Origin of the sequence: Kitasatospora papulosa (assembly GCF_000717245.1) — a bacterium.
In the GTDB taxonomy this organism is placed as follows: domain Bacteria; phylum Actinomycetota; class Actinomycetes; order Streptomycetales; family Streptomycetaceae; genus Streptomyces; species Streptomyces papulosus.
The window spans coordinates 1-228,838 of record NZ_JNYQ01000010.1; the positions used below are offsets into that span (position 1 = coordinate 1).

204 protein-coding genes, 1 tRNA gene and 2 pseudogenes (1 of these 207 cut by a window edge) are annotated in these 228,838 nt (G+C 71.7%); 136 read left to right on the forward strand and 71 right to left on the reverse strand.

What is annotated here, in order from left to right:
* The first annotated feature begins 379 nt into the window (after positions 1-379).
* A complete protein-coding gene (locus tag IA22_RS0123505) occupies positions 380-1,120 on the forward strand; it encodes a tetratricopeptide repeat protein (protein ID WP_030124749.1) in 741 nt (246 codons plus the stop codon).
* A 106-nt stretch (positions 1,121-1,226) separates the two neighbouring features.
* On the opposite strand, the gene IA22_RS0123510 is transcribed toward IA22_RS0123505, so the two are convergent.
* On the reverse strand, positions 1,227-2,507 hold the full coding sequence (locus IA22_RS0123510; RefSeq protein ID WP_030124750.1) for a DUF1015 family protein: 1,281 nt from the start codon (positions 2,505-2,507) through the stop codon (positions 1,227-1,229).
* Positions 2,508-2,580: 73 nt separating this feature from the next.
* On the opposite strand from IA22_RS0123510, the gene IA22_RS0123515 reads away from it, so the two are divergent.
* The 4 genes from IA22_RS0123515 to IA22_RS0123530 all read left to right on the forward strand — a co-directional run bounded on the left by IA22_RS0123515 (position 2,581) and on the right by IA22_RS0123530 (position 6,649).
* Positions 2,581-3,609 (forward strand): HAD hydrolase-like protein, encoded by a 1,029-nt coding sequence (locus tag IA22_RS0123515; protein ID WP_030124751.1) that lies wholly within the window; start codon positions 2,581-2,583, stop codon positions 3,607-3,609.
* A 108-nt stretch (positions 3,610-3,717) separates the two neighbouring features.
* Complete coding sequence (locus IA22_RS0123520; protein WP_030124752.1) at positions 3,718-4,734, forward strand: FecCD family ABC transporter permease; 1,017 nt, start codon at positions 3,718-3,720, stop codon at positions 4,732-4,734.
* Entirely contained in the window at positions 4,731-5,789 is a 1,059-nt protein-coding gene (locus IA22_RS0123525) for a FecCD family ABC transporter permease (protein ID WP_015576642.1), read from the forward strand. Before IA22_RS0123520 ends, IA22_RS0123525 begins: the two co-directional genes overlap by 4 nt.
* Before the next feature lie 56 nt (positions 5,790-5,845).
* A complete protein-coding gene (locus IA22_RS0123530; RefSeq protein ID WP_014157041.1) occupies positions 5,846-6,649 on the forward strand; it encodes an ABC transporter ATP-binding protein in 804 nt (267 codons plus the stop codon).
* A 36-nt stretch (positions 6,650-6,685) separates the two neighbouring features.
* Here IA22_RS0123530 and IA22_RS0123535 read toward each other — a convergent pair whose 3' ends face one another.
* Positions 6,686-7,033 (reverse strand): alkyl sulfatase C-terminal domain-containing protein, encoded by a 348-nt coding sequence (locus IA22_RS0123535; RefSeq protein WP_014157042.1) that lies wholly within the window; start codon positions 7,031-7,033, stop codon positions 6,686-6,688.
* A gap of 42 nt (positions 7,034-7,075) precedes the next feature.
* Between IA22_RS0123535 and IA22_RS0123540 the strand changes: the two genes are divergently transcribed.
* The 5 genes from IA22_RS0123540 (at position 7,076) to IA22_RS0123560 (ending at position 12,248) form a co-directional block, all read left to right on the forward strand.
* Positions 7,076-7,390, forward strand: a complete 315-nt coding sequence (locus tag IA22_RS0123540; protein WP_015576640.1) for a hypothetical protein — start codon at positions 7,076-7,078, stop codon at positions 7,388-7,390.
* A gap of 7 nt (positions 7,391-7,397) precedes the next feature.
* Complete coding sequence (locus IA22_RS0123545) at positions 7,398-8,213, forward strand: TlyA family RNA methyltransferase (protein WP_014157044.1); 816 nt, start codon at positions 7,398-7,400, stop codon at positions 8,211-8,213.
* Positions 8,214-8,239: 26 nt separating this feature from the next.
* A complete protein-coding gene (locus IA22_RS0123550; protein ID WP_049799066.1) occupies positions 8,240-9,169 on the forward strand; it encodes an NAD kinase in 930 nt (309 codons plus the stop codon).
* 83 nt (positions 9,170-9,252) lie between these two features.
* Positions 9,253-10,998 carry a DNA repair protein RecN gene (recN, locus tag IA22_RS0123555; RefSeq protein ID WP_015576639.1) on the forward strand — a complete coding sequence of 582 codons (1,746 nt, stop codon included), beginning with the start codon at positions 9,253-9,255 and terminating at the stop codon, positions 10,996-10,998.
* A gap of 176 nt (positions 10,999-11,174) precedes the next feature.
* Positions 11,175-12,248: a glycosyltransferase family 4 protein gene (locus IA22_RS0123560; protein ID WP_030124754.1), complete on the forward strand. Its 1,074-nt coding sequence runs from the start codon at positions 11,175-11,177 to the stop codon at positions 12,246-12,248.
* A 42-nt stretch (positions 12,249-12,290) separates the two neighbouring features.
* Here IA22_RS0123560 and IA22_RS0123565 read toward each other — a convergent pair whose 3' ends face one another.
* From IA22_RS0123565 to IA22_RS0123590, 5 genes are all read right to left on the reverse strand, one after another.
* Positions 12,291-13,928, reverse strand: coding sequence for a PucR family transcriptional regulator (locus tag IA22_RS0123565; protein ID WP_030124755.1), 1,638 nt, complete (start codon positions 13,926-13,928; stop codon positions 12,291-12,293).
* Positions 13,929-14,027: 99 nt separating this feature from the next.
* The gene (locus tag IA22_RS0123570; RefSeq protein ID WP_030124756.1) at positions 14,028-15,425 is read right to left on the reverse strand and encodes an FAD-binding oxidoreductase; all 1,398 of its coding nucleotides are present in this window, start codon (positions 15,423-15,425) and stop codon (positions 14,028-14,030) included.
* A gap of 93 nt (positions 15,426-15,518) precedes the next feature.
* Positions 15,519-16,061 (reverse strand): DapH/DapD/GlmU-related protein, encoded by a 543-nt coding sequence (locus IA22_RS0123580; RefSeq protein WP_015576635.1) that lies wholly within the window; start codon positions 16,059-16,061, stop codon positions 15,519-15,521.
* A 71-nt stretch (positions 16,062-16,132) separates the two neighbouring features.
* Complete coding sequence (locus IA22_RS0123585; protein WP_030124757.1) at positions 16,133-17,098, reverse strand: LysR family transcriptional regulator; 966 nt, start codon at positions 17,096-17,098, stop codon at positions 16,133-16,135.
* Positions 17,099-17,297: 199 nt separating this feature from the next.
* Complete coding sequence (locus IA22_RS0123590) at positions 17,298-19,124, reverse strand: glycoside hydrolase family 15 protein (RefSeq protein WP_179831229.1); 1,827 nt, start codon at positions 19,122-19,124, stop codon at positions 17,298-17,300.
* Positions 19,125-19,538: 414 nt separating this feature from the next.
* Between IA22_RS0123590 and IA22_RS0123595 the strand changes: the two genes are divergently transcribed.
* The 14 genes from IA22_RS0123595 to IA22_RS0123660 all read left to right on the forward strand — a co-directional run bounded on the left by IA22_RS0123595 (position 19,539) and on the right by IA22_RS0123660 (position 34,950).
* Positions 19,539-21,209, forward strand: a complete 1,671-nt coding sequence (locus IA22_RS0123595) for a CTP synthase (RefSeq protein ID WP_014157053.1) — start codon at positions 19,539-19,541, stop codon at positions 21,207-21,209.
* 77 nt (positions 21,210-21,286) lie between these two features.
* The gene (locus IA22_RS0123600) at positions 21,287-21,913 is read left to right on the forward strand and encodes an NUDIX domain-containing protein (protein ID WP_014157054.1); all 627 of its coding nucleotides are present in this window, start codon (positions 21,287-21,289) and stop codon (positions 21,911-21,913) included.
* 217 nt (positions 21,914-22,130) lie between these two features.
* Complete coding sequence (locus tag IA22_RS0123605) at positions 22,131-24,203, forward strand: tetratricopeptide repeat protein (protein ID WP_030124759.1); 2,073 nt, start codon at positions 22,131-22,133, stop codon at positions 24,201-24,203.
* Between the two features lie 144 nt (positions 24,204-24,347).
* Positions 24,348-25,463: an alanine dehydrogenase gene (ald, locus tag IA22_RS0123610; protein WP_015576630.1), complete on the forward strand. Its 1,116-nt coding sequence runs from the start codon at positions 24,348-24,350 to the stop codon at positions 25,461-25,463.
* Between the two features lie 358 nt (positions 25,464-25,821).
* Positions 25,822-26,940 carry a ParA family protein gene (locus tag IA22_RS0123615; protein WP_014157057.1) on the forward strand — a complete coding sequence of 373 codons (1,119 nt, stop codon included), beginning with the start codon at positions 25,822-25,824 and terminating at the stop codon, positions 26,938-26,940.
* On the forward strand, positions 26,925-27,530 hold the full coding sequence (locus IA22_RS0123620) for a hypothetical protein (protein ID WP_081889887.1): 606 nt from the start codon (positions 26,925-26,927) through the stop codon (positions 27,528-27,530). Before IA22_RS0123615 ends, IA22_RS0123620 begins: the two co-directional genes overlap by 16 nt.
* 102 nt (positions 27,531-27,632) lie before the next feature.
* Entirely contained in the window at positions 27,633-28,736 is a 1,104-nt protein-coding gene (locus IA22_RS0123625; RefSeq protein WP_030124761.1) for a segregation and condensation protein A, read from the forward strand.
* Entirely contained in the window at positions 28,733-29,383 is a 651-nt protein-coding gene (gene scpB / locus IA22_RS0123630) for an SMC-Scp complex subunit ScpB (protein ID WP_014157060.1), read from the forward strand. The genes IA22_RS0123625 and scpB overlap by 4 nt, the downstream gene beginning before the upstream one ends.
* Positions 29,383-30,537 (forward strand): pseudouridine synthase, encoded by a 1,155-nt coding sequence (locus IA22_RS0123635; protein WP_030124762.1) that lies wholly within the window; start codon positions 29,383-29,385, stop codon positions 30,535-30,537. Before scpB ends, IA22_RS0123635 begins: the two co-directional genes overlap by 1 nt.
* 129 nt (positions 30,538-30,666) lie before the next feature.
* Positions 30,667-31,320: a nicotinamide riboside transporter PnuC gene (gene pnuC / locus IA22_RS0123640; protein ID WP_030124763.1), complete on the forward strand. Its 654-nt coding sequence runs from the start codon at positions 30,667-30,669 to the stop codon at positions 31,318-31,320.
* Entirely contained in the window at positions 31,317-32,396 is a 1,080-nt protein-coding gene (locus IA22_RS0123645; protein ID WP_014157063.1) for an AAA family ATPase, read from the forward strand. Before pnuC ends, IA22_RS0123645 begins: the two co-directional genes overlap by 4 nt.
* Entirely contained in the window at positions 32,393-33,136 is a 744-nt protein-coding gene (locus tag IA22_RS0123650; protein ID WP_014157064.1) for an NUDIX hydrolase, read from the forward strand. The genes IA22_RS0123645 and IA22_RS0123650 overlap by 4 nt, the downstream gene beginning before the upstream one ends.
* Positions 33,133-34,155 carry an ADP-ribosylglycohydrolase family protein gene (locus tag IA22_RS0123655; RefSeq protein WP_015576626.1) on the forward strand — a complete coding sequence of 341 codons (1,023 nt, stop codon included), beginning with the start codon at positions 33,133-33,135 and terminating at the stop codon, positions 34,153-34,155. Before IA22_RS0123650 ends, IA22_RS0123655 begins: the two co-directional genes overlap by 4 nt.
* A gap of 3 nt (positions 34,156-34,158) precedes the next feature.
* Positions 34,159-34,950: a nucleotidyltransferase domain-containing protein gene (locus IA22_RS0123660; protein ID WP_030124764.1), complete on the forward strand. Its 792-nt coding sequence runs from the start codon at positions 34,159-34,161 to the stop codon at positions 34,948-34,950.
* On the opposite strand, the gene IA22_RS0123665 is transcribed toward IA22_RS0123660, so the two are convergent.
* The gene (locus IA22_RS0123665) at positions 34,917-35,645 is read right to left on the reverse strand and encodes a nucleotidyltransferase domain-containing protein (RefSeq protein ID WP_030124765.1); all 729 of its coding nucleotides are present in this window, start codon (positions 35,643-35,645) and stop codon (positions 34,917-34,919) included. The genes IA22_RS0123660 and IA22_RS0123665 overlap by 34 nt on opposite strands.
* A gap of 178 nt (positions 35,646-35,823) precedes the next feature.
* Between IA22_RS0123665 and IA22_RS0123670 the strand changes: the two genes are divergently transcribed.
* From IA22_RS0123670 to der, 7 genes are all read left to right on the forward strand, one after another.
* Complete coding sequence (locus IA22_RS0123670) at positions 35,824-36,186, forward strand: DUF1304 domain-containing protein (protein ID WP_014157068.1); 363 nt, start codon at positions 35,824-35,826, stop codon at positions 36,184-36,186.
* A 4-nt stretch (positions 36,187-36,190) separates the two neighbouring features.
* A complete protein-coding gene (locus tag IA22_RS0123675; protein ID WP_030124766.1) occupies positions 36,191-36,820 on the forward strand; it encodes a TetR/AcrR family transcriptional regulator in 630 nt (209 codons plus the stop codon).
* Positions 36,821-36,855: 35 nt separating this feature from the next.
* Positions 36,856-37,218, forward strand: a complete 363-nt coding sequence (gene aroH / locus IA22_RS0123680; RefSeq protein ID WP_014157070.1) for a chorismate mutase — start codon at positions 36,856-36,858, stop codon at positions 37,216-37,218.
* Entirely contained in the window at positions 37,215-38,300 is a 1,086-nt protein-coding gene (locus IA22_RS0123685) for a prephenate dehydrogenase (protein ID WP_014157071.1), read from the forward strand. The genes aroH and IA22_RS0123685 overlap by 4 nt, the downstream gene beginning before the upstream one ends.
* A gap of 110 nt (positions 38,301-38,410) precedes the next feature.
* The gene (gene cmk, locus IA22_RS0123690; RefSeq protein ID WP_030124767.1) at positions 38,411-39,127 is read left to right on the forward strand and encodes a (d)CMP kinase; all 717 of its coding nucleotides are present in this window, start codon (positions 38,411-38,413) and stop codon (positions 39,125-39,127) included.
* Positions 39,124-39,783 carry a lysophospholipid acyltransferase family protein gene (locus IA22_RS0123695; protein WP_014157073.1) on the forward strand — a complete coding sequence of 220 codons (660 nt, stop codon included), beginning with the start codon at positions 39,124-39,126 and terminating at the stop codon, positions 39,781-39,783. Before cmk ends, IA22_RS0123695 begins: the two co-directional genes overlap by 4 nt.
* Before the next feature lie 63 nt (positions 39,784-39,846).
* Positions 39,847-41,316, forward strand: coding sequence for a ribosome biogenesis GTPase Der (der, locus tag IA22_RS0123700; RefSeq protein WP_014157074.1), 1,470 nt, complete (start codon positions 39,847-39,849; stop codon positions 41,314-41,316).
* Positions 41,317-41,383: 67 nt separating this feature from the next.
* Here the strand turns inward: der and IA22_RS0123705 are convergent, their stop codons facing one another.
* Together IA22_RS0123705 and IA22_RS0123710 are read right to left on the reverse strand one after the other, a co-directional pair.
* Positions 41,384-41,692, reverse strand: coding sequence for a hypothetical protein (locus IA22_RS0123705; protein ID WP_015576622.1), 309 nt, complete (start codon positions 41,690-41,692; stop codon positions 41,384-41,386).
* Positions 41,693-41,829: 137 nt separating this feature from the next.
* Complete coding sequence (locus IA22_RS0123710) at positions 41,830-42,612, reverse strand: hypothetical protein (RefSeq protein ID WP_014157076.1); 783 nt, start codon at positions 42,610-42,612, stop codon at positions 41,830-41,832.
* Between the two features lie 299 nt (positions 42,613-42,911).
* Here IA22_RS0123710 and IA22_RS0123715 point away from each other — a divergent pair, with 299 nt between their 5' ends.
* Positions 42,912-44,192, forward strand: a complete 1,281-nt coding sequence (locus IA22_RS0123715) for a glycosyltransferase family 4 protein (protein WP_014157077.1) — start codon at positions 42,912-42,914, stop codon at positions 44,190-44,192.
* 443 nt (positions 44,193-44,635) lie between these two features.
* A complete protein-coding gene (locus IA22_RS0123720) occupies positions 44,636-44,851 on the forward strand; it encodes an I78 family peptidase inhibitor (RefSeq protein WP_015576620.1) in 216 nt (71 codons plus the stop codon).
* Positions 44,852-44,953: 102 nt separating this feature from the next.
* On the opposite strand, the gene IA22_RS0123725 is transcribed toward IA22_RS0123720, so the two are convergent.
* Positions 44,954-45,988 carry a phosphatase PAP2 family protein gene (locus IA22_RS0123725; protein WP_015576619.1) on the reverse strand — a complete coding sequence of 345 codons (1,035 nt, stop codon included), beginning with the start codon at positions 45,986-45,988 and terminating at the stop codon, positions 44,954-44,956.
* A gap of 478 nt (positions 45,989-46,466) precedes the next feature.
* Between IA22_RS0123725 and IA22_RS0123730 the strand changes: the two genes are divergently transcribed.
* Positions 46,467-48,179 carry an MFS transporter gene (locus IA22_RS0123730; RefSeq protein ID WP_014157080.1) on the forward strand — a complete coding sequence of 571 codons (1,713 nt, stop codon included), beginning with the start codon at positions 46,467-46,469 and terminating at the stop codon, positions 48,177-48,179.
* An 89-nt stretch (positions 48,180-48,268) separates the two neighbouring features.
* Positions 48,269-49,498 (forward strand): acyl-CoA dehydrogenase family protein, encoded by a 1,230-nt coding sequence (locus IA22_RS0123735; RefSeq protein WP_015576616.1) that lies wholly within the window; start codon positions 48,269-48,271, stop codon positions 49,496-49,498.
* 21 nt (positions 49,499-49,519) lie between these two features.
* On the opposite strand, the gene IA22_RS0123740 is transcribed toward IA22_RS0123735, so the two are convergent.
* On the reverse strand, positions 49,520-49,960 hold the full coding sequence (locus IA22_RS0123740; RefSeq protein WP_014157082.1) for a cell division protein SepF: 441 nt from the start codon (positions 49,958-49,960) through the stop codon (positions 49,520-49,522).
* Positions 49,961-50,246: 286 nt separating this feature from the next.
* On the opposite strand from IA22_RS0123740, the gene IA22_RS0123745 reads away from it, so the two are divergent.
* Positions 50,247-51,467, forward strand: coding sequence for a DUF5685 family protein (locus tag IA22_RS0123745; RefSeq protein WP_209443744.1), 1,221 nt, complete (start codon positions 50,247-50,249; stop codon positions 51,465-51,467).
* Positions 51,468-51,495: 28 nt separating this feature from the next.
* Here IA22_RS0123745 and IA22_RS0123750 read toward each other — a convergent pair whose 3' ends face one another.
* Positions 51,496-52,434, reverse strand: a complete 939-nt coding sequence (locus tag IA22_RS0123750) for an ABC transporter substrate-binding protein (RefSeq protein WP_030124769.1) — start codon at positions 52,432-52,434, stop codon at positions 51,496-51,498.
* A gap of 447 nt (positions 52,435-52,881) precedes the next feature.
* Between IA22_RS0123750 and IA22_RS0123755 the strand changes: the two genes are divergently transcribed.
* The 10 genes from IA22_RS0123755 (at position 52,882) to IA22_RS0123800 (ending at position 63,355) form a co-directional block, all read left to right on the forward strand.
* Positions 52,882-53,748 carry an amino acid ABC transporter permease gene (locus tag IA22_RS0123755; RefSeq protein ID WP_030124770.1) on the forward strand — a complete coding sequence of 289 codons (867 nt, stop codon included), beginning with the start codon at positions 52,882-52,884 and terminating at the stop codon, positions 53,746-53,748.
* Positions 53,745-55,586, forward strand: coding sequence for an FAD/NAD(P)-binding protein (locus IA22_RS0123760; RefSeq protein WP_030124771.1), 1,842 nt, complete (start codon positions 53,745-53,747; stop codon positions 55,584-55,586). The genes IA22_RS0123755 and IA22_RS0123760 overlap by 4 nt, the downstream gene beginning before the upstream one ends.
* 44 nt (positions 55,587-55,630) lie before the next feature.
* Positions 55,631-56,533 carry an amino acid ABC transporter permease gene (locus tag IA22_RS0123765; RefSeq protein WP_030124772.1) on the forward strand — a complete coding sequence of 301 codons (903 nt, stop codon included), beginning with the start codon at positions 55,631-55,633 and terminating at the stop codon, positions 56,531-56,533.
* Positions 56,534-56,568: 35 nt separating this feature from the next.
* Positions 56,569-57,321: an amino acid ABC transporter ATP-binding protein gene (locus tag IA22_RS0123770; protein ID WP_030124773.1), complete on the forward strand. Its 753-nt coding sequence runs from the start codon at positions 56,569-56,571 to the stop codon at positions 57,319-57,321.
* Between the two features lie 30 nt (positions 57,322-57,351).
* Positions 57,352-58,326 (forward strand): ABC transporter substrate-binding protein, encoded by a 975-nt coding sequence (locus IA22_RS0123775; RefSeq protein ID WP_030124774.1) that lies wholly within the window; start codon positions 57,352-57,354, stop codon positions 58,324-58,326.
* Between the two features lie 16 nt (positions 58,327-58,342).
* The gene (locus IA22_RS0123780) at positions 58,343-59,419 is read left to right on the forward strand and encodes an LLM class flavin-dependent oxidoreductase (protein WP_030124775.1); all 1,077 of its coding nucleotides are present in this window, start codon (positions 58,343-58,345) and stop codon (positions 59,417-59,419) included.
* On the forward strand, positions 59,416-60,705 hold the full coding sequence (locus IA22_RS0123785; RefSeq protein ID WP_014157091.1) for an NtaA/DmoA family FMN-dependent monooxygenase: 1,290 nt from the start codon (positions 59,416-59,418) through the stop codon (positions 60,703-60,705). Before IA22_RS0123780 ends, IA22_RS0123785 begins: the two co-directional genes overlap by 4 nt.
* A 4-nt stretch (positions 60,706-60,709) precedes the next feature.
* Positions 60,710-61,516: a DUF1684 domain-containing protein gene (locus IA22_RS0123790; RefSeq protein ID WP_030124776.1), complete on the forward strand. Its 807-nt coding sequence runs from the start codon at positions 60,710-60,712 to the stop codon at positions 61,514-61,516.
* Between the two features lie 269 nt (positions 61,517-61,785).
* Complete coding sequence (locus tag IA22_RS0123795; RefSeq protein ID WP_030124777.1) at positions 61,786-62,688, forward strand: S1 family peptidase; 903 nt, start codon at positions 61,786-61,788, stop codon at positions 62,686-62,688.
* Positions 62,689-62,875: 187 nt separating this feature from the next.
* A complete protein-coding gene (locus IA22_RS0123800) occupies positions 62,876-63,355 on the forward strand; it encodes a hypothetical protein (protein WP_014157094.1) in 480 nt (159 codons plus the stop codon).
* A 12-nt stretch (positions 63,356-63,367) separates the two neighbouring features.
* On the opposite strand, the gene IA22_RS0123805 is transcribed toward IA22_RS0123800, so the two are convergent.
* Entirely contained in the window at positions 63,368-64,267 is a 900-nt protein-coding gene (locus IA22_RS0123805) for a DUF4231 domain-containing protein (RefSeq protein WP_245229597.1), read from the reverse strand.
* A 324-nt stretch (positions 64,268-64,591) separates the two neighbouring features.
* Here IA22_RS0123805 and IA22_RS0123810 point away from each other — a divergent pair, with 324 nt between their 5' ends.
* The 5 genes from IA22_RS0123810 (at position 64,592) to fxsT (ending at position 73,587) form a co-directional block, all read left to right on the forward strand.
* Entirely contained in the window at positions 64,592-65,302 is a 711-nt protein-coding gene (locus IA22_RS0123810) for a hypothetical protein (RefSeq protein ID WP_030124779.1), read from the forward strand.
* Positions 65,303-65,736: 434 nt separating this feature from the next.
* A complete protein-coding gene (gene fxsA / locus IA22_RS34930; protein WP_014157097.1) occupies positions 65,737-65,904 on the forward strand; it encodes an FxSxx-COOH cyclophane-containing RiPP peptide in 168 nt (55 codons plus the stop codon).
* A 30-nt stretch (positions 65,905-65,934) separates the two neighbouring features.
* Positions 65,935-68,163: a radical SAM/SPASM protein FxsBH, inactivated beta-hydroxylase extension form gene (gene fxsBH / locus IA22_RS0123820; protein ID WP_030124780.1), complete on the forward strand. Its 2,229-nt coding sequence runs from the start codon at positions 65,935-65,937 to the stop codon at positions 68,161-68,163.
* 148 nt (positions 68,164-68,311) lie between these two features.
* On the forward strand, positions 68,312-69,655 hold the full coding sequence (gene fsxC / locus IA22_RS0123825) for an FxsC protein (RefSeq protein WP_157840934.1): 1,344 nt from the start codon (positions 68,312-68,314) through the stop codon (positions 69,653-69,655).
* Positions 69,652-73,587: an FxSxx-COOH system tetratricopeptide repeat protein gene (gene fxsT, locus IA22_RS0123830; RefSeq protein WP_030124782.1), complete on the forward strand. Its 3,936-nt coding sequence runs from the start codon at positions 69,652-69,654 to the stop codon at positions 73,585-73,587. Before fsxC ends, fxsT begins: the two co-directional genes overlap by 4 nt.
* 43 nt (positions 73,588-73,630) lie before the next feature.
* Here the strand turns inward: fxsT and IA22_RS0123835 are convergent, their stop codons facing one another.
* Positions 73,631-74,512 carry an alpha/beta fold hydrolase gene (locus tag IA22_RS0123835; protein WP_030124783.1) on the reverse strand — a complete coding sequence of 294 codons (882 nt, stop codon included), beginning with the start codon at positions 74,510-74,512 and terminating at the stop codon, positions 73,631-73,633.
* 437 nt (positions 74,513-74,949) lie between these two features.
* On the opposite strand from IA22_RS0123835, the gene IA22_RS0123840 reads away from it, so the two are divergent.
* Both IA22_RS0123840 and IA22_RS0123845 read left to right on the forward strand, forming a co-directional pair.
* Positions 74,950-76,035 (forward strand): S1 family peptidase, encoded by a 1,086-nt coding sequence (locus tag IA22_RS0123840; RefSeq protein WP_030124784.1) that lies wholly within the window; start codon positions 74,950-74,952, stop codon positions 76,033-76,035.
* Between the two features lie 326 nt (positions 76,036-76,361).
* Positions 76,362-77,510, forward strand: coding sequence for a macrolide family glycosyltransferase (locus IA22_RS0123845; RefSeq protein ID WP_030124785.1), 1,149 nt, complete (start codon positions 76,362-76,364; stop codon positions 77,508-77,510).
* Positions 77,511-77,519: 9 nt separating this feature from the next.
* On the opposite strand, the gene IA22_RS0123850 is transcribed toward IA22_RS0123845, so the two are convergent.
* Positions 77,520-78,587, reverse strand: a complete 1,068-nt coding sequence (locus tag IA22_RS0123850) for an ABC transporter permease (protein WP_030124786.1) — start codon at positions 78,585-78,587, stop codon at positions 77,520-77,522.
* 153 nt (positions 78,588-78,740) lie between these two features.
* Between IA22_RS0123850 and IA22_RS0123855 the strand changes: the two genes are divergently transcribed.
* The 3 genes from IA22_RS0123855 (at position 78,741) to IA22_RS0123865 (ending at position 84,276) form a co-directional block, all read left to right on the forward strand.
* Positions 78,741-82,232 (forward strand): DNA polymerase III subunit alpha, encoded by a 3,492-nt coding sequence (locus IA22_RS0123855; protein ID WP_030124787.1) that lies wholly within the window; start codon positions 78,741-78,743, stop codon positions 82,230-82,232.
* Positions 82,229-83,227 (forward strand): DNA polymerase Y family protein, encoded by a 999-nt coding sequence (locus IA22_RS0123860; RefSeq protein WP_014157106.1) that lies wholly within the window; start codon positions 82,229-82,231, stop codon positions 83,225-83,227. The genes IA22_RS0123855 and IA22_RS0123860 overlap by 4 nt, the downstream gene beginning before the upstream one ends.
* 158 nt (positions 83,228-83,385) lie before the next feature.
* Positions 83,386-84,276, forward strand: coding sequence for an esterase/lipase family protein (locus IA22_RS0123865; RefSeq protein WP_030124788.1), 891 nt, complete (start codon positions 83,386-83,388; stop codon positions 84,274-84,276).
* A 47-nt stretch (positions 84,277-84,323) separates the two neighbouring features.
* On the opposite strand, the gene IA22_RS0123870 is transcribed toward IA22_RS0123865, so the two are convergent.
* The 3 genes from IA22_RS0123870 to IA22_RS0123880 form a co-directional block, all read right to left on the reverse strand.
* A complete protein-coding gene (locus IA22_RS0123870) occupies positions 84,324-85,373 on the reverse strand; it encodes a lytic polysaccharide monooxygenase auxiliary activity family 9 protein (RefSeq protein ID WP_030124789.1) in 1,050 nt (349 codons plus the stop codon).
* Between the two features lie 233 nt (positions 85,374-85,606).
* Complete coding sequence (locus tag IA22_RS0123875; protein ID WP_030124790.1) at positions 85,607-87,181, reverse strand: alkaline phosphatase D family protein; 1,575 nt, start codon at positions 87,179-87,181, stop codon at positions 85,607-85,609.
* A 124-nt stretch (positions 87,182-87,305) separates the two neighbouring features.
* Positions 87,306-88,004, reverse strand: a complete 699-nt coding sequence (locus IA22_RS0123880) for a response regulator (protein ID WP_014157110.1) — start codon at positions 88,002-88,004, stop codon at positions 87,306-87,308.
* Positions 88,005-88,135: 131 nt separating this feature from the next.
* On the opposite strand from IA22_RS0123880, the gene IA22_RS0123885 reads away from it, so the two are divergent.
* The 4 genes from IA22_RS0123885 to IA22_RS0123900 are packed head-to-tail and all read left to right on the forward strand — an operon-like array spanning position 88,136 to position 92,650.
* Positions 88,136-89,119: a Bug family tripartite tricarboxylate transporter substrate binding protein gene (locus IA22_RS0123885; protein WP_030124791.1), complete on the forward strand. Its 984-nt coding sequence runs from the start codon at positions 88,136-88,138 to the stop codon at positions 89,117-89,119.
* The gene (locus IA22_RS0123890; RefSeq protein ID WP_030124792.1) at positions 89,116-89,646 is read left to right on the forward strand and encodes a tripartite tricarboxylate transporter TctB family protein; all 531 of its coding nucleotides are present in this window, start codon (positions 89,116-89,118) and stop codon (positions 89,644-89,646) included. Before IA22_RS0123885 ends, IA22_RS0123890 begins: the two co-directional genes overlap by 4 nt.
* A 3-nt stretch (positions 89,647-89,649) precedes the next feature.
* A complete protein-coding gene (locus IA22_RS0123895) occupies positions 89,650-91,137 on the forward strand; it encodes a tripartite tricarboxylate transporter permease (protein WP_014157113.1) in 1,488 nt (495 codons plus the stop codon).
* A 34-nt stretch (positions 91,138-91,171) separates the two neighbouring features.
* The gene (locus IA22_RS0123900; RefSeq protein ID WP_081889888.1) at positions 91,172-92,650 is read left to right on the forward strand and encodes a trifunctional class I SAM-dependent methyltransferase/NUDIX hydrolase/VOC family protein; all 1,479 of its coding nucleotides are present in this window, start codon (positions 91,172-91,174) and stop codon (positions 92,648-92,650) included.
* 50 nt (positions 92,651-92,700) lie between these two features.
* Here IA22_RS0123900 and IA22_RS0123905 read toward each other — a convergent pair whose 3' ends face one another.
* Both IA22_RS0123905 and IA22_RS0123910 read right to left on the reverse strand, forming a co-directional pair.
* Positions 92,701-93,234: a ribonuclease FAU-1 family protein gene (locus IA22_RS0123905; RefSeq protein WP_014157115.1), complete on the reverse strand. Its 534-nt coding sequence runs from the start codon at positions 93,232-93,234 to the stop codon at positions 92,701-92,703.
* A complete protein-coding gene (locus IA22_RS0123910; RefSeq protein ID WP_030124794.1) occupies positions 93,215-94,135 on the reverse strand; it encodes a GNAT family N-acetyltransferase in 921 nt (306 codons plus the stop codon). The genes IA22_RS0123905 and IA22_RS0123910 overlap by 20 nt, the downstream gene beginning before the upstream one ends.
* Before the next feature lie 144 nt (positions 94,136-94,279).
* On the opposite strand from IA22_RS0123910, the gene IA22_RS0123915 reads away from it, so the two are divergent.
* Positions 94,280-94,654: a GntR family transcriptional regulator gene (locus tag IA22_RS0123915; RefSeq protein ID WP_014157117.1), complete on the forward strand. Its 375-nt coding sequence runs from the start codon at positions 94,280-94,282 to the stop codon at positions 94,652-94,654.
* Between the two features lie 25 nt (positions 94,655-94,679).
* Here the strand turns inward: IA22_RS0123915 and IA22_RS0123920 are convergent, their stop codons facing one another.
* Together IA22_RS0123920 and IA22_RS0123925 are read right to left on the reverse strand one after the other, a co-directional pair.
* Positions 94,680-95,774, reverse strand: a complete 1,095-nt coding sequence (locus tag IA22_RS0123920; protein ID WP_030124795.1) for a DUF5925 domain-containing protein — start codon at positions 95,772-95,774, stop codon at positions 94,680-94,682.
* 120 nt (positions 95,775-95,894) lie between these two features.
* Positions 95,895-96,203 (reverse strand): annotated as a pseudogene (locus IA22_RS0123925) (polysaccharide deacetylase family protein); the annotation flags it as partial.
* 245 nt (positions 96,204-96,448) lie between these two features.
* Between IA22_RS0123925 and IA22_RS0123930 the strand changes: the two are divergent.
* Positions 96,449-97,258 (forward strand): SGNH/GDSL hydrolase family protein, encoded by an 810-nt coding sequence (locus IA22_RS0123930; RefSeq protein ID WP_014157120.1) that lies wholly within the window; start codon positions 96,449-96,451, stop codon positions 97,256-97,258.
* Positions 97,259-97,286: 28 nt separating this feature from the next.
* Here the strand turns inward: IA22_RS0123930 and IA22_RS0123935 are convergent, their stop codons facing one another.
* Positions 97,287-98,450, reverse strand: a complete 1,164-nt coding sequence (locus tag IA22_RS0123935; protein ID WP_030124796.1) for a serine/threonine-protein kinase — start codon at positions 98,448-98,450, stop codon at positions 97,287-97,289.
* 207 nt (positions 98,451-98,657) lie between these two features.
* Here IA22_RS0123935 and IA22_RS0123940 point away from each other — a divergent pair, with 207 nt between their 5' ends.
* Positions 98,658-98,921 (forward strand): hypothetical protein, encoded by a 264-nt coding sequence (locus tag IA22_RS0123940; protein WP_014157122.1) that lies wholly within the window; start codon positions 98,658-98,660, stop codon positions 98,919-98,921.
* A 240-nt stretch (positions 98,922-99,161) separates the two neighbouring features.
* Here IA22_RS0123940 and IA22_RS0123945 read toward each other — a convergent pair whose 3' ends face one another.
* The 3 genes from IA22_RS0123945 to hmgA form a co-directional block, all read right to left on the reverse strand.
* Positions 99,162-100,385, reverse strand: a complete 1,224-nt coding sequence (locus tag IA22_RS0123945; RefSeq protein WP_030124797.1) for a type ISP restriction/modification enzyme — start codon at positions 100,383-100,385, stop codon at positions 99,162-99,164.
* A gap of 71 nt (positions 100,386-100,456) precedes the next feature.
* The gene (locus tag IA22_RS0123950; RefSeq protein WP_245229598.1) at positions 100,457-101,230 is read right to left on the reverse strand and encodes a GntR family transcriptional regulator; all 774 of its coding nucleotides are present in this window, start codon (positions 101,228-101,230) and stop codon (positions 100,457-100,459) included.
* A 43-nt stretch (positions 101,231-101,273) separates the two neighbouring features.
* Positions 101,274-102,593: a homogentisate 1,2-dioxygenase gene (gene hmgA / locus IA22_RS0123955; protein WP_030124799.1), complete on the reverse strand. Its 1,320-nt coding sequence runs from the start codon at positions 102,591-102,593 to the stop codon at positions 101,274-101,276.
* Positions 102,594-102,702: 109 nt separating this feature from the next.
* Here hmgA and IA22_RS0123960 point away from each other — a divergent pair, with 109 nt between their 5' ends.
* The 6 genes from IA22_RS0123960 (at position 102,703) to IA22_RS0123985 (ending at position 111,227) form a co-directional block, all read left to right on the forward strand.
* Complete coding sequence (locus tag IA22_RS0123960) at positions 102,703-103,332, forward strand: TetR/AcrR family transcriptional regulator (RefSeq protein WP_030124800.1); 630 nt, start codon at positions 102,703-102,705, stop codon at positions 103,330-103,332.
* 153 nt (positions 103,333-103,485) lie between these two features.
* Positions 103,486-105,666, forward strand: coding sequence for a molybdopterin oxidoreductase family protein (locus IA22_RS0123965; protein WP_014157126.1), 2,181 nt, complete (start codon positions 103,486-103,488; stop codon positions 105,664-105,666).
* Positions 105,667-105,787: 121 nt separating this feature from the next.
* Positions 105,788-107,206 carry a CitMHS family transporter gene (locus tag IA22_RS0123970; RefSeq protein ID WP_030124801.1) on the forward strand — a complete coding sequence of 473 codons (1,419 nt, stop codon included), beginning with the start codon at positions 105,788-105,790 and terminating at the stop codon, positions 107,204-107,206.
* A complete protein-coding gene (locus IA22_RS0123975; RefSeq protein ID WP_030124802.1) occupies positions 107,206-108,480 on the forward strand; it encodes an MFS transporter in 1,275 nt (424 codons plus the stop codon). Before IA22_RS0123970 ends, IA22_RS0123975 begins: the two co-directional genes overlap by 1 nt.
* 241 nt (positions 108,481-108,721) lie before the next feature.
* Positions 108,722-110,116, forward strand: a complete 1,395-nt coding sequence (locus IA22_RS0123980; protein ID WP_030124803.1) for an aldehyde dehydrogenase family protein — start codon at positions 108,722-108,724, stop codon at positions 110,114-110,116.
* A gap of 31 nt (positions 110,117-110,147) precedes the next feature.
* Positions 110,148-111,227, forward strand: coding sequence for a Zn-dependent alcohol dehydrogenase (locus IA22_RS0123985; protein ID WP_030124804.1), 1,080 nt, complete (start codon positions 110,148-110,150; stop codon positions 111,225-111,227).
* A gap of 112 nt (positions 111,228-111,339) precedes the next feature.
* Here IA22_RS0123985 and IA22_RS0123990 read toward each other — a convergent pair whose 3' ends face one another.
* Genes IA22_RS0123990 through IA22_RS0124000 form a run of 3 tightly spaced genes read right to left on the reverse strand, consistent with a single transcriptional unit; the run spans position 111,340 to position 113,733 of the window.
* Positions 111,340-112,278, reverse strand: a complete 939-nt coding sequence (locus tag IA22_RS0123990) for a DMT family transporter (RefSeq protein ID WP_014157131.1) — start codon at positions 112,276-112,278, stop codon at positions 111,340-111,342.
* Positions 112,279-112,327: 49 nt separating this feature from the next.
* Entirely contained in the window at positions 112,328-113,047 is a 720-nt protein-coding gene (locus IA22_RS0123995; protein WP_014157132.1) for an ArsR/SmtB family transcription factor, read from the reverse strand.
* A gap of 14 nt (positions 113,048-113,061) precedes the next feature.
* Positions 113,062-113,733 (reverse strand): TetR/AcrR family transcriptional regulator, encoded by a 672-nt coding sequence (locus IA22_RS0124000; protein ID WP_033248964.1) that lies wholly within the window; start codon positions 113,731-113,733, stop codon positions 113,062-113,064.
* Positions 113,734-113,798: 65 nt separating this feature from the next.
* Here IA22_RS0124000 and IA22_RS0124005 point away from each other — a divergent pair, with 65 nt between their 5' ends.
* The 3 genes from IA22_RS0124005 to IA22_RS0124015 all read left to right on the forward strand — a co-directional run bounded on the left by IA22_RS0124005 (position 113,799) and on the right by IA22_RS0124015 (position 116,026).
* Entirely contained in the window at positions 113,799-114,950 is a 1,152-nt protein-coding gene (locus IA22_RS0124005; RefSeq protein WP_015576540.1) for an acyl-CoA dehydrogenase family protein, read from the forward strand.
* A gap of 78 nt (positions 114,951-115,028) precedes the next feature.
* Positions 115,029-115,319 carry a YiaA/YiaB family inner membrane protein gene (locus IA22_RS0124010; RefSeq protein WP_014157135.1) on the forward strand — a complete coding sequence of 97 codons (291 nt, stop codon included), beginning with the start codon at positions 115,029-115,031 and terminating at the stop codon, positions 115,317-115,319.
* Between the two features lie 83 nt (positions 115,320-115,402).
* Positions 115,403-116,026 (forward strand): TetR/AcrR family transcriptional regulator, encoded by a 624-nt coding sequence (locus IA22_RS0124015; protein ID WP_030124805.1) that lies wholly within the window; start codon positions 115,403-115,405, stop codon positions 116,024-116,026.
* A 46-nt stretch (positions 116,027-116,072) separates the two neighbouring features.
* On the opposite strand, the gene IA22_RS0124020 is transcribed toward IA22_RS0124015, so the two are convergent.
* On the reverse strand, positions 116,073-116,534 hold the full coding sequence (locus tag IA22_RS0124020) for a MaoC family dehydratase (RefSeq protein WP_030124806.1): 462 nt from the start codon (positions 116,532-116,534) through the stop codon (positions 116,073-116,075).
* Positions 116,535-116,692: 158 nt separating this feature from the next.
* On the opposite strand from IA22_RS0124020, the gene soxR reads away from it, so the two are divergent.
* Positions 116,693-117,166: a redox-sensitive transcriptional activator SoxR gene (gene soxR, locus IA22_RS0124025; RefSeq protein ID WP_014157138.1), complete on the forward strand. Its 474-nt coding sequence runs from the start codon at positions 116,693-116,695 to the stop codon at positions 117,164-117,166.
* Positions 117,167-117,257: 91 nt separating this feature from the next.
* Here the strand turns inward: soxR and IA22_RS0124030 are convergent, their stop codons facing one another.
* Positions 117,258-117,869: a hypothetical protein gene (locus IA22_RS0124030; protein WP_030124807.1), complete on the reverse strand. Its 612-nt coding sequence runs from the start codon at positions 117,867-117,869 to the stop codon at positions 117,258-117,260.
* 221 nt (positions 117,870-118,090) lie between these two features.
* On the opposite strand from IA22_RS0124030, the gene IA22_RS0124035 reads away from it, so the two are divergent.
* Complete coding sequence (locus IA22_RS0124035; RefSeq protein ID WP_030124808.1) at positions 118,091-120,919, forward strand: penicillin acylase family protein; 2,829 nt, start codon at positions 118,091-118,093, stop codon at positions 120,917-120,919.
* A gap of 63 nt (positions 120,920-120,982) precedes the next feature.
* Here IA22_RS0124035 and IA22_RS0124040 read toward each other — a convergent pair whose 3' ends face one another.
* Positions 120,983-122,245: an exo-beta-N-acetylmuramidase NamZ family protein gene (locus IA22_RS0124040; RefSeq protein ID WP_015576535.1), complete on the reverse strand. Its 1,263-nt coding sequence runs from the start codon at positions 122,243-122,245 to the stop codon at positions 120,983-120,985.
* A gap of 172 nt (positions 122,246-122,417) precedes the next feature.
* Between IA22_RS0124040 and IA22_RS0124045 the strand changes: the two genes are divergently transcribed.
* The 4 genes from IA22_RS0124045 to IA22_RS0124060 all read left to right on the forward strand — a co-directional run bounded on the left by IA22_RS0124045 (position 122,418) and on the right by IA22_RS0124060 (position 127,090).
* Positions 122,418-123,182 (forward strand): SDR family oxidoreductase, encoded by a 765-nt coding sequence (locus tag IA22_RS0124045; protein ID WP_030124809.1) that lies wholly within the window; start codon positions 122,418-122,420, stop codon positions 123,180-123,182.
* Positions 123,179-124,846, forward strand: a complete 1,668-nt coding sequence (locus tag IA22_RS0124050; RefSeq protein ID WP_030124810.1) for an AMP-binding protein — start codon at positions 123,179-123,181, stop codon at positions 124,844-124,846. The genes IA22_RS0124045 and IA22_RS0124050 overlap by 4 nt, the downstream gene beginning before the upstream one ends.
* Before the next feature lie 39 nt (positions 124,847-124,885).
* On the forward strand, positions 124,886-125,479 hold the full coding sequence (locus IA22_RS0124055) for a TetR/AcrR family transcriptional regulator (protein WP_014157144.1): 594 nt from the start codon (positions 124,886-124,888) through the stop codon (positions 125,477-125,479).
* A gap of 303 nt (positions 125,480-125,782) precedes the next feature.
* The gene (locus IA22_RS0124060; protein ID WP_030124811.1) at positions 125,783-127,090 is read left to right on the forward strand and encodes a M28 family metallopeptidase; all 1,308 of its coding nucleotides are present in this window, start codon (positions 125,783-125,785) and stop codon (positions 127,088-127,090) included.
* A gap of 115 nt (positions 127,091-127,205) precedes the next feature.
* Here the strand turns inward: IA22_RS0124060 and IA22_RS0124065 are convergent, their stop codons facing one another.
* The gene (locus IA22_RS0124065; protein WP_030124812.1) at positions 127,206-128,420 is read right to left on the reverse strand and encodes an acyl-CoA dehydrogenase family protein; all 1,215 of its coding nucleotides are present in this window, start codon (positions 128,418-128,420) and stop codon (positions 127,206-127,208) included.
* A 7-nt stretch (positions 128,421-128,427) separates the two neighbouring features.
* Positions 128,428-129,450 carry a phosphotransferase family protein gene (locus IA22_RS0124070; protein ID WP_030124813.1) on the reverse strand — a complete coding sequence of 341 codons (1,023 nt, stop codon included), beginning with the start codon at positions 129,448-129,450 and terminating at the stop codon, positions 128,428-128,430.
* Positions 129,451-129,608: 158 nt separating this feature from the next.
* On the opposite strand from IA22_RS0124070, the gene IA22_RS0124075 reads away from it, so the two are divergent.
* Entirely contained in the window at positions 129,609-130,544 is a 936-nt protein-coding gene (locus IA22_RS0124075) for an NADP-dependent oxidoreductase (RefSeq protein WP_015576530.1), read from the forward strand.
* A gap of 58 nt (positions 130,545-130,602) precedes the next feature.
* On the opposite strand, the gene IA22_RS0124080 is transcribed toward IA22_RS0124075, so the two are convergent.
* From IA22_RS0124080 to IA22_RS0124095, 4 genes are read right to left on the reverse strand one after another with little or no spacing between them, the layout of a single operon-like run.
* Entirely contained in the window at positions 130,603-130,914 is a 312-nt protein-coding gene (locus IA22_RS0124080) for a DUF202 domain-containing protein (RefSeq protein WP_014157149.1), read from the reverse strand.
* Positions 130,911-131,306, reverse strand: a complete 396-nt coding sequence (locus IA22_RS0124085) for a YidH family protein (RefSeq protein ID WP_030124814.1) — start codon at positions 131,304-131,306, stop codon at positions 130,911-130,913. Before IA22_RS0124085 ends, IA22_RS0124080 begins: the two co-directional genes overlap by 4 nt.
* Entirely contained in the window at positions 131,303-131,836 is a 534-nt protein-coding gene (locus tag IA22_RS0124090; protein ID WP_030124815.1) for an NUDIX domain-containing protein, read from the reverse strand. The genes IA22_RS0124085 and IA22_RS0124090 overlap by 4 nt, the downstream gene beginning before the upstream one ends.
* Complete coding sequence (locus tag IA22_RS0124095; RefSeq protein ID WP_030124816.1) at positions 131,823-132,740, reverse strand: DMT family transporter; 918 nt, start codon at positions 132,738-132,740, stop codon at positions 131,823-131,825. The genes IA22_RS0124090 and IA22_RS0124095 overlap by 14 nt, the downstream gene beginning before the upstream one ends.
* 162 nt (positions 132,741-132,902) lie before the next feature.
* Here IA22_RS0124095 and IA22_RS0124100 point away from each other — a divergent pair, with 162 nt between their 5' ends.
* Entirely contained in the window at positions 132,903-134,558 is a 1,656-nt protein-coding gene (locus tag IA22_RS0124100) for an FAD-binding dehydrogenase (RefSeq protein ID WP_030124817.1), read from the forward strand.
* A gap of 54 nt (positions 134,559-134,612) precedes the next feature.
* Here IA22_RS0124100 and IA22_RS0124105 read toward each other — a convergent pair whose 3' ends face one another.
* A complete protein-coding gene (locus IA22_RS0124105) occupies positions 134,613-135,038 on the reverse strand; it encodes an ASCH domain-containing protein (protein WP_014157154.1) in 426 nt (141 codons plus the stop codon).
* Positions 135,039-135,282: 244 nt separating this feature from the next.
* On the opposite strand from IA22_RS0124105, the gene IA22_RS0124110 reads away from it, so the two are divergent.
* The 4 genes from IA22_RS0124110 to IA22_RS0124125 all read left to right on the forward strand — a co-directional run bounded on the left by IA22_RS0124110 (position 135,283) and on the right by IA22_RS0124125 (position 139,265).
* Positions 135,283-136,245 carry a hypothetical protein gene (locus IA22_RS0124110; protein WP_030124818.1) on the forward strand — a complete coding sequence of 321 codons (963 nt, stop codon included), beginning with the start codon at positions 135,283-135,285 and terminating at the stop codon, positions 136,243-136,245.
* Between the two features lie 33 nt (positions 136,246-136,278).
* The gene (locus IA22_RS0124115; RefSeq protein ID WP_014157156.1) at positions 136,279-137,835 is read left to right on the forward strand and encodes an APC family permease; all 1,557 of its coding nucleotides are present in this window, start codon (positions 136,279-136,281) and stop codon (positions 137,833-137,835) included.
* Between the two features lie 76 nt (positions 137,836-137,911).
* Positions 137,912-138,658, forward strand: coding sequence for a molybdopterin-dependent oxidoreductase (locus tag IA22_RS0124120; RefSeq protein ID WP_030124819.1), 747 nt, complete (start codon positions 137,912-137,914; stop codon positions 138,656-138,658).
* Positions 138,600-139,265, forward strand: coding sequence for a cytochrome b/b6 domain-containing protein (locus tag IA22_RS0124125; protein ID WP_014157158.1), 666 nt, complete (start codon positions 138,600-138,602; stop codon positions 139,263-139,265). Before IA22_RS0124120 ends, IA22_RS0124125 begins: the two co-directional genes overlap by 59 nt.
* Before the next feature lie 6 nt (positions 139,266-139,271).
* Here the strand turns inward: IA22_RS0124125 and IA22_RS0124130 are convergent, their stop codons facing one another.
* Entirely contained in the window at positions 139,272-140,669 is a 1,398-nt protein-coding gene (locus IA22_RS0124130) for a GntP family permease (protein WP_014157159.1), read from the reverse strand.
* An 11-nt stretch (positions 140,670-140,680) separates the two neighbouring features.
* Positions 140,681-141,190: a gluconokinase gene (locus tag IA22_RS0124135; protein WP_014157160.1), complete on the reverse strand. Its 510-nt coding sequence runs from the start codon at positions 141,188-141,190 to the stop codon at positions 140,681-140,683.
* A 143-nt stretch (positions 141,191-141,333) separates the two neighbouring features.
* Here IA22_RS0124135 and IA22_RS0124140 point away from each other — a divergent pair, with 143 nt between their 5' ends.
* From IA22_RS0124140 to IA22_RS0124150, 3 genes are all read left to right on the forward strand, one after another.
* Complete coding sequence (locus IA22_RS0124140) at positions 141,334-142,035, forward strand: FadR/GntR family transcriptional regulator (protein ID WP_014157161.1); 702 nt, start codon at positions 141,334-141,336, stop codon at positions 142,033-142,035.
* A gap of 75 nt (positions 142,036-142,110) precedes the next feature.
* Positions 142,111-143,196: an S-(hydroxymethyl)mycothiol dehydrogenase gene (locus IA22_RS0124145; protein WP_030124821.1), complete on the forward strand. Its 1,086-nt coding sequence runs from the start codon at positions 142,111-142,113 to the stop codon at positions 143,194-143,196.
* Positions 143,196-143,825: an MBL fold metallo-hydrolase gene (locus IA22_RS0124150; RefSeq protein ID WP_030124822.1), complete on the forward strand. Its 630-nt coding sequence runs from the start codon at positions 143,196-143,198 to the stop codon at positions 143,823-143,825. Before IA22_RS0124145 ends, IA22_RS0124150 begins: the two co-directional genes overlap by 1 nt.
* 12 nt (positions 143,826-143,837) lie before the next feature.
* Here IA22_RS0124150 and IA22_RS0124155 read toward each other — a convergent pair whose 3' ends face one another.
* Both IA22_RS0124155 and IA22_RS0124160 read right to left on the reverse strand, forming a co-directional pair.
* Complete coding sequence (locus tag IA22_RS0124155; RefSeq protein ID WP_030124823.1) at positions 143,838-144,776, reverse strand: pseudouridine synthase; 939 nt, start codon at positions 144,774-144,776, stop codon at positions 143,838-143,840.
* 274 nt (positions 144,777-145,050) lie between these two features.
* A tRNA-Leu gene (locus IA22_RS0124160) sits at positions 145,051-145,135 on the reverse strand.
* Between the two features lie 184 nt (positions 145,136-145,319).
* On the opposite strand from IA22_RS0124160, the gene IA22_RS0124165 reads away from it, so the two are divergent.
* The 3 genes from IA22_RS0124165 (at position 145,320) to IA22_RS0124175 (ending at position 147,931) form a co-directional block, all read left to right on the forward strand.
* On the forward strand, positions 145,320-146,654 hold the full coding sequence (locus IA22_RS0124165) for a M20/M25/M40 family metallo-hydrolase (RefSeq protein WP_014157165.1): 1,335 nt from the start codon (positions 145,320-145,322) through the stop codon (positions 146,652-146,654).
* 156 nt (positions 146,655-146,810) lie between these two features.
* Positions 146,811-147,044: a chaplin ChpH gene (gene chpH / locus IA22_RS0124170; protein WP_014157166.1), complete on the forward strand. Its 234-nt coding sequence runs from the start codon at positions 146,811-146,813 to the stop codon at positions 147,042-147,044.
* A gap of 140 nt (positions 147,045-147,184) precedes the next feature.
* On the forward strand, positions 147,185-147,931 hold the full coding sequence (locus tag IA22_RS0124175; protein ID WP_014157167.1) for a chaplin: 747 nt from the start codon (positions 147,185-147,187) through the stop codon (positions 147,929-147,931).
* Between the two features lie 58 nt (positions 147,932-147,989).
* Here IA22_RS0124175 and IA22_RS0124180 read toward each other — a convergent pair whose 3' ends face one another.
* Positions 147,990-148,178: a DUF5703 family protein gene (locus IA22_RS0124180; protein WP_014157168.1), complete on the reverse strand. Its 189-nt coding sequence runs from the start codon at positions 148,176-148,178 to the stop codon at positions 147,990-147,992.
* 47 nt (positions 148,179-148,225) lie between these two features.
* On the opposite strand from IA22_RS0124180, the gene IA22_RS0124185 reads away from it, so the two are divergent.
* Positions 148,226-148,885, forward strand: a complete 660-nt coding sequence (locus IA22_RS0124185; RefSeq protein ID WP_014157169.1) for a hypothetical protein — start codon at positions 148,226-148,228, stop codon at positions 148,883-148,885.
* Positions 148,886-148,949: 64 nt separating this feature from the next.
* On the opposite strand, the gene IA22_RS0124190 is transcribed toward IA22_RS0124185, so the two are convergent.
* The gene (locus tag IA22_RS0124190; protein ID WP_030124824.1) at positions 148,950-151,193 is read right to left on the reverse strand and encodes a helix-hairpin-helix domain-containing protein; all 2,244 of its coding nucleotides are present in this window, start codon (positions 151,191-151,193) and stop codon (positions 148,950-148,952) included.
* Positions 151,190-152,173, reverse strand: coding sequence for an aldo/keto reductase (locus IA22_RS0124195; RefSeq protein ID WP_014157171.1), 984 nt, complete (start codon positions 152,171-152,173; stop codon positions 151,190-151,192). The genes IA22_RS0124190 and IA22_RS0124195 overlap by 4 nt, the downstream gene beginning before the upstream one ends.
* Positions 152,174-152,316: 143 nt before the next feature.
* Here IA22_RS0124195 and IA22_RS0124200 point away from each other — a divergent pair, with 143 nt between their 5' ends.
* Positions 152,317-153,369 carry an LLM class F420-dependent oxidoreductase gene (locus IA22_RS0124200; RefSeq protein ID WP_014157172.1) on the forward strand — a complete coding sequence of 351 codons (1,053 nt, stop codon included), beginning with the start codon at positions 152,317-152,319 and terminating at the stop codon, positions 153,367-153,369.
* 248 nt (positions 153,370-153,617) lie between these two features.
* The gene (locus IA22_RS0124205) at positions 153,618-154,406 is read left to right on the forward strand and encodes a hypothetical protein (RefSeq protein ID WP_015576511.1); all 789 of its coding nucleotides are present in this window, start codon (positions 153,618-153,620) and stop codon (positions 154,404-154,406) included.
* An 11-nt stretch (positions 154,407-154,417) separates the two neighbouring features.
* On the opposite strand, the gene corA is transcribed toward IA22_RS0124205, so the two are convergent.
* Positions 154,418-155,404: a magnesium/cobalt transporter CorA gene (corA, locus tag IA22_RS0124210; RefSeq protein WP_015576510.1), complete on the reverse strand. Its 987-nt coding sequence runs from the start codon at positions 155,402-155,404 to the stop codon at positions 154,418-154,420.
* A 52-nt stretch (positions 155,405-155,456) separates the two neighbouring features.
* Here corA and IA22_RS0124215 point away from each other — a divergent pair, with 52 nt between their 5' ends.
* The 4 genes from IA22_RS0124215 (at position 155,457) to mshC (ending at position 159,076) form a co-directional block, all read left to right on the forward strand.
* Entirely contained in the window at positions 155,457-156,167 is a 711-nt protein-coding gene (locus IA22_RS0124215; RefSeq protein ID WP_030124825.1) for a histidine phosphatase family protein, read from the forward strand.
* Between the two features lie 105 nt (positions 156,168-156,272).
* Positions 156,273-156,863 (forward strand): DUF3090 domain-containing protein, encoded by a 591-nt coding sequence (locus tag IA22_RS0124220; RefSeq protein WP_014157176.1) that lies wholly within the window; start codon positions 156,273-156,275, stop codon positions 156,861-156,863.
* The gene (locus IA22_RS0124225; protein WP_015576508.1) at positions 156,827-157,684 is read left to right on the forward strand and encodes an SCO1664 family protein; all 858 of its coding nucleotides are present in this window, start codon (positions 156,827-156,829) and stop codon (positions 157,682-157,684) included. Before IA22_RS0124220 ends, IA22_RS0124225 begins: the two co-directional genes overlap by 37 nt.
* Before the next feature lie 162 nt (positions 157,685-157,846).
* Positions 157,847-159,076 (forward strand): cysteine--1-D-myo-inosityl 2-amino-2-deoxy-alpha-D-glucopyranoside ligase, encoded by a 1,230-nt coding sequence (gene mshC, locus IA22_RS0124230; protein ID WP_014157178.1) that lies wholly within the window; start codon positions 157,847-157,849, stop codon positions 159,074-159,076.
* A gap of 76 nt (positions 159,077-159,152) precedes the next feature.
* Here the strand turns inward: mshC and IA22_RS0124235 are convergent, their stop codons facing one another.
* Positions 159,153-160,190 (reverse strand): PAC2 family protein, encoded by a 1,038-nt coding sequence (locus IA22_RS0124235; RefSeq protein WP_014157179.1) that lies wholly within the window; start codon positions 160,188-160,190, stop codon positions 159,153-159,155.
* A 231-nt stretch (positions 160,191-160,421) separates the two neighbouring features.
* On the opposite strand from IA22_RS0124235, the gene IA22_RS0124240 reads away from it, so the two are divergent.
* Both IA22_RS0124240 and IA22_RS0124245 read left to right on the forward strand, forming a co-directional pair.
* Positions 160,422-161,759, forward strand: a complete 1,338-nt coding sequence (locus IA22_RS0124240; RefSeq protein WP_030124827.1) for an enolase C-terminal domain-like protein — start codon at positions 160,422-160,424, stop codon at positions 161,757-161,759.
* Entirely contained in the window at positions 161,756-162,541 is a 786-nt protein-coding gene (locus tag IA22_RS0124245) for an SDR family NAD(P)-dependent oxidoreductase (RefSeq protein ID WP_030124828.1), read from the forward strand. The genes IA22_RS0124240 and IA22_RS0124245 overlap by 4 nt, the downstream gene beginning before the upstream one ends.
* A gap of 7 nt (positions 162,542-162,548) precedes the next feature.
* On the opposite strand, the gene IA22_RS0124250 is transcribed toward IA22_RS0124245, so the two are convergent.
* From IA22_RS0124250 to IA22_RS0124270, 5 genes are all read right to left on the reverse strand, one after another.
* Positions 162,549-163,220, reverse strand: coding sequence for a FadR/GntR family transcriptional regulator (locus tag IA22_RS0124250; RefSeq protein ID WP_014157182.1), 672 nt, complete (start codon positions 163,218-163,220; stop codon positions 162,549-162,551).
* 191 nt (positions 163,221-163,411) lie between these two features.
* Complete coding sequence (locus IA22_RS0124255) at positions 163,412-165,022, reverse strand: glycerol-3-phosphate dehydrogenase/oxidase (protein ID WP_014157183.1); 1,611 nt, start codon at positions 165,020-165,022, stop codon at positions 163,412-163,414.
* A gap of 11 nt (positions 165,023-165,033) precedes the next feature.
* Positions 165,034-166,563 (reverse strand): glycerol kinase GlpK, encoded by a 1,530-nt coding sequence (gene glpK / locus IA22_RS0124260; protein WP_030124829.1) that lies wholly within the window; start codon positions 166,561-166,563, stop codon positions 165,034-165,036.
* A 39-nt stretch (positions 166,564-166,602) separates the two neighbouring features.
* Positions 166,603-167,394, reverse strand: a complete 792-nt coding sequence (locus IA22_RS0124265) for an MIP/aquaporin family protein (RefSeq protein ID WP_014157185.1) — start codon at positions 167,392-167,394, stop codon at positions 166,603-166,605.
* A gap of 261 nt (positions 167,395-167,655) precedes the next feature.
* Positions 167,656-168,420, reverse strand: a complete 765-nt coding sequence (locus tag IA22_RS0124270; protein WP_014157186.1) for an IclR family transcriptional regulator — start codon at positions 168,418-168,420, stop codon at positions 167,656-167,658.
* Between the two features lie 238 nt (positions 168,421-168,658).
* Here IA22_RS0124270 and metH point away from each other — a divergent pair, with 238 nt between their 5' ends.
* The 3 genes from metH (at position 168,659) to IA22_RS0124285 (ending at position 174,969) form a co-directional block, all read left to right on the forward strand.
* Complete coding sequence (gene metH / locus IA22_RS0124275; protein ID WP_014157187.1) at positions 168,659-172,171, forward strand: methionine synthase; 3,513 nt, start codon at positions 168,659-168,661, stop codon at positions 172,169-172,171.
* A 139-nt stretch (positions 172,172-172,310) separates the two neighbouring features.
* Positions 172,311-173,009, forward strand: a complete 699-nt coding sequence (locus IA22_RS0124280; protein WP_014157188.1) for an HAD family hydrolase — start codon at positions 172,311-172,313, stop codon at positions 173,007-173,009.
* A 367-nt stretch (positions 173,010-173,376) separates the two neighbouring features.
* Positions 173,377-174,969 (forward strand): ABC transporter substrate-binding protein, encoded by a 1,593-nt coding sequence (locus tag IA22_RS0124285; protein ID WP_014157189.1) that lies wholly within the window; start codon positions 173,377-173,379, stop codon positions 174,967-174,969.
* 79 nt (positions 174,970-175,048) lie between these two features.
* Here IA22_RS0124285 and IA22_RS0124290 read toward each other — a convergent pair whose 3' ends face one another.
* On the reverse strand, positions 175,049-175,720 hold the full coding sequence (locus tag IA22_RS0124290; RefSeq protein WP_014157190.1) for a response regulator: 672 nt from the start codon (positions 175,718-175,720) through the stop codon (positions 175,049-175,051).
* Positions 175,721-175,729: 9 nt separating this feature from the next.
* Positions 175,730-176,569 carry a RecB family exonuclease gene (locus IA22_RS0124295; protein ID WP_030124830.1) on the reverse strand — a complete coding sequence of 280 codons (840 nt, stop codon included), beginning with the start codon at positions 176,567-176,569 and terminating at the stop codon, positions 175,730-175,732.
* A 170-nt stretch (positions 176,570-176,739) separates the two neighbouring features.
* Here IA22_RS0124295 and IA22_RS0124300 point away from each other — a divergent pair, with 170 nt between their 5' ends.
* From IA22_RS0124300 to IA22_RS0124310, 3 genes are all read left to right on the forward strand, one after another.
* Positions 176,740-177,990 (forward strand): site-2 protease family protein, encoded by a 1,251-nt coding sequence (locus tag IA22_RS0124300; RefSeq protein ID WP_014157192.1) that lies wholly within the window; start codon positions 176,740-176,742, stop codon positions 177,988-177,990.
* A gap of 42 nt (positions 177,991-178,032) precedes the next feature.
* Positions 178,033-178,941 (forward strand): tRNA (adenine-N1)-methyltransferase, encoded by a 909-nt coding sequence (locus IA22_RS0124305; protein WP_030124831.1) that lies wholly within the window; start codon positions 178,033-178,035, stop codon positions 178,939-178,941.
* Positions 178,942-179,136: 195 nt separating this feature from the next.
* On the forward strand, positions 179,137-179,733 hold the full coding sequence (locus IA22_RS0124310; protein WP_030124832.1) for a hypothetical protein: 597 nt from the start codon (positions 179,137-179,139) through the stop codon (positions 179,731-179,733).
* Positions 179,734-179,737: 4 nt separating this feature from the next.
* Here the strand turns inward: IA22_RS0124310 and IA22_RS0124315 are convergent, their stop codons facing one another.
* Positions 179,738-180,049 carry a ferredoxin gene (locus IA22_RS0124315; protein WP_030124833.1) on the reverse strand — a complete coding sequence of 104 codons (312 nt, stop codon included), beginning with the start codon at positions 180,047-180,049 and terminating at the stop codon, positions 179,738-179,740.
* A gap of 241 nt (positions 180,050-180,290) precedes the next feature.
* Here IA22_RS0124315 and arc point away from each other — a divergent pair, with 241 nt between their 5' ends.
* The 6 genes from arc (at position 180,291) to prcA (ending at position 186,106) form a co-directional block, all read left to right on the forward strand.
* Positions 180,291-182,057, forward strand: coding sequence for a proteasome ATPase (gene arc, locus IA22_RS0124320; RefSeq protein ID WP_014157196.1), 1,767 nt, complete (start codon positions 180,291-180,293; stop codon positions 182,055-182,057).
* Positions 182,058-182,284: 227 nt separating this feature from the next.
* Positions 182,285-183,796, forward strand: coding sequence for a depupylase/deamidase Dop (gene dop / locus IA22_RS0124325; RefSeq protein WP_014157197.1), 1,512 nt, complete (start codon positions 182,285-182,287; stop codon positions 183,794-183,796).
* Positions 183,797-183,916: 120 nt separating this feature from the next.
* Positions 183,917-184,135, forward strand: coding sequence for a ubiquitin-like protein Pup (locus IA22_RS0124330; protein WP_014157198.1), 219 nt, complete (start codon positions 183,917-183,919; stop codon positions 184,133-184,135).
* A 54-nt stretch (positions 184,136-184,189) separates the two neighbouring features.
* On the forward strand, positions 184,190-184,426 hold the full coding sequence (locus IA22_RS38025) for an endonuclease domain-containing protein (protein WP_106972216.1): 237 nt from the start codon (positions 184,190-184,192) through the stop codon (positions 184,424-184,426).
* Positions 184,378-185,223, forward strand: coding sequence for a proteasome subunit beta (prcB, locus tag IA22_RS0124335; protein ID WP_014157199.1), 846 nt, complete (start codon positions 184,378-184,380; stop codon positions 185,221-185,223). Before IA22_RS38025 ends, prcB begins: the two co-directional genes overlap by 49 nt.
* 55 nt (positions 185,224-185,278) lie before the next feature.
* Positions 185,279-186,106, forward strand: a complete 828-nt coding sequence (gene prcA, locus IA22_RS0124340; protein ID WP_014157200.1) for a proteasome subunit alpha — start codon at positions 185,279-185,281, stop codon at positions 186,104-186,106.
* A gap of 53 nt (positions 186,107-186,159) precedes the next feature.
* Here the strand turns inward: prcA and IA22_RS0124345 are convergent, their stop codons facing one another.
* The gene (locus tag IA22_RS0124345) at positions 186,160-187,188 is read right to left on the reverse strand and encodes a LacI family DNA-binding transcriptional regulator (RefSeq protein WP_030124834.1); all 1,029 of its coding nucleotides are present in this window, start codon (positions 187,186-187,188) and stop codon (positions 186,160-186,162) included.
* A gap of 129 nt (positions 187,189-187,317) precedes the next feature.
* On the opposite strand from IA22_RS0124345, the gene IA22_RS0124350 reads away from it, so the two are divergent.
* From IA22_RS0124350 to IA22_RS0124405, 12 genes are all read left to right on the forward strand, one after another.
* Positions 187,318-188,577 (forward strand): MFS transporter, encoded by a 1,260-nt coding sequence (locus IA22_RS0124350; protein ID WP_014157202.1) that lies wholly within the window; start codon positions 187,318-187,320, stop codon positions 188,575-188,577.
* A gap of 9 nt (positions 188,578-188,586) precedes the next feature.
* Positions 188,587-189,948, forward strand: coding sequence for a Pup--protein ligase (gene pafA, locus IA22_RS0124355; RefSeq protein ID WP_014157203.1), 1,362 nt, complete (start codon positions 188,587-188,589; stop codon positions 189,946-189,948).
* A 120-nt stretch (positions 189,949-190,068) separates the two neighbouring features.
* On the forward strand, positions 190,069-191,004 hold the full coding sequence (locus tag IA22_RS0124360; RefSeq protein WP_014157204.1) for an FKBP-type peptidyl-prolyl cis-trans isomerase: 936 nt from the start codon (positions 190,069-190,071) through the stop codon (positions 191,002-191,004).
* Positions 191,005-191,047: 43 nt separating this feature from the next.
* Entirely contained in the window at positions 191,048-191,422 is a 375-nt protein-coding gene (locus tag IA22_RS0124365) for an FKBP-type peptidyl-prolyl cis-trans isomerase (RefSeq protein WP_014157205.1), read from the forward strand.
* A 139-nt stretch (positions 191,423-191,561) separates the two neighbouring features.
* Entirely contained in the window at positions 191,562-192,515 is a 954-nt protein-coding gene (locus IA22_RS0124370) for a helix-turn-helix transcriptional regulator (protein ID WP_014157206.1), read from the forward strand.
* Between the two features lie 14 nt (positions 192,516-192,529).
* Positions 192,530-193,486 (forward strand): helix-turn-helix transcriptional regulator, encoded by a 957-nt coding sequence (locus tag IA22_RS0124375; RefSeq protein WP_014157207.1) that lies wholly within the window; start codon positions 192,530-192,532, stop codon positions 193,484-193,486.
* A 37-nt stretch (positions 193,487-193,523) separates the two neighbouring features.
* The gene (locus tag IA22_RS0124380) at positions 193,524-193,793 is read left to right on the forward strand and encodes a hypothetical protein (RefSeq protein WP_030124835.1); all 270 of its coding nucleotides are present in this window, start codon (positions 193,524-193,526) and stop codon (positions 193,791-193,793) included.
* Positions 193,794-193,836: 43 nt separating this feature from the next.
* Entirely contained in the window at positions 193,837-194,034 is a 198-nt protein-coding gene (locus IA22_RS0124385) for a hypothetical protein (RefSeq protein ID WP_030124836.1), read from the forward strand.
* 214 nt (positions 194,035-194,248) lie between these two features.
* Positions 194,249-194,542, forward strand: coding sequence for a Sec-independent protein translocase subunit TatA (gene tatA, locus IA22_RS0124390; RefSeq protein WP_014157210.1), 294 nt, complete (start codon positions 194,249-194,251; stop codon positions 194,540-194,542).
* 49 nt (positions 194,543-194,591) lie between these two features.
* Positions 194,592-195,551 (forward strand): twin-arginine translocase subunit TatC, encoded by a 960-nt coding sequence (gene tatC / locus IA22_RS0124395; protein WP_014157211.1) that lies wholly within the window; start codon positions 194,592-194,594, stop codon positions 195,549-195,551.
* Between the two features lie 18 nt (positions 195,552-195,569).
* Positions 195,570-196,460, forward strand: coding sequence for a diacylglycerol kinase (locus IA22_RS0124400; RefSeq protein ID WP_030124837.1), 891 nt, complete (start codon positions 195,570-195,572; stop codon positions 196,458-196,460).
* 49 nt (positions 196,461-196,509) lie between these two features.
* Positions 196,510-199,338, forward strand: a complete 2,829-nt coding sequence (locus IA22_RS0124405; RefSeq protein ID WP_014157213.1) for a DEAD/DEAH box helicase — start codon at positions 196,510-196,512, stop codon at positions 199,336-199,338.
* Between the two features lie 80 nt (positions 199,339-199,418).
* Here IA22_RS0124405 and IA22_RS0124410 read toward each other — a convergent pair whose 3' ends face one another.
* From IA22_RS0124410 to IA22_RS0124420, 3 genes are all read right to left on the reverse strand, one after another.
* On the reverse strand, positions 199,419-199,883 hold the full coding sequence (locus tag IA22_RS0124410; protein ID WP_030124838.1) for an SPW repeat protein: 465 nt from the start codon (positions 199,881-199,883) through the stop codon (positions 199,419-199,421).
* A gap of 325 nt (positions 199,884-200,208) precedes the next feature.
* Positions 200,209-200,853, reverse strand: coding sequence for a fasciclin domain-containing protein (locus IA22_RS0124415; RefSeq protein ID WP_030124839.1), 645 nt, complete (start codon positions 200,851-200,853; stop codon positions 200,209-200,211).
* Positions 200,854-200,922: 69 nt separating this feature from the next.
* Entirely contained in the window at positions 200,923-202,491 is a 1,569-nt protein-coding gene (locus IA22_RS0124420) for a molybdopterin-dependent oxidoreductase (protein WP_030124840.1), read from the reverse strand.
* A gap of 221 nt (positions 202,492-202,712) precedes the next feature.
* On the opposite strand from IA22_RS0124420, the gene IA22_RS0124425 reads away from it, so the two are divergent.
* Genes IA22_RS0124425 through IA22_RS0124445 form a run of 5 tightly spaced genes read left to right on the forward strand, consistent with a single transcriptional unit; the run spans position 202,713 to position 208,219 of the window.
* Complete coding sequence (locus IA22_RS0124425; protein ID WP_015576490.1) at positions 202,713-203,984, forward strand: NAD(P)/FAD-dependent oxidoreductase; 1,272 nt, start codon at positions 202,713-202,715, stop codon at positions 203,982-203,984.
* Positions 203,981-204,706, forward strand: a complete 726-nt coding sequence (locus IA22_RS0124430) for a DUF1365 domain-containing protein (RefSeq protein WP_015576489.1) — start codon at positions 203,981-203,983, stop codon at positions 204,704-204,706. The genes IA22_RS0124425 and IA22_RS0124430 overlap by 4 nt, the downstream gene beginning before the upstream one ends.
* A complete protein-coding gene (locus IA22_RS0124435) occupies positions 204,703-206,028 on the forward strand; it encodes an SAM-dependent methyltransferase (protein ID WP_015576488.1) in 1,326 nt (441 codons plus the stop codon). The genes IA22_RS0124430 and IA22_RS0124435 overlap by 4 nt, the downstream gene beginning before the upstream one ends.
* Complete coding sequence (locus IA22_RS0124440; protein WP_030124842.1) at positions 206,025-207,416, forward strand: SAM-dependent methyltransferase; 1,392 nt, start codon at positions 206,025-206,027, stop codon at positions 207,414-207,416. The genes IA22_RS0124435 and IA22_RS0124440 overlap by 4 nt, the downstream gene beginning before the upstream one ends.
* On the forward strand, positions 207,413-208,219 hold the full coding sequence (locus IA22_RS0124445) for a DUF1295 domain-containing protein (RefSeq protein WP_030124843.1): 807 nt from the start codon (positions 207,413-207,415) through the stop codon (positions 208,217-208,219). The genes IA22_RS0124440 and IA22_RS0124445 overlap by 4 nt, the downstream gene beginning before the upstream one ends.
* Positions 208,220-208,369: 150 nt before the next feature.
* On the opposite strand, the gene IA22_RS0124450 is transcribed toward IA22_RS0124445, so the two are convergent.
* The 6 genes from IA22_RS0124450 to IA22_RS0124475 all read right to left on the reverse strand — a co-directional run bounded on the left by IA22_RS0124450 (position 208,370) and on the right by IA22_RS0124475 (position 214,751).
* Positions 208,370-210,658, reverse strand: a complete 2,289-nt coding sequence (locus tag IA22_RS0124450) for an FdhF/YdeP family oxidoreductase (RefSeq protein ID WP_030124844.1) — start codon at positions 210,656-210,658, stop codon at positions 208,370-208,372.
* A 43-nt stretch (positions 210,659-210,701) separates the two neighbouring features.
* Positions 210,702-211,220, reverse strand: coding sequence for an SRPBCC family protein (locus tag IA22_RS0124455; RefSeq protein ID WP_014157223.1), 519 nt, complete (start codon positions 211,218-211,220; stop codon positions 210,702-210,704).
* A gap of 205 nt (positions 211,221-211,425) precedes the next feature.
* Positions 211,426-212,181, reverse strand: coding sequence for an anti-sigma factor (locus IA22_RS0124460; RefSeq protein ID WP_014157224.1), 756 nt, complete (start codon positions 212,179-212,181; stop codon positions 211,426-211,428).
* Positions 212,178-212,762, reverse strand: a complete 585-nt coding sequence (locus tag IA22_RS0124465; protein ID WP_014157225.1) for a sigma-70 family RNA polymerase sigma factor — start codon at positions 212,760-212,762, stop codon at positions 212,178-212,180. Before IA22_RS0124465 ends, IA22_RS0124460 begins: the two co-directional genes overlap by 4 nt.
* Before the next feature lie 169 nt (positions 212,763-212,931).
* Positions 212,932-213,777 (reverse strand): siderophore-interacting protein, encoded by an 846-nt coding sequence (locus IA22_RS0124470; protein WP_014157226.1) that lies wholly within the window; start codon positions 213,775-213,777, stop codon positions 212,932-212,934.
* A gap of 65 nt (positions 213,778-213,842) precedes the next feature.
* Positions 213,843-214,751 (reverse strand): 5'-3' exonuclease, encoded by a 909-nt coding sequence (locus IA22_RS0124475; RefSeq protein ID WP_014157227.1) that lies wholly within the window; start codon positions 214,749-214,751, stop codon positions 213,843-213,845.
* A 264-nt stretch (positions 214,752-215,015) separates the two neighbouring features.
* Here IA22_RS0124475 and IA22_RS0124480 point away from each other — a divergent pair, with 264 nt between their 5' ends.
* The 3 genes and pseudogenes from IA22_RS0124480 to IA22_RS0124490 all read left to right on the forward strand — a co-directional run bounded on the left by IA22_RS0124480 (position 215,016) and on the right by IA22_RS0124490 (position 219,074).
* The gene (locus IA22_RS0124480) at positions 215,016-216,134 is read left to right on the forward strand and encodes a quaternary amine ABC transporter ATP-binding protein (protein WP_030124845.1); all 1,119 of its coding nucleotides are present in this window, start codon (positions 215,016-215,018) and stop codon (positions 216,132-216,134) included.
* Positions 216,127-218,330: pseudogene (locus IA22_RS35380) on the forward strand (glycine betaine ABC transporter substrate-binding protein). The gene IA22_RS0124480 and the pseudogene IA22_RS35380 overlap by 8 nt, the downstream one beginning before the upstream one ends.
* Positions 218,331-218,528: 198 nt before the next feature.
* A complete protein-coding gene (locus IA22_RS0124490) occupies positions 218,529-219,074 on the forward strand; it encodes a helix-turn-helix domain-containing protein (RefSeq protein WP_014157230.1) in 546 nt (181 codons plus the stop codon).
* Between the two features lie 71 nt (positions 219,075-219,145).
* On the opposite strand, the gene IA22_RS0124495 is transcribed toward IA22_RS0124490, so the two are convergent.
* On the reverse strand, positions 219,146-220,300 hold the full coding sequence (locus IA22_RS0124495) for a TDT family transporter (protein WP_014157231.1): 1,155 nt from the start codon (positions 220,298-220,300) through the stop codon (positions 219,146-219,148).
* 70 nt (positions 220,301-220,370) lie between these two features.
* Between IA22_RS0124495 and IA22_RS0124500 the strand changes: the two genes are divergently transcribed.
* Positions 220,371-221,303: a LysR family transcriptional regulator gene (locus tag IA22_RS0124500; protein WP_030124847.1), complete on the forward strand. Its 933-nt coding sequence runs from the start codon at positions 220,371-220,373 to the stop codon at positions 221,301-221,303.
* 37 nt (positions 221,304-221,340) lie between these two features.
* Here IA22_RS0124500 and IA22_RS0124505 read toward each other — a convergent pair whose 3' ends face one another.
* Both IA22_RS0124505 and IA22_RS0124510 read right to left on the reverse strand, forming a co-directional pair.
* Positions 221,341-222,054, reverse strand: coding sequence for a gamma-glutamyl-gamma-aminobutyrate hydrolase family protein (locus IA22_RS0124505; protein WP_014157233.1), 714 nt, complete (start codon positions 222,052-222,054; stop codon positions 221,341-221,343).
* A 112-nt stretch (positions 222,055-222,166) separates the two neighbouring features.
* Positions 222,167-222,940, reverse strand: coding sequence for a FadR/GntR family transcriptional regulator (locus IA22_RS0124510; protein WP_014157234.1), 774 nt, complete (start codon positions 222,938-222,940; stop codon positions 222,167-222,169).
* A gap of 38 nt (positions 222,941-222,978) precedes the next feature.
* On the opposite strand from IA22_RS0124510, the gene IA22_RS0124515 reads away from it, so the two are divergent.
* From IA22_RS0124515 to IA22_RS0124525, 3 genes are read left to right on the forward strand one after another with little or no spacing between them, the layout of a single operon-like run.
* Positions 222,979-224,340 (forward strand): glutamine synthetase family protein, encoded by a 1,362-nt coding sequence (locus IA22_RS0124515; protein ID WP_014157235.1) that lies wholly within the window; start codon positions 222,979-222,981, stop codon positions 224,338-224,340.
* Between the two features lie 8 nt (positions 224,341-224,348).
* Positions 224,349-225,713 carry an aldehyde dehydrogenase family protein gene (locus IA22_RS0124520; RefSeq protein ID WP_014157236.1) on the forward strand — a complete coding sequence of 455 codons (1,365 nt, stop codon included), beginning with the start codon at positions 224,349-224,351 and terminating at the stop codon, positions 225,711-225,713.
* 4 nt (positions 225,714-225,717) lie between these two features.
* On the forward strand, positions 225,718-226,509 hold the full coding sequence (locus IA22_RS0124525; protein WP_015576477.1) for a 3-oxoacyl-ACP reductase: 792 nt from the start codon (positions 225,718-225,720) through the stop codon (positions 226,507-226,509).
* Positions 226,510-226,616: 107 nt separating this feature from the next.
* On the opposite strand, the gene IA22_RS0124530 is transcribed toward IA22_RS0124525, so the two are convergent.
* On the reverse strand, positions 226,617-227,819 hold the full coding sequence (locus IA22_RS0124530) for an amino acid deaminase/aldolase (RefSeq protein ID WP_030124849.1): 1,203 nt from the start codon (positions 227,817-227,819) through the stop codon (positions 226,617-226,619).
* A gap of 485 nt (positions 227,820-228,304) precedes the next feature.
* On the opposite strand from IA22_RS0124530, the gene IA22_RS0124535 reads away from it, so the two are divergent.
* Positions 228,305-228,838 carry the 5' portion of a hypothetical protein gene (locus IA22_RS0124535; protein WP_014157239.1) on the forward strand. It continues 333 nt past the right edge of the window, so only the first 534 of its 867 coding nucleotides appear in the window; the start codon lies at positions 228,305-228,307; its stop codon lies off the right edge, out of view.

The window sequence follows — 228,838 nt, forward strand, 5'->3', positions numbered from 1 at the left end:
TGGTCAGCGTGACGACCGTGGTGGCCGTCCCGCCGGCGGCGGCTTCGACCGTCGCGACGACCGCCCCCGCGGCCCCCGTCGCGACGACGACCGCGGTGGCGGTTTCCGCCGCGACGACAGCCGTGGCGGCGGTACCGGCGGTGGCTTCCGCCGCGATGACAGCCGTGGCGGCGGTACTGGTGGCGGTTTCCGCCGTGACGACCGCGACCGTGGCCCCCGCCGTGACGACCGTGGCGGCGACCGCGGTGGCTACCGTGGCCGCGACGACCGGGGCGGCTACCAGGGGCGCGACGACCGCGACCGCGAGCCCGTCAAGCGGCTCCCGATTCCTGACGACGTCACCGGCGACGAGATCGACAAGGATGTCCGGCAGGAGCTCATGAGCCTGCCGAAGACCCTCGCCGAGGACGTCGCGCGGAACCTCGTCATGGTCGCCCGACTGATCGACGAGGACCCCGAGCAGGCTTACGCCTACTCCCGGATCGCCCTGCGGCTGGCGTCCAGGGTGGCCGCGGTGCGTGAGGCCGCGGGCTTCGCCGCGTACGCCACCCAGAAGTACTCCGAGGCCCTCGCCGAGTTCCGGGCGTCCCGCCGGATGACCGGTTCCGTGGAGCTGTGGCCCGTCATGGCCGACTGCGAGCGTGGCCTCGGCCGCCCCGAGCGGGCCATGGCCATGGCCGGTGAGCCCGAGGTCCAGAAGCTGGACAAGGCCGGCCAGGTCGAGATGCGTCTCGTCGCCGCCGGCGCCCGCAGGGACATGGGACAGATCGACGCCGCGATCGTCACCCTGCAGAGCTCCGAGCTGGCGTCCAGCGCCGTCCACTCCTGGACTCCGCGCCTGCGGTACGCCTACGCCGACGCTCTCCTCGAGGCGGGCCGTGAGGACGAGGCCCGTGAGTGGTTCGGGAAGGCCCTGGAGGCCGACAAGGACGGTGCGACCGACGCGTCCGACCGGCTCGCCGAACTCGACGGTGTGGAGTTCGTCGACGCGCTCGGCGACGACGAGAACACCGGCGACGCTGCCGACGTCGAAGTCCCTGCCACCGAGGCGCACGACAGCGACGAGGACCACGACAGCGACGAGGACGACCGCGACGAGGACGGGCCCGCGAAGGCCTGAGCCCCGCTGACACGCGGCATGTGAGAAGAGGGCGGCACCCACCACGGGTTGCCGCCCTCTTCCGCGTTCCGCCCAGGGCCCCGTAACAGGAGTCCTGGCACCGGACTCAGTCGAGGTCGAGACTCCGCAGTACCAGCCCCGTCGCCGGCTTGGGGCCGAACGACGTCGACTTACGGGGCATGGTGACCCCCTGTCGCGCCAGGTCCCTGACCACTTCCTCGCGCACGGGGTGCATCAGCACGGCCGTGGCCCCACGCCGTTCCGCCTGCTCGACCGCCGCCTCCGCCGCGTGGATGTAGGCGATGTGCTCCGGGGCGTCCGGGACCTGCCACACGTCGTCGAGGAGCGCCGAGTGCAGCACGGTCGCGTCGAGCGTGCGCCACGCCGCCGGCCGGTCGGCGCGGACCGTGCGGGCCAGCAGTGCCTCGTCCGCACGGTCGATCAGGTGGAAGCCACCGTCGCCCGCGAGGAGGAAGGCGTTGCCGTCCGCCGCGGCGGCCCCCAGAGCGTCGAGCGCCCGGGGCAGCGGCCCGTCGACGGACCGGACGCGGAACAGCCCGTCGACGGCGCGGAGCGCCTCGTCGACCGGAAGGCGGTGCAGGAGCCGGTGGATCGCCCGCACCCGCAGCGGATAGCGGGCCGTGTCCACGAGCAGGACGAGACCGAAGTCCCAGGGCCCGGGGGCGGACTGCTCCTGCTGCAGCCGCAGGTAGGTCGCCCAGCGGTGGTGGCCGTCGGCGATCAGGGCCTGGCGCCGGGACAGATCGGACTGGACCTCCGCCCGCTCGGCGGCGTCGGTGACGGCCCAGAGACGGTGGTCGACACCGTCCTCGGTCGTCGTGGTGAGAAGCGGGAGGCGCTCCACCACCCGCTCGATCACGGCCGTCGCGCCGCTCGGCCCGCCCTCGCCCTCGTAGCTGAGAAGCAGGGGTTCGAGATGGGCGGCGGCGGCGCGCATCAGGTCGGCGCGGTCCTCCACGACGTCGTCCATGACGTCCTCGTGCGGCAGCACGACACCCTCCGACGCGGGGGAGAGCGCCAGGGCCCCGATCACACCGCGCTGAAGGATGTCACCGGCCCGCTGCTCGTACACGTAGAGCGCGGGAACCGGGTCCGGGGCGAGGACGCCCTCCGCCAGCCAGCGCTTCAGGGTGTCGGCCGCCTGCCGGTGGCGCTCGGCGGCCGTGCCGGCCTGCGGGAGGATCAGCCGCACGATGTTGTGCGGATCCGCGGACTCCAGGTGGTGGAGACCGTCGGGCCGTACGACCACGTCGTACGGGGGCGAGGTCACCGCCGCGAGGCTGCCGACCTGCTCGGGGACGTACCGCAGTCCGCGGAAGGGAATCAGCCGCAGCCCCTGGCCTGCGGCGGGCCCGGATGTGTTCATTTCAGCATCGTATGTGCGCTCCCACGATGCGCGATGATCGGGGGAGAAGCATGGCAACGAGGAGCAGAGACATATGAGTCAGCAGTACAGGTCCCGGCCGCTGGGGAGTGACGTGGCGCTGAGCGAGGCGTACGACACGGCTCTGCTCGACCTCGACGGAGTGGTGTACGCCGGTGGGCACGCGATCGTGCACGCCGTCGAATCGCTGGGCAGCGCCCGTGAGGGCGGCATGCATCTGGCGTACGTGACGAACAACGCACTGCGGACGCCCGACGCGGTGGCCGAGCACCTGACGGAACTCGGGGTCCCGGCGGACGCCACCGACGTGATCACGTCCGCGCAGGCGGTGGCCCGGCTGATGGCTGATCAGCTGCCGTCCGGGGCGAGGGTTCTCGTGGTCGGCGGCGAAGGGCTGCGGGTCGCTCTGCGCGAGCGCGGGCTCGTGCCGGTGGAGTCGGCGGACGACGATCCTGTCGCCGTGGTGCAGGGGTTCGGCGGGCCCGACCTGCCGTGGGGGCGGTTCGCCGAGGCCGCGTACGCGATCTCCCGCGGAGCCGTGTGGTTCGCGTCCAACACCGACCTGACGATCCCGGGCGCCCGGGGCATCGCTCCCGGCAACGGCGCGGCCGTCGAGGTCGTGCGCATCGCGACCGGGGCCGAACCGCAGGTGGCCGGCAAGCCGCTGCCGCCGATGCACCGCGAGACCGTGCTGCGGACGGGAGCGAAGCGGCCCCTGGTCGTCGGGGACCGGCTGGACACCGACATCGAGGGCGCGTTCAACGGCGGCGTCGACTCGCTGCTCGTCCTCACCGGCGTCACCGACGCGGCGCAGCTGATCGCGGCCGAACCCCGGTACCGCCCGACCTATGTCGACCGTGACCTGAGGGGACTGCTCACAGGCCAGCCCGAGGTGTCGGAGGACGTTGACGGGTTCCGCTGCGGAGGCTGGACGGCGGGGGTGCGCGGCGAGGCACTCGTGCTGGACGGCGGGGGTGACGCGATCGACGGGCTGAGGGCCCTGTGCGCGGCGGCCTGGACGCACGCGGGTGAGGGCGCGTGCGGCCTGGACGCGCAGAAGGCCGTGGCCCGGCTCGACCTGTAGCGTGCCGGATCTTGTGCGGTACGGGGGAGTTGAGCGAATTGGAGGATAGGCTAACCTAACCAGGTGTTGGTCGAGAGTCCCCCTGAATCGAGTTCCGGCCCCCCGGCCATGCCGGGCACGGGCGCGCGCGCCGGGCGTCACGCGGCGAGAGCGGCCGGTCTGCTGGTCGCCGTCGCGGTGCTGGTGCTGGTGTGCCTCGCGAGTGTCGCGATCGGAGCCAAGGCCCTTCCCCTCTCCGAGGTGTGGCACGGCCTGTTCCACTACTCGGGCACCAACGGTGACGTCCTCGTACGCGATGTGCGGGTCCCGCGCACCGTGCTGGGGCTGATCGTCGGGGCAGCGCTCGGGCTGGCCGGCGCGGTGATGCAGGCGCTCACCCGCAATCCGCTCGCCGAGCCCGGTCTGCTGGGCGTCAACGCGGGCGCGGCGGCGGCGGTCGTCTCCGCCATCACCTTCTTCGGCGTCACGTCGCTGACCGGATACGTCTGGTTCGCGTTCGGCGGCGCCGCGCTCGTGTCCGTCGCGGTGTACCTGCTGGGCGGCAGCAGGTCCGCGAACCCCGTGCGTCTCGCGCTCGCCGGTACGGCGGTCACCGCGGCCCTGTTCGGTTACGTCAACGCCGTACAGCTGCTGGACTCCGCGGCGCTGGACCGGCTGCGGTTCTGGACCGTCGGGTCGCTCGCCTCGGCGAACCCGGAGACCGTCGGCAAGGTGTGGCCGTTCATCGGGCTCGGTGTGCTGCTGTCCCTGCTCATCGCCCGGCCGCTCAACGCGCTGGAGATGGGCGACGACACGGCCAGGGCGCTCGGCGCCCACCTGACCCGCACCCGGGTCCTCGCGATGGTGGCCGTCACCCTGCTCTGCGGGGCGGCGACCGCCGCGTGCGGGCCGATCGTCTTCATCGGGCTGATGATCCCGCACCTGGTCCGGACGATCACGGGCCCGGACATGCGGTGGATCCTGCCCTACGCCGCCGTTCTCGCGCCCGTGCTGCTGCTCGTCGCCGACGTGGTGGGCAGGGTCGCCGCCCGCCCCTCCGAGCTGCAGGTCGGCATCGTCACCGCACTGCTGGGCGGGCCCGTGTTCATCCATCTCGTACGCCGCAAGAGGATGGCCCAGCTGTGAAGGCCACGCAGGACACCACGAAGACGGTCCACGCCGTACGGACGGCCGGCGGCCTCTCGTTCCGGGTGGACGCGCGGGCGCTCGTCGTGATCGCCCTGCTCGTCGCGGCGGCGTCCTTCGCCGCCGTGGTACTGATCGGCAGCGGCGACTACGCCATGTCACCCGGGCAGGTCGTCACCACCCTGCTCGGCGACGGAACGTTCCAGCAGGAGTTCATCGTCACGGAGCTGCGCCTGCCCAGGGTCCTGGTCGGGCTGCTCGTCGGCGCCGCGCTCGGGGTCGGCGGCGCCGTCTTCCAGAGCGTCTCCCGCAACCCCCTCGGCAGCCCCGACGTCCTCGGCTTCGGCCAGGGCTCCGCGGTCGGCGCCCTCGTCGTGATCGTGCTCTTCCAGGGCGGACCCTCCGAGGTCGCCGCGGGCGCCGTCGCCGGCGGCATGCTGACCGGCGCGGCCGTCCACCTGCTGGCCTGGAAGCGCGGGGTGCACGGCTACCGCCTCGTCCTCGTCGGCATCGGCGCCGCCGCCATGCTCACCGCCGCGATCCACTACCTGATCACCAAGGCGAACCTCGTCGACGCCACCCGCGCCGTCGTCTGGATGACCGGCACGCTGGACGGCCGCGACTGGGCCCAGGTCTGGCCGCTGCTCGCGGTGTGCTGCGTCCTGATCCCCCTCGTCCTCGGACACGGGCGGGCGCTGCGCATGATCGAGATGGGCGACGACGCCGCCCACGCCCTGGGCGTGCGGGTGGAACGCACCCGCCTCGTCCTGCTGAGCTGCGCGGTGCTGCTCGTCGCCGTCGCGACCGCGGCCGCCGGACCGATCGTCTTCGTCTCGCTCAGCGCCCCGCAGGTCGCCCGACGCCTCACCCGGGCCCCCGGTCCCAACCTGGCGGCCGCCGCCGCCACCGGCGCGGCCCTGCTGCTCGTCGCCGACTGGACCGCCATGAACGCCTTCGGTGACCGCCAGCTCCCGGTGGGCGTCGTCACCGGCGTCCTCGGCGGCTGCTACCTGCTGTGGCTTCTCGTGGCCGAGCGCAGGGCGGGACGCATATGAGACAGGACACACCGGACACCGCGCAGACCGAACCCACAGACCCCGGGAGTACGACCATGCAGCGCCTCACCGCGGACTCGGTGACCCTCGGCTACGACCAGCGGGTCATCGCCGAGAACCTCTCGGTGGAGATCCCCGACAACTCCTTCACGGTCGTCGTCGGCCCCAACGCCTGCGGCAAGTCGACCCTGCTGCGCGCCCTCTCCCGGATGCTGAAGCCGACCGCCGGAGACGTCCTGCTGGACGGGCGGTCCATCCACCGGATGCCCGCGAAGCAGGTCGCCAGGACCCTGGGCCTGCTGCCGCAGTCCTCCGTGGCCCCGGACGGCATCACCGTCGCCGACCTCGTCTCGCGCGGCCGCTACCCGCACCAGGGGCTGCTGCGCCAGTGGTCGCCCGAGGACGAGCGGATCGTGAAGGAGTCCATGGAGTCGACCGGCGTCGGCGGGCTCGCCGACCGCTACGTCGACGAACTGTCGGGCGGCCAGCGCCAGCGCGTCTGGATCGCCATGGCCCTCGCCCAGCAGACACCGCTCCTGCTGCTGGACGAGCCGACGACGTACCTCGACATCCAGCACCAGATCGACGTGCTCGACCTCTGCGCCGAACTGCACGAGACACAGGGCCGCACGCTGGTCGCGGTGCTGCACGACCTCAATCACGCCGCCCGGTACGCCACCCATCTGATCGCCATGCGCGGGGGCGCGGTCATCGCCGAGGGTGCTCCCGGCGACATCGTCACGGCGCGGCTCGTGGAGGAGGTGTTCGGGATACGGTGCCAGGTCATCGACGACCCCGAGACGGGAACGCCCCTCGTCGTCCCCGCCGCCCGCGGGAAGCGCGCCGGTGCGTCCGTCTGACGAGGCCCGGAGGCCGGTGTCTCCGTCCGGCGAGGGCTAGAGGAGGGACTTGAGCTTCAGCAGGTCACGGAAGCCCGCCTCCAGCCGCACCCGGCCCGATGCCCAGGCCTTCGCGAAGTTCAGCTCGCCGTCGACCATGGCGACCAGGTCGTCGCCGGTCATCGCGAGCCGGATCTCCGCCTTCTCCCGGGGCGGGCCCTCGTGCGTGTCCAGCACCGTGATCCGGCCGTGCGCCAGCCGTCCGGTGAACGTCGCGTCGAGATCCCTGATGTGGCAGCTCAGCGAGCGGTCGAGGTCGGCGGCGCCGCGCACGTCGCCGTCGGCCCCCGCCAGGTTGCCGGAAAGTGTGTCGAGTGCGCTGCGGCACTCCGCCATGGTCGCCATCGTCACCGACGGTACACCGGCCCTTCGGGGTAGCGTTCCCGCATGAGCGACTGGATGCCGGGGCCGGACACGGTGGAGCAGGGGCAGGCGGGCGAAGAGGCCGGGACACGACCGGACGTACCTCCCGTCCCCTCCTTCGCCCCCGTCCCGCCCGCGCCCCTCGGAGTCGCCCGGACCCCCACCGGGCACGCCGGTGTCGACGCGCGGCTGGAGCGGCTGGCCGACGCGGACCACCTCCCGGCGGACGGCCACACCGAGGTGTACGAGGATGTACACCGTGGGCTGCGCGACGAGCTGACCGCGCTGGACGTCCGGCCCGCACCCGCACCGACGCCCGCGCACGACAACAGGAGCTGAACCGAACGTGGCAGGAGTGGCACGTCGCCGCCTCGACGCCGAGCTGGTACGCCGCAAGCTCGCCCGCTCGCGTGAACACGCGAGCCAGCTGATCGCAGCGGGGCGGGTGACCGTCGGCGGGAACACCGCGACCAAGCCCGCCACCCAGGTCGAGACCAGCGCCGCCGTCGTCGTCGTCAAGGACGACAGCGACCCCGAGTACGTCTCGCGCGGCGGACACAAACTCGCGGGCGCACTCACCGCCTTCGTGCCGCTCGGACTGGAGGTCCAGGGGCGCAGGGCGCTCGACGCCGGGGCCTCCACCGGGGGCTTCACCGACGTGCTGCTGCGGGCCGGCGCCGGCCATGTCGTGGCCGTGGACGTCGGCTACGGCCAGCTCGCCTGGTCCCTGCAGTCCGATGAACGGGTCACCGTCAAGGACCGTACCAACGTACGCGAGTTGACGCTGGAGCAGATCGACGGGAAGGCGGTGGACCTGGTGGTGGGCGACCTGTCGTTCATCCCGCTCGGCCTGGTGCTGCCCGCGCTCGCGCGCTGTGCGGCACCCGACGCCGACCTGGTGCTCATGGTCAAGCCGCAGTTCGAGGTGGGCAAGGAGCGCCTCGGCAGCGGCGGTGTGGTCCGCAGCCCCGAGCTGCGGGCGGAAGCGGTACGGGAAGTGGCACGCCGGGCCGGTCTGCTGGGCCTCGGCGTCCGCGGGGTGACGGCGAGCCCGCTCCCCGGACCGTCGGGAAATGTCGAGTACTTTCTGTGGCTGCGGGCCGGCGCACCCGAGCTGGATCCCGCGGACGTCGACCGTGCAGTGGCGGAGGGGCCCCGTTGACGGACCATGCGGCACACTCAGGGAACGTGGAACGCTCCGGGAGCGCGGAACGGGCCGGGACACCGGAACGCACCGTCTTCCTGCTCGCGCACACCGGCCGTCCGGCCGCGATCCGCAGCGCCGAACTGGTGGTGCAGGGCCTCCTGCGGAACGGCCTCGGGGTCCGGGTGCTCGCCGCGGAGGCGGAGGACCTGCCGCTGCCGCGGTCCGTGGAGACGGTCATCGACGCGACGCCCGACGCCGTGGACGGCTGCGAGCTGCTGATCGTGCTCGGCGGGGACGGGACGCTGCTGCGCGGAGCCGAGATCTCCCGCGCCTCCGGCGTCCCCATGCTCGGCGTCAACCTCGGACGGGTCGGCTTCCTGGCGGAGGCCGAACGTGACGACCTGGACAAGGTCGTCGACCGGGTGGTGACGCGCGCCTACCAGGTCGAGGAGCGGATGACGCTCGACGTCGTCGTGCACAGCAACGGCGACGTCGTGCACACCGACTGGGCGCTCAACGAGGCCGCCGTCCAGAAGGTCTCGCCCGAGCGGATGCTGGAGGTCGTCCTGGAGATCGACGGCCGCCCCGTGACCGGCTTCGGATGCGACGGGATCGTCTGCGCCACCCCCACCGGGTCCACGGCGTACGCCTTCTCCGCGGGCGGCCCCGTCGTCTGGCCGGAGGTCGAGGCCCTGCTGATGGTGCCGATCAGCGCCCACGCGCTCTTCGCGAAGCCACTGGTGACGTCACCCGACTCCGTGCTGGCCGTGGAGGTCCAGCCGCACACCCCGCACGGAGTGCTGTGGTGCGACGGCCGCCGCACCGTCGAGCTGCCCGCCGGGGCCCGCGTCGAGGTTCGGCGCGGCGCGGTCCCCGTACGGCTGGCACGGCTCCACCAGGCGTCGTTCACCGACCGTCTGGTGGCGAAGTTCGCGCTTCCCGTGCAGGGCTGGCGGGGTGCTCCGCACTGACGTCCCGGGCCGTTGCTCACACCCGCGTGAGTGAATCCGCCACCGGGGTCCGTCGCACACCGGGCCCGGGACCTCGTAAGGTCATGTCCGTGTTGGAGGAGATGCGGATACGGTCGCTCGGAGTCATCGACGACGCGGTGGTGGAGCTGTCACCCGGTTTCACCGCGGTGACGGGTGAGACCGGCGCGGGCAAGACCATGGTCGTCACCAGCCTCGGGCTGCTGCTCGGGGGGCGCGCCGACCCCGCCCTGGTGCGGATCGGTGCCAAGGCCGCGGTCGTCGAGGGGCGCATCACCGTGTCCCCGGGCGACGCGGCGGCGGTACGCGCCGAGGAGGCCGGGGGCGAGGTGGAGGACGGTGCGCTGCTCGTCAGCCGCACCGTTTCGGCGGAGGGGCGTTCCCGCGCCCACCTCGGCGGGAGATCCGTGCCCGTGGGGGTCCTCGCCGAACTCGCCGACGAACTCGTCGCCGTGCACGGCCAGACCGACCAGCAGGGCCTGCTCAAGCCCGCACGGCAGCGCCAGGCGCTGGACCGCTACGCCGGGGCCGGTGTCGACGGCCCGCTCACCACGTACGCGGCGGCCTACCGGCGGCTGCGCGCCGTCGTCACCGAGCTCGACGAACTGACCGTCCGGGCCAGGGAACGCGCCCAGGAGGCGGACCTGCTGCGCTTCGGCCTCGACGAGGTCGCCGCCGTGGAACCGCTGCCGGGGGAGGACACCGAGCTGGCGGCGGAGGCCGAACGGCTCGGCCACGCCGAGGCGCTCGCCTCCGCGGCGGCCCTCGCCCACGCGGCTCTCGCGGGTGATCCCGAGGACCAGGAGGGTGTGGACGCCACCACGGTCGTGGCCGCGGCCGGACGGTCGCTGGACGCCGTGCGGGCGCACGACCCGGCCCTGGCGGCGCTCGCCGACCGGACCGGCGAGATCTCGATCCTGCTGGCCGACGTCGCCGGGGAGCTCGCCGGATACGCCGACCAGCTCGACGCCGACCCGCTGCGGCTGGCCGCCGTGGAGGAACGCCGTGCCGCGCTCACCGCGCTCACCCGCAAGTACGGCGAGGACATCACCGCCGTGCTCGCCTGGGCGCAGGAAGGCGCCTCCCGGCTGACCGAGCTGGAGGGCGACGACGACCGCATCGGGGAGCTGACGGCGGAGCGCGACGCGCTGCGCGGCGAGCTCTCCGTCCTCGGGCAGCAGCTGACCGACGCCCGGACGGAGGCGGCGGACCGCTTCGCCGCGGCCGTCACGGAGGAACTGGCGTCGCTCGCCATGCCGCACGCCCGGGTCTCCTTCGCCATCGGGCAGTCCGAGGCGCCGGACGAGGCGTCCGGCATCGACATCGGCGGCCGGAGCGTCCTCTACGGGCCGTCCGGCGCGGACGAGGTGGAACTCCTGCTGGCGCCGCACCCCGGAGCGCAGCCGCGGCCCATCGCGAAGGGCGCGTCGGGCGGTGAGCTGTCGAGGGTGATGCTCGCCGTCGAGGTGGTCTTCGCCGGCTCCGACCCGGTACCGACGTACCTCTTCGACGAGGTCGACGCCGGGGTCGGCGGCAAGGCGGCCGTCGAGGTCGGCCGGCGGCTGGCGAAGCTCGCCAGGTCCGCCCAGGTCGTCGTCGTCACCCACCTGCCGCAGGTGGCGGCCTTCGCCGACCGGCAGCTGCTGGTCGAGAAGACCGTGGACGGGTCGGTGACCAGCAGCGGCGTCACGGTCCTGGAAGGCGAGGACCGGGTGAGGGAGCTGTCCCGGATGCTCGCGGGTCAGGAGGACTCCGAGACCGCGAGGGCCCACGCCGAGGAACTCCTGGAGACCGCCCGGACCAGCGGCTGACGGCCCACAGGCGTCAGCTTCACGCGGCCCACTTCACTCGTACGGGTGGGGTGGGCCGCGCCGCTGTCGACGCGAGGACGGGAACAACGTTTCGTCAGTCCCGGAACGTGCGTACGGACTGGCATCCTTGGGACTGTACTCATCACCTACTCGGGATCCCCGGGAGCCGATCAGCCGTGTCACAGTTGCGTACGGTCCAAGTCCTGGGCGGCGGTGCCGGAAGCAGCGCTCGTGTCAGCTCGCTCGCCGCGGGGCTGGTCGCCAGAGGCGTGCAGGTCACCGTCTGCGCCCCGGCCGGTTCCGGTCACGCCCACGGTCTCCCCGCCTCGGGAACCCGCTTCGTCGCGGTGCCCCGGCGCAGTGATCCCGCCGCCGTCGCCGCCCTGCGCACCGCGTGCGCCGGGGCGGACATCGTCCATGCCCACGGCCTGCACGCAGCCGTGCGCGCCGGTATCGCGCTCAGCGGCCAGGGCACCCCCCTGGTCGTGACCTGGCACACCCGCGCCCACGCGGAAGGCGCCCGCGGGCGGCTGCTGCGGATGCTGGAGCGGAAGGCGGCCCGGGCGGCGGCCGTCGTGCTGGGCACCTCGTGGGAACTGGTCGACCGGGCCCGCCGCCGAGGTGCGAGGGACGCACGGCTCGCGCCGGCGGCGGTCCCCGCGAGCCGTGTCACCGTATCCCCGGACGACGGCAAGGTGCGCGCCGAACTGGGAGCGTTCGGAAGGCCGTTGCTGGTCTCGGTGGCCCAGCGCGACCACGACGCGCTGCTGGACGCGGTGCGCGGCTGGCGCGCGCTGGACCCCGCGCCCCTGCTGGCCGTCGTGGGGGAGGGGCACCGGACCGGCGCCCTGAGCCGCCGGATCGCGGCGGAGGGCCTGCCCGTCGTCCTGGCGGGCGGCCCGGAGGACATCGGTGATCTCCTCGCCGCCGCCGACATCGCCGTCCTGTCCGGCCGGGGGGACGGCGGTACGCTGCTCGCCCACGAGGCGCTGAGGCTCGGCATCCCCCTGGTCGCGGCCCGGACCGACGGACTGCCCGAACTGGTCGGTGACGCGGCGGAACTGGTCCCGCCCGGGGACGCCGAGGCGCTCTCCGAGGCCGTCGTCCGCCTCCTCGCCGATCCCGGTCGACGGCAGCGGCTCGCCGAAGCGGGGCGCGCGCAGGCCGCGGGCTGGCCGACCGAGGACGACACGATCGCCCATGTGCTCTCCGTGTACGACGAGTTGGCGACCCCTGTGGCGGCCGGCTGACCGGTAAGGGCGCCCGATTGCCACCACGCGCGCTGAGGCCCGTCAGCCGGTGTGTCTGCGGGCCCGCAGGGCCAGGCTCAGGGCCAGTACCGACTGGGGGTCGTCCAGGTCGGTGCCGAGCAGCTCGCCGATGCGGGCCAGCCGGTTGTACAGCGTCTGCCGGTTCAGATGGAGTTCGCGTGCCGCCTCCGCCTTGCGCCCCGCGTGCGCCAGGTACGCCTCCAGCGTGGGCAGCAGGGCGGGGCGCGCGGTCCGGTCGTGTGCGAGCAGCGGCCCGACCGACCGTTCGACGAAGGACGCCAGATCCGGCTGGTCCCGCAGCCGCCACAGCAGCAGATCGATGTCCAGACGTCGCGCGTCCCACCAGGGACGGTCCCCGAGCCCGCGCGCGGCCGTCGCCGCCTCGGCCGCGTGCCGCAGTCCCGCGCCCGCCGCCTCCCAGCCGCCCGCGTCCCCGACCACCACGGCCGACGGCGTACGGTCCCCGGGACGTTCCAGGCCCGCCCGGTCGGCCCCGGCCCGCAGCGCCGCCGCGACCCGGTCCGCGAGCGCCGTGCGGGTGGTCCCCGGGCGCAGCGCCAGCAGCAGCGGCACCCTGCCCTCCACCGGGCGCACCCCCACCAGCACCGGCGCCCCCACCCCCGCGAGCTCCTCCGCCACCGCCCGGGCCAGCAGCGCCCAACTGCCCGAGGGCGCGGACTCCGGGGCGAGCCGCATCACCACCGGGAGCAGAGGATCTCCGCCCGGCCTGAACCCCAGGACGCCGGCCTGCGCGGGGGCGTCCCCGGGAGCGATCCGCCCCTCGGCGAGATCGGTGAGGAAGTCCCCGCGGCCCCGCGCCGCGAGCTCCTCCTCCTGCCGGGCCTGCATCAGCACGACCGCCAGGATGCCCGCGGCCCGCTCGGCGGCCATCCGGTGCACCGTCAGCAGAGACCCGGACACCGCGAGCAGGACCAGACGGGCGCGGACGGACCCCGTCCCCGGCCCGCCACCGGGCACCTCCACCAGGACCGCGCCGGCGGGGGGCGCCGCGCGTGCCGCGCGTGCCGCGCGTGCCCCGCGCAGTCCCTCCCAGACCTGCAGCGGACCGGCGCCCGCCGGGCCGGTCCCCGGGCCGGCCGCGAACAGCAGCCGGCCGTCAGGGGTCTCCAGGAAGACCGGGTTGCCGGCGAAGTCCGCCAGGATCCCCAGGACCTGCGGGACCCCACCGCCGCCCAGCACCGCCTGCGTGCACCGCCGGTGGACCTCCTCCGCCCGCCGGAGCAGGGCGTAGTGGCCGTTGACGATCTCGGTGTGGATCTCCTCGGTCACCGCCACGAACGGGACCTCGCGGTGCAGCTGGACGAGCGGCAGCCCCGCCGTACGGGCCGCCTCCACGATCGCCGAGGGCAGCCGGCCGAAGCGCGGGCCGAGCTCCACGACCAGGGCGGCGATGCCGCGGTCCGCCAGCCTGCGGATGAAGGCGCGCTGTTCGGCGGGCCGGGTTCCGAGACCCAGACCCGTCGTGAGCAGCAGTTCCCCGCCCTTGAGGAGGGCGGGGATGTTGGGGGCCTCACCGGCGTGCACCCAGCGCACCGTGCGGTCCAGCCGGTCCGCGCAGGTCAGTACCTCCGGGAGCCCACCGCGCAGCCCCGGCAGCTCCAGTGCCTGCCGCACGGTGATCCCGCCCTCTGTCTCCACCGGCTCCGGCCTCGTGCTTCCACTCGTGCGCACCCGCGCTGGTGTACCCGGGGCGCGAACCGCCCACGGTCAGGAAGCTACCGGGCTCCGCCGGGCCGGTCACACCATGGCCACCGCGGGCTTGACGTTGTGATTGAGGTGGAACACGTTGTCCGGGTCGTACCGTGCCTTCACCCGGGCCAGCCGTTCGTAGGCCTCCTCGCCGAACCCGGCCATGACCCGCTCCTGGCCCTCGCGCCCGATGAAGTTGAGGTACACCGCGCCGTTGGCCCACGGCATCATCCCGGCGCGCACCGTGCGCACCCACTCCCTGACCCGCTCGTCGTCGGCCTCGTCCTCCCAGACGCCGAAGGGGTGCACGGCCCAGGGCGAGGAGCGCCAGGGCAGCGGGTAGTCGGCCGGCCCCCGCGCCACCGCACCGCCCAGCGGGAACAGCACGTGCTGGCAGTTCGTGGGGACGGGCAGCGTCGCCGCGCCCGCGCAGAAGGCGGCCGCGGCCTCGTCGGGGAAACCGTCCAGGTACTCGGCCGACCAGTAGTTCCGCATGCCGGGCGGGTCGTCGAGCATGCACTGCAGGTCCGCGTAGGGAAGCGTGTCGAGGATCTCAGCCTCGTGCTCCAGCGCCAGCAGGGGCGCCGCCACGTCACGTGCCTCCGCCCGTGGCCCGGCGTAGGTGAGCAGCACGGCACAGACGAGGTGGCCCACCAGGGGTTCGGGCACCCACTCCTCGGGCGGCCCGGTGATGTAGATGCAGCCGCCGCCCGCCGCGTCCGGAGCGGACTCCAGCACGTCCCGGTACGCACGGACCGCCTCGGGACCGTTCTCCGGGCGGAACAGGAGCATCACGATGTTCATCTCGGGCAGTTCGTGCAGTTGCAGCGTCAGTGACGTGACCACACCGAAGTTGCCGCCGCCGCCGTGCAGGGCCCAGAAGAGCTCGGGGTTCTCGTACGCGCTCGTGTGCACGGAGATGCCGTCCGCGGTCACCACGTCGGCCGCCAGCAGGTTGTCGCACGCCAGCCCGAACTTCCGCTCCAGCCATCCCGAGCCGCCGCCCAGGGTGAAGCCGCCGACGCCGGTGGTGGACACCCGCCCGCCCGTGGTCGCCAGGGAGTGGGGCTGGGTGGCCCGGTCGAGGTCGCTCATGACCGCACCGCCGCCGACCCGGGCCGTCCCGGCGCCGGGATCGACGTCGACGGCGTGCATCCGGCGCAGGTCGATCACGAGACCGCCCTCGCTCAGGGCCATGCCCGCGACGCTGTGGCCGCCGCCCCGCACCGCGACCTCCAGTTCCTGGTCGCGTGCGACGCCGAGCGCCTTCGTCACGTCCGCCTCGGACGCGCACTGGGCCACCACCGCGGGTCTGCGGTCGATCATGCTGTTGAAGACGGTACGGGCCTCGTCGTAACCCGGGTCGCCGGGAACATGGACCTCACCGGCGAAGCCGGAACGAAGGCCGGTCAGAGCGGCGTCCGGCACAGAGGTTCGGGGCGTCATGTCGTGCCCCCTTCGCAGGGCCTTGCAGGACCTCTCCATCGTAGGTCCGGCCGTGGACATCGGCCGTTCCGCGGAGCCGGCGGACCCGTGAGGTCACCACCGGCGGCGCACGGCCGCCTTGCCGCCGGTCACCAGACTCGCCGCCGGGACGTCGTCGGCCACGACCGCGCCGGCCGCGATCACGGCGTCCCGGCCGATGCTGACGCCGGGAAGGATCGTGGCACCGGCGCCGATCCACACGTTCTCCGCCACGTCGATGGGCGCGCCGCTCAGCCACCCCCGCCGCTCCCCGGGATCGACCGGGTGGCCGACGGTGATGAAGGTGGCCTTCGGGCCGACCATCACACGTTCGCCGAGCCGGATGCCGGCGTAGTCCAGGAACGTGCAGTTCTGGTTGATGAACACCCGCTCCGCGAGGTCCAGGTGGAGGCCGTGGTCCGTGAAGAAGGGCGGGTAGACCGTGAGTCCGGCAGGCAGCGGCCTGCCGAGGATCCGGCCGAGCAGTTCCGCCCTGCCGTCCTCGTCCTCGAAGGGCAGGACGTTGAGGCGGGAGGTGAGCTCGGTGACCCGCAGCACTCGCTCCGACATGGCGCGGAACTCCGGGCTGTGGATACGCATGAGACGGTTCCGGGACATGCCAGGGGTCCTTTCCGGTGTGCCCGACGACGGTCTCCGGCCGTCGGGTGCTCGTGGTGCGACAAGGGGTGTCAGCGGTGCCCGGACCCGGGCGGCCGGGCTGCGTCGGGCTCCGTGGCCCAGGACGGGCGCCAGACCTTGCCGGAGGGCCTCGGCAGGCCTCCGAGGCGGGCGACGACGCCGCCGAGCGCCGGGTGCGGATTCTCGGCGGGCAGGACGAGGGAGAGCGGGTACGCCAGGACGGGCCGCGCCACGGGGATGCGCCGCAAATCGTGGGCCACCGGCCAGACGTACCGGTCGCGTGACCCGACGAGGGTGGCCACGTCCGGCGACTCCGCGAGGGTCTCCAGAAGCACCTCGTCCCCGAAGTGCGGGCCCACGGCGTCGATACGCAGGTCGAAAGCGGTGGTGAGCTGGTCGTAGAAGTCCGCCCATTCGCTGCGGGGGGCGATCCCGGGAACCCAGATCCGGTGCTTGCGCAGCTGCGCCGGCGTCACCTCCCGCGCGGAGGCGAGCGGGTGTGCCGGGCCCACCAGGAGTTCCAGCGGTGAGTCGAACGCGTGGATCATCCGCACCCCGGGCGGCAGCGCGCCCGGGTCCGTGACCGTACGGAACGAGGCGTCGACCTCCCCGGCGGCGACGGCCGCGGCCGCCACCTGCGGGTCGTCGACCCGCAGGGTCACCACGTCGAGGCCGGTCCCGGGACGTGACCGCCAGTACGCGTGCAGGACGACGGCCTGCGCGCTCCGCAGGCCGAGCACGTCGATCCGCAGAGCCCGCGAACCCGGCCTGACCGCGGTGACGGCACGGCCGACGGCCGCGACGACGCTCCGCGCGTGGGGGAGGAACGCCCGGCCGTCGGGGGTCAGCTCGACGCCCCGCGCGGTGCGCGTGAAGAGACGCACGTCCAGCCCGCGCTCCAGGGCGGCGATCCGCTTCGAGACGGCCTGCTGCGTCACGCCCAGCTCGTCGGCCGCGCGCCGCACCTGCCCGAGCTCCGCGGCCCGGACGAACGATCGCAATCCCTCGGTGTCCACCGTTTCACCCTAGGCGCGTACAACCGATGGTTGTGTCCCGCCGGGATCCGGTTGTCCCGTCGTGTTCCGCCGCAGGAGAGGTTCCGCCCGAGGACAGGTTCCACCGCGGGCGCGCGGTGTTGCGTCCGCCGGACGCAGCAGGACCGCCCCGGTCGTGCGACCGGGGCGGTCCTGTCGAACACGGGGGAGCGGCGGCGGGTCAGCCCACGTACGCCCCGCTGGCCGTCAGCCGCAGCGCCGTGTCGATCAGCGGCACATGGCTGAACGCCTGCGGGAAGTTCCCGACCTGCCGCTGCAGCCTGGAGTCCCACTCCTCGGCCAGCAGACCGAGGTCGTTGCGGAGGGACAGCAGCTTCTCGAAGAGCCGGCGGGCCTCGTCGACCCGGCCGATCATCGCCAGGTCGTCCGCCAGCCAGAACGAGCAGGCGAGGAAGGCGCCCTCGTCGCCCTCCAGACCGTCCACACCCGCGTCGTCGCCCTCGGTGGGATACCGCAGGACGAAGCCGTCCTCCGTGGACAGCTCCCGCTGGATCGCCTCGATGGTGCCGATGACGCGCTTGTCGTCGGGGGGAAGGAAGCCCATCTGGGGGATGAGCAGGAGCGAGGCGTCCAGTTCCTTCGACCCGTAGGACTGGGTGAACGTGTTGCGCTCGGGGTCGTAGCCGCGCTCGCAGACGTCCCGGTGGATGTCCTCGCGCAGCTGGTGCCAGCGCTCCAGGGGCCCTTCCGCGTCGCCCGCCTCGATCAGCTTGATCGTGCGGTCCACCGCGACCCAGGCCATCACCTTGGAGTGCACGAAGTGCCGGCGCGGCCCGCGGACCTCCCAGATGCCCTCGTCCGGCTCCTCCCAGTGCTTCTCCAGGTACTCGATCAGCTTGAGCTGGAGCCCCATCGCGTAGTCGTTGCGGGTCAGGCCCGTCATGTGCGCCAGATGCAGCGCCTCGGTGACCTCGCCGTACACGTCCAGCTGGAGCTGGTTCGCCGCACCGTTGCCGACCCGGACAGGGGCGGAGTTCTCGTATCCGGGCAGCCAGTCCAGCTCCGCCTCGCCGAGCTCCCGCTCGCCCGCGATGCCGTACATGATCTGCAGGTTCTCCGGGTCGCCGGCGACGGCACGCAGCAGCCACTCGCGCCAGGCACGGGCCTCCTCGCGGTACCCCGTGCGCAGCAGGGAGGAGAGCGTGATCGCCGCGTCCCGCAGCCAGGTGTAGCGGTAGTCCCAGTTCCGCGAGCCGCCGATGTCCTCCGGGAGGGAGGTGGTCGGGGCCGCCACGATGCCGCCGGTCGGCGCGTAGGTGAGCGCCTTCAGCGTGATCAGTGAGCGGACCACGGCCTCACGGTAGGGGCCGTGGTACGTGCACTGCTCGACCCAGTCGTGCCAGAACTCCTCCGTCGCCGTGAGCGACGACTCGGGTTCCGGCACGCTCGGCGGCTCGTGGTGCGAGGGCTGCCAGCTGATCGTGAACGCGATCCGGTCGCCCGGGGCCACGGTGAAGTCGGAGTAGGTGGTCAGGTTCTGGCCGTACGTCTCCGCCTCCGTGTCCAGCCACACCGAGTCGGGCCCGGCGACGGCGACCGTACGGTTGTCGACCTTGTGCACCCAGGGGGTGACCCGCCCGTAGCTGAAGCGCATCCGCAGTTCGGAGCGCATCGGAACCCGGCCGCTCACGCCTTCCACGATGCGGATGAGCTGCGGAGCTCCGTCACGCGGCGGCATGAAATCGGTCACGCGGACCGTGCCGCGGGGGGTGTCCCACTCCGATTCGAGGACGAGTGAGTCGCCGCGATAGCGGCGCCGGTCCGCGGTCGGGGGCTCCGCGCCCTCGGGACGGGCGGGGCCCAGCCGCCAGAAACCGTTCTCCTCCGTTCCGAGGAGTCCGGCGAAAATTGCGTGTGAATCGAAACGTGGGAGGCACAGCCAGTCCGCTGTGCCGTCCCGGCAGACCAGGGCTGCGGTCTGCATGTCTCCGATGAGTGCGTAATCCTCGATGCGCCCGGCCACGTGCTTCTCCAGTCGAACGGCCATGTCGCCCCGCAGGGCGCTTACTGCTGGTCAAGGGGTCGTTGTAGTAGAACCGACGAGCTCTTGCGCGGGTGAGCGGGCTGGGGTGGAGCCGCTGGGCCGGCCAACTCGGCAGCGAGTGTCCGAGCAGGATACGACGCGCCCGGGGGTTCCGCGCGACTGTCCACAAGTTGTCCGTCGTCTGTCACCGGCGAATGGGTGGGACGTGAAACGGACGTGATGATCTTGTGACGGCGAGGGGGGAGGCATGGTCGGAAGCGGCCTCGGTTTGTCGCTGTTACCCTGGTAGCCCGTGGACCGGTGGTCGTCCCGACAGTGGACGAGGCCCCCGAACCGCAGCGACGGCACCTCCGGAAATCTCCGTGAGGCACGCCGGAACGCACCTCACGATCGCGACCACGGGAGCCCCCTTTGGCTATGCAGCCCACATCCACGACGACCAAGCACATCTTCGTCACCGGGGGTGTCGCCTCCTCCCTCGGCAAGGGTCTGACTGCCTCCAGCCTGGGTGCCCTGCTCAAGGCACGTGGCCTCCGGGTCACCATGCAGAAGCTCGACCCCTATCTCAACGTCGACCCCGGCACGATGAACCCCTTCCAGCACGGTGAGGTGTTCGTCACCAACGACGGCGCCGAGACCGACCTGGACATCGGCCACTACGAGCGCTTCCTCGACGTCGACCTCGACGGCTCGGCCAACGTCACCACCGGCCAGGTCTACAACACGGTCATCGCCAAGGAGCGCCGCGGCGAGTACCTCGGCGACACCGTGCAGGTCATCCCGCACATCACCAACGAGATCAAGCACCGCATCCGCCGCATGGCGACCGACGACGTCGACGTCGTCATCACCGAGGTCGGCGGCACGGTCGGCGACATCGAGTCCCTCCCCTTCCTGGAGACGGTCCGCCAGGTCCGCCACGAGGTCGGCCGCGACAACGTCTTCGTCGTGCACATCTCGCTGCTGCCCTACATCGGCCCGTCCGGCGAGCTGAAGACCAAGCCCACCCAGCACTCCGTCGCCGCCCTGCGCAACATCGGCATCCAGCCGGACGCCATCGTGCTGCGTGCCGACCGTGACGTCCCGACCGCCATCAAGCGCAAGATCTCGCTGATGTGCGACGTCGACGAGACCGCCGTGGTGGCCTGCAAGGACGCCCGGTCGATCTACGACATCCCCAAGGTGCTGCACACCGAGGGCCTGGACGCCTACGTCGTGCGCAAGCTGGACCTGCCGTTCCGCGACGTCGACTGGACGACCTGGGACGACCTGCTGGACCGGGTCCACAACCCCGACCACGAGGTCACCGTCGCCCTGGTCGGCAAGTACATCGACCTTCCCGACGCCTACCTCTCGGTCACCGAGGCCATCCGGGCGGGCGGCTTCGCCAACAAGGCGCGCGTCAAGGTCAAGTGGGTCGCCTCCGACGACTGCAAGACCCCGGCCGGCGCCCAGAAGCAGCTCGGTGACGTCGACGCCATCTGCATCCCCGGCGGCTTCGGTGAGCGCGGTGTGGTCGGCAAGGTCGGCGCCATCCAGTACGCGCGTGAGAACAAGGTGCCGCTGCTCGGCCTCTGCCTCGGCCTCCAGTGCATCGTGATCGAGGCCGCGCGGAACCTCGCCGGGATCGCCGACGCCAACTCCACCGAGTTCGACGCCGCCACGGCCCACCCCGTCATCTCGACGATGGAGGAGCAGCTCGCGTACGTCGAGGGCGCGGGCGACCTGGGCGGCACCATGCGGCTCGGCATGTACCCGGCGAAGCTCGCCGAGGGCTCCCTGGTCCGCGAGGCCTACGCGGGCGAGCCGTACGTCGAGGAGCGCCACCGCCACCGCTACGAGGTCAACAACGGCTACCGCGCGGAGCTCGAGAAGAAGGCCGGACTCGTCTTCTCCGGCACCTCCCCGGACAACAAGCTCGTCGAGTACGTCGAGTACCCGCGTGAGGTCCACCCCTACCTGGTGGCCACCCAGGCGCACCCGGAGCTGCGCTCCCGCCCGACCCGCCCCCACCCGCTCTTCGCCGGCCTGGTGAAGGCGGCCGTGGAGCGCAAGGTCGCGGCGCACGGATCGGGCGCCGACGCGTAAGGCGATACGGTTGACCGGGGTACGGATCCTTCACGGGATGCGTGCCCCGGTTTCTGTTTGTTCGTGGGAGGACGTACATGGGTTTCCAGGACACACCCGAGGAGTGGCAGGTCACCGCGACGGTGACGCCCTTCACCGGTAACAAGACCAGCGTCCGCACCGACGACGTCGTGATGCCCGACGGAAGCGTCCACAGCCGTGACTACCAGGTCCACCCCGGTTCGGTGGCCGTGCTCGCGCTCGACTCGGACAACCGCGTCCTCGTCCTGCGGCAGTACCGGCACCCGGTCCGCCACAAGCTCTGGGAGATCCCGGCGGGGCTGCTCGACATCCCCGGCGAGAACCCGCTGCACGCCGCCCAGCGGGAGCTGTACGAGGAGGCCCACGTCAAGGCCGAGGACTGGAGGGTGCTCGCCGACGTCTACACGACTCCCGGCGGCTGCGACGAAGCCGTACGCGTCTTCCTCGCGCGGGACCTCTCCGAGGCCGAGGGCGAGCGCTTCGAGGTCTCCGAGGAGGAGGCCGACATGGAGCAGGCGCGGGTGCCGCTGGAGGAGCTCGTGCGGGGGGTCGTCGCCGGGGATCTGCACAACAACTGTCTGGTCGTGGGCGTCCTGTCGCTGACCGCGGTGCTCGCGGGTGACGGGGTGGAGTCGCTCCGCCCGGCCGACGCGCCCTGGCCGGCCCGGCCGTTCGAGGCCTGAGGCCGAACTCTCCGTCCTCCGTCCTGTCTGCGGCCCGGCTCCTGTCGGGCCGCAGGCCGTTCCGGGCCACAAGGGGCCGATCGTACGAAAAGCTGATCCGATCGAGGGATCCGTCCGCCGCGCTCGGCCATGATCGTCCGCATCACTGAACTACGCTCGAAAGGCCCCGTCCGGACTTCCGGCGGGCAACCGCGTGCAGTGAAGTGGAGCGTGGCCCGTGACGGATCAGGCGGTGGACACCAACGGCCCGGCCGGAGTGGCGGGGACGGCGGGAGCCAAGGAGCCGCCGGATGTGACGCCACCTCACTTCTTCGGGCGCGAACGTGAGTTGAAGGCTCTCGAGGAGGACATCGAGGGTGCGGGACTGGACACCCTGGCCGGTCGTAAGGCCGCCCGCGCCCGGGTCCTGCTGATCGCCGGACGACCCGGATCCGGACGCACCGCGCTCGCCTCCGAACTGGCCCGCCGGCTCGCCGAACCCGGCGACCACCCCGACGGGGTCTTCCGGGTCGCGCTCACCGAGCCCGGCGGCGAGCGGGTACCCGCGGAACGCACCGCACGCACGCTCCTGGAGCTGCTCTCCGTCGCGGCCCCGCCCGGAGCCGGCGAGGACGAGCTGTCCGAGATGGTCCGCGAGGCGTTCTCCGCACGGCGTGCCCTGATCCTGCTCGACGACGCGGTGGACGCCGAACAGGTCGACCCGCTGTTGCCCGACAACCCGGACTGCCTGGTCGTCGCCACGTCGACCGGTCCGCTCACCGGGATCCCCGGCGTCCGGCCGTGCACCCTCGGCGGGCTGGACCCGGGTTCGGCCGTGCACCTGCTCGCGAGCACCATCGGCCAGGTCCGGATCACGGTCGACCCGCGGACGGCCGAGGCCCTGGCGGAGGAGTGCGGGGGACAGCCCGCGGCGCTGACCCTGGTCGCGGGCTGGCTCGCCGCACGCCCCGGAGCCTCGGTCGCCGACGTCCTCAAGCAGCTGCGCGACCAGCCCGACGACCCCGAACAGCCCTCCGGGGACCGGCCGCTGGCCCGCGCCTTCCGGCTGGTCCACGACTCGCTCCCGCCCGCCGCCGCCGGGATACTGCGCCTGCTCGCCCTCGCCCCCGCCGGGCTGGCCGACGCCCACACCGCCTCCGCGCTGGCCGGCTGCTCGGTCACGGTCGCCCGGACGACCCTCGACGACTTCGTCCGGTTCGGACTGCTCAGGACGAACGGCGCCGCGCTGCCGCAGTACGAGGTGCCCGGCTGCCTCGCCCCACTGGTCCGTTCGGCCCTGGAGGAGCGGGAGCGGCCCGCCGAGATCCAGCTGGCCAGGGCCAGGATGCTGGAGCGGACCGTACGACGGCTCCAGGCCTGCCGCGCGGTCACCGATCCCGAGGACTCCCCGGCCCGCCTCCGGCTCGCGGGCCTTCCGCGCTCGTTGCGCTTCCCCCACCCGGAGGCCGCCGCCGAGTGGCTGCGCATCCGTGAACCCGCCCTGCTGGCCGCCGCCCGGGCGGCGGTGCGCGACGGGGACCTGGACACCCTCGCCCGCCGGCTGGTGGCGGCGCTCGTCCGCGCGCTGGCCGTGCACCGGGGCACCGAGGAGGCCGCTCCCGTCCTGTACGGGCTGCACAGCCTGGTCCTCGACGTGGCGGAGCGCCGCGATCTGCCCCGGGAGAAGGCCGCCGCCCTGCTCAACCTCGCCGATCTGGACGCCCGGACCGGCCGGACGCGGGAGGCACTGGCCCGCTACCGGGCCGCGCTCGACGCCGGGCGTGCGGCGAAGGACCTCTACGCGACCGGCAGGGCGATGGAATCCGCGGGCGGCGCCTACGCGGAGCTCGGGGACTACAACCGGGCGTCCGACTGGTACGGCAGGGCGCTCGCGCAAAGGCTCACGCAGGGGGAGCGGGCCGACGCGGCACGGCTGTACGGGCGGCTCGGAGCCGTCCACACCTACGCCGGCCGCTACGGCGAGGCGCTGCGCGACTGGCGCGCGGCGGCGGCCGGCCACCGCAGGCTCGGGGACCGGTCCGCCCAGGCGCGGGCGCTCAGCGAGGCGGCCCGGGTTCAGGAGTACGCGGGCAGGCCGCAGGAGTCGCTCCACACCTGCCGGGAGGCGGTCGACCTGGCTCGCGGGGCGGGTGACGTGCGGCTTCAGGCCGCCCTGGAGCTCAGGCTGGCGGACACTCTGGACCGGCTGGGGGACCCGGCGGCCGCCCGGCTGCACCGGGCGACGGCGGACAGACTGCTCGGCGAGGAGGGGTCGGCCTACGAAATCCGTAGTGCTTCGAGTGAAACTTAATGCTTTGTAAGGCTAGACAGTGAGAACTCCTTCATTAATGATGGCTCTGCCGCACATCACCGCGGTGTCTCCCCCTATGCTTGGTTCATGCGGGTACATCCCGTTATGCCCGAGCGACTCTCCGAGCCAAGGACCGTGATCGACGTGAAGGTCGGCATCCCCCGCGAAGTCAAGAACAACGAGTTCCGGGTGGCGATCACCCCTGCCGGAGTGCATGAGCTCGTCCGTCACGGCCACCAGGTCCTCGTCGAGCGGCATGCGGGCGAGGGCTCCTCCATCCCGGACGCGGAGTACGTCGCCGCCGGCGCGCAGATCCTGCCCACCGCCGACGAGGTCTGGGCCGCCGCGGACCTGCTGCTCAAGGTCAAGGAGCCCGTCGCCGAGGAGTACCACCGCCTCCGCAAGGGCCAGACGCTCTTCACCTACCTCCACCTCGCCGCCTCCCGCGCGTGCACGGACGCCCTGCTCGAGTCGGGCACGACCGCCATCGCCTACGAGACCGTCGAGACCGCGACCCGCGCGCTGCCGCTGCTCGCCCCGATGTCCGAGGTCGCCGGCCGTCTCGCCCCGCAGGTCGGCGCGTACCACCTGATGCGCTCGGTCGGCGGGCGGGGTGTGCTCCCCGGCGGTGTCCCCGGCACCGGGTCGGCCAGGGCCGTCGTCATCGGCGGCGGGGTCTCCGGCTGGAACGCCACGCAGATCGCCGTCGGGCTCGGCTTCCACGTCACGCTGCTCGACAAGGACATCAACAAGCTGCGCGAGGCGGACAAGGTCTTCGGTACGAAGGTGCGCACGGTCGTCTCCAACGCCCTGGAGCTGGAGAAGGCCGTCGTCGAGGCCGACCTCGTCGTGGGCGCCGTGCTGATCCCGGGTGCGAAGGCACCGAAGCTGGTCACCAACGAGCTCGTCGCCCGGATGAAGCCCGGAAGTGTTCTTGTCGACATCGCGATCGACCAGGGAGGCTGCTTCGAGGACTCGCATCCGACGACGCACGCCGAGCCGACCTTCCCGGTCCACGACTCGGTCTTCTACTGCGTCGCGAACATGCCGGGTGCGGTGCCCAACACCTCCACCTACGCGCTCACCAACGCCACGCTGCCCTACATCCTGGAGCTCGCGAACCGGGGCTGGGTCGAGGCCCTGCGCCGCGACGCCGCGCTCGCCAAGGGTCTCAACACCCATGACGGCCAGGTGGTTTACCGCGAGGTCGCCGAGGCGCACGGTCTCGACCACGTCGAACTGAGCACGCTCCTCGGCTGAGTGGTCAACCCTCTCCGTCAACCTCATGCGTCCGGCCGGACCTTGCCCAGCAAGGTCCGGCCGGACGCATGAGAGGCTTCGGTCCAACTCGCCGGAGTCGTGACCCCGCACCCGATTTGCACCCCTGGGAAAGATGCGCTCGGAGTGCTCCACGCTCTTGACAGACCGGTGTTCGATTGCCGACACAACGGGCCGGGTCCGGTGGATTGTGTTGCTGCGAACCGGTGACACGCCATAGAGTCGCCAATCGTCGGCATGGTGCCACGCTGACCTATCGATAAGTGTCCTGGTCACATCCAAGGAGGTAAGACGACTTGTGAATGAGTCGACAATTACTCCCGGGGGTGGTCAACCAGGGATGCCTGCACGGGGTCTGAGCCCGATCGGGCTCGAAGCTGTCGGCTCCGTCGCGGTCCGCACCTTCGCCACCCAACAGCACATGACGACAGCCCCCCAGATGATGGACGGCCTACACGTGAACGCCATGGCCGGCAACGAAAGTGGCCGAGAGACCTCCCACTTCGCCGACTTCGCCGAGGTGCCCGAGGGGCACTTCTACGACCCCGATGCCGAATACGAGCCCGATCCGGAGTACGCGGCCACCCTCGCGCCCGACGCCGCTCGCCAGCGCCGCGAGCGGATCGGCCCGACGGGCCGGCCGCTGCCGTACTTCCCGATCCCCGGTCCGCTGACCGATCACGGCCCCGCCAAGATCATCGCGATGTGCAACCAGAAGGGCGGCGTCGGCAAGACGACGTCGACCATCAACCTGGGCGCCGCGCTCGCGGAGTACGGCCGGCGCGTCCTGCTCGTCGACTTCGACCCGCAGGGAGCCCTGTCCGTCGGCCTCGGGGTCAACCCGATGGAGCTCGACCTCACCGTCTACAACCTGCTCATGGAGCGGGGCATGGCGGCCGACGAGGTCCTGCTGAAGACGGCCGTGCCCAACATGGACCTGCTTCCCAGCAACATCGACCTCTCCGCCGCCGAGGTGCAGCTGGTGAGCGAGGTGGCCCGGGAGTCGACGCTGCAGCGCGCCCTCAAGCCGCTGCTGGCCGACTACGACTACATCGTGATCGACTGTCAGCCCTCGCTCGGCCTGCTCACCGTGAACGCCCTGACGGCGGCTCACAAGGTGATAGTCCCGCTCGAGTGCGAGTTCTTCGCGCTGCGTGGTGTGGCGCTGCTCACCGAGACGATCGAGAAGGTCCAGGAGAGGCTCAACCCCGAGCTGGAGCTGGACGGCATCCTCGCCACCATGTACGACTCCCGCACGGTCCACAGCCGTGAGGTGCTCGCGCGCGTCGTCGAGGCCTTCGACGACCACGTCTACCACACCGTCATCGGCCGCACCGTGCGTTTTCCGGAGACCACGGTCGCCGGTGAACCCATCACCACGTACGCGTCGAACTCGGTCGGTGCCGCCGCCTATCGCCAGCTCGCCAGGGAGGTGCTCGCCCGGTGTCACGCCGAGTGAGTCTGCCGGGGGCCGACGAGCTGTTCCGTACCACCGGGGGCGTGGGCCTGCAGGCCTCGTCCCCAGCCGAGCGGCGACGCAAGGCGAACGGCGAGGCGCGGATCCCCGCGCCGGCCGGAGCGAGTGATCCGGCGCCGGACGCCGGAGGCCAGGGCGGAGCGGCGACCGGCGGTGACGCCCCCGCCGAGGCGTCCCAGGAGGAGCACTCGGCGGCCGACGCCGACGGCGGAGGCTCGCGCAACCGCGGCGACGGGGACGACCGCGCCGCAGCCGCCCAGCCCCGCACCCGTGGCGCGGCCCCGCAGGAGCCGGCTCCCACCGTCCAGCCGCAGCGCGGACGCGGGGGCGGGGGCGGGCGCGGAGCGAACCGCCGACCCAGCGGCCGGGAGCGTCACGACGAGAAGATCACCGTGTACGTGTCGGCCGAGGAACTGATGGACCTCGAGCACGCGCGCCTCGTGCTGCGCGGTGAGCACGGACTGGCCGTCGACCGCGGGCGCATCGTCCGGGAGGCGGTCGCCGTCGTACTGGCCGACCTGGAGTCGCGCGGCGACGCGAGCATCCTCGTACGGAGGCTGCGGGGCCGCTGAGCGGTGCCGCGCCGGTAGCCTGCCGGGGGAGGGCCGCCGTAGGGGCGGCCCCGCCCCCGGGGCCCGCCGCCCGCCCTCCGCCGCATCCTTGGACCCCCGCACATGCCGACTGCCGACGACACGCCCCGCCCGACCCGCCGTGCCCTCGGCCGCGGACCGGGGATACGGCCCGCGCCGGCTCCTCCGGGTCCGTCGGCTCTCCCGGCGCCTGTCGCGGCCCCTGCGGTCCCCGCGGCTCCGTCCGGGCCCCCGGAGGCCTCCACGGCCGTGCCGGCCGCCGCCGAGCCCGTCGAGGGCCCTCCCGCGGCCGCACCCCGGTCCACGGAGGCGGCGGAACCCGGTGGGGCCTCCTCCGAGGGGACGGCCGCCGCGGTGGAGGCCGGGGGAGGGGCCGTCGACGACCGGCGGTTCACCGTGCGGCTCGTCAACTTCGAGGGGCCCTTCGACCTCCTCCTCCAGCTGATCTCCAAGCACAAGCTCGATGTGACCGAGGTCGCGCTGTCGAAGGTCACCGACGAGTTCATGGCGCACATCCGGGCCATGGGACCGGACTGGGACCTCGACCAGACCACCGAGTTCCTCGTCGTCGCCGCGACCCTGCTGGACCTGAAGGCCGCCCGGCTCCTGCCCACGGCCGAGGTGGAGGACGAGGCGGACCTCGCTCTCCTGGAGGCGCGGGACCTGCTCTTCGCGCGGCTGCTGCAGTACCGCGCGTACAAGCGGATCGCGGACATCTTCGGCGACCGGCTGGAGTCCGAGTCCCGGCGCCACCCCCGCACCGTCGGGCTCGAACCCCAGCACGCCGAGCTGCTGCCCGAGGTCGTGATCAGCATCGGACCGGAGGGTTTCGCGCGGCTCGCCGTGAAGGCGATGCAGCCGAGGCCCGAGCCGCAGGTGTACGTCGACCACATCCACGCCCCGCTGGTCAGTGTGCGGGAGCAGGCGGAGATCGTGGTGGCCCGGCTGCGGGCGGAGGGAGAGATCAGTTTCCGGGAGCTGACCGAGGACGCCGGGGACACCCTCACGGTCGTCGCCCGCTTCCTGGCACTCCTGGAGCTCTACCGGGAGAAGGCCGTCGCGCTCGACCAGGAGGAGGCGCTCGGCGACCTCCTGGTGCGCTGGTCGGGGGCCGAGGACGCGGAACCGGTGGTCACGGACGAGTTCGACCAAGAGGCGCGCGAGCCGGAGGAGGACGTACGGACATGAAGACGGACGACGACGGACACGGGAGCCCGGTCGCCGGGCTCGACCTCAGGCCCGCCCTGGAGGCGGTCCTCATGGTCGTCGACGAGCCCGCGACCGAGGAGCACCTCGCCAAGGTCCTCCAGCGGCCGCGCAGGGCCGTCGCGGACGCCCTGCGGGAGCTGGCCGACGAGTACACCGTGCAGCGCCGTGGCTTCGACCTCAGACTCGTCGCCGGCGGCTGGCGCTTCTACACGCGTCCCGAGTACGCGGAGGCGGTCGAGGGCTTCGTCCTGGACGGCCAGCACGCCCGGCTCACGCAGGCGGCGCTGGAGACACTCGCCGTGGTCGCGTACCGCCAGCCGGTGAGCCGGTCGAGGGTCTCGGCGGTACGCGGAGTGAACTGCGACGGCGTGATGCGGACCCTGCTCCAGAGGGGTCTCGTCGAGGAGGCGGGCGCGGAACCCGAAACAGGTGCGATCCTGTACAGGACGACGAACTACTTTCTGGAGCGCATGGGCCTGCGAGGCCTGGACGAGCTCCCGGAGCTCGCGCCCTTCCTCCCGGAGGCGGACGCGATCGAGGCTGAGACGCTAGAGGGTGTGCCGTCGTTCGATCCGGACGCACCGGACACCCCGGATACTCACGCAGACGACAAGACGGATTTTTGATGCGAAGCAGTGGCAGGAACAGCGGAAGCGGCAGCGGCGGCAACAGCGGCGGCGGCAGGAGCGGCGGCCCGGGCAGCAGGAACAACAGCGGCACCGGCCGGAACAGCAACCCGAACCCCCGGGTCTCCGGCTCCGGGCGGGACGACAAGCAGGAGCAGCGCCCCCGCCGCCCCCGTCCCGAGGAGCGCCGTTACGACGTGGGCTCCGACAAGCCGGGCGGCGACGGAGGCCCCCGCAAGGGCCGCGGCGCGGCGGCCCGCGGCGGCGCCAAGGGCGGCCCCAAGCCCGCGCAGAACGTGAGCAAGGGCGGCCGCCGCCAGGGCGCGCCCGCCCGGCCCCGGGAGCTCGACGCCAAGATCGAGCAGCGCAACCGCGACCGGTACGCCGACAAGCCCGAGATCCGGACGCCGAAGACGCACCCGGGCGCCGAGCAGGAGGGCGAGCGTCTGCAGAAGATCCTGGCCCGGGCCGGCATGGGCTCGCGCCGGGCGTGCGAGGAGCTGATCGAGCAGGCCAGGGTCGAGGTGAACGGCGAGATCGTCCTGGAACAGGGCATGCGCGTCGACCCGCAGAAGGACGAGATCAAGGTCGACGGGCTGACCGTCGCCACCCAGTCGTACCTCTTCTTCGCGCTGAACAAGCCGGCCGGCGTCGTCTCCACCATGGGTGACCCGGACGGCCGTCAGAACCTCGGTGACTACGTGAACAACCGCGAGACGCGGCTGTTCCACGTCGGCCGTCTCGACACCGAGACCGAGGGCATCATCCTGCTCACCAACCACGGAGAGCTGGCCCACCGGCTGACGCACCCCAAGTACGGGGTGAAGAAGACCTACCTGGCCGCCATCCAGGGCCCGCTCCCGCGCGACCTCGGCAAGCGGCTCAAGGACGGCATCCAGCTGGAGGACGGGTACGCCCGCGCCGACCACTTCCGGGTCGTCGAGAACACCGGCAAGAACTACCTGGTCGAGGTCACCCTCCACGAGGGCCGCAAGCACATCGTCCGCCGGATGCTCGCCGAGGCGGGCTTCCCGGTCGAGCGGCTCGTGCGGACGTCCTTCGGGCCGATCCCGCTGGGCGACCAGAAGTCGGGCTGGCTGCGCCGCCTGACCAACACCGAGGTGGGCATGCTGATGCGCGAGGTCGGCCTCTAGCACCCCTGCCACCCCGAACGGCCCGCGGCCGGTTCCTCGTTCAGTTTTTCGAACGGGAACCGGCCGCGGGCCTTTCGCGCGCCCCGGTTCTTCTTTATAGTCAGAGTGACCATTAAGAAGGAGAACGGCGTGACGCTCGCGGACATACTCGACCCCCTGCAGCAACCCCTGGTGACCGTTCTGGACACCCCGGTCAGCTGGACCGAGGTGCTGGGATTCGGCAGCGGTGCGCTGTGCGTCTGGCTCGTGGCCCGCCAGCACCTCGCCAACTGGCCCATCGGCATCGCCAACAACCTCTTCTTCGTCCTGCTGTTCACCCAGTCCGGTCTGTACGCCGACGCCGGTCTGCAGATCGTCTTCATCGCCCTCGCCGCGTACGGCTGGTGGACCTGGACCCACGGGGGTGGACCAGGTACCGCGGTCCTGCCGGTGCGGAGAACGACCCGCACCGAATGGACCTGGCTGCTCGCGGCGGGGGCGGCGGGGACCCTCGGCCTGACCCTGCTGCTGTCCCGGGCCACGGACTCGACCGTGCCGTTCTGGGACGCCCTGACCACCTCCCTGTCGCTCATGGCGACGTACGGGCAGTGCCGCAAGCGCGTCGAGTCCTGGTGGCTGTGGATCGCCGCCGACCTGGTCTACATCCCGCTGTACGCCTACAAGGAGCTCTACCTGACGTCCCTGCTGTACGTCGGCTTCCTCACGCTCTGCGTCCTCGGGCTGCGCGGCTGGAGCAGGGACCTCGCGTCCGCCCGGCGCGCGGACGCGGAGGTGCCGGCATGAAGCGCCACGGACACGGCCTGGTACTCGGCAAGTTCTACCCGCCGCACGCCGGCCACCACCACCTCGTCCGCACCGCACGGGACCGGTGCGAGACACTCACGGTCCTGGTCTGCGCCGCCTCCGTCGAATCCGTCCCGCTCGCCGACCGGGTGGCCTGGATGAGGGAGGCCCACCCCGACGTCCGGGTGGTGGGCGCGGTCGACGACATCCCCATGGACCTCCACGACGCCGCCGTCTGGGACGCCCACATGGAGGTGTTCACCACGGCGGTCCCCGAACGGGTCGACGCCGTCTTCACCTCGGAGTCGTACGGTGAGGAACTGGCCCGCCGCTTCGGTGCGCAGTCCGTCCTCGTCGACCCCGGCCGCACCCTCTTCCCCGTGTCCGGCACCGCCGTCCGCGCCGACCCCGCGGGCTGCTGGGACTACCTGGAGCCCCCCGTGCGGGCCGCCCTCGCCCGCCGCGTGGTCGTCCTCGGCGCCGAGTCGACCGGCACCACCACCCTGGCCAGGGCGCTGACCGAGCACTACCGCCGGCGCGGCGGCGTCTGGGCGCGGACCCTGTGCGTCGACGAGTACGGACGGGAGTTCAGCGAGCGGAAGCTGGCGGACCTGCGGAGCCGGTGGCCCGGCGCGCAGTGGGAGGACGTCTCCTTCACCACCGACGACTTCCCCCTCATCGCCGAGACCCAGAACGCCAGGGAGGAGGCCGCCGCCCGGGCCGGCTCCCCGCTGCTCCTGTGCGACACCGACTCCTTCGCCACCACCGTCTGGCACGAGCGCTACATCGGCGGGCGCAACCCGCTCGTCGAGAGGACCGCCGACCGGCTCACCCACCACCTGTGGCTGCTCACCGACCACGAGGGCGTCGCCTTCGAGGACGACGGCCTGCGCGACGGCGAGGAGCTGCGGCCCTGGATGACGGACCGCTTCCGCGCCGAACTCACCCGCACGGGACGCCGGTTCGTCGAGATCACCGGCTCGCACCGCGAGCGCCTCGACGCGGCGGTCGCCGCCGTGGACGCGCTCCTCGCCACCGGGTGGCACTTCACCGCACCCCTGCCGGAGAAACGATGAGCACCGCACCCGAGGGATACGACCCCCACGCCTTCGTCCCCTTCGCCGTCACCGTCGACCTCGCCGTCTTCACGGTCCGCGACGCCCGGCTCCACGTCCTGCTCGTGGAGCGGGGGCAGGCGCCCTTCAAGGGCCACTGGGCCCTGCCCGGCGGCTTCGTCCTCCCCCGGGAGTCCGCCGAGGACGCGGCCCGCCGCGAACTCGCCGAGGAGACCGGCCTCACCCAGAAGTCCGTGTGCGCCTTCCACCTGGAACAGCTCCGCACCTACACCGACCCGGACCGCGACCCCAGGATGCGGGTCGTCTCCGTCGCGTACGCCGCGCTCGTGCCGGACCTCCCCGAACCCCGGGGCGGCGGGGACGCGGTCCACGCGCGGTGGTGGGAGGCGGACGGCACCGGGCCGCTCGCCTTCGACCACGACCGCATCCTGGCCGACGCGCACGACCGGATCGGCGCCAGGCTCGAGTACTCCTGCCTGGCCACCGCGTTCTGCCCCGCCGAGTTCACCCTCGGGGAGCTCCAGCAGGTCTACGAGACCGTCTGGGGCGTGGAGCTGGACCGGCCCAACTTCCGGCGCAAGGTCCTCACCACTCCCGGCTTCGTGCAGGCCGTGGACGGACCGCCGCGCCGCACCGGCGGACGGGGAAAACCCGCCGCGCTCTACCGGGCGGGTGCAGCCACCGCCCTCCATCCACCACTGCTGCGCCCGGAAGGACGCCCCGAAGGACGGACATCATGATCCCGACACGGATTCTCACCAAACAGGCCGCCACCGGCGCGCTGACCGGGCTCGCGCTCGGCGACGCGCTCGGTTTTCCCACCGAGTTCAACAACGTGCCGTCGATCCTCGCGAAATGCGGGCCCTGGCGGCAGATGCCCCTGCCGAAGCCCGCGTTCGTCACCGACGACACCCAGATGACCCTCGCGCTGGGCCGCGGGATCCGCACCGCCATGGACCGGGGGCTGCTCACCCCGACGCGCCTGGTGGGGCCGGTCCGCCAGGAGTTCGTCGACTGGTGCCACTCGCCGGACAACAACCGCGCGCCCGGCCGCACCTGCATGACCGCCTGCCGCCTGCTCGACAGCGACCGTCCCTGGCAGGAAGCCAGCCAGACCGGCTCCAAGGGCTGCGGAGCGAACATGCGGGTCGCCCCCGTCGGCCTCGTGCCCGGCCTCAGCGAGGAACAGCGTGCCGGAGCCGCCCAGCTCCAGGCCGCGCTGACCCACGGCCACCCCACCGCGCTGGCCGCCTCCGACCTGCTGGCCCGCGCCGTGTTCCTGCTGGCCCAGGGAGCGGAACCGATGGGCCTGGTCGGCCAGTTGCGCAGCTACGCCTACGAGCACGGCAGCCGCTACCCGGAGCGCTGGCTCGGCGACCTCTGGCGGTACGCGGGCGACCCCTCGCCCGAGGCGTACATCCGGCGCGGCTGGGACGAGTGCCTCACCGCCCTCGCCCGGGTCCAGGACGCCCTGCGCGCCCCGTCACCCGAGACCGATCCCTGCGAGGCGACCGGCGACGGCTGGATCGCCGAGGAGGCCCTCGCGACGGCCCTGCACTGCTTCCTGCTCTTCCCCGAGGAACCCGTCACCGCCCTGCGCCGGGCCGCCTGCACCCGGGGCGACTCCGACTCCCTCGCCTGCCTGACCGGGGCCCTGGCGGGAGCGCACCTGGGGGCGGGCGCCTGGCCCAAGGAGTGGTCGGAACGCATCGAGTACCGCAGCGACCTGCTGTCGCTCGCCGCCCTCTGGGACGCTTGATCTATGCACATGGACACGACGCTCCTGCGAGGGGCCGGCCTGCCGGACATCGATCCGGCGCGGATACTCGGCGGGGAGCCCAGCCCGCTCCTGTTCGCCACGGTCTCGGGCGCCCACCTGTACGGCTTCCCCTCGCGGGACTCGGACGTGGACCTGCGGGGGGTCCACGTCCTGCCCGCAGAGGACCTGGTCGGCCTCCGCCCGCCGGAGGAGACACGGTCCCGGATGTGGGACCACGACGGGACCGAGATGGACCTCGTCACCCACGACCTCCGCAAGTTCGTCCGCCTCATGCTGAAACCCAACGGCTACGTGCTGGAGCAGCTGCTCTCCCCGCTGGTGGTGCACACCACGCCGCTGCACGCCGAACTCGCCGCACTGGCACCGTCGGTGACGACCCGCAACCACGCCCACCACTACCGGGGCTTCGCGGGTACGCAGTGGAGGCTGTTCGAGCGGACCGGCGAGCTGAAGCCGCTCCTCTACACCTTCCGCGCGCTGCTCACCGGCATTCGTCTCATGCGCACCGGCACGCTGGTGGCGCATCTGCCGACCCTGCTGGACGACGTGGCCGCGCCGGCCTACCTGCCCTCCCTGATCGACGCGAAGACGGAGGCGGAACACGGGGCGGCGCACCTCGCGGACGGGGCGGCCGTCGCCCGTGACGTCCAGGCGCTCCACGCGGCGCTGGACGAGGCGCAGGCCGCCTCACGGCTCGCCGAGACGCCCTCGGGCTTCGACGCCCTGCACGATCTGGTGGTTCACGCGCGGCTGGGGGTGCCCGCCGTTCCCTGAAGGCCGTCCGCCGCCGACGCCCGCCGGGCCCGGACCAGGAAGTCCTCGACGCGCTCCCGGTCCGGCTCCTGCGGCAGCGGGGAGCGGTCGGCGGCCTCGTCGTTCTCCTCGGCCAGGCGCGTCATCCGGCGTTCCACCTCGCTCCACGGGACCTCGCCCCGCTTCACCGCCAGCAGACCCTCGCGGGCGTCCCCGACGTCGATCCGCAGCTCGCCCGTCCGCAGCAGGTCCCGGCAGGACGACAGCAGCCGCAGCAGGTGCATGGCGTGCTTCCAGCGCGGAGCACCGTGCACGCGGACATCGGCCTCCAGCTTCCGCCGCTGCCCCAGGGCGTAGCGCACGAACGTCTCGTGGGCCCTGCGGGACAGGAAGGCCGAGCGCAGCGCGACCAGTTCCCGGCCCGTGGCGTCGATCCGTTCGACGAGCGGTGAGTGCAGGCACTCCAGCACGTTGGGGTTCGCCCGCAGGGCCAGCTCGCAGAAGCGCTCCAGCTCCCAGGAGAACTGCTCCTCCGCCGGCCCCTCCACATGGGACGGCGGCTTCGTGAAACCCCAGAACAGCTGTGTGGGCGCGAGGAACACCCCGCGCCGGTCCGTGTCGCTGCCGGCCGTGGCCAGGCCGAAGGCGCGGGAGCCCATCACGCAGGAGTAGACGGTGTGCTCCCGCACGAGCCGCGCGCCGTCAGGAGTGATCATGCGCGGCAGCGTAACGCGCCCAGCCCGAGCCGGGTGCCGGAGCCTCGACGGTGATCCGCCCGGCGGGCAGCCGCATCGTCGCCGGGCCGCTCTCCCGAGGACGGAACAACCGGGCGGGTGGCCGCGGGGAGACTTCCTGTACAGTCGTCCAGAAAGTATCGCAGCAGGAGGCCATGCCATGCAGACCGCCGCCCACGCGCTGGTCGCGCTCGTCGCGCTGATCCACGTCTACTTCCTGGTCCTGGAGATGTTCCTGTGGGACACTCCGCGTGGCCGCAAGGCGTTCGGCACCACCGAGGAGTTCTCCGAGCGGAGCGCCACGCTCGCCGCCAACCAGGGGCTCTACAACGGCTTCATGGCCGCCGGGCTGGTCTGGGGCCTGATCGCCGGCGACCCCGTCGGGTACCAGGCACAGATCTTCTTCCTGAGCTGCCTGGTGGTCGCGGGCGTCTACGGGGCGGCCACCGTCAGCCGCAAGATCCTGTACGTCCAGGCGGCGCCCGCCGCGCTCGCCCTGGCCTTCGTGCTGGCGGCGGGCTGAGCCCGTGACGCCCCCGGTGACGGACGGCAGCCGTGACCCGAGAACCGCGCGCACCCGCGCCCGGCTGAGGGCCGCGCTGCTGGAGGCGTGCGGGACGCGGCCTCCGGACCGGGTCGCCGTGGCCGAGGTGGTGCGCCTCGCGGGCGTGGGACGGGCCACCTTCTACCTGCACTACGACGATCTGCACGCCCTCGCCCTGGACGCCTGCGCGGAGGTCGTGCGGGAGGCGGTCGAGGCCCTGCACGCCTGGGACCGAACGCCGCCCGGCCCCGAGGCCCCGCCGGCGGAGCTCGTCACCCTGCTCCGTGAGGTCCGGTCCGGGGCCGCCGTGTACCGGAGCCTGCTGGGGCCCGGCGGCGGGCCCCTCGGCGAGCTGCTGCACCGGGAACTCCGCAGCCGGAGCCTCGACGAGCTCCGCCGCCGACGGCCCGCCGGAAGCGGCCACGACCTGACCGCGAGCGCCGTGGCCGGACTGTTCACCGGCGTGCTCACCGACTGGGTGCACGACCGGACCGACGCCTCGCCCGAGCGGCTCGCCGGACAGGTCTGGCGCATGCTCCTCGCCGTGCACGCCGCCTCCGCGTCTCACGGACAGAGCACGGTGACCGGGGGCGCCGCCGCACCTCTAGGCTGAAAGGGCACGCAGCACGAGGCGACAAGGGGAACGACGTGGCGGTACGAGCAGTCCGTGGAGCCGTCCAGCTCGAGCGGGACGAGGCCGGACACATGGACGAGCGGGTGAGCGAGCTGCTCACCGCGGTCCTGGAGCGCAACCAGCTCGTCGCCGACGACCTGATCAGTGTCTGGTTCACCGCCACCCCCGACCTGCACAGCGATTTCCCGGCGGCCGCCGCCCGGGGCCTCGGCATCGTCGACGTACCGCTGATCTGCGCCCAGGAGCTCGACATCGCGGGGGCCATGCCCCGGGTGGTCCGGATAATGGCCCACGTCGAGACGTATCTCTCCAAGGCGGAGATCAGCCACGTCTACCTCGGCGCCACCGGCGCCCTCCGCAAGGACATCGCCCAGTGAGAACAGCCCTCGTCATCGGCACCGGCCTGGTGGGCACCTCCGCCGCCCTCGCCCTCGCGGGGCGCGGTGTCCAGGTGCACCTCGTCGACCGCGATCCGTCCTCGGCGCACACCGCCGCCGCGCTCGGCGCGGGTACGGACGAGGCGCCCGAGGGGACCGTCGACCTCGCGGTCGTCGCCGTGCCGCCCGCCCACACCGCCTCGGTGCTCGCCACGGCCATGCGCGACGGGGTCGCCCGGGCCTACCTCGACGTCGCCAGCGTCAAGGGCGGCCCGCGCCGTGAGCTGGAGTCGCTCGGCGTCGACCTCACGCCGTACATCGGCACGCACCCCATGGCCGGCAAGGAGCGCTCGGGCCCGCTCGCGGCCACCGCCGACCTCTTCGAGGGCCGCCCCTGGGTCCTCACACCGACCCGGGAGACCGACACCGAGGTCCTCAACCTCGCCCTGGAACTGGTCGCGCTCTGCCGCGCCGTCCCGGTCGTCATGGACGCCGACGCCCACGACCGGGCCGTCGCCCTGGTCTCCCACACCCCGCAGCTGATCTCCTCGATGGTCGCCGCCCGGCTGGAGGAGGCCGACGAGACCGCCGTACGTCTGTGCGGCCAGGGCATCAGGGACGTCACCCGCATCGCGGCGTCCGACCCCCGGATGTGGGTGGAGATCCTCTCCGCCAACCCCGGCCCGGTCGCCGACGTGCTCGCCGGCGTCGCCGCCGACCTGGACGAGACGGTACGGGCGCTGCGCGGCCTGCAGTCCGCCGACGAGGACAAGCGCCGCACGGGCACCGAGGGCATCGAGGACGTCCTGCGGCGGGGCAACGCGGGCCGCGTCAGGGTCCCCGGCAAGCACGGCGCGGCGCCGGCGTCGTACGAGGTCGTCGCCGTGCTCATCAGCGACCGCCCCGGCGAGCTCGCGGCGATCTTCGCCGACGCGGGGCGGGCGGGCGTCAACATCGAGGACGTACGCATCGAGCACGCCACCGGTCAGCAGGCCGGACTCGTCCAGCTGATGGTCGAGCCCAGCGCCGCTGCCGGACTGAGCGCCGCCCTCGCCGAGCGCGGCTGGTCGATCCGCCCGTGACGGGCCCGGGGACGGCCCGGAGGCAGGGGTACAAAGCCGCTTCGCGCACTCGGTAACCTTGGGGGAGGCCGTCCCGTGGCCCGCTCCGCCCGTCCCCGTGTACCAGGAAGGTGTCCACCACCGTGGAAACCGTAAGCGCCGCCGCCCGGACCGCCCCGGCCGCAGTGATCGTCGCCATCGACGGCCCCTCCGGCACCGGCAAGTCGAGCACCTCCAAGGCCGTCGCCGCGCAGCTCGGCCTGAGCTACCTGGACACCGGCGCGCAGTACCGGGCCATCACGTGGTGGATGCTGAACAACGGCATCGACGTGACGGACGCGGCGGAGATCGCCACGGCCGCCGCCAAGCCGGTCATCGTCTCCGGCACGGACCCGTCCGCCCCGACGATCACCGTCGACGGCGAGGACGCCTCCGGTCCGATCCGCACCCAGGAGGTCACCTCCAAGGTCAGCGCCGTCAGCGCCGTGCCCGAGGTGCGCGCCCTGATCACGGAGCTGCAGCGCACCATCGCCACGGAGGCCGGGCGCGGCATCGTCGTCGAGGGCCGGGACATCGGCACGACCGTGCTGCCCGACGCCGACATCAAGATCTTCCTGACCGCCTCCCCGGAGGCGCGCGCCGCCCGCCGCAGCGGCGAGGTCAAGGGATCCGACCTCGCCGCCACCCGGGAGGCGCTGATCAAGCGGGACGCGGCCGACTCCGGGCGCAAGACCTCGCCGCTGGCCAAGGCCGCGGACGCCGTCGAGGTGGACACCACCGACCTGACGCTCGCGCAGGTCGTCGAGTGCGTCGTCACCCTCGTCGGGGAGAAGCAGGCCGCGAAGTGACCGCAGCCACCGCCGCGCCGACGCTGCGCGGAGCGGCCGTCGGGCGCGGTATCGGCATCGGGCTCATGTACGGGCTGTTCAGGCCCCGTGTGCTCGGTGCGTGGCGCGTCCCCACCACGGGACCCGTCATACTCGCGGTGAACCACGCGCACAACCTCGACGGACCGATGCTGATGGGCACCGCGCCCCGGCCCGTCCACTTCCTGATCAAGAAGGAGGCGTTCGTCGGCCCCCTCGACCCGTTCCTGCGCGGAATCGGGCAGCTGAAGGTGGACCGTACGACCGTCGACCGCAACGCCATCACGCAGGCACTCGGCGTGCTGGACGACGGCGGGGTCCTCGGCATCTTCCCCGAGGGCACCAGGGGCGAGGGCGACTTCGCCTCCCTGCGCGCGGGGCTGGCGTACTTCGCGGTGCGCGGCGGGGCGCCGATCGTCCCCGTGGCGGTCCTGGGAAGCACCGAGCGCCGTGGACGGTTGATATCGGCACTGCCTCCGCTGCGCAGCCGGGTCGACGTCGTCTTCGGCGACGCCTTCCAGGCCGGTGACGGCAGCGGGCGGCGGACCAGGAAAGCGCTGGACGAGGCGACGCTGCGCATCCAGGGTGAGCTGACCGCCCACCTGGGGAACGCCAGGCGTCTCACCGGACGCCTGTGACACTTGAGTAGTGGGCCGCGCGATCGTGGCCCATCGATGATGATGCAAAGAGGAACGGACTTCATGAACGACCAGATTCACTCCGGCGGCTCGGACCACGAGCACGGAGCACTTGGCGATGCCGAGTACGCGGAGTTCATGGAGCTCGCCGCGCAGGAGGGGTTCGACCCCGAGGAGGTCGAGGGCGCGATCGGTGACGCCGGTCACGGCCCGCTTCCCGTGCTCGCCGTCGTCGGCCGCCCGAACGTCGGCAAGTCGACCCTGGTGAACCGGATCATCGGCCGCCGCGAGGCAGTCGTCCAGGACAAGCCCGGCGTCACCCGCGACCGGGTCAGCTACGAGGCAGAGTGGGCCGGCCGCCGCTTCAAGGTCGTCGACACCGGCGGCTGGGAGCAGGACGTGCTGGGCCTCGACGCCTCCGTCGCCGCCCAGGCTGAGTACGCGATCTCGACGGCCGACGCGGTCGTCTTCGTCGTCGACGCGACGGTCGGCGCGACCGACACCGACGAGGCCGTCGTCAGGCTGCTGCGCAAGGCCAAGAAGCCCGTCGTCCTGTGCGCGAACAAGGTCGACGGACAGAGCGGCGAGGCCGACGCCACCGCGCTCTGGTCGCTCGGCCTCGGCGAGCCGCACCCGGTCTCCTCCCTGCACGGCCGCGGCACCGGCGACATGCTGGACGCCGTCCTGGAGGCCCTGCCCGAGGCCCCGGCGCAGAGCTTCGGCACCGCGCTGGGCGGCCCCCGCCGCATCGCGCTCATCGGCCGCCCGAACGTCGGCAAGTCCTCCCTGCTGAACAAGGTCGCCGGTGAGGACCGCGTCGTCGTCAACGAACTGGCCGGCACCACCCGCGACCCGGTCGACGAGCTGATCAACCTCGGCGGCATCACCTGGAAGTTCATCGACACGGCCGGTATCCGCCGCAAGGTGCACCTCCAGGAGGGCGCGGACTACTACGCCTCGCTGCGCACCGCGGCCGCCGTGGAGAAGGCCGAGGTCGCCGTCATCCTGATCGACTCGAGCGAGTCCATCAGCGTCCAGGACCAGCGCATCGTCACCATGGCCGTCGAAGCGGGCCGTGCCGTCGTGATCGCCTTCAACAAGTGGGACACGCTCGACGAGGAGCGCCGCTACTACCTCGAGCGCGAGATCGACACGGAGCTCGCCCAGATCTCCTGGGCGCCGCGCGTCAACGTCTCGGCCGTCACCGGCCGGCACATGGAGAAGCTCGTCCCGGCGATCGAGACGGCGATCGAGGGCTGGGAGACCCGTGTCCCCACCGGCCGGCTGAACGCCTTCCTCGGCGAGATCGTCGCCTCCCACCCGCACCCGGTACGCGGCGGCAAGCAGCCCCGCATCCTGTTCGGCACCCAGGCGGGCACCAAGCCGCCGCGGTTCGTCCTCTTCGCGTCCGGCTTCCTGGAGCACGGCTACCGCCGCTTCGTGGAACGCCGGCTGCGTGAGGAGTTCGGCTTCGAGGGCACCCCGCTGCACATCTCGGTACGCGTGCGCGAGAAGCGCGGCCGCAAGAAGTAGGGCCACAACACGGCGAAGCCCCGGACCGTCCGCGCGGAGCGGACGGTCCGGGGCTTCGCCGTGCACCTCAGGCGTCGGCGGCCCCGGGCGGCAGGGCCGCCGGGCGTGCACGCCCCGCGTGCCGTCCCACGCGCTGCCAGGAACCGGGGTTGGACCCACCGCCGGAGCTGTGGCTCCCCTGGGCGTTCGCCGCCGTCCGGCCGCCCAGCGGTGCACGGCTGCCGAACATCCCGATGCCGAACGTTCTGAAGCCGAGATTCTCCTCGCCGGTGCGGTCCCCGGGAAGCGCCCGGAACGATCGCCTGTACTCGGAGTACAGGGCGTCGTAGATCGGGGTGGGGGACTTACCGCCCGAGGGGTCCTGCGACGGACGCATGGCCGGGATCGGGGTCTGCTGCTGGCGAGAAGGGTCGTATGAGTGCACGTAGGTGCCAACGACCTCACCGCCCGTCGGATGCGGGCCGGACCGAGAAAACGCTGTCCGGCGGGCGGAGGAGGGCGGTACGGACATGCTCAGGTTCCGGCGAGCGGCATCGTCGCGGCGACCAGCAGCCCGTTGACCGCGGCCTTGTCGAGCGCGTCACGGAGCAGGTCCTCGCGCGGCTGCTGGCCGATGGAACCGGCCGGTGCGGCGAAGACCAGCACGCTCTGCGCCTTGTTGGCGGCCGTCCTCCACCCCTCGGTGACCTGGAGCGGCTGGTGCGCCTGCCACCAGGCGACGGGGCTCCCGCCGCCGGCGCCCGGCTGCAGGACGGCGTGCAGCCGGCCCATGGCCAGGAGGACCGACCAGCCGGGCAGGACACCCGGCAGCCGGTTCAGATGAGGCGTCGGCAGGAAGCCCTGCTCCAGCAGGAGCTGGAGGAACTGGTCGCCGCCGCTGCCGTCCGTGCCCGGCCGGGCGATCGGCCCGGTCGGTTCGACGACCAGGGCCGGGCGGAGGTCGTCCTCGATGAGGACGAGACCGCTGGTGATGCCGAGGACGGCCTGTTCGGGCATGAGGCCCTCCGGATTCTGTGGCTCGCTGCCGGTGATGGACCGCACCGCGCCCTGGAGCTGGTCCTCCGCGACCTGGACGACCTGAGAGGGGATGCAGGTCGCGTGGGCGAAGGCGAGCACGGCGGTCTCGTCGCCCACGAACAGCACCGTGCTGGTGCGTTCCTGGTCGGAGTCGCCGGGGGTGCGGCACGAGGTGCAGTCGTAACTGCCTGGGGCACTGTCGCCGACGAGCAGCCGGTCGGCTTCGGCATCGCCGATCTCGGCGCGTACGTCCTCGCTGACGTCGAGCATGCGCGGCACGGGTGGCTCCTCGAACTCGGTGCGTGAGCCGGGCGGTTCCCGGCTCATGAAGACAACGGAAGACCGGGGGCCGGGGTCACGCGCGAATCGGGGGGAGTGGACACCGGAGCCGGCGGGCCGCAGAACCGGAAGTCCGCTCCGGAGATCCGGAGTTCGCCATTCCGGACAATGGCCCCTTCTGCGCCGGTGCTTGTTCGAAACGTCACGGGTCTGTACGACTCGTGTGCGAAAGCCGTGTCGCCATCCGACCCCGCGTAAGGTCCGTCGCAGACCAGTCGATCAGGGGAAACGACTACGTAATGCACATTTCTTTTCTGCTTCACAACGCGTACGGCATCGGGGGAACGATCCGTACCACCTTCACGCTCGCCAGGACCCTGGCGGAGCAGCACGACGTCGAGGTCGTCTCCGTCTTCCGGCACCGCGACGACCCGAAGCTCGGGGCACCCGCCGGGGTGCGGATGAGCCACCTCGTGGACCTGCGCAAGGCGAGTCCGGGGTACGAGGGGGAGACCGCCGAACACGCCCTGCCCGCATCGGTGTTCCCGCGGGGCGACACCCGCCACAGGCAGTACAGCAGGCTCACCGACAGTCGTATCGCGGCTCATCTGGCCGCGCTGGAGTCCGATGTCGTCATCGGCACGCGACCCGGTCTGAACGTCCACATCAGCCGGCAGGCGCGGCGCGGCCCGGTGCGCGTCGGCCAGGAGCACCTCACCCTGGAGAGCCACGGCTACCGGCTCCGCCGGGAGATAAGCCACCGGTACGGCCTGCTCGACGCGGTCACGACCGTCACCGAGGCCGACGCGCGGGACTACCGCACCAGGCTCAGGCTCCCCGGCGTGCGGATCGAGGCCATCCCGAACAGCGTGCCCGAGCCGGCCGGCCCGCCGGCCGACTGCGACGCCAGATGGATCGTGGCGGCGGGCCGGCTGCACCGGGTCAAGCGCTACGACGTACTGATCCGGGCCTTCGCGGAGGTCGCGGCGGTGCGCCCGGACTGGCGGCTGCGGATCTACGGCGCCGGCGACGCGTCGGGCGACGAGCAGCAGCCGTTGCGCGGGCTCGTCGACGAGCTCGGACTCCGGGACCGCGTGTTCCTGATGGGATCGGTCGACCCGATGGAGGCGGAGTGGCCCAGGAACTCCATCGCGGCCGTGACCTCCGAGCGTGAGTCGTTCGGCATGACCATCGTGGAGGCGATGCGCTGCGGTGTGCCGGTCGTGGCCACCGACTGTCCCCACGGGCCCGCCGAGATCATCGACGACGGCACCGACGGCCGCCTCGTGCCGCTGGGGGACACCGGCGCCTTCGCCGAGGCGCTGCTCGGACTGGTCGACGACGACGCGCTGCGGCACCGGATGGGCCGGGCGGCACGGGCCTCCGCCGCACGGTTCGACCCCGCACCGATCGCCGAGCGGCACGAGAGGCTCTTCTCGGAGCTGGCCGCCCGGGGCGGGAGACGGCGGTCGCAGGGCGTGCTGCGCGGCGCGGTCCACCGCTCCCGGGGCGCGGTGCTGGACGGGGCGTACGCGCTGCGTCACAAGGCGGGCGCGGCGATCCGGAGAGGCCGGGCCTGAGCCCGCGGCGCCCGGAACCACGGTTCCGGGCGCCGCGGCCCGGACGGTTGCATTCCGCATGGCACCGGACGGCGCGACGGTCCGGGCACTCCTGGGCCCGGGGATCGACGGGTGCCGGGCGGGCGCGAGTAAGGCTCGCACAAGGGAAAGTGAATTCCCGGTGACCTGTCCGTGTAATTCGATTTCCCTGGACGCCCGGCGTAAATGGACCGCGCCATACCCGGCCTGCGGCAATTCCCGCCCGGTGACCCTCCGTGGCTTTTCGGCGGAGCCGGTCGACGGGTTACGGGGCGGCCCCGCTGTCCATTCGGGTGAAGGGGGCGGGCGTGCACGAGCGTGGACGTCCTGTGACACAAGCGTGACAGGCGGGGTACACGGGGATGCGTAGGACCCATGGCCGCCACCGCTTCCGCCGGGGCGCGAGGCGGCCTACGGTGAGACGTATGGCACCTGTACCGACCCCTCCCGCCCAGCCGGAAGACACCACCGACTCGTACGTCGGCCTCGACGCCGAGGCCGCCGAACGGCAGGCCAGAGCCCGTGGCTGGAGCACGGTCCGCGCTCTCCCGCCGGGCACCGTCATCACCATGGAGTTCCGCGGCGGGCGCATCAACTTCGAGGTGGACGCCTCGACCGTGACCCGCTGCTGGGTCGGCTGAACCCGGCCCCCGACGAGTGAAGGCCCCGACCGGAGTCGGGGCCTTCGCCGTGTGCGGGAGCCGGTGCGTCCGGCGTCCGCGCAGGTGCCTGGGGTGCGGCGGTCAGGGAGCCACCGGGCCGCCCGCCACCGGCCGGGCCGGACCCGCGCTGCTCCGCGGAGGACGCTCCGCGTGCGGCGGACGGCGCGTGCCGGCCGGCGGCGTACGCTCCGCGCGCACCGGGTGTCCCTGGTGCGCCCGCGCGCGGGCCGCCGTGCCCGCACGAGCCGCCGCCCCGGATGCCGTGCTCCTGCTGTTCATGGCCTCCCGGGCCGCCGCCTCGGGGCCCGTCCCGCTGCCCGGTGTGCGGGGCAGCAGGACCGGCTCCGGACTCACGGGGGCCGGCGGAACGGACTCCCGGAGCCGGCGACGGGCCCGCCACTGCTCACGCACCGCGAGGATCCAGGCCTCGGTGCGGGTGATCAGCGGCTCGAACCACGGCAGGGCCAGCAGGATCAGCAGCCCGGCCGCCCAGCCCAGCAGGACGTCGCTGAGCCAGTGGGTGCCGATGTAGACGGTGGTGAGACCCACGCCCAGCGAGACGAAGGCGGAGAGGGCCGACAGATAGCGCCTGGCGCGCGGTGTGGTCGCCAGATAGGCCAGGATTCCCCAGGTCACCACGGCATTGGCGGTGTGTCCCGAAGGAAATATATCGCCGCCGGCGAAGAGCTCCGCCGAGCCGATCTGGGTGGCGTAGTGCGGTCCGAGCCGCCCCAGGCCGAGCTTGACCGCCCCCACCGACAGATTGAGCAGCAGCAGGGAGGTGCCCAGGGTGAGCAGCGGGCGCAGCGTGTGCTGCCGCCAGGAGCGCCAGCCGAGCCAGGAGGCGACCATCACGGCCGTCGGGCCACGCTGGCCGAGCACGACGTAGTAGTCGAGGAAGGCGTGGAGCTCCGGCCACTGCTGGTACGGCCGGAACAGCATGACCTTCCAGTCGAGGGCCACCAGCCAGGACGAGACGAGCACGGCGAGGACGATGGCGAGATAGAACGCCAAAGTCCCGCCGAAGAGAGCGATGCGGTGACGGCTCATCCGCGGGGTCTCTATCTTCGGCGGTTCCGGCTCCCGGTCCAGACGGGCAAAGATGTCGGTACGCACGCAATGGACGTTACAGCGAGTGAGTGTGTGATCCGGCCGATCCCGCGTCTTTGTGATGACGATGTGATGTGGACTTTGTCTCAGGCAGGTATCCATTCCCCGCGCTCCGGGGAATGTCTTCGGGTCGTCGGCTATTCGTTCCGGCTGCTATTCGCAGAAATGTTTGAGGGTCGCTGAAATGATTGCGCGCGGCCGCGCGACGTGGCCGCGGGCTCATTCACGGGTGCTGCCGTCCGGGCGGACCGTGCCTGCCCGGGACACCGGTGTGCGGGTCCGGACGTCACCCCGGGTGCAGGCGGTGACGTGGTGTACGCCACACCGGGTGCCCGGTGAACGTATGAGCTGCACCACGCGTGACCACCGGGAACTCGCGTACGCTGACGGCTCACTCGCCCGTCGATGCCGGGCCGGGGGATGCCGGAGCCGGATCCCCAGCGGGTCTGCCGAGCGCGAGGGACACACTGTGGGAGGTACGTACATGAGCGGGACGTCCACGGCCGCGAGCAGGCTGCGCGCGGCAGCCGACGGTGCCAACCGGTGGGCCGTCCTGGTCGTCCTCTGCCTCAGCCTGCTGCTCGTCGCGCTCGACGCGACCGTGCTGCACGTCGCCGTACCCGCCGTCACCGAGGACCTGCGGCCCAGCGCCGTCGGCCTGCTGTGGATCGTGGACGCCTACCCGCTGGTCTGCGCCTCGCTGCTGATCCTCTTCGGCACGCTGGGTGACCGGATCGGCAGACGGCGCGTCCTCCTCCTCGGCTACGCCCTCTTCGGGATCGCCTCCGCGCTCGCCGCCACGGCGGACTCGCCCGGTGTGCTCATCGCGGCGCGCGCCCTGCTCGGTGTGGGCGGCGCGATGATCATGCCGGCCACCCTGTCGATACTGCGCCAGGTCTTCCCCGACCGCCGCGAGCGGGCCATGGCCATCGGCATATGGACCGCGGTGGCCGCGGTCGGCGCCGCCACCGGGCCGGTCATCGGCGGCTTCCTCGTCGAGCACTACTGGTGGGGTTCGGTCTTCCTCATCAACATCCCGCTCATGGCGCTGATCCTCCCGGTCGCGCGCTGGCTGCTGCCGGAGTCCCGGGGGGAGAGCGACGGCCCCTGGGACGTGCTCGGCGCGCTGATGGCCGCCGCCGGGGTGCTCGGGGTCGTTCTCGGGATCAAGCGGATCGGCGGGCGGGAGGGGCTGACCGACCCCGCCACGCTCGTCCCCCTGCTCGTCGGAGCCGCGCTCGTCGTGCTCTTCGTGCGCAGGCAGAAGCGGCGTACCCACCCGTTGATCGACATCGCGATGTTCTCCCGGCCCGCCTTCAGCACGGCGGTGGGCTGCATCGTGCTCGCCATGCTGGCCCTGGTCGGCCTGGAGCTGATCGCGGTCCAGTACCTCCAGCTCGTCCTGGACCTCAGCCCGCTGGAGACCGGCCTGCGGCTCCTTCCGCTGACCTTCGCCGCGATGGCGGCCGGTGCCACGGGTTCGTACACCCTCAGCCGTGTCGGTCCCCGCCGGATGGTCGGCTGGGGCTTCGTCCTGACGGCGGCCTCGGTGCTCCTGCTGACCCTGATGGGCCAGCACGACCGGCCGGTGCTGCTCACCGCCGGGTTCGTGCTGCTGGGGTTCGGGCTCCAGTCCACGCTGTTCGGGGCGTACGAATCGATGCTGAGCGAGGTCCCCGCAGAGCGCGCGGGAGGCGCGGCGGCGATCGGCGAGACCTCGTACCAGCTGGGTGCGGGCATGGGGATCGCGCTGCTCGGCAGTGTCATGAACGCGGCCTACGCCCCCGGGCTCTCCCGGGTCCACGAGGAGGGCGTCCCCCCGGCGGCGGGATCGGCCGCCTCGCACTCGCTGGGCGAGGCCTACCAGGTGGCCGGCCGGCTCGGCGGCCCGCTGGGCGACCTGCTGCGGAACACCGCCCGGCACGCCTTCGTCGACGGTCTCCACCTCACGCTGCTGGTCAGCGCAGGCCTGCTGCTGCTCGGGGCGCTGGCGGCGCTGCGACTGCCGCGGGTCATGGACTGCACCGAGGCGAAGCGGGCCTGCGAGGACCGGACCGCCGCGGTGCCGGAGCAGGCCGCCGCACACCACGAGGCACGTCCCGTCCCGGCGCCCGACGGTCCGGGACGGCGGCGGGTCCCCCCGCCCTCCCGGCGTGAACCCGCCGAGGTCACGGGCTCTGGACGGGCGGCACGCTGAGCCGTACCGTCGGCACGGCGCCGTAACTATCACTGCTAGTTTCAGTACCGTGGCGTGTTTCTGTACCGAGCGAGCCGCCGGAGGCACTCATGTCCACCACCGAGTCCGTGAAGCCGTCGGAGCCCTCGAAGGCCCCGCCGTTCGATCCGGGCGACCCCCTCGGCATCGACGATCTCCTCGACCCCGAGGACCTGGCGATCCGGGACACCGTGCGCACCTGGGCCGCGGACCGGGTCCTGCCGCACATCGCCGAGTGGTACGAGAACGGCGAACTCCCCGGCATCCGCGAGCTGGCCCGCGAACTGGGGTCGCTCGGCGCGCTGGGCATGTCCCTCAAGGGGTACGGCTGCGCGGGCGCGAGCGCCGTCCAGTACGGCCTGGCCTGTCTGGAGCTGGAGGCCGCCGACTCCGGCATCCGCTCGCTGGTCTCCGTCCAGGGCTCCCTGGCCATGTACGCGATCCACCGTTTCGGCTCCGAGGAGCAGAAGGAGCGCTGGCTGCCCGGCATGGCGGCCGGCGAGACCATCGGCTGCTTCGGTCTCACCGAGCCCGACCACGGCTCCGACCCCGCGGGGATGCGGACCCGCGCCGAGCGGGACGGCACGGACTGGGTCCTCACCGGCCGCAAGATGTGGATCACCAACGGGTCGGTGGCCGGGGTCGCCGTCGTATGGGCGCAGACCGACGAGGAGGGCGGCGGCTCGGGGATCCGCGGATTCGTCGTGCCCACGGACAGCCCCGGCTTCTCCGCCCCGGAGATCAGGCACAAGTGGTCGCTGCGCGCCTCGGTCACCAGCGAGCTGGTCCTGGACGGCGTCCGGCTGCCCGCCGACGCGGTCCTGCCCGGGGCCACCGGGCTGCGGGGGCCGCTCAGCTGTCTGAGCCACGCCCGCTACGGCATCGTCTGGGGAGCCATGGGCGCGGCGCGCGCCAGTTTCGAGGCGGCACTGGACTACGCGAAGTCCCGTGCGCAGTTCGGCCGGCCGATCGGAGGATTCCAGCTCACCCAGGCCAAGCTCGCGGACATGGCCCTGGAGCTCCACAAGGGCATCCTGCTCGCCCACCATCTGGGCCGCCGTATGGACGCCGGAAGGATCCGCCCGGAGCAGGTCAGTTTCGGGAAGCTCAACAACGTGCGGGAGGCGATCGAGATCTGCCGCACCTCGCGGACGATCCTCGGCGCCAACGGAGTCTCGCTGGAGTACCCGGTGATGCGTCACGCGACGAACCTGGAGTCGGTCCTCACCTACGAGGGGACCGTCGAGATGCACCAGCTGGTGCTGGGCAAGGCGCTCACCGGTCTGGACGCCTTCCGGTAGGGCGTCCGGCGAGCACCTCGCTCAGCTCTGGTTGAAGAAGCCGTCGGCCGACCGGCCGCCGGCTTCGCCGTTGACCACCTCGGTGTGGGCCGGGGACAGCAGGAAGACCCGGGTCGCCACGCGTTCGATCGAACCGTGCAGTCCGAAGATCAGACCCGCGGCGAAGTCCACGACGCGCTTGGCGTCACCCGGATCCATGGCGGTGAGGTTGACGATCACCGGAACACCGTCCCGGAAGAGCTCACCGATGGCGCGTGCGTCGCGGAAGCTGTCCGGGGTGACCGTGGCGATCCGGCGGCCCGTGTCCTCGGCCTTCTCGGAGGCGACCCGGACCCGGGGGTCGGTCACCCATGGCTGATTCGTGCCGGTCTCAGCATCCTCGGAGTACTCGTCGTCGTAGTACCGCTCGTCGTTGTCCTCCACGAGGCCCAGCCAGGCGCTCGCCTTGCGCACCGATCCCATGGACGCCTCCTCTCACCGCGGTTCGTTGGTGTTCCGTATCTCTTTCCTATCCCTATGGTCGTCCATGATGCGGAGCGAGCGCCAAGGGGATAGTCGCCGCACAGACGATTCGTGACGCTACTGGTGCAGAACATGTGGCGATTCGTCAGGGTACCTACCGCATCAGGGGCCTTGCGGAACGAAAATATGATCCAGCCGGTCCGTACGGGTGATATGGGGGGCGTACGGGTGAACGGACCGCCCGATACGATGCACGCCGCGCAGGTGCACGAGCGCTGCTCGTCGGATGAACGGCTACCGGGGGATCGTTGTGTTCGGAATCGTGAGGCCATGTACCCATCGGCTCTCCGAGGGGCTCAAGACCGAGTGGATGGCTCATCTCTGCGGGTTGTGCCTCGCTCTGCGGGCGGACCACGGCCAGTTCGCACGCGTCGTCACGAACTACGACGGCCTCATCGTCTCGGTCCTGACGGAGGCTCAGGCCGAACGTTCGGACGGGCGTCGGCGCACCGCGGGACCCTGCCCGCTGCGCTCGATGCGGACGGCTCCGGTCGCCCGCGGGGAGGGCGCCAGGCTGGCCGCGGCCGTGTCGCTCGTACTGGCGTCGGCGAAGGTCCGCGACCATGTGGCCGACCGGGACGGACTGTTGAAGCGGCGGCCGGTGGCCGCCGCCGCGCGCCGGGTCGCGGCGGGCTGGGACAGGGCCGGGGCACGCACCGGGGCGGAGCTCGGCTTCGACACGGCGGTCCTCGTCGACGCCGTCGACCGGCAGACCGGGATCGAGTCCCTCGCCGGGCCGGGCACCCCGCTCCTGGCGGTCACCGAACCCACCGAGACGGCGACGGCCGCGGCGTTCGCGCACACCGCCGTGCTCGCGGGCAAGCCGCAGAACGCGGCCGCGCTCGCCGAGGCGGGCCGGCTCTTCGGCCGGCTCGCCCACCTGCTGGACGCCGTGGAGGACAGGGAAGCTGACGCCGCGTCGGGTGCCTGGAACCCGCTCACCGCGACCGGCACACCGCTGACGGAGGCCCGCCGGCTGTGCGACGACGCGTTGCACGGCGTGCGCCTCGCGATGCGGGACGCGGAGTTCACCGACGCCGCACTGGCGCACGTGCTCCTGGTGCACGAGCTGCGGCGCTCCGTGGACCGAGCCTTCGGCTCCACGGCGTGCTCCCACCAGCCGGGCGGTGCGCCCTCGGGGGCGTTCGGCCCGCCGCCCGGCAATCCGTACGCGCCCGCCGGCCCTCCGGGGCCGCCCCTCCCGCCCGAGCCGCCCCGCAACCGCCGTGGTCTGATCGCCGGCTGCCTGGTCTGGGCCGGGCTCGCGTGCACCTGCCAGATGTGCTGTGCCGGCACCTTTAACGACCCGTGGACCGGCCAGGAGCGTGAGGGGCTCTGCCACAAGAACGACTGCTGCGACTGGTGTGAAGGCTGCGGCGAGGGGTGCAACTGCTGCAACAACTGCTGCAGCTGCTGCGAGGGCTGCGACTGCGGGTGCGACTGCTGACGGTCCGTCAGGCAGCCGCCTTACGGTCTCACCCGATCTCGGGCGGCGAGATCTGCGAGGTGCGGATCGCCGACTCGGAGGTGCCCCACTTCTTCAGGATGCGGTCGTAGGTGCCGTCGGCCTTGAGGGCGTTGACCGCCGCCTGGAAGGCCGGCGCCAACGGGGTGCCCTTCTTGAACGCGAAGCCGACGTCGAGCCGCTTGAACTCGTTGAGGAAGCGCAGCCCCTCCTGCTGCGCCACGGCGTAGCGCAGCCCGTTGATCGTGGACATCAGGACGTCGCTGCGGCCCTGCCGGAGCGAGATCCAGACCGCTGCCTGATCGGCGTACGTCTTGACCTCGTACGGCTTCTTGCCGGCGTCGGCGCACCGGTGCCTGTTCTCCTCCAGGGTCGCCTCGAAGGTGGTCCCCGCGCCGGTGCCGACGGTCAGCCCGCAGAGCTGGGTGAGGTCGGTGACCTTCTTCAGATCGCTGTCGTCGCGGACGGCGAACCCCTGCCCGTCGTTGATGTACGTGACGAAGTCGATCGTCCTGCGGCGCTCCTCCGTCACCCCGAAGTTGCCGGTGCCCAGGTCGTACTTGCCGCTGCCGAGGGCCGGCAGGATCGCCTCGAAGGAGGCGACCTCCCGCTTCAGCCTCAGCCCGAGCATCCTGGCCACGGCGTCCGCGAAGTCGATGTCGGCGCCCGCGAGCGTCCTGCCGTCCTCCTCGTAGAACGCCCCGGGCGGGGCGCCGACGCTGGACGCGAGGGACAGGGTGCCCGAGGCGCGCACCTTCTCGGGCAGCAGCTTCGCCGCGTCGTCGTCCCGCTTCACGGACGAGACCACATCGGTCGTCGGGGTCTTCCCCCCGGCGGCTGCCCCGGCTCCGGCCGGCGCGGCGGCGGGGTCACCCGACCCGCACGCGATGAGCGAGAGGGCGGCCACGGTGATCAGCGCGAAGGCAGCGGTGTGCCGGGTTCGGGGCATGGCGGAGTTTCTCCGGGTTCGTCGACCGCGCTCCGGTGCCTGGGCGGCACGGAGCGTCGGGGCGGGAGATCAGCGGTACGAGGGGAGGGCGGAGCGAGGTTGTGTGCGCGAAGGAACGCGGGGAAGTCCGCTCGAGCGCCCGAGGCGCGAGCGGGAGGAACGACGACGCAGGGGGGTCAGCTCAACAGGAACAGGACCACACACGACCGAAGTCGATGTGGGAGCGGGTGACCAGCCACAGCTGCGGATGCATGGCCCAAGTGGAACAGGCATCCGGTTGCGCGTCAACCGAGGTGAGACGTACGGCTCACACTGTGGACAAGCTTGACAACGGCACCGGGTGACGCTTTTCTCGGAGGCGGACCGGCGCTGAGGGGCCCGGTCCACGTTGTGTCACGCGTCGAAGGCACGCCCCGTGTTCGATCTCTGCATCCACGGAGCCTTCGCATGTCCGCGCAGACAGAAACCCATGCCCCGTCACTTCCCGCCCCGCCGGACGCACATGCCGGGGAGAGCGCCCCGCGCATCGTCCCCGTACGCCGAACCGGCCGGTGGGCGGCCGCTGTCCTCGTCCTGCTCCTCCTCGCTGGCGCCCTGGTCTCCGTCGTACGCAACGACGCCTTCCAGTGGGACGTCGTCGGCGCCTACCTCACGACCGACTCCGTGCTCCGGGGCCTCGGCCTCACCCTCTGGCTCACCGGCCTCGTCATGGTGCTGGGCTTCGCCCTCGGCACCCTGCTCGCGGTCCTCAGGCTCTCCGGCAACCGCGTGCTCCAGGCCGTGAGCTGGGGCTACATCTGGCTGTTCCGGTCCACCCCGATCCTGGTCCAGCTGCTCTTCTGGTTCAACATCGGCGCCCTCTACCCGCAGATCCTGGGCATCAGCACCGTCAACCTGCTCGGCCCGGTCACCGTCGCCGTCATAGGACTCACGCTCCACGAGGCCGCGTACGCCGCCGAAGTGGTCCGCGGCGGCATCCTCTCCGTCGAACGCGGCCAGCTGGAGGCCGCCCAGTCGCTCGGCCTCGGTCCCTGGCGCCGGCTCCGGCGGATCGTGTTGCCGCAGGCCATGCGCTCCATCGTCCCGCCCGCGGGGAACATGCTGATCGGGACCCTGAAAGGCACCTCGATCGTCAGCATCATCGCCGTGCAGGACCTGCTGTACTCCGTGCAGCTCGTCTACCACCGCACCTACGAGGTCATCCCCCTCCTGCTGGTCGCCACCCTCTGGTACGTGGCCGTCACCTCCCTGCTCTCCCTCGGCCAGTACTACGTCGAACGCCACTACGCACGCGGCACGGCGGGCACCCGATGACCGGCGCACCGGCGCTCGTCGTCATCGGCGGCGGACCGCGCGGCACCGGGATCATCGAGCGCATAGCCGCCAACGCCGCCGAGCTGTACGGCGGCCTCCCCCTGGACATCCACCTCGTCGACCCGTACCCGCCCGGCGGCGGCCGGATCTGGCGGCAGGACCAGTCCCCGCTGCTGTGGATGAACTCCATGGCCGAGGACGTCACCATGTTCACCGACGACTCCGTGCTGATGGACGGCCCCGTCCGCCCGGGCCCCGCCCTGCACACCTGGGCCGACGACGTGCGCGAGGGGCGGACCGCCGTCGACGCCGGCCCCGCGGTCCTGCGGGAGATACACGCCCTCGGCGCCCAGGACTTCCCCAGCCGACGGCTGCAGAGCGTCTACCTGCGGTGGGTCTACGAGCGGGCGGTCGCCGCGCTCCCGCCCGGCATCACCGTCCACGCGCACACCGGCCGCGCGCTGCGGGTGTCCGGACCCCGCGGCGGCCCGCAGCAGGTCCGGATCGAGGGACGCGCCGAGCCGCTCAACGCCGACCTCGTCGTCCTCACCGTCGGGCACCTCGACGCCGAACCGGACGCCGGACAGCGGGAGCTGTCCGCCTTCGCCGACCGCCACGGACTCGTCCACCTCCCTCCCGACTTCACCGCCGACACCGACCTCTCCGCCCTCCCCCCGGGGGAGCCCGTCCTCGTGCGGGGCTTCGGCCTCGCCTTCGTCGACCTGATGGTGCTGCTCACCGAGGGACGCGGCGGACGGTACGAGAACGGGGCCTACGTCCCCTCCGGCCGGGAGCCCGTCCTGTACGTCGGCTCCAGACGGGGCGTCCCGTACCGGTCCAAGATCGGCTACACCCTGCGGGGCGAACGCCCACCGCTGCCGCACCACTTCGGCGCCGACCAGGTGGCGGAGCTCGCCGGCCGCCCCGGTCCCGTCGACTTCCGGCGCGACGTGTGGCCGCTGGTCGCCAAGGAGCTGGGCCACGCCCACTACCACCGGCTGTTCACCGCGCACCCCGAGCGCACCGCCATGGACCGGGGGGACTTCGAGGAGAAGTACGCCGTCGCGGAGCCCGGCAGCGCCGAACTCGCCGCCCTCGTCGCCTCGGCCGTCCCCGACCCCGCCGACCGGCTCGACCTCGCCGCCCTCGACCACCCCCTCGACGGGGTGCGCCACGACTCGTACGACGCGCTGCAGGACGCACTGCGCGCCCACGTCACCGCCGACCTGGAGCGCAGGCACGACCCCGGGCACAGTCCCGACCTGGCCGTGTTCCTCGGACTCCTCTCCGTCTACGCGCAGTTGACCGGCCTCGGCGACACCGGCGAGCACTGGCACGGCTTCTTCAGCTACCTCGCCTCCGGGCCTCCCGGCCCCAGGCTGCGCCAGCTCATCGCCCTCTCCGAGGCCGGCGTCGTCCGCTTCCTGGGCGCGGACATGACCGTGGAGACCGACGAGGAACAGGGCGTCTTCCGCGCCCGCGGCACCACCGTGCCCGGTGCGTACACCGAGGCCCGTGCCCTGGTCGAGGCCCGGCTGCCCGACCCCTCGCTGCGCACGACCCGCAGCGCGCTGCTGAGCGCCCTCCACGAGGAGGGCGCGGCCGTCACGGGCACGGGGCTGCTCTCGGTCGACCCCGCCGACGGCCGGATCCTGGACCGCGAGGGCCGCCCCCACCCGCGACGCTTCGCCCTCGGCCCGTACACCACCGCGCGGTCCGGCGGGGCCTTCACCCGGCCGCGCACCGGCGGCCCGGCGTTCCGGCAGAACGACGCCACCGCCCGGACGGCGCTCGCCTTCCTGCGCGACCACTCCTGTCGGGACCACCTCACCGCGTGAGCGCGGCCCCCCTACCTTTCCCCTGCCGCAGAAGGAACCACCCCATGTCGCTGACCAGCGATCCACCCGTCCGTCCGCCCGCCGTGCCCGACATCGCCGGGAGACATGCCGCCGACGACCACGTGGCCCTGGAAGTCGTCCCCGTACGCCACCCCTGGCGCTGGGTGGCCGTCGCGGCCACCGCCGTGCTGCTCGCCCAGTTCCTGAACGGCCTGATCACCAACCCGGGCTGGGAATGGGACGTCTTCGCCCGCTTCGTCACCACCGAGACCATCCTCCACGCCGTCTGGGTCACCCTGCAGCTGACGTTCTACGGCACGGTCACCGGCTTCGCGCTCGGCATCGTCCTGGCGTTCATGCGGCTGTCCGACAGCCCGTTCCTCAGGGCGGTCTCGTACGCCTACATCTGGGCGTTCCGCTCGATCCCGCTCATCGTCCAGCTGCTGTTCTGGTTCAACCTCGCCTACCTCTACAAGGAGCTCCAGTTCGGCATCCCGTTCGGGCCCGGATTCGTCTCCTTCGACACGATGAACCTCGTCGGCGCGATGAGCGCCGCCGTCCTCGGACTCGCCCTGCACCAGGCGGCGTACGCGGCCGAGATCGTGCGGGGCGGCGTCCTGGCCGTGGACGGCGGCCAGCTGGAAGCGGCCGCCGCGCTCGGCATCCCACGGCTGAGGCAGCTGCGGCGCATCGTGCTCCCGCAGGCCATGCGCTCCATCCTGCCGAACGCCGCCAACGAGATCATCTCCCTCTTCAAGGGCACCTCGATCGTCTCCGTGATGGCGATCGGCGAACTCTTCTACCAGGTCCAGGTCGTCTACGGACGCAACGGCCGGGTGGTGCCCCTGCTCATGGTGGCCACCGCCTGGTACATCCTCCTCACCACCGTGCTCTCCGTCCTCCAGCACTACGTCGAACGTCACTACGCCAAGGGGGCCGTGCGATGAGCGCACCCACCGAAGAAGCGACCGGGGCCCCGGCCATGGTCGAGATCCGCTCCGTGCACAAGAGCTTCGGTGCCGTCGAGGTGCTCCGCGGCATCGACCTCTCCGTACGCGCCGGGGAGGTGACCGTCGTCCTCGGCCCGTCGGGATCGGGGAAGTCCACGCTGCTGCGCACCGTCAACCACCTGGAGAAGGTCGACCAGGGCTGGATCAGCGTCGACGGCACCCTGGTGGGCTACCGGAGGTCCGGCAACAAGCTGTACGAACTGCGCGAACGCGAGGTCCTGCGCCAGCGCACCCGGATCGGGTTCGTCTTCCAGAACTTCAACCTCTTCCCGCACCTCACCGTGCTGGAGAACATCATCGAGGCCCCGGTCGCCGCCCTCGGCCGTCCCCGCAAGGACGCCGTCGCCTCGGCGGAGAGACTCCTGGCCCGCGTCGGGCTCGCGGACAAGGCGGGGTCCTACCCCAAGCAGCTCTCCGGAGGCCAGCAGCAGCGCGTCGCGATCGCCCGCGCCCTCGCCCTGGAACCGAAGCTGCTGCTCTTCGACGAGCCGACGTCGGCGCTCGACCCCGAGCTCGTCGGCGAGGTCCTCGACGTCATCAAGGACCTGGCCCACGCCGGCACCACGATGATCGTCGTCACGCACGAGATCGGCTTCGCCCGCGAGGTCGCCGACACCGTCGTCTTCATGGACGAGGGACGGATCGTCGAACAGGGGCCGCCCGCCGACGTACTCGACCGCCCTGCCCAGGAGCGCACCCGCGCCTTCCTCTCCAAGGTCCTCTGAACCATGTCCCCGCAGCCAAGGAGCAGCCACATGTCCGGCCGACGCACCCTCACCGCAGTCCTCGCCACCCTCACCGCCGCGGGGCTGCTCACGGCGTGCGGCACCGCCGACGGCACCGAGGACGTGATCCGTCCCGAGGGCCGGAAGGACACGGGCATCAACATCGGCCCCGACCAGAACCGGATCAGAGGCAAGAAGGTGGACGCCATCGCCGCCCAGGTCCCCGCCGCCGTACGCGAACGAGGCACGCTCCGGCTGGGAGCGAGCGCCGACGCCTCGCCACCCCTCGGCTTCTACGCGACCGACGACCGGACCCGGATCGGGAGCGAGATCGACCTCGCCACCCTGATCGCCGACACCCTGGGACTGAAGCCGCGGTTCGAGCAGGTCTCCTGGGAGAACCTCTTCGTCGGCCTCGACAGCTCCAAGTTCGACGGGGTCCTCTCCAACGTCACCGTCACCGAGGAGCGCAAGGAGAAGTACGACTTCGCGACGTACCGGCTCGACAACATCGCCTTCGAGGCCAGGAAGGGATCCGGCTGGAAGGTCGAGGGACCCGCCGACGTGGCGGGCAAGACGATCTCGGTCGCCTCCGGCACCAACCAGGAGAAGATCCTCGTCGACTGGAGCGAGGAGAACGTCGAGGCCGGGCGTGAGCCGGTGGACATCAAGTACTTCCAGAAGGACACCGACTACTACCTCGCCCTCCAGTCGGGCCGCATCGACGCCTATCTGGGCCCGAGCCCCTCGGCCAACTACCACGTGGCCTCCGCCGGACAGTCCGAGATCATCGGCACGCTCTCCGGCGCCGGTGACGGCGTCCAGGGAAAGATCGCCGCCACCACGAAGAAGGACAGCGGCCTGGTGAGGGCGTACGGCGCCGCGATCGACCACATCATCCAGGACGGCTCGTACGCCGAGGTGCTCGAGCGCTGGGGCCTGTCCAACGAGGCCGTCGAGAAGTCGGAGATCAACCCGCCCGGCCTCCCCAAGACCGAGAACTGACCCCGAGAGGTCCCGCATGTCCGCCACCAGGCCACTTCACCTCGCCGCCGAGATCGGCGGCCCGCCACGCTACGACGCCGGCTCCCACGTCGCGCTGGCCCGGCTCGCCGAAGGAGGGGCGCTCGACTTCGTCACCCTGAACGACTCCTTCGCACGCCCCGGCCCCGACGCGCTCGCCGTGCTCGCCCGCGTCGCCCCCGCCACCACCCGGATCGGCCTCGTGCCGACCGTCACCACCACCCACACCGAGCCCTTCCACGTCTCCTCCGCCGTCGCCACCCTCGACTGGGTCAGCAAGGGCCGGGCCGGCTGGCACGCCGACGTGTCGACGACCGAGGCCGAGGCCCGGCTGTTCGGCCGGCGCCCCGCCGCTCCCGCCTCCGCGCTGTGGCAGGAGGCGGGGGAGGCAGCCGACGCCGGAGCACGGCTGTGGGACAGCTGGGAGGACGGCGCGGAGATCCGGGACGTGGCCACCGGCCGCTTCATCGACCGCGACAAACTGCACTACGTCGACTTCGAGGGCAGCACCTTCTCCGTCCGGGGCCCGGCCATCGTGCCGCGCCCGCCGCAGGGCCGGCCCGTCACCGTCATCGACGCCACGAGCGGCCCGGCCCGCGAGCCCGCCGCACGGTACGCCGACGTCGCCTACGTACGCGCCGCCTCCCCCGAACAGGCCGCCGCGCTCCGCGACGAGCTGCGCCGCGCCGCCGCGGCCCACGGCCGCGCCCCGGACAGCCTCAGGGTGCTGGCCGCACTCACCGTCGACCTCGGGGACGCCGAGACCACCCCCGAGCCCGGACTCGGGACCGGCCCGCAGCACGCCGGGCGGGGGACCTACTTCCGGGGCGGCCCGGTGGACCTCGCCGAGCTCATCGCCCGCTGGCACCGGGGCGGGGCGGTGGACGGCTTCCACCTCATCCCCATCACACCGGAGCGTGACCTGGAGAGGATCGTCAACGGGACCGTGGCCCTGTTGCAGCACCGCAGTCTGTTCCGCACCTTCTACCCGGGCGGCACGCTCCGCGAGCACCTCGGCCTCGGCCGCCCCGCCAACCGCTACACGCGCGCGAGCACCTCAGGGGCGACCTCATGAAGCAGATGCACCTCGCCGCCCACTTCCCGGGCGTCAACAGCACCACCGTGTGGGCCGATCCCCGCTCGCGGAGCCAGATCGACTTCACCTCCTTCGAACACCTGGCCAGGACCGCCGAGCGGGGGAAGTTCGACTTCTTCTTCCTCGCGGAAGGGCTGCGGCTGCGCGAGCACAACGGCCGCATCCACGACCTCGACGTGGTCGGCCGACCCGAATCCCTCACCGTCCTCAACGCCCTGGCGGCCGTCACCGAACGTCTCGGGCTCGCCGCCACGGTCAACGCGACCTTCAACGAGCCGTACGAACTCGCCCGCCGTCTCGCCACGCTCGACCATCTCAGCGAGGGCCGCGCCGCGTGGAACGTGGTGACCTCGTCGGACGCCTTCACCGGCGAGAACTTCCGCCGCGGCGGCTACCTCGACCGTGCCGACCGGTACACCCGCGCGGCCGAGTTCGTCTCCACCGCACGTGAGCTGTGGGACTCCTGGACGCCCGACGGCACCTCCCGTCCCTTCGCGCACTCCGGACAGCACTTCGAGATCTCAGGGGAGTTCACCGTCCCCCGCCCGCCCCAGGGCCACCCCGTCGTCATCCAGGCGGGGGACTCCGACGAGGGCCGCGAGTTCGCGGCCTCCACCGCCGACGTCGTCTTCACCCGGCACGGCACCCTGGAGGCGGGCCGGGCCTTCTACGCCGACGTCAAGGCGCGCCTCGCGACGTACGGCAGGCAGCCGGCGGACCTGAAGATCATGCCCGGGGTCACCGTCGTCCTGGGCGGGACCGACGAGGAGGCACAGCGCAACGCCGCCGCGATCCGCCGGCAGCAGGTCTCCCCGCAGAACGCGATCCTCGCCCTCGAACAGGTCTGGGGACGCGACCTCTCCTCCTACGACCCCGACGGACCGCTCCCGTCGGTCGACCCCGACCCCGGATCGAGCCTGGTCCAGGGCAGGGTCCGGGTCGCGGACCCGCTGGCCGTGGCGGCGAGGTGGCGGGAACTCTCCGAGGCCAAGGGGCTGTCCATCCGCCAGACCGTCATCGAGTCGACGGCGCGGCAGTCCTTCATCGGCTCCCCGGAGACGGTCGCCGCGGAACTGGAGAAGTTCGTCGCCGACGACGCGGCCGACGGCTTCATCCTCGTACCGCATCTCACCCCGGGCGGACTCGACGACTTCGTCGACCTGGTCGTTCCGCTCCTCCAGGAACGCGGATCATTCCGCTCGGAATACGCCGGCTCCACGCTGAGGTCGCACCTCGGACTGACCGAGCCGGTATGGAAAGGTTGACCGCATGAGCACGGACGCACAGCAGGACAGCGAGGAGTTCCACGACTGGCAGCGCTGGCACGAGGGACGGATCGTCGCCGTGGCCGCGCCGCACGGCCCGCTCTCCCTCACCGGCACCCACTGGCTCGCGGACCATCCGGAGGGGCGAATTCCGGCCGTACCCGGGCTGTGGCGGGAGGACGGGGACGAGGTGGTGCTCGTCGCCACCCCCGAGGACGGGCTGACCGTCGACGCCGAACCACTGGACGGAGAGGTCCGCCTGGGCGCCGACCGGGGCCCCGTCGACGCGTCCAGGGTGGCTCAGGGCGATCGCCGACTGGTCGTACTGAGCCGTGAAGGCCTCTGGGCGGTAAGGGACTTCGACCCGCAGTCGCCCACGCGCCAGGCGTTCCGGACCGTCGACGCCACCCCGTACGACCCGAAGTGGTCGCTGGACGGGACCTTCCGCCCCTACGACTCCGACCGGACCGTCCGTGTCGAGAACGCCGACGGGCGCGAGCGGGGGCTGGGACTGTCCGGCGAGATCGCCTTCACCGTGGACGGCGCCGAGCACACCCTTCAGGTGGCGGTCGAGCCCGACGGCTCGCTCTGGGCCGTCTTCGCCGACGCCACCAGCGGGAAGAGCAGTTACCGCTTCCGCTTCCTGCGGCCCCCGGCACCCGACGGGGACGGACGGGTGCGGGTCGACTTCAACCGCGCGCTGCTGCCGCCGTGCGCCTTCGCCGACCACTTCATCTGCCCCTTCCCGCCCCCCGGCAACACCCTCACCGTGGCCGTGCCCGCGGGGGAGCGGAACCGCATCGACGGCTGATCCGTCCCACCCGGGACGAGAAGGCCGACCCCACCGGCCCCGGCAGCCCCAGGGCTGCCGAGGCCGGCCTCGGTGTGTGCCGATACGGCCGAAAACACACCCTTGCATGGCATATCGGCACCCCTCGATACTCCCGATCAGCGCCCGTCAGGAGCGCGACACCTCCGGAATCCGCATGTCCTCCGGAGCGCGCTCGCGCCCCTGACCGCGCCTCACGGGTCCGGCCACCCCACGGGCGGGCCCCCGATTCCCCTCGGGAGGAACGAGAAGTGAGGATCAAGCGCAGCACCCCCCGCAACGGCGGCATCACGAGACGCGGCCGGATCACAGCCGTCGCCGCAGGCTTCGTGGCCGTCGCCGCCCTCGCCGTCCCCGCGGCCGACGCCGACCAGTCCGGGACCTACAGCACGAGTCAGCTCACCGCCGCGGGAGCGGCGGTGCTCCGAGCCGATGTCGCCGGCACGGCCTGGAACGCCGACCCGGCGACCGGGCGGCTCCTCGTCACCGTCGACAGCACCGTCTCGCAGACGGAGATCAAGAAGATCAGGAAGGCCGCCGGAGCCGACGCGGGCGCCCTGCGGATCGAACGTACCCCCGGAACCCTCAGCAAACTGATCTCGGGCGGCGACCCCGTCTACGCCTCCGGCTGGCGCTGCTCCCTCGGCTTCAACGTCCGCAGCGGCACCACCTACTACTTCCTGACGGCCGGTCACTGCACCGAGGGCGCCGACACCTGGTGGGCCGACGCGGCCCACACCACGGTCCTCGGCACCACCGCCGGATCCAGCTTCCCCGTCGACGACTACGGCATCGTCCGCTACACCGACGCCACCGTCGCCAAGCCCGGCACGGTCGGCAGCCAGGACATCACCGGCGCCGCCGACGCCACCATCGGCATGTCCGTCACCCGGCGGGGCTCCACCACCGGCCTCCACAGCGGCACCGTCACCGGCCTCAACGCCACCGTCAACTACGGCGGCGGCGACATCGTCTACGGCATGGTCCGCACCAACGTGTGCGCCGAACCCGGCGACTCGGGCGGTCCCCTCTACTCAGGCACCCGGGCGATCGGTCTCACCTCGGGCGGCAGCGGCAACTGCACCTCCGGAGGGACGACCTTCTTCCAGCCGGTCACCGAGGCGCTGAACGCGTACGGCGTCAGCGTGTTCTGACCCGGCGGGCACCGACGCACTCCCGTGAGCCCCCACCGATCCACGGCGGGGGCTCCCGTTCGACCCGCGGCTTTTGAGAGGATGTCGGTACGGTCGGTCGCAGAGGTACCACGGGGGCGGACGCTGTACCGGTCCGGAGGGACGACGCCCTCCGGGACCCCCGCAGACACCAGGGGGTTCCAGGTCCGTGAAACGCATCGGAGTGACCGGTCACCGCTCCATCCCCCAGGAGGTGCACACGCACGTGCTGGAGGAGCTGAGGGCGGCACTGTGCGGACACGAGGGATCCCTGGAGGCGCTCTCCAGCCTGGCGGTCGGGGCCGACCAGCTCTTCGCGGACCTGGCCCTGGCGCACGGCGCCGAGCTGACCGTGGTCATCCCCAGCGGGGACTACGAGGCCGGCTTCGCCGACGAGGCTGACCTCGCGCGCTACCGGGCCCTCAAGGCGCGAGCGGCCCGCGAGATCCGGCTGGACTACCCGCACTCCACGGACGAGGCCTACTACGCGGCGGGGGCCTACATCGCCGACCACTGCGACCGTCTGCTCGCGGTCTGGGACGGCCTGCCCGCACGGGGCCTGGGGGGCACCGGCGACATCGTGACGTACGCCCGCAGCCTCGGCCGGCCGGTCACCGTCATCTGGCGCGAGGGCGTGGAGCGCGGCTGAGGCCGACCGTCCTCACATCCGGTGCCTGACCAGCCAGTCGGTGTGCTCGGGGGAGACGATCCGTTCGGTCTCGAAGACGGCGGCCGCCCACTGGCGCTCGGTGAGGGTGGTCTCCATCGCGGCCTGCATGTTCTCCAGGTCCTCCTCGACCAGGGAGTGCGCGGTCACCAGCGGATGATGACGGCGCGTCTCGTTCCAGGCGAGACAGGCGGCCGCCGCGGCGGAGAACGTCCCCGTGAGCGCGAACGACCCGGCACCGCCGAAGGTCCGCAGCACGGCGAGGACCAGGGCCGGGAGCGTCAGCGCCGCGATGGTGCTGGACCACACGAGCGCCCCCCGGCGCGAGACCAGCATGCGCCTGCGGTACCACCGCCGCTGCTCTATCAGCCGGTCCCGGACGTAGGTCTCCTTGCGTACGGTGAACGCCTTCTCGCGTAACTCCCGCATGGACGCCGTGATGAGAACGCCGCCGGAGTCGGCCATCTCCTCCCTCGGATCGTTCCACCCGACCTTCCGTAACTCCTGGAGCCCCTCCTCGAGCCGGCTGGCGAACACCGCCTCGGGATGCCGGACGGAGGAGTCGAAGGGGGAGCCGTGGACCGCGTAGCGCCAGCAGTTGGACTTGATGAACTCGGCGGCGGAGCGGTTGAGTTGCCAGTGCGACTTTGCTTTGCGCCGGGAGGCGAGATACGTCGCGATCAGGACACCGAGATAGGCCAACACCGCTATACCATCCAGGAGTTGGATGCCCGAGCCGATCTCGGCGTGCCAGGGGAGGGCCGCGGGCAGGGTGCCGAGGACGAGCAGGGCCAGCTGACCCCGGGTGGTGTTGACCGCCTCGCGCTGGCGTGCGACGGCGACGGCGTCGGTGTGGTGGAAGAGTTCGGGCAGGTCCTCGCTCCGGAAGACCATCGACTGTAGTGGTCCGGGAATCGCCGTCATGTCACCCCGTCTGCAGTTGTGGGTATGCCCGTCCGGGCCGCTCGGCCGTCTCCGGCTCGGGTGTGCTGTCCCGGGGCTCAGGGAATGTGCGCGAAGCGCTGCCGAGGCCACGAGAGTAGAGTCGCGCCCCGGAGACTGCAATGGCGCCTCAGAAGTGGCAGGTTCCCGCCGGTCCCGTCGGGGTGTCCTCGTGTGATCCGACTCTCTGTGGGAAAGTCTGACTGCTGAAATCATGCGCGGGCGAGTCACCTGGGTGCCGGGTCGGGGGCCGCCCTCTCGGCGGGGGGAGAGATTGTGACCGAGGCGGGGCAGGGCAACAGCGAGTCGTTCTCCGACGCACAACGCAGGGTCCGCCGAAGCCCTTTGTTGTTCACCACGCCACTGGTACTGCTCGGACTCCTCATGGCCGTGCTGGTCTGGGAGTCGGTCCGCGCCAACGTCACAGGCGATGCCCGGACGGAATGGCCGTGGCGCCTTCAGCTCGTCGACATGGAAGCGCTGGGAAGCCTCCTGGCCGTCGCGGCCGGGGCCGTCCTGGCCCGGGCTCAGTACGCCCGCACCGTGCGGCCCTACCTGGGCTGGCGGGCGGTGTGGGCCAAGGGGGACCTCAAGGGCGATGTGCAGGCGTGGCGGGTCGGCATACTCAACGGTGGGCAGCACATCGCGGCGATCGAGTCCTGGGACTGCCGAGTAGTCCTGGCAGGGCAAGGTGACTCCGCCGACGGCCGGTGGGTCGACATCGACGACGCCGTGGCCGAACTGACCGGGGCCGGCCTGACGGTCGCCGAGGACTTCCAACTCGTGAAGTTCGGGCAGGGGTTCCCCTTGGTAGGCACCGGAAGCTACGAGACGGTCCTGGTGGGCGCGTTTTCCAAGCGGTTCGTCGAGACCGTCGAGTCGCTGTACGTGCGTGTGCGGGTGACCGACGTCGTAGGCGACAGCCACGAGCGCATCGGGGACTGCATGAAGGGCGCGAGGGCTGTTGCCCAGGCTCCGCTCGACTGACGTTCGACCGGGCCGTGCCCGGGGTGGCGCCCGTGCGCGCCGGTGCGTCGACGGGGTGCAGGGCTGACGAGGGGTGAGCCCAGAGCTGTCGTGCGAAATGTCCTGAACTTGCCGTCCCGGCCGCTTGGGTGGACCGCAATTTGCCGGGAACCTACTCCCTGCCGAGACCATTTTCCTGTTCATCGGCGGAGTCCAAGGGGTGAGGGATCGGTTTTCGAGGGGACGTCAGCCCCGATCCGCCCGTTCCGTTGTCACCCGGGTGGGTCAATCCCTGCCGGATATCCGGATGCCGTAATGCGTGTGAACAGTAGATTTCGTGTCACGCCGAAGTGTGCGGAGGGCTGGGTTGGGAGTAAAGTCATGCCGCCGGACACTGTGCATATGCAGGTGCCGGTAGTGATCCAGTGTCCGGAAACAATCCATCAAGGACGGCCGTGAAGACCTACGAAACCTCCCCCTCCTTCGCCATTGCGAAGAAGAGCCGTGTTCCTCTCACCGAGATCGACGCCCGGAGCACCGATGCCTCCAGGAAGCTCGGTCGGGTATTCGGCATCTCGACCGGTCGCCCCCTGCAGACTTCGACCTTCAGTTCGGCCCTCTGAGAAGAGTGCCGACGTGGCTAGACTGGGGGAATGACAGGACCCCTGGTCCCCTTCCGCGAGATCGTTCTGAAGGTACACAGCCGTTGTGATCTCGCGTGTGACCATTGTTATATCTATGAACATGCAGATCAGAGCTGGCGTACCCGCCCGAAGACAATCTCTGACGAAGCCATTTCATGGACAGCCCGAAGACTGGCCGAGCATGCTTCGGCGCATGCGCTCGATTCGATGTCAGTGATCCTGCACGGAGGCGAGCCGCTCCTGGCCGGCCCGGCACGCCTGCGCCGCGTCTGCGAGGAGCTGACAGCGGCCTTGAACGGTATCGCTGAGCTGGACCTCAGGATCCACACCAACGGCGTCCAGCTCAGCCCCCGGTATCTCGATCTCTTCGACGAGTTCGATGTGAAGGTCGGTATCTCCCTCGACGGTGACCGGGCGGCCAACGACCGGCACCGCCGCTTCGCGAACGGGCGCACCAGTCACCCTCTCGTACTCAAGGCCGTGGAGTTGCTCCGACAGGAGCGATACCGCCACCTCGATCTCGGGTTGCTGTGCACGATCGACATCGAGAACGACCCCCACACGGTCCTGGACGCCTTGGTGGAGCTCGATCCGCCCCTCATCGACTTCCTGCTCCCGCATGCCACGTGGGACGACCCCCCTCCGCGCCCGAACGGGTCGGAGACGGCCTACGCCGAGTGGCTCCTCAAGGTTCATGACCGCTGGCGGGACCTCGGCAGCCCGGTGCCCGTACGTCTCTTCTCCTCGGTCCTGTCCACCCTGGGCGGTGGCCCCAGTTTGACCGAGTCGCTGGGGCTCGCGCCCACCGATCTCGTGGTCGTCGAAACGGACGGCCAGCTGGAACAGGTCGATTCACTCAAGAGCGCCTACGAGGGCGCGGCGGCCACCGGATTCAACGTGTTCGCCCACTCCTTCGACGATGTAGCCGCGCATCCAGGCGTCCGTGCGCGGCAGCTCGGTCTGGCCGGGGTCAGTGGGACGTGTCGTGACTGCCCCGTCGTACGTTCGTGCGGTGGAGGCCTGTACACGCATCGGTTCAGCTCGGCTGACGGTTTCGACAACCCGTCCGTGTACTGCCGCGATCTGGAGGCGTTGGTGCGCGGTATCGAGGCGCGTGCCGAGGTGCCGCCTTCCGTGACGGATCACGCGGAACTCACATATGCCCAGCAGGACCTGACCCGCACCCTGCTCGCCAGGCTTCATGCGGACCTCGACGGCCGTGGTGGCGCGCGGTGGGAGGAGGCCTGGCAGCTGGCAGGCGTACTCGAGTCGTCCGAACAGGGTGCCGCAGGGCTCGATCACGTGCTGTCGCACCCGTACACGCGGACCTGGCTCCTGGAGACGCTGGAAGGGCTGCACGCCGGACGGGCCGATGCGGTGGACGAGGCGCTGCGCCTGCGTGCCTGTGCAGCCGCTGCCGCCGTGCGTTCGGGCCTCGAACTGGACGCGGGGGCCGACTACCGGGACGGGCTGCTTCACCTCCCCACGCTCGGAGAACTGCGACTGGGCGGGGCGGGGGAGCACGGCACGGTTCAGCTGAGGACGGGTGAGGGCGTCGTTGTGATCCGGCGTGACGACGGTGCCGGGGAATGGTGCGTTCGTCACGGGGAGGACACCCCGGGCTGGAAGCCAGTGCGCCACCTCGGCCAGGGCGGCGTGCCCCCCTTCGCCCTGGACGATCTCGACCCGTACCGGGACTGCTTCGCTGCCCCCGCCTCGTCCCGGCTGGGTCCCGCCGACGCGGACGAGTGGGAAGCCGGGCTTGCCGAGGCGTGGGCACTGCTGGAGAGGGAAGCGCCGTCACACGCCCGAGTGGTGGCCGGCAGCCTGACGACGCTGACTCCCCTCGCCACGGGACGACACACCGAGCGCCGGCACGGATACGGGGCCATCGGTCTGACATCGGCGAACGACGCGAAACGACTGGCACTCGAACTTCTTGGCGGTTTTCGGCGGACCACATTGCGTGCACTGCTGGAGGTCACGGATCTCTACGCGGCGGACGGCGCCTGGGTGTATCACCCGCTCTGGCAGGACGGGGTTGTTCCGTTCTCCCGGCTGTTGGCCGAGACCCATGAACGGGTGGCGCTCGCGACGCTTGACCCCTGTTACATGGGCGGAGTCGAAGAGGCACTCGACATGATGGACTCGGCCGCCGAGCCCACGCTCGCAGGACGGCGGATCATTTCCGTACTCAGGAATGAGGTGAAGCAGACGCGGGACAAGTGGGCGGAATAGACTCAAGATTGTTACGCCCTGGAACGTTCGCGATGAATCCTGGGTATGGATGACTGAAAAGCGGCGTTGAATGACCGAACGCCGTGGGGGTGGAGGAAGGTCCGCTCCGGAATGATGAATTCGCTCGCACCCCCTCCATAGCCCTGGGATGCGGGTGCTCACACAGGACGGGGGTCGTGTGCACGCATCGACGCAGCAGCGAGCGGCGGACCATCGGCCGTACTTCTTTCTGAGCTACGCGCATACACCGGGGTACGGCGGTGGAACGGACCCGGATATGTGGGTCGAACGGCTCTTCCAAGATCTCTGCGGCCACGTGATGGCCATGACCGACCTGCCGGCAGGTGCTTCCGCCGGCTTCATGGACCGGGAAATACGCTCCGGCGAAGGCTGGTCGGAACGGCTGGGCAGCGTACTGGCCACTTGCAGGGTCTTCGTCCCGCTGTTCTCGCCGCGATACTTCGCCAGCGAGATGTGCGGAAAGGAGTGGTACGCCTTCGAACAGCGCGCCATTCATCACCGGGCCCGGTCGAACCAGTCCGCCGAAGCCATCGTTCCGGCACTCTGGGTTCCGGTACCGCCCAGCCAACTGCCGGGTTCGGCTGAGCGCTTGCAGTTCAACCACCGTGATTTCGGGGAACGTTACGTCAGTGACGGGCTGTACGGGCTGATCAAGCTGCGGCTGTTCGCCCAGGAATACGAACGGGCCGTCTACGAGCTGGCCAAACGCATCGTCAGCGTCGCCGACACGGTGCAGATCGACAGCGTACGGCCCCTGGACTGGCGCCTCGCACCCAGCGCCTTCGGGTCACCGAGCAGCGGGGTGGGCGCTCCCCGGCCGATGCAGATCACCATTGCCGCGCCCACTCGGCACGATCTGCCCGAGGGGCGTATCGCCGACTACTACGGCGACCATCCGCATGACTGGAACCCCTACCATCCGGCTGCCGCGAGACCACTGGCCTACGTAGCGGAGGAACTGGTCCGCTCACTCAACTACCAAGCTGTCATCACCTCGTTCGACGAGGAGTCCGGGCAGCGCGAGGGCAAACAAGCTCCCAGCACCCCGGAGATTCTCCTCGTCGACCGCTGGGCCCTGCAGGACGAGGACCGCAGGCGCCGGCTCGCCGCGTTCGACGCGGAGAACCGGCCTTGGGTGACCATGGTGGTGCCTTGGTGCCGCGACGACCACCAGAGCCGGGCAGCCGAGGCGGAACTCACCGAGAAGCTCGAACAGACGATGCCGACCAAGATGCGGCAGGGGAGGGCCTTCTGCCGGGCCGCGGCCAAGGGGGTGCCCACCATGGAGGCGTTCGGCCAGGTCCTCCCGCAAGTGGTCGAGGCCGCCGCCCAGCAGTATCTGAGGCATGCGACGGTCTATCCGCCGGCGGGCGGACGGCACAGCGAGCGGACGCGGCTGATGGGGCCCATGGGCAGCACCCGGTTCATACCTGACATGCATGACCTTGCGACGGATGCGGAGGACGTATGACAGCGGGTCGTGACGGGCGCATCGTCACTTTCTACTCGTACAAGGGCGGCACGGGGCGCACCATGGCCCTGGCCAACACCGCCTGGATCCTCGCTGCCAACGGCAAGCGGGTACTGGCCGTCGACTGGGACCTGGAAGCCCCCGGACTCCACCGGTTCTTCCATCCCTTCCTCGATCCGTCGACGCTCGGTGCCACCACCGGCGTGATCGACCTGATCACGGAATACGCATGGGCCGCGACCAATCCCGCCCAGCGGTCCGACGACTGGCACCGCGACTACGCCCGCATCCAGCCGCACGCCGTCTCGCTCAATCCGGAAGCGCTGGGCTGGCAGTTCCCGCGGGGTGGCACGCTCGACTTCGTCTCGGCGGGACGGCAGAACCGCGAGTACTCCGCCACCGTCTCCACCTTCGACTGGGACAACTTCTACGACCGGCTCGGCGGCGGGCATTTCTTCGACGCCCTGCGGGACGACATGAAGTCCAACTACGACTACGTCCTCATCGACAGTCGTACGGGTCTCAGCGACATCGCCGACATCTGCACCGTCCACCTCCCGGACGTACTGGTCGACTGTTTCACCCTGAGCGACCAGTCGATCGACGGCGCGGCCTCCGTCGCCCGGCAGATCGCGGAGCGCTACACCGGCCGGCCCATCTCCATCTTCCCCGTCCCGATGCGCATCGACGAGGGCGAGAAGGAGAAGGCGGACGCCGGCCGCGCGCTGGCCAGGCTGAAGTTCGACCGGCTGCCCCGCGACCTCTCGGGGGACGAGCTCACGGCCTACTGGGGCGCCGTGGAGATCCCCTACCGGCCCTACTACGCGTACGAGGAGACGCTCGCCACCTTCGGTGACGAGGCGGGACTCAGCAACTCGCTCCTCTCCGCCTTCGAACGCCTCACCGCGGTCGTCACCCAGAGGGAGATCACCTCGATGCCCCCCGTGGGCGAAGAGGTCCGGCTGCGTATCCGCGACGCATTCACCCGACGCCGGCCTGCCCTGCCCGCCGATCTCTTCCTCAGCTATGTGGCGGAGAACCGTATGTGGGCCGACTGGATCGAATCTGTTCTCACGCGGGCGGGATTCCGGGTGGTCCCGCGTGACGTGTCGGCCGACCCCGCTCTCACGGACGGCTCCTACCCGACGGCCGAGACCGCGAGTCGTACGGTCGTGCTGCTCTCCAACGCCTACCTCAAGTCCCAGCGTGCCGTGGACCTCTGGGACCGAGCGGTGTCCGAGGACCCCGGTGGTGGGCGGCGTCAGCTGCTTCCGCTGCGCATCAGCGACGTCCGTCTGTCGGCGCCCTACATCGACCGCAACCCGGTCGACCTGTTCCGGCTCGACGAGGTGCATGCGGCCACCGCGCTGATGCGGGCTCTGGACAGACCGGTGCAGCTAGGCGACGGCGTGGCGCCCGGGCCCCGGTTCCCCGGCACGGTGCCGAGGATCTGGAACGCACCGCCTCGCAACCCCGGCTTCACAGGGCGTTCCCTGGTCCTCGAGCGGATGCGCGATCAGCTCGGCGGAGGTATGGCCGTCGTGCTGCCCCAGCCGCAGACGCTGTACGGTCTCGGCGGCGTCGGCAAGACACAGGTTGCGCTGGAGTACGTGCACCGCTTCATGGCCGACTACGACCTGGTGTGGTGGATCTCGTCCGAGCAGACCGACGACGTGATCGCGGGCCTTGCGGAGCTCGCCGTACGGCTCGGTGCCCAGGGCGGAGACGACATGGCGGCGGCCTCGCAGGAGGCCGTCGACCTCCTGCGGCGGGGTGTTCCGTCGGACCGCTGGCTGCTCGTCTTCGACAACGCCGACGATCCGGAGCGTCTGAGGCGGTACTTCCCGCAGGGCGGATCCGGGCACATCCTGGTGACCTCCAGGAACCAGGCATGGTCCCAGCACGGTGACGCGCTGCCCGTCGACGTCTTTCTGCGGGAGGAGTCGATCGAGCATCTGCAGCGAAGGGCTCCGGGTCTGAGCGCCGAGGACGCCGCGCAGGTGGCGACCGCCGTCGGTGACCTGCCGCTCGCCGTCGAGCAGGCCGCGGCCTGGATCGCGGAGACCGCGACCCCCATCGACACCTATCTGGAGCAGCTGGCCCGCCAGGCCCCCCAGGTCCTCGCGCTGAACCAGCCTGCCGGGTATCCGCAGCCCGTCGCGGCGACCTGGAACATCTCGATCGAACGCCTCAAGGAGCGCTCACCGGCCGCGGTGAGGCTGCTCCAGCTCTGCGCGTTCTTCGCGCCCGAGCCGATCTCCGCCAATCTGCTCTACAGCAAGGAGATGATCGAGGCACTGAAGCCGTACGACGCCTCGCTCCAGGAGAAGCTGGTACTGGGCCGGGTCATCCGGGAGATCGGCCGCTTCGCCCTCGCCAAGGTCGACCAGGTCTCGAACTCCATCCAGGTGCACCGCCTGGTGCAGGCGGTGATCAGGGCCCAGCTCAGTGAGGAGGAGCAGAGTGAGGCCCGGCATGTCGTCCACCGCATCCTGGCCGGGGCCAGGCCCGATGACACCGAACCGATCGACAACCCGGAGACATGGCCGCGCTTCGCCGCGATCTGGCCTCACCTCGGTCCGTCCGACGCGCGCAACTGCAGGGACCACGAAACCCGCAGACTCCTGATAGACCGGGTGCGCTACCTGTGGAAGCGAGGAGACGTCCGGACCGCGGGCAGTCTCGGCGAAGAACTCCGGGAGACCTGGCTGGAGATGCTGGGGGAGCGGGACATCCAGTACCTGTACCTCTGCTTCCACCTCTCCAACATCCTGCGCACCCGAGGCAGGTACGTGGAGGCGCGGGAACTCGACGAGTTCACCCTTGCGCTGCAGCGTGAGGTGCTCGGGCCGGAACATCCGCACACGTACATGACCACCAGCAGCCTCGCCATCGACCTGGGCCTCCTCGGCGACTACGGGCGTGCGATCGAGCTGGCGACCCAAGCGCATGACGGCTTCAACCAGATCTTCCACGAGAGGCACGCCCGCACCCTGGCGGCCGCCAACAACCTTGCACTGAACCTGCGGAGCGTAGGGCAGTACGCCAGGGCCAGGGAGATCGACCAGGACTGCTACGACCTTCGGTCGGAGGTGCTCGGCCAAGAGCATCCGCACAGCCTGTCCTCCGCGCTGAACCTGGCCCGTGACCTGCGTGAGGTCGGGAGGTACGAGGACTCCGTCGGCCTGCTGAGCCGCACCTACGACAGCCTCAAAGCCACCCTGGGCAGGACCTATCCCACCACCCTGAGCGCCGCGAAGAGCCTGGCGGTGTCCCTGCGCAGGGCGGGGCAGTTGGAGGACGCCCGCAGACTGACGGTGGCCACACGCGCCAGGTACCGGGCGAAGTACACCGCGGCCAACCCGGAATCACTGGCCTGCGATCTGAACATGGCGGCCGACCTGTTCGCCGCGGGGGAGCCGGCGGAGGCGCGGGACGCCGCGCACGAGGTCGTCGACCAGTACATGAAGGTGCCCGGGGAGCAGCATCCGTACACCCTGGCCGCGCAGAACAACCTCGGTGTCTATCTCTCGGGGACGGGAGTGCCCGGAGAGGCTGAGAGGCTGCTGACGAAGGTGGTCGCCTCGATGCGCGAGGTGTTCGGGCGGGAGCATCCGAACACTCTCTTCTCCGTCATGAACCTTGCCAACGCGACGGCGGAGGGCGGCGATCTGGGCATAGTACTGGAGACCGAACAGCGGGTGTCCGGGCAGCTCAGGGAGGTTCTCGGGGCGCACCATCCGGAGGCCCTGGCCATGGCGTCCAACCTTGCGGTCACACTCGATGCCCTGGGACGCAAGGACGAGGCGCTCCGGGTACGGGCGGAGACCGGTGACGAATTGGCACGGCAGCTCGGGGACGATCATCCGCTGACCCGGATAGCGAGGAGCGAGCGCAGGTTCTGGCGTGAGCTGGAACCGATGTCGGTGTGAACCGGTGGGTGGGTGCTCCAGGCCGGAGCGCTCACCTCGCGGCTCAGGCTGCTGCTTCCCGTTCGTCCAGCAGCCAGTTGAGGATGTCGGGAAGCACGGACAGCGCGTCGAAGTGGGCCGCCGCCGGTTCCAGCACGGCGGTGGCGCCCGGGATCTGTCCGGCCAGCCAGCGGGAGTGGCCCACGGGGGAGAACACGTCCTTGACGCCGTGCCACAGCATCACCGGGCACGTGATGTCCGCGGGGTCGAACCCCCACGGCCTGCAGAACGCGAGCGCGTCGTCGATCCACCCGTACGCCGACGTGCGCAGCCCCTCGCGGAAGTTGGCGAGCAGCATGGTGCGGATCCCGGCGTCGTTGACCACGGTCCGGTCGGAGTCCGTCAGTTCCCGGCGGAGGTCGTCCAGAAGCCGTACCGGGTTCTGCCGGATCTCCGCCGAACGGCTGATGAAGGACTCCGCGAGCCCGTCCGGATCCGCCACGGCCCGGGAGTAGGCGAGCACGTTCGACGCCGCCATCCCGTCGAACCAGTCGAGTCCTTCGGCGTCCCTGGGGGCCAGGCTGACCAGGGCCGCGCTCCTGGTGACCCGGTCCGGCATCAGGGCGGCGCAGGCCAGTGCGTGCGGGGCGCCGCCCGAGCGGCCGACCACCGCGAACCGCTCCAGGCCGAGCGAGTCGGCGATCGCCCGTACGTCCTCGATGACGTCTTTCACCCTGCGCCCCGGCAGCCGGTCGGATCCGCCGTATCCCGGCCGGTCGTAGCTGATCAGCTGCATCCTGCGCTGGTAGAGGACCATCCCGCGCGGAGCCGGGCCCAGCCGGCTGCCGGGCATGCCGTGCAGGAGGAACACCGGTCTGCCTCGGGGGTCCCCCTGACGCTCGACCAGCAGATGCCGTCCGTCCGCCACGCGCACCCGACTTCGCACGCCGCTCCTCCGCTCGGTCACCCCACCCGATCCGGGCGTCAACCACCCGGCGTGTACTGCCTGTTCGATGATGACCTATCGGAAGCGATACCGGCACTCCCTGTCGGAACGCGCCGGTGGTGTTCGGGGCGTCCTGAGGCACTCGGGTGGTGTTCGGCTTCAGGAACGCTCTCCGCGACATCCGGACTCCAGGCGCGATTACAGGACAGGACTAGTCCTCACCCGTTGCCCATCGTCCGTTGCACCGGGTGTTCGCAATCGGAACCAAAGTGGTGGGACGACCGGGTTGTGAACGCCTCGCGGGTGAAGCGTCGTCGTCGTGTGCGCGTCCGGAAGTCGACCTTGTGTGCTATCGGCTGCATCGGAATAGTGGGCGCCCCATCCTCCGTGTTCCGGACACCCCACTTGTCCGTGCACGGCCCCACAGGAGGTCGAAGTTGAAGCACCGACGCATATCCAGGAAGCGCGTGACGTTGGCCGGATCGGCCGTACTCGCCCTGGTCGCAGCAGGCGTGACGTTCCAGACTGCGAACGCCAGTGACGACGTACCCCAGTTCAGCGCGAAGACCCTCACCGCTCACTCGGCCGGAAGTCTCGCCGCGACCCTGGGCAAGTCCCTGGGCGGGGACGCCGCGGGCTCGTACTACGACGCCGAGGCGAAGAACCTCGTCGTGAACGTCGTCGACGAGGCCGCGGCCGAGCAGGTCCGCCAGGCGGGAGGCAAGGCCAGACTGGTTCAGCACACGCTGGCCGAGCTGACGACCGCCCGGCAGACCCTCACCGACAAGGCGACCATCCCCGGCACCTCCTGGGCTGTCGACCCGGTCAGCAACAAGGTGGTCGTCACAGCGGACAGCACGGTCCACGGAGCGGCCTGGGACAAGCTCGGCAAGGTGGTCGAGGGGCTCGGCTCCAAGGCCGAACTCAAGAAGACCGCAGGGGAGTTCAAGCCGCTCATCGCGGGCGGCGACGCGATCTGGGGCAACGGCGGCCGCTGCTCGCTGGGCTTCAACGTGGTCAAGGGCGGCGAGCCGTACTTCCTCACCGCCGGCCACTGCACCGAGTCGATCACCAGCTGGTCCGACTCGCAGGGCGGCTCGGAGATCGGTGCCAACGAGGGATCCAGCTTCCCGGACAACGACTACGGCCTGGTCAAGTACACCTCGGACGTGGAGCACCCCAGCGAGGTCGACCTCTACGACGGTTCCACCCAGGCGATCACCAAGGCGGGCGACGCGACGGTAGGCATGTCGGTGACCCGCAGCGGCTCCACCACCCAGGTCCACGACGGTGAGGTCACCGCCCTGGACGCCACCGTGAACTACGGCAACGGCGACATCGTCAACGGCCTCATCCAGACCACGGTCTGCGCCGAGCCGGGCGACAGCGGCGGCTCGCTGTTCTCGGGCGACACCGCGATCGGCCTGACCTCGGGCGGCAGCGGCGACTGCTCCGCCGGCGGCGAGACGTTCTTCCAGCCGGTGCCCGAGGCACTGGAGGCGTTCGGCGCCGAGATCGGCTGACCTGCGGATCCCCGCTCCGGTCCGGAAAGCGGCGAGCCCGCCCCCTCGTGCGAGGGGGCGGGCTCGTTCCGGTTTTCGGGACCCGTACGGCACTCGAAAACCACGTGCGGGCCCCGGAACGCGCGCGTAGGCTGCCGCCCATGAATCCCTGTCAGATCTACGGCTGACACCGGCCGGGGCAGCGCCCCCGTTCCCGTGCCGCGCACCCGTGCGCGCTTCCCGGCAGGCTGTGCCCCCGGGTGGCGGCGCGCCGGTCCGGTGTGTCCTTCTCGCCGTAGACCTGAAACGAGTGATTCCGCTTGTCCAGTCGCCGTACCCACATCGCGATGATCGGCGTTCCGGTCGTCAGCCACGTCCTGCCCGGCCTCGAGATCATGCGTGAGCTGGTGGCCCGTGGCCATCGGGTGACGTATGCCAACGACCCCGCCGTGGCGGACCTGATCAAGGCCACCGGAGCCGAGTTCGTCCCGTACGGCTCCAGCCTGCCGTTCGCCGACAACACCTGGCCCACCGACCCGATCGCCGCCATGGACGTCTTCCTCGACGACGCCGTCCAGGCGCTGCCGCAGCTGCGTGCCGCCTACGGCACGGACCGGGCGGATCTCTACCTGTACGACATCGGCGCCTACGCCGCGCGCGCCCTCGCGGAGTCGCAGGGACGGCCCGTCCTCCAGCTCTCCCCGACCTTCGTGGCCTGGGACGGTTACGCCGAGGAGATGGCGGCGGCCCTGTGGGAGCTGCCCGGTGCCGACGCGTACCGGGCGAAGTTCGCGCACTGGCTCGCCGGGTCCGGGGCGGCCACCACGGATGTCGACGCTTTCTCCGGCCGGCCCGCGAGGGCCCTGGCGACGATCCCGAGGGCCATGCAGCCGCACGCGGACCGGGTCGACACCCATCGGGTGTCGTTCGTCGGCCCCTGCTTCGGTGCGCGTACGGACCGGGAGGCCTGGACCCGGCCGTCCGGTGCGGAGAACGTGCTGCTGATCTCCCTGGGGTCGGCGTACACCAGGCAGCCGGACTTCTACCGCCGCTGCCTGGAGGCGTACGGCGACCTGGCGGGCTGGCACGTCGTGCTCCAGATCGGGAAGTACGTCGACCCGGACGAGCTGGGCCGCGTCCCGGACAACGTCGAGGTGCACTCCTGGGTGCCCCAGCTGTCGATCCTGGAGCAGGCCGACGCGTTCGTCACCCACGCGGGGATGGGCGGCAGCAGTGAGGGGCTGTGCACCGGTGTCCCCATGATCGCGGTCCCGCAGGGCGCCGAGCAGTTCATGAACGCGGACCGGCTGGTGGAGCTGGGCGTGGCCCGCCGCATCGACACGGCGGACGCCACCGCCCCGGCGCTGCGCACCGCGCTCACCGAACTCGTCGCCGACCCCGAGGTCGCCCGGCGCTCGGCACGGCTGCGTGCCGGTGTCCGGGCCGAGGGCGGCACCGCCCGGGCCGCCGATCTCGTCGAGGAGATGCTGGGCTGACCTCGGGCCTCAGGCGAGGCTCGAGCCGTTCCCGGGGGAGGTGGTCGCTCCTCCCCCGGGAACGGCCGCCTGCCCCGCCCCGTCCGCTTCCCGGCGGCGCATCGACAGCAGCAGGGTGAGCACCGTGCCCGCGACCGCCCAGGCGGAGAGCACCAGCAGCGGGCCGGTGACCGCGTTGCCCTCGAAGTAGGCGATCGAGCGGGCCACCCAGGTGCCCGCGCCGGGTGGCAGGGCGGGGCCGATCGCGCGCCAGAAGTCCGGCAGCATCGGCAGCGGGAAGGCGCCGCCCGCGCTCGGGTTGCCCGCGATCACGATGATGAGGACGGCCAGGCCGATCCCGACGATGCCGGTGAGCGCCTCCAGGGCGAGCGTGGTCATTCCGACCGCGAAGACGACCAGGGCGCCCAGGCCCGCCAGCGCCCACACGCTGCCCGGGAGCGCGCCGAGGACCGGGCCGATGATGACCGCGCCGCCGATGCCGCCCGCGATCGAGTACAGCGCCATGACCCCGGTGCGGATCACCGCGCGCTGCCGGTTGGCGGGCTTGGTGCCCGCGCTGATCGCCAGGATCGAGGCGCAGAGGTAGCCGCCGACGCACCAGCCCACGACCAGGTAGAACGAGGAGAGGCCGTCGAAGTCGTCCGGGGAGGCGGGGGCCACGTCCACGGTCCGTACCGTGCGCTGCCGCGGCCCCTCCGCCTCCTTGACGATCTTTGCCAGTGAGGTGGCCAGTACGGTTCCGCCGCCGGAGGCGACGAGCACGGTGTCGGTCGACCCGCGAGGGCTGACGACCAGGGCTCCGTCGATGTCCCGGTTCTGGATCTGCCGGCGGGCCTCCGCCTCGTCGGACACCGCGCGTGGGTCGAGCGGGCCGCCGGGCAGGCTGTCCAGCTGGGTGACGAGCTGCCCGGACACCTGCTGCGGGGCGACGACCCCGAAAGGGACGTCCGTCGGGTCCGGCCGGTGCAGCGCACCGACGTAGGAGGCGATGAACAGCAGCTGCAGCGCCAGTACGCCGACGACCAGCAGGGCGGCTCGTGTGGTGACGGCGTTCTTCACCTCGTCAGCGAAAGTCATGCCCCCACGGTCCGGGCAGGGCGCTGCTCATGCAGGCGGAGGCGGGCCGAATGGCGGAGGGGGGCCACGCCCTCGGTTATCGTACGAATGTTCGAAACTTGGTTTATGGTGGAGAGCGAGGGGGGTGAGTGCGGATCGGTCCAGGAGGTGCGGATGTCAGGGTTCACGCATCTGCATACCGTTTCCGGGTTCTCCCTGCGGTACGGGGCGTCGCACCCGGAGCGGCTGGCCGAGCGCGCCGCCGGGCGCGGGATGGACGCCCTCGCGCTGACCGACCGCGACAGCCTCTCGGGTGCGGTCCGCTTCGCCAGGGCTTGCGAGAAGGAAGGCGTGCGGCCGATCTTCGGGACGGAGCTCGCGGTGGAGCCCCAGGTGGCGGAGGGGGCCCCCGCGCACCGGCCGCGTACACCGGCGCGCGGGGGTGCCTTTGTCGATGAATCGGCACCTCGGGTCACCTTCCTCGCCCGGGACGGCGCCCGTGGCTGGGCCGAACTGTGCCGGCTGGTCACCGCCGCCCACTCCGGCGCCGCGGACCGGGGCGCGGGCCGCCCCCTGGCCGGCCGGGACGCGCTGCCCGCCGAAGGGCTCACCGTGCTGCTCGGCCCCACCTCCGAGGTGGGCGCCGCACTGGCCGCCGGCCGGCCCGACCGGGCCGCCGCGCTGCTCGTCCCCTGGCGTGAGATCTACGGCGACGCCCTGCGCCTCGAAGCCGTCCACCACGGCCGCGAGGGCACCGGCCCCGGATCGCTGCGGCTCGCCGCCCGTACCGTCGGCTTCGCGGCCGAGCAGGGGGTGCGGGCCGTGCTGACCAACGCCGTCCGGTACGCCGACCCCGGGCAGGGGCCCGTCGCCGACGTGCTCGACTCGGCCCGCCGGCTCGTCCCCGTCGACCCGCGCCGTACCCCGCTCGACAGCGGGGAGCGCTGGCTCAAGGACGACGCCGCGATGCGCGGGACCGCGGAGCGGATCGCCTCCGCGGCAGGACTCGGCCGAGGGGCCGGTGAGCGGCTGCTCGCCGAGACCCGGCACACCGCCGACGCCTGTCGCGTCGACCCGGCGCGGGACCTGGGTCTCGGCAGCGTCCACTTCCCCGAGCCGCGCCTCGTCGGGGCGGAGCGGCGCACCGCCCAGCGGGTGCTGGCCTCCCGCGCCGCCGCGGGCATGGTGCGGCACGGCTACGACCGCAGACGCGACTACTGGGAGCGGATGCACCGCGAGCTGGACATCATCGCCCACCACGGCTTCGCCACCTACTTCCTGACGGTCTCCCAGGTCGTCGACGACGTGAAGGGGATGGGCATCCGGGTCGCCGCACGAGGGTCCGGGGCCGGCTCCCTCGTCAACCACCTGCTCGGGATCGCCCACGCCGACCCGGTCGAACACGGGCTGCTCATGGAGCGCTTCCTGTCCAAGCGGCGCTTCGTGCTGCCCGACATCGACATCGACGTCGAGTCGGCCCGCCGTCTGGAGGTCTACCGCGCGATCATCGACCGCTTCGGCACCGAGCGGGTCGCGGCCGTCTCCATGCCCGAGACCTACCGGGTGCGCCACGCCATCCGTGACGTCGGTGCCGCGCTCTCCATGGACCCGGCCGAGACCGACCGGCTCGCCAAGGCCTTCCCGCACATCCGGGCCAGGGATGCCCGCGCCGCGATGGAGGAGCTGCCCGAACTGCGGGCCGTGGCAGGAAGCAAGGAGAAGTACGGCCGGCTCTGGGACCTGGTGGAGTCGCTGGACGCACTGCCGCGCGGCATCGCCATGCACCCGTGCGGGGTGCTCCTCTCGGACGACTCGCTGTTGCGGCGTACCCCGGTCGTGCCCACCAGCGGCGAGATCCCCAGCCTCGACGGCGGGGGAGGTTCCCCCATCCCGATGTCCCAGTTCGACAAGGACGACGTGGAGCACCTCGGGCTGCTCAAGCTCGACGTGCTCGGCGTACGGATGCAGTCGGCGATGGCGCACGCGGTGACCGAGCTGAAGCGGGCCTCGGGACAGGAGCTCGACCTGGACGCCGTACCGCAGGGCGACCCGGAGACGTACCGGCTGATCAGGGACGCCGAGACGCTCGGCTGCTTCCAGATCGAGTCGCCGGGCCAGCGCGACCTGGTCGGCCGCCTCCAGCCCGCCACCTTCCACGACCTCGTGGTCGACATCTCGCTGTTCCGGCCGGGGCCGGTCGCCGCCGACATGGTGCGGCCGTTCATCGAGGCCAGGCACGGCCGCGCGCCCGTGCGCTACCCGCACCCCGACCTGGAAGGGGCGCTGCGCGACACCTACGGGGTGGTCGTCTTCCACGAGCAGATCATCGAGATGGTGAACATCATGACCGGCTGCGGACGCGGCGAGGCGGACCGGGTGCGGCGCGGGCTCTCCGACCCCGAGTCGCAGGCCCGGATCAGGGTCTGGTTCGCACGGCGGGCCGCGCAGAGGAAGTACGACGCCCAGGTGATCGTCCGCGCCTGGGAGATCATCGAGGCGTTCGGGAGCTACGGCTTCTGCAAGGCGCACGCGGTCGCCTTCGCCGTGCCGACGTACCAGTCGGCCTGGCTCAAGGCGCACCACCCGGCGGCCTTCTACGCGGGGCTGCTCACGCACGACCCCGGGATGTACCCGAAGCGGCTGCTGCTCGCGGATGCCCGGCGGCGCGGGGTGCCGGTGCTGCCCCTGGATGTGAACCGGTCGGCAGCCGCTCATAGGATCGAACTGGTGTCTGGTGACAAGGGTGAGAAATGGGGATTGAGGCTGGCCCTGTCGGACGTCCACGGCATCAGTGAGGCCGAGGTCGCCCGCATCGAGTCCGGGCAGCCCTACAGCTCCCTGCTGGACTTCTGGCAGCGGGCCAGGCCGGGGAAGCCGGCCGCGGAACGGCTGGCCCAGGTGGGCGCGCTGGACTCCTTCGGCGCCAACCGCCGAGACCTGCTGCTGCACCTGTCCGAACTCCACCGCGCCCAGCGGCGCTCCGGCTCCGGTGCGGCGGGTGCCCAGCTCCCGCTCGGCGGCGGACACCGGACCGGGAGCGTGGGGCTGCCCGACCTCAACGACGCCGAACGTCTCAGCGCCGAACTCGGCGTCCTCAGCATGGATGTGTCGCGCCATCTGATGGGCGATCACCACGGCTTCCTCGAGGAGCTGGGCGCGGTCTCCGCCAAGCGGCTGCGCGAGGCCAGGCACGGGGAGACCGTGCTGGTCGCGGGCGCCAAGGTGGCGACCCAGACCCCGCCGGTCCGCTCCGGACGCCGGGTCATCTTCACCACCCTGGACGACGGGACGGGCCTGGTCGACCTCGCCTTCTTCGACGACAGCCACGCCGCCTGCGCCCACACCGTCTTCCACTCCTGGCTGCTGCTGGTGCGCGGGGTGGTCCAGCGGCGTGGTCCGCGCAGCATGAGCGTGGTCGGCGCGGTCGCCTGGAACCTGGCGGAGCTGGCCGAACTCCGGAGCACCGGCGGCCTCGACGCGGTCGCGGCACGGCTGGCGGAGGAGCCCGCCGCGCAGGAGGGGGAGGAGGAGGCCCCCGACGACGGCCGCCGCATCCAGCTGCCGACCGGTTACGAGATGAATCCCTGGTCCGACCTCCAGCCGGCCGGCGAGGGGACGCCCACGGGGAGGAAGCTGTGGCACCGGAGCCAGGGGAGCGCGGGATGAACGACCGGCCCGCCGTCCTGTGCCTGCGGTTCTGCCGGATCGGCGGCGGACTGCCGGACAGCGCGGCCTACGAGGGACTGCTCGCCCTCCTCGGGGCGTTCACCCCGGTCGTCGAGGCGGCCCCGCCGGGCGCCGCGCTGGCCGATGTCGGCGGCGCGCTGCGCTACTTCGGACAGGACGCGGCGGGTCTGGCCTCCGTGATCCGGGTGCGCGCCCTCGCCCTGCACGGGGTGGACTGCGCGATCGGCGCGGCCTCCAACCCCATGCTGGCCAGGATGGCCGCACGGCAGGCAACGGCCGGAACGACCTTCGTGGTGGCTCCCGGTGAGCACGCCGGCTTCCTCGCGTCCAAGCCCGCCGCCGCACTGGACGGCGTCGGGGCGGCGACCGCGCGCACCCTGTGCGGATACGGGCTCGACTCCATCGGCCGGATAGCCGCCGCGCCGCTCGCCACCCTGCAGCGGATCACCGGCGTGCGGACCGGACGCGAGCTGTGGGAGCGGGCCAACGGCATCGACCGCACACGGGTCGTCCCGAACGCGGCCGCGCGGTCGATCGCCGCCGAACGCTCCTTCCCCCGCGACGAACTGGACCCCGAGCAGCACCGTCGCGCGCTCCTCTCGCTCACCGAGGAACTGGGGGCCAGGCTGCGCGGCGACGGGCAGGTGTGCCGGTCGCTCGCGGTCTCCGTGCGTTACGCCGACCGGACCGGCTACGCGACGCTGACCCGCAGCCGTACGCTCGCGGAGCCCACCGCCCACTCGGTGGCGCTCACCTCGCTCGCGTACCGGATCCAGGACTCGTTCGCCCTGCAGCGGGCGAGAGTGCGGGGGATCGGACTGAGGGCCGAGGGGCTTCACGACGCCGAACGGGCGGCACACCAGCTCACCTTCGATCCGGTGGACGAACGGGCACGGCGGATCGAGGCGGTGTCCGACCGGCTGCGGGCCAGGTTCGGCCCGGGGGCCGTGAAGCCGGGGCGGCTCGCGGCCTGACCCGGGACACCGGGATGTTTTTACCGACGCGTAACTTCCCCAGCGGCCCTACCGGTGCGTAACTTGGCATGAGCACGTTAAGACGTGAGATCCGCTGTGGTCCGGACCGCAGGGCGCACCGACATCGCAACTCCCTTGAGCCGCAAGGAGAACACCCGATGCTGCCCTGGACCCGCCCCCCGCGCACCCCACGCGCGCGCCGCACGCTCGCCGCACTGCTCCTCACCCTCGCCGTGCTCGTCGCCCCCACGGCGACCGCGGCCGCGGCCCCCACGCAGGCCGCCGCTCCGTCACGGGGCTGGAACGACTACTCCTGCAAGCCCTCCGCGACCCACCCCCGCCCGGTCGTCCTCGTCCACGGGACCTTCGGGAACTCGATCGACAACTGGCTGGTCCTCGCGCCGTACCTCGTCAGCCGGGGCTACTGCGTCTTCTCGCTCGACTACGGCCAGCTGCCGGGCGTGCCGCTCTTCAACGGGCTCGGCCCGATCGACAGGTCGGCAGGGCAGCTGGACGTCTTCGTCGACAAGGTGCTCGGTGCCACCGGCGCGCCGAAGGCCGACCTCGTCGGCCACTCCCAGGGCGGCATGATGCCCCACTACTACCTGAAGTTCCTCGGCGGCGCGGAGAAGGTGAACGCCCTCGTCGGGATCGCCCCCGACAACCACGGCACCACGCTCCTGGGCCTCACGAAGCTGCTGCCCTACTTCCCCGGTGTCGAGGACCTCCTCACCACCAACACCCCGGGCCTCGCCGACCAGATCGCCGGATCCGCGTTCATCACCAAACTCAACGCGGGCGGAGACACGGTGCCGGGGGTCCGCTACACGGTCATCGCGACGAAGTACGACGAGGTCGTCACCCCGTACCGCACGCAGTACCTGAGCGGGACGAACGTACGCAACGTCCTGCTCCAGGACCTGTGCCCGGTCGACCTGTCCGAACACGTCGCGATCGGGACCATCGACCGGATCGCCTTCCACGAGGTGGCGAACGCCCTCGACCCGGCGCGCGCCACCCCGACCACCTGCGCCTCTGCCGTGAGCTGAGAGCACGCTGCCCGGCCCCCGAGGACGGGGTCCGGGCAGCCGTGTGGTCAGGCGCGGTGCGCGCCGCCCGCGGACCGGCGGCGGACCGAGACGAACAGGGCGCTCGCGCCGAGGGCCAGCGCGGCGGCCCCGCCCATCGCGAGGTACGAGGTGCTGCCGCTGCCACCCGTCTCGGCGAGGGTCTCGTCGGCGGGCGCCCCGCCCGCCGGGGACGCGGCGACGTTGTTCGGCTCGGGGGCGTTGGCCCCGGTGTCCTCGGCCGGGGCGGCCGGAGCCGCTTCGGTGACCTCCGCTCCCGTCGAGGCGTCGTCGTCACCGTGCCCGTGGTGCTCGACGGACGACTTGCCGGCGCCCGCGTCGATGTCCTCGTCGGACGGGGCGGACGCGGCCGGCGCCGGCGCCTCCTCGGTCGTGTCGTCCCCCGTGCTCGCGCCGCTTCCGGCGCTCTCGCCGCCGAACACCACGTCGGAGCAGGCGTAGAAGGCCTCGGGGGAGTCCGACCGCTGCCAGACCGTGTAGACCAGCTGTCGCCCGGACGCCTGCGGCACGGTGCCGTCGAAGACGTACGACCCGTCCTGCAGCGTCGGGTCGGTGGCCGTGGCGAACGGCTTCTCCTGGAGGTCCGACCACTTCAGGGGCTGCGTCGGGTCGTAGCTCGCCTTGGTCAGGTACAGCTCGAACTTCCCCTTGTGCGGGGCGGTGGCCCGGAACCTGAAGGTGTGGCCACCCGCCTCCATGGGCGTGGACGGCCAGTCGGCGCGCGGCAGGTCCAGCCCCCTGAACTTGTCGTTCCCCGCGCTGCACAGCTTGCCGTCCGGGATCAGCTCACGGTGCTTGCCCGCCGCGTTGGCGATGTTCACACCGTTCCAGTCGTACAGCGCCTGGGTCCCGCCTGCGGCCACCGCCGCCTTGCACGCCGCCGACCGAGGGTTCTCCGGCCCTTCCGCGAAGCAGGCCGAGACCCGGCTGACCGGATCGCTCAGCGAACCGTGGGCGGCGGCCGGTGCGGCGGAGAGCCCGGTCAGCGCGAGCGGTGCGACGCCGAGCGCGACGATGCCTCCGGCGAGCCTGCGGCGGGTGGTGGTGTGGACGGCCATGGTGGTGTTTCTCCTTCGGCGGCACGGCTGTTGGCTGCTGTCGACCAGGTCTGGTGATCAGCAAGCTAGCCGCCTCCGGGGACGGATCCGGGCGGGAGAAGGCGCAGGTGGGGAACGTTATGGCGCGCTTAAGGAAGGGTTAGGCGAGGGCTCAGGTAGGGCCGGTCGGGCCGTACCCGGGGCGTCGAGCGGCGGCTCCGGTGAGCGGGGAGCCGCCGGCCACGGGGGAGGCGTCAGACCTGGACGCCCGGAGTGCCGTCCTCCACGACCACGCTCGCGCGCGTGCTGATCGTGGCGTCCGGCTTCGTCACGAAGGGCAGGATCCGGAAGTCGGTCGTCCACCGGTCGCGGTTCACCGTCACGCGTGCGTAGCCGCGCTGGCTGTTGAAGAACTTCATGTGCGGGTTCGCCGCGAGGAACGTCTCGCCCTGGGCCGTCATGTCGGCACCGTCGCCGCCGCTCGTGACCGAGGTGCCGACGAACTCCGAGCCGACGGTCGCCGACTCCGGGTCCGTGTAGTCGCGCTTGAGGTCCCAGGCGTAGTTCTGGTGGCGGTCGCCCGTGACGACGACCAGGTTCCGTACCCCACGGGTGTCCGCCTCGGCGAGCAGCCGGTTGCGTTCGGCGACGTAGCCGTCCCAGGGGTCGGTCCAGACCGTCGTACCCGGACCCGGGTCCTGGTCGGTCTGGCCCATCGGTGCCTGGTTGCCGAGGATCTGCCAGCGGGCCTGTGAGCGGCTGAAGCCCTTGAGGACCCAGTCCCGCTGGCGGGGGCCGAGCAGGGTGCGGTTCTCGTCGAAGCGGTCGGCGCAGTCGGCGGAGGTGCCGTCGCCGCAGGCCTGGTCGTCGCGGTACTGGCGGGTGTCGAGCATCGTGAAGTCGGCGAGCCGGCCGTAGGGGAGCCTGCGGTACATCTGCACGTCCGGGCCGTTCGGCAGCTGGGTGCGGCGCAGTGGCGCGTGCTCGTACAGGGCCTGGAAGGCGGCGGCCCGGCGCAGCAGGAACGTCTTCGGGTCCTCGTCGTTCTCGGAGGTCTCGTCCGCCCAGTTGTTCTCCACCTCGTGGTCGTCGAACGTCATGATCCAGGGGAAGGCGGCGTGCGCCTCGCGCAGCGGGGCCTCGGACTTGTAGAGGCCGTACTGGAGGCGGTAGCGCGCGAGGCCGACCGTCTCCGTGTGGAACTTCGGATCGGTCGTCACACCGCGCTTGTTCGTCCTGACGCCCGACTCGTACAGGTAGTCGCCGAGGTGGACGACCAGGTCCAGGTCCTCCCGCGCCATGTGGTGGTAGGCCGTGAAGTAGCCGTCCTGCCATGCCTGGCAGGAGGCGAAGGCGAACTTCAGCTCACGCGGGGACTGCCAGGGGGCCGGCGTGGTGCGCGTACGGCCCACGGGGGAGATCGCGGAGCCGGCCCTGAAGCGGAACCAGTACGTGCGGTCGGGGGCGAGCCCGTGCACCTCGGGGTGGACGGAGTGGGCGAGCTCGGGGGTCGCGACGACGCTGCCGCGGCGCGCGATCCGGCGGAACCGCTCGTCGAGCGCCACCTCGTAGTGGACGCGTACCGGCTTCGCCGGCATCCCGCCGAGACCGTCCTGGGCGAACGGGTCGGGAGCCAGGCGCGTCCAGAGCACGACACCGTCCGACGTCGGGTCACCCGAGGCCACACCCAGGGTGAACGGGTCCCCCTTCAGCGCGGGCGCGGCGAACGCGGACTGCGCCTCCCACGCCCCCGTCCCGAGCATCAGCGCGGCGGCTGCCGCTCCGCCGAACCCGAACATCTGCCTGCGGGACACGGAATTCGCGAACACGGGTCCTCCTCGGTCGATCTGCGCCAACCGGGAACACGCTGCCGGGCATTGATGTCATGCTCACGCGCAATGTGTGGCCGGGGGCCGAGCGACGCGTGAACAGGACAGCCGCCGGACGGCCGGTTCAGGACACCGCGCGGTACCGGCGCTCGGGCCGCCCCGTCCCGCCGTACCGCAGGGACACCTCGGCCCGTCCCGTCTCCGCGAAGTACTCGAGGTAACGGCGCGCGCTGACCCGTGACAGGGCGCCCGCCGCGGCGCATTCGGAGGCCGACAGCCCCGCCGGGTGGTCCCGCAGCACGCGTTCGACCAGCTCCGCGGTGCGGGCCGCCAGCCCCTTGGGGAGTTCGCGGGAGCCCGGGGGACGGGTGCCGAAGATGCGGTCCACGTCCTCCTGGCGGGCCTCCCGGCGGGCCTCGTCCAGGGCGTCCAGACGGTTGCGCAGCGAGGCCACGTGCTGCAGTTGCTCCTGCAGGGCCGAGCGGTGGAACGGCTTGATCAAGTAGTGCTGGGCGCCCGCCCGCAGGGCCGCCCTGACCACACCGGCGTCGCGCGCCGCCGTGATGAAGAGGGCGTCCGCGCTGCGGCCGTCCCCCTCGCGTTCCTCGGCCGCCCGCAGCTCCCGCAGCACCTGGATGCCGTCCATGTCGGGAAGGAAGATGTCGAGCAGGACCAGGTCGGGACGCAGCCGGCGGGCCGCGCGCAGGGCCTCGGCGCCCGTGTGGGCCACGCCGACGACCGTAAAACCGTCCACGGCGGACACATACCGGCTGTGCAGCTTCGCGACCATGAAGTCGTCGTCCACCACCAGCACTTTCGTCACGCGGACACGCTAGGGCGCGACCACAACGACCACAACGTCCATTGATTCCGGAACGGCGACAGCTCGTTAACGCGCAGGCAACATGTGGGCCACCTCACACGCCCCCCACCGAGCTCGAAAGGCGGCACCCGGTGCGACTGCGCACTCCACTCGCCCTGTTCGGGGCAGCGCTGCTGGTGTTCGTCGGGCCACCCCTGCTCTCCACCGGCAGCGGCTCCGACACCGGCACCCAGATCCCCGGACTGCGCTTCATGGTCCCCAACACACCCGGCGGCGGTTACGACATCACGGCGCGCACCGCCGCGAAGAACGCCGAGGACGCCGGACTCACCCACGGCATCGAGGTGTTCAACCTGCCCGGCGCGGGCGGCACCGTCGGTGTGACCCGGCTGGTCGCCGAGCACGGCAACGGCAAGCTCGCCATGTCCATGGGCCTCGGTGTCGTGGGCGCCGTGCGCACCAACAAGTCACCCAGGACGCTGGCCGACACCACCCCGATCGCCCGGCTCACCGAGGAGCAGGACATCGTCGTCGTCGCCAAGGACTCCCCGTACCGGACGATCGGCCAGCTGCTCACCGCCTGGAAGAAGGACCCCGGGAAGATCCCGGTCGGCGGCGGCTCCTCTCCGGGCGGACCCGACCACCTGGCGCCGATGCTGATGGCGAAGGCCGCCGGGATCGCCCCCGGGCAGGTCAACTACATCCCCTTCGACGGCGGCGGCGAACTGCTCGCCTCCATCCTCGGCAACAAGGTGGGCTTCGGCGTCTCCGGAGTCGGTGAGTACCTCGACCAGATCGAGGCCGGAGAGCTCCGCCTGCTCGCCGTCACCGGGCCGAAGCGGGTCCCGGGCCTCGACGCGCCCACCCTCCGCGAGGCCGGCCTCGACACCGACTTCACCAACTGGCGCGGCATCGTCGCCCCTCCGGGACTCTCCGACGCCGAACGCGACAAGCTCGTCGGGCTGGTGAGCGAACTGCACGACTCGGCACAGTGGCGTGAGTCCATGGAGAAGAACGGCTGGGACGACGCCTTCCTCACCGGCGACGACTTCGGCGAGTTCCTGGACGCCCAGGACCGGCGCGTCGCCACCGTCCTCAGGGAGCTGGGACTGTGACCGACGACAGCACTCCTCCCAGGCCCGCCACCGCGCGCTCCTGGCTGCGCGAGCACTCCGAACTCGGCGTCTGCGTCCTGCTGCTCGTGCTGGGCGTCCTCGTGCTGACCGACGCCCTGACGATGAACGTGGACATCACCCAGCGAGGGCCCGTCGGCCCCAGGACCGTCCCCCTGGTCGTCGGGACCGGGCTGCTGGCCGTCGCCGTGCTGCTGGCCGTCGACGTCCTGCGCGGCGGCCGGGGCGAGGCGGAGGCCGGCGAGGACGTCGACCTGGACGCCCCCGCCGATCTGCGCACCGTGGCCCTGCTGACCGGTGTCTTCCTCGCCTTCGCCGCCCTCATGGGCCCGCTCGGCTTCCCCGTCTCCGGCGCCCTCCTCTTCTGGGGCTCGGCCTACGCGCTGGGCAGCCGCCACCTCGACCGCGACCCGCTGATCGCGGCCGGGCTCTCCCTGCTGACCTACTTCGTCTTCGACAACCTGCTCGGGGTGCCCCTCCCGGGCGGCCCGCTGATGGGGGTGCTCTGACCGATGGATTCCCTCAACTCCCTCGTCGACGGCTTCGGCACGGCGCTCACGCCGGTCAACCTGCTCTGGGCCGCGCTCGGCGTCCTGCTCGGCACGGCGATCGGTGTGCTCCCCGGCATCGGGCCCGCCATGGCCGTGGCGCTGCTGCTGCCGGTGACGTACGGGCTCGAACCGACCGGCGCGTTCATCATGTTCGCCGGGATCTACTACGGCGCGATGTTCGGCGGCTCCACGACCTCGATCCTCCTGAACACCCCCGGGGAGAGCGCGGCCGTCGTCGCCGCGATCGAGGGCAACCCGATGGCGAAGGCCGGGCGTGGTGCGCAGGCACTCGCCGCGGCCGCCGTCGGACACTTCGCCGGAGGGATGATCGGCACGATCCTGCTGGTCGTCCTCGCCCCCACCGTCGCCTCGCTCGCCGTCGACATCGGCGCACCCGACTACTTCGCCATCATGGTGCTGGCCTTCATCGCCGTCACCTCCGTCCTCGGCTCCTCACGCATCCGCGGCCTCGCCTCGCTCCTCGTCGGCCTGACCATCGGCCTCGTGGGCCTCGACCAGATGACCGGACAGCAGCGGCTGACCTTCGGATCGCTCCAACTGGCCGACGGCGTCGACGTGGTGATCGTCGCCGTCGGACTCTTCGCCATCGGGGAGGCACTCTGGGTCGCCGCGCACCTGCGCCGCTCCACCGGGAAGCCGATCCCCGTCGGCCGCCCCTGGCTGGGCAGGGCCGACGTCCGGCGCACCTGGAAGTCCTGGCTGCGCGGGCCCCTCATCGGCTTCCCCTTCGGCGCGATCCCGGCCGGCGGCGCGGAGATCCCCACCTTCCTGTCGTACGTCACCGAGAAAAGGCTGTCCAAGCACCGCGACGAGTTCGGCAAGGGTGCCATCGAAGGCGTCGCCGGCCCGGAGTCGGCGGCCTCCGCGTCCGCCGCGGGAACCCTCGTCTCCATGCTGACGCTCGGCCTGCCCACCACGGCCGTCGCCGCCGTCATGCTGGCCGCCTTCCAGCAGTACGGCATCCAGCCCGGACCGCTGCTGTTCGAGCGTGAACCCGAGCTGGTCTGGGGCCTGATCGCGTCGCTCTTCGTCGGCATGGTGCTGCTGCTCGCCCTGAACCTGCCCCTGGCACCGCTCTGGGCGAAGCTGCTGCGGATCCCGCGCCCCTACCTCTACGCCGGCATCCTGTTCTTCGCCGCCGTCGGCGCCTACGCGGTCGGCGGGGAAGCGGTCGACCTCGTGATCCTGCTGGTGATCGGACTGATCGGCTTCGGGATGCGCCGGTACGGGCTGCCGGTCCTCCCCGCGATCATCGCGGTCATCCTGGGACCGTCCGCCGAACAGCAGCTGCGCCGCGCCCTCCAGATCAGCGACGGCAGTGTGACCGGTCTGGTCAACACCCCGTTCTCGGTGACCGTGTACGTCGTCGTCGCCCTGATCCTGGCCTGGCCGCTGGTGAGGAAGGCACTGGGGCGGAACCGGACGTGACGGGCTGTCGGCGGCGGCTGAGAGGATCGTGGGTATGACCACGACCGACTGGGACGCCGCCGCCGACTCCTTCGACGACGAACCCGACCACGGGCTCCACGACCCGGTGGTCCGCGGCGCCTGGGCACGGCGGATGGAGACCTGGCTGCCCACGGCGCGCTCCACGGTCCTCGACCTCGGCTGCGGCACGGGGAGCCTGTCCCTGCTCGTCGCCGGCCAGGGACACCGCGTCACCGCCGTCGACCGGTCACCGCGCATGGCGGAGCACGCGCGGACCAAGCTGGCGGGGACCGGCGCGGAGGTGCTCGTCGGCGACGCGGCGCTGCCCCCGGTCGGCACACAGCGGTTCGACGTGATCCTCGCCCGGCACACCGTGTGGCTGCTGCCGGACCCCGCGGCCGCCCTGCGGCACTGGTTCTCGCTGCTGCGACCGGGCGGCCGGCTGCTGCTGATCGAAGGCGTGTGGAACGGCACCGGTCTCTCCGCGGCCCGCCTCACCGCCCTTCTCCACGCCCACACGGAGCGCGTCCACCACGAGCCGCTCTCCGGCGACCCCCTGCTCTGGGGCAAGGAGGTCGACGACGAGCGGTACGCCCTGGTGGCCCGCGCCGAGCCGCCCCGCCGGCACCGCGAGATCGTCGACGTCCATCTCGTCCTGCGCCGGGGCCCCGACGTGCTGCTGGCCCGGCGGGCCGGCACGGGATACGCCGACGGGCTGCTCCACGCCCCCTCGGGCCACGTGGAGGACGGCGAGGACGTGCGGGCGGCGGTGATCCGGGAGACGGCCGAGGAGATCGGCGTCGAACTCGACCCGGACGAGCTCCGGGTGGCCCTGGTGATGCAGCACAGGGGACCGGGCGGCAACCCCCGGACGGGCTGGTTCTTCGAGGCGGACCTCGACCCCGCCCGTCCGCCCCGCAACGCCGAGCCGGACAAGTGCTCCGAGCTGGCGTGGTACCCGCTGGACGCCCTGCCGGACGACATGGTGGCGTACTGCCGAGCCGCACTCGACGGATACCGCGCCGGACAGCGCTTCCTGGTCCACTGGCACGATGACAGCGACACGGTCGCGTACGCACCCCGGGCGCCCCGGCGTGCCGTCCCGCTGCCGGTCGCGTCGGCCGCCACCGGAGGGCTGCACCACGTGGAGCTGTGGGTGCCCGATCTCGCCGAGGCCGGCGCGGAGTGGGGGTGGCTGCTCGGCCGGCTCGGCCATCTCCCCTACCAGCGCTGGTCGCACGGCCGGAGCTGGCGGCGCGGCGACAGCTACGTCGTCGTCGAGCAGTCACCGGACGGCACCGGGGGCGCGCACGACCGGCTGCGCCCCGGGCTCAACCACCTGGCGTTCCACGTCCGGGACCGGGACACGCTCGACACCCTGGTGGCCGACGCGCCCGGACACGGCTGGCGGCTCCTCTTCCCGGACCGTCACCCGCACGCGGGAGGCGGCGGCCACTACGCCGCGTACCTGGAGAACACCGCCGGGTACGAGGTGGAGCTGGTCGCCCCCTGAGCCTCCCCGTTCCCCGGGCGCCGTGACCGGCCCGACCGGCCCCTCACCCCTCAGGTGAGCAGTCCCGCCAGCCCCCCGGTGCGGGCGAGGTGTTCCAGCTCGTCCAGGGCGCGGACGGCGGCCTCCGCCGCCGGGGCGTCACGGCCGGCGAGGCCGCTCTCCTCGAACTCGTCCTCGTCCAGCCGCAGGACGGACGAGCCGTCGGCCGATACCCACAGATCCAGGTCCAGGTCCTCGACCAGGAGTTCACCGTCCCGGAGCACGGCGGGCCGGATGATGTCGCAGTACCAGCCCTTCAGCTCCCCGTCCCCGGTACGGACCTCCTTCACCGCGTACATGGGTGCACCTCCCGTGCCCTCACGGCCAGGGGACGGGTCGGGCCAGTAGTGCTCGGTGAAGACGTCCCCCGGCTCGAAGCGTACGAATCCGAAGTCACGGACCCCCGGGGCCGCCCACGGGGCCCGGACGGTGATCCGGGTCCCGTCGTCCCGGACCAGCTCGGCCGGGTAACGGATCTTCGTACGGCCCGCCTTGACCAGGACCACCGTCAGGGTGGTCCCGGGATCAGCCGATCGCGCGGACATGACGTACCTCCGTGGCACAGATCTCGTAGCCGAACCAGCGGTTGACCGCCAGCATCGGGCCGTTGCCGGCGTCGTTGCCCGTGAAGGCGTCCGTGTACCCGGCGGCGCGCGCCCGGTGCAGGGAGGTGTTCTTGGCGAGCTTCGCCAGCCCTCTGCCCCGGAAGGCGCGCAGGGTGCCCGTCATGGCCGACCAGTAACGGTCCAGACCGTCGGTCTCCGCCGCGCTGAACGCCGCGACCTGTCCGTCCACCGTCACGACCGTGGTGAGCGCGCGATCGAAGCCGGGGCGCCGCCAGGTCGTCGCCAGCCAGTCCTCGTAGTCGGAGAACTCCACCGGGACGTCACTCGGCTCGTCCGCGGTCGTCTCCGCGTCGGCCTCGAACAGCGGACGCGGATCGTCCTCGAAGTCCGCCGCGGTGAGCAGTTCGACCCCCGGGGGGACGTCCTGGAGCGGCGGCAGCGAGCCGTCCGTCAGGCCGAGCCGCAGGAAGTGCGCGGTCCGCCGCGCCGCGTACCCGCGCTTCGCGGCGAACGCGCGGCCGGCCGGCTCGTCGAGCACCCAGGTGTAGACGTCGGTCGCCCCGGCACCGGCCAGATGCTCCTCACCGGCCCGCAGGAGCAGCGCCCCCGCACCCCGCCGTCTGCTGTCCGGATGGACGTACGGGTTGCAGAAGCCCTGGCCCGGCTTCGGGCTCCCGTGAGAGATCCCGACCTGCGCCGTCCCGATCACCTCGCCGTCCTCCTCGGCGACCAGCAGCCGGTACCGCCGGTCCGGATGGGCGTCGGCCAGGTCGCGCAGGACCTGTTCCGGAGTCGTCACCATGTACGGAAGGGCGGCACGCCGCACCCGCACCCAGGCCTCCGCGTCGGCGGGCAGGAAGTCACGCACACGTACCGTCATGCGCGGACGCTAACGCGGGCCGCCGCGCGGCCGCCTCCGAATTTCCGGCGGCGAGGTGCCGTAGCCGTCGCCGTGCGCCCGCCGGGGACGACGGGACGGCCCTGAGGCCGGTGCACGGGCCCCGGGGTGGGAGATAATCGGCGCGTGACCCTGAAGATCGCCGTTGACCCGGACTCCGCCACCGCCCCGTACGAGCAGCTGCGCGCCCAGCTGTCCGAACAGACCCGCTCCGGGGACCTGCCCGTCGGCTACCGCCTTCCGACCGTGCGCGGCCTCGCCGGGGAACTCGGCCTCGCCGCCAACACCGTGGCCAAGGCCTACCGTGCCCTGGAGGCCGACGGGGTGATCGAGACCCGGGGCCGCAACGGGACGTTCGTCGCCGCGGCGGGCGACGCGGCGGCCCGCAACGCGGCGACGGCGGCCCAGGAGTACGCCGAACACGCCCGGCGCCTCGGCCTGTCGGAGGCCGACGCGCTCGCCCGGGCCGAGGACGCCGTACGGGCGGCCTACGCGCGGTAGGGCACTGCCGCCCGCCCGCCCGGGGTCAGAGATACAGACCGGCGTCGGCGCCCGCGTCCTGCTTCGGCACGGACGCGGGCCCGCTGCCCCGCCGCAGGGCGAACAGCTCCGCCAGCGTCGCGCCCTCCCGGCCGACCCCCTCCTCCGCGCCCAGCCAGGACACCGACTCCGCGCGGGTCAGCGGACCCACCTCGATGCGGGCCAGGCAGCGGCCCGGCCTGACGACGGCCGGGTGCAGCCGCTCCAGGTCCTCGTTGGTCGTGACCCCCACCAGCACATTGCGTCCCTGGCCCAGCAGACCGTCGGTCAGGTTGAGCAGCCGGGACAGCGCCTGGCCCGCCGTGTGCTTGGCCTCGCCGCGGATCAGCTCGTCGCAGTCCTCCAGCAGGAGCAGCCGCCAGCGTCCCTTCGACGAACCGTCGTCCTCCCCGATGGCGATGTCCATCAGATAGCCGACGTCGTTGAACAGCCGCTCCGGGTCCAGCACGCAGTCGACCTGGCACCAGTCGCGCCAGGACCGGGCCAGGGTGCGCAGCGCCGAGGTCTTGCCGGTGCCCGGCGGACCGTGCAGCAGGAGCAGCCTGCCGGCGATGTCGTCGGGGGTCACCTTCATCAGCCGGTCCATCGCAGCGGCCACCGGAGCCGTGTAGTTGGACCGGACCTCGTCCCAGGTGCCGGCGGCGATCTGCCGGGTCGTGCGGTGCGGGCCCCGGCGCGGTGAGACGTACCAGAAGCCCATGGCCACGTTCTCGGGCTGCGGTTCCGGCTCGTCCCTGGCGCCGTCCGTCGCCTCGGAAAGGATCTTCTGCGCCAGCTCGGGGGAGGTGGCGGTGACCGTGACGTCAGCACCCCGGTTCCACCGGGAGACCAGCACCGTCCAGCCGTCGCCCTCGGCCAGCGTCGCGCTGCGGTCGTCGTCGCGGGCCGACCTCAGCACCTCGGCCGCCGCGGGGAGCAGGGTCGCCCCCGGCCTGACCCGGTCGAGGGAGGAGCTGTGCGAATGAGGCTGCTCGCCCGTCGCGAAGCGGCCCAGGAACAGCGCGTCCACGACGTCGGACGGCGCGTCGCTGTCGTCCACGGTGAGCCGGATCGGCAGTGCGGACTCGGGGTTGGCAGACATGGCGCCCATGATCCGGCACGGTGTCCTCCCGCGCACCCGGGTTTCATGAGCTGCCCCCGGGTGGCGGGACGGGGTCACGGACCCGGTCCGGCGCCACGGCACCGGACCGGGAACCCGGGATCAGCAGGACCGGGAGCCGTCCGGCCCGCGACGCACCCGGCGTGCGCCGCGTACGACGGCGAACCCCTTGGTGAGTACCCGGTCCACCGCGAACGTCCGTGCGACCGCCCGGCCCTCCACCAGCCGCGCGAACTCGGCGGCGCCCGTCCGGCGGCGCACGGTCGTCCGCTCCAGGGCGTACGGCCCCTGGCGGCGCCGTGCCAGGGCTTTGCCCACCGCCAGGGACTGGGTGAAGCCCGCTGCCCGCACCGACCGCCGCACCCGGCGGGTGGAGTAGCCGTCCGGATAGGCGAAGGAGGCCGGGGGAGCATCCGGTTCGGCGGCGACGACAGAGGGTGAAAAGGCGCGCGGTGGCGAATCGTGCGCCATCTCTCGCCGGATGATCCGTGCGGCCCGCTTTGTCATGTGACGGGCTGAATGCCGGGCCTGGACGTGAGGGGTCGCCAGGCGTGCCGAGAGGAAGTGTTGTTCAAGCTTCTTGGCATGGACACTTCCGGAATTCATGTCGGTACTGCTACCACGGAGTAGGCAGAGATCCTGCCCAAGGAGGTTCCATGAAAATGTCCAGACTCGTGGCGTTCTCGTCGTCTCTTCTGCTCGGTACCGTTCTCGCCCTGACCGGCGCGGGCGTCGCCCAGGCCAAGGAGTCCGCCGCGGCCGTCGACTACGTCGCGCTGGGGGACTCGTACTCGTCGGGTGTCGGTGCCGGCAGCTATGACAGCGCGAGTGGTGACTGCAAGCGCAGCACCCGTGCGTACCCGGCCCTCTGGAAGGCGGCCAACAACCCCGCATCCTTCGCCTTCACGGCGTGCTCGGGCGCCAGGACCGGTGATGTCACGGCCGGTCAGCTCGGCCCGCTCAACTCCGCCACCGACCTCGTGTCGATCTCCATCGGCGGCAACGACGCGGGCTTCGCCGATGTCATGACCACCTGCGTCCTGCAGTCCGAAGCCACGTGCCTGAACCGGATCGCCACCGCCCGCGCCTACGTGGACTCGACCCTCCCCGGCAAACTGGACTCCGTGTACTCGGCGATCAGCGCCAAAGCGCCCTCGGCCCGCGTCGTCGTGCTCGGCTACCCCCGCTTCTACCAGCTCGGCGGCAGCTGCATCGCCGGTCTCAGCGAGAAGGAACGCACCGCCATCAACGGCGCCGCCGACTACCTCAACGCCGCCACGGCCAAGCGTGCGGCCGACCACGGCTTCACCTTCGGCGACGTCACCTCCACCTTCACCGGACACGAGATCTGCTCGGGCAGCGCCTGGCTGCACAGCGTGAACTGGCTCAACATCGGTGAGTCCTACCACCCCACCGCCGCGGGGCAGTCGGGTGGCTATCTGCCCGTCCTGAACTCCAGGGCCTGACCCGTCCCCGCGCTGCCGGCGCCGGGAATCAGCCGTGCGCCGAGGAGGGGGCTCCGTCCCGCGGAGCCCCCTTCCCGTGCGTCGTGGAGGCGTTCGCGGGCGCCCCGGCGGGCGGGCTCGCCGACCAGACCGTCACGGCCGCCGTGCCGCCGCTCCTGTCGTCCTGGCCGTCGTCCCCCGCCAGCGCCCACACGAGACCCAGGGCGACGAGCAGCGTGACCACTGCCGCGACGGCCACCAGGACGCCGGTGCGCTGCGCGGGCCCGTCGGGTTCCGGCGGGTCCGCGGCCGACCCGCCACCCCCGTCCGTCGCGTCCGTGCCGTCCCCCGGCGGAGCGGCGGGAGGGCCGGTCGGGGAGCCGGTGCCGCCCGCGGCCAGGATCCGCAGCCGGCGCTCCGCCTCCCCGGCGGTGAGCCGTTCGGCGGGATCCCCGCGCAGCAGCCCCTCGATCACCGGGCCGAGCACGCCGGCCCGGTCCGGAGGCGGCGGCTCCTCGTCGGCCACCGCGCGCAAGGTGTCCGCGGGGGTGTCACGGCCGAAGGGGGACCTGCCTTCGGTGGCGGCGTACAGAAGCACTCCGAGCGACCAGAGGTCGGATTCCGGCCCCGGCGTGCGCCCCGTTGCACGTTCGGGCGCCACGTACTCCGGTGTGCTGATCGGCTCACCCGCCAGGGTGAGTTCCGGCGTCCCCCGGTCCGCGGTGATGCCGAAGTCCTTCAGCATCACCCGGCCGTCGTTGGCCAGCAGGACGTTTCCCGGTTTCACGTCGCGGTGCAGCACGCCGGCCGCGTGCCCGCCGCGCAGCGCCGCGAGCACCTCGGCCCCGATCCTGGCCGCACGCCGCGGGGACAGCGGGCCGTCGGCCTCCAGGACGTCGGACAGGGTGAGTCCGCGGACCAGTTCCATGACGATCCAGGGCCGGGAGTCCTGGGTGACCACGTCGTGGACGGTGACGACGTTGCGGTGCGTGACGCGCGCCGCCGCACGGACCTCTCCCTCCAGGCGCGCGTGCAGCCGCTCCGCCCCGGCGGCGGGCAGGTCCGCCGGGATCCGTACCTCCTTGACGGCCACCTCGCGCCCCAGCACCTCGTCGCGGGCGCGCCATACGGTGCCCGCCCCGCCCTCGCCCAGCGGGTCCAGGAGACGGTAACGATCGGCGATCACACGTCCGGTGTCCGGAACTTCGCTCATCGGTGACCCTCCATCAGCAGCGTTGCGCGGTAAGGCGAATCACCTCCAAGCTAACCCAACCCGTCCCGGGGTCGACAGGACGTGGTGACGGGCCGTCAACCCCCGTGTACAGGCGTGCAATCCTGCGGCCGGGATACACGAGTGTCACTGCGGGACGATAGGGTTAACCTGCCCGGGCCGGGTGCCCTCGTACGGGTGGGGAGTGACATGGAACAGATAACGGTGCGTAGCAGGCCGCGTGTGCCTGCGATCACATGTGGGAGCGGTGCGACCAGTTCGCGCCTCGACCGCCATCTCGCGGTGCTGGGCGGCCCTGCCGTTCCGCGGCGGGAGTCGGCCGAGGCGACGCTGCTCATGCTCGAGCTCACCTCGCGCGACGCCGCGCACACCCGCAGGAGCAGGAGCGCGCGTGTCTCGCTCTTCGCCCCCCTGCGGCGACTGCGTCGCTCGCTCTTCGGCAGCCGCCACTGACCGACGGCTGTCACGACAGGTCCGGCCCTCCGCTCAGGGCCGTGTCCACGATCACTCCGTTCCGGCGCAGTGCTGCTGTCCGCCCGTCCGTCATCCCCAGGGCATGGCAGCGTTGCGTCGGTGTGTTCCCCCGCGCCGGTCCGGCACCCATCGGCGTCTGCGCCCCGGCCCCGCAGCGGCCGTGAGCACCCGCGTACGAGCACATCCCGCCCGGTACCTCCGGCACGACGGCCCCCGGTCTCACAGCAAGGCGAACTGCCCCTCCGGGCCCTCCTCGCGGTGGTCCAGCACGGAGGCGGGCCGACGGGCCCACGCGGGCACGGGAAGCACCCCGGCCGTACGCAGCCCGTCCCGGGTGAGCGTGTCCGCGCTGTCCAGCGCTTCCCGCAACGCCTTCTGACGGGGCCCCAGTCCGGCCAGCAGCGCCAGGACGGTGATCAGCTCCAGCAGTTCCGACGTCCGCTCCCGCGGCCAGTCGCGCGGCCCGACGGCGGCGAGGCCCTCCGCCGCCGCCGTACGGCGCTCGAACCAGAGTTCCAGCACACGCACACCGCCGACGCGGAAGTCCCAGGCCGCGGCGGGAACGGGGGAGACGCGCCCCTCGCCGATCACCAGCGTCTCCTCCCCGGCGTCGAAGCGGATGCCGTCCGGCCGGGGCCGGATCGCGGCCCGCACGTACGGTCGTCGGCCGCCGGGCAGGCGCGGACGTTCCCCGCCGTGCGCCCCGCGCAGCTGGATCCGCAGCAGCTCCTGTCCGAGCTCCACACCCATTGCCCAGAGGCCGCCGTCCAGGGGCAGCGGGACGAGGGGGCCCGCGGGGGAGTGCCGGGCGGCGGCGAGGATCCAGGCGAGCACCGATCCGGCGGTGACCGTGGTCCCGTACCGCTCGGCCAGCAGGGCGGTCAGCCCCGGTGCCAGATTGGGCTCCTGCCCGCCCGGCCGGCGGTACAGGGGCCTCGTCCGGCCGGGCCGTCCGGCGGGTGAGTGCCCGTCCGGCAGCAGCGCCGTCGCGGACAGGCAGGGTCCGTCGTCCTGGGGCACGTGTCCGTGCTCGACTGCGAAGATCTGGTGTCCGTCGGCGACCCGCCACAGCTCGGGGCGGGCCGCGTCGAGCAACCGGTGGTCGGGAATCAGCCACTGCTCGTCGAAGGGGCCGTGCAGGACGCGTACGGGTTCCGGGTAGGGGCCCGGGTCCCGGGCGAACGCCCCGGTCCCGGTGGCCGTGCCCGGCAGCGCCGCGGCCGGGGCCAGTGGCGTACGGGAGCGGCTGGGCCGGAACAGGCGTTCCTGTTCCGCTCCTTCCGCCCGTGCCAGCAGGTCCCAGCGGGCCCGGAGCGAGGCGGCGTCGGGGGCCGTCACCCAGGGGCGCCCCGTCCTCAGCGGGCGCACCGACCAGGGCATGAGGTCGTCCAGCAGCGGGAAGTCGTCGCCCCCGCCGGTTCCGGCCGCAACCCGTGCTGCCACCGTGTCGTCCTCCCCGTCGCCACGTCCGCCGCCTCCGGCATCGTAACGACCCCGCCGTGCCGGTCCCTCCGTCAGTGCGCGTCGACGGTCACCGAGAAGGAGAAGCGGTCCCCCCGGTAGCGGATGCGCGCCACGTCCACCACGGTGCCGTCCTCGTCGTACGTCACCCCGGTGTAGTGGAGGATCGGGCTGAGCAGCGGGACCTGGAGCAGCTCGGCCGTCGCGGGGTCGGCGAGGCGCGCCTCGACGGTGTCCATGATCCGGGAGATGCGTACGCCGACGACGTCACGCAGCACCTTGGTCATCGGCCACCGTTCCAGATCGGTCACGTCGAGCCGGGCGGCGGTCTCCGGGCGCAGCGCGTTCTCCGCCCAGTTGGTGGGCTCCCCCGTCCCCTCGTCGCAGCGCAGCCGCCGGTAGCTGACCACCTCGGAGCAGCCGGGGAAGAACTCCGCGAGATCACCGGGCACGGGCGTCCGGCCGTGGCCGAGCACGGTCGTCCGCTCGCCCGACTGCTGGGCGACGATCGTGTCGATCGACCCCAGCAGCCGGACCGGTGAGACCCGCCGGGCGCGCGGCTCGATGAACGTGCCGCGCCGCCGGTGTCTGCTGATCAGCCCCTCGCCCTCCAGCTCCTTGAGGGCCTGGCGCATGGTGAGGACGCTGACGCCGTAGTGCGCGGCGAGCTGTTCCTCGGTGGGCAGCCGGGCCGAGGCGTCCTGGGGCCGGCCCAGTATGGACGCCCGCAGGGACTGCGACACCTGGTACCAGAGGGGCAGCTTCCGGTTCAGCACCAGGGAGTCGGGGGCGAATCCGGGCCGGCTCGCCTCGTTCACCTGATTCATCCGGTTCACCCGATCTCTCCGAGGAGCGGCCGGCGGTGCGGTCTCACGGCCGGAAGTTGCGGCTCAGACCCTGCCACACGTCGTCGTAGCCGCGCTGCAGATGGTCCGCCTCCGCGGCCTGCGCGGTCGCCGTCACCGGCCAGCGGGTCTCGAACATGAACGCCAGTCCGTCGTCGATCCGCTGCGGCACCAGCTCGGCCGCGCTCGCCCGGTCGAAGGTCTCCCGGTCCGGGCCGTGCGCCGACATCATGTTGTGGAGCGAGCCGCCGCCCGGCACGAATCCGCCGGCCTTCGCGTCGTACGCGCCCTCGATCAGGCCCATGTACTCGCTCATGACGTTGCGGTGGAAGTACGGCGGCCGGAAGGTGTCCTCGCCGACCAGCCAGCGCGGCGCGAAGACGACGAAGTCGACGCCCGCCAGCCCCGGGGTGTCCGACGGCGAGGTCAGCACCGTGAAGATCGACGGGTCGGGGTGGTCGTAGCTGATGGTGCCCATCACGTTGAAGCGGCGCAGGTCGTAGACGTAGGGCGTGTGGTTGCCGTGCCAGGCGACCACGTCGAGCGGGGAGTGGTCGTACGTCGCCGACCAGAGGTTCCCGCAGAACTTGTTGACCACCTCGACCGGACCCTCGCGGTCCTCGAACGCCGCGACGGGTGCCAGGAAGTCCCGCGCGTTGGCCAGGCCGTTCGCCCCGATGGGGCCCAGGTCGGGCAGGACGAAGGGCTGCCCGTAGTTCTCGCAGACGTAGCCGCGGGCCGTGGTGTCCAGCAGCTCGACGCGGAAGCGCACACCGCGCGGGATCAGCGCCACATGGCCGGGCTCGGCCCGCAGCAGGCCCAGTTCGGTGCGGAGCAGCAGACCGCCGCGCTCGGGGACGATCAGCAGCTCCCCGTCGGAGTCGCCGAACACCCGGTCCGTCATGGAGGCGTTCGCGCTGTACAGGTGCACGGCCATGCCGGTGCGCTGCGTGGCGTCCCCGTTGCCCCCCAGCGTCCACAGACCGGCCAGGAAGTCCGTGCCGGGCGCCGGGTCGGGGAGGGGATCCCAGCGCAGCCGGTTGGGATCGGGCACCGTCTCGGTGAACGGGCCGGTGCGCAGGGTGCCGTTGTCGACGCGCACGAAGGCGGGGTGGGCGGCCGAGGGGCGGATCCGGTAGAGCCAGGAGCGGCGGTTACGGGCGCGGGGCTCGGTGAAGGCCGAGCCGCTGAGCTGTTCCGCGTAGAGTCCGAGGGGGGCGCGCTGGGGCGAGTTGCGGCCGTGCGGCAGGGCGCCCGGGACGGCCTCGGAACTGTGCTCGTTGCCGAAGCCGGACATGTGGCCGAGATTCTCCGCCGCTTTTCTCGCCTGCTCGATGCCGCTCATCACGCGCTCCCGTCGGAAGGGGACCCTGTGGATCCCCGACCAGGAATCCTATGGATCACCGTAGGAATCGAAGCGGGGCCCGTCAACGGCATACGGGCATCATGGAGCCGTGTCCCACGCTCATACGAACCTCCGGCGCGTCCCCGTGCAGCAGCGCAGCGCCGACCGCCTCGCCCGGATCCTCGACGCCGGAGCCGCGCTGCTCGACGAGGCCGGCTACGAGCTGCTCTCCACCCGGGCGGTCGCCGACCGGGCCGGCGTCCCCATCGGTTCCGTCTACCGCTTCTTCCCCAACAAGAGGGCGCTCGTCGACGCCCTGGCCGAGCGCAACCTGGAGGTCTACGCCGGGCGGGTCGTCGCCCGGCTCGAAGGGATCCCGGAGCGTGAGTGGCGTGCGGCCATCGACGCCGTGCTCGACGAGTACCTGGCGATGAAGCGCTCCGCCCCCGGCTTCGCGCTCGTCGACTTCGGCCCGCCGGTGCCCACCCCCGGCCCGCTGGACGAGGAGGCGAACCGGCGCGTGGCGGGGCGCCTGACGGAACTGCTCTCCGGCCATCTCGGCCGGGGCCGCGACGGTGCGCCCGGCGACGCCGCGCTCCTGCGCACGGTGCTGGTCTGCGTGCAGGCCGCCGACGCCCTGCTCCAACTCGCCTTCCGCACGGACCCGGTGGGCGACGCGGACCTGATAGCGGAGACCCGGACCCTGCTGCGGGCCTACCTCGCGGGGATTCTCGACTAGACGGTGACCGGGCGGCGGCACAACGGGCCGCTCCAAGGCCTCGCCCCCATCCGTACCGGTCGGTATGCTCGGTCACCCGGGTGCCGCGACCGCCGGACGCGCCGCGGGACGCCGGATCACGCCCGCGCGCCACCGCCGCCCCGGGGAGGGCCCATGTCCCACGACTCCCGCACCGCTCCGCGCATCTGCCCGCTCTGCGAGGCCACCTGCGGACTCACCCTCACCATCGAGGGAACGACGGTCACCGGCGCCCGCGGTGACCACGACGACGTGTTCAGCCAGGGCTTCATCTGCCCCAAGGGCGCCTCCTTCGGCGGCCTGGACGCCGATCCCGACCGGCTGCGCACCCCGCTCGTCCGTACGGACGGCGTCCTGCGCGAGGCGACCTGGAGCGAGGCCTTCGACGCCGTCGCAGCGAAGATCCCCGCCCTGACCCGGGAACACGGCGAACAGGCCGTCGGTGTCTACCTCGGCAACCCCAACGTGCACACGATGGCGGGCGGGCTCTATCCGCCGCTGCTGCTGTCCGCGCTCGGCACCCGCAACGTCTTCACCGCCAGCACCCTGGACCAGATGCCCAAGCACGTCTCCAGCGGACTGCTCTTCGGGGACGCCCAGGCCATCCCCGTACCCGACCTGGACCGCACCGCCCACCTGCTGCTGATCGGCGCCAACCCGCTGGAGTCCAACGGCAGTCTGTGCACCGCCCCCGACTTCCCGGGCAGGCTCAGGGCGCTGCGCAGGCGCGGCGGCACCCTCACCGTCGTCGACCCGCGCCGGACCCGCACCGCTCGCCTCGCCGACCGGCACGCGGCGATCCGTCCCGGCACCGACGCCCTCCTGCTCGCCGCGCTCACCCAGGTCCTCGTCGAGGAGAAGCTCACCGACCCCGGAGCACTCGGCGAGCACCTCGAAGGCCTCGACGAACTGACCGAAGCCATCGCGGACTTCACACCCGAGGCGGTGGCGGCGGCCTGCGACCTGGACGCGGAGACCATCCGTGCGATCGCCCGGGAACTCGCCGCGGCGCCCGCCGCCGCCGTCTACGGGCGCATCGGCAGCTGCACCGTCGAGCACGGCACCCTGGCCAGCTGGCTCGTCGACGTGCTCAACATCCTCACCGGCAACCTCGACCGCCCCGGCGGCGCCCTCTTCCCGCTCTCCGCGACCGCCCGCGCCCCCCGCGCCGCCGCCCCGGGCAAGGGCTTCGCCCTCGGCCGATGGACGAGCCGGGTCTCCGGGCACCCCGAGGCCAAGGGAGAACTGCCCGTCAGCGCCCTCGCCGAGGAGATCGAGACGCCGGGGGAGGGCCGGATCAGGGCCCTGATCGTCGTCGCGGGCAACCCCGTGCTCTCCGCCCCCGACGGCGACCGCCTCGACCGGGCACTCGCCGACGGCCTCGACTTCATGGTCAGCGTGGATCCGTACCTCAACGAGACCTCTCGTCACGCCGACGTCGTCCTGCCCCCGCCGCCTCCCTCGCAGGGCGCCCACTTCGACTTCGCGCTCAACTCCCTCGCGGTGCGCAACCAGGTGCGCTACAGCCGCCCCGCCGTCCCCCTGGAGGAGGGCCGGATGGACGAGAGCGAGATCCTCGCCAGGCTGGTCCTCGCCGTCGGCGGCATGCACGGCGCGCCGCCGGAGGCCGTCGACGACCGGGCCATCGGAGCCGCGCTGGCCAAGGCGGGAGCCCCCGCGTCGCTCGCCGGCGAACTGACCGGCCGCACCGGTGCCGAACGGCGCCTCGACCTGATGCTGCGCCTCGGCCCGTACGGGCTCACGCTGGAGCAGCTCCTCGCGCATCCGCACGGGATCGACCTCGGCCCGCTGAAGCCGCGCCTCCCCGAAGTGCTCAGGACCCGCAGCGGACGCATCGAGCTGCTGCCGGCACCCATCGCGGCCGACCTGCCCCGGCTCCGAGCGTCGCTCGGCGCGCGGCCCGCAGGCCTCGTCCTGGTCGGGCGCCGCCATCTGCGGTCCAACAACAGCTGGATGCACAACGTCCCCGCCCTGCGCGGCGGCTCGAACGTCTGCACCCTGCAGATCCACCCCGACGACGCGGCCCGGATCGGGCTGGCCGACGGCGACACGGCCCGGATCACGGCTGCGGGCGGTGAGGTGGAGGCGTTCGCGGAGATCACCGACTCCGTGCGGACCGGAGTCGTGAGCCTTCCGCACGGCTGGGGGCACAGCCGCCCGGGCACCCGCATGTCGGTGGCCGGAGACGATCCGGGCGTCAACGTGAACCAGCTTCTGGACGGCACGCTCCTGGACCCGCTGTCGGGCACCGCCGTGCTCAACGCCGTCCCCGTCGCCGTCACGCCAAGTCGTTGACCTGGGGTTTTGCTCGTATTGCTCACACGTCAACGTCTTGTTAACGCCGTGTAAGGGCCCCTAACGTCACTCGCACCGCCGGCACCGGTGAGAGTTCAAAGGTGAACGTTAGGTAGCCCATATGTTGACAGTCCTCGGCTTCGCCATGATCGCGACCTTCCTGGTCCTGATCATGACGAAGAAGATGTCCCCGATCGCGTCCCTGGTCCTGATCCCCGCCCTGTTCTGCGTGGCCGTAGGACAGGTCGCGAAGCTCGGTGACTACGTCATCGAAGGGGTCGGCACCCTCGCGCCGACCGCGGCGATGCTGATGTTCGCCATCGTCTACTTCGGCGTGATGATCGACGTCGGCCTCTTCGACCCGATCGTCCGGGCCATCCTGCGCTTCTGCAAGGCCGACCCGATGCGGATCGTCGTCGGTACGGCCCTGCTCGCCGCGATCGTCTCGCTCGACGGCGACGGGTCCACCACCTTCATGATCACGGTCTCGGCCATGTACCCGCTCTACAAGCGGCTGAAGATGAGCCTGGTCGTGATGACCTGCGTGGCCGCCACCGCGAACGGGGTCATGAACACGCTGCCCTGGGGCGGTCCCACCGCCCGGGCGGCCACCGCCCTCAAGGTGGACGCGGCCGACATCTTCGTGCCGATGATCCCCGCCCTGGCCGTCGGACTCCTCGCCGTGATCCTCCTCGCCTTCGTCCTGGGCCGCCGCGAGCGCAAGCGGCTCGGCACGCTCACCCTCGACGAGGCGCTGGTGACCGAGCCCGAGACCGTCCTGGTCGGTGCGGGCGGCGGGGACCGGCTCACGAAGGCGCCGAGGGGCACCGGCACCGGCACCGGCACCGGTGGCGCGGGCGGTGCGGACATCGCCGAGGGCGACGACAAGGAGCAGGAGTTCAAGGGGCTCGACCCCGACAGGCCCACGCTGCGTCCCAAGCTGTACTGGTTCAACGCCGGTCTCACCGTGGCCCTGCTGGCCGCGATGATCCTGGAACTCATGCCGATCCCGGTCCTCTTCCTGATCGGCGCGGCCCTGGCCCTCACGGTCAACTTCCCGCGCATGCCCGACCAGCGGGCCAGGATCGCGGCCCACGCCGACAACGTGCTCAACGTCTCCGGCATGGTCTTCGCCGCCGCCGTCTTCACCGGCGTGCTCACCGGCACCGGTATGGTCGAGCACATGGCGGACTGGCTCGTCGGGGCGATCCCCGACGCCATGGGCCCGCACATGGCCGTCGTCACCGGCCTGCTGAGCCTGCCCCTGACCTACTTCATGTCCAACGACGGCTTCTACTTCGGCGTGCTGCCCGTGCTCGCCGAGGCCGGCGCCGCCCACGGCGTCTCCCACCTGGAGATCGCCCGAGCCTCCATCGCCGGACAGCCGCTGCACATGTCGTCCCCGCTCGTGCCCGCCGTCTACGTGCTGGTGGGCATGGCCAAGGTCGAGTTCGGCGACCACACCCGGTTCACCGTCAAGTGGGCCGTGCTCACCTCGCTGGTGGTCCTCTGCGCCGGCGTCCTCTTCGGCATCATCTGATGCCTGCGGAACCACGGCCCGGCAGGGGCTGGCTGCTGCGCCTCGTCATCGCCTTCGCCTTCGCGCAGGGGGCGGTGTCGATGGCGCGGCCCGCCGTCTCCTACCGGGCCCTCTCGCTGGGCGCCGACGAGCGCGCGATCGGCGTCATCGCCGGCGTGTACGCGCTCCTGCCGCTCTTCGCCGCCGTACCGCTGGGCCGGCGGACCGACCACGGCCGCTGCGCACCGCTCCTTCCGGCCGGGGTCCTCCTGATCGGCGGCGGCTGCGCGCTCAGCGGCACCTCGGGCTCCCTCGCGGCCCTGGCCGCCTGGAGCGGGGTCATGGGGCTCGGCCACCTGTGCTTCGTCATCGGCGCCCAGTCGCTCGTCGCCCGGCAGTCCGCCCCGGCGGAACAGGACCGCAACTTCGGCCACTTCACCATCGGCGCCTCCCTGGGCCAGCTCGTCGGACCGATCGCCGCGGGCTACCTCATCTCCGAGAAGGACGGCGCGATGGCCCGTACGAGCGCCCTCGCGCTGCTCGTCTCGGCCGCCGTCGCCGCCGTCTCCCTCACCTCGCTGTGGCGCATCGAGCACCGCGGGGCCGCCGGATCGTCCCGGGGCGCGGCCCCGAAGGTGCCCGTCGGCAGCATCCTGCGCACCCGCGGGGTCCCGGCCGGCATCTTCATCAGCCTCGCCGTGCTCAGCGCCACCGACATCCTCACCGCCTATCTGCCGGTCGTCGGCGAGCACCGCGGGATCGCACCCGCCACCGTGGGCCTGCTGCTCAGCCTCCGGGCCGCCGCCACCATCGCCTGCCGGCTCGTGATGGCTCCCGTGCTGCGCCTGGTCGGCAGGACCGCCCTGCTCTCCGCCACCTGCCTGCTGGGCGGTCTCCTCTGCGCGGCCGTCGCCCTGCCCGTGCCGGTCCGGTGGCTGGCCGTGGTGCTCGCCGTGCTGGGCTTCTGCCTGGGGTTCGGCCAGCCGCTCTCGATGACCACCGTCGTCCAGGCCGCACCCGCGGCGGCCCGGTCGACGGCGCTCGCCCTCCGGCTCACCGGCAACCGGCTCGGCCAGGTCGCGGCCCCGGCCGCGGCCGGGCTGATCGCCGGTGTCGCGGGCACGGCGGCGCCGTTCGTCATGCTGGGGGCCCTGCTCGTGGGCGCGGCGGGACTCGGGCTGCGGGGCGGCGGAGCGGACGCGACGGCCCCGGGCCCCGCACCGTCGCCCCCGCCGCCCGAACCCGCCCCCGCCCCCCGTCCCGGACGCTCCCCGGCCGAGCGCGACTCCGCCTGACCCAGGCCGCCCGGCCCGCGCGTCCACGCGAACCGGTCCCGCCCGGTCCGGAACGGTCCGTGACGGCCCCCGGCCGGGCGTGCGAGGGTTGCCTCGGCCCGCGCGTGATCTGTGTCTCCGGCGCTTCTCCGGCACTTCCCTGGCGCCGAAAAACTAACAGCGCTAGTTTGGGCCCGGGACGGCATCCGTCCGTACGAGCACGGCTTCGGCGGCAGGCACAGCGAGCCCGGGAGGGACAGCCATGAAGGCGCATGACGGGATGTACATCGGCGGGGAGTGGCGGCCCGCCGCGGGCCCGGACACGATCGCGGTCGTGAACCCGGCGGACGAGCAGGTCATCGGCCATGTCCCGGCGGGTACGGCCGAGGACGTCGACGCGGCCGTACGTGCCGCACGGACCGCCTTCCCCGGCTGGGCGGCCACCCCGCCCGCCGAGCGCGCCGGGAGGATCGCCGCGCTGCGTGACGTACTCGCCGCCCGCAAGGACGAGATCGCCGGGACGGTCACCGCGGAGCTCGGCTCGCCGCTGCCGCTCTCCCAGGCGGTGCACGCCGGCGTGCCGGTGCTGGTCGCCGGTTCCTACGCCGAACTCGCCGCCTCGTACGCCTTCGAGGAGAAGCTGGGCAACTCGACGGTCCTGCTCGAGCCCGTCGGCGTCGTCGGCGCGATCACGCCCTGGAACTACCCGCTCCACCAGATCGTCGCCAAGGTGGCCCCGGCGCTGGCCGCGGGCTGCACCGTCGTCCTGAAGCCGGCCGAGGACACCCCGCTCACCGCGCAGCTCTTCGCCGAGGCCGTCCACGAGGCCGGTCTGCCCGCCGGCGTCTTCAACCTGGTCACCGGCATCGGGGCGGTCGCAGGTCAGGCGCTGTCCGAGCACGAGGGCGTCGACCTGGTCTCGTTCACCGGGTCCACGGCCGTCGGCAGGCGGATCGGCGCCACCGCGGGAGCGGCCGTCAAACGCGTCGCCCTGGAGCTGGGCGGCAAGTCCGCCAACGTGATCCTGCCCGGTGCCGACCTCGCCAAGGCCGTCAACGTCGGCGTCGCCAACGTGATGTCCAACTCCGGCCAGACCTGCAGCGCGTGGACCCGGATGCTGGTCGACGCCGAGCGGTACGAGGAGGCCGTGGCACTCGCCGCCACCGCCGTCGCCAAGTACGTGCCGGGGGAGCGGATCGGCCCGGTCGTCAACGCCGAGCAGCAGGCCCGGGTCCGCGGATACATCGAGAAGGGCGTCGAGGAGGGCGCCCGCCTCGTCGCGGGAGGCCCCGAGGCGCCCAGGGACCAGGGCTACTACGTCAGCCCCACGGTCTTCGCCGACGTCACCCCGGACATGACGATCGCCCAGGAGGAGATCTTCGGCCCGGTCCTCTCCATCCTGAGGTACGAGGACGTGGACGACGCCCTGCGGATCGCCAACGGCACCGTCTACGGGCTGGCCGGCGCCGTCTGGGGCGCGGACGACGAGGAGGCCGTCGCCTTCGCCCGCCGCATGGACACCGGGCAGGTCGACATCAACGGCGGCCGCTTCAACCCCCTGGCCCCCTTCGGCGGTTACAAGCAGTCCGGGGTGGGCCGTGAACTCGGCCCGCACGGCCTCTCCGAGTACCTCCAGACCAAGTCCCTCCAGTTCTGATCCGCCCGACGACCCACCGAGGAGTCTGTTCGTGGTCCGCGCCGCCGTACTGCCCGCCGTCGGAGCTCCCCTGGAGATCACCGACATCGAACTCCCGGAGCCCGGCCCCGGCCAGGTGAGCGTCTCGCTCGCCGCCGCCGGTGTCTGCCACTCCGACCTGTCCCTGTCCGACGGCACCATGAGGCTGCCGGTACCGGCGGTCCTCGGCCACGAGGGCGCCGGCACGGTGCTGGCCGTCGGCGAGGGCGTCACCCATGTCGCCGCCGGTGACCCGGTCGTCCTCAACTGGGCGCCGTCCTGCGGCGCGTGCTTCCACTGCGGGATCGGCGAGGTCTGGCTGTGCGCCGACGCGCTGAAGGGCGCGGCGAACATCCACGCCCGTACGGCCGACGGCACCGAGCTCCACCCCGGCCTCAACGTCGCCGCCTTCGCCCAGGAGACCGTCGTCGCCGCGAACTGCGTGCTGCCCGCCCCGGCCGGCATCCCGCTCGACGACGCGGCGCTGCTCGGCTGCGCGGTGCTGACCGGGTACGGGGCGGTCCACCACTCCGCCCGGGTGCGTGAGGGCGAGAGCGTCGTCGTGTTCGGGATCGGCGGGGTCGGGCTGGCCGTCCTCCAGGCGGCCCGTATCGCCGGGGCGTCGAAGATCATCGCTGTGGACGTGTCCCCGGAGAAGGAGGAGCTGGCCCGCCGCGCCGGGGCCACCGACTACGTCGTCGCCTCCGACACCACGCCGCGCGCCGTACGCAAGCTCACCGGCGGCCAGGGCGCGGACGTCGCCGTGGAGTGCGTCGGCCGGCCCGCCACGATCCGCGGGGCCTGGGAGTCGACCCGCCGCGGGGGCCGCACCACCGTCGTCGGCATCGGCGGCAAGGACCAGCAGGTGACCTTCAACGCCCTGGAGATCTTCCACTGGGGCCGCTCCCTCACCGGCTGCGTCTACGGGAACAGCGACCCGGCCCGCGACCTCCCGGTGCTCGCCGATCACATCCGCGCCGGACGGTTCGACCTCTCCATGATGGTCACGGAGCGGATCTCCCTGGACGGCATCCCGGCGGCCTTCGACCACATGATCGCGGGCAGGGGCGGACGCGCGCTGGTCGTGTTCTAGACGGCGCGGCGGGGCCGCACGGCACGCGGCCCCGCCACACCGTGCCGCAGGGCAGGGGCCCGCACGTCGTCCCTCCGCGCTGTGGCGGCCGGGGGCCGGGAGGACGAGTGCCTCAGGCGGTGGCGCTCTCCGCCTCCTCCCGTGCCCGGCGCGCCCGGGTACGCGAGACCGCGACCCCGGCCAGGCAGAGCAGCCCGCCCGCGACGGTGAGCAGCGCGGGCACCTCGTCGAGCAGCAGCCACGACATCAGCACCACCAGGGCGGGCACCGCGTACGTCGTCGCGCCCATCCGCCCCGCCGTGGTGCGGGCCAGCGCGTAGGCCCAGGTGGTGAAGGCCAGCGCGGTCGGGAACACCCCGAGATAGACCATGTTCAGGGTGGCGGACACCGGGGCGTCGGCCGCCTCGGAGACCAGCACGCCGGTGAAGGGCAGGCAGGCGAGCGTACCGATCAGGCAGCCGAACGTGGTGATCTGCAGCGGCGATCCGTGCCGCAGCGCCGGCTTCTGGATGACCACCCCGCCCGCGTACGACAGCGCGGCCACCAGGCACAGCACCACACCGAGCACCGACGAGCCGCCGTGCCCGGACATGGAGAGACCGACGACCACGGCGCCCGCGAACGAGATCCCCATGCCCGTCAGGAGGCGGCGCGGCAGTTCCTCGCCGAGCAGCCTGGCGCCCAGCAGCGCCATGAGGATCGGGCCGATGTTGACGATCATGGCGGCCGTGCCCGCGTCGACCTGCTGCTCGCCCCAGTTGAGCACCACCATGTAGAGCCCGAACCAGAGCAGCCCGGAGCCGATGACGCCCGGCCACGCCGCCCGCGACGGCAGGCCCTCCCGGCGCACCAGCAGGATCGCGCCGAGGGTCAGGGTGCCGGCGAGCAGCCGCCCCAGGGCCAGCGCGCCCGGGGAGTACGCCTCACCCGCGCTGCGGATGGACACGAACGCGGAGGCCCACAGGAGGACCGTGATGCAGGCGGCGGCCGGCGCCCGCCAGTTCCGGCCGGTGGCAGGCGCGGCGGGACGCGCCGTCGGAGTGGTCGTCATGGGCCCGACGGTAGGCGGGAGACGCTTCGGCGCCCAACGAATTGACCGCTCACGTCAAGTGTCCGGGCTCGATGCCCAGATGCTGGGACAGGGCGCGCAGCCCTGCGGGGGTCGGGCGTACCGCTCTGCCCGTCCCGACCCGTTCGCACCATCCCGCGTCGAGCATGTGCCGGCACAGGGCGGCGCCCGAGGTCCCGGCCAGGTGCTGCCGCCGCTCGGTCCAGTCGAGGCAGCCGCGGGCCAACGGCCTCCGTGACGTGGTGGCGAGGTCGATGCCGAGGGCGGCGAACCACGCCAGGCCCTCCTCGGTCAGCGCGAATCCGGTGTCCTGCCGCAGCAGTCCGCGCCCGGTCATCGCGTCGGTGACGCGGATGCCGAGCCGCCCGGCCAGATGGTCGTAGCAGGTGCGCCCCCGGGCCAGCGCGTGCCGGAGGCTCGCCTCGCGCAGGGTGCGCGGGGGCGTGGGCGCGCCCGCGTGGGCGTGCGCGGCCAGCTCCTCGACCAGCTGCGCGGTCCGGCCGTCGGCGAGCCGCAGATAGCGGTGGCGGCCCTGGCGTTCCTCCGCGAGGAGTCCGCCGCCCACCAGCCTGCCCAGGTGCTCGCTGGCCGTGGAGGGGGCCACCCCGGCCGCGCGGGCCAGTTCACCGGCGGTCCAGGCCCGCCCGTCGAGCAGGGCCAGGCAGAAGGAGGCGCGGGTCTCGTCGGCGAGCAGGGCCGCCAGCGCGGCGAGCCGTGGCGCGGCCGGATCGTGCGGTGTCGTACGGGCCATGCGTCCAGGATGCGTCAGGCACCGTTCGGCGCGTGCCGAACCGTTCGCCCGGTGGTCCGCTCGTACTGGAGGGCGAGGCCGTCCAGCAGGGCTCGCAGCCCGGTCTCGAAAGCGCCCTCGTCGACCTGCTGACGGCGGTCGGCCAGCAGATGGGCCTGGCCGAGGTGGGGGTAGTCGGCGGGGTCGTACGCCGTCTCGTCGTCGACGAACCCGCGCGCGAAGGAGCCGAGCGCCGAACCGGTGATGAAGTAGCGCATCAGCGCGCCGATGTAGGTGGCCTGGGCGGCCGGCCAGCCGGCCCGGACCATGGCCCCGAAGACGGCGTCGGCCACCCGCAGCCCCGCGGGACGGCGACCGGGCCCCTGCGCGAGCACCGGGACGATGTGCGGGTGGGCGGCGAGCGCCGCGCGGTAGGAGACGGCCCAGTCGTGCAGGGCGGCGGGCCACTCCCGCGGGTCGTCCTCCTCGAACATCGACAGGTCGACCTGGGCGGACACGGCGTCGGCCACCGCGTCGAGGATCTCGTCCTTGTTCCGGAAGTGGTTGTAGAGCGAAGGGCCGCTGACGCCGAGCCCGGCGGCGAGGCGGCGGGTGGAGACGGCGTCGAGCCCTTCGGCGTCGACGAGGGCGCTCGCCGCCTCGACGATGCGGTCTCTGCTGAGGAGGGGCTTGCGCGGTCGGGCCATGCGGCACATAGTAGGGCCTGCAAGCCTAAAACTAGCAGTGCTAATTAAAAGTGGGGTGTCACAGGATGAACCTGGAGCTGAGCGAGGAGCAGGACGCCGTCCGGCAGCTCGCCGAGGACTTCGTCGCACGGGAGATCACCCCGCACGTCGTCGAATGGGATCGTGCCGAGAGTGTCGACAAGGCGATAGTCGAGAAGCTCGGCGCCCTCGGCTTCCTCGGACTGACGATCCCGGAGGAGTACGGCGGCTCCGGAGGCGACCACCTCGCCTACTGCCTGGTCACCGAGGAGCTCGGCCGCGGTGACTCCTCGGTGCGCGGCATCGTGTCCGTCTCGCTCGGCCTGGTCGCCAAGACCATCGCGTCCTGGGGCAGCGAGGAGCAGAAGCGGCAGTGGCTGCCGAAGCTCACCTCGGGCGAGGCCGTCGGCTGCTTCGGCCTCACCGAGCCGGGCACCGGCTCCGACGCGGGGAACCTCGGCACGAAGGCCGTGCGCGACGGCGACGACTACGTCATCAACGGTTCCAAGATGTTCATCACCAACGGGACCTGGGCCGACGTCGTCCTGCTCTTCGCCCGCACCGGTGACACCCCCGGGCACCGGGGCGTCTCCGCCTTCCTGGTGCCGGCCGACGCGCCCGGACTGACCCGGCGCACGATCCACGGCAAGCTCGGACTGCGCGGACAGGCCACCGCCGAGCTGGTGCTCGAGGACGTCCGTGTCCCCGCCTCCACCCTCATGGGGCCCGAGGGCAAGGGCTTCTCCGTCGCCATGTCCGCCCTGGCCAAGGGGCGGATGTCGGTCGCGGCGGGCTGCGTCGGCATCGCCCAGGCCGCGCTGGACGCGGCCGTGCGCTACGCGGGCGAGCGCGAACAGTTCGGCAGGTCCATCGCGAGCTACCAGCTCGTCCAGGAACTCATCAGCGACATCTCCGTGGACGTCGACGCCGCCCGCATGCTGACCTGGCGCGTCGCCGACCTCGTCGACCGCGGCCAGGACTTCGCCACCGCGGCCTCCACGGCCAAGCTCTTCGCCTCCGAGGCCGCGGTCCGGGCCGCCAACAACGCGCTCCAGGTGTTCGGCGGCTACGGCTACATCGACGAGTACCCCGTCGGCAAGCTGGTCAGGGACGCCCGCGTCATGACCCTGTACGAGGGCACCAGCCAGATCCAGAAGCTGATCATCGGCCGGGCGCTGACGGGGGTCTCCGCCTTCTGATCCCGCCGCCACTTCTGAGTACCGGGTGAGTACGCCGGCGGATACCGGCGCACTCCGTCACGCCGGATGCTGTGCGGCATGAGTGAGACAACTTCGGTCAAGCAGCAGGGCACCGCCGCCTTCTACGGACAGGCCGTCCTCTCCTTCGGTGTGGCGATGGGCGCGGTGGCCCTCGGCATCTTCTTCCTCGACGCCGACGGCTGGGTGCGGGCCTTCCTCGCCATCGGCGTCCTCTATCTCGTCACCTCGTGCTTCACCCTCGCCAAGGTCATCAGGGACCGGCAGGAGGCGGGGCAGATCGTCAGCCGCGTCGACCAGGCCAGGCTGGAGAAGATCCTCTCCGAGCACGACCCCTTCCAGAAGCTCTGACGATCTCACCCCACGAGCGCTCTAAGCGCTTGCTCAGGTTCGGGGTATGGTGTTCGTCCTGCGGGCGAAAGGGGCATGTGGCGATGAGCACGGCGGAGGAGACCGACGGCGAGAACACGCCGTGGAGCGAGGTGACGCCCGAAGCGGCCCGGCGACTGCTCGTCGCCGCCGTCGAGGCGTTCGCCGAGCGTGGCTACCACGCGACCACCACCCGTGACATCGCCGGCCGGGCCGGGATGAGCCCCGCCGCGCTGTACATCCACTACAAGACGAAGGAAGAGCTGCTCCACCGGATCAGCCGGATCGGCCACGACCGGGCGCTGCGCCTCCTGGAGACCGCGGCCGACAGCGGTGGCACCCCGTCCGACCGGCTCGCCGACGCCGTCCGCTCCTTCGTCCGCTGGCACGCCGAACGCCACACCACGGCCCGCGTGGTCCAGTACGAACTGGAGGCACTCGGCGACGGGCACCGTGCCGAGATCGTGGCCCTGCGCAGGAAGAGCGACGCCGCGGTGCGCCGGATCATCAGCGAGGGCGTCCGGGCCGGCGAGTTCGACGTCCCCGACGTCCCGGGCACCACGCTCGCCGTGCTGTCGCTGTGCATCGACGTGGCGCGCTGGTTCAACGCGCAGGGCAGCCGGACGCCCGAGGAGGTCGGCACCCTCTACGCGGACCTCGTCCTGCGCATGGTGGGCGCCCAGAAGTGACGCCGGGCGCCCCCGCCGGCCCGGCGCACCGGGACGGCGGCGCGCCTCAGAAGTAGTAGCGCGAGACCGACTCCGCGACGCAGGCCGGCTTGTCGCCGCCCTCGCGCTCGACCGTGACGAGCGCGGTCACCTGGACGCCGCCGCCCGCCTCCTCGACGTTCTTGAGCACGGCCGTGGCGCGCAGCCGGGAGCCCACCGGGACGGTCGAGGGGAAGCGGACCTTGTTGGTCCCGTAGTTGATGCCCATCTTCGCGCCCTCGACCCGCAGGATCTGCGGGACGAGGACCGGCAGCAGCGACAGCGTCAGATAGCCGTGCGCGATCGTCGTGCCGAACGGTCCGGCGGCGGCGCGCTCCGGGTCCACGTGGATCCACTGGTGGTCACCGGTGGCCTCGGCGAACTGGTCGATCCTCTTCTGCTCGATCTCCAGCCAGTCGCTGTGACCGAGTTCCTGGCCCACCCCGTCCCGCAGTTCCTGTGCGGACGTGAAGATCTTCGGCTCTGCCATGTTCGTGGTCCCTGCCTTCCGGGCTGTCGGCCGCCCTGTCCGGGGCGATGTCTAAGCGCTTGCTCAGCATGGTTGGGCCGCGCGCCCCTGTCAACGACGGACCGCGCGGTTTCCGAAGTGGCCGCAGCGGCCGAGGGGCGGCCACTAGGGTTCGGGGAGTGCCGCAGATCCCGCAGTCATACCAAGAACTCACCGTCGGCCAGCTCTCCGCCCGTAGCGGTGCCGCGGTGTCGGCCCTTCACTTCTACGAGTCCAAGGGGCTGATCAGCAGTACCCGCACCAGCGGCAACCAGCGCCGTTACAGCAGGGACGCGCTGCGCCGCGTGGCGTTCGTCAGGGCGGCCCAGCGGGTGGGCATCCCCCTGGCCACCGTCAGGGAGGCGCTGGCCGAGCTCCCGGAGGAGCGCACGCCGAACCGAGAGGACTGGGCCCGGCTCTCCAGGGTGTGGCGCTCGGAGCTCGACGAGCGCATCCAGCAGCTCGGGCGGCTGCGCGACCACCTCACCGACTGCATCGGCTGCGGGTGCCTCTCGCTGGAGACCTGCGTGCTGTCCAACCCGGACGACGTCTTCGGGGACCGGCTGACCGGGTCGCGGCTGATGCCCGAGCGGAAGGCGGCGGACCGCAGCTGAGCGCGCCCCGGCGCCGGCCGGTGCGCCGGGCCCGCCCGCTGTCCGTGACGCGGGCCCGCCGGGCCGTTCCGGCCCGCTTCCGTCCCGCCCGTCAGGCCGCCGACGCCAGTTCCCTCGTCCGCGCCCTCCTCGCCTCGGACAACGCGCCCGGCGTCAGGACGGGCCGGGGGACCACGATGCCGCACCCCGTGCAGACCGGACCCGCCCACGGTTCGCGGTCCAGGTCCTGCCGCCAGACGATGCCGGTCCCCGCGCAGACCGGGCACGCCGCGCCCGGCTCGGCGCCCAGGGCCGAGATGAGCCGCCCCAGGACCTCGCCGAGGGGCGCGCTGGGGTGGACCTCGGGATCCTCGCAGTGCGCGATCCCGTTGCCGCCCCAGATCCGGCGGTGCCAGTCGTCGAACGTTCCGGGCCTCCGCAGCCCGTCGTGCTTCTCACGGCGCCGCCGCTCGGCGAAGCCCGCCTCGTACGCGAGCCAGACGGCCCGCGCCTCCTCCAGTTCCTCCAGCGCCCGGATCAGACGCCCCGGGTCGGGGGCCCTGTCCTCGGGCTCGATCCCGTGCCGGGCGCACAGATGATCCCAGGTCGCCCGGTGACCGTAGGGGGCGAACCGCTCCAGGCATTTGCGCAGCGAGTACCGCCGCAAAGCCATATCGCCCCGTGGATCGCGGACCTGTCTCGCAAGACTCCGGAAACCGGCCATGGCACTGCCACCTCCGTCGCTCGTACTTCGGCGTCAAGGGATGGACGTACGACTGCCCTGTTCGGCTCCATCCAAGGGTGAAATCCGTCCGCGGAATGAGACGGTCCTTGTGAGGGCGTGCGAGGGCGTGTGGCGATTCGGAAAAAGTGACTGATGTTCATCTTACCGACGGGGCCTACCGCCAGTAACCTCCGGCGCATCGGCCACCCGGAGGAGCACGCATGCCCCCACGCACCCGCACGCTCAGAGCCGCCACAGTCGCGGCCGTTCTCGCTCTCGGTACGTCCCTGCTCGCCTCGGTGCCCAGCGCCGGAGCCGCGGAGCCGGAACCCCTCGCCGTCACCGACCACTGCCGCAGTCAGTGTGCCGACATCCTGCCGCCCGGTGAGAACGGCAACGCCACGCTCGTGGAGATCCTCGGCAACAAGGCGTTCGGCACGCACCCCGCGCACAGCGACGACCAGATCGACCGTTACGACGCCCTGGTCGCCGGCCACACCGGCCTCACCGACCAGAAGCTGACCGACTTCTTCAACGACGCCTCCTTCGGGGTCGCCGCCGACCAGGTCGAGTCCACGACGAAGCCGCGCGAGGACGTCACGATCACCCGGGACAAGAAGAGCGGCGTCCCCCACATCAAGGGCACCACCCGCTACGGCACCGAGTTCGGCGCCGGGTACGCCGCCGGGCAGGACCGGCTGTGGCTGATGGACCTCTTCCGGCACATCGGACGCGGTGAGCTGACCTCCTTCGCCGGGGGAGCGCTGGCCAACCAGGGCCTGGAGCAGCAGTTCTGGCCGCAGGCCCCGTACACCGAGGCGGACCTCGAAGCCCAGGTCGAATGGATCAGGACCACCGAGGGCGCGCGGGGCGAGCAGGCGATGGCCGACGCGCAGGCCTACGTCGACGGCATCAACGCCTACCGGGTGAAGTCGAAGAACGGCCGCTACTTCCCGGGTGAGTACGTCCTCACCGGCAAGATCGACTCGATCACGAACGTGGGCGAGATCCAGCCGTTCAAACTCACCGACCTGATCTCGATCGCCTCGGTCGTCGGCGGGCAGTTCGGCGGCGGCGGGGGCGGCGAGGTCCAGGCCGCGCTCTCGCTGCTCGCCGCCCAGCAGAAGTACGGGGTCCAGGAGGGTACCCGGGTCTGGGAGTCCTTCCGCCAGCGCAACGACCCCGAGGCCGTCCTCACCGTCCACGACGGCACCTCGTTCCCGTACGCGGGCAAGCCCGACAGCGCCCGGGGCACCGCCCTCCCGGACGCGGGCTCCGTCACCCCGGAACCCCTGATATACGACCGCACCGGCTCGGCCGGCACCGGCGTGAAGGCACCCGTGAAGGCGCCGGCCGCCCTCGCCCCGCTCCAGGGCATGTACGACGACGGCGTGATCCCCGAGGGCTCGCTGCCCGGATCCGGTGACGGCGCACAGAAGCGCGGGATGTCCAACGCCCTCCTGGTCTCCGGCAAGCACACCGCCAGCGGCAACCCGGTCGCCGTCATGGGCCCCCAGACCGGCTACTTCGCCCCGCAGCTGATGATGCTCCAGGAGCTCCAGGGACCCGGCATCAGCGCCCGAGGCGTCTCCTTCGCGGGCGTCGGCATGTACGTCCAGATGGGCCGCGGCCAGGACTACGCCTGGAGCGCGACCTCCGCGGCCCAGGACATCACCGACACCTACGCGGTCGAGCTGTGCGAACCCGACGGCTCCGCGCCCACCAAGAACTCCACGCACTACCGCGCCGACGGTGCCTGCACGCCCATGGAGAAGCTGGAGCGCAGCAACTCCTGGAAGCCCACCGTCGCCGACTCCACCGCCAAGGGCTCCTACCGGATGCAGGTGTGGCGCACCGACTACGGGATCGTCAGCCACCGCGCCACCGTGGGCGGAAAGCCGGTCGCGTACACCTCGCTGCGCACCACCTACCGGCACGAGGCCGACTCGATCATCGGCTTCCAGATGCTCAACGACCCGGCGGTCGTGACCGACGCGGCCTCCTTCCAGCAGGCGGCGAGCAACATCGACTACGCCTTCAACTGGTTCTACGCCGACTCGCGCACCACGGCCTTCTACAACAGCGGCATGAACCCGGTGCGCGCCGCCGGGGTGGACGCCGCTCTGCCGGTCAAGGCCGAGAAGGCGTACGAGTGGCGGGGCTACGACCCGGCGGCCAACACCACCGACTACACGCCCTTCGCCGAGCACCCGCACTCCAGCGGCCAGGACTACTACATCTCCTGGAACAACCGTCAGGCCAAGGACTACGCGACCGCCGCGTTCGGGTTCGGCGCCGTGCACCGGGGCGACCTGCTCGACGACAGGGTGTCCGCACTGGTGGCGGCGGGCGGGGTGACCCGCGCCTCCCTCACCCGCGCCATGGAGGAGGCGGCCCTCACCGACCTGCGCGGCGAGCAGGTGCTGCCCGAACTCCTGAAGGTGCTGCGCTCCCAGCCGGTCACCGACCCCGCGCTCGACGCGGTGGTCCAGCAGCTCGACTCCTGGCGGGCGGCCGGTGCCCAGCGCAAGGAGACGAGCCCCGGTTCGCACACGTACACGCACGCCGACGCGGTGCGGATCATGGACGCGTGGTGGCCGAAGCTGGTCGAGGCGGAGTTCCGTCCCGGCCTCGGAGACGGCCTCTACACGGCGCTGACCGCGAGCCTGGCCACCGACGAGTCCCCGGCGGCCAGCCACGGACCGAGCGGGGCGCACAGCGGATCAGCGTTCCAGTACGGCTGGTGGGGCTTCGCCGACAAGGACCTGCGCCAGGTCCTCGGCCAGTCCGTCAAGGGGCCGCTGGCGAAGACCTACTGCGGCGGGGGCGACCTGAGCGCCTGCCGTTCCGCCCTTCTCAGCACCCTGAAGGCGGCGGCGGCCGAACCGGCGACCACGGTCTACCCGGGGGACGACAACTGCAAGGCCGGTGAGCAGTGGTGCACGGACACGATCGTGCACCGGCCGCTGGGCGGGATCTCGCAGAAGTCGATCCACTGGCAGAACCGCCCGACCTACCAGCAGGTCGTGGAGTTCCCCTCGCACCGCTGAGTCCGCGCGGCTGCCTCGACCGTCCTGCGGGCCGGGTTCCCCCGGCCCGCAGGACCGCGGCACTCAGCGGTACAGCAGGTGCTCCTTCCGCACCTTCCGGAACGCGGCGAGGTCGGCGGCCCAGGCTCCCACCACCTCGTCCGTGTCCGCTCCCGCGTCGATCATCGTGCGGACCCGGGTGTTGCCCGAGAGCCGGTCGATGGCGTTGTCCGCCCGCCAGGCGAACCCGCTCCACGTCCGCCTGGCCGTGACCAGCAGCGCGATGCCGGTGCGTACGGGGTCGAACGCCTCCCGGTCCTGGACGTGCACCTGCACCCCTCCGACCGTCTTCCCCTGGAACTTGGAGAACGTCGGCGCGAAGTACGCCTCGCGGAAGGCCACTCCGGGCAGATCGAGGGCGTTCGCGGCCGCCGCCCACCGGTGGTCGACGCCCTCCGCGCCCAGCAGTTCGAAGGGCCGCGTCGTGCCCCGGCCCTCGGAGAGGTTCGTCCCCTCGAACAGGCAGGTCCCCGAGTAGACCACCGCCGTCTCCGGCGTCGGCATGTTGGGGCTGGGCGGCACCCACGGCAGCCCCGTGGCGTCGAAGAAGTCCGAACGCCGCCAGCCGGACATCCTGACGACCTCCAGCTCCACCGGACGGTCCGCCAGGAACTCCGCGTTGAAGAGCAGTGCCAGCTCCGCCACCGTCATGCCGTGCGCCTGCGAGATCTCCCGTCGTCCGACGAACGACGCGAAGGCCGGATCGAGCACGGGCCCCAGGGCCGCCCTGCCGGTGACCGGATTCGGCCGGTCCAGGACGACGAAGCGCTTGCCGGCGAGCGCGGCGGCCTCCATGCAGTCGTACAGGGTCCAGATGTACGTGTAGAACCGGGCCCCGGCGTCCTGGATGTCGAAGACCACCGTGTCCACACCGGACGCCGTGAAGATGTCGGCCAGCGGCCGGCCGCTCTTCAGATACGTGTCGTAGACCGGCAGCCCGGTCGCCGGGTCGTCGTACCGCCCCTCCGAACCGCCCGCCTGCGCGGTGCCCCGGAAGCCGTGCTCGGGACCGAAGACCGCGGTCAGGTTCACCCGGTCGTCGGGGTGCATCACGTCGACGATGTGCCGGACGTCGGGGGTGATCCCGGTCGGGTTGGTGACGATGCCGACCTTCTCGCCGGCGAGCAGCCGGTAACCGTCGGCGGCCAGCCGGTCGAAGCCGGTGCGGACCCGGGTGCGCCCGGCTCCGTGGCCGGCGGCAACGGCCGCCCCCGGCCCGGCGGCGGTCGTCGCGAGGGCTCCCATCGCACCGCCGGCAGCCAGCAAACCACGCCTGGACAGGGTCATTCCGCTACCTCCATGATCGCTTCGACTGTCATGGTCACGCACGCTAGCGCGGGTGCGGGCCACACGGAACGGCCACGACGGGGCAGATTCCCAGTCCTGCCCCGAACCCCTTCCCCGATCACATACCGACTGGTTAGTCTGCCGAGGAGGACGGCTGAGAGAGGCGGGATCGATGAGTACGGTGCAGGGCGCTGGAGTAGTGGTGACCGGAGCCGGGGGCGGGATCGGAGCCGCCCTGGCCCGGAGGTTCGCCGCGGAGGGCGCACGGGTCGTCGTCAACGACCTCGACGGCGGCCGGGTCGAGGCGCTCGCCGAGGAGATCGGCGGCCTCGTCGTGGCCGGTGACGCCTCCACCGTCGTGGACGCCGCCCGCGACGCCCTCGGCGGCACGGTGGACGTCTACTGCGCCAACGCCGGCCTCGCGTCGGGCGGGGACGCCTTCGCCGAGGAGGACGTCTGGGCCGCGGCCTGGGACGTCAACGTCATGGCCCACGTGCGCGCGGCCAGGGCGCTGCTGCCGGACTGGCTGGAGCGGGGCAGCGGCCGTTTCGTCTCCACCGCCTCGGCGGCCGGGCTGCTCACGATGATCGGCGCCGCCCCGTACAGCGTCACCAAGCACGGAGCCGTCGCCTTCGCGGAGTGGCTCTCGCTGACCTACCGCCACCGCGGCGTCAAGGTCCACACGATCTGCCCCCAGGGCGTACGGACGGACATGCTCACGGCCGCCGGTTCCGCCGGCGACCTCGTGCTCGCGCCCACCGCGATCGAGCCGGAGGCCGTCGCCGACGCCCTGTTCGACGCCATGGAGCAGGACCGTTTCCTGGTCCTGCCGCACCCCGAGGTGGCCGGCTACCACCGCGCCCGCGCCGAGGACCCCGACCGCTGGCTCGGCAACATGAACCACCTGCAGCAGAAGTGGGAGGGGGCCGGCGCATGACCGACTCGATCTACGCGGCGAAGCCCTGGACCGCCCTGCTCAGCGAGGCCCAGCTGGCCCCCGTGCACCCCGCCGAGACCGTGGTCCACGCCTTCCGCGCGGCCGTCGGGCGGGCCCCCGAGCACACCGCGCTCGCCTACTTCGACGGACGCCTGAGCTACCGCGAGACCGACGAACTGTCCGACTCCGTGGCCGGGCACCTCGCCGCCGAAGGGCTGCGGCGCGGCGACCGCGTCGCCGTCATGCTCCAGAACACCCCGCACTTCGTCCTCGCGCTGCTCGGCGCCTGGAAGGCGGGCGCGACCGTCGTGCCGCTCAACCCGATGTACAGGTCCGGCGAGGTCGGTCACGTACTGAAGGACGCCGAGGTCACCGCGCTGATCTGCTCCGACCGCGCCTGGGACTCCTACCTGCGGGCCACCGCCGAGGCCGCGCCGAGCGTGAGGATCGCCCTCACGGCCTGCGAGCTCGACCTCCAGTCGGCCGACGACCCGCGCGTGCTCGGCTTCGAACGGCTCCCCGCGCCCGGCCCAGGCGACCGGGCCCGCGACCTGGTGACCGTGGCGCGCGCCGGACTCGCCGCACCGGACGGCCGGGAGCTCACCGCCGAGGACACCGCACTCATCAGCTACACCTCCGGGACGAGCGGCACCCCCAAGGGAGCCATGAACTCCCACGGCAACATCATGGTCAACGCGGAGCGGCAGCGGGCCGGCCACCCCGTCGACGAGGGCTCGGCCTACTTCGCGCTCGCCCCGCTCTTCCACATCACCGGCATGGTGTGCCAGCTCGCCGCCTGCGTGGCCAACGCGGGCACCCTGGTCCTCGCCTACCGCTTCGAGGCGAGCGTCGTCCTGGAGGCCTTCGCGGAGCACCGCCCGGCCTACACGGTGGGCCCCTCGACCGCCTTCATGGCGCTGGCGGCGCACCCGGGGGCCACCCGGGAGCACTTCGCCTCCTTCAAGGTCATCTCCTCCGGCGGCGCGCCGCTGCCGCCGGCGCTGGTCGAGAAGTTCCGCGAGGGCTACGGCCCGTACATCCGCAACGGCTACGGGCTCACCGAGTGCACCGCGCCCTGCGCCTCGGTCCCGCCCGAGCACGAGGCGCCCGTCGACCCGGTGTCGGGGACTCTCTCCGTCGGCGTACCCGGACCGGACACCCTGGTCAGGATCATCGACGAGAAGGGCGACGACGTCCCCTTCGGCGAGCGGGGCGAGATCGCGGTACGCGGACCGCAGGTCGTCTCCGGCTACTGGAACCTGCCGGAGGCCACCGAGGCCGCCTTCCCCGACGGGGAACTGCGCACCGGGGACATCGGCTTCATGGACACGGCCGGCTGGCTGTACGTCGTGGACCGCAAGAAGGACATGATCAACGCCTCCGGTTTCAAGGTCTGGCCCCGGGAGGTCGAGGACGTCCTCCACACCCATCCGGCGGTCCGGGAGGCGGCGGTGGTCGGCGTTCCCGACCCCTACCGCGGGGAGACCGTCCGGGCCTACGTCAGCCTGCGGCCGGGCGCCGGGACCGAACCGGGCGAGCTGACCGCGTACTGCAGGGAACGGCTCGCCGCGTACAAGTACCCGCGCGAAGTGGAGATCCTGGCGGAGCTCCCGAAGACGGCGAGTGGGAAGATCCTCAGGCGGGAACTGCGTTCCCCTCGCTAGAACGGTTCACGCACGGTACGAGAGGGCAGGTGGCGGCTCATGGCCAAGGCGACGGACGGGAACGGTGCACCCGTCCCCCAGAGGCTGCTGGCCGCCGCCACCAGGCTCTTCGCGGAGCGCGGCTACGACCGCACCTCCGTCCAGGAGATCGTCGAGGCGGCTGGAGTGACCAAGGGGGCGCTCTACCACTACTTCGGTTCCAAGGAGGATCTCCTCCAGGAGGTCTACGCCCGGGTGCTGCGGCTCCAGCAGGAGCGCCTCGACGCCTTCGCCGACGCCGAGGCGCCGGTCGAGCGGCGGCTGCGTGACGCGGCGGCGGACGTGGTCGTCACCACCATCGAGAACCTCGACGACGCCTCGATCTTCTTCCGCTCGATGCACCACCTGAGCCCGGAGAAGAACAAGCAGGTGCGGATCGAGCGCCGCCGGTACCACGAGCGCTTCCGGGCCCTGATCGAGGAGGGGCAGCAGGCCGGGGTCTTCTCCACGGCCACCCCGGCGGACCTGGTCGTCGACTACCACTTCGGCTCGGTGCACCACCTGTCCACCTGGTACCGCCCCGACGGCCCGCTCAGCCAGCAGGAGGTCGCGGACCACCTGGCCGACCTGCTGCTGAGGGCGCTGCGGCCCTGACGTCACGGTCGTGACGTCCGTCCGGCCGTGAGGGGTTCTCGGTCCGGACGTCCTTTCGCCCCCGGCGGCGGTCCGCCGGATCGCGGGCCGATCGCCCCGGGGTCCCGCTGCCGCGACCGCCGCATCCTCGGCACCCGTGTCCGCTGAGCGGACACCTCTGTCCGAATTCCACCCTTGACGGTACGCGGACATTACTTGAGCATCGGGGGCGCACTGCGCACCGCCAGCTCCAGGCCCCGGTCGTGCACGCCCGGGGACCCCCCGCACGTTCCGTCAGTCCCCGAACGGAATCCGGAGCCCTCGATGAAGCTCGCCCGACTCAGATCCCTTCCCGTTGCCGCGCTCGCCGTCGCGGCCCTGCTGGGCACCGCGGCCCCCGCCGCCCAGGCCACGCCCGAGGCCGTCGCCGCGGCCCCCGACATCCCGCTCGCCAACGTCAAGGCGCACCTCACCCAGTTCCAGTCGATCGCCACCGCCAACGGCGGCAACCGGGCCCACGGCCGGACCGGTTACAAGGCGTCCGTCGACTACGTGAAGGCCAAGCTGGACGCCGCCGGATACACCACGGCACTCCAGCAGTTCACCTCCGGCGGCGCCACCGGGTACAACCTGATAGCCGACTGGCCCGGCGGTGACCCCAACCAGGTCCTGATGGCCGGTTCCCACCTCGACTCGGTGACCTCCGGCGCCGGCATCAACGACAACGGCTCCGGATCGGCGGCCGTGCTGGAGACCGCCCTGGCCGTCTCGCGGGCACAGCTCGCCCCGGACAAGCACCTGCGCTTCGCCTGGTGGGGCGCCGAGGAGCTGGGCCTCGTCGGATCGAAGTACTACGTCAACAACCTGGCCACCACCGAGCGTTCCAAGCTCGCCGGCTATCTGAACTTCGACATGATCGGCTCGCCCAACCCCGGCTACTTTGTCTACGACGACGACCCGGTCATCGAGCAGACCTTCAAGGACTACTACGCCGGGCTGTCGATACCCACGGAGATCGAGACCGAGGGCGACGGCCGTTCCGACCACGCCCCGTTCAAGAACGTGGGCGTACCGGTGGGCGGGCTGTTCTCCGGCGCGGACTACACGAAGACCAGTGCCCAGGCCCAGAAGTGGGGCGGAACCGCCGGCCAGGCCTTCGACCGCTGCTACCACGCGTCGTGCGACACGACGGCGAACATCAACGACACGGCCCTGGACCGCAACAGCGACGCGGTGGCCCACGCGATCTGGACCCTGTCCGCCGGGACGGTCACCCCGCCCACCGGAACCGTCTTCAGCAACGCCGCCGACGTCTCCGTACCCGACAACGGCGCGGCGGTGACCTCCTCGGTCGCGGTCACCGGCCGCACGGGCAACGCCCCGTCCGCGCTCAAGGTGGGGGTCGACATCAAGCACACCTACCGTGGCGACCTCGTCGTCGACCTGCTGGCACCCGACGGCACCGCGTACCGGCTGAAGAACTCCAGCAGCAGCGACTCGGCCGACAACGTGATCGCGACGTACACCGTCAACGCGTCCGCCGAGACGGCCAACGGGACCTGGAAGCTCCAGGTCAGGGACGTCGCCGCGCAGGACACCGGCTACATCGACAGCTGGCAGCTCACCTTCTGACCTGCCGGAAGACCTGCCGGAAGACCTGCCGGAGGAGCTGCCGGAAGGCAGGCCGGCAGGACCTGCCGGAAAGACCCGCCGGGGAGGCGCCGCACGGGCGTCTCCCCGCAGCGGGTCAGAGGTACTTCTTGATCTCGCGCCGCGCCAGCGACCGCTGGTGCACCTCGTCCGGTCCGTCCGCCAGCCGCAGCGTCCGGGCCGAGGCCCAGAGTTCGGCCAGCGGGAAGTCCTGGCTGACGCCGCCGGCGCCGTACAGCTGCACCGCCTGGTCCAGGATGCCGACGACCGCGCGCGGCGTGGCGATCTTGATCGACTGGATCTCGGTGTGCGCCCCGCGGTTGCCCACCGTGTCCATCAGCCAGGCCGTCTTCAGCACCAGCAGCCGGAGCTGCTCCACCGTCACCCGGGCGTCCGCGATCCAGTTCTGCACGACGCCCTGCTGGGCGAGCGGCTTGCCGAAGGCCGTCCGGGCCACGGCCCGGCGGCACATCAGCTCGATCGCGCGCTCGGCCATCCCGATCAGCCGCATGCAGTGGTGGATGCGGCCCGGACCCAGCCGCGCCTGCGCGATGGCGAACCCGCCGCCCTCCTCGCCGATCAGATTCGCGGCGGGCACCCGTACGCCGTCGAAGACGACCTCGGCGTGGCCGCCGTGGGAGTGGTCCTCGTAGCCGTACACCTGCATGGCGCGCCGGACCTCCAGCCCCGGGGTGTCGCGCGGGACGAGGATCATGGACTGCTGGCGGCGGATGTCCTCGCCGTCCGGGTCCGTCTTGCCCATCACGATGAAGACCGCGCAGTCCGGGTTCATCGCCCCGGAGATGTACCACTTGCGCCCGTCGACCACATAGGAGTCGCCGTCGCGCTCGATGCGCGTCTCGATGTTCGTCGCGTCCGACGAGGCCACCTCCGGCTCCGTCATCGCGAAGGCCGAGCGGATCTCGCCGGCCAGCAGCGGCTCCAGCCACTGCTTCCTCTGATCCTCCGAGCCGAACTGGGAGAGCACCTCCATGTTCCCGGTGTCCGGGGCGGCGCAGTTCAGCGCGGTCGGGGCCAGGTGCGGGCTGCGGCCGGTGATCTCGGCCAGCGGGGCGTACTGCAGGTTCGTCAGCCCCGCCCCGTACGCCGCGTCCGGGAGGAAGAGGTTCCACAGTCCCTGCCGGCGCGCCTCCGCCTTGAGGTCCTCCACGATCCGGGGGGTGTCCCAGGGGGACGCCAGCCGGGCGCGCTGCTCCTCGGCGATCTGCTCTGCGGGGTACACGTGCTCGTCCATGAACGTGAGCAGCCTGGTGCGCAGCTCTTCGGTACGGGCGTCGAATGCGAAGTCCACGGGGTGATCAGCCTTCCTGGAGGGTGGTGAGGCCGTGCGCGATGAAGACGGGGACCAGGTCGCCGATGCGGTCGAAGCCGGCGCCGACGGTCTGGCCCAGGGTGTAGCGGTAGTGGATGCCCTCGAGGATCACGGCGAGCTTGAACCACGCGAAGGCCGTGTACCAGGCGATGGCGGAGGTGTCACGGCCGGAGCGGGCGGCGTAACGCCCGATCAGCTCGGCGGGGCTCGGGTGGCCCGGGGCGCCGCTCGTGGTGGAGACCGGCGACTCCGGCAGCCCCAGGTCGGAGCTGTACATCACGAGCAGGCCGAGGTCGGTCAGCGGGTCGCCCAGGGTGGACATCTCCCAGTCCAGGACCGCCGTGATCCGGTCGTCCCGGCCGATGAGGACGTTGTCCAGGCGGTAGTCGCCGTGCACGACGGTGGGGGCGGGGGAGGCGGGCAGCTCCCGGCCGAGCGCGGCATGCAGTTCGTCGATCCCGGCCAGCTCGCGGTTGCGTGAGGCGTCGAGCTGCTTGCCCCAGCGCCGCAGCTGCCGGTCCAGGAAGCCCTCCGGCCGCCCGAAGTCACCGAGCCCGACGGACGCGGGATCGACGGCGTGCAGGTCCACCAGGGTGTCCACGAGCCCCAGGACGACCGCCCTGGTGCGCTCGGCGCCCAGCGGGGCGAGCTGCTCGGCGGTGCGGTAGGGAGTGCCCTCGACGTACTCCATGACGTAGAAGGGCGAGCCGATGACAGCCTCGTCCTCGCAGAGAAGCAGGGTCTCCGGTACCGGGACCGCTGTCGGGTGCAGGGCGCTGATCACCCGGTGCTCACGCTTCATGTCATGGGCGGTGGCGAGCACGTGGCCCAGCGGAGGCCGGCGCACGACCCACTGCCCGGAACCGTCGGTGACGACGTAGGTGAGGTTCGAGCGGCCGCCCTCGATCACCCGGGCGTCGAGCGGCCCGTTCACCAGTCCCGGCCGCTCACGGTCGAGATGGCCGCGCAGCAGGTCGAGATCGAGACCTGGCGGGTGGACTGGGCTCATGGGGCACACCTCCGGGGCGGTTGGACGGTCGAGACCATGATGCCGACCAGTCGGTATGTCGTCCAGTGCCCGCCCGCGATCCGAGAAGTGATCCGAGGCTCCCCGCTCCGGGCCCCGCAGGAGTTGCGGGGGCCCCGGCCCGCCCTGATCGTCGGAGGATGAAGGCGATCAGCTACAGCAGGTACGGCTCGGCCGACGTCCTGGAGTACGGCGAGCGCCCCGACCCGAAGGTAGGGCCCGACACGGTCCTGGTGAAGGTGCGGGCGGCCGCCGTCAACCCGGTCGACTGGAAGGCCCGTGAAGGCTACCTCCAGGCGGGCCTGGAAGCGGTCTTCCCCGTCATCCCCGGCTGGGACGTCTCCGGGGTGGTGGTCCAGCCCGGCGCCGCCGTGGACGAGTTCGCGGTGGGGGACGAGGTCATCGGCTACGTCCGCGAGGACTTCCTCTCGCGCGGCACCTTCGCCGAGTACGTCGCCGCCCCCGTGCGCACCCTCGCCCGCAAGCCGCTGAGCATCGGCTTCGAGGAGGCGGCGGGCCTCCCGCTGTGCGGCCTCACGGCCTACCAGGTGCTGCACCGCACCCTGAAGGTCCGGGAGGGCGAGACCGTGCTCGTCCACGCGGCGGCCGGAGGGGTCGGCTCGCTCGCCGTCCAGCTCGCCCGGCACGCGGGCTGCCGGGTCATCGGCACGGCGGGACCCCACAACCACGACTACGTGACCCGGCTGGGCGGCGAACCCGTGGAGTACGGCGACGGGCTCGCCGCCCGGCTCCGGGACCTCGTCCCCGGCGGCTTCGACGCGGCGTTCGACACCGTCGGCGGCGAGGCGCTCCGCGTCTCCGCTGAGACCCTGGCGCCCGAGGGCCGGCTCGCGTCCATAGCCGACGCCGAGGTCTTCTCCTACGGCGGGCACTACGCCTTCGTGCGCCCCGACGCCGAGGACCTCGCCCACCTCGCCGGACTCGCCGAGCAGGGCATCGTCACCGTCCACGTGGACCAGGTCTTCACCCTGGAGCAGGCCGCCGACGCCTACCGGCTCAACGAGCGGGGACGGACCCGCGGCAAGATCGTCGTGACCGTGCCCTGGGAGGACTGAGGCGGGGCGGGCCCGGCGCGCGGCCGGGTCCCCGGACCGTCGGAAGGGCGACGCCCCCTCAGAAGAGGGTCGCGGCGGCGAACACCGCGAGCGCGACCGTGCAGGCGACCGCCGCCAGGGCGAGGCGTGGCGGCAGCGGGGCCGGGCGCGCCGTCCCCATGCCCGTCACCCGGCGGTGCGCCACCGCGAGGAAGCCCAGCCAGGCCAGCAGGCTCGCGGCCACCGCGAGCGCCCCGGCCCCGGTCGCCCCGCCGACCAGTGCCTGGCGCACCCCCAGCACGGCCACCACGGTGCACGCCAGGGTGGTGCGGCGCCAGGCCAGTCGCGTCCGCTCGGGCTGGAGCCCGGGATCCCGGACCGGGCCGGTCACCGTCCCTCCCAGCCGAACACGACCACCACCACCATCGCGACCGCCACCAGTGCGACCACGAGGCTGAGCAGGGCGGGGAAGCGTGACGCCGGAAGGTCCTCGCCGCGGCGCATCGCGCGCTCGCACCGCACCCAGTGGCCGACGGCGCGCAGGGCGCAGAGCACCCCGGCGGCCAGCAGCCCGAGGGCCAGACCCGCGCGGATGCCCCAGGCCAGCCCCGGCAGGAACTGGTCGACCGCGAACCCGCCGCCGATGAGCGCCAGAGCCGTCCGGATCCAGGCGAGGAACGTGCGTTCGTTGGCGAGGGAGAAGCGGTAGTCCGGGGTGTCGCCCTCCTCACGGATCCGTTCCGGGGCGAACCACAGCCGCAGTCCGCGGGTGAAGTCGCTCATACGGCGGGCCCCGCGCCGCCGGCCCGGAAACTGCGGAGCCGGTGGTAGGCGGCGAGGCCGTCCGGGACCCACGCCCGGTCGCCCAGCCGGTCCTCCAGCTCGGCGTCGGTCAGGAAGACGTGCAGGTCGACCTCCTCCACCTGGGGCCGCACGGGCAGGTCGCAGCGCACCTCGTACACGGAGCACCACCAGCTGTGCCCGGTGCCCTCGTCCTCGTAGAGGAACTTGAAGAGCGGCGTGGGGCGGGGGAGGCCGGACACCCCCAGTTCCTCCTCCGCCTCGCGCAGGGCCGCCTCGTCGTACGACTCGCCCGCCCCCACGACCCCGCCGACGAACATGTCGTAGTGGGAGGGGAAGACCAGCTTCGTCGCCGTCCTGCGGTGCACGAACAGCCGGCCCGCGGCGTCCCTGGCCTCGACGAAGACGGCGCGGTGGCGCAGGCCGCGCGCGGTCGCCTCGCCGCGGGGCGCCTGCCCGACGACCTCGTCGTGCTCGTCGACGATGTCCAGGATCTCGTCAGCCGGAGTCATGGGGTCCATCCAACATCAACCGGTCCGCGGCCGTGGAACCGTGCCGCTCCTTCCCCTCCGGCATCGCCGGGTGGAGCCCCAGCAGCACGATCCCCGTAACGATCGCGGCCAGTCCCGCGGCCTGCCAGGCCAGCGCGCCGGTGTCGGTGCGCACCTGGTCGCCGAGGAAGCCGATCCCGCACACGATCCCGGCCAGCGGCTGCGCGGCCGTCAGCGCCGGGAGCGACATCCGCAGCGGCCCCGCCTCGAACGCGCTCTGGACGAGGATCAGGCTGGTCACCCCCATGACGACGAGGGCGTAGGGCTGCCAGCCGGTGAACAGGGCGCCCAGGCCGCCCTCGTCGAACCGCAGGGCGCTGACGCGGGTCAGCGCGTCCTGGAGGCCGTAGAGCAGTCCACCCGCCAGCCCGAGCATCGCGGGTGCCCACGGCGTACGCGGATGCCGGGCGAAGGCGGCGAGGGCCATCGCGAGCCCCACCACCACACCGATCACCAGCCAGTGCCGCAACGGTTCCGTCACCGCCTCCCCGCCGCGCGGCTGGCCGGCCAGCAGGAACGCCGTGACGCCGCCGGCCAGCAGCCAGAGGCCGCCCCAGCCCTGACGTCCCAGGCGCTGGCCGGTGAAGAAGCGCGCCAGTGCCAGGGCGAACAGCAGATTGGTGGCCAGCAGCGGCTCCACGACCGACACCTCGCCCTGCCCGAGCGCGAACGCCCCCAGGGCCATGCCGCAGATCATCAGACCGATACCGGCCAGCCAGCTCGGCACCCTCATCAGGTCCAGCAGCAGCCGGGGGGACAGGAAATCGCTCTGCGGCGCGCGGCGTGCCGCGTCCTGCTGCAGGACGAAACCGAAGCCCGTGCAGCACGCGGCGCCCACGGAGAGCAGGATTACCAGCAAGGACACGGTCCGACGATAGCCCCGCGGCGGTACGGGAAGCGTGAAGCCGCCGCCGACCGGACGGTTGACGTGAGGGGCGGCCGGTACCCAAGATCTGACGCACCAGTAACTTCTCACCGGGCCGTGACCCGCGCCGGGCCGCCCGCATGCCCCGAAGGACGGAACCCCATGGCGTACGACGCTGATGTGATCGTGATCGGGGCAGGGCTCGCGGGGCTGGTCGCCACCGCCGAGCTCGTCGACGCGGGCCGCACGGTGATCCTGCTCGACCAGGAGCCCGAACAGTCCATGGGCGGCCAGGCGCACTGGTCCTTCGGCGGCCTCTTCCTCGTCGACTCGCCCGAACAGCGCCGTATGCGGATCAAGGACAGCCGTGAGCTGGCCCTCCAGGACTGGTACGGCACGGCCGGCTTCGACCGCGAGGAGGACCACTGGCCACGGCGGTGGGCCGAGGCGTACGTCGACTTCGCGGCGGGGGAGAAGCGGTCCTGGCTGCACGCCCAGGGGCTGCGGCTCTTCCCGGTCGTCGGCTGGGCGGAACGCGGCGGTTACGACGCGAGGGGCCACGGCAACTCCGTCCCCCGCTTCCACATCACCTGGGGCACCGGCCCCGGCGTCGTCGCCCCCTTCGAGCGCAGGGTCCGCGAGGGGATGGCCAAGGGTCTCGTCCAGGCACGGTTCCGCCACCGGGTGACCGGTCTCGGCCGGTCGGGCGGAGAGGTCGACACGGTCACCGGCGAGGTCCTCCAGGAGAGCGGCGCCGAGCGGGGGACCGCGAGCAGCCGCGAGACCACCGGCGCCTTCGAACTGAGGGCCCAGGCCGTGATCGTCACCTCCGGGGGCATCGGGGGCAACCACGACCTCGTGCGCGCCCAGTGGCCCGCGCGGCTGGGAACCCCGCCGGAGAAGATGCTCTCCGGGGTCCCCGCGCACGTCGACGGACTGATGCTGGGCATCGCCGAGAAGGCGGGCGCCCACCACATCAACCGCGACCGGATGTGGCACTACACCGAGGGCATCGAGAACTGGAACCCGATCTGGGACAAGCACGGCATCCGGATCCTGCCCGGCCCGTCCTCGCTCTGGCTGGACGCCCGCGGCAGGCGGCTTCCGGTCCCGCTGTTCCCGGGCTTCGACACCCTCGGCACCCTCGAACACATCATGCGGTCCGGCCACGGCTACACCTGGTTCGTCCTCGACCGGAAGATCATCGGCAAGGAGTTCGCCCTCTCCGGCTCCGAGCAGAACCCGGACCTGACCGGGAAGTCGGTGCGCGACGTGATCGGCAGGGCCCGCGCCGACGTCCCCGGACCGGTGCAGGCGTTCATGGACAAGGGGGTGGACTTCGTCGTCGAGAAGGACCTCGGAGCGCTCGTCCGGGGGATGAACGCGCTCACCGGGGAAGCGCTGATCGACGAGGACGAGCTGCGCCGCGAGATCACCGCCCGGGACCGTGAGATCGCCAACCCCTTCACCAAGGACCTCCAGATCACGGCGATCAACGGTGCCCGCTCCTACCTCGGCGACAAGCTGATCCGCACGGCGAAGCCGCACCGCATCCTCGACCCCGCGGCCGGCCCCCTGATCGCCGTACGGCTCAACATCCTGACCCGCAAGTCCCTCGGGGGCCTGGAGACGGACCTGTCCTCCCGCGTCCTCACCGAGGACGGCACCCCGCTGGCCGGGGTGTACGCGGCGGGGGAGGCGGCGGGCTTCGGCGGCGGCGGGGTCCACGGCTACCGGTCGCTGGAGGGCACGTTCCTGGGCGGCTGCATCTTCTCCGGCCGTGCCGCGGGCCGTGCGGCGGCGAAGGCGGTCGGCTGACCGGCCGGGGGCTCCCGGGAGCGCCCCGCCGGCCTCCCGGGAGAGCGCCCGCCGTCAGGCGAGGCGCTCCACCACCCGGAACCGCTCCGCCACGATCATCGTGTCGTCGTCCACGGTGAATCGCGGGTCCCCGAGCGCCTCCCGCATCTCCTCGCTGTGCCAGAACTCCTCGTGCCCCGCCCGCCACTCGGCCACGGTCGCGTAGCCCTCACCCTCGTCGAGGGCGTGCTGCAACCCCACCGACCCCAGGGGCAGCACGCGCACCTCCGTCACTTCGACCACGGCGACCTCCCGCCCGTCGGAGTCGATGACCGCCGACCGCTCGCCCACGGGCGGCAGCTCCTCGCGCTCCACCTCGTACTCGACGAGCAGCCCCGAGGTGGAGACCTTCTCGCCCGAGAGCACGGCGGCCACCAGCCGGTCGCGCAAGGGCCCGGGGAAGGCGAGCAGGAACGGTTTGAGCGGTTCACGGTTCTCCATGGCGGCAGTGTGGCACGCGTCACCCCTGCCCCGTCCGCCACTCCTGTGGACGGCTCGCGAACTGCGTGAACGGTCGCTCCGGTACTCCCCGATGCGCCAACTGGGCGGTGTGTGAACGCAGTTGCGGAGGGGGTCGACCTTGACGCCGAGCCTTGCCTAGCGCTTTGCTGTGCGCGATCGTCTGCTCGCACAGAGCATCGAAGACGTGCTGATCTCACGCCGAAGCCGAAAAGGAAGCCTGCGGATGTCTCCGCCTCCGCCGCCCCTGGGCCGCTCCCGTCGCAGGGGCGGGCGCACGGGCCGCGCCTTCGACCCGGCGCTCGGGGACGGCGAACTCATCGACGTAAGGAGCCAGTTCGCACAGGGCCGCTGGACCCGGGCCCGTTCCCTGCTGGTCGCGACCGGCAGCGACTGGGACCGCCGCGGCCACCGGATCCTCGCTCTCGCCGCCGTCCCGTCCGCCGCCGGCTGGGCCGCCGACTGGCTGCTCGCCGAGCCCGACAGCGCCGACGCCACGACACTGCTCGCCTGCGCCGGCGTCGTCCGCTCCCGGCGCCCCGGGGCCGGTGCCGAGGAACGTGACCGGGCGCGCGAGGCGTGCCTGACCGCCGCCGCGCTCGACCCCGCCGACCCCACCCCCTGGCTCGGTCTGATGGCACTGGAGCGGGAGCACGGCACCCACGAGGCGGCAGCGGGACACTTCGAGGAGATCCGTGCCCGTCACCCCGAACACCACCACGGCCATCACCTGATGACGGCCTCCCTCGCCGAGACGAACCCCGGGAGCGATCCCCTCCACGCGGTGTACGACTTCGCCGCGTGGGCCGCCGAACAGGCGCCGGCCGACTCACCGCTCGCCGTGCTCCCCGTCGTGGCCCACGCCGAGCGCTACCGCGTCCTCGCCGCCGCCGGAGCCGTGCCCGACGACCCGGCGGCCTCGGGCCACTGGTCGGGGCGCAGAGCCCGGCAGGTCATGAAGGCGGCCTTCGACTGGTGGCTCGAATGGGAACGCGAGGACCATCCCCGCCACCACACCGACCTCAACTTCCTGGCGCACGCCAAGATCTGCGAAGGCCGGCCCGCCGAGGCAGCCGCACTCTTCCACCGCATCGGCCCGCACGCCACCGAGGTTCCGTGGTCCTACGCCGGACGCGACCCGTACCCCGCATTCGTCGCCGCGCGCACCCTCGCGCTCGGTGCCCCCTGACACGTCTCCACCGACGAAGGGACCACCCCCGCCATGTCGACGGGCAGAACTGACACCGGCGCGACCCGCACCACCGGCGGCATCAGCACCTACAAGGGTGAGGAGCGCGCGCTGCGCGCCGACCGGCTCGGCACCCCCGGGCTGCTCCTGTCCGTCCTCGCCGCCAGCGCCCCCCTGATGGTCGTCGCAGGGGTCATGCCCACGGTCTTCGGCGTCATGGGCATCGTCGGGCAGCCCCTGCTCTACGTGATCCTGGGCATCGTCCTCATGCTGTTCGGAGTGGGCTACGCGGAGATGAGCCGGCACGTCCACAACGCCGGTGCCTTCTACGCCTACATCGCCCGCGGGCTCGGCCCCACCGCCGGCGCGGGCGCCTCGCTCGTCGCGCTGGTCGCCTACAGCGCCATGCAGGTCGGCGTCTACGGCATCCTCGGCTTCGAGGTCTCGGGCCTCTTCGCCACCTATCTGGACATCGACCTCCGGTGGTGGATCCCCGCCCTCGTCTCCGTGGCCGTCGTCGGCGTACTCGGCTGGCTCAAGATCGACCTCAACGCCAAGGTCCTCGGGGTCCTGCTGGTCGTCGAGTGCGCCCTCGTGGTGATCTTCGACATCGCCGCCGTCGGCAAGCCCGGCCCCGAGGGCCTGTCCCTTCACGCCTTCGACCCCGCCACCCTGACCGGAGCCGGCCTGGGCACCGCGCTCTGCTTCTGCATCGCCGCGTTCGTCGGCTTCGAGCAGGCGCCGGTGTACGCGGAGGAGACCAGCCGCCCGCAGGTCGTCGTGTCCCGCGTGATGTTCCTGGCCGTCGGCTACGCCGCGCTCTTCCTCGCCGTGAGCTCCTGGGCCCTCACCGTCGCCGCCGGCCCCTCCTCCGTCGCGGACACCTCCCTCGAGGAGGGCCCCGGGATGCTCTTCGGCCTCACCGAGGAACGGCTCGGCGCCACCTTCACCGACGTCCTGCACGTCCTGTTCGTCACCGGCATGTTCGCCGCGCTGCTCAGCTTCCACAACGTGGTGGCCCGCTACGCGTTCGCCATGGGCAGGGAAGGGCTGCTGCCCGCCGGCTTCGGCCGCACCAGCAAGGCGAGCGGAGCCCCCGCGACCGGATCCATGCTGCAGTCCGCGGTCTCGGTCGTCATCGTGCTCGCCTTCGCCGTCACCGACGACCACCCGGTCGGTGACCCCACCGCGCCCGTGCTGCACCTGTTCACCTGGATGGGCAACGTCGGTGCGCTCGGCGTCATCGTCCTGATGGCCGCGGCCTCCTTCGCCGTCATCGCGTTCTTCGTGCGGCGCGGCGCCGGACGGGCCCAGGCCCCCCGGCTCGTCGCCTCCGGCCTCGCCGGCCTCGCCCTGCTGGCCATCGCCGTGTTCACCGTCCGGGACTTCGGCGTCCTGGTCGGCTCGGGTCCGGGCTCGGCACTGAACTGGCTGCTGCCCGGTGTCATCGTGCTGGCCCTCGCCGGAGGCCTGGCGTACGGGGCGGTGCTGCGCCGCACCAGGCCCGAGGTCCACGCGCGGATCGGCCTCGGGAACGAGGCGTTCCAGCTGGAGAAGGCGGCCGGGGGCGCGGCGGCCCCCATACGCTGACCGACCTTCCTTACCGAAGCGTGACGTGTGCCCGCGGCCCCTGGTGACGGGGGACCGCAGGTGTTCGAATGGGTGGGTGAACAGTCCCCTTCCCGACCGTGACCGCTCCTCCCCGGACGACGGCGGCGCGCCCGTCGGACGCCGTCTGGTCCTCGCCATGCTCGGCCTCGGCGCCGCCGGGGTGGTGGCCGCGCCCGTCCTCCAGCGCACGCTGGAGGACGGACTGGGCGCGGTCGCCGACAAGGACCCCACCGGACTCACCGGTCTGCTGCCCAACGGCGGCGGCTTCCGCTACTACTCCGTCACCACGTCGGTGCCCGAGAAGACCGCCGCCGACTACCGCCTCACCGTGGACGGCCTCGTCGACCGCCCGGCGACGTACACCCTGGACTCCCTGAAGGCGCTGCCGCAGACCCGCATGGTGCGCGACGTCCAGTGCGTCACCGGCTGGCGGGTGCCCGAGACCCCCTTCGAGGGCGTCAGGCTCTCCGCCCTGCTGGACGCGGCAGGCGTACGGCCGGGTGCGAAGGCGATCCGCTTCACCTGCTTCGACGGTGCCTACAGCGAGAGCCTCACGCTCGAACAGGCCAGCCGGCCGGACGTCCTGGTCGCCACGCGCATGCGGGACGAGCCGCTGGCCCACGCCCACGGCGGGCCGATCCGGCTGTACGTGGCCCCCATGTACTTCTACAAGTCGGCGAAATGGCTCTCCGGGATCACCGTCACCGACTCCGTACGCCCCGGATACTGGGAGGAGCTCGGCTATGACGTCGACGCCTGGGTCGGCCGGTCCAACGGCCGCGACGACGCCCCCACCGTCTGACCCCTCCCCGAGGGTCAGGCGCTTCACCACCGCGGAACGCCTGGTACACCGCGCCACGGCCTGGCTGGTGCTGATCTGCGTCGCCACCGCCGCCTGCCTGTACGTCCCCCAGCTCGCCGAACTCGTCGGCCGCCGGCGCCTCGTGGTCACCGTCCACGAGTGGTCCGGGCTGCTGATTCCGGTGCCGCTGCTGGCCGGACTGGCCTCCCGCGCCCTGCGCGCCGACCTCTCCCGGATCAACCGGTTCGGTCCGCACGACCGCCGGTGGCTGCGGGCGGCCCTGCGCCGCGACCACGCACCGGGATCGCGTCCGGCGGGGAAGTTCAACGCCGGCCAGAAGCTCTACGCCGCGTGGACCGCGGGGGCCGTGCTCGTGATGCTCGGCACGGGGCTGCTGATGTGGTTCACCGGGCTCGCCCCGCTGGTGTGGCGCACGGGCGCGACCTTCGTCCACGACTGGCTGGCCCTCGCCCTCGGCGTGGTGGTCGCCGGCCATATGGCGAAGGCGCTCGCCGACCCGGAGGCACGCCGTGGCATGCGCACCGGGTCGGTCGAGCGCCTCTGGGCCCGTTCCGAGCACCCGCTGTGGCGGGAGACCGAGGAGTGACGCCGGCTACAACACCAGCGACAGCAGCAGGATGAAGGCCAGCGAGACGACGGAGATGATGGTCTCCATCACCGACCAGGTCTTGATCGTCTGCGGGACGTCCATGCCGAAGTACTCCTTCACCAGCCAGAACCCCGCGTCGTTGACGTGGCTGAAGAAGAGGGAACCCGCACCGACCGCCAGGACGAGCAGCGCCGCGTGGGACGTGGACATGTCGGCGGCCAGCGGGGCGACCAGACCGGCCGCGGAGATGGTGGCCACGGTCGCCGAACCGGTCGCCAGCCGTATCGCCACCGCGATGAGCCAGCCGAGCAGCAGGGCGGGGATCGACCAGTTCTCGGAGAAGTCGAGGATCATCTGGCCCACACCGGCGTCGATGAGGGTCTGCTTGAACCCGCCGCCGGCGCCCACGATGAGCAGGATGCCCGCGATCGGGGCGAGGGACTTCTCGACGGTGCCGGCGAGACGGTCCTTGGTGAACCCGGCCGCGCGGCCCAGCGTGAACATGCCGACCAGGACGGCGGCCAGCAGGGCGATCAGCGGCGAGCCGATGACGTCGGTGACCCGCTGGACGTGGTTCTCCGGGTCGTCCACCACGATGTCGACCAGTGCCTTGACCAGCATCAGGACGACGGGCAGCAGGATCGTCGCCAGGGTCGCGCCGAAGTTGGGGCGGCGGTCCAGCTCCTCGGACGGGCGCTGCGGGATCATCTTCTCCGGCGCCTCGATGTCCACCCAGCGGGCGGCGTAGCGGGAGAAGACCGGGCCCGCGATGATCACGGTCGGGATGGCCACCAGCACACCGAGGGCCAGGGTGACACCCAGGTTCGCGCCGAGGGCGTCGATCGCCACCAGCGGGCCGGGGTGCGGGGGGATCAGCCCGTGCATCACGGACAGGCCGGCGAGCGCGGGGATGCCGATCCGCATCAGCGAGTAGTTGCCGCGCTTGGCGACCAGCAGCACCACCGGAATCATCAGCACGATCCCGACCTCGAAGAACAGCGGAAGCCCGATGATCGAGGCGATGAGGACCATCGCCCACGGCATCGCGCGCCCGCTCGCCTTCGCGAGGATCGTGTCGACGATCTGGTCGGCGCCGCCGGAGTCGGCGAGCAGCTTGCCCAGGATGGCGCCCAGGGCGATGAGGACACCGACACTCGCCACGGTCGAGCCGAGGCCCGTGGTGAAGCTGGTGATCGTCTTCGCCGGGTTGGCCCCGGCGAACGAGCCGAGGGCCAGCGTGCCGATGGTCAACGCGAGGAACGCGTGCATCTTGAGCTTGGTGATGAGCAGGACGATGACGGCGATGCCCGCCAGGACGGCGATGCCCAGCTGTGCGTTGCCGGCCGAAGTGATCGGTTCGACGGCGTCCGCTGCCAGCATCTCGACGCTGAGACTGGTCACGGTGGTGATCCTTAGTTGGTGAGCCGGCGCAGCGCGGCGACGGCCCGGTCGGTGATTTCCTCGGGGGTGCCGGACACGTCGACCGAGACGCCCGCCTCGTCCTCCTGCAGGGGCTGCAGGGTCGCGAACTGGGAGTCGAGCAGCGCGGTCGGCATGAAGTGGCCCTTACGGTCCGCCATACGGCGTTCGATGAGGGACCGGTCGCCGGTCAGATGCAGGAAGACGGCACCGGGGGCCTCGGCCCGCAGCCGGTCCCGGTAGGCGCGCTTGAGCGCCGAGCTGCTGACGACGCCGCCGAGCCCGGCCCGGCCGTGCGCCCACTGCCCGATCGCGTCCAGCCACGGCCAGCGGTCGTCGTCCTCCAGCGGCGTGCCGGCGGACATCTTGGCGATGTTGGCCGGCGGGTGGAAATCGTCGCCCTCGGCGTAGGGGACGCCCAGGGCGTCGGCGAGCAGGGGGCCGATCGTGGTCTTGCCGGTCCCTGCTACGCCCATCACCACGACGACGTGGGGGGTGCTCATTGCTGCCTCGCTGTCTTCATCGACATCGGTCCGCGACATCGGTCCGTCGCGCTACTGAAACCCATTACATACGACTTATTCAAGAGGCTGTGACATAAACGTCGTACTTTTGATCCCGAAAGCGGACCCGTAGGCTTGCGGGCATGACCACACCTGCCCAGGGGCTCCATACGCACGTGCTGGACACCCTGGGTCTGGAGATCGCCGCGGGGGAGTGCGCGCCGGGTCTGGTCCTGCGCACCGACGAGCTCGCGCAGCGCTTCGACGTGTCGCGCACCGTCGTGCGCGAGGTGATCCGCGTCCTGGAGTCCATGCACCTCGTCGAGTCCCGGCGCCGGGTCGGGGTGACCGTGCGGCCCACCGAGGAGTGGAACGTCTACGACCCCCAGGTCATCCGCTGGCGGCTCGCCGGCGCCGACCGCCCCCGGCAGCTGCGCTCCCTCACCGTGCTGCGGTCCGCGATCGAACCCGTCGCCGCGGGCCTCGCGGCCCGGAACGCCACGGCCGAGCAGTGCGCCGCACTGACGGAATGCGCCCTGGGCATGGTCGCGACCTCGCGCGGCCAGCAGCTGGAGGGCTACCTCCGGCACGACATCGCCTTCCACCGCGTCGTCCTCGACGCGTCCGGGAACGAGATGTTCGCCCGGCTCGGCGACGTCGTCGCCGAGGTCCTGGCCGGCCGCACCCACCACCAGGTGATGTTCGAGGACCCGGACCCCGCCGCGGTCACGCTGCACGTCCGGCTCGCCGAAGCCGTCCGCGAGGGGGACGCCGAAGGCGCGGAACGGCTCACCAAGGAGATCGCGGTCGGCGCGCTGCACGAACTGGACGTGCTCGCCCCGTGAGCGCCCTCCCGTCCGGGTACGGTGGACGGGATCTATCTTCAGCACAACGGGGCAGTCGGAATGGGAGACCACGGCATGGCGCAGCAGGTACGAGGGGTCATCGCACCGGGGAAGAACGAGCCCGTGCGGGTGGAGACGATCCTGGTGCCGGACCCGGGCCCGGGTGAGGCCGTGGTCAAGATCCAGGCGTGCGGTGTGTGCCACACCGACCTGCACTACAAGCAGGGCGGCATCAACGACGACTTCCCGTTCCTGCTCGGTCACGAGGCCGCGGGTGTCGTGGAGTCCGTCGGCGAGGGCGTCACCGACGTCGCGCCCGGCGACTTCGTCGTCCTCAACTGGCGCGCGGTGTGCGGCCAGTGCCGCGCCTGTCTGCGCGGCCGTCCCTGGTACTGCTTCGACACCCACAACGCGAAGCAGAAGATGACCCTCCTGGACGGCACCGAGCTCTCCCCGGCGCTCGGCATCGGCGCGTTCGCCGAGAAGACCCTCGTCGCCGCCGGCCAGTGCACCAAGGTCGACCCCGAGGTCTCCCCGGCCGTCGCCGGACTGCTCGGCTGCGGAGTCATGGCGGGCATCGGCGCCGCCATCAACACCGGCCAGGTCGGCCGCGGTGACTCCGTCGCCGTCATCGGCTGCGGCGGCGTCGGCGACGCGGCGATCGCCGGCGCGCGGCTCGCCGGAGCGGCGAAGATCATCGCGGTCGACATCGACGACCGCAAGCTGGAGACGGCGAAGAAGATGGGCGCCACCCACACCGTCAACTCCCGCTCCGGCGACCCCGTCGAGGCGATCCGCGCCCTCACCGACGGCAACGGCGCCGATGTCGTGATCGAGGCGGTCGGCCGCCCCGAGACGTACAAGCAGGCCTTCTACGCCCGGGACCTCGCGGGCACCGTCGTCCTCGTGGGCGTGCCCACCCCCGAGATGCAGCTCGAACTCCCGCTCCTCGACGTGTTCGGACGCGGCGGCTCCCTCAAGTCGTCCTGGTACGGCGACTGCCTGCCCTCGCGCGACTTCCCGATGCTGATCGACCTGCACCAGCAGGGACGCCTCGACCTCGGCGCCTTCGTCACCGAGACCATCGAGCTCGGCGAGATCGAGCAGGCCTTCGCCCGGATGCACGACGGCGACGTCCTGCGCTCGGTGGTGGTCCTCTGATGGCCGCCCGGATCGACCACCTGGTCACGTCCGGCACCTTCGCCCTCGACGGCGGCGAGTGGGACGTGGACAACAACGTCTGGATCGTCGGCGACGACACCGAGGCCGTCGTCATCGACGCCGCCCACGACGCCGCCGCGATCGAGGCCGCACTCGGCGGACGTACGCTGCGCGCGATCATCTGCACCCACGCGCACAACGACCACATCGACGCCGCTCCGGCCCTCGCGGACGCGACCGGTGCGCCGATCCTGCTGCACCCGGACGACCTGCCACTCTGGGAGCGGACCCACCCGGACCGCTCCCCCGACGGTGAACTCGCCGACGGTCAGGAGCTGGAGGTGGCGGGGACGCGCCTCACGGTGCTGCACACCCCGGGCCACGCCCCGGGAGCCGTCTGCCTCCACGCCCCCGAACTGGGCACCGTCTTCACCGGGGACACGCTCTTCCAGGGCGGTCCGGGCGCCACGGGGCGGTCCTTCTCCCACTTCCCGACGATCATCGACTCGATCAGGGACCGGCTGCTCACCCTTCCGCCGGAGACCGCCGTCCGCACCGGCCACGGTGACTCCACCAGCATCGGCGCGGAGGCGCCGCAGCTGCAGGACTGGATCAACCGCGGCCACTGACCGCGGCGGGACTCACCGGTCCGGCCACGCGGAGAGCCGCAGGCCGCTCTCGAAGCGGCGCGGCTCGCCCGTGACCGGGTCGGTGAACTCCAGCACCCTCGCCAGCAGTTGCAGCGGACGCCCGAAGTCCTCGCGTTCCGGGTCCGGTTCCACCACGGGGTAGACCGGATCGTTCACCAGCGGCAGCCCCAGCGCGTTCATGTGGACCCGCAGCTGATGGGTGCGGCCGGTCGCGGGCAGCAGCCGGTAGCGGCCGAGGGCACCCCGGTGCTCCAGCAGTTCGATCCGGCTCTCGCTGTTCGCCGGCCCCGGCTCCTCGCGTGCCGCGATGACCCCCCGCTCCTTGACGATCCGGCTCCGCACGGTCCGGGGCCGCGCGAGCCCAGGATCGTACGGAGCCACCGCCTCGTACTCCTTGCGCACCAGCCGGTCCCGGAACAGCGTCTGGTACGCCCCGCGGTCCCCGGCCCGTACGACGCAGAGCACCAGGCCCGCCGTCAGCCGGTCCAGCCGGTGCGCGGGCTGGAGTCCGGGCAGTCCCAGGGTGTCGCGCAGCCGCGCCACCAGGGTCTCGGTGATGTGCCGGCCCCGTGGGGTGGTGGCGAGGAAGTGCGGCTTGTCCGCGATCACCAGGTGGTCGTCGCGGTGGACGACGCCGACGGGGAAGGGCACCGGCCTCTCGGGGGCGAAGTCGCGGTGGAACCAGAGGTGACGCCCGGCGGTGTACGGCTCGTCCGCGCGCACGGCGCACCCGTCCGCCCCGACGAACCCGCCCTCGGCCAGCATGACGTCCACCCGTCCTGAGCCGATGGCGCCCGCGAACCGGTCCAGCAGGTGGTCCCGGACGGTGGGCCAGGTCCCCGCCGGGTCCGCGGGCAGCCGCACCCGCACCGGGTCGACGCCCGCGCGCTGGGGGAGCGGGGCGGCCGGGGGCTTCGCCCGTCCTCTCATCGCATGGGTCCTTGTCGCCGGAGGGCCCGGAACGGACGGGCCCGGTCCCTCCATCATCCCATCGCGAAGAGCGCCGGCAGCCGCCCGTGCGGAGCGAGAGGCGTCCGGCCGCGGACCCGCGCGCAGCCGCTCGGCTGCCGGCGCACCGGCGGCGGACGCCAGGACCCGGATCGGCCTCGGGGCGAAGCCGTCCTCGCGGACCGCCCGCCCGACCACACTCAGCAGTAGCCGGAGAAAGCGAAAACCCCCAGGGTCACCTGGGGGTTTTCCGCTGTGTCCGAGGGGGGACTTGAACCCCCACGCCCGATAAAGGGCACTAGCACCTCAAGCTAGCGCGTCTGCCATTCCGCCACCCGGACCGGGTGTCTGTCGTCCGGGCCCTGCCCGTTCCGACGTGGAAAACAATAGCAAACATTCGGGGGTGCTCGATCACGCCCCCGGCCATGTGAAGGGCGCATGACGGGGCCCGGGCGGTCTTGGGCGCGCGGGGGCGGGCGCGCGAGTATGGGGGAGAGCACCACCGCGACAGTGGAAGGAAGCAGCGTGAGCGAGACCAACACGGCCCGGGCCGGCATCGGCGAGACCGCCGAGAACGAGGTCGTGGACCTCTGTCGTGACCTGATCCGGATCGACACCAGCAACTACGGCGACCACTCGGGCCCCGGTGAGCGTGCCGCCGCCGAGTACATCGCCGAGAAGCTCGCCGAGGTCGGGCTGGAACCGAAGATCATCGAGTCCCACAAGGGCCGCGCCTCCACCGTGGCCCGGATCGAGGGCGAGGACCCCTCCAAGCCGGCACTGCTGATCCACGGGCACACCGACGTCGTCCCGGCCAACGCGGCGGACTGGACGCACGACCCGTTCTCCGGGGAGATCGCGGACGGGTGCGTGTGGGGGCGCGGCGCGGTCGACATGAAGGACATGGACGCGATGACCCTCGCGGTCGTGCGCGACCGCATGCGCAGCGGCCGCAAGCCCCCGCGCGACATCGTGCTGGCCTTCCTGGCCGACGAGGAGGCCGGCGGCACCTACGGGGCGCGCCACCTCGTCGACCACCACCGGGACCTCTTCGACGGCGTCACCGAGGCCATCGGTGAGGTCGGCGGCTTCTCGTTCACCGTCAACGAGAACCTGCGCCTCTACCTGGTGGAGACCGCGGAGAAGGGCATGCACTGGATGCGTCTCACCGTGGACGGCACCGCCGGGCACGGCTCGATGACCAACACCGACAACGCGATCACCGAGCTCTGCGAGGCCGTCGGCAGGCTGGGGCGCCACCAGTGGCCGGTCAGGGTGACCAAGACCGTGCGGTCCTTCCTCGACGAGCTGTCCGACGCGCTCGGCACCCCGCTCGACCCGGAGGACATGGAGGCCACGCTCGCCAAGCTCGGCGGCATCGCCAAGATGATCGGCGCCACCCTGCGCAACTCCGCCGCCCCCACCATGCTCGGCGCCGGCTACAAGGTGAACGTGATCCCCGGACAGGCGACCGCGCACGTCGACGGCCGCTTCCTGCCGGGCTTCGAGGACGAGTTCCTGGCCGACCTCGACCGCATCCTCGGCCCGCGGGTGAAGCGCGAGGACGTGCACGGGGACAAGGCCCTGGAGACCAGCTTCGACGGGTCGCTCGTGGACGCGATGCAGATCGCCCTGAAGGCCGAGGACCCGATCGCGCGCGCCGTGCCCTACATGCTCTCCGGCGGCACCGACGCGAAGTCCTTCGACGACCTCGGCATCCGCTGCTTCGGTTTCGCGCCGCTGAAGCTGCCGCCGGAGCTGGACTTCGCAGGGATGTTCCACGGCGTGGACGAGCGGGTCCCGGTGGACGGCCTGAAGTTCGGAGCCCGGGTGCTCGACCGGTTCATCGACCACTCCTGACCCGCCCGACCTCACCGGACGGCCATATTCGCCAGCCTGTACGAATCTCACTGGTACGAGTGAAAGGGATCACTCGCACGTAGCCACCTCCTGCTCTCCTCGTTTCACCTGATGCGGTCCGCGGCTGGGACCGCACTTGTCAACACAGGAGGAATCATGATCAAGAAGGTCGTCGCAATCGCGGCTGCTACCGGTGGTCTCGTGCTCGCGGGTGCGGGTATGGCGTCCGCCGACGCCGGTGCCCAGGGTGCCGCCATCGGCAGCCCCGGCGTGCTCTCGGGCAACGTCGTCCAGGTTCCGGTTCACGTTCCGGTGAACGTGTGCGGCAACACGATCTCCGTGATCGGGCTGCTGAACCCCGCCTTCGGCAACACCTGCGTCAACGCGTGACGATGCGCGTCAACCCGTAAGGGTTTGAGCCCGGTCGGCCTCGGAGTGCGTTCCATGCGCTCCGGGGCCGCTGGGCATTCGGCCCCGCGCACGGCTGCGTCCGGGGCAATTCGTGAGTGCAGAAGGCAGGAAGACAACCTATGCGACAGGTCACACGCAAAGGCCTGATCACCATGGCGGCGGCGGGCGGAGTGCTCGCGCTCGGCGGCGGCTACGCGCACGCCGACGCGGGTGCGGCAGGTGCCGCGTCGGGTTCACCGGGGGTGCTCTCCGGGAACTCGATCCAGGCCCCGATCGACGTACCCGTCAACGTCTGCGGAAACTCCGTGGACGTCGGCGGTCTGCTCAACCCCGCGAGCGGCAACGACTGCGGAAACGGATCTTCGGATTCCGGACACGCTCGCGTCTCGGACGACGGGGCGTCGTCCGGTCACGGCTCCGGGAGCCGTGCGTCCGGCCACCAGGACGCGCGCGACAGCGGGGCGGGGACCGGCAGGCACCGTGCTTCCGGCACCTCGGCCCAGGCCGAGACGACCGGGTCCCCCGGGATCCTCTCCGGCAACCAGGTGCAGGCGCCGGTGGAGATCCCCGTGAACCTCTGCGGCAACAGCATCACCGTCGGCGGACTGCTCAACCCGGTCTTCGGCAACTCCTGCGAGAACGACACGGAGCCGGCCCACCCTCCCGTCGTACCGCGGACGCCGCACACCCCGGAGAAGCCGGTCACGCCGCACGCGCCCCCGGCTCCCGAGACCCAGCTCGTGGCGGGTGAGCAGCTCGCGCACACCGGCGGGGGAGGGCTCGGCGTGCTGATCCCGGCGAGCGCCGGCATGCTGCTCGCCGGCGCGGGCACGGTGCTGTACCGGCGTTCGCGCAGCGCGGCCTAGCGGTACCGCGACCGACGGCCCGAGGGGCGGGCTCCGCGCACGCGGAGCCCGCTCTCCGCTACCAGGTGGCCCGGAGCTGGCGGATGATGCGCCGCCGCAGCCGGACCCGGCGGCTGCCGTCCAGGCGCAGCGTCAGCCGGTCCAACTCCCAGTGCCCGTACTCGGCATGGTCGGTCAGCAGGCGGGCCGCCTCCTTGCGGGACACCCCGCGCGGCACGTACACGTCGATAAATTCGTATTCCGGCATCGCATCTATTGTGCGGGCAGACCCCCGGTACGGATAGCGTCTGTCCTATGTCTGATGCTGCGCAGCCCACCGCTGCCGAGGTACGCGCCGCCGCCGATGCAGTCAAAACCGCGCTCGACCGCCACCTCCAGGCGGTCGAACGCCGTACCGGGGACGACGACCCCGCCGTCTACGACGCGTTCAACGCCCTGGCCGCCGCTGCCGAGGTCTACGACGAACTGCTCTACGACCGCTACGACGAGGTCACCCCCTTCGAGATCCCGGCCGCGGAGGACTCCCTCCCGCCCTACGCCGGCCCCGAGGAGCCGCACGCCGTGAGCGTGCTGATCAGGCGCGACTACGCGGTGGCGGAGCCGGCACGGCTGCTCGCCCAGGCCCAGCGGCTCGCGGAGCTCGACCCGGACGGGCAGGACGGCGAGGCGGCTGCCGCCGGCGCCGGTGTGCACGCCGCGCTGGGCGTGGTGTTCGGCGAGTACGAGGCGGACGAAATCGCCTCCCGGCACGCGGAGTTCGGTCTGGAGGAGGGGGACTCCACCCTCTGGGTCTCCGCCGCGGACGAGCTCCCCGAGCCGGGGGAGTGGCTCGCGGCACCGTTCGACGAAGCGGACCCCGCCCTCGTCGTCTGCCGCTTCGACGCCAGCTCGGTCTTCGACGAGGAGGACGACCTGGACGGAGACCCCGACGGCGTCGTCCCCCAGCGCTCCTGACCCCACACCGGCCGACGGCCCCGGCGCGCAGCGCACCGGGGCCGTCGGCATGTCTCCGAGGGCCCTACGAGGCGTCCGGGGTGGGCAGCGCCTCCAGGAGGGCAGCCAGCCTGGTCGTCCGCTGCTGGGCCGGGACCTCGGCCACCGCGCGCGGCAGGGCCTGGTCCACTCCGTGCACCACGGACAGGTGCCGCTCCCCACGGCTGAACGCCGTGTACACCCAGGGCCTGCTGAGCCCCTGCGCCGCGTCGCCCGGCAGGACCACGACGGCCGCGGGCCAGCGCATCCCGGCCGCCTGGTGGGCACTGAGCGCCCAGCCGTGGCGTACGGCGGTCTCCACCCGGTCCTGCGGTACGACGACGGGTGTGCCCGCGCAGTCCAGGTGCAGACCGTCGGCGTCGGCCGAGACGACCGCCCCGGGGACCGCCCTGCCCGGTGCGGGGACATGGACCACGCGGTCGCCGGGGTCGAAGCCGCCGAACCGGCCCGGCCCCGGATTGAGCCGCTGCTTCAGCGCCGCGTTGAGCGCCGTCGTGCCGGCCGGGCCGCCGTGCCCGACCGTGATCACCTGGGTGTCCGAGGACGGTACGCCGATGGCGCGCGGCACCGAGTCGGCGACCAGCTGCACCGTGCGGTGGACGGCCTCACCCGCGTCCCGCACGGGCACGATCACCACTTCCCTGCCGGGCGCCTCGACCTGGGCCAGCTCGCCGATCCCGATGCCGGAGACCAGCTCGCCGATGGGCCCCGGGTCGGGCGTGCGGGAGACCACGTGGGGGCAGGCGCGCGACGCGATCACGTCGGCGAACACCCGCCCCGCACCGGCCGATCCGAGCACCCCCGGGTCGCCGCTCAGGACCAGCCGCGTCCCGTCGGCCAGCGACTCCACCAGCATCGCGGCCGTCTCCACGTCGAGCTGCGGGGCGTCCAGCACGACCAGGACGTCGAGGGCGAGGGCGCCGTCCGCGTCCCGCCCGGGCCCGCCCTCGCCCGACAGCAGGGCGGAGAGCGTCACAGCGGCCTCCGGGTCACCGGCGGCGGCGGCCAGCCTGCGCTGTCCGTCGGGGCTGTGGGCGGTCCCCAGCGCCCGCAGACCGAGACCACGCGCCGCGGCGACGAGGGCGGCGGGTTCCGCCCGGGCGGTCTCCCCGCCGCTGTGGGCGACCAGTCCGGCGCTCGCCGCCGCCCTGATCAGCTCGCCCGCCGAGGCGGACGGGGCCGCGGTGGCGGCGTCCGTCCAGTCGGCCCCCTTCTCGCAGGAGTTGACCAGCCGGGCCAGGCCGTCGGCCAGGCTCTCCTCGGCCAGGGCATACCGGTCGAGGCCGAGCAGGACCCGCACCGGCTCGTCGTCGCCCCCGGCCCCGTCCTCCGACGCCTCCTCGGTGTCCTGCGCCGTCCCCTCCGCCTCCGTGGCGTCGACGCCGTCCTGGAAGACCAGTGCGACCCCCTCGGCCACGGCGTGCTCGACGGCTCCGGCGGGATCGGTCACCGCGAACCCGGCCAGCGCCTTCCGTGCCTCCTCGGCGTCCAGCGCGGTGTGCCCGCGCAGCGCGGCCCGCTCCAGCAGCCAGCCCACGAGCGCCGCCGTGCGCCGCTCGTCGTCGGGGCCGCACTCCGCGCCCAGCAGCGCCCGCGCGAAGCCGTCCGCCTGCTCGGGCCGCACGCCGGGCAGCGACAGGAGCTGCCACGGGTCCTCACGGAGGAGGCCGGCGGCCCCCTCACCGAGCGTCGTCACGGCAGGGCGGGCCAGCGCCTCGGGAGCTCCGCCCTCGGCGAGCACCGCCGCGGCCGAGGCGGCGGCCTCGGGCGGGACGGCCCGTGGGGCGGGCCGCTCGGGGACCCGGGGCGCGGGCGCGGCCGGGGCCGCGGGGGCCGCCCTGCGGGGTGCGGGAGCCGAGGCGGGTGAGTCGAAGAAGGCGGTGCCCGGCTTCTCGCCGCTCTCCACCGCGCGCACCGCCGCCAGCAGATCGGCGGCCGGACCGCTCAGCTTCGCACCGGCCTCGATGGGCCCTTCCTTCTCGGCCTTGCGCCGTTCGATCCGCTCACGCAGCTCACGCTGTGCGGCCAGTTCCGCCTCGGCCTCCGACAGGGCGGGCGCGGCGGGCGTCTCCGTCCCCTGCTCCTGGCCGCCGGCCTCCTCCGTGCCGGCCTCCGCATCCCGCGCGTCGTCGTCCGTCCCCTCCGCGCTCCCCGCGCCGCCCTCGTGGGGCGTGCCGGGCGTGTCGGCGGCCCGGCCACCGGCGTCCTCGCCGGCCTCGTGGTCCTCGGCCGGGGGGTCCGTGGCTTCTCCCCGGGAATGCGCAGTCACAGCGTGCTCCAGTCCTGGTCCGGATAGCGGTGCACGGGCGCCGACACGTCGTCGAGCGCCTGGCAGATCTCGTCAGGAAGACTAAGCGCCTCCACTGACAACGCCTCGCCCAGCTGCCGCGCGTTGCGTGCCCCGACGACCGGTGCGACCACCCCCGGCCGGTCCCGCACCCAGGCGAGCGCGACCTGGAGGGGCGTCGTGGCGAGGCCGTCCGCCGCCGTGGCCACCGCGTCCACGATCCTGCTCGCGGCCTCGTCCAGATACGGCTCCACGAACGGGGCCAGCCGCTCGGACGCGCCGCGCGAACCCGACGGCGTCCCGGTGCGGTACTTGCCGGTCAGCACCCCGCGCCCCAGCGGGGACGACGGCAGCAGCCCCACTCCGAGGTCCCTCGCCGCAGGGAGGACCTCCCGCTCGACGCCCCGCTGCAGCAGCGAGTACTCCATCTGCGTGCACGCCAGCCGGGTGCGCACCCCGGGCGCGGCGAGCTGCCACGTGGCGGCCTTGGCCAGCTGCCAGCCGCTGAAGTCGGCCACTCCGGCGTAGCGGGCACGCCCGGAGGACACGGCCAGGTCCAGGGCCTGCAGGGTCTCCTCCAGCGGCGTCCCGGGATCGAAGGCGTGTATCTGCCACAGGTCGACGTAGTCCGTGCCGAGCCGTTCGAGGGAGGCGTCGAGCGCGGCCAGCAGATGCCCGCGCGACCCGTCGACGCGGCGGTGCGGGCCGGGCACGCTGCCCGCCTTGGTGGCGACGACCAGATCCTGCCGGGGCACCAGGACGTCCAGGAACCGCCCCAGCAGGTACTCGGCCTCCCCGCCGCCGTACACGTCGGCGGTGTCGACGAGGGTGCCGCCCGCGTCCCAGAAGGCTTTGAGCTGGTCCGCGGCGTCGTGTTCGTCGGTGTCCCGGCCCCAGGTGAGGGTGCCCAGCCCGATCCGGGACACACGAAGGCCGGTACGGCCGAGATGCCTCTGCTCCATGGGCGCTGAGATTACTGGCCGGGACCCCACGGGGTGGAGGCCTGTGGACAACCGCGGCTCCGGGGCGAGCCTGCCGGATTCCGGCGCCCCGCGCTAGAGTCCCCGGCACAGGAACGTTACTGATCAGTAGAGGGAGTGTGGGTATGCGGCTCGGCATCAATCTCGGTTACTGGGGTGCGGGCATGGACGGCGACAACCTCGCCGTCGCCCAGGAGGCCGACCGGCTCGGCTACGACGTCTGCTGGGCGGCCGAGGCGTACGGCTCCGACGTGCCGACCGTGCTCGCCTGGGTCGCCGCCCGGACCGAGTCCATCGACGTGGGCTCCGCGATCATGCAGATCCCGGCCCGTCAGCCCGCCATGACGGCCATGACCGCGGCCACCCTCGACTCGCTCTCCGGTGGCCGCTTCCGCCTCGGCCTCGGCGTCTCGGGACCCCAGGTCTCCGAGGGGTGGTACGGCGTCAAGTTCGACAAGCCGCTGGCCCGGACCCGCGAGTACGTCGAGATCGTGCGCCGGGCGATGTCCCGCGAGCGGCTGTCCTACGAGGGGGAGCACTGGACGCTGCCGCTGCCCGACGGCCCCGGCAAGCCCATCAAGCTGACCGTCCACCCGCAGCGCGAGCACATCCCGCTCTACATCGCCGCGATCGGCCCCAAGAACCTCGAGCAGACCGGCGAGATCGCCGACGGCGCCCTCCTGATCTTCCCCTCCGCCGCCCACCTGGAGGAGACCGCGGTGAAGCACCTGCGGGCGGGGCGCGAGAAGGCCGGGAAGACGATGGACGGCTTCGACGTCTGCCCCACCCTGCCGCTGGCGGTCGGCGACGACATCCCCGGCCTGGCCGACATGTTCCGCCCGTACACCGCGCTCTACGTCGGCGGCATGGGCAGCCGCAAGCAGAACTTCTACAACCAGCTCGCCCGGCGCATGGGGTACGAGAAGGAGGCCGCCGAGATCCAGGACAAGTACCTGGCCGGTGACAAGGCGGGCGCGGCGGCGGCCGTGCCGCACCAGCTCATCGACGAGACCACGCTGCTCGGCTCGGTCGACCGGATCGCCGACCGGATGCAGGCGTACGCGGCGGCGGGTGTCACGACCCTCACCCTCGCCCCGGCGGGCTTCACCCTCGACGAGCGGCTCGCGGCCCTGCGCGCCGGTACCGACGCCCTGGAGCGCTCCGGCCTCGCGGCCTAGGCGCAGGGAGGGTCCAGCACTACGGCCGTGGTGGGGGCTCGGGGGTCCTCCCCGCCACGGCCGTCACGGGGTGCAACGCGGGAAAGCCCCTCAGGGTTACGCCCCGGGCCCTCCCCGGACGCCCGGACGCCGGCCCCGCGGCCGTGCGGCACCCCGTTCGGCCCTGCCGGCTCCCCGCTCGTGTTGCCTACCCGCGCGTACCGAATTTGACTGTCGCTCTGCGGACACCGGTGCGAAAGGTGGCAGTGATGCTCTCGACCAAGAGTCTGTTCCAGGAGATCCTCGACGACGACGAGTCGTTCCGGCTGTTCTGCTCGATCGCTGCCGGCGGGGAGGCGCAGGGCGGGTGGGAGAACGGCCGCATCGCCGCACTCCTGCCGCCGGGCCTGCGGGAGCTGGCCCCCAAGGCCGCCCGGCACGGTGCCGACGAGGACAAGCACGGCCGGATCTTCAACGCCCTGCTGAAGCAGCGGGGACTCCAGCCGGTGGCGGTGCCGTACGAGACCGACTACACCCTGCTGCTGGAGCGCCGGGGCATCGGCCTGGCCCACGAGCGGCTGAGCCGTGAGGAGCCGCTCACCGAACGGGACGTCATCGTCTACCTGGCCCACAGCCGGGTCACCGAGCAGCGGGCGTCCGAACAGATGCGTCTCCTCCTCAAGCACTTCGCCGGACACCCCGTCCTCGGCCGGGCCGTCAGGATGATCTCCCGGGACGAGGACAACCACCTCGCCTACTGCCACGAGGAGCTCCTCCGCTTCGCCCGGGCCGGACACGGCCGGACGATCCAGCACGTCCTGCGTGAGTGCGCCCGCGCAGAGATCCGGGTGTACCGCGACGTCAGTCTCGCCGTGATGAGCCACATGGGCGGCGTGCTGCGCTGGCCGCGCGCCAAGGCCGCCGCGCTGGCCGCGGGGATCCACGCGATGTACGCCTACGAGCGGGTGGTGGGCTGGCGGCGCATGGTCAGCCTGGAACAGCCCGCGCTGCGCGACGCGCTGGGCGGCCCGCCCGTGCCCGAGACCGAGTACGCCTGAGACGCCCGCGCCTACATCCAGCCGCGGCGCTTGAACAGGCGGTACAGCCCGGCGACCGCGACCCCCATCAGCACGATCACCGCCGGGTACGTCCACACCCAGTCCAGCTCCGGCATGTGCTCGAAGTTCATGCCGTAGATCCCGGCCACCATGGTCGGCACGGCGGCCATGGCGGCCCACGCCGAGATCTTCCGCATGTCGTCGTTCTGCCGGACGCCGACCTGCGCCAGATGGGCCGACAGGATGTCCGAGAGCAGCCGGTCGAGCCCCTCCACGTGCTCGACGGCACGCGTCAGATGGTCGTTCACGTCCCGGAAGAACGGCTGGGACCCGTCGTCGACGAAGGGCACACCCGCGCTCGACAGCCGCGCCATGGGTGCTCCCAGCGGATTGGTCGCCCGGCGGAACTCGAGCACCTGCCGCTTGAAGGTGTAGATGCTCGCCGCCGTGTTCTTCGAGTCCGCCGACCCGGTCGGGGCGAAGACCTGGGCCTCCAGCTCCTCCAGGTCGATCTGGAGCTCGGCCGCGACCTCGATGTAGTGGTCCACCACCGCGTCGCTGACCGCGTACAGCACCGACGTCGGCCCGTGCCGGAGTACCTCCGGCTCCGCCTCCAGGCGGCTGCGCACCGCGGCCAGGGGCGCGCCCTCGCCGTGCCGCACCGTCACCACGAAGGAGTCCCCTATGAACAGCATCAGCTCGCCGGCGCTCACGGTGTCGCTCGTCGGCTCGTAGACCACCGGCTTGATCACGACGAACAGGGAGTCGTCGTAGATCTCCAGCTTGGGCCGCTGATGCGCGCGCAGGGCGTCCTCGACCGCGAGCGGATGCAGCGCGAACTCACTGCTGACCAGGTCGAACTCCTTCTCCGTCGGCTCGTGCAACCCGATCCAGACGAAGGCGTCCCCGGTGGCACGTGCCTCGTCGAGGGCATCGGAGAAGTCGGCGGGACCCTCGGTCCGGCGCCCGTCCCGGTAAATTCCGCAGTCGACGATCACCCGCGCATTGTTCCCTGCCGCGAGGCCTTCACGCACCTCTACGCTGGCAGGTATGCCCACGCTCATCCTCGTACGCCACGGACGCTCGACCGCCAACACCTCCGGAGTGCTCGCGGGCCGGACCCCCGGCGTCTCCCTCGACGAACGCGGCGCCGCACAGGCCGCCGCACTCCCCGGCCGGCTGTCGGCCCTCACCTTCGCGGCGGCCGTCAGCAGCCCGCTGCAGCGCTGCCGCGAGACCCTCCAGCCGCTGCTGGACGCCCGCCCCGGCCTCGCACTGCACACCGAGGACCGCATCAGCGAGTGCGACTACGGCACGTGGTCGGGGCGCAAACTCGCCGAGCTCTCCGACGAGCCGCTGATGAAGGTCGTCCAGCAGCACCCCTCGGCCGCCGCCTTCCCGGACGGTGAGTCCATGCGGGCCATGCAGGCCCGGGCCGTGGAAGCCGTGCGGGACTGGAACGCCCGCATCGAGGCGGACCACGGCGAGGACGCGGCCTACGTGATGTGCTCGCACGGCGACATCATCAAGGCCCTGGTCGCGGACGCGCTCGGGATGCACCTCGACCTCTTCCAGCGCATCCAGGCCGACCCGTGCTCCGTCACCGCGATCCGCTACACGCGGCTGCGCCCGTTCCTCCTCCGCCTCGGCGACACCGGCGATTTCGCGTCCCTGGCACCGCGTGAACAGGCCATCGGGGCCGACGCGGCGGGGGACACGGGGACGGACGCGGCCGTAGGGGGCGGCGCTGGGGCACCGTGATCGCTCGGCGCAGTAGGGTGGACGCGCCGTAGACCCCTTGCGGGACCTCTCGCGGGGCCCCGGGGGCAGCCCCCATCCGCCATCTCATTCTCAAGGGAGCAGGACGTGTCCCGTCAGGTGTTCCTGTACGACCCGCCGGACCGTTTCGTGGCCGGTACGGTCGGGCTGCCTGGCCGCCGTACGTTTTTCCTGCAGGCATCCTCGCGGGGCCGGGTCACGAGCGTGGCCCTGGAGAAGACGCAGGTCGCCGCGTTGGCCGAACGGATCGACGAACTCCTCGACGAGGTCGTGCGGCGGACCGGCGGAAACTCGCCGGTGCCCGCCGTCGCCCCTACGGACGTCGCCGACACCGCGCCGCTCGACGCCCCCGTCGAGGAGGAGTTCCGGGTCGGCACGATGGCGCTCGCCTGGGACGGCGAGGAGCAGCGCATGATCGTCGAGGCGCAGGCACTCGTCGAACTGGACGCCGACTCCGAGGACGACCTCGCGGAAGCCGAGGAAAGGCTTCTGCAGGACGAGGAGAACGGCCCGCCGATGCTGCGGGTCCGCCTGAGCGGAGCCCAGGCCAGGGCCTTCGCCAAGCGCGCGCTCGACGTCGTCAACGCAGGCCGTCCGCCCTGCCCGCTGTGCAGCCTCCCCCTCGATCCGGAAGGACACGTATGCCCGCGCCAGAACGGATACCGTCGCGGGGCCTGACGGAGGCCGGGCTGCGCACCCTGCTCACGGAGGGGGAACTCACGGTCCTCGGCCAGGTCCGGGGCGCCTCCAACGCGGTGCTGTACTGCACGGTCGCCCACGAGGGCGAGGAACGGACCTGCGTCTACAAGCCGGTCGCCGGTGAGCAGCCGCTGTGGGACTTCCCCGACGGCACCCTCGCCCGGCGCGAGGTCGCCGCGTACGAGATCTCCGAGGCCACCGGCTGGGGTCTCGTGCCTCCCACGGTGCTGCGGGAGGGCCCCTACGGCGAGGGGATGTGCCAGCTGTGGATCGAGGCGGAGGAAGCGGAGGAAGGGGCGGACAACGCCGGCGGACTGCCGCCCCTGCTCGCCCTGGTCGAGGACGACGAGCCGGGAGAGGGCTGGAAGGCCGTCGGATTCGCCGAGGTGGGGGAGGGGCGGACGGCCCTGCTGGTGCACGCCGACGATCCCCGCCTGCGCCGGCTGGCCGTGCTGGACGCGGTGATCAACAACGGTGACCGCAAGGGCGGGCACCTGCTGCCCGCCCCCGGTGGACGGCTGTACGGCATCGACCACGGCGTCACGTTCAACGCCGACGACAAACTGCGGACGCTGCTCTGGGGATGGGCGGGCGAACCTCTGACCCCCGAGGCCGCCGAGGTGCTCGACCGGCTGTCCACCGCCCTGGAACCGGGCGCGGAGCTCACCACCCGGTTGGCCGAACTGATCACGGCGGCGGAACTCGACGCCCTGCGCGTCCGGGTGGAGGGTCTTCGCACCTCCGGCCGGCACCCGCAGCCGAGCGGTGAGTGGCCGCCGATCCCGTGGCCGCCCGTGTGACACCACGGTCCCGGCACCTGTTTGGTCCGCCCGCAGGCGTGGGCCGCGACCGGTCGGGCACCGGCTGATAGAGCATCGCGGCCCCGGGCGCAAGACCGCCTCCTCGGCCATGATCTGCCATCCGGTTCGTATCCGGAAGCATCGTCCGGTTACGCTCATGTCATGCATGCCTGGCCCGCTTCTGAGGTCCCCGCCCTGCCTGGCAAGGGCCGCGACCTTCGGATCCACGACACCGCGACCGGCGGACGGATCACCCTTGACCCCGGTCCCGTCGCCCGCATCTACGTCTGCGGCATCACGCCGTACGACGCGACCCACATGGGTCATGCGGCGACCTACAACGCGTTCGACCTCGTCCAGCGCGTGTGGCTCGACACCAAGCGGCAGGTCCACTACGTCCAGAACGTGACCGACGTGGACGATCCGCTGCTGGAGCGGGCCGTGCGCGACGGCGAGGACTGGACCGAGCTCGCGGAGCGCGAGACCGCCCTGTTCCGGGAGGACATGACCGCTCTGCGCATGCTCCCCCCGAAGCACTACATCGGGGCGGTCGAGGCGATACCCGGCATCGTCCCGCTCGTGGAACGCCTCCGGGACGCGGGCGCCGCCTACGAACTCGACGGCGACGTGTACTTCTCCGTGGAGAGCGACCCGCACTTCGGTGAGGTCTCGAACCTCGACGCCGAGGCCATGCGGCTGCTCTCCGCCGAGCGCGGCGGCGACCCGGAGCGCCCCGGCAAGAAGAACCCGCTCGACCCGATGCTCTGGATGGCCGCCCGTGAGGGCGAGCCGAGCTGGGACGGCGGCTCCCTCGGCCGCGGCAGGCCCGGCTGGCACATCGAGTGCGTCGCCATCGCCCTGGACCACCTGGGCATGACCTTCGACGTCCAGGGCGGCGGTTCCGACCTGGCCTTCCCGCACCACGAGATGGGCGCCTCGCACGCGCAGGTGCTGACCGGCGAGCACCCGTTCGCCAAGGCCTACGTGCACGCCGGCATGGTCGGCCTCGACGGCGAGAAGATGTCCAAGTCCAAGGGCAACCTCGTCTTCGTCTCGGCGCTGCGCCGGGCCGACGTGGACCCTGCCGCCATCCGGCTCACCCTGCTCGCGCACCACTACCGGTCCGACTGGGAGTGGACCGACCAGGTGCTCGCCGACGCGGTCGAGCGTCTCGCCCGGTGGCGTGCCGCCGTCTCCCGCCCGGACGGACTCTCCGCCGACGCCCTGGTCGAGGAGGTCCGGGAGGCCCTGGCCGACGACCTCGACACCCCGGCCGCACTCGCCGCCGTGGACCGCTGGGCCGAGCTCCAGACCTCCGGCGGCGGCACGGACGAGGGGGCACCCGGCCTCGTCTCCCGCACCGTCGACGCCCTGCTCGGCGTCGCGCTCTGACCCACGGACACACCGACGGCCCCGGACTTCGCGAGAGATCGCGAAGTCCGGGGCCGTTCCGTACCCGTGTGCGGTGTCAGTCGTCCGAGGCGCTCCCGTCCGGGCCGGTGGCCGGCGGGTCCTCGGGCGGGTCGCCGCCGTCGCCGTCCTTGGGACGGCCCTTCTCCGGGCGCTGCGGCTTCGGCGGCCGCGTACGTCCGCCGGAGGTGTCCCGCAGGTAGGGCATGTCACCGCTCTCCGTGGCATGGCCGCCCGGCGCCTGGCCGGGACCGCCGACGTCCCTGCGCCGCAGATAACGCTCGAACTCGCGGGCGATGGCCTCGCCGGACGCCTCGGGCAGCTCGGCGGTGTCCCGCGCCTCCTCCAGCGTCTGCACGTACTCCGCGACCTCGCTGTCCTCGGCGGCCAGCTGGTCGACCCCGAGCTGCCAGGCGCGGGCGTCCTCGGGCAGCTCGCCCAGCGGGATCCGCAGACCGAGCAGATCCTCCAGGCGGTTCAGGAGCGCGAGCGTCGCCTTCGGGTTCGGCGGCTGCGACACGTAGTGCGGGACCGCCGCCCACAGGCTGACCGCGGGCACGCCCGCGTGCGTGCAGGCCTCCTGGAGGATGCCCACGATGCCGGTCGGGCCCTCGTACCTGGTCTCCTCCAGGTCCATGGTCCGCGCCAGGTCCGGATCCGACGTGACGCCGCTGACCGGGACGGGGCGGGTGTGCGGGGTGTCGCCGAGCAGCGCCCCCAGGACGACCACCATCTCGACGCCCAGCTCATGGGCGAAGCCCAGGATCTCGTTGCAGTACGAACGCCAGCGCATGGAGGGTTCGATGCCACGGATCAGCACCAGGTCACGGGGCTTCTCGCCGCCGACCCGGACCACGGAGAGCCGCGTGGTGGGCCAAGTGATCTTGCGGGTCCCGCCGTCCATCCAGACCGTGGGCCGGTTGACCTGGAAGTCGTAGTAGTCCTCGGCGTCGAGCGCCGCGAAGACCTCGCCCTTCCACTCCCGGTCCAGATGCGCCACCGCGGTGGAGGCGGCGTCCCCGGCGTCGTTCCAGCCCTCGAACGCGGCCACCATGACCGGGTCGATCAGCTCGGGTACCCCCTCGAGCTCGATCACCCAGGCCTCCTTCCGAAGTTCCCTTGTGTACGGACCAACCTTACGGGTTCCGCCCTGCTCCGACGCAGCCCGTTTGCGTGCGGAGATGAACCGTGCAACCGCTTGATTCATCCGAGCTGTGCCAGGCCGGAAGTGATCGAGATTCCTCCCGCCCCTGGACTGTGAGGCTCGATAGGGTTTATACATCGGATGACCACAGAGAGATCCGATGTTATTCCCCTGGGGGCGCACATGAGTCTGACCGTCATGGATTTCGAGGTCGAGGACATCCGGTTTCCCACCTCGGAACACCTGGACGGCTCGGACGCCATGAACCCCGATCCCGACTACTCCGCCGCCTACGTCGTCCTGCGCGCCGACGGTGGCGGACCGGGCGGCGCGGGCGAGGAAGGGCACGGGTTCTGCTTCACCATCGGGCGTGGCAACGATGTCATGGCCGCGGCCATCAGAGCGCTCCGCCCCTACGTGGTGGGTCGCCCCGTCCCGCGTGACGCGACCGGCCTCGCCGCCCTGTACCGCACGCTCACGCACGACTCCCAGCTGCGCTGGCTCGGCCCGGAGAAGGGCGTGATGCACATGGCGGCCGGAGCCGTGGTCAACGCCGCCTGGGACCTCGCGGCGAAACTCGCGGGGAAGCCCGTCTGGCGGTTCCTCGCCGGGATGACACCCGAGGAGCTCGTCTCCCTCGTCGACTTCCGCCACCTCACGGACGCGCTCACCCCGCAGGAGGCGCTCGGCATCCTCCGTGCCGCGGAGCCCGGCAGGGCCGAGCGCACCGAGCGGCTCCTCGCCGAGGGCTATCCCGCGTACACCACCTCACCCGGCTGGCTGGGATACGACGACGACAAGCTCGTGCGCCTGGCCGAGGAGGCCGTCGCGGACGGCTTCACCCAGATCAAGCTCAAGGTCGGCGCCGACCTGGACGACGACGTCCGCAGGCTGGCGGTCGCCCGCCGGGCGGTCGGCCCCGGCATCCGGATCGCCGTCGACGCCAACCAGCGATGGGACGTGGCCGACGCGGTGGAGTGGATGAAGGCGCTCGCCCCCTACGACCCGTACTGGATCGAGGAACCGACCAGTCCCGACGACGTGCTCGGCCACGCAGCCGTGCGGGCCGGGCAGCCGGTCAAGGTCGCCACCGGCGAGCACGTCGCCAACAGGGTCGTGTTCAAGCAGCTGCTCCAGGCCGGCGCGGTCGACTTCGTCCAGATCGACGCCGCACGGGTCGCCGGGGTGAACGAGAACCTCGCTGTCCTGCTGCTCGCGGCCAAGTACGGCGTCCCGGTCTGCCCCCACGCCGGTGGCGTCGGACTGTGCGAGCTGGTGCAGCATCTGTCGATGTTCGACTACGTCGCGGTGTCCGGCAGCCGCGAGGACCGCGTCATCGAGTACGTCGACCACCTCCACGAGCACTTCGCCGACCCCGCCGTCGTCGAGGACGGCCACTACGTCGCCCCCCGCGCACCGGGCTTCTCGGCCCGGATGCTCCCCGCCTCGATCGCCGGACACCGCTACCCGCAGGGCCCCGTCTGGCAGGCCCGCCGCACACACGAGGAGACGGGCCGATGACCGGCGCACGGGATTTCGAGGGACTGTCCGCCCTGGTGACAGGGGGCGCGTCCGGTATCGGGGCCGCCGTGGCCGCCCAGCTGCTCACCCGCGGGGCGCGCGTCGCGGTGCTCGACCTCGATCCGGAGGGCGCTCCCGCGGGCTGCCTCGCCCTTCGCGCCGACGTGACGGACGACGACGCCGTACGCGACGCCGTCGAGCGGGCGGCCGCCGGACTGGGCGGCCTGCACACGGTGGTCTCCAACGCGGGGATCGGCTCGATCGGCACCGTCGAGGACAACGCCGACGAGGAGTGGACCCGCGTACTGGACCTCAACGTGCTCGGCATGGTCCGCACCGCCCGCCACGCGCTGCCCCATCTGCGCAGGGCCGCCGCCGCCCGGCCCGGCGCCGTGTCGATCACCCAGACCTGCTCCATCGCCGCCACCGCCGGGCTGCCGCAACGCGCGCTCTACAGCGCGAGCAAGGGCGCCGTGCTCTCCCTCACCCTCGCGATGGCGGCCGACCACGTCCGTGAGGGGATCAGGGTGAACTGCGTCAACCCCGGCACCGCGGACACCCCCTGGATCGGCCGGCTGCTCGGGCAGGCCGAGGACCCGGCCGCGGAGCGTGCCGCGCTCGACGCCCGTCAGCCGCTGGGGCGGCTGGTGTCCGCCGACGAGGTGGCCGCCGCGGTCCTCTATCTCGCGAGCCCGGCGGCCGCGTCCGTCACCGGCACCGCGCTCGCCGTCGACGGGGGGATGCAGGGCCTGCGCCTGCGTCCCGCTTCTCCGCGGGGCTGAGCGCGGCTCACAGGGTCGAACGCAGCCACTGCTCCACACTCGCCACGTGCACCGTCGCCCAGGACCGGGCCGCCTCGGCGTCCCGGTCCCGCATCGCGGCCAGAATGGCCCGGTGCTCGCGCAGCGTCCGGCCGACCGCGTCCTCCTGGGTCAGCCCGCGCCACACCCTGGCGCGGGTGGTCGGTCCGGACAGGCCGTCGAGGAGGGAGCAGAGCACCGAGTTGCCGGAGTGCCGGGCGATGCCCCGGTGGAACTCCAGGTCGCCGGCGACCAGCGCCTCCACCGAGGGATCGGGGCCCAGCGCGTCCAGCTGGGCGCCCAGCGCGTCCAGCTGTTCCTCCCCGATGCGCAGCGCCGCCATCGCCGTGGCCGCCGGCTCCAGGATCCTGCGGACCGCGAAGAACTCCAGCACGGTGTCGTCGCGGTGGAAGTCCACCACGAAGCTGAGCGCCTCCAGGAGGAGTTGGGGGTCCAGGCTGGTGACGTAGGTGCCGTCGCCCTGACGGACGTCGAGGATCCGGATCAGCGACAGCGCGCGCACCGCCTCGCGCAGCGAGTTCCGCGAAAGGCCCAGCTCGGCGGCGAGCTCGCTCTCCTTGGGAAGCCGGTCCCCGGGAGCCAGCGCACCCGAGACGATCATTCCCTTGATTCTCTCGATCGCTTCGTCGGTGACGGCCATGCAGGGCCTCCTCGCGCACAAGACATCCGATGTATGCCCTCATTATGCGGCCAGGACGGGAGGCGGACGGCCGGGGGGCCGGGAGGTCCCGGTCGTTCCCGGAGCGCGGCCCTGCCGCGGAGACCGCCCGCACGGCCGACAGGGGCGGCCTCCCGCCGGGAGGCCGCCCCTGTCGCCGTGTGCCGCCGCCGTCAGCGGCCTTCGGCCAGCATGTCCTCGACCTTGGACCGGACGTCGTCGGTCGCGAGGCCCCGGATCGTCAGCGTCGTCCGGCGGCGCAGCACGTCGTCCGCCGTCTCGGCCCACTCGCGGTCGCGCGCGTACGCCACCTGCGCCCAGATCTCCGGGGCGTCGGGGTGGATGCGCTCGCCGAGGGCCGGGTTCTCGTTCGCCAGCCGCGCGATGTCGAACGACAGGGAGCCGTAGTGGGTCGCGAGGTGCCGTGCCGTGTCGGCGGACATCCGCGGCCCCGGCGTACCGCCGTCGACCAGCAGCCGGTGCGCGACCGCGTTCGGGTTGGCGATACCGGGCAGCGGCAGCTTCCTGGGCAGCCGCGCCATCGGCTCCATGTCCTCGCCGAGGGGGTGGCCGGGCAGTTCGGCCAGCTTGTTCATCACCGTGCGGCCGATGTGGCGGAACGTCGTCCACTTGCCGCCCGCCACCGACAGCATCCCGCCGCGGCCCTCGGTCACGACCGTCTCGCGCTTGGCCTTCGAGGTGTTCCCGGGACCACCGGGCAGCACCCGGAGTCCAGCGAAGGAGTAGGTGATCAGGTCGCGGGAGAGCTGCTGGTCCCGGACCGAGAACGCCGCCTCGTCGAGGATCTGCGCCGTGTCCTTCTCGGTGACCGCGACGTCGGCCGGGTCACCCTCGTACTCCTCGTCCGTCGTACCGAGCAGCAGCATGTCCTCCCACGGCAGGGCGAACGTGATGCGGTACTTGTCGATCGGCGTCGCCAGCGCGGCCTTCCAGGGCCGGGTGCGCTTGAGCACGAGGTGGGCGCCCTTGGACAGACGTATGGAGGGAGCCGCGTTCGGGTCCTCCAGCTTCCGCAGGTGGTCGACCCACGGGCCGGTGGCGTTCAGCACGAGACGGGCGTCCACGCCGAACTCCGTACCGTCCTGACGGTCCTCCAGCTCGGCACCGGTGACCCGGCCCTTGGTGAACCGCAGGCCGGTCACCGCGGCGTGGTTGAGGACGACGGCGCCCGCGTCCACAGCCGCGCGTACCGTCATCAGCGCCATCCGGGCGTCGTTCATCTGGTCGTCGCCGTAGACCGCGACGGCCTTCAGGTTGTCCGTACGCAGTTCCGGCACGTCACGCTGTGCCCGGGCCGGGCTGATCACGTGGCCGACGCCGTCACCGAACGCGGACAGCGCCGAGTAGGCGAAGACACCCGCGCCGAGCTTGGCCGCGCCGTGCGGCCCGCCCTTGTAGACGGGCAGGTAGAAGGTGAGCGGGTTGGCCAGGTGTGGGGCGACCTGACGGGACACCGCGCGCCGCTCGAAGTGGTTCTCCGCGACCAGCTTCACCGCGCCGGTCTGGAGGTAGCGCAGACCGCCGTGGAGCAGCTTGGAGGACGCGGAGGAGGTGGCGCCGGCGAAGTCGCCGGCGTCCACCAGGGCCACCCGCAGCCCGGACTGCGCGGCATGCCAGGCGGTGGAGATGCCCAGGATGCCGCCGCCGATCACCAGGAGGTCGTACGTCGCCTTGGACAGCTGCTCCCGGGTCTCGGCGCGGCTCGGGAGGGAGCCGGAGGCCGGATGCGTCCCGAGGGCGGGGACGCTCTGCAGGGTGGTCATGTGATTGCTCCTCAGCTCTCTTCGTCCTCGATCCAGCCCATGGTCCGTTCGACGGCCTTGAGCCAGCTCTTGTACTCGCGGTCGCGGGTGTCCGCGGCCATGCGGGGTGTCCACTCGGCGGCGCGGCGCCAGTTGGCGCGCAGCGCGTCGGTGTCCGGCCAGAAGCCGACGGCGAGACCGGCGGCGTAGGCGGCGCCGAGGCAGGTGGTCTCGGCGACCATGGGGCGCACCACGGGCGCGTCCAGGAAGTCGGAGAGCGTCTGCATCAGCAGGTTGTTGGAGGTCATGCCGCCGTCGACCTTGAGCGCGGTCAGTTCGACGCCGGAGTCCTTGGTCATGGCGTCGCTGATCTCGCGGGTCTGCCATGCGGTGGCCTCGAGCACGGCACGGGCGATGTGCGCCTTGGTGACGTACCGGGTGAGTCCGGCGATCACACCGCGGGCGTCGGGACGCCAGTACGGGGCGAACAGGCCGGAGAACGCGGGCACGAAGTACGCGCCGCCGTTGTCCTCGACGGAGGAGGCGAGCGTCTCGATCTCGGCCGCGGACTTGATCAGGCCCATCTGGTCGCGCATCCACTGGACCAGCGAACCGGTGACGGCGATGGACCCCTCGAGGGCGTAGACCGGCTTCTGGTCGCCGATCTGGTATCCGACGGTCGTCAGCAGCCCGTTGTACGAGTTCACCGGGGTGTGGCCGGTGTTCATGAGCATGAAGGTGCCGGTGCCGTACGTGGACTTGGCCTCGCCCTGCGCGAAACAGGTCTGGCCGAACAGCGCGGCCTGCTGGTCGCCGAGCGCGGAGGCCACCGGGACGCCGTCGAGGACGCCGCCCTTGGCGTTGCCGTAGACCTCGGCGGAGGACCGGATCTCGGGCAGGACGGAGGGCGGGATCTCCAGGGACTGGACGATCTTGTCGTCCCACTGCATCGTGTGCAGGTTCATCAGGAGGGTGCGCGAGGCGTTGGTGACGTCGGTGACGTGGACGCCGCCGTCGGTGCCGCCGGTCAGGTTCCAGATGACCCAGGAGTCCATGGTGCCGAAGAGGATGTCGCCCCGCTCGGCGCGCTCGCGCAGCCCTTCGACGTTGTCGAGCAGCCAGCGGACCTTGGGGCCGGCGAAGTACGACGCGAGCGGCAGGCCGGTCTCGCGGCGGAAGCGGTCCTGGCCGACGTTGCGGCCGAGCTCCTTGCAGAGCGCGTCGGTGCGGGTGTCCTGCCAGACGAGGGCGTTGTGGACGGGCTCACCGGTGTTCTTGTCCCACAGCAGCGTGGTCTCACGCTGGTTGGTGATGCCGATCGCCTTGACGTCGGCGGAGGTGATGCCGGCCTTGACGATGGCCCCGGCGACGACTTCCTGGACGTTCTCCCAGATCTCGGCCGCGTCGTGCTCGACCCAGCCGGGCTTGGGGAAGATCTGCTCGTGCTCCTTCTGGTCGACGGAGACGATCCGGCCGTCCTTGTCGAAGACGATGCAGCGGCTGGACGTGGTGCCCTGGTCGATGGCCGCGATGAACGGGCCGGTGGTGTGTGCGTCGGTCACGGTTGGCTCCCGGAGGTCTGTGTGAGGTGCGGGTGTGGCTCAGGCGAAGGCGAGGTTGTAGAGCCCGCCGGCGAGTGCGGCCCCGATGAGCGGTCCTACCACCGGTACCCAGGCGTAGCCCCAGTCCGACCCGCCCTTGTTCGGAAGCGGCAGCAACGCGTGCACGATGCGGGGTCCGAGGTCACGCACCGGGTTGATCGCGTAACCGGTCGGGCCGCCGAGCGACAGACCGATCCCGACGACCACCAGCGCGGTGATCAGCACACCGAGGGCACCGAGGCCGTTGCCGTCGTCGTTGAGGCCCTGCGTGAGGATCGCCAGGACGAGCACGAACGTGGCGATGATCTCCGTGACGACGTTCTGCACGCCGTTGCGGATCTCCGGGCCCGTGCTGAAGACGCCGAGGACGGGGCCCGCCTTCGGAGCGGCGGTCTGGTCGACCATGCCCTCCTCGGCCGGCTGGTCCTTCACGACCTCGGGGTCGGTGAGGTGCGCGTGGAACTGTCCGTAGTAGACGGCCCAGACGAGCACCGCGCCGATGATCGCGCCGAACAGTTCGGAGGCGAGGTACAGCGGCACGTCGCTCCACGCGGTGCCGCCCTGGATCGCCAGGCCGATCGTGACCGCCGGATTGAGATGGGCGCCGGACACGCCGGAGGCTATGTAGGCGCCGGTCAGCACGGCGAAGCCCCACCCGAAGGTGATGGCCAGCCAGCCGGCGTTGTGCGCCTTGGAACGCCTCAGTGTGACGGCGGCACAGACACCACCGCCGAGCAGTACGAGTACGGCGGTACCGATGGTCTCGCCGATGAAGATGTCGGAGCTGGACACCCGTGACTCCTTTGTCCTTCGTCCAGGGGAAGGCGAAACACCGGGTCCCTCCGGTGGATCGCACCCGAGGTGGGTACTCGTTCGGTACGGGCACCTCACCTGCCGGGCTTGACCGGCCCTCGGCACTGTCACACTCTAACGCGTATTGCCGTTAAGTGTTCGGCAATGCCGACCGGTGAACGGCAATGTTTCTCCCCGATGAAGAGTGCGTCAAGGGGTGTGTGACACGCGACTCGATCGTTACCGACGTCGCGGGGGTGGTCAGAAGCGTCCGGCGCCCAGGTCCCGGGAGACGGCGCGGGCGCAGTCGCGCACGGCGGCGACGAGTTCCGGGCGCAGCTCGCCGCCCGCGCAGACGCGTTCCACGGCCCCCGTCACGGCCACGGCGCCGACCGGCATCCTGCGCCGGTCGTGGATGGGGGCGGCCACCGCCGCCACGCCCTCCCACGTCTCCTCCACGTCGGCGGCCCAGCCCTGCGCCCGGATCAGGTCGAGCAGCGACTCGAACTCCGCCCCGCCCGTGACCGTGCGCGGGGTGAAGGGCCGCAGTTCCACCTCGGTGGCCTCGCTGTGGGCGACCGGGTCGTAGGCCGCGATGACCTTGCCCAGGGCGGTGGAGTGCAGCGGCTGCATCGCACCGACCTCCAGGACCTGGCGGCTGTCGTCGGGCCGGAAGACGTGGTGGACGATCAGGACGCCGCGCTGGTGCAGCACGCCCAGGTGCACGCTCTCGCCGCTGGAGCGGGCCAGGTCGTCGGTCCACACCAGCGCGCGGGCCCGCAGCTCGTGCACGTCGAGATAACTGTTGCCCAGACGCAGCAGCTCGGCGCCCAGCTGGTAGCGGCCGGACGCGGGGTCCTGCTCGACGAAGCCCTCGAGCTGGAGGGTGCGCAGGATCCCGTGCGCGGTGCCTTTGGCCAGCCCCAGTGAGGACGCGATGTCGGACAGGCCCAGCCGGCGCTCGCCGCCGGCCAGCAGACGCAGCATCGCCGCTGCCCGCTCGAGCGACTGGATGTTCTTGGCCATCGCGCCGTACTCCTCCACCTCGGTTCGACAATGCTGAACACTATCGGTCGATGTCGACCTCTGTCCGGTGGCGCGAACATTATGCGCCACCCGCCGAGGGTCCGTTTCACCGCACAGCATGCAGTCCGCCCCGTGGGACACGACGACCGGCCCGGGCGCGTCCCGGCTACGCTGGCCGCGTGCCCCCTCCACAGAAGGGCGCAAAGCCGACAGCCGTCGCATCCCAGGGAGAACATCCATGGCCTCGTTGCCGACCCCCTCAGCTGACAGCCGGACCCGAGCCGCAGCGCTCCGTGAGGCGCTCGCCACCCGGGTGGTGGTGGCCGACGGTGCCATGGGCACCATGCTCCAGGCCCAGGACCCCACCCTTGAGGACTTCGAGAACCTCGAAGGCTGCAACGAGATCCTGAACGTCACGCGCCCCGACATCGTCCGGTCGGTCCACGAGGAGTACTTCGCGGTCGGCGTGGACTGCGTCGAGACCAACACGTTCGGAGCCAACGCCTCCGCCCTCGGCGAGTACGACATCCCCGGCCGGATCCACGAGCTGTCCGAGGCCGGCGCGCGCATCGCCCGCGAGACCGCCGACCGGTTCACCGAGTCCACCGGGCAGCAGCGCTGGGTGCTCGGCTCCATCGGCCCCGGCACCAAGCTCCCGACGCTGGGGCACGCCCCCTACACGGTCCTGCGCGACGGTTTCCAGCAGAACGCCGAGGGCCTGATCGCGGGCGGCGCCGACGCGCTCATCATCGAGACCACCCAGGACCTCCTGCAGACCAAGGCCGCCGTGCTCGGCGCGCGGCGGGCCCTGGAGGCCATGGGCAGCGACCTCCTGGTGCTCTGCTCCCTGGCCTTCGAGACGACCGGCACCATGCTGCTGGGCTCCGAGATCGGCGCGGCGCTGACCGCGCTCGAACCCCTCGGCGTCGACATGATCGGGCTCAACTGCTCGACCGGCCCCGCCGAGATGAGCGAGCACCTGCGCTACCTCACGCGCCACTCCCGCATCCCGCTGCTCTGCATGCCGAACGCCGGGCTGCCCGTGCTCACCAAGGACGGCGCGCACTTCCCGCTCGACGCCGAGGGCCTGGCCGACGCCCAGGAGACCTTCGTCCAGGAGTACGGCCTCTCCCTCGTGGGCGGCTGCTGCGGTACGACGCCGGAACACCTGCGCCGGCTCGTCGAGCGGGTCCGCGGCGCCGCGCTGTCGACGCGCGACCCCCGCCCCGAGCCGGGTGCCGCGTCGCTCTACCAGACCATCCCGTTCCGGCAGGACACCTCGTACCTCGCGATCGGCGAACGTACGAACGCCAACGGATCCAAGAAGTTCCGCGAGGCCATGCTCGACGCCCGCTGGGACGACTGCGTGGAGATGGCCCGGGACCAGATCCGCGAAGGCGCCCACATGCTCGACCTCTGCGTCGACTACGTGGGGCGCGACGGCGTCGCCGACATGGAGGAACTGGCCGGCCGTTTCGCCACCGCCTCGACCCTGCCGATCGTCCTCGACTCCACCGAGGTCCCCGTCCTGCGCGCAGGCCTGGAGAAGCTGGGCGGACGCGCCGTACTGAACTCCGTCAACTACGAGGACGGCGACGGTCCCGAGTCCCGCTTCGCGAAGGTCGCCGGGCTCGCCGCCGAGCACGGCGCCGCGCTCATCGCGCTGACCATCGACGAGGAGGGCCAGGCCCGCACCGTCGAGCACAAGGTCGCCATCGCCGAGCGGCTCATCGAGGACCTCACCACCAACTGGGGCATCCGCGAGTCGGACATCCTCATCGACTGCCTGACCTTCACCATCTGTACCGGTCAGGAGGAGTCCCGCAAGGACGGGATCGCCACCATCGGCGCCATCCGCGAGCTGAAGCGGCGCCGCCCCGACGTCCAGACCACGCTGGGCCTGTCCAACATCTCCTTCGGCCTGAACCCCGCCGCCCGCGTCGTCCTGAACTCCGTCTTCCTCGACGAGTGCGTGAAGGCCGGCCTGGACTCCGCCATCGTCCACGCCTCCAAGATCCTCCCGATCGCCCGGCTGGAGGAGGAGCAGGTCAAGGTCGCCCTCGACCTCATCCACGACCGCCGGGAGGAGGGCTACGACCCCCTCCAGCGGCTCATGGAGCTCTTCGAGGGCGTCAACATGAAGTCGATGAAGCAGGGCAAGGCCGAGGAGCTCCTCGCCCTGCCGCTGGACGAGCGGCTCCAGCGCCGCATCATCGACGGCGAGAAGAACGGGCTGGAGGCGGACCTCGACGAGGCGCTGCTGACCACACCCGCGCTGGAGATCGTCAACGACACGCTGCTGGCCGGCATGAAGGTCGTGGGCGAACTGTTCGGCTCCGGCCAGATGCAGCTTCCCTTCGTGCTCCAGTCCGCCGAGGTCATGAAGTCCGCGGTGGCGCACCTCGAACCGCACATGGAGAAGACCGACGCCGAGGGCAAGGGCACCATCGTGCTGGCCACGGTCCGCGGCGACGTCCACGACATCGGCAAGAACCTCGTCGACATCATCCTGTCCAACAACGGCTTCAACGTGGTCAACCTGGGCATCAAGCAGCCCGTCTCCGCGATCCTGGACGCCGCCCAGGAGCACCGCGCCGATGTCATCGGCATGTCGGGCCTCCTGGTGAAGTCCACCGTGATCATGAAGGAGAACCTGGAGGAGCTGAACCAGCGCAAGCTGGCGGCCGACTACCCGGTGATCCTCGGCGGGGCGGCCCTGACCCGTGCCTACGTCGAACAGGACCTCCACGAGATCTACGAGGGCGAGGTCCGTTACGCCCGCGACGCCTTCGAGGGGCTCCGGCTGATGGACGCCCTCGTCGCGGTCAAGCGCGGTGTCCCCGGCGCCGCCCTCCCCGAACTGAAGCAGCGCAGGGTGCCCAAGCGGGACACCCCCGTCGCGGAGGCCGTGGAGCCCGAGGAGGGCGTGCGCTCCGACGTCTCCGTCACCAATCCGGTCCCGGAGCCGCCCTTCTGGGGCACCCGCGTCATCAAGGGCATCCAGCTCAAGGAGTACGCCTCCTGGCTTGACGAGGGAGCACTCTTCAAGGGCCAGTGGGGCCTCAAGCAGGCCCGGGCCGGCGACGGGCCGACGTACGAGGAGCTGGTGGAGCGCGAGGGCCGTCCGCACCTGCGCGGCTGGCTCGACAAGCTGCACACCGAGAACCTGCTGGAGGCCGCCGTCGTCTACGGCTACTTCCCCTGCGTCTCCAAGGGCGACGACCTGATCCTGCTGCACGAGGACGGTTCCGAGCGCACCCGCTTCACCTTCCCGCGCCAGCGTCGCGGCCGCCGCCTCTGCCTCGCGGACTTCTTCCGCCCCGAGGAGTCCGGGGAGACCGACGTGATCGGTCTCCAGGTCGTCACCGTCGGATCGAAGATCGGCGGGGCCACCGCCGAGCTGTTCGAGGCGAACTCCTACCGCGACTACCTGGAGCTGCACGGGCTCTCCGTGCAGCTCGCCGAGGCACTCGCCGAGTACTGGCACGCCCGGGTCCGCAGCGAGCTCGGGTTCGCCGGCGAGGACCCGTCCGACGTCGAGGACATGTTCGCGCTCAAGTACCGCGGGGCGCGCTTCTCGCTGGGCTACGGGGCCTGCCCGGACCTGGAGGACCGGGCGAAGATCGCCGCCCTCCTGGAGCCCGAGCGGATCGGGGTGAAGCTCTCCGAGGAGTTCCAGCTGCATCCCGAACAGTCCACGGACGCCATCGTCATCCACCACCCGGAGGCGAAGTACTTCAACGCACGGTAGCCGGAAGTTCGACGCGCGGTCACGCGGGACTCCGCGCGCGGCGCGGCGACGCGTCGTAGAATGGTCGGTCCAGTGCAGGCCGGTCGCCGTTCCCACGGGAAGGCGGCCGGCCTTCTCGTCCCTCATGGAGGTGTGCCGGATGACCAGTACGGTCCCCGCGTCCCTGACCCGTACGGCAGAAGGGTCGGCGCTCCAAGCCGTCCTCCTCGACATGGACGGCACACTGGTCGACACCGAGGGGCTCTGGTGGGACGTGGAGGCGGAGGTCTTCGCCGACCTCGGTCACCGGCTGGACGAGGCCTGGCGTGACGTGGTCGTCGGCGGGCCGATGACCCGCAGTGCCGGCTACCTCATCGAGGTCACCGGCGCCGACATCGCCATCGAGGAACTGACCGTGCTGCTCAACGACCGCTTCGAGAAGCGCATCGGCCGCGGTGTGCCGCTGATGCCGGGCGCGGCCCGGCTGCTCGCCGAACTCGCCGCGCACGAGGTACCCACCGCCCTGGTGTCCGCCTCGCACCGGCGGATCATCGACCGGGTCCTGGACTCCCTGGGTCCTCAGCACTTCGCGCTCACGGTCGCGGGCGACGAGGTGGCCCGCACCAAGCCCCACCCCGAGCCCTACCTCGCCGCGGCTGCCGGCTTCGGGGCGGACCCCTGGCGCTGCGCGGTCGTCGAGGACACCGCGACGGGCGTCGCCGCGGCCGAGGCGGCGGGCTGCCGCGTGGTCGCGGTGCCCTCCGTGGCGTCGATCGCCCCCGCGCCGGGGCGCGCCGTCGTCTCCTCCCTGGAACAGGTGGATCTCGCCTTCCTGCGAGGCCTGGTCGCGGACGAGTGACGACCCGCCCACCGAGGGTGTTCTAGTCGGCAGGTGACAAGAACTCCGGTGCCAACTCTGTCAGTTCCCTGCTTTCGCTCACCCCGTGAATCAGGTCCATGTCAATGCGGTCATTCCGGTCCGGGCGTGACGTTCGTCACTCGACGTGATGTCCGCGGGTTTCCCGGGACCGATCGGCGTGCCCGTTTCGGGAACCCTTACGTCCGCATTCATTAAGACGTGTACGAAACATTCCCGGCGGTGACATGGACAACCCGTCATCGGTGATCACCGAGTGGATACGGGGCGGATCCGCACCGGTCAAGCCGTCCTGCGGCGCCTACTAATCTCGGTTTTCTCACATGACGGAATGAGGGAGATCGTCCAGATGAACCGTAAGACGCTGGTGCTGCCGGCCGTGGTGGGCCTGCTCGCACCCGTTCTCGCCGCCTGCGGCGGGTCGGACGACGGGGGCGATGCCATCGTCGTCGGGACGACGGACCAGTTCATCGCCTCGAAGGACAACCCGGCCCCGCTCGACCCGGCCATCGGCTACGAGGCGGGTGTGTGGAACCTGCTCCGCCAGACCGTGCAGACCCTCACGCACATACCGCGAGGCGGCGGCGAGCCCGTGCCCGAGGCGGCCGAGAGCTGCACCTTCACGGACATGGAGAACGAGAGCTACCGCTGCACGCTGCGCGACGGTCTCACCTTCGCCGACGGCACCCCCGTCACCCCGGAGGACGTGAAGTACTCCATCCAGCGGGTCCTCGACATCAAGGACGAGAGCGGCCCCTCCGCCCTCTTCGCCAACATCGACACGATCGAGACCAAGGGTGAGAAGGAGATCGTCTTCCACCTGAGCACCCCGGACGCGACCTTCCCGTACAAGCTCGCCACGCCGCCCGCCGGCATCGTCCAGAAGGACAAGTACGGGGCGAAGACCCCCCGCGACGGCTTCCAGATCGACGGGTCGGGCCCGTACACCATGAAGCCCGAGGTCAAGGACGATCGCATCGTCAAGGTCGTCTTCACCAAGAACCCGAAGTACAAGGGCGACCTGAAGATCCGCAACAACAAGGTCGAGCTGAACCTCTTCCCCGACGCGGACGCGATGGGGAAGGCGCTCGACGACAAGAAGATCGACATGATGACGCGCACCATGTCGCCCGAGCAGGCCCAGGACCTGCTGGCGGAGCCCAAGGAGGGCATCAAGCTCACCGAGATGCCCGGCCTGGCCATCAGCTACATGGCGTTCAACACCGAGGACCCCGCGGTGGAGGACAAGGCCGTACGCCAGGCCGTCGCGCAGGTCATCGACCGCGGCGCCATCGCGAACAAGGTGTACGGCAGCACTGCCGAGCCGCTCTACTCGCTGATCCCGTCCGGCATCACCAGCCACACCAACTCGTTCTTCAACAAGTACGGCGAGCCGAGTGTCGCCGGGGCCGCGCGGACCCTGGAGAAGGCCGGCATCAACACCCCGGTCAAGTTCACCCTGCACTACACGACCGACCACTACGGCCCCGCCACCAAGGCCGAGTACGAGACCCTGGCGAAGCAGCTCAACGCGTCCAAGCTGTTCGACGTCGACGTCAAGGGAACCCCCTGGGACAAGTACCGTCCCGCCCAGAAGAAGGGTGAGTACGCGGTCTTCGGCATGGGCTGGTTCCCCGACTTCCCGGACCCGGACACCTACATCGCGCCGTTCCTCGACGAGGGCAACTTCCTCAACTCGCCGTACAAGTCGACCGAGGCGCAGAAGACGCTCATCCCGCAGTCCCGTCGCGAGGCGGACCGCAGCGCCGCGTCGCCGGCCTTCGAGAAGCTCCAGGACATCGTTGCCACCGACGTCCCCGTGCTCCCCGTCTGGCAGGGCAAGCAGTACGTCGCCTCGCTCGACGAGCTGACCGGTGTGGAGTGGGCCGTCAACTCCTCGGCGGACCTCCAGCTCTGGGAGCTCGCGCGCGGCGCGGTCTGACGCGGCGTCTCCGGAAAAGGACCGGCGCGGTCCGGGGCCCACGGCCCCGGACCGCGCCGGTCCCGCGTTCAGCGCCGGCTCACTGGGCCCCCGGACGCACCAGTCCGCTCTCGTACGCGTACACGGCGGCCTGTACGCGGTCGCGCAGGCTCAGCTTCGTCAGCACGTGTCCCACGTGCGTCTTGACCGTCGTCTCGCTCACGAACAGGTCGGCCGCGATCTCCGCGTTGGACAGGCCGCGAGCCACCAGCTTCAGCACCTCCACCTCACGCTCGGTGAGGGTGTGCAGGGCGTCCGGGACGGGCTCCTCGCCCGAGGGGAGGTGGTCGGCGTACTTGTCGAGGAGACGGCGCGTGATGCTGGGGGCCAGCATCGCCTCGCCCGCGGCCACCACCCGGATGGCCTGCACCAGTTCGACGGCCGGCGCGTCCTTCAGCAGGAAACCGCTGGCACCGGCGCGCAGCGCCTCCACCACGTACTCGTCGAGGTCGAACGTCGTCAGCACCAGGACCTTCGCCGGGCCGTCCCGCCCGGGACCGGTGATCTGGCGGGTCGCCTCGACGCCGTCCATCCGCGGCATCCGGATGTCCATGAGCACGACATCCGGCTGGAGCGCCCTCACCTGGTCGATGGCCTGCAGACCGTCACCGGCCTCGCCGACCACCGCGATGTCGCCCTCCGCCTCCAGAATCATCCGGAAACCGGTGCGCAGCAGTGGTTGATCATCGACGAGCAGGACGCGGATAGCCACGTAATCTCCTTAAGGGCCTTCGAGGGCCACCGGCCGACCGGCCTCGGCCGGCTCCATTCTGCCCTGCACAGCCTCCACGGATCCGGCCGGGCGGACGGACAGCGGATAGACCGGGGGAGTCCCGCCGAACTCGGGACAGACCGCCCGGTGGTCGCACCAGCCGCACAGCTTCGTCGGCCGCGGCCGCCACTCGCCCGTCTCGGTGGCCAGCCGGATCGCCTCCCACAGCGCCAGCAGCTTGCGCTCCACCCGCTCCAGGTCGGCCGGCACGGGGTCGTACGTCAGCACGTCACCGCTGCCGAGATAGACGAGCTGCAGCCGGCGCGGCACCACGTTCTTCAAGCGCCACACCACCAGGGCGTAGAACTTCATCTGGAACAGGGCGCCCTCCGCGTACTCCGGCCGCGGCGCCTTGCCCGTCTTGTAGTCGACGATGCGGACCTCGCCCGTCGGGGCCACGTCGACCCGGTCGATCACCCCGCGCAGCCGGAGCCCCGAATCCAGCTCCGTCTCGACGAACAGCTCCCGCTCGGCCGGCTCCAGGCGCGTCGGGTCCTCCAGCGAGAACCAGCGCTCCACGAGCCGCTCCGCCTCGCCCAGCCACCCCGCGAGCCGCTCGCCTTCCGGATCCCCGTCGAACAGCTCCGTCAGCTCGGGCTTCGACTCCAGCAGCCGGTTCCACTGGCCGGGAATCAGGGCCTTGGCGCCCGGCACCGTACGGTCGGCCGCGGGGGCGTCGAACAGGCGCTCCAGCACCGCATGCACCAGCGTGCCCCGGGTAGCAGCCTCACTGGGCTTCTCGGGCAGCCTGTCGATCACCCTGAAGCGGTACAGCAGGGGGCACTGCATGAAATCGTTCGCGCGCGACGGCGACAGGGACGAAGGTGGCTGAGGCGGGCGCGGTACGGACGTCATGTCGAAGACCCTACGGCCCGCCACCGACACCCGGCGGCATACCATCGACCACAGAGCTCGCACACAGCATGATCGTGGCATAAGCCACCTACCGGAGGGATCCCGTGGACGAGAGCGGCGACAGCGGGCGCCCGCAGCCCGGCGCAGGGGGCAAGGACCCCGGCACCGGACCGGACAAGGGCAAGCCCCGGCGCCCGGCCGAACCGGGCGGCGGCCTGCTCATGGGCCGTCCCTTCGGCGTGCCCGTGTACGTCGCCCCCAGCTGGTTCGTCGTCGCGGCCCTGATCACCTGGGTCTTCGGCGGACAGCTCGACCGCGTCCTGCCCGAACTCGGCGGGGTCCGTTACCTGGTGGCGCTCTTCTTCGCCATCGCCTTCTACGCGTCGGTGCTCGTCCACGAGCTCGCCCACACCGTCGCCGCCCTCCGCTACAAGCTGCCGGTGCGCCGCATCCAGCTCCAGTTCTTCGGCGGCGTCTCCGAGATCGAGAAGGAGACCGAGACCCCCGGCCGCGAGTTCGTCCTCGCCTTCGTCGGGCCCCTGCTCTCCCTCGTCCTCGGCGGCGTCTTCTACATCCCGCTCCAGTTCGTCGAGGCGGGCACCGTCCCCGGCGTGCTCCTGGCGGGTCTGATGATCTCCAACCTCATCGTCGCCGCCTTCAACCTGCTGCCCGGTCTGCCCCTGGACGGCGGACGGATGCTCCGCGCCGTCGTCTGGAAGATCACCGGCAAGCCGATGAGCGGCACCGTCGCCGCCGCCTGGGTCGGCAGGGGACTGGCCATCGCCGTCTTCGTCGGTCTCCCGCTCCTCACCCACACCGGCGCCCTCGGCAACGCCACCGACGACATCAGCGGCTTCGAGACCGTCACCGACGCGCTCCTCGCCGCCATCCTCGCGGCGATCATCTGGACCGGGGCGGGCAACAGCCTGCGGACGGCGCGGCTCCGCGAACACCTCCCCGAACTCCGGGCCCGCACCCTGACCCGGCGCGCCGTGCCCGTCGAGTCCGCCACCCCGCTCTCGGAGGCACTCCGCCGTGCCAACGAGGCGGGCGCACGCGCCCTGGTCGTCGTCGACGGACAGGGCACCCCCAAGGGCGTCGTACGGGAGGCCGCCATCGCCGGGGTCCCCGAGCACCGTCGCCCCTGGGTACCGGTGAGCGGCCTCGCCCAGGACCTCACCGACGGCATGAAGGTCTCCGCCGAGCTCGCGGGCGAGGCCCTCCTGGACCGGCTCAAGGCCACCCCCGCCACCGAGTACCTGGTGGTCGAGGACACCGGCGAGATCTACGGCGTCCTCTCCACCACCGACGTCGAGCGCGCCTTCATCAAGGCCATGGCCCGTCCCTCGGCCTGACGCCCCGGAAAGGGGCCCCCGAAATACCGGTACGCTGTTCACATGTCCGAACCGACCGGTGCCGCCCGCCGTCGCGGCCCATTCAAAGTCGGGGACCAGGTCCAGCTCACCGACCCCAAGGGACGTCACTACACCTTCACGCTCGAAGCCGGGAAGAACTTCCACACCCACAAGGGTTCTTTCCAGCACGACGAGCTGATCGGTGCTCCCGAGGGCAGTGTTGTCCGTACCACGGGAAACGTCGCCTATCTCGCGCTGCGCCCCCTGCTCCCCGACTACGTCCTGTCCATGCCCCGCGGTGCCGCCGTGGTCTACCCCAAGGACGCGGGGCAGATCCTGGCCTTCGCGGACATCTTCCCCGGCGCCCGCGTCGTGGAAGCGGGAGTAGGCTCCGGAGCGCTCAGCACCTTCCTGCTGCGCGCCATCGGTGAGCAGGGCATGCTGCACTCCTACGAGCGCCGCGAGGACTTCGCCGAGATCGCCCAGCAGAACGTCGAGCGCTACTTCGGCTCGCCGCACCCCGCGTGGGAGCTCACGGTCGGCGACCTCCAGGACAACCTCTCGGACACCGACGTCGACCGCGTCGTCCTGGACATGCTCGCTCCGTGGGAGTGCCTCGAGGCCGTCTCCAAGGCCCTGGTGCCCGGCGGGATCCTCTGCGCCTACGTCGCGACCACGACCCAGCTCTCTCGGACCGTCGAGTCCATCCGCGAGATCGGCTGCTTCGCCGAGCCGCAGCCGTGGGAGTCGATGATCCGGAACTGGCACGTCGAGGGCCTGGCCGTCCGGCCGGACCACCGGATGATCGGCCACACCGGCTTCCTCGTCACCGCACGACGCCTCGCGGACGGCGTGGAGCCCCCGGTCCGCCGCCGACGCCCCTCCAAGGGCGCCTACGGTGAGGACTACAAGGGCCCCGGCAGCCGGAGCGGCAGCGCGGACCGCGACTGACCCGCCCCACGAGCCGGCGCCGCCGCCGAGCTCCCGGACCGACCCGGGAGCACGGCGGCGGCGCCTTTGTACGGCCACCACGACCCCGCCGTTCCCTCCGGGTGTGAGGTGTGGCACGATGCTGGCCACCCCCGCCCGCCGGCCTCCGTCCGGCACCGCCTCCCAGGCCTCCAGGAACCACAGGAGACATACCGCGTGCAGACCTCCGCGCTCCCGGACCTCGCGCACACCGACGCCAAGCCGGTGCACTGGCTCGCCACGGCGACGGCGATGGCGGCCGTCGTCGCGGCCGCGGGCCTGCTCCAGCCCGAGGCGGCCACCGCCACGGCCTCGGCGTCCGAGCACCGGGTGACCCAGCAGCACGGCGGCGCTCCGGCCGCCGAGGCCCCCGACCCGGCCGGCGTCACCTACCCGCTCGACTGCGGAGCCGCCGGACGGACCGTGGCCGAGAGCGCCACCGGAGACCTCGACGGCGACGGCGGTCCCGAGACCGTGGCCGTCGTCCGCTGCGCCGCCGGATCCGGTACCCCGCCCAGCGGCATCTACGTCGTGACACAGGGGAACGGGGCCGCACCCCGGGTCGTGGCGACCCTGGTGGACCCCGCTCAGAAACTCTCCGTGACCGACTTCACCGTCCGTGACGGCACGGTGTCGGCGACCCTGCTCGGCTACTCCTCCGCGGCCGTGCCGCGCTGCTGCCCCGACGAGCTGGAGAGCGCCGCCTGGCAGTGGAAGGGCAACGCGTTCGTCAAGACCACCGCCCCTGCGGGAAGCGCCTCCCGGAACGCCTGATCCGTCACTGCGCGTCCGGCCCGTACACTTCCACGTTGTCCGAAACGCGACGTACGTGAATGCAGTCGCCCGGGCACTCCTTGGCCGAGTCGACGACGTCCTGGAGCAGCGGCAGCGGCACCGGCGTGGTGGCGCCCTTGTCCTGGAGCAGTTCGTCCTCGTCGCTCTTCACGTACGCCAGACCGTCGATGTCCAGCTCGAACACCTCGGGTGCGTACTGCACGCAGATGCCGTCCCCCGTACACAGGTCCTGGTCGATCCAGACCTCGAGATCCTGTGTGCCGTTGTCGCCCGGGGCGTCCTGCTGCACGCTCATGTGTCCTGCCGTTCCCTGCGTATCTGCACCCATTGAAGCCAGCCCTGAAGGGTGTTGAACGCTTCGACGATACAACCGGCTGCTTTCCGGTGCCGAAGGGTGGGTATTCCCTTGGCGTGAGGGAGAGCGCAAGGGTGAAGATCGGACACACTCCCGGGTCTTTGTGATCTAGGGGTTTCAATCATCACCCACCCAGGTAGGGTCAGGAAGCGTCCAGCTCCCCTTGGAGGAGGTGAGGACCGTGGCAGCCCACGACGACGACATCAACCGCGGCACCCGGCCCGCGCGCGGGTCAGAAGACCCGGCCGGCCAGGTCGCCTATCTCGAGCAGGAAATCGCCGTCCTGCGACGTAAGCTCGCCGACTCTCCGCGTCATACGAGGGTTCTCGAAGAGCGGATCGTCGAGTTGCAGACCAACCTGGCAGGCGTGTCCGCGCAGAACGAGCGGCTCGCCAACACGCTCCGCGAGGCCCGCGACCAGATCGTGGCCCTCAAGGAGGAGGTCGACCGGCTGGCCCAGCCACCGGCCGGCTTCGGTGTCTTCCTGCAGGCCAACGAGGACGACACCTGTGACATCTTCACCGGGGGCCGCAAGCTCCGGGTGAACGTCAGCCCCAGCGTCGAGCTGGAAGGCCTCCGGCGAGGCCAGGAAGTGATGCTCAACGAAGCGCTCAACGTGGTCGAGGCCATGGAGTTCGAGCGGGCCGGGGACATCGTCACCCTCAAGGAGATCCTCGAGGACGGCGAGCGTGCCCTGGTCATCGGGCACACCGACGAGGAGCGGGTGGTGAGGCTCGCCGAGCCCCTGCTGGACATCACCATCCGTCCCGGCGACGCCCTCCTGCTCGAGCCCAGGTCCGGGTACGTCTACGAAGTGGTCCCCAAGAGCGAGGTCGAGGAACTCGTCCTCGAAGAGGTCCCGGACATCGACTACGACAAGATCGGCGGCCTGGGCGACCAGATCGAACTGATCCGCGACGCGGTCGAGCTCCCGTACCTCCACCCCGACCTCTTCAGGGAGCACGAGCTCCGCCCGCCGAAGGGCATCCTGCTCTACGGCCCTCCCGGCTGCGGCAAGACGCTCATCGCCAAGGCCGTCGCCAACTCGCTGGCCAAGAAGGTCGCCGAGGTCACCGGACAGCCCGCGGGCAAGAGCTACTTCCTCAACATCAAGGGCCCCGAGCTCCTCAACAAGTACGTCGGTGAGACCGAGCGGCACATCCGCCTGGTCTTCCAGCGCGCCAGGGAGAAGGCGAGCGAGGGGACCCCCGTCATCGTCTTCTTCGACGAGATGGAATCCCTCTTCCGCACCCGCGGCTCCGGTGTCAGCTCGGACGTGGAGAACACCATCGTCCCCCAGCTGCTCGCCGAGATCGACGGTGTGGAGGGCCTGGAGAACGTCATCGTCATCGGCGCGTCCAACCGCGAGGACATGATCGACCCCGCGATCCTGCGCCCCGGCCGTCTCGATGTGAAGATCAAGATCGAGCGCCCCGACGCGGAGGCCGCGAAGGACATCTTCGCGAAGTACCTCACCCCCTCGCTGCCGCTGCACTCGGACGACCTGGCCGAGCACACCGGCTCGAAGGAAGCCGCCGCCCACGCGATGATCCAGTCCGTCGTGGAGCGGATGTACACGGAATCCGAGGAGAACCGCTTCCTCGAGGTCACCTATGCGAACGGCGACAAGGAAGTCCTGTACTTCAAGGACTTCAACTCGGGAGCGATGATTCAGAACATCGTGGACCGGGCGAAGAAAATGGCCATCAAGGCATTCCTCGAGCAGGGCCAGAAGGGCCTGCGCGTCTCCCACCTCCTCCAGGCGTGCGTGGACGAGTTCAAGGAGAACGAGGACCTGCCGAACACCACCAACCCGGACGACTGGGCCAGGATTTCCGGAAAGAAGGGCGAGCGGATCGTGTTCATCCGCACACTCGTCACCGGAAAGCAGGGCGCGGACACCGGTCGCTCCATCGACACGGTGGCAAATACCGGACAGTACCTGTAAAACGCAGACCGGCTGCGGATGCCCGGCAGGGTATCCGCAGCCGGCCGTTTTCCCGGCAGCTCCGGCCACACCCGAACAATGACGCAATTGATCTCCCCACCGGCGCAGAGGCGCTCTAGGCTCTGCCGTACCGCCGAGTCGCGCAGTGCGGGGACGGGCACCGCGGACCAGCAGCGGTACTTGAGCGCCGCTCCCGGAGGGGAGCGCCGCCGGGCAAGGAGGGCCGCATGACCGTACGGCGAGTGATGGGCATCGAGACGGAGTACGGGATCTCCGTCCCCGGTCAACCCAACGCCAATGCCATGCTCACCTCGTCCCAGATCGTCAACGCCTACGCGGCGGCGATGCACCGGGCGCGCCGCGCCCGCTGGGACTTCGAGGAGGAGAATCCGCTGCGGGACGCGCGAGGCTTCGACCTCGCCCGTGAGACCGCCGACTCCAGCCAGCTCACCGACGAGGACATCGGCCTGGCCAATGTCATCCTCACGAACGGTGCGCGGCTGTACGTCGACCACGCGCACCCCGAGTACAGCTCACCCGAGATCACCAACCCGCTGGACGCGGTGCTCTGGGACAAGGCCGGCGAGCGGGTGATGGCGGAGGCGGCCGAGCGGGCCGCCGCGATCCCCGGGGCCCAGCCGATCCATCTCTACAAGAACAACACCGACAACAAGGGCGCGTCCTACGGCACGCACGAGAACTACCTGATGAAGCGGGAGACCCCCTTCTCGGACATCGTGCGCCATCTGACGCCGTTCTTCGTCTCGCGCCAGGTCGTCACCGGCGCGGGCCGGGTCGGCATCGGCCAGGACGGCCACGAGCACGGGTTCCAGATCAGTCAGCGCGCGGACTACTTCGAGGTCGAGGTCGGCCTGGAGACCACGCTCAAGCGCCCCATCATCAACACGCGCGACGAACCGCACTCGGACGCCGAGAAGTACCGCAGGCTCCATGTGATCATCGGCGACGCGAACCTCTCCGAGATCTCGACCTACCTGAAGCTCGGCACCACCTCGCTCGTCCTGGCCATGATCGAGGACGGGTTCATCAACGTCGACCTGGCGGTGGACCAGCCGGTCCGCACGCTCCACCAGGTCTCGCACGATCCGACGCTCGAGCAGCTGGTCACGCTCCGCAGCGGCCGGACACTCACCGCCGTCCAGCTCCAGATGGAGTACTTCGAGCTGGCCCGCAAGTACGTCGAGGAGCGGTACGGTGCGGACGCGGACGACCAGACCAAGGACGTCCTGTCCCGCTGGGAGGACACCCTCAACCGTCTGGAGAACGACCCGATGAGTCTGTCGGGGGAGCTGGACTGGATCGCCAAGCGCGAGCTCATGGAGGGCTACCGGCGCCGTGACGGCCTGGACTGGGACGCCCCGCGCCTGCACCTCGTGGACCTCCAGTACGCCGACGTACGGGCCGACAAGGGCCTGTACAACCGCCTGGCGGCGCGGGGGAAGATCAAGCGGCTGCTCGACGAGAGCGACGTCGAGCGGGCCCGCACGAAGCCTCCGGAGGACACCAGGGCCTATTTCCGCGGCCGCTGCCTGGAGCAGTACGCGGACGACGTCGCGGCGGCCTCCTGGGACTCGGTCATCTTCGATCTCCCCGACCGTGACTCGCTGCAGCGGGTTCCCACGATGGAACCGTTGCGAGGTACACGCACCCATGTGAAGGAGCTCCTGGACCGCTGCCGCACGGCGGAGGAGCTGGTCCGGACGCTGACGGGGGCCTGAAAGGCGTCCCGGCTGGGAATCAATCAGATGACCTCCGGACGTTGAGGAAAGTAGCGGGCCGATGTCGGACCCCGTGGGTAGGGTCTGATCAAGTGCTTCGAACCGAGCGGGGTGAGCTATATGGCGACCAAGGACACCGGCGGCGGACAGCAGAAGGCGACACGTTCCACCGAGGAGGCCGAGGAGCAGGCGCAGGAGGCGCAGGCGTCCGAGGACCTCAAGGAGCGGCAGGAGAAGCTCAGCGACGACGTGGACGACGTCCTGGACGAGATCGACGACGTACTCGAGTCCAATGCCGAGGATTTCGTACGCTCGTTCGTCCAAAAGGGCGGCGAGTAGCACTCGGCGGCCAGGACCGCCGGCCGACGCCTCCGGGCCGTCGGCCGGCGCTCCTTGAGGGACGTCCCCGTCCGTGCACGGGCGTCCCGCGGAGGGCGCTTCCGCAGCCGGGATCATGTTGATCACCGTCACAGTGCGGGTAGGGTCCGTGGCGTAGTGCTTCAACTGCAATTCGGCCATCGGCAAGTTGGGGATGATCCTGACTCCTTGCGCAGGGCCATCGCATACCTGGAGGGAAACGCGTGGAAGCCAACACTCGTAGCACCGGGCGTCTACCAGCTGCCTTCCTGACGCCGGGTTCGTCGTCGTTCATGGACTTCCTGTCCGACCACTCACCCGAGATCCTTCCCGGCAACCGCAGCCTGCCGCCGCTGCAGGGCGCCGTCGAGGCCCCGCACGGCACCACGATCGTCGCGGCCTCGTTCCCCGGTGGGGTCGTGCTCGCCGGCGACCGGCGGGCGACCATGGGCAACATGATCGCGCAGCGCGACATCGAGAAGGTGTTCCCGGCCGACGAGTACTCGGCGGTGGGGATCGCGGGCACGGCCGGTCTCGCCGTGGAGATGGTCAAGCTGTTCCAGCTGGAGCTGGAGCACTTCGAGAAGGTCGAGGGCGCCACCCTCTCCCTGGAGGGCAAGGCCAACCGGCTCTCGACGATGATCCGCAGCAATCTGGCGATGGCCATGCAGGGGCTGGCGGTCGTCCCGCTGTTCGCCGGCTTCGACGTGGACCGCGAGAAGGGCCGGATCTTCTCCTACGACGTCACCGGCGGGCGGTCCGAGGAGCACGGCTACGCGGCCACGGGCTCCGGCTCCGTCTTCGCCCGGGGTTCGATGAAGAAGCTGTACCGCGCCGACCTGACGGAGGAGCAGACACTCACCCTGGTCGTGCAGGCGCTGTACGACGCGGCCGACGACGACTCGGCGACCGGTGGCCCGGACGTGGCCCGCCGGATCTATCCGATCGTCACCGTCATCACCGACGAGGGCTTCCGCAGGCTGAACGACACGGAATCCTCGGAGATCGCGCGCGCGATCCTGGAGCGCCGGCTCGAGCAGCCCGACGGCCCCCGTGCCGCGCTGCTCTGACCTGCCCGATGCTTCCGAGATGCACTCGTCACTGACAGAAAGGGACGGATAGCCGGTGTCGACGCCGTTCTATGTCTCACCCCAGCAGGCCATGGCCGACCGGGCGGAATACGCCCGGAAGGGCATCGCCCGTGGTCGCAGCCTGGTCGTGCTGCAGTACGCCGACGGCATTGTGTTCGTCGGCGAGAACCCGTCCCGTGCGCTGCACAAGTTCAGCGAGATCTACGACCGGATCGGCTTCGCCGCCGCCGGGAAGTACAACGAGTACGAGAACCTCCGCATCGGCGGGGTCCGGTACGCCGATCTGCGCGGATACACCTACGACCGTGACGACGTGACGGCCCGCGGGCTGGCCAACGTCTACGCGCAGACGCTGGGAACCATCTTCTCCAGCGCGGCGGAGAAGCCGTACGAGGTGGAGCTGGTGGTCGCCGAGGTCGGCGCCGGGCCCGAGGGCGACCAGATCTACCGGCTGCCGCACGACGGCTCGATCGTGGACGAGCACGGCTCGGTCGCGGTCGGCGGGAACGCGGAACAGATCAGCAGCTTCCTCGACCAGCGCCACCGCGACGGGATGTCCCTCGCCGAGGCGCTCAAGCTGGCCGTGCAGGCGTTGTCCCGCGAGGCCAACGGCAACGAGCGGGAGATCCCCGCCGAGCGGCTCGAGGTCGCGGTCCTGGACCGGACGAGGCCGCAGCAGCGCAAGTTCAAGCGGATCGTCGGCCGGCAGCTGACCAGGCTGCTGGACGCGGACGGCGCGGGGGCGACCCCGACGGACGCGCCGTCCGACGCGGAGGACGCGGACGGCGGCAGCACCCCTGCCGCCGGGACCGACACCCCCGCGAAGGGCGCCGACGCCCCGGACGAGGGAACGAAGGAGTAGGCGACTTCGCAGGATGCCCTCCGGACACCGCGCACGGCGTCCGGAGGGCATTCTCATGCCCTGGGCGGGGGCGCGGTGGAGCCGCGTGCCACCAGACGGACGGGGAGATCGCCAGGCTCCGCACGACGGCCCTCCAGGACGTCCAGAAGAGCCGTCATGCCCCGCTCGCCCACCTGTTCGGCCGGGAGGCGCACGGTGGTGAGCTCCGGTTCCACCGCCGTGGCGAGTGCCAGGTCGTCGAAGCCGGTCACGGAGATGTCGTCGGGGACCCGCAGACCCCGTCTGCGCACCGCCTTGCAGGCGCCTGCGGCCAGGATGTCGTCGTCACAGACGAGGGCGGTGGGCAGGGGGCCGGGGGAGCTCAGGATCTTCTCGGCGGCCTCGCGTCCGGCGGTCACGTCCAGAGGGGCGGTCACGGTGTGCAGGACGGCGCCCGGGACGCTTTCCACCGCTTCCCGCAGGGCACGGGCACGCACCGCGAAGGTCCAGGTGTCCACGGCGGACGCGAGGTGCGTGAACCGGCGGTGACCGAGGCCCAGCAGATGTTCCGTCACCTGGCGCATGCCGTCGGCGATGTCGAGGTTCACGCGCGCCGCCGCCCCATGGTCCTCGGGGTCGCTGTCCAGCATCACCAGCGGCAGCTCCGCGCCCCGCAGCGCGCCCAGGGCGTCCGCCGCCATGGACGAGGCGATCACCCCGTCGAGCGCCGCGCGGGCCGAGGCGAAGGGGTCCCTGGCGGGGCCGGTGCCGTCGGGGGACGGGTAGAGGACCACCCCGAAGTCGTGCTCGGCGGCCACGGCCGCCGCCCCGGTGTACACGCGGGCGAAGAACTCGTTGGTCAGCGCGGGGACGACGAGCAGCGCCGTACGCGTGCGGCCCATCCGCAGGCTGCGGGCCGCGAAGTTCGGCCGGTACCCGAGTTCCCGGGCGCTGCCGCGCACCCGCTCGGCGGTCGACGTGGACACCCGTCCGCGCCATTTCCCGCCGAGCACGAGCGAGACCGTGGCCTGCGAGACACCCGCGGCCCGTGCCACGTCACGGCTGGTGGGCCGGGTCGGTGCGGGCTGCCGCGCGCTGCTCACTCGTGCCTCCGTGCTGGTCCGGTCGGATGGGGCGGGATGGACTCCCGGGCTGCCCACATGGTACGTATGAGCCTCGACGTTATACGTAAAACCCCGAGGTCGTGGGACCGCCGGGGGAGAGGGGCGGACATGGCCGCGGGGTACCTGGACATCCTCCGGACACGGCACGCCGCCCGGCTGCTGACGGGGACGCTGGTGGGGCGGCTGCCCAACGGCACCGCCCACATCGCGATCGTTCTCTTCACCCGCGCGGAGGGCGGGAGCTACACACTGGCGGGCGCCCTCGCGGCGGCCTACGGCCTCGCCACGGCGGTGGGGCAGCCCCTGCTGGGCCGCGCCGTCGACCTGTACGGCCAGCCGCGCGTCCAGTTCCCGGCGGCCGTGGTCTCCGCGCTCGGCATGGCGGTGCTGGCCCTCATGGGCCTCGGGTCGCTGCCGGCCGCGTACGCCGCGGTCGTGGTGGCGGGTGTGTTCACACCGCCGCTGGAAGGCGGGCTGCGAGCGCTCTGGCCGACCGTCCTCGGCCGCGAGGACCGGGTGCACCGTGCCTACGCCATGGACGCGGTGGCCCAGGAGGTCATGTTCACCGTCGGCCCTCTCCTCGTGACGGTCCTGGTGTCGCTCTGGTCGCCTGCCGCGGCCCTCCTCGTCATCAACGCCGTAGGCGTCCTCGGCGCGCTGTCCGTCGTCCTGTCCGAGCCCTCCAGGGTTTGGCGCTCGGCGCCCCGTGAGGCGCACTGGCTGGGCGCCCTCCGCTCGCCCGGACTGCTCGCGCTGCTGGGCGCCTTCTTCTTCGTCGGGCTCGCGCTCGGCTCCATCACGGTGGCCGGTGTCGCCTACGCCGACGACCACGGCCGGGAGTCCGTGTACGGCTGGCTGATGGCCGCCCTCGGCCTCGGCGCGCTGGTCGGCGGAGCGGTGTACGGGGCGCGGCAGTGGGCCGGGGCGCCCGAGCGCAGACTGCGGGTCATCGTCGCGCTGCTGGCCCTGGGCTATCTGCCGCTGATGCTCACCCCCGGGGTGCCCGCCATGACCGCGCTGGCGGCGCTCGCCGGGGTGTTCCTGGCCCCGGCGATCGCCTGCTCGTTCATCGTCGTGGACAGGCACGCGCCGCGGGGCACGGTGACCGAGGCGTTCTCCTGGCTCGTGACGACCTTCGGCGTCGGCGCGGCGGCCGGAACGGCGGTGGCCGGCCCGGCCGTCGAGATCGGCGGCACGGGCTGGAGTTTCGCCGTCGCGGGGGCCGGTGGAGTGGCCGCCCTGCTGGTTCTGCTGGCCACCGGAAGGGTCCTCGCAGCTCCCGGGCGTACGCCCGCGGTCGTGGCCGGTTCGGAAAATGATCGAAACGGTGCCGCCGAACCCGGTTTCAGCTCAGGCCATAAGGCGTAATGTTCAGTCATGGACCGCCGCATTTTCGGGCTGGAGAACGAGTACGGCGTCACGTGCACGTTCAGGGGACAGCGCCGACTGTCACCTGACGAAGTGGCGCGCTACCTCTTCCGCCGTGTCGTGTCATGGGGCCGCAGCAGCAATGTCTTCCTGCGGAACGGCGCCCGCCTCTACCTCGACGTGGGATCACATCCGGAATACGCAACACCGGAATGCGACAACGTGACCGAACTGGTCACCCACGACAAGGCCGGCGAGCGCATTCTCGAAGGCCTGCTCGTCGACGCAGAACGCCGCCTGCACGAGGAAGGAATCGCGGGCGACGTCTATCTGTTCAAGAACAACACCGACTCGGCAGGAAACTCCTACGGGTGTCACGAGAACTACCTCGTGGCACGGCACGGGGAATTCTCCCGGCTCGCGGACATCCTCATTCCCTTCCTCGTCACCCGTCAGCTCATCTGCGGAGCCGGCAAGGTGCTGCAGACACCGCGCGGTGCCGTCTTCTGCGTGAGCCAGCGGGCCGAGCACATCTGGGAGGGCGTCAGTTCCGCGACGACGCGCTCCCGCCCGATCATCAACACCCGGGACGAGCCGCACGCCGACGCCGAGCGGTACCGCCGCCTCCACGTCATCGTCGGCGACTCCAACATGTCCGAGACGACCATGCTCCTCAAGGTCGGCGCCACCGACCTGGTGCTGCGCATGATCGAGGCGGGCACGGTGATGCGCGACCTGACCCTGGAGAACCCGATCCGGGCCATCCGGGAGGTCAGCCACGACACCACGGGACAGCGCAAGGTGCGCCTGGCCAGCGGCCGGGAGGCGTCGGCCATCGAGGTCCAGCGCGAGTACTACGAGAAGGCCGTCGACTTCGTCGAGCGCCGGGGTATCCGCACCGGCACCGTCGACCAGGTCCTCGAGCTGTGGGGCCGCACGCTGGACGCCATCGAGGCGGAGGACCTCGACCGGATCGGCACCGAGATCGACTGGGTCATGAAGTACAAGCTCATCGAGCGGTACCGGGCGAAGCACAACATGACGATGTCGAACCCGAGGGTCGCTCAGATAGACCTCGCCTACCACGACATCCACCGCAGGCGCGGGCTCTACTACCTCCTGGAGCGCAAGGGGCAGGCCGCGCGCATCTGCAACGACCTGAAGATCTTCGAGGGCAAGTCCGTGCCCCCGCAGACCACCAGGGCACGGCTGCGCGGCGACTTCATCCGCCGGGCCCAGGAACAGCGGCGGGACTTCACCGTCGACTGGGTGCACCTGAAGCTCAACGACCAGGCGCAGCGCACCGTGCTGTGCAAGGACCCTTTCCGTTCCGTCGACGACCGGGTGGAGAAGCTCATCGCGGGCATGTGATCCGGGACCGGAATGTCCCTCCCGAATGCGACCGGGCCCCGTACGTTCCTCGTACGGGGCCCTTCGCTCGGCCTAGAGTGTCGGGGACCGTTCACGTGCCGTCTGAGATCTGAGGAACCAGTGCGCCGACTTGCCGGCCTTCTCGTCGTCCCCCTTCTGCTGCTGTCCACGGCTGCATGCGGCGATGACAAGGCCTCCGACTCCGCCTCGACCGAGAAGGGCTTCCCCGCGATCACCGCGGGCGCGAAGTTCGGCGAGAAGCCCACTCTGGCGAAGGGTGAGGGCGATCCCCCCAAGGAGCTGAAGACCGACGTCATCAGTGAGGGTGACGGCGCGAAGCTCAAGAACGGCGACGCGATCCAGGTCAACTACCTCGGGCAGGCGTGGGACTCCACCAAGCCGTTCGACAACAGCTTCGACCGCAAGCAGCCGTTCGATCTGACGCTCGGCGCGGGCATGGTCATCCAGGGCTGGGACAAGGGACTCGTCGGCAAGAAGGTCGGCAGCCGCGTCGAACTGGTCATCCCGCCGGATCTCGGCTACGGCGAGCAGGGCCAGGGCGACATCAAGCCCAACGCCACCCTCGTCTTCGTCGTCGACATCGTGAAGGCCACACAGATCCCGGCGTCCGCCGAGGGATCCGAGGTGGCCCAGGACAACATCGACCTGCCCAAGGTCGGCACGAAGACCGACGGCAAGGCCCCCACGGTCACGATCCCCAAGAGCGACCCGCCGAAGAAGCTGGTCTCCAACTACATCCTGGAGTCCAAGGGCGAGGTCATCAAGGAGACCGACAGCGTCGTCGTGAACTACGTCGGTCTGCTCTGGAAGGACAGCAAGGCCTTCGACAGCACCTACCAGACCGGCAAGACGCAGACCTTCCCGCTCGCCCAGGTCACCCTGAAGGGCCTCAAGAACGGACTGGTCGGCAAGAAGGTCGGCAGCCGCGTGCTGCTCGTCATCCCGCCGGACCAGGCCTTCGGCAACGAGGCGCAGCAGTCCATCCCCGCCAAGTCCACCCTCGTGTTCGCCGTGGACCTTCTGGCGAAGATGTAAGACTGTCCCGGTTACGCAGTTCATCAGTAAGAGGAGCAGCTCAGTGAGCATCGACAAGCCCGAGATCGACTTCCCGGGTGGCGAGCCGCCGGCCGACCTGGAGATCAAGGAAATCTGGGAGGGCGACGGACCGGTGGCCCAGGCGGGACAGACCGTCTCCGTGCACTACGTCGGTGTCGCCTTCTCCACCGGCGAGGAGTTCGACGCCTCCTGGAACCGCGGCACCCCGCTGCAGTTCCAGCTCGGTGCCGGCCAGGTCATCGCCGGCTGGGACAAGGGCGTCCAGGGCATGAAGGTCGGCGGCCGTCGCCAGCTGACCATCCCCGCGCACCTCGCCTACGGCGACCGCGGCGCGGGCGGCGGCGCGATCGCCCCCGGCGAGACGCTGATCTTCGTCTGCGACCTCGTCGGCGTCTGATCGGTCGGTCGACAGCAGCCAGGGCCCGTGCCGCAAGGTACGGGCCCTGGCTTTTTCCCTGGCTTCGGCCCTCGCTTTGGCCCGGACACCCCGGGGCGGTACGGTCGACGGTCGGAGAGCACGTCGAGAAAGGGCGTCGATGGCGATTGCCAAGGCCGAACGGCTGATGAACCTGGCACTGTGTCTGCTGGGTACCCGGCGTCCGCTCAGCAAGCGTGAACTCCGCGGGTCCATCGAGGCCTACCTGGAGGCGGGCAACGACGACTCCTTCAACCGGATGTTCGAGCGCGACAAGGACGATCTGCGCGAACTCGGCCTGATCATCGAGACCGTCGAGAACCTGGACGGCGACACGGGGTACCTCGCCCGCCGTGACAGCAACCGGCTGCCTCCCATCACCCTGGACGCGGAGGAGGCCGCGGCCCTCGGGCTCGCCGCCAAGGTCTGGCAGCAGGCACGCCTGGCCGGTGCCGCGAGCGGTGCCCTGCAGAAGCTGCGTGCGGCGGGCATGCCCGAGGCCGAGGACACCTACGAGCCGCACAGCGCGCTCGAACCGCGCATCCCCGTGCACGAAGCCGCGTTCGAGCCGCTGATGCTCGCCTGCCGGGACCGCCGGCCGGTCACCTTCGACTACCGCAAGGGCAACGCCGCCCGCCCCGAACAGCGCCAGGTCGAGCCCTGGACCCTCGAATGCTGGCGCGGCCACTGGTACCTGGCCGGCTGGGACCGGGACAGGGGCGCCGAGCGGGTGTTCCGGCTGTCCCGCATCGCTGGCCGGGTCCGCTCCCGCGCCGGAGCGTTCACAGCCCGTGTCCCCGACGTCGTCACCGTCCGCGAGACCGTGGAGAGCTGGGCCGGCGAGACCGCCACCCGGACCGCCCGCATCCGGCTGCGCACCGGCTCCGGCTACCCGCTGCGCTCCCGCGCGACGTCCGTACGGGAACTCGGCGACGGCTGGGACGAGTTGGAGATCCCGTACGGGCACGGGCTGGACGCCTGGCTCGTGGAGTTCGGACCCGACGTGATCGTGAGCGAGCCCGCCGATCTGCGGGCCGACGTGATGGACCGGCTGCGCGCCGTGGCCAAGGACTGAGGGGACCCGTACTCGTGGCCACGAACGCGATCGACCAGACCCGCCGGATGCTCTCCCTCGTCACCTACCTGCGCGAGCGCCCCGGCGCACACGTGCAGGACGTGGCCCGGGCCTTCGGGATCACCGAGGACGAGCTGATCTCCGACCTCGACGTCCTGCCCATGTGCGGGACCAGCTTCCGCGGCGGCGACCTGCTGGACATCGACACCGACGGGGACCGGATCTGGTGGCACAACCCCGACGACGTCGCCGAGCCGCTCCGGCTGGCCGCCGACGAGGCGACGGCCCTGCTCGTCGCCGCCCGCGCGGTCGCCACCCTCCCCGGCCTGCGGGAGGGCGACCGGCAGGCGCTGGTCCGGGCGACCGCGAAGCTGGAGACGGCGGCCGGTGAGGTGGGGGCGGCCAGCTCACGGCTCTCGGTCACCTTCGAGTCCGAGGGCGGCGTCTTCGCCGACGTGGACCGGGCGATCTCCGAGCGGCGCCGCCTCTGGCTGCGCTACTACTCCCCCGCCCGTGACGAGCTCACCGAGCGCGAGGTGGATCCGATCAGGCTGTTCGCGGTCGGCCACACCTACATGGAGGGCTGGTGCCGGCTCACCGAGGCCCGGCGTACGTTCCGGCTCGACCGCGTCGCCGAGATCAGGCTTCTCGACGCCCCGTCGGCTCCGCCCGAGCTGGAGCTGCGGGACCTCTCCGAGGGACTGGTGCAGCCCGCCGCCGAGGATCCGGAGGTCGTGATCGAGGTCGGCCCCGGCGGCCGGTGGGTCGCCGAGTACTACCCGCACGACAGCGCCGAGGAACTGCCCGACGGCGGTCTGCGGATCACCCTCCGCACCCCCGACCCCGCCTCCCTGCGCAGGCTCGCCCTGCGGCTGGGCGGCGAAGGACGCATCACCTCGCCCCCGGACCTGGCCGAGAGCGCCAGACTGGCGGCACGTGAGGCGCTGGCCGCCTACGACTCCGCGCTCTGAGGGGCCCGGACCGGTGGACCGAGGAGACGAAGGTCGTATGACTGCGATATCGAGCACACCGGGCGGGCCGGTCACGGTGCCCGGCACCGTACGCTTCCGGGCCGCGTGCCCGGACTGCCGTGAGCGGTTCGAGCTCGCGGCAGGAGCGCTGCGGCTGGCGATAGGGGCCAGCCGCCGCACCACCTTCTACTCCTTCACCTGCCCCGAGTGCGGAACCGCGGTCCGCAAGCCGGCCGGGGAGCGCATCATCGAGCTCCTCAGCGGCGGCGGCGTGCGGACGCTGCGCCTGCACAGCGCCCTGCGGTGACGAGACACGTCCTGCGGTAACGAGAAACGTCGAGGAACCGTCCATGTTCTGGCCCATGCTCGCCATCGCCCTGGGATTCGCCGGCCTGGCCGTGCTCGGTGTCCTGGCCGTCAAGGTCTTCGTCGAGGCACAGCGACTCGCCGGGCAGGTCGCCGCCACCACCCAGCGGATCAACCGAGCGGCGGAGGATCTCGAACGAGCGGCCACCACCCTCGCCGACACCGGAGAAGCGCTTCGATAGCAGAGCGCGGCCTCCTGATTCACCGTTTCGGGGGGTACGCTGCTGGAGCGGCCCAGGCAGGGAGGTGTGGGCCGCAAGCGGGAGTACGCACAGGCATTGCCCGGCGTTTACCCCTGCGGGTTACGATCGCTGCCAGCGCGAAGGTCGGACATCTGTCCGGTCGAACGGGTAGCGAGCCCACCCTCCAGACGCCTCAGTGAGAAGGAAGTCGCACATGATCGGCAATCTGAAGCCCCTCGAGATCGTTCTGATCATCGCTGTCATCCTGCTGCTCTTCGGTGCCAAGAAGCTCCCCGACATGGCGCGTTCGCTCGGTAAGTCGGCCCGCATCCTCAAGAGCGAGGCCAAGGCCATGAAGAAGGACGACGCGGAGCCCGCGGCGCCCACCACGGAGACCGTCGCGGACACCACGCCGCCCGCGGCCACCGCGCGCACGATCCAGGCCGCTCCGGGAGACGTCACCAGCTCCCGCCCGGTCAGCGAGGCCAAGCCCACCACCCAGAGCTGACAGCTGATTCCGGACACCGGAAGCTGTCGCACGAGACGAGGGAAGTGGGTTGCTCAAGTCTGCCCGCAAGCAGGAGAAGGACGACGAGGGGCGGATGCCCCTCCTCGATCACCTGCGTGAGCTGCGCAACCGGCTGCTGAAGTCGGTCCTGGCGATCGTCATCGCCGTGATCGTGGCGGCGTTCTTCCAGAAGGAAATCTTCGAGTTCCTGATGAAGCCGATCCTGGACTCGGTCGGCTGCAAGAACGGCGCCGTGACCATGGTCAACGGCCGTCCCTGCGCGGAGATGACCACCAACGGTCTGCTGTCACCGTTCACCATCGCGCTGAAGGTGTCTCTGATGGCGGGTGTGCTGGTGGCCACTCCGGTGTGGCTGTACCAGCTGTGGGGATTCGTCGCCCCCGGTCTCCACAAGCAGGAGAAGCGTTACTCGGTCGCCTTCGTCGCCGCCGGAGTGCCGCTGTTCGTCGCCGGTGCCTACCTGGCGTACGCGATCCTGCCGCAGACCGCGGAGATCATGCTCGGCTTCACGCCCGACAACGTGAAGAACCTGCTGCCGCTGGACGACTTCCTGGACCTGATCACCCGCATGGTGATCGTCTTCGGGCTGGCCTTCGAACTGCCGCTGCTGCTCATCCTCCTCAACATGACCGGCGTCCTCTCCGGTGCCCGCATGCTGCGCTGGTGGCGCGGCATGATCGTCGGACTGACCGCCTTCGCGGCCATCGCCACCCCGGGCGGCGAGCCCATCTCGATGCTGCTCCTCGCGGGCCCGCTGGCGGTGCTCTACTTCATCGCGGTCGGCATCTCGCTGCTCAACGACAAGCGCAGGCGGCGGGCGAACCCCGACGCCGAGCTCGACGACGACGAGGCGTCGAAGCTGGATCTCACCCCCGAGAGGGTCGGCGCGGTCGAACCGGTGTCCCGGCCGGCCCTGCCCGAGCAGGCAGGCGGCGAAGCGGACGGTGGGCGTTCGCACCGGCTCAACGGTTACGACGACATCACCTGACCTTGTAAGGTCCCGCGGGTGACCAGCGAGATCACCCTCTTCGTCAATCCCACCGCGGGAAGCGGCCGGGGCGCGCGTGCCGCGCAGCCGGCCGCTTCCGCGCTGCGGGACGCCGGCTTCTCCGTACGGACCGTCCTCGGTGAGGACGCGGACAACGCCCTGCGGAGGGCCCGGGAGGCCGTGGCCGGCGGGACCGGAGCGCTCATCACCGTCGGCGGGGACGGCATGATGTCCCTCGCGCTGCAGGCCGTCGCGGGTACGGCTACGCCGCTCGGTGCCGTCGCCGTGGGCACCGGGAACGACTTCGCCCGTGCCCTCGGTCTGCCGATCCGTGATCCCGCCGCCGCCGGGCGGCTGGCCGCCGAGGCGCTCAAGGCCGGCACGGTCCGCTCGATCGACCTGGGCCGGGTCGGGGAGCGCTGGTTCGGCTCGGTGCTGGCCTCCGGCTTCGACTCGCGGGTCAACGACCGGGGGAACCGGATGCGCTGGATCGGGGGCCGCTTCAAGTACGACCTGGCGATCCTCGCCGAGCTGGCGGCCTTCCGGCCGATCCCCTACCGCCTCCGTCTGGACGACGGCCCGGTGACCGAGGTCGAGGCGACGCTGATAGCGGTGGGCAACGGCACCACCTACGGCGGTGGCATGCGGATCTGCGCCGACGCGGTCATGGACGACGGGCTCCTCGACGTCACCGTGGTCGGTGACTGCAGCCGGACCACCCTGCTCAAGGTCTTCCCCAAGGTGTACAGGGGGACGCACCTCGGCCATCCCGCGGTCACCGTCCACCGTGTGTCGTCGATATCGCTCGCCGCGGCCGGGGTCACGGCGTACGCGGACGGCGAGCCGCTGGGCCCGCTGCCGCTCGACGTCACCTGCGTACCCGGCGCGGTGCGGGTCCTCGCACCGTGAAACAAAGATCGGGCTGACTGTCATACGAGGCGGGTAGGCTCGTATCAAGATGACAGAGGACCTCTCACCAGCTGAGCGATACCAGGCGTCCCGGGTCCGTGCGGCCGAGCAGGCCACCGCCCTCGGGCCCTTCCGCGAGATGTACGAATTCGGACTGGACCCGTTCCAGATCGAGGCCTGCCAGGCGTTGGAGGCCGGCAAGGGGGTGCTGGTCGCGGCCCCCACCGGGTCGGGCAAGACGATCGTCGGTGAATTCGCCGTTCACCTGGCTCTGCAGCAGGGCCGCAAGTGTTTCTACACCACGCCGATCAAGGCCCTGTCCAACCAGAAGTTCGCCGATCTCGTCCGGCGTTACGGCGCGGACAAGGTCGGTCTGCTGACCGGTGACAACAGCGTCAACGCGGACGCTCCCGTGGTCGTGATGACGACCGAGGTCCTGCGCAACATGCTGTACGCGGGCTCCCAGGCCCTCACCGGCCTCGGCTACGTGGTCATGGACGAGGTGCACTACCTCTCCGACCGCTTCCGGGGTGCCGTGTGGGAGGAAGTGATCATCCACCTCCCGGAGTCCGTGACTCTGGTGTCGCTCTCCGCGACCGTGTCCAACGCCGAGGAGTTCGGTGACTGGCTGGACACCGTCCGGGGCGACACACAGGTGATCGTCTCCGAGCACCGGCCCGTGCCGCTGTGGCAGCACGTCATGGCCGGACGCCGGATGTACGACCTCTTCGAGGAGGAGACCGACCACGGCGGCAGGGGCACCGGCCGGCGTGAGGTCAGCCCGGATCTGGTCCGGCTCGCCCGGATGGAGAACCAGCGCGGATACAACCCGCGCGAGCGCCGGCGCGGGAAGATGGTGCGCGAGGCGGACCGCGAACGCGAGCGCCGTCAGCGCAGCCGTATCTGGACCCCGTCCAGGCCCGAGGTCATCGACCGGCTCGACGCCGAGGGGCTGCTGCCCGCGATCACCTTCATCTTCAGCCGGGCCGGCTGCCAGGCGGCCGTCCAGCAGTGCCTCCAGGCCGGGCTGCGGCTGAACGACGAGGACAAGCGCCAGCTGGTGCGGGAGATCGTCGAGGAGCGGACGGCGTCCATCCCGCCCGAGGACCTCCACGTCCTCGGGTACTACGAGTGGCTCGAGGGCCTGGAGCGGGGCATCGCCGCGCACCACGCCGGGATGCTGCCGACGTTCAAGGAGGTCGTGGAGGAGCTGTTCGTCCGCGGCCTGGTCAAGGCGGTCTTCGCCACCGAGACCCTGGCCCTCGGCATCAACATGCCCGCACGCTCCGTGGTACTGGAGAAGCTCGTCAAGTGGAACGGCGAGCAGCACGCGGACATCACGCCTGGCGAGTACACCCAGCTGACCGGCCGGGCCGGGCGCCGGGGCATCGACGTCGAGGGGCACGCGGTCGTCCTGTGGCAGCGGGGAATGGACCCCGGTGCCCTCGCCGGACTCGCGGGCACGCGTACGTACCCGCTGCGTTCCAGCTTCCGGCCCTCGTACAACATGGCCGTCAACCTCGTGCAGCAGTTCGGACGGCACCGTTCGCGCGAGCTGCTCGAGACCTCGTTCGCGCAGTTCCAGGCGGACCGGTCCGTCGTCGGGATCTCCCGGCAGGTCCAGCGCAACGAGGAGGGCCTCGCGGGCTACAAGGAGGGCATGACCTGCCACCTCGGGGACTTCGAGGAGTACGCGCGGCTGCGCCGCGACCTCAAGGACCGCGAAACGGAACTGGCGAAGCAGGGGGCGGCCCAGCGTCGTGCGGCGGCGGCGTCGTCCCTGGAGAAGCTGAAGCCCGGTGACGTCATCCACGTGCCCACGGGCAAGTTCGCCGGGCTCGCGCTGGTGCTCGACCCGGGGCTGCCGGCGGGGCGGACCGACAGGCACCGGGGGCTGGAGTACCACGACGGACCGCGTCCGCTGGTGCTGACCGCCGAGCGGCAGGTCAAGCGGCTGGCCCACATCGACTTCCCGGTGCCGGTCGAGCCGCTGGAGCGGATGCGGGTGCCCAAGTCGTTCAACCCGCGTTCGCCGCAGTCACGGCGTGACCTCGCCTCCGCGCTGCGGAGCAAGGCGGGGCACATCGACCCGGGCCGGCACCGCAAGCAGCGTGCCGCCGCGGCCGACGACCGGGAGATCGCCCGGCTGCGGACCGAGCTGCGCGCGCACCCCTGCCATGGGTGCGACGAGCGCGAGGACCACGCCCGTTGGGCGGAGCGGTACCACCGGCTGCAGCGCGACACCCGGCAGCTGGAGCACCGGATCGAGGGCCGGACGAACACCATCGCCCGGACCTTCGACCGCATCGTCGCGCTGCTGACGGAGCTCGACTACCTGCGGGGCAACGAGGTCACCGAGAACGGCCGCCGGCTGGCGCGGCTCTACGGCGAGCTGGACCTGCTGGCCAGCGAGTGTCTCCGGGACGGCGTCTGGGAAGGACTGAATCCCGCGGAACTCGCCGCCTGCGTCTCGGCGCTGGTCTACGAGGCACGCCAGGCGGACGACGCGGTCGCCCCCAAGCTGCCCTCCGGACCGGCGAAGGCCGCGATGGGCGAGATGGTCCGCATCTGGGGCCGGCTCGACGCCCTGGAGGAGGAGTTCAAGATCAGCCAGACGGAAGGAGTCGGCCAGCGCGAGCCCGACCTCGGCTTCGCCTGGGCGGTCTACATGTGGGCCTCCGGCCGGTCGCTCGACGAGGTGCTCCGCGAGGCGGAGATGCCGGCCGGTGACTTCGTGCGGTGGTGCAAGCAGGTCATCGACGTGCTCGGGCAGATCGCGGCCGCGGCTCCCAGGGACGGGAGTTCGGTCGCGAAGAACGCGCACAAGGCCGTCGACGCCGTGCTGCGGGGCGTGGTGGCGTACAGCTCGGTGGGGTGAGACCCACCGAGGACGGGTGAACCGACGAGTGGCCACGGGCGGGCTGTCCCTGCCGGTGGCCACTTCGGTGTGTTCTCCTGTCAGGTCTTCTTGTTCTTCATCGAAAGTCCCGCGCAGGCCGCCCCCAGCACGACCGCCAGTCCACCGACGATCACGTTGTTGAGGATGACGCCCGTGTCGGGGCTCTGTCCCACGACCCAGGTCGAGACGATCAGCCAGGCGCCGAGCGCGACGATGGCCAGGCTCATCCCGGTCATCCGCTCCGGCATGGCCGTGAAGCAGAGGGCCAGCACGGCGATCGCGATACCGATGACGAGGTTGTGCGTCACCAGGTCGGGCTGGTTCGCGGTGAAGTGGAGCACCCACGGGGAGACCGCGCAGTACAGACCGACCAGGAAGACCGGCGCGTCCGCCATCGCTGTGGTGCGGCGCCCGCTGATCACGCGGTCGTGGCGCGCGCGCATCTCGTCGGCGTCGGGGTGCCCGGAGATGTCCCTTCCGGTGTGACCGGAAACGTCCCTTCCGGTGTGCGAGATGTTACTCATGAGGAGGTTCTCCTTCGCACTTGCTGGAGCGACCGCGACGAGGAAGCGCGGTCATCAGCTCTCCCCACCAGTGTGCTCTTATATGACCCTTATGTGTAGTTCTCCCGGCGGCCGAATCCTGCGGATCCGTCGAGGCGGCGGGGTTCGATTTCAGAGCATCCGGGAGTGTGTGGCGGGAGCCCTGGGTGCGCCGATGCCCGCGGAACCGGCCACTACGCCGACGGCACGAGCCCCGCGGTCCGCGCCGCTCCGGTCAGGTCGGAGAGCGCGGTCCTCGGGGCTCGTCGGCGTCATCCCGTCAGCGGACCGACGGTACGGCGGGGGGTCAGGCGGCCGGCATCAGGACGGTGTCGACGATGTAGACCGTGGCGTTGGCGGTCGGGACGTTGCCGCAGACGACCTTGGAGGAGTCGTTCACGGTGTACTCCTCGCCCGATCCCGCCGTCGTCAGCTTGGTCTTGGCGAGCGTGTCGAACGACCCCTTCTCCAACTGCATCGGCGTCAGCTTCTCGCCGACCACGTGCGCGGTGAGCACCTTGGTGAGCTCGGCCTTGTTCGCGAGCAGCTTGTCCAGGTCGGCCTTCGGGATCTTGGCGAAGGCGTCGTTGGTGGGGGCGAACACCGTGATGTTCTCGGCGCTGTTCAGGGTGTCGACGAGGCCGGCCTGCTTGACGGCCGCCACCAGGGTGGACAGCGCCGGGTTGTTCGACGCGGCCGTGGCGACCGGGTCCTGCGCCATGCCCTTGAACGAGCCCGCGCCCTCCTTCGGGACCGACGCACAGCCCGGGCCGAACGGCTCGTCCATGGTCGCGGCGCTCTCGGTCGCCTTGGCGGGAGCGCTCGACGCGGCCTTGTCCGCACCGGCGTCGGACGAGGTGTCGGAGTCGCCGGAGCAGGCGGTCAGCGCCAGGGGCAGCAGGGCGGCGGCGGAGACGGCGACGGCGACGCGGCGAAGGTGACGGGTGTTCATGATGTTCTCCTGAGTGGATCGTTGTTGACAGAGGGAAGGGAAAGAGAGATTCGGTGGGAGCAGCGGTGGTCAGGTCACGTCGACCACCACCGAGTGCCACCCGGTCGCACCGTCGGGCACGGTGCCGACCCGTTTGTCGGTCTGCGTGGCGCCGGTGCGGTCCGTCGCCCGGACCTCGAGGGTGTGGTGGCCCGTCGTGGCGGGCCACTCCCACACCCACTGGCGCCAGGTGTCACGGCCGGCCTCCGCCGCCAGCTTCGCGGTGTGCCACTCGCCGCCGTCGACCCGGACCTCGACCCGGGCGATGCCGCGGTGCTGGGCCCAGGCGACACCGGCGACCGGCACCGTCCCGGCGCGCGGTGCGGCGAACGGGCGAGGCGTGTCGATCCGTGACTGGGTCTTGATCGGAGCCTCGCGGGACCAGTCACGCTTGACCCAGTAGGCGTCGTACGCGTCGAACGTCGTGAGCTCGATGTCCTGGATCCACTTGCACGCCGAGACGTAGCCGTAGAGGCCCGGGACGACCATCCGGACGGGGAAGCCGTGGTCGAACGGCAGGGGTTCGCCGTTCATACCGACCGCGAGCAGGGCGTCGCGCCCGTCCATGACGTCCTCGACCGGCGTGCCGATCGTCATCCCGTCCACGGAGCGCGACACGATCTGGTCCGCCGGCCCGCCCTTCGACGGGGGCTTCACACCCGCCTCGCGCAGCAGATCGGCCAGACGCACGCCGATCCACCGCGCGGTGCCGACGTACGGACCGCCCACCTGGTTGGACACACAGGTCAGGGTGATGTCGCGCTCGACGAGCTCGCGCCCCAGGAGGTCCTGGAAGGTGAGGGTGACGGGTCGCGCCACCCCCTTCCCGTGGATCCGCAGCCGCCACCGGTCGGCGTCGACACGCGGGACCACCAAGGCGGTGTCCACCCGGTAGAAGTCCTTGTTCGGGGTGGTGAACGAGCTCAGGCCGCGGATGCCCAGGTCCGCTCCGCCCGGTATCGCGGGGGCGGGTGAGCCCGGTGCGGGGAGCGCGATGTCACCCCGCGAGGCGGAGACCCCGGCCAGCCGGTCCGCCTGGAGCCGTCGCCCCAGAAGTCCCGCACCGGCCGAGGCCGCCGCCGCTGCGGTCGCCGCGACGACGAACCCGCGGCGGTCGAAGGCGCCCTGTTCCCCGTCCCCGCCCGTCTCCCCAGCCGCGGGAGGCGGAACGGTGACGGGGGCCAGCCGTCCGGTCAGGAGATACAGCACTCCTGCGGCCACCAGCGCGCCCACGACCGAGGGCAGTACGTCGAGCGGACGGCCCTCGGGCCGCCCGGCCGCGGACACTGCCCCGACCACACCGAAGACCAGGACGGCCGCCGCGCCGGTCCACCGGTGCCGCAGCGCGAGCACCCCCACCGCCATGGCGAAGACCGCCAGGAGGACGAGGATGCCGAGCTGCAGGACCAGCTTGTCGTCGGTGCCGAAGTTCCGTACCGCGAAGTCCTTGACGGCCGCGGGAGTGCGGTCGATGACCGCCCCGCCCACGGCGGTGACCGGACCCGCTTCTGGACGCACGGCAGCCGCGACCAGTTCGGCGACGCACAGGGCCGTGAACCCGGCGATCAGACCGCCGAGTGCGGCGAACGCGGCGCGCACCCGGCGGGATCGCCGGGAACGGGCGGCCCCTTGCTTCTGCGAAACGTCTTGGTCTGTTGTCACGCCGGGAATTCGGCGCGGATCGCCAGGCGGATTGGTCATTCACTCGATCGAAGGAAGTCCGATCATCGGCCAATCCGCGAGGCCCGCTGCTCCGAATGACCTCTGAGGGGCACTGGGAATCGGCCCCCGCACGGCATGCATGACCGGAAGGAACCCGAATGACAGGCGAGCGGCGGCGCACAGCCGTAGTGGGCAGCGGGGTGGCGGGACTCACCGCGGCGCACGTCCTGGGCAAGGCGCACGACGTGACGCTCCTCGAGGCGGACGGGCGCGTCGGCGGCCACGCGCACACCCACGATCTGACCTCGTCGGACGGCCGGACGCACCGCGTCGACTCCGGGTTCATCGTGCACAACCGGCGGACGTACCCGAACCTCCTCCGGCTCTTCGGCGAACTCGGCGTGGCCACCCAGGAGTCCGAGATGAGCATGTCCGTGCGCTGCGAGGGGTGCGGACTCGAGTACGCGGGAGCCCGGGGCGCCGCCGGGCTCTTCGCCCGCCCCGCGTCCCTGGTCCGCGGCCCGTACCTCCGGATGCTGACCGAGGTGCCGCGGTTCCACCGGGCGGCCCGGGCGCTCCTCGCCATGCCGGAGGGGACCGGGGCCATGACCCTGGGGGAGTTCGCGGCGCGCGGACGGTTCTCGCCCTACTTCTGCGCGCACTTCCTCACCCCGATGGTCTCCGCCGTCTGGTCCTGCGACCCGGTGACCGCGCTGCGCTACCCCGCCCGCTACCTGTTCCGTTTCCTCCAGCACCACGGGATGCTCACGATCGGCGACTCCCCGGTCTGGCGGACCGTCACCGGCGGGTCGCGCGAGTACGTCGACCGCATCGTCAAGCAGGTCCACTCCGTCCGGACGGCCACCCCCGTCCGGACGGTCCGCAGGCACAGCGACGGCGTGGAGATCGTCACCGAGGACGGCACCACCGAGGACTACGACGCCGTGGTCCTCGCCACCCACCCCGACCAGGCGCTCCGGCTGCTCGCCGATCCGACCGAGGAGGAGCGCCGGACGCTCGGGGCGTTCCGCTACTCCCGCAACCCGACGCTCCTGCACACCGACACCACGCTGCTGCCCCGCAGCCGGGGGGCCGCGGCCTCCTGGAACTACCTGATGCCGTCGTGCGCCGCCGACGCCGACCGGGTCACCGTCAGCTACGACATGAACCGCCTCCAGAGGCTGGACGCGCCCGAGCGGTTCGTCGTCACGCTGAACGGCGCCGACCGGGTCGACCCGGACCGCGTACGGGCCCGGATGGTGTACGAACACCCCGTCTTCACCCCCGAGTCGGTCGCCGCCCAGGCCCGGCTGCCCGCTCTGTCGGGACCGGTCACCGCCTACGCCGGGGCGTACCACGGCTGGGGGTTCCACGAGGACGGCTGCCGTTCGGGCGTCGAGGCGGCCGCAGCCCTCGGGGTGGCCTGGTGAACAGCTCCCTCTACCCGTGCACCATCACGCATGTGCGGACGGCGCCCCGCAGGTACGCCCTGCGGCACCGCACCTATCTGTGGCTCATCGACCCCGACCGCCCGCCCGAGCTGCCCGCGCTCCTGCGCCCGCTGGCCGGTTTCGACGCCCGGGACCACTTCGGGGGCACGGCGCCCACCGTCCGCGCCGGACTCGAACGGTTCCTGAGCAGCAGGGGGGTCGACCTCGCCGACGGCACCGTCACGATGCTCACCCAGGCCCGTGTCCTCGGCCACGTCTTCAACCCTCTGACCGTCTACTGGTGCCGCCGCTCCGACGGCAGCCCGCTCTGCGTGGTCGCCGAGGTGCACAACACCTACGGGGAGCGCCACTGCTACCTGCTGCGTCCGGACGCCGCGGACCGTGCGGAGACCCGCAAGGACTTCTACGTCTCGCCGTTCTTCCCGGTCGACGGCGACTACCGCATGCGGCTGCCCGAGCCGGACAGGCGGCTGAGCCTGACGATCCACCTGGAGCGCGAGGACGCCCGCCCGTTCACGGCGACCGTCCACGGCACCCGGCGCCCCGGCACGCCCGGGCAGCTGCTGAGGCTGTTCCTCCGTCACCCCTTCTCCACGGCGGTCGTGTCCGCCGCGATCCGGCTGCACGGCATCCGGCTGTTCCTGCGGCGGCTGCCCGTACAGCCCCGTCCCTCCCACCACACCCAGGAAGGCATGCAGTGAAGGTGCCCACCTCTCCCACTCCGCCCACCTCTCCCGTCGCGCCTGCCCGCAGCGGCACGATCCCGGCCCAGACACGGGCGGCCACGAACTCCCTGACCGGGGTGGACGCGGCCAGATGGCCCGATGTCGCCGCACAGCCACGGGCCTCCGGGATGAGGACGGCCGTGGCCGAACGGCTCGTACGGCACGCGCTGTCCCGGCTTCCGCTGCGTGCCCGGCTGGCCGGCCGCGACAGCATCGGGCTGGGCGGCCCGCTCATGGAGATCCGCCGGCCCGACGCGTTCTTCCGGCGGATCGGCGCGGGCGGGCTCATCGGCTTCGGTGAGTCGTACATGGCCGGTGAGTGGGACTCGCCCGACCTCGTCGGGGTGCTGAGCGTCCTCGCCGCGAACGCGGCGGACCTCGTCCCCGCACCGCTGCAGAAGCTGCGCGGTCTGTGGGCCCTGCGGCAGCCCGCCTCGCAGGCGAACACCCCCGAGGGCTCACGCGACAACATCAGCCACCACTACGACCTGTCGAACGACCTCTTCGCCCTCTTCCTCGACGACACGCTGACCTACTCCTCGGCGGTCTTCCGCGGTTTCCCGGCGGAGTACGACCTGCTGCCCGCCGCCCAGCACCGCAAGATCGACCTGCTGCTGGACCTGGCCGGCGTGGGCCCCGGCACCGAACTGCTGGAGATCGGCACCGGCTGGGGCGAACTCGCCCTCCGTGCCGCCGCGCGGGGCGCCCGCGTCACCACCCTCACGCTCTCCAGGGAGCAGCAGGAGCTGGCCAGGGGCCGTATCCGGGAGGCCGGCCACGAGGACCGGGTGGACGTGCGGCTCTGCGACTACCGGGACGTCACCGGGGAGTACGACGCGATCGTCAGCGTCGAGATGATCGAGGCCGTCGGCGAGGAGTTCTGGCCCGTGTACTTCCGGACACTGGAGCGCTGCCTCGCCCCCGGCGGCCGCATCGCGCTCCAGGCCATCACCATGCCGGACGACCGGATGCTCGCCAGCCGCAGCACCTACACCTGGATCCAGAAGTACATCTTCCCGGGCGGACTCCTCCCCTCCACCGAGGCGGTCGAACGCGTCACCACCGCCCACACGGGACTGCGGACGAGACAGCGCAGCACCTTCGGCATGCACTACGCCGAGACCCTGCGGCTGTGGCGGGAACGGTTCGAGGAGCGGGCCGCCGAGGTCGACGCGCTCGGCTTCGACGCGACCTTCCGCCGTATGTGGACCTTCTACCTCGCCTACTCCGAGGCCGGATTCCGGTCCGGTTACCTCGATGTGCAGCAGCTTCTCCTGACCCGTGAGGACACCGCGTGAACACCTTTACCGACACCCCGGGCACCGGAGCTGCGCAGCGGATCGCGCCGGTGGTCGAGCAGTTCCTCGGCGGCCCGCCGCCGGTCAGGATCAGGATGTGGGACGGCAGCGAGACCGGTCCCGAGGACGCTCCCACGGTCCATGTGCGCTCCCGCCGCGCGCTGCGCCGACTGCTGTGGCAGCCGGGCGAGCTCGGTCTCGCCGAGGCCTACATCACCGGTGACATCGACATCGCCGACGACCTCGCGGAAGGGCTGCGCGCCATGCGCCGCGCCTCACGGGAACAGGGTCTCGACCTGCCCCGTCCCGGTGTCGCCGACCGCCTCCGGGCGGCCGGGACCGCGCTGCGCCTCGGCGCGGTCGGCCCGCGCCCGCCGGTTCCCGCCGCCCGGGCCGGGCTCAGCGGGGCACTGCACAGCAAGGCCCGCGACCGTGCGGCCATCAGCCACCACTACGACCTGTCGAACGCCTTCTACTCCCTGCTGCTCGACGAGACCATGGCCTACTCGTGCGGCTACTGGACCGGCACCGGCCCGGACTACGGCCCTGCCGACGCCCAGCGCGACAAGCTGGAGCTGATCTGCCGGAAGCTGGGGCTGACTCCCGGCGCACGCCTCCTCGACATCGGCTGCGGCTGGGGTTCCCTGACGCTCCACGCGGCGGCCCGGCACGGGGTCCGCGTCACGGCGGTCACCCTGGCCAGGGAACAGGCGGCGTACGTACGCGGACAGGTGACGGAGCGCGGCCTGGAGGACCTCGTCGAGGTGCACTGCTGCGACTACCGTGACGTCGCCGGCCTGCCGGACTTCCGCGGCGGGTACGACGCGGTGTCCACCGTCGAGATGGGGGAGCACGTCGGGGACGCCGAGTACCCGGCCTTCACCGCGCTGCTGCACTCGGTGCTCCGGCCGCAGGGCCGCGCCCTGGTCCAGCAGATGTCCCGCGGCTCCACCGCCCCCGGCGGCGGCGCCTTCATCGAGTCGTACATCGCCCCGGACATGCACATGCGCCCTCTCGGGGAGACGGTCGGGCTCCTCGAAGGGGCGGGTCTCGAGGTGCGTGACGTGGAGTCGATGCGCGAGCACTACGTGCGGACCGTCGAGGCCTGGCACCGGACGCTGGAGGAACGCTGGCCCCAGTTCACGGCCCTCGTCGGCGAGGAGACCGCCCGGGTGTGGCGCCTCTACCTGGTGGGCGGTGCCCTCGCCTTCGAGGAGCGGCGCATGGGCGTGGACCAGATCCTCTCGGTCCGGCCGGACGCGGAGGGTGCGGTGGGCATGCCCCCGACCCGCCACGGATGGTACGAAGGCCTCGGCGTGGCCGGACGGGGCGGCGACGCTCCGGACGAGCCCGTCGTCGCCGGGCCGCGTGCCGGGGCCGGCCGGTGAACGGCTTCGCCTGGCAGGCGTTCGCCACGAATCTGGGCGCGGCCGCGGGAGCCGCCCTCGGCGTGATGCTCGTGACGTTCCTGATCGCCCTGCGCAAGCGCGTGCACCGGATCGTCGACGTCGCCTGGGGTCTCGGCTTCGCCGCCGTCGCCCTCGCCTCGTACGTCATGTCGGCCGACGGCGACGGCGACCAGGGGCGCCGCCTGCTGCTGACCGTGCTGACCGCGGTCTGGGGCGTGCGCCTGGCCGTGCACATCGGCCGGCGGGGCCGTGGCCACGGGGAGGACCCCCGCTACGCGGCCATGCTGGCCAAGGCGCCGGGCCATCCCGACCTGTACGCCCTGCGGAAGGTGTACCTGCTCCAGGGCGCGCTGGTCTGGCTCATCTCCCTGCCCGTGCAGGCCGGGTACTACCTGCCGGGGCCGCTGGACGCGTGGGCCTGGGCCGGTGCGGCGGTGTGGGCCGTGGGGCTCGCCTTCGAGGCGGTGGGGGACGCGCAGCTGGCCCGGTTCAAGCGCGACCCGGCCAACAAGGGCCGGATCATGGACCGGGGGCTGTGGTCATGGACCCGGCACCCGAACTACTTCGGTGACTTCTGCGTCTGGTGGGGACTGTTCCTCGTCGTCTGCGCCGACCCCGCGGTGGCGGCCACCACGCTCGTCTCACCCGTGGTGATGAGCCTCCTGCTGACCAAGGGGAGCGGCAAGGCGCTGCTGGAGCGGCACATGGAGGGCCGGCCGGGCTACGCCGAGTACCTCGCTCGCACCAGTGGCTTCTTCCCGCGGCCGCCCCGCAGGCGCTGACCGGACCGCGTGTGCCGCCCGGTCCGGCACCGCCCGCCTCGCCACGAGGCGCGCGGTGCCGGGTCCCTGGGCGGCCTCGGGACACCGACCGGCCCGGGCTCGTCCGCGCGGTGGGGCCGGGCGTCGCGTGACGGGCGCGGCCGGCTTCGGCTACCCCCTCGGCTCCAGCCGGACGACCATGCCCTTGGCGGTCGGCTGGTTGCTCGACTCGGCGACACTGTCCAGCGGCAGCAGCACGTTGGTCTCGGGGTAGTAGGCGGCGGCGCAGCCGGGGGACGTCGGGTAGGCAACCACCGTGAAGTCCTCCGCGCGGCGATCCGCGCCGCCGGCCCAGACACTCACCAGGTCGACCTTCTGCCCCGGTGCCAGTCCGAGACGGGTCACGTCCTGCGGGTTCACGAGGACCACGCGGCGGCTCCCGTGGATGCCCCGGTAGCGGTCGTCGTCCGTGTAGGGGACGGTGTTCCACTGATCGTGGGAGCGCAGGCTCTGCAACACCAGATGCCCGTCGGGAGCGTGCAGCATCTGCCAGGCGTTGCGGGTGAACATGGCCTTGCCGGTGGCGGTGCCGTAGACGCCCTCGTTGACGGGGTTGGGCAGCCTGATGCCACCGGGACGGGCCACCCGCCGGTTGAAGTCGTGCAGCCCGGGCACGATGCGGGCGATCCGGTTCCGGATGGTGCCGTAGTCCGCCTCGAACTCCGCCCAGGGGATTCCCGCGCTCGCGTCGAGGGTCCGGGCGGCGAGCCGGCACAGGATGGCGACCTCGCTGAGCAGGACCTTGGAAGCCGGCTCAAGGCGCCCGTGGGAGCTGTGCACCTCGCTCATCGAGTTCTCCACGGTGACGAACTGCTCGCCCGTCGCCTGGATGTCCCGTTCGGTGCGGCCCAGGGTCGGCAGGATCAGCGCGGTCTCGCCGCACACCGTGTGGGACCTGTTGAGCTTGGTGGAGACGTGCACGGTGAGACGGCAGCGCCGCATGGCGTCCTCGGTGACGTCGCTGTCCGGAGCGGCCCGGACGAAGTTGCCCGCGACACCGACGAACACCTTGACCCGGCCTTCGCCCATGGCCCTGATCGCGTTGACCGAGTCGAACCCGTGGGCGCGGGGCGGCTCGAAGCCGAACTCCTCCCGCAGCGCGTCGAGGAAGGAGTCGGGCATCTGCTCCCACACGCCCATCGTCCGGTCACCCTGGACGTTGCTGTGCCCGCGGACCGGGCACGCCCCGGCCCCCGCCTTGCCGAGGTTGCCGCGCAGCAGCAGGAAGTTGACGATCTCCCGGATCGTGGGGACCCCGTGCCGGTGCTGTGTCACGCCCATCGCCCAGCAGACGACGACGCGCTCGCTGCGCAGGACCTCGTCCCTGACCTTCTCGATCTCGCCGCGGGTCAGCCCGGTCGCGACGAGGACGTCCTCCCAGGCCACGGTCCGGGCGTGGCGGGAGAACTCCTCGAAGCCACTGGTGTCGGAGCGGATGAAGTCCTGGTCCAGGACGGTGCCCGGCCGCGCGTCCTCCGCCTCCAGCAGCAGCCGGTTCAGGCCCTGGAACAGCGCGAGATCGCCACCGCTGCGGATCTGGAGGAACTGATCGGCGATCGGTACCCCGCGTCCGATGATCCCGCGTGCCTTCTGGGGGTTCCTGAACCGCAGGAGACCCGCCTCCGGCAGGGCGTTCACCGCGATGACGCGGGCGCCGTTGCGTTTGGCCTCCTCCAGAGCCGACAGCTGACGCGGGTGGTTGGTCCCGGGGTTCTGCCCCACCACGAGGATCAGGTCGGCGTGGTGGAGATCGTCCAGACTCACCGTGCCCTTGCCCGTGCCCAGGGTCTCGTGCAGGGCGAACCCGCTGGACTCGTGGCACATGTTGCTGCAGTCGGGCAGGTTGTTGGTGCCGAAGGCCCTGGCGAAGAGCTGCAGGAGGAACGCCGCCTCGTTGCTGACCCGGCCCGAGGTGTAGAAGACCGCCTCGTCCGGTGAGTCCAGCGACCTCAGCTCGTCGGCCAGCAGTCCGAGGGCGTCGTGCCAGCTGATCGGCTCGTAGTGATCCGCGCCGGGCCGCTTGACCATCGGCTCGGTGAGCCGGCCCTGCTGGTTGAGCCACCGGTCGGACCGACGGCCCAGTCCGGAGACCGTGTGCCTGCGGAAGAAGTCCGCCGTGACACGCCGGGACGTCGCCTCGTCGTTGATGTGCTTGGCGCCGTTCTCGCAGTACTCGTTGACGTGCCGGTGCCCAGGAGCCGGATCCGCCCAGGCGCACCCGGGGCAGTCGATCCCGCCCACCTGGTTCATGGTCAGGAGCGTCAGTCCGGTCCGCCGCACCGACGTCTCCGCGAGGGAGTACTCCAGGGCGTGCGTCACGGCGGGCACCCCGGTGGCCCATGTCTTGGGCGGAGTCACGTTCAGCCGTTCGTCCGGCTCTTCACGCGGGGCCTTCTTCATGGGACGTGCCCTCTCGCTCTCGTGCTCTCCGACGGACGGACGGTCAGCCGACGGGCCAGTGAGGGACCCGGCTCCTGGCCGGCTCCGTCCCCAGGGGCCGGACGTGGCCGCCGCGGATGGTTCCGCGCCAGGCCCCGCCCTCGCGTCCCAGGCCCTCGATGAACTCCTTGAAGTGACCGAGTTCGGCCCGCAGCGCACGACGTACGAGGCGGCCGGCGTGCGTGCGAGGATCTGCGGCGCCGTGGGACCTGAGGTCGATGCGTACGGACACCTCGGTGCGGTCCGCTTCCGTCGCGCGGAACGACACCTCGCCCCGGTGGGCGAGACGCGGACCGAGACTCCGCCACCTCACGAGGGAGTCGGGCCGCTGGTCCACGATCTCCGCGTCGAACTCGTGTCGCACCGGGCCGAGGCCGATCACCCAGCGGGTCAGATTGGGGCGGATCTGCTCGACCCCCTTCACGACGGCCATGAACCGGGGGAAGCTCTTGAACTGCGTCCACTGGTTGTAGGCGGTGCCGACCGGCACGGCTACGACGATCGTCTCCTCGACGGTGCTCATGGCCCCACCTGCCCCTCGGGCGCTGTGATGGTCGGTGTCGCCGCGCGTGCCCCGCCCCGTGATCGGCGATCGGAGACGGACGCGCCCCTGCTCACCCTGCATCAGCTCCCCGGACGCCGCTACTCAGGAGAACGCGGACTCCCCGGTCCCCGCCTCGTACGGAGGCGGGGACCGGGGAGCGCGGACAGCGTGGCGGGATCGGGGATCAGGCGTCGCGGAAGTCCATCAGCGCCACCGGCGACGAGGTCGGCTCGTCGGAACCGCCCGCCGGCTCCACCGTGATGCCCATGCCGGAAGCACGGTCCACGGGCCCGTCCAGCAGCACCGCGTCGTCCGTCGCGGACGGGTTCATGAGTCCGGCCGAACGCATGGCTCCGGCGTCGTTGAACCACAGCTGGTAGACCTTGCCGCCCGGTGGCTGCGCCATGTCCGAAGCCAGGAAGACCGCCCGGTTCACGCTCTTCGAGACGACCACGGTGCCCCGGGCGCCGCCCCCCAGGTCCGCGGTGGTCGTCCGGGCATCCGACGCGGTGAGCACCCGCGCCACCTGCTCGTTGTGCTGCTGGGCCCGGTCGGTCTCCTGCCGGGCGTCCTGGGCGACCTGGTTCTGCCACACGGCGACCCCGCCGAAGGCGGCAGCGGCGGCGACACAGGCGGCGAGCGCGTACGTCGACCAGCGGCCCGCCCGCCCGGTGACCGCCCCGGCGCGAGGACTGCGGCCGTGCGGCGGGGGCTCCTGCCGCACCGTCGTGATCTCCCGCAGCACCCGGTCGCGGAGCGCGGGCGGCGGAGTGGCCGACACGGCGAGTCCGAGCCGCGCGGCGGTGGCCGACAGCTCCCGTACCTCCTGGGCGCACGCCTCGCAGGCGCCCAGATGCCGTTCGAACGCGATCCGCTCGTCCTCCGGCAACGCGTGCAGTGCGTAGGCCCCGGTCAGCGTGTGCAGTTCGGCCGTGCTCATGCGCTCACCCCCAGGCAGTCGCGCAGCCGGATGAGTCCGTCGCGCAGCCGTGTCTTGATGGTTCCCAGTGGTACGGACAGCAGTTCGCCGACCTCGCGATAGGTCAGCCCGCGGTAGTACGCCAGCGTCACCGACTCCCGCTGGAGCTCGGAGAGGGTCCGCAGACAGCGTCGCACCTGCTCGCGCTCCAGACGGCTCTCCACCTGCTCGGACACCTCGTCGAAGTCCGGGGTGCGGTCGAGCAGCGCGGCCTTGTGCTCGCGTGCCGCGGCCGCCTCGGCCGACCGGACCCGGTCGACCGCGCGGTGGTGGGCGAGCGTCAGGACCCAGTTCATGGCGCTGCCGCGCGAAGGCTGGTAGCGGGGGGCCGTGCGCCACACCTCGACCAGGACCTCCTGGGCCACCTCCTCCGACTGCGCCGGGTCCCGGAGCACGCTCCGCACCAGTCCGAGGACGGGTCCGCTGACCTGGTCGTACACCTGGGTGAAGGCGTCCTGGTCGCCGCGGGCCACCTGGACGAGCAACTCCTGCAGGCCGGGGCCCGGTGAGGGCACCCCACTGATGTGTACGGCTTCTTTCACGCGGACGTTCCTCCCGGAGCATGCATCGTCTTCTAGGGTGATTCGGAGCCGCTGTTCCTCCGGATTGGTCGAACAGGCTACGGATTCGTGGGCCTGGCCGCGTGACGGGGAAACGCGGAACCCGGCCGGCGTCCAGGACGGCGACCGGGTTCCGCGGGCGGTGGAGGGCTTACCTGGCGGCGCTCTCCTGCTCGCGCTCCACCTGCTCGTTCCACTCGCGCTTGACCGCGCGCCACGCGTCGTCGTTCTTGCCGAGACGCCAGTAACCCGAGATCGACAGCTGCCGGAGCGGGACACCGCGGTCCAGACGGAGGTGGCGCCGGATCTCCTTCACGAAGCCCGCCTCGCCGTGGACGAAGGCCTGCACCTCGCCCTCCGGGAACTCCAGGCCGGTCACGGCCGCGACGAGGGCCTCGCCGACCGGCCGGTCGCCGCGGTGCAGCCAGGTCACCGAGACACCGTCCGGCGCCACCAGCTTCTGCTCCTCGGAGGCGTCCGGCACCTCCACGAACGCGTGCACCCGCGCACCCTGGGGCATCTGCTCCAGCGACGCGGCGATCGCGGGCAGCGCGCTCTCGTCGCCCACCAGCAGGTGCCAGCCGGCCGAGGCCTGCGGGGCGTAACCGCCGCCCGGTCCCAGGAAGGTCACCTGGTCGCCGGGCTGCGCCCGGGCCGCCCAGGGGCCCGCCAGACCCTCGTCGCCGTGCACCACGAAGTCGATGGCCAGCTCGCGCGAGGCGGGGTCCCAGGAGCGAACGGTGTACGTACGGGTGGTGGGCCACAGCTCGCGCGGGTACTCCTCGCGGATCGCGGCCATGTCGAAGGGGTGGCTGTAGCCGGCGCCCTCCGGAGCGAAGCACAGCTTGACGTAGTGGTCGGTGTAGCCCTCCAGGGCGAAGCCGGCCAGGGCGTCGCCACCGAGGACCACGCGCACCATGTGCGGGGTGATCTGCTCGGTGCGCAGGACCTGCGCCCCCTGCGCCTGCGGTGTCCGGCGTTGCGGCTGCTCTGCCACGAGGTTCTCCCTGCTCTGGGCACAAACGATGTCCTGCGCACTTAGGCTTACCTAAGCTAGCATCTTCACGCCTGGAGCGTGAGAAGCAGGCGCTGAAGGGAGTTCCCGAGGCCCCACCGGGCCGCGAGGGCCTCCAGGGCGGCCGGATCGCGGGGTTCGCGGGGGAGCGCCGGGTCGAACCCGGGGAGCGGGACGTCGTCGGCGACCCGGACGACCTTCGGCGCCACCGCGACGTAGTCCCGGGCCTCGTCCAGACGCCTGCGCTGGGACGGGGTCAGCCGGGCGGCGGGGTCGTCCACCGCCGCCATGATTCCGGCCAGGTCGCCGAAGGCGTCCAGCAGCTTCGCCGCCGTCTTCTCTCCGATGCCGGGGACCCCCGGGAGGCCGTCGCTCGGATCGCCGCGCAGCAGCGCCAGATCGACGTACCCGGCACCGTCCACGCCGTACTTCCCGCGCAGCCACTCCTCGTCCGTCACCTGGAGCGTCCCCACGCCCTTCAGGGGGTAGAGCACCCGCACACCGCGGGCGTCGTCGACCAGCTGGTAGAGGTCGCGGTCCCCGGTCACGATGTCCACCGGGCCGGTGGCCCGCCCGGTCAGCGTGCCGATCACGTCGTCCGCCTCGTACGGGGAGACCCCCACCCGTGCGATCCCGAGGGCGTCCAGCACGGCCTCGATCACCGGGACCTGCGGGGAGAGCGTGTCGGGGACCTCCTCCTCGTCGGGAAGGCCCTCGGCGGTCTCGGCGGCCACCCGGTGGGCCTTGTACGTGGGGATCAGGTCGACCCGCCACTGAGGGCGCCAGTCGGCGTCCATGCAGGCCACGAGGTCGTCCGGACGGTGGTCCTGCACCAGCCGGGCGATGAAGTCGAGCAGCCCGCGCACGGCGTTGACCGGGGTGCCGTCCGGTGCGCGCACCGAGTCCGGGACGCCGAAGTAGGCGCGGAAGTACAAGGAGGCGGTGTCGAGGAGCATCAGGCGTCGCGTCACCCCCCGATCATGCCGCACCCCACCGACACGGCGCCCGGGGCGAGTGCGCGGTTCCCGGATCCGGCGGGTTTCCGGGTGACCTGGATCACACATGTGTTTGGGTCGTGTAAGTGGGGGCAGGCGCGGCACCGGAGCGGACCACGTCCATTTTTCAACCAGTGGTACGTGCTCTGCGGACCGAATCCGCACCGCTCCACGGTCTGCCGAAGGGGGTGGCAGACCGTTTTCGGTTCAACGCGTGAGGTGTATGTGTCCAGGCTGCAAGCCGAGCACTTGTACAAAGTGTTCGGCAGACGACCCGATCAAGCCGTGCGGAAGCTCGAGGGCGGTACCCACCGCGACGAGCTGCGCGCCGACGGAACGACCGCAGCGGTGATCGACGCCTCGTTCACCGTGGAACCGGGCCAGATCTTCGTCGTCATGGGACTCTCCGGTTCCGGGAAGTCCACCTTGCTCCGGATGCTCAACGGGCTGCTGGAGCCCACGGCCGGCCGTGTGCTGTTCGACGGGCAGGACCTGACCGCCCTGAGCCCCCGTGACCTGCGCAGCGTCCGCTCCAACAAGATCAGCATGGTCTTCCAGCACTTCGCCCTCTTCCCGCACCGCAGCGTGCTCGAGAACGCGGCGTACGGCCTGGAGGTCCAGGGCGTCCCGCGCGCTGAGCGCGAGGCGCGTGCCGCCGAGGCGCTGGAGCTGACCGGACTCGCGGGCTGGGAGAAGTCCTGGCCCGACGAGCTGTCCGGCGGAATGCAGCAGCGCGTGGGTCTGGCCCGCGCGCTGGCCACCGACGCCGACCTGCTGCTCATGGACGAGTCCTTCAGCGCGCTCGACCCGCTGATCCGCCGTGACATGCAGGACCAGCTCCTCGAACTGCAGAAGCGTCTGAAGAAGACGATCGTCTTCATCACCCACGACCTCAACGAGGCCATGCGCCTCGGTGACCGCATCGCCGTGATGCGGGACGGCGAGATCGTGCAGCAGGGCACCGCCGAGGACATCCTCGTCCGGCCCTCCAACGACTACGTCGCGTCCTTCATCCAGGACGTCGACCGCTCCCGGGTGCTCACCGCGGGTTCCATCATGGAGGCGCCCGAGACGGGCCGCTCCGACGAGGACCTGCTGGCCGAGGCCCCGGCGACCGTGACGTCGGAGACCCCCATAGCCGAGCTCTTCACCCCCTTCTCCACCAGCGGGGCGGCCGTCGCCGTCACCGGTGAGGAGGGCGACGTCATCGGCGTCGTCCCGCGCGAGAGGCTGCTCGCGGCCCTCGGCGAGGAACCGCAGGTGGAGCCACAGGAGGACCCCCGGCCCGACACCCAGGTGCCGGCCCCCCGGGACGAGGCCAAGAAGGTGATCGCCGGTGCCTAGGCTCTCCTTCGGCAGCTGGGTCGAGGACGCGGTCGACTGGCTCCAGTCGAACCTCACCTGGATCTTCGACTTCATCAAGACCGTCCTCGGCGGCATGTACGACGGCGTCAACGCCGTGCTCGGCGGCGGTGAGCCGCTGTTGATGGCCGGCATCTTCGCCGTCATCGCCTTCTGGCTGCGCGGTGTGATCCCCGCCGTGGCCACCTTCGTGGGCTTCGCGCTCATCGACTCCCTCGCCCTCTGGGACGAGGCGATGGCCACCCTCTCGCTGGTGGTCGTGGCAGCGGTCATCACCATCGTGATCGCGGTCCCCACCGGTATCTGGGCGGCGCGCAACAGCCGGGTCAGCTCCGCGCTGCGGCCGGTGCTCGACGTCATGCAGACGATGCCCGCCTTCGTCTACCTGATCCCCGGCGTCATGTTCTTCGGCGTGGGTGTCACCCCCGGCGTGATCGCCACCATCGTCTTCGCGATGCCGCCCGGCGTCCGTATGACCGAGCTGGGCATCCGCCAGGTCGACAGCGAGCTGGTCGAGGCGGCCGAGGCCTTCGGCACCTCGCCCAAGCACACGCTCACCCGGGTGCAGCTCCCGCTCGCCCTGCCGACGATCATGGCCGGTATCAACCAGGTCATCATGCTGGCCCTGTCGATGGTCGTCATCGGCGGCATGGCCGGCGCGGGCGGCCTCGGCGAGAAGGTGTACGCCGCGATCACCCAGCTCCAGGTCGGCCTCGCCGCCGAGAGCGGGATCGCCGTCGTCATCCTGGCCATGTACCTGGACCGGATGACCGGTGCGCTCAACGAGCGGGTCTCCCCGCTCGGCCGCCGTGCCGCCGCCAAGGTCGCCGCCGGTGCGCGACGGCTGAAGTTCACGCACTACAAGCCGGGAACCGCCGTCGCCATGACCGGTGTCGTCGTCCTCGCGCTCGTCGCGGGCGGCCTCAACATCGCCGGCTCCTCCGACGCGAAGGGCTCGCAGGCGGACGCCTCGGACGTCGGCCAGGGCCAGAAGATCAACATGGGCTACATCCCCTGGGACGAGGGCATCGCCTCCACGTTCCTGTGGAAGGAGATCCTGGAGCAGCGCGGCTACGAGACCGGGATCACCCAGCTCGACGCCGGTCCGCTCTACTCCGGTGTCGCCCGCGGTGACATCGACTTCCAGACGGACTCCTGGCTGCCCACCACGCACAAGGACTACTGGGACAAGTACAGCGACCAGCTGGACGACATGGGCGCCTGGTACGGCCCGACGTCCCTGGAGCTGACGGTCCCCTCGTACGTCAAGGGCATCGACTCGCTCGAGGACCTCAAGGGCCAGGGCAAGAAGTTCGACGGCAAGATCATCGGCATCGAGGCCAGCGCCGGGATGATGGGCACCCTCAACAAGAAGGTGCTCAAGGAGTACGGCCTGGAGGGCGAGTACAAGGTCGTCTCCTCCAGCACCTCGTCGATGCTGCAGCCTCGAGAACGAGATCCAGAACGCCGGCCAGGGCAAGGAGCAGGACGGCGTCCGCGCCTGGCTGAAGAAGAACGACGGTCTCGTCGACAAGCTGGCCCCGGTGCCGGGTGGCGCGGGCGGCTCGCAGCAGGGCAAGGACGCGGGCAAGACCGTCAACATGGGCTACTTCCCTTGGGACGAGGCCATCGCCTCCACCTACCTCTGGCAGAACATGCTGGAGGACCGGGGATACAAGACGACGGTCAAGCAGCTCGACCCGGGTCCGCTCTACACGGGTCTCGCGCAGGGCCAGCTCGACGTCCAGTTCGACTCCTGGCTGCCGACGACGCACAAGGACTACTGGGACCGGTACAAGGACAACCTCACCGATCTCGGTTCCTGGTACGGCCCCACCTCGCTGGAGCTGAGCGTCCCCTCGTACGTCAAGGGCATCGACTCGCTCGAGGACCTCAAGGGCCAGGGCAAGAAGTTCAAGGGCAAGATCATCGGCATCGAGTCGAGCGCCGGGATGATGGGCACCCTCAACAAGAAGGTGCTCAAGGAGTACGGCCTGGAGGGCGAGTACAAGGTCGTCTCCTCCAGCACCTCGTCGATGCTGCAAGCTCAGTGAGGCGCAGCTGGCCTCGCTGGAGGTGGAGCTCCAGAAGGGCGGCGCCGGCAAGGAGAAGGAGTCCGCCCGCCGCTGGATGAACGCCAACCCGGACGTGGTCGCGAAGCTGGCGCCCGTCAGCTGACCCGCCCGGTCCACGGACCGGACACGACGAAGGGGACGGCCCCGGTAGCGAACCGGGGCCGTCCCCTTCAGGCTTGTCTGAGGGAGTCCCCGAAGGTTTCCCGTCCGTCCTCGTCCGCCGGCTTCCCCTCCATCACGCGAACGACATGCGTAGGGTGCTGGCAACCGGCAGGATGGCGAACCGGGGAGGGAGCCGGACATGGACGACAAGGAAGCCCTTCGAGTGGGTGCCGCGGTCCGCCGACGCCGCAGGACCCTCGGACTCACCCTGGCCGCGGTGGCCGGGAGGAGCGGACTGTCCGTGCCGTTCCTCAGCCAGATCGAGAACGAACGTGCCAGACCCAGCCCCCGGTCCCTGGACCGGGTGGCGCAGGCGCTGGAGACCACGACCGAGCGGCTGCGGGCCGCCGCGGACTCGGCGCGCGCCGTGGACGTCGTGCGCGCGGGCGACGAGGACGGCGTGCGCCGGCTGGTGCGCGGGCGGCACCAGCTCAGCGCGCTCGAGTTCATCGGCGAGCCGGACCTCGGACGCGAGTTCCAGCACCGCAACGACGAGGTGATGTACGTCGTGGAGGGCGCGGTCGAGGTCGAGGCCGAAGGGCGGGCCCACCGGCTGGGCAGGGGTGACACCCTCTTCCTCTCGGGCGGGGTCCGGCACCGGTGGCGGGCGACCGTGCCGGGTACCCGGCTGCTGGTCGTCTCGGTCGCCGAGCACATCGACGCGACGTACGACGCGCGCCGCTGACGGAGGAGTCCCGGCGGCTGTCCGGCACGTCCCGGACGAGCGGGACGCCTCCGGTCCCGAGCCGGCGCGGTTCAGGCGGCAGGGGCGGGAGCCTGCCGGAGCGGCCGGGGCGCCGCCGGCAGCGTTCCGCCGAACAGGCCGCCCAGCGTCCGCACGCCGGCGACGGCCCAGGCGGTCAGCAGCAGGACGTAGAGCGCCACGGCCAGCCAGCCGAACGCGTCCAGCCCGGTGTGCCGGGCCAGCCCCGCCGCGCCGGTGACACACGTACCGACCGGGAAGGTGAATCCCCACCAGGTCATCGTGAACCCCATGCCCCTGCGCAGCGCGCGGACCACCATCGCGGCGGAGAGGGCCAGCCAGAGCAGGGCGAACCCCATCACCGGCACCCCGTACAGCACCGCGAAGGCGCCGAAGGCCGAGGCGTACGGAGCGGGGACCGCGCCCGGCGCCACATCGGCCAGCTGGTTGACCGCCGTCGTGGACTGGCCCAGCGGACCGAGCACCAGGAACAGCGTCGGGGTCAGCGCGAGCGGCAGGGGACCTTCGTGGACCAGCCGGGCGAAGATCAGCGGGAGTACCACCAGGGTCGCCAGCAGGGACAGCCCGAACATCGCGTAACAGGCGAGCAGCAGCGCCTCGCGTCCCTGGCCGGGAGCCAGCTCGGGGACGAGCAGCGGTCCGACCGCGGCCGAGACCATCGGGGCCACCAGCGGCAGCAGCCACACCGGCGACGCGCTGCCCGGCGCGAGACGGTGGCGTACGACCATGAGGAAGGGGATCGCCACGGCGGCCGCGAGGCCCGCGACCGTGCCCGCCGTGAACAGCAGCGCGTCCACCGCGACGGCCGCCGGACGCCCGAGGACGTCCCGGCCGACCACCAGCGTGCCGGCGCCGACGGCGAGCAGGGCCATGGACATGCATCCGTGGAACGGGGCGACGGCCGGATCCAGGAGATGGGCGCGGGCCTGGTCCCGGTGCAGGATCCAGTGCCCGGCCCGCGCCGTCGCCACCACGGCCAGCAGCACCGCCGACAGGGCCCACACCACCACGCAGCCGGCCCGCAGCCCCGGCACGTCGACGGGCAGCGCGGCACCGGCCGTGGCCACGATCGCCGTGCCCATGACCGTCGCGTACCAGTTGGGGCCGAGGTGGCGCAGGGACGGGAGCCGGGGAGCGAGGGAGTGGGACACGGGGGTCCCGGTCCGGTTCCGCAGAAAGATGGCCATGCCACGATTCTCGGCGGGCGGGCCGGCGCCCACCAGGGAGCGCCGGGCTATGAGGTCATAGGCTGGAGTTATGTCCAGCCCCGTGCCCCCGCGCTCCTCCCTGACCCACCGTGTGCCCGACCTGGGGGCCATGGTGCTGCTGCTCGCCGTCGCACGGCACGGGAGCCTGGGCAGGGCGGCGAAGGAGGTCGGCATCAGCCAGCCCGCCGCCTCCGGCCGCATCCGGTCGATGGAGCGGCAGCTCGGCGTCGCGCTCCTGGACCGCTCGCCGCGCGGATCGAGGCTGACGGACGCGGGCGCCCTCGTCACCGACTGGGCGCGCCGGGTCGTCGAGGCGGCCGAGGCGTTCGACGCGGGGGCGCAGGCGCTCCGGGACCGGCGGGACTCCCGGCTCCGGGTGGCGGCCAGCATGACCATCGCGGAGTACCTGCTGCCCGGCTGGCTGATCGCGCTGCGGGCCGAGCGTCCGGGGACCGCGGTCTCCCTGCTCGCGGGCAACTCGGCGGCGGTCGCCCTGCGGCTGCTGGCCGGTGAGGCGGATCTGGGCTTCGTCGAAGGCCTCTCGACACCGGAGGGGCTCGACGGCACCGTCATCGCGCACGACCGGCTCGTCGTCGTGGTCGCCCCCTCCCACTCGTGGGCGCGCCGGGAACGGCTCACCCCCGGGGAACTGGCAGAAGCCCCGCTGATCCTCCGCGAACACGGCTCGGGAACCCGCCAGATCCTGGACGCGGCACTCGCCGTGCACGGCGGACTGGCCCGCCCGCTGCTCGAACTCTCCTCCACCACCGCGGTGAAGGGGGCCGCCGGGAGCGGCGCCGGACCCTGCGTGCTGAGCGAACTCGCCCTGGGCGAGGAACTCTCCGCGCGGCGTCTGGTCAAGGTCCCGGTCGCGGGCGTCCGGCTGCGCCGTCAGCTGCGCGCGGTCTGGCCCGCCGGCCACCGGCCCACGGGCCCTGCTCGCGACCTGCTCTCCCTGACGGCCCGTGAGACGGGGGCCTGACGACCGGGGTGCCCCCGACGCCCCGCTCCCGCGCCCCTCAGGCCGACGGGACGACGGCTCCGCGCCGGGCCGCGGCCACCAGGGCCCGCATGATGCGGAGGTCGTCCCCCATCTCCGGGTGCCACTGCACCCCGAGCACCCACTGGGCCCCCGGCAGTTCGACCGCCTCGACGGTGCCGTCCGCCGCGTGCGCGGAGGCCACCAGCCCCGGCGCCAGCCGGTCCACGGCCTGGTGGTGGTACGTGGGTACGGACGCCTCCTCGTCCACGAGTGAGGCGTACAGCGTCCCCGGCACGGGCGTCACGGTGTGCTCGCCGAGGATGCCGGTCTTCCCGAACGGGCCCGCGTGGCCGTCCAGATGCTGGGTCAGGGTGCCGCCCATCGCCACGTTGAGCAGCTGCATGCCCCGGCAGATCCCGAGCACCGGGGTCCCGGCCGCGCGGGCGGCGCGGAGCAGGGCCACTTCCCAGGTGTCGCGTTCGTGCGCCGGCGGTCCCGTCCTGAAGTCGCGCTCCGCGCCGTACAGTCCGGGGTCGACGTCGGCGCCGCCCGCGATCACGAGGCCGTCCATCCGGGCCACGACCGCCGCCGCCTTCGCCGGATCGTCCGGTGGCAGCAGCGCGGCCGTCCCGCCGGAGCGCTGGACCAGCTGGGGGTAGGCGGAGGGGAGCACCGCCGCGGGGAGTTCCCAGACGCCCCAGCGAGCCGCCGGCTCCAGATAGGTCGTGACGCCGATGAGCGGTTCGTGCATGGTGCGGTCCCTCCGGCGGCCGGTCTGCGGGCCGGCCCGGTGCAATGGTGTTGCGATATACCTTTGTTCGTACCGGGCCGCCGCGCAAGAGGAGTGATCCGGAAAGGCTGGATCAAGCCAGGAAGCCGCGGAGCAGCGCGGCCGTTCCCGCGCAGTGCTCGCGCATCACCGCCCGCGCCGCCTCCTCGTCGCCGTCGAGCACCGCTTCGACGAGGACCGTGTGCTGATGCTGCGAGTGTTCGAGGTTCCGGACGAGCAGGGGGATGCAGTCCAGGAGGTCGTTCACGCTCGCCCGCACGGTCGCGTAACGGGCGGAGAGGGAGGGCGAACCGGAGAGCTCGGCGAGCGTCAGATGGAAAAGGGTGTCGATCCTGCGGTAGTCGGGCAGAGGTGCCTCGTGTGTCGCCGCCAGAGCACCGCGCAACCGCTCCGCCCCCTCGTCGTCGAGGCCACGCGACGCGCAGAGCCCGGCCGCCCCCGACTCCAGCACCTCGCGGAACAGCAGGACGTCCTCGAGGTCCACGTCCGCCACCCGGCGGCGCAGCTCGTCCCCGTCGGCCGGTCCGGTGCGGCCGAGCACGAACGTTCCGCCGTACCGGCCCCGCCTCGCCTCGATCAGGCCCTGGTCCTGGAGCACCTTCAGCACCTCGCGCAGGGTCACGCGGCTGATGCCGAGGAGACCGGCCAGCTCGCGCTCGGCCGGCAGCCGCCCGCCGCCGGGCACCAGACCCAGCCGGACCACCTGGAGGATCTGCTCCAGCGCCTCCTCGAAGCCGTTGCCCGCACGGACCGGCCGCAGCGCGGACAGCAGCAGGCCCGGGTCCCCGGGGTCCCCGGTTTCATCCGCCACGTCCTGATTCCCTTCCTCCCAATGGTTCTCTCCCATACCTTAGACCGACCGGCTGACCGAACGAGGAGTATCCCGTGGCAGACCGAACACCCCCGCTGGGGACCGACGAGCTGCGCGTGCGCGTGGAGCGCGGTGAGATCGACACCGTGGTCCTCGCCTTCCCCGACATGCAGGGCAGGCTCCAGGGCAAGCGGTTCGCCGCCTCCTTCTTCCTCGACGAGGTGCTGGAGCACGGCACGGAGGGCTGCAACTACCTGCTGGCCGTCGACACGGACATGAACACCGTCGACGGCTTCGCGATGTCCTCCTGGTCCAACGGCTACGGGGACTTCGCGATGCGCCCCGACCTGACGACCCTGCGCCCGATCCCCTGGCACGAGGGGACCGCCCTGGTCATGGCCGACCTCTCCTGGGAGGACGGCTCCCCGGTCGCCGCCGCGCCCCGCCAGATCCTGAGGCGGCAGCTGGAGCGGCTCGCCGCACACGGGCTGACCGCCCACGTCGGCACGGAACTCGAGTTCATCGTCTTCAAGGACACCTACGAGCAGGCCTGGGACCGTGCCTACCGCGGCCTCACCCCGGCGAACCAGTACAACATCGACTACTCGGTCCTCGGCACCGGCCGCGTGGAACCGCTGCTGCGCCGCATCCGCAACGAGATGGCGGCCGCCGGGCTCACCGTCGAGTCCGCCAAGGGCGAGTGCAACCCCGGCCAGCACGAGATCGTCTTCCGCTACGACGAGGCGCTCGTCACCTGCGACCAGCACGCCGTCTACAAGACCGGCTCCAAGGAGATCGCCGCCCAGGAGGGTGTCGCGCTCACCTTCATGGCCAAGTTCAACGAGCGCGAGGGCAACTCCTGCCATATCCACCTCTCGCTCCAGGACACCGACGGGCGCAGCGTCATGGCGGGCGAGGACGGTGCCATGTCCCCGGTGATGCGGCACTTCCTCGCCGGCCAGCTCGCCGCGCTGCGCGACTTCTCCCTGCTGTACGCCCCCAACATCAACTCCTACAAGCGCTTCCAGCCCGGCTCCTTCGCCCCCACCGCCGTCGCCTGGGGCCACGACAACCGCACCTGCGCCCTGCGCGTCGTGGGACACGGCCGTTCGATGCGCTTCGAGAACCGGCTGCCCGGCGGCGACGTCAACCCCTACCTCGCGGTCGCCGGCCTCGTCGCCGCAGGACTGCACGGCATCGAGCACGGACTGGAACTCCCCGACGCCTGCGAGGGGAACGCCTACACCGCCCGGTACGACCAGGTCCCCACCTCGCTCCGTGAGGCCGCCGCCCTCTGGGAGGACAGCCAGGTGGCCCGGGAGGCCTTCGGCGACGACGTCGTCGCGCACTACCGCAACATGGCGCGCGTCGAACTGGAGGCCTTCGACGCAGCGGTGACCGACTGGGAGCTCCGCCGCTCCTTCGAACGCCTGTGAGGAACCCCGTGATCCACGAGCACCGCGTACTGAACCCGGCGACGGAGGAACTCGTCGCCACCGTCCCCGCCACCTCCGCCGCGGAGGTGTCCACCGCAGTCACCAGGGCCGCCCAGGCCCAGCGCACCTGGGCCGCCCTGGCACCCGCGGACCGCGCCCGGCTGCTGCGCCGCTTCGCCGTCCTCGTCGACGACCACCGGGAACGGCTGGCCCGACTGGAGGTCACGGAAGCGGGACACACCCTGGGCAACGCCCGCTGGGAGGCCGCCAACGTCCGGGACCTGCTCGACTACGCGGCCGGGGGAGTGGAACGGCTGACGGGACGCCAGATCCCGGTACCGGGCGGGATCGACATCACGTTCCTCGAACCGCTGGGCGTCGTCGGAGTGATCGCCCCGTGGAACTTCCCCATGCCGATCGCCGCCTGGGGCGTCGCCCCCGCCCTCGCGGCCGGCAACGCGGTCCTCCTGAAACCGGCCGAGACCACCCCGCTGACCGCCCAGTACCTGGCCCGGCTCGCCCTGGAGGCGGGCCTGCCCGAGCATCTCTTCCAGGTGCTGCCCGGCGCGGGTGACGTGGCCGGCAGGGCCTTGGTCGAGCATCCGGGCGTGGCCAAGATCGTCTTCACCGGCTCCACCCGCGTCGGCAAGGAGATCATGGCCGGGTGCGCGGACCGGGTGAAGCGGCTGACCCTCGAACTCGGCGGCAAGAGCCCCAACATCGTCTTCGCCGACGCCGACATCGAGACCGCCGCGGCCGCCGCGCCGATGTCCTTCCTGGACAACGCGGGCCAGGACTGCTGCGCCCGCAGCCGCATCCTGGTCCAGCGGACCGTGTACGACCGCTTCCTGGAACTCCTCGTCCCGGCCGTCGCCTCGGTCGTCGTGGGGGACCCGTCGGACGAGAAGACCCAGATGGGACCGCTGATCTCCCTGGCCCAGCTGGAGCGCGTCCGCGGGTTCGTCCCGGACGGCGCCGACGGCATCCGGGGCAGCGCGCCCACCGGCGCCGGCTTCTGGTTCCCCCCGACCGTCCTCACCGGTGTCGCCCCCGACGCTCCCGTCGCCACGCAGGAGGTCTTCGGCCCCGTCGCCGTCGTCCTGCCCTTCGAGGACGAGGAGGACGCCGTCCGGCTGGCCGACGCCACCGACCACGGCCTGGCCGGTTCGGTCTGGACCCGCGACGTGGGGCGCGCCCTGCGCGTCTCCCGGGCGGTCCGGGCCGGGAACCTCTCGGTCAACTCCCACTCCGCCGTCCGCTACGGGACCCCGTTCGGCGGCTACAAGCAGTCCGGACTCGGCCGCGAACTGGGGCCCGACGCCCTGGCGGCCTTCACCGAGACCAAGAACGTCTTCATCGACACGGAGGCCTGAACACATGACGGACGAATCCGGCACGATCTGCCGCCGCCTGACCGGCCGCACCGCCGTCATCACCGGGGCGGGCAGCGGCATCGGGCTCGCCACCGCACGCCGGCTGGCGTCCGAAGGAGCCCATGTCGTCTGCGGGGACATCGACGAGAGCGCGGGCAGGGCGGCCTCCGAGGAGGCGGGCGGTACCTTCGTCCGCGTCGACGTCACCGACCCCGGCCAGGTCGAGGCCCTCTTCGCGACGGCGCACGAGACCTACGGCTCCGTCGACATCGCCTTCAACAACGCCGGTATCTCCCCGCCCGAGGACGACTCCATCCTCACGACCGGGCTGGAGGCGTGGAAGCGCGTCCAGGACGTCAACCTCACCTCCGTCTACCTCTGCTGCAAGGCCGCCCTTCCCTACATGCGCCGCCAGGGCCGCGGCTCGATCATCAACACCGCCTCCTTCGTGGCCCGGATGGGCGCCGCGACCTCCCAGATCTCGTACACCGCCTCCAAGGGCGGCGTCCTCGCCCTGTCCCGCGAACTCGGGGTGCAGTTCGCCCGCGAGGGGATCCGGGTCAACGCCCTGTGCCCCGGGCCGGTCAACACCCCCCTGCTCCAGGAGCTGTTCGCCACGGACCCGGAGCGCGCCGCCCGCAGGCTCGTGCACATCCCCCTCGGCCGGTTCGCCGAGGCGACGGAGATCGCGGCCGCGGTCGCCTTCCTGGCGAGCGACGACTCCTCGTTCGTCAACGCCACCGACTTCCTCGTCGACGGCGGGATCTCGGGGGCGTACGTCACACCGCTCGACTGACGCTCACCGGGGCGGTCCGCGCCGGCCGCCCCACCACGGACGCCGGCCCGGCCGTGCCGTCCGCACCGGCGACGGTGCGGACGGCACCGTCACCGCTGGACGGCGCCCTACAGGAAGGCGTGGCCCTCACCGCGGTACGTCGGGACGGTGGCGGTGATCCGGTCGCCCTCGATCAGCCGCAGTTCGTCGAAGCGTTCGCACAGCTCACCGGCCTTGGCGTGCCGGAACCACACCTTGTCGCCGATCAGCAGGTCGTCCGCCGGAGCACCGAGCAGCGGTGTCTGCACCTCCCCCGGGCCCTCCTGCGGGTCGTAGCGCAGTCCCTCGGGCAGATACGGCACCGGGAGCCGGTCGGGACCCGCCGCCCCGGACGCCGGATACCCCCCGCCGAGCACGGTGACCACGCCCACGCCCGGCCGCCGCACCACGGGCTGCGCGAACAGCGCCGCCGGACGCCCCGTGAAGGAGGTGTAGTTGTCGAACAGCCTCGGTACGAAGAGACCGGATCCCGCCGCGATCTCGGTCACCGCGGCCTCCGCGGCGGTGTGCTGCACGCTGCCGGTGCCGCCCCCGTTGACGAACTCCAGGCCGGGTGCCACCGCGCGGACCGCCCGCACGACCTCCGCCCGCCGGACCGCCAGCTCCCTGCGGGCCGCCGCCTGCATCAGCCGCACCGCGCGGGACCGGAAGGGCCGCCCGGCCACCGAGTCGCCCACACCGGCGACATGCCCCTCGTACGCCATCAGCCCCACCAGACGGAAGCCCGGTCGGCGCTCCACCGAGCGGGCCAGCTCGGCCAGTTGCGCGGGGGAGCGGAGCGGGGAGCGCAGCGCGCCGATCCTGATCCGGCCGCCGAGCATCCGCAGCGAGGTGTCCAGCTCCAGACAGACGCGGATCTCCTCGGTGCCGCCGGCCCTCGCCGCGTCGATGAACTCCAGCTGCGCGTGGTCGTCCACCATCACCGTCACCGCGGCGGCCGGCTTCGGATCCGCCGCCAGCTCGGCGTACGCGGACCGGTCGGCCGACGGATAGGCCAGCAGCACGTCGTCGAATCCGGCGCGGGCCAGCCACAGCGACTCGGCGAGGGTGAACGACATGATCCCGGCGAAGCCCGGACGCGCGAGCACACGCTCCAGCAGGGCTCGGCAGCGCACCGACTTGCTCGCCACCCGGACGGGTTTTCCGCCCGCCCTGCGCACCAGATCGGCGGCGTTGGCGTCGAACGCCTCCAGGTCGACGACGGCCACCGGGGCGTCGAGGTGGGCGGTGGCCCTGTTGTAGCGGCTCCGGTCAGCGGCGCGGGCAGTCATGGCCGCAGCTTGCCAGACGTCCGTACCACTGGGTAGGGGACGTTCGGTGCAGATCGTGCCGCACCCCGCGTCCCGTCCCCACGGGGTCCCGTCCACCCCGTAGAGTGACCGTCACACGATCGACCGGCGGGCCCGCGCGGACGGCGGTCCGTGGGCGGTGCGGGGACGTGGACCAGGGGGGACGGATGAGTACCGAAGCGCGACGCGCTCCAGTCCCGCCCCGACCGGCCGGCCCGCCCCTCATACCCGGCAGCGCCCCCGTTCCCGCGGCCCCGCCCTCCGGATCCGTACCTCCCGGCCCGCCCTCGGAACCCGGACCACCGGCCCGGCGTCCCGAGACCGGACCACCGGCCCCTCGTCCCGAACCGCCGGTGGAAACGACCACCCGTCTCAGGCCCGTACCGCCCGTACCGGCCGCACCGCCCGCCGGGCACCCCGGGCCGCCGCCACCGCCCCCCGCCACCAGGCGCAGGCCCGTCGGCGCCGTGGACCTCACCCCGCGCCCGGGCGCCGCCCCGCCCCCGCCGTACGCGTACCACCCGTACGCCGCCGAGACCCCCGTCGAGACCACCACCCGGCTGCGCCCCGTCAAGGCCGGGAACCCCGTCAGGACGATGGCGGCGGCCGTCTGCGCCGTGCTCGGCCTCGGACTGGTCGGAGGCGCGGTCACCGGCAGATGGCTCACCGGTGACTCCGCCGCCGAGCCGGGTGCCGGCAGCGCGTACACCGTGGGCCGCTCCGCCTGGCACACCGTGCCCGTCGACTCCCTCTTCCCGCGCACCCTCAAGGGCGACGGCGCGGGCCCGGGAGCCACCGACCGCGTGTGGACCAGGGTCGCCGTCGCCGCTGACGGCGGCTGTGCGGCGGGCCTGGACCCGCTGCTGCTCAAGACGCTCCGGCCGGTCGGCTGCGAACGCCTCGTGCGCGCCACCTACACCGACGCCACCCGCAGCAGCGTCACCACCGTCGGCATGGTCTTCACCGAGGGCGACGCCGAGGCGATGGGCGCGCTCGACACC

Excerpts from the sequence above, each read along its gene's own strand:
- IA22_RS0124510 (WP_014157234.1), bottom strand. The coding sequence starts at position 222,940 with ATGGGAGAGAACCATTGGGAGGAAGGGAATCAGGACGTGGCGGATGAA.
- IA22_RS0123855 (WP_030124787.1), top strand. The coding sequence starts at position 78,741 with ATGTCAGGGTTCACGCATCTGCATACCGTTTCCGGGTTCTCCCTGCGG.
- mshC (WP_014157178.1), top strand. The coding sequence starts at position 157,847 with ATGCATGCCTGGCCCGCTTCTGAGGTCCCCGCCCTGCCTGGCAAGGGC.
- dop (WP_014157197.1), top strand. The coding sequence starts at position 182,285 with ATGACCGTACGGCGAGTGATGGGCATCGAGACGGAGTACGGGATCTCC.
- IA22_RS0123860 (WP_014157106.1), top strand. The coding sequence starts at position 82,229 with ATGAACGACCGGCCCGCCGTCCTGTGCCTGCGGTTCTGCCGGATCGGC.
- IA22_RS0123705 (WP_015576622.1), bottom strand. The coding sequence starts at position 41,692 with ATGCGTCCGTCGCAGGACCCCTCGGGCGGTAAGTCCCCCACCCCGATC.
- IA22_RS0124125 (WP_014157158.1), top strand. The coding sequence starts at position 138,600 with ATGACGTCGACGCCTGGGTCGGCCGGTCCAACGGCCGCGACGACGCCC.
- IA22_RS0123715 (WP_014157077.1), top strand. The coding sequence starts at position 42,912 with ATGCACATTTCTTTTCTGCTTCACAACGCGTACGGCATCGGGGGAACG.
- IA22_RS0123870 (WP_030124789.1), bottom strand. The coding sequence starts at position 85,373 with ATGGCCGTCCACACCACCACCCGCCGCAGGCTCGCCGGAGGCATCGTC.
- IA22_RS0123775 (WP_030124774.1), top strand. The coding sequence starts at position 57,352 with ATGTCCGGCCGACGCACCCTCACCGCAGTCCTCGCCACCCTCACCGCC.
- IA22_RS0124180 (WP_014157168.1), bottom strand. The coding sequence starts at position 148,178 with ATGCCGGAATACGAATTTATCGACGTGTACGTGCCGCGCGGGGTGTCC.
- IA22_RS0123850 (WP_030124786.1), bottom strand. The coding sequence starts at position 78,587 with ATGACTTTCGCTGACGAGGTGAAGAACGCCGTCACCACACGAGCCGCC.
- IA22_RS0123615 (WP_014157057.1), top strand. The coding sequence starts at position 25,822 with ATGCCTGCACGGGGTCTGAGCCCGATCGGGCTCGAAGCTGTCGGCTCC.
- IA22_RS0124005 (WP_015576540.1), top strand. The coding sequence starts at position 113,799 with ATGAACCTGGAGCTGAGCGAGGAGCAGGACGCCGTCCGGCAGCTCGCC.
- IA22_RS0124015 (WP_030124805.1), top strand. The coding sequence starts at position 115,403 with ATGAGCACGGCGGAGGAGACCGACGGCGAGAACACGCCGTGGAGCGAG.
- recN (WP_015576639.1), top strand. The coding sequence starts at position 9,253 with ATGTCCGTGTTGGAGGAGATGCGGATACGGTCGCTCGGAGTCATCGAC.
- IA22_RS0123580 (WP_015576635.1), bottom strand. The coding sequence starts at position 16,061 with ATGTCCCGGAACCGTCTCATGCGTATCCACAGCCCGGAGTTCCGCGCC.
- IA22_RS0123970 (WP_030124801.1), top strand. The coding sequence starts at position 105,788 with ATGTTGACAGTCCTCGGCTTCGCCATGATCGCGACCTTCCTGGTCCTG.
- IA22_RS0123950 (WP_245229598.1), bottom strand. The coding sequence starts at position 101,230 with ATGAATCAGGTGAACGAGGCGAGCCGGCCCGGATTCGCCCCCGACTCC.
- IA22_RS0124045 (WP_030124809.1), top strand. The coding sequence starts at position 122,418 with ATGAGTACGGTGCAGGGCGCTGGAGTAGTGGTGACCGGAGCCGGGGGC.
- IA22_RS0124315 (WP_030124833.1), bottom strand. The coding sequence starts at position 180,049 with ATGAGCGTGCAGCAGGACGCCCCGGGCGACAACGGCACACAGGATCTC.
- IA22_RS0124040 (WP_015576535.1), bottom strand. The coding sequence starts at position 122,245 with ATGACCCTGTCCAGGCGTGGTTTGCTGGCTGCCGGCGGTGCGATGGGA.
- IA22_RS0123740 (WP_014157082.1), bottom strand. The coding sequence starts at position 49,960 with ATGGGATCGGTGCGCAAGGCGAGCGCCTGGCTGGGCCTCGTGGAGGAC.
- IA22_RS0124225 (WP_015576508.1), top strand. The coding sequence starts at position 156,827 with ATGCCCGCGCCAGAACGGATACCGTCGCGGGGCCTGACGGAGGCCGGG.
- IA22_RS0124135 (WP_014157160.1), bottom strand. The coding sequence starts at position 141,190 with ATGAGCACCCCCCACGTCGTCGTGGTGATGGGCGTAGCAGGGACCGGC.
- IA22_RS0124090 (WP_030124815.1), bottom strand. The coding sequence starts at position 131,836 with ATGACTCCGGCTGACGAGATCCTGGACATCGTCGACGAGCACGACGAG.
- IA22_RS0124410 (WP_030124838.1), bottom strand. The coding sequence starts at position 199,883 with ATGAGTAACATCTCGCACACCGGAAGGGACGTTTCCGGTCACACCGGA.
- IA22_RS0124475 (WP_014157227.1), bottom strand. The coding sequence starts at position 214,751 with ATGCTCCTCGACACCGCCTCCTTGTACTTCCGCGCCTACTTCGGCGTC.
- IA22_RS0123865 (WP_030124788.1), top strand. The coding sequence starts at position 83,386 with ATGCTGCCCTGGACCCGCCCCCCGCGCACCCCACGCGCGCGCCGCACG.
- IA22_RS0123645 (WP_014157063.1), top strand. The coding sequence starts at position 31,317 with ATGAAGCGCCACGGACACGGCCTGGTACTCGGCAAGTTCTACCCGCCG.
- IA22_RS0124085 (WP_030124814.1), bottom strand. The coding sequence starts at position 131,306 with ATGAGCGACTTCACCCGCGGACTGCGGCTGTGGTTCGCCCCGGAACGG.
- IA22_RS0123900 (WP_081889888.1), top strand. The coding sequence starts at position 91,172 with ATGACCACGACCGACTGGGACGCCGCCGCCGACTCCTTCGACGACGAA.
- IA22_RS0123510 (WP_030124750.1), bottom strand. The coding sequence starts at position 2,507 with ATGAACACATCCGGGCCCGCCGCAGGCCAGGGGCTGCGGCTGATTCCC.
- IA22_RS0123975 (WP_030124802.1), top strand. The coding sequence starts at position 107,206 with ATGCCTGCGGAACCACGGCCCGGCAGGGGCTGGCTGCTGCGCCTCGTC.
- IA22_RS0124175 (WP_014157167.1), top strand. The coding sequence starts at position 147,185 with ATGCGACAGGTCACACGCAAAGGCCTGATCACCATGGCGGCGGCGGGC.
- IA22_RS0123735 (WP_015576616.1), top strand. The coding sequence starts at position 48,269 with ATGTCCACCACCGAGTCCGTGAAGCCGTCGGAGCCCTCGAAGGCCCCG.
- IA22_RS0124010 (WP_014157135.1), top strand. The coding sequence starts at position 115,029 with ATGAGTGAGACAACTTCGGTCAAGCAGCAGGGCACCGCCGCCTTCTAC.
- IA22_RS0123995 (WP_014157132.1), bottom strand. The coding sequence starts at position 113,047 with ATGGCCCGTACGACACCGCACGATCCGGCCGCGCCACGGCTCGCCGCG.
- IA22_RS0123595 (WP_014157053.1), top strand. The coding sequence starts at position 19,539 with ATGCAGCCCACATCCACGACGACCAAGCACATCTTCGTCACCGGGGGT.
- IA22_RS0123790 (WP_030124776.1), top strand. The coding sequence starts at position 60,710 with ATGAGCACGGACGCACAGCAGGACAGCGAGGAGTTCCACGACTGGCAG.
- IA22_RS0124415 (WP_030124839.1), bottom strand. The coding sequence starts at position 200,853 with ATGAACACCCGTCACCTTCGCCGCGTCGCCGTCGCCGTCTCCGCCGCC.
- IA22_RS0124245 (WP_030124828.1), top strand. The coding sequence starts at position 161,756 with ATGACCGGCGCACGGGATTTCGAGGGACTGTCCGCCCTGGTGACAGGG.
- IA22_RS0124370 (WP_014157206.1), top strand. The coding sequence starts at position 191,562 with ATGGCGATTGCCAAGGCCGAACGGCTGATGAACCTGGCACTGTGTCTG.
- IA22_RS0123765 (WP_030124772.1), top strand. The coding sequence starts at position 55,631 with ATGTCGCTGACCAGCGATCCACCCGTCCGTCCGCCCGCCGTGCCCGAC.
- IA22_RS0124145 (WP_030124821.1), top strand. The coding sequence starts at position 142,111 with ATGGCGCAGCAGGTACGAGGGGTCATCGCACCGGGGAAGAACGAGCCC.
- IA22_RS0124490 (WP_014157230.1), top strand. The coding sequence starts at position 218,529 with ATGGACGACAAGGAAGCCCTTCGAGTGGGTGCCGCGGTCCGCCGACGC.
- IA22_RS0123980 (WP_030124803.1), top strand. The coding sequence starts at position 108,722 with ATGAAGGCGCATGACGGGATGTACATCGGCGGGGAGTGGCGGCCCGCC.
- IA22_RS0124240 (WP_030124827.1), top strand. The coding sequence starts at position 160,422 with ATGAGTCTGACCGTCATGGATTTCGAGGTCGAGGACATCCGGTTTCCC.
- IA22_RS0123650 (WP_014157064.1), top strand. The coding sequence starts at position 32,393 with ATGAGCACCGCACCCGAGGGATACGACCCCCACGCCTTCGTCCCCTTC.
- IA22_RS0124140 (WP_014157161.1), top strand. The coding sequence starts at position 141,334 with ATGACCACACCTGCCCAGGGGCTCCATACGCACGTGCTGGACACCCTG.
- IA22_RS0124075 (WP_015576530.1), top strand. The coding sequence starts at position 129,609 with ATGAAGGCGATCAGCTACAGCAGGTACGGCTCGGCCGACGTCCTGGAG.
- scpB (WP_014157060.1), top strand. The coding sequence starts at position 28,733 with ATGAAGACGGACGACGACGGACACGGGAGCCCGGTCGCCGGGCTCGAC.
- IA22_RS0123750 (WP_030124769.1), bottom strand. The coding sequence starts at position 52,434 with ATGCCCCGAACCCGGCACACCGCTGCCTTCGCGCTGATCACCGTGGCC.
- IA22_RS0124030 (WP_030124807.1), bottom strand. The coding sequence starts at position 117,869 with ATGGCCGGTTTCCGGAGTCTTGCGAGACAGGTCCGCGATCCACGGGGC.
- IA22_RS0123535 (WP_014157042.1), bottom strand. The coding sequence starts at position 7,033 with ATGGCGACCATGGCGGAGTGCCGCAGCGCACTCGACACACTTTCCGGC.
- IA22_RS0124155 (WP_030124823.1), bottom strand. The coding sequence starts at position 144,776 with ATGAGAGGACGGGCGAAGCCCCCGGCCGCCCCGCTCCCCCAGCGCGCG.
- IA22_RS0124500 (WP_030124847.1), top strand. The coding sequence starts at position 220,371 with ATGTCCAGCCCCGTGCCCCCGCGCTCCTCCCTGACCCACCGTGTGCCC.
- IA22_RS0124505 (WP_014157233.1), bottom strand. The coding sequence starts at position 222,054 with ATGCACGAACCGCTCATCGGCGTCACGACCTATCTGGAGCCGGCGGCT.
- IA22_RS0123905 (WP_014157115.1), bottom strand. The coding sequence starts at position 93,234 with ATGTCCGCGCGATCGGCTGATCCCGGGACCACCCTGACGGTGGTCCTG.
- IA22_RS0124020 (WP_030124806.1), bottom strand. The coding sequence starts at position 116,534 with ATGGCAGAGCCGAAGATCTTCACGTCCGCACAGGAACTGCGGGACGGG.
- IA22_RS0124035 (WP_030124808.1), top strand. The coding sequence starts at position 118,091 with ATGCCCCCACGCACCCGCACGCTCAGAGCCGCCACAGTCGCGGCCGTT.
- IA22_RS0123990 (WP_014157131.1), bottom strand. The coding sequence starts at position 112,278 with ATGACGACCACTCCGACGGCGCGTCCCGCCGCGCCTGCCACCGGCCGG.
- IA22_RS0123590 (WP_179831229.1), bottom strand. The coding sequence starts at position 19,124 with ATGGCCGTTCGACTGGAGAAGCACGTGGCCGGGCGCATCGAGGATTAC.
- IA22_RS0124385 (WP_030124836.1), top strand. The coding sequence starts at position 193,837 with ATGTTCTGGCCCATGCTCGCCATCGCCCTGGGATTCGCCGGCCTGGCC.
- IA22_RS0123930 (WP_014157120.1), top strand. The coding sequence starts at position 96,449 with ATGAAAATGTCCAGACTCGTGGCGTTCTCGTCGTCTCTTCTGCTCGGT.
- hmgA (WP_030124799.1), bottom strand. The coding sequence starts at position 102,593 with ATGAGCGGCATCGAGCAGGCGAGAAAAGCGGCGGAGAATCTCGGCCAC.
- IA22_RS0124115 (WP_014157156.1), top strand. The coding sequence starts at position 136,279 with ATGTCGACGGGCAGAACTGACACCGGCGCGACCCGCACCACCGGCGGC.
- IA22_RS0124060 (WP_030124811.1), top strand. The coding sequence starts at position 125,783 with ATGAAGCTCGCCCGACTCAGATCCCTTCCCGTTGCCGCGCTCGCCGTC.
- IA22_RS0123665 (WP_030124765.1), bottom strand. The coding sequence starts at position 35,645 with ATGATCACTCCTGACGGCGCGCGGCTCGTGCGGGAGCACACCGTCTAC.
- IA22_RS0124530 (WP_030124849.1), bottom strand. The coding sequence starts at position 227,819 with ATGACTGCCCGCGCCGCTGACCGGAGCCGCTACAACAGGGCCACCGCC.
- IA22_RS0124215 (WP_030124825.1), top strand. The coding sequence starts at position 155,457 with ATGCCCACGCTCATCCTCGTACGCCACGGACGCTCGACCGCCAACACC.
- IA22_RS0124495 (WP_014157231.1), bottom strand. The coding sequence starts at position 220,300 with ATGGCCATCTTTCTGCGGAACCGGACCGGGACCCCCGTGTCCCACTCC.
- IA22_RS0123935 (WP_030124796.1), bottom strand. The coding sequence starts at position 98,450 with ATGAGCGAAGTTCCGGACACCGGACGTGTGATCGCCGATCGTTACCGT.
- IA22_RS0123965 (WP_014157126.1), top strand. The coding sequence starts at position 103,486 with ATGTCCCACGACTCCCGCACCGCTCCGCGCATCTGCCCGCTCTGCGAG.
- IA22_RS0124280 (WP_014157188.1), top strand. The coding sequence starts at position 172,311 with ATGACCAGTACGGTCCCCGCGTCCCTGACCCGTACGGCAGAAGGGTCG.
- IA22_RS0124405 (WP_014157213.1), top strand. The coding sequence starts at position 196,510 with ATGACAGAGGACCTCTCACCAGCTGAGCGATACCAGGCGTCCCGGGTC.
- IA22_RS0124350 (WP_014157202.1), top strand. The coding sequence starts at position 187,318 with ATGGCCGCGGGGTACCTGGACATCCTCCGGACACGGCACGCCGCCCGG.
- IA22_RS0124185 (WP_014157169.1), top strand. The coding sequence starts at position 148,226 with ATGTCTGATGCTGCGCAGCCCACCGCTGCCGAGGTACGCGCCGCCGCC.
- IA22_RS0123895 (WP_014157113.1), top strand. The coding sequence starts at position 89,650 with ATGGATTCCCTCAACTCCCTCGTCGACGGCTTCGGCACGGCGCTCACG.
- IA22_RS0124285 (WP_014157189.1), top strand. The coding sequence starts at position 173,377 with ATGAACCGTAAGACGCTGGTGCTGCCGGCCGTGGTGGGCCTGCTCGCA.
- metH (WP_014157187.1), top strand. The coding sequence starts at position 168,659 with ATGGCCTCGTTGCCGACCCCCTCAGCTGACAGCCGGACCCGAGCCGCA.
- chpH (WP_014157166.1), top strand. The coding sequence starts at position 146,811 with ATGATCAAGAAGGTCGTCGCAATCGCGGCTGCTACCGGTGGTCTCGTG.
- IA22_RS0123570 (WP_030124756.1), bottom strand. The coding sequence starts at position 15,425 with ATGACGCCCCGAACCTCTGTGCCGGACGCCGCTCTGACCGGCCTTCGT.
- IA22_RS0124195 (WP_014157171.1), bottom strand. The coding sequence starts at position 152,173 with ATGGAGCAGAGGCATCTCGGCCGTACCGGCCTTCGTGTGTCCCGGATC.
- IA22_RS0124150 (WP_030124822.1), top strand. The coding sequence starts at position 143,196 with ATGGCCGCCCGGATCGACCACCTGGTCACGTCCGGCACCTTCGCCCTC.
- IA22_RS0123760 (WP_030124771.1), top strand. The coding sequence starts at position 53,745 with ATGACCGGCGCACCGGCGCTCGTCGTCATCGGCGGCGGACCGCGCGGC.
- IA22_RS0123600 (WP_014157054.1), top strand. The coding sequence starts at position 21,287 with ATGGGTTTCCAGGACACACCCGAGGAGTGGCAGGTCACCGCGACGGTG.
- IA22_RS0123745 (WP_209443744.1), top strand. The coding sequence starts at position 50,247 with ATGAACGGCTACCGGGGGATCGTTGTGTTCGGAATCGTGAGGCCATGT.
- IA22_RS0123505 (WP_030124749.1), top strand. The coding sequence starts at position 380 with ATGAGCCTGCCGAAGACCCTCGCCGAGGACGTCGCGCGGAACCTCGTC.
- IA22_RS0123755 (WP_030124770.1), top strand. The coding sequence starts at position 52,882 with ATGTCCGCGCAGACAGAAACCCATGCCCCGTCACTTCCCGCCCCGCCG.
- IA22_RS0124270 (WP_014157186.1), bottom strand. The coding sequence starts at position 168,420 with ATGGCCAAGAACATCCAGTCGCTCGAGCGGGCAGCGGCGATGCTGCGT.
- IA22_RS0124460 (WP_014157224.1), bottom strand. The coding sequence starts at position 212,181 with ATGAGCACGGCCGAACTGCACACGCTGACCGGGGCCTACGCACTGCAC.
- IA22_RS0123770 (WP_030124773.1), top strand. The coding sequence starts at position 56,569 with ATGGTCGAGATCCGCTCCGTGCACAAGAGCTTCGGTGCCGTCGAGGTG.
- der (WP_014157074.1), top strand. The coding sequence starts at position 39,847 with ATGAACGACCAGATTCACTCCGGCGGCTCGGACCACGAGCACGGAGCA.
- IA22_RS0123730 (WP_014157080.1), top strand. The coding sequence starts at position 46,467 with ATGAGCGGGACGTCCACGGCCGCGAGCAGGCTGCGCGCGGCAGCCGAC.
- IA22_RS0124100 (WP_030124817.1), top strand. The coding sequence starts at position 132,903 with ATGGCGTACGACGCTGATGTGATCGTGATCGGGGCAGGGCTCGCGGGG.
- IA22_RS0124055 (WP_014157144.1), top strand. The coding sequence starts at position 124,886 with ATGGCCAAGGCGACGGACGGGAACGGTGCACCCGTCCCCCAGAGGCTG.
- IA22_RS0124425 (WP_015576490.1), top strand. The coding sequence starts at position 202,713 with ATGACAGGCGAGCGGCGGCGCACAGCCGTAGTGGGCAGCGGGGTGGCG.
- IA22_RS0124330 (WP_014157198.1), top strand. The coding sequence starts at position 183,917 with ATGGCGACCAAGGACACCGGCGGCGGACAGCAGAAGGCGACACGTTCC.
- IA22_RS0124525 (WP_015576477.1), top strand. The coding sequence starts at position 225,718 with ATGACGGACGAATCCGGCACGATCTGCCGCCGCCTGACCGGCCGCACC.
- IA22_RS0123910 (WP_030124794.1), bottom strand. The coding sequence starts at position 94,135 with ATGACGGTACGTGTGCGTGACTTCCTGCCCGCCGACGCGGAGGCCTGG.
- IA22_RS0124050 (WP_030124810.1), top strand. The coding sequence starts at position 123,179 with ATGACCGACTCGATCTACGCGGCGAAGCCCTGGACCGCCCTGCTCAGC.
- IA22_RS0123540 (WP_015576640.1), top strand. The coding sequence starts at position 7,076 with ATGAGCGACTGGATGCCGGGGCCGGACACGGTGGAGCAGGGGCAGGCG.
- IA22_RS0123625 (WP_030124761.1), top strand. The coding sequence starts at position 27,633 with ATGCCGACTGCCGACGACACGCCCCGCCCGACCCGCCGTGCCCTCGGC.
- IA22_RS0123785 (WP_014157091.1), top strand. The coding sequence starts at position 59,416 with ATGAAGCAGATGCACCTCGCCGCCCACTTCCCGGGCGTCAACAGCACC.
- IA22_RS0124455 (WP_014157223.1), bottom strand. The coding sequence starts at position 211,220 with ATGAGCACCGTCGAGGAGACGATCGTCGTAGCCGTGCCGGTCGGCACC.
- tatA (WP_014157210.1), top strand. The coding sequence starts at position 194,249 with ATGATCGGCAATCTGAAGCCCCTCGAGATCGTTCTGATCATCGCTGTC.
- IA22_RS0124070 (WP_030124813.1), bottom strand. The coding sequence starts at position 129,450 with ATGAGCCCAGTCCACCCGCCAGGTCTCGATCTCGACCTGCTGCGCGGC.
- IA22_RS0123845 (WP_030124785.1), top strand. The coding sequence starts at position 76,362 with ATGATCGGCGTTCCGGTCGTCAGCCACGTCCTGCCCGGCCTCGAGATC.
- IA22_RS0123780 (WP_030124775.1), top strand. The coding sequence starts at position 58,343 with ATGTCCGCCACCAGGCCACTTCACCTCGCCGCCGAGATCGGCGGCCCG.
- IA22_RS0124450 (WP_030124844.1), bottom strand. The coding sequence starts at position 210,658 with ATGAAGAAGGCCCCGCGTGAAGAGCCGGACGAACGGCTGAACGTGACT.
- IA22_RS0123805 (WP_245229597.1), bottom strand. The coding sequence starts at position 64,267 with ATGGTCTTCCGGAGCGAGGACCTGCCCGAACTCTTCCACCACACCGAC.
- fsxC (WP_157840934.1), top strand. The coding sequence starts at position 68,312 with ATGCGGGTGCTCACACAGGACGGGGGTCGTGTGCACGCATCGACGCAG.
- IA22_RS0123660 (WP_030124764.1), top strand. The coding sequence starts at position 34,159 with ATGCACATGGACACGACGCTCCTGCGAGGGGCCGGCCTGCCGGACATC.
- IA22_RS0124305 (WP_030124831.1), top strand. The coding sequence starts at position 178,033 with ATGTCCGAACCGACCGGTGCCGCCCGCCGTCGCGGCCCATTCAAAGTC.
- IA22_RS0123655 (WP_015576626.1), top strand. The coding sequence starts at position 33,133 with ATGATCCCGACACGGATTCTCACCAAACAGGCCGCCACCGGCGCGCTG.
- IA22_RS0124200 (WP_014157172.1), top strand. The coding sequence starts at position 152,317 with ATGCGGCTCGGCATCAATCTCGGTTACTGGGGTGCGGGCATGGACGGC.
- IA22_RS0124110 (WP_030124818.1), top strand. The coding sequence starts at position 135,283 with ATGTCTCCGCCTCCGCCGCCCCTGGGCCGCTCCCGTCGCAGGGGCGGG.
- IA22_RS0124105 (WP_014157154.1), bottom strand. The coding sequence starts at position 135,038 with ATGGAGAACCGTGAACCGCTCAAACCGTTCCTGCTCGCCTTCCCCGGG.
- IA22_RS0124380 (WP_030124835.1), top strand. The coding sequence starts at position 193,524 with ATGACTGCGATATCGAGCACACCGGGCGGGCCGGTCACGGTGCCCGGC.
- IA22_RS0124295 (WP_030124830.1), bottom strand. The coding sequence starts at position 176,569 with ATGCAGTGCCCCCTGCTGTACCGCTTCAGGGTGATCGACAGGCTGCCC.
- fxsT (WP_030124782.1), top strand. The coding sequence starts at position 69,652 with ATGACAGCGGGTCGTGACGGGCGCATCGTCACTTTCTACTCGTACAAG.
- fxsBH (WP_030124780.1), top strand. The coding sequence starts at position 65,935 with ATGACAGGACCCCTGGTCCCCTTCCGCGAGATCGTTCTGAAGGTACAC.
- IA22_RS0123530 (WP_014157041.1), top strand. The coding sequence starts at position 5,846 with ATGCAGCGCCTCACCGCGGACTCGGTGACCCTCGGCTACGACCAGCGG.
- IA22_RS0123635 (WP_030124762.1), top strand. The coding sequence starts at position 29,383 with ATGCGAAGCAGTGGCAGGAACAGCGGAAGCGGCAGCGGCGGCAACAGC.
- IA22_RS0123940 (WP_014157122.1), top strand. The coding sequence starts at position 98,658 with ATGGAACAGATAACGGTGCGTAGCAGGCCGCGTGTGCCTGCGATCACA.
- IA22_RS0124250 (WP_014157182.1), bottom strand. The coding sequence starts at position 163,220 with ATGGCCGTCACCGACGAAGCGATCGAGAGAATCAAGGGAATGATCGTC.
- IA22_RS0124000 (WP_033248964.1), bottom strand. The coding sequence starts at position 113,733 with ATGGCCCGACCGCGCAAGCCCCTCCTCAGCAGAGACCGCATCGTCGAG.
- IA22_RS0123515 (WP_030124751.1), top strand. The coding sequence starts at position 2,581 with ATGAGTCAGCAGTACAGGTCCCGGCCGCTGGGGAGTGACGTGGCGCTG.
- IA22_RS0124255 (WP_014157183.1), bottom strand. The coding sequence starts at position 165,022 with ATGACCACCCTGCAGAGCGTCCCCGCCCTCGGGACGCATCCGGCCTCC.
- IA22_RS0123720 (WP_015576620.1), top strand. The coding sequence starts at position 44,636 with ATGGCACCTGTACCGACCCCTCCCGCCCAGCCGGAAGACACCACCGAC.
- IA22_RS0123520 (WP_030124752.1), top strand. The coding sequence starts at position 3,718 with ATGCCGGGCACGGGCGCGCGCGCCGGGCGTCACGCGGCGAGAGCGGCC.
- IA22_RS0124205 (WP_015576511.1), top strand. The coding sequence starts at position 153,618 with ATGCTCTCGACCAAGAGTCTGTTCCAGGAGATCCTCGACGACGACGAG.
- pafA (WP_014157203.1), top strand. The coding sequence starts at position 188,587 with ATGGACCGCCGCATTTTCGGGCTGGAGAACGAGTACGGCGTCACGTGC.
- IA22_RS0123920 (WP_030124795.1), bottom strand. The coding sequence starts at position 95,774 with ATGTCTGCCAACCCCGAGTCCGCACTGCCGATCCGGCTCACCGTGGAC.
- IA22_RS0123670 (WP_014157068.1), top strand. The coding sequence starts at position 35,824 with ATGCAGACCGCCGCCCACGCGCTGGTCGCGCTCGTCGCGCTGATCCAC.